At 58.8% G+C, this 230,686-nt stretch carries 212 protein-coding genes and 3 tRNA genes (2 of these 215 running past the window's edge); 141 read left to right on the plus strand and 74 right to left on the minus strand.

Annotation, left to right across the window (positions count from 1 at the left end; all coding sequences use genetic code 11):
• The 3 genes in view from LG294_RS04305 to LG294_RS04315 are tightly spaced (at most 57 nt apart) and all read left to right on the plus strand, a layout consistent with a single transcriptional unit that may run on beyond the window.
• A protein-coding gene (locus LG294_RS04305) for an ATP-binding protein (protein WP_404289844.1) crosses the window boundary here: on the plus strand, positions 1-253 show its 3' portion. It extends 1,274 nt beyond the left edge of the window; the window shows 253 of its 1,527 coding nt (coding positions 1,275-1,527); its start codon lies off the left edge, out of view; its stop codon occupies positions 251-253.
• Entirely contained in the window at positions 250-1,809 is a 1,560-nt protein-coding gene (locus LG294_RS04310) for an SLC13 family permease (RefSeq protein WP_404289846.1), read from the plus strand. The genes LG294_RS04305 and LG294_RS04310 overlap by 4 nt, the downstream gene beginning before the upstream one ends.
• 57 nt (positions 1,810-1,866) lie before the next feature.
• Complete coding sequence (locus tag LG294_RS04315) at positions 1,867-3,093, plus strand: glycerate kinase (RefSeq protein ID WP_404289848.1); 1,227 nt, start codon at positions 1,867-1,869, stop codon at positions 3,091-3,093.
• A gap of 219 nt (positions 3,094-3,312) precedes the next feature.
• On the opposite strand, the gene LG294_RS04320 is transcribed toward LG294_RS04315, so the two are convergent.
• The 3 genes from LG294_RS04320 to LG294_RS04330 all read right to left on the minus strand — a co-directional run bounded on the left by LG294_RS04320 (position 3,313) and on the right by LG294_RS04330 (position 6,274).
• Positions 3,313-3,873, minus strand: a complete 561-nt coding sequence (locus LG294_RS04320; RefSeq protein WP_404289850.1) for a TetR family transcriptional regulator — start codon at positions 3,871-3,873, stop codon at positions 3,313-3,315.
• Positions 3,870-5,783 (minus strand): MFS transporter, encoded by a 1,914-nt coding sequence (locus LG294_RS04325; protein ID WP_404289852.1) that lies wholly within the window; start codon positions 5,781-5,783, stop codon positions 3,870-3,872. The genes LG294_RS04320 and LG294_RS04325 overlap by 4 nt, the downstream gene beginning before the upstream one ends.
• 116 nt (positions 5,784-5,899) lie before the next feature.
• A complete protein-coding gene (locus LG294_RS04330) occupies positions 5,900-6,274 on the minus strand; it encodes a PH domain-containing protein (RefSeq protein ID WP_404289854.1) in 375 nt (124 codons plus the stop codon).
• 147 nt (positions 6,275-6,421) lie between these two features.
• Between LG294_RS04330 and LG294_RS04335 the strand changes: the two genes are divergently transcribed.
• On the plus strand, positions 6,422-7,108 hold the full coding sequence (locus tag LG294_RS04335) for a DUF6308 family protein (protein WP_404289856.1): 687 nt from the start codon (positions 6,422-6,424) through the stop codon (positions 7,106-7,108).
• Between the two features lie 143 nt (positions 7,109-7,251).
• Here the strand turns inward: LG294_RS04335 and LG294_RS04340 are convergent, their stop codons facing one another.
• The gene (locus LG294_RS04340; RefSeq protein WP_404289858.1) at positions 7,252-7,689 is read right to left on the minus strand and encodes a 6,7-dimethyl-8-ribityllumazine synthase; all 438 of its coding nucleotides are present in this window, start codon (positions 7,687-7,689) and stop codon (positions 7,252-7,254) included.
• A gap of 482 nt (positions 7,690-8,171) precedes the next feature.
• Here LG294_RS04340 and LG294_RS04345 point away from each other — a divergent pair, with 482 nt between their 5' ends.
• The gene (locus tag LG294_RS04345; protein WP_404289860.1) at positions 8,172-8,744 is read left to right on the plus strand and encodes a maleylpyruvate isomerase family mycothiol-dependent enzyme; all 573 of its coding nucleotides are present in this window, start codon (positions 8,172-8,174) and stop codon (positions 8,742-8,744) included.
• A gap of 139 nt (positions 8,745-8,883) precedes the next feature.
• Here the strand turns inward: LG294_RS04345 and LG294_RS04350 are convergent, their stop codons facing one another.
• The 5 genes from LG294_RS04350 to LG294_RS04370 form a co-directional block, all read right to left on the minus strand.
• Positions 8,884-9,906, minus strand: a complete 1,023-nt coding sequence (locus LG294_RS04350; protein WP_404289862.1) for an LLM class flavin-dependent oxidoreductase — start codon at positions 9,904-9,906, stop codon at positions 8,884-8,886.
• Positions 9,907-9,981: 75 nt separating this feature from the next.
• Entirely contained in the window at positions 9,982-11,196 is a 1,215-nt protein-coding gene (bioB, locus tag LG294_RS04355) for a biotin synthase BioB (protein WP_404289864.1), read from the minus strand.
• A gap of 160 nt (positions 11,197-11,356) precedes the next feature.
• Positions 11,357-13,708, minus strand: coding sequence for a GNAT family N-acetyltransferase (locus tag LG294_RS04360; RefSeq protein WP_404289866.1), 2,352 nt, complete (start codon positions 13,706-13,708; stop codon positions 11,357-11,359).
• 7 nt (positions 13,709-13,715) lie between these two features.
• Complete coding sequence (locus tag LG294_RS04365) at positions 13,716-15,071, minus strand: lysine N(6)-hydroxylase/L-ornithine N(5)-oxygenase family protein (protein WP_404289868.1); 1,356 nt, start codon at positions 15,069-15,071, stop codon at positions 13,716-13,718.
• Complete coding sequence (locus tag LG294_RS04370; RefSeq protein ID WP_404289870.1) at positions 15,068-16,588, minus strand: pyridoxal phosphate-dependent decarboxylase family protein; 1,521 nt, start codon at positions 16,586-16,588, stop codon at positions 15,068-15,070. Before LG294_RS04370 ends, LG294_RS04365 begins: the two co-directional genes overlap by 4 nt.
• A gap of 315 nt (positions 16,589-16,903) precedes the next feature.
• Here LG294_RS04370 and LG294_RS04375 point away from each other — a divergent pair, with 315 nt between their 5' ends.
• The 4 genes from LG294_RS04375 (at position 16,904) to LG294_RS04390 (ending at position 19,873) form a co-directional block, all read left to right on the plus strand.
• Positions 16,904-18,178, plus strand: a complete 1,275-nt coding sequence (locus LG294_RS04375) for an MFS transporter (protein ID WP_404289871.1) — start codon at positions 16,904-16,906, stop codon at positions 18,176-18,178.
• A gap of 47 nt (positions 18,179-18,225) precedes the next feature.
• On the plus strand, positions 18,226-19,311 hold the full coding sequence (locus tag LG294_RS04380; RefSeq protein ID WP_404289873.1) for a glycosyltransferase family 4 protein: 1,086 nt from the start codon (positions 18,226-18,228) through the stop codon (positions 19,309-19,311).
• 125 nt (positions 19,312-19,436) lie between these two features.
• Positions 19,437-19,512, plus strand: a tRNA-Asn gene (locus LG294_RS04385).
• 288 nt (positions 19,513-19,800) lie between these two features.
• Positions 19,801-19,873: transfer RNA gene (locus LG294_RS04390), tRNA-Asn, on the plus strand.
• Positions 19,874-19,984: 111 nt separating this feature from the next.
• On the opposite strand, the gene LG294_RS04395 is transcribed toward LG294_RS04390, so the two are convergent.
• The gene (locus LG294_RS04395; protein WP_404285512.1) at positions 19,985-21,139 is read right to left on the minus strand and encodes an IS1249 family transposase; all 1,155 of its coding nucleotides are present in this window, start codon (positions 21,137-21,139) and stop codon (positions 19,985-19,987) included.
• Between the two features lie 560 nt (positions 21,140-21,699).
• Here LG294_RS04395 and LG294_RS04400 point away from each other — a divergent pair.
• The 4 genes from LG294_RS04400 to LG294_RS04415 all read left to right on the plus strand — a co-directional run bounded on the left by LG294_RS04400 (position 21,700) and on the right by LG294_RS04415 (position 24,953).
• On the plus strand, positions 21,700-22,539 hold the full coding sequence (locus LG294_RS04400; protein WP_404289875.1) for a phage holin family protein: 840 nt from the start codon (positions 21,700-21,702) through the stop codon (positions 22,537-22,539).
• 91 nt (positions 22,540-22,630) lie between these two features.
• Positions 22,631-23,545 carry a DMT family transporter gene (locus tag LG294_RS04405; protein ID WP_404289877.1) on the plus strand — a complete coding sequence of 305 codons (915 nt, stop codon included), beginning with the start codon at positions 22,631-22,633 and terminating at the stop codon, positions 23,543-23,545.
• 53 nt (positions 23,546-23,598) lie between these two features.
• Positions 23,599-24,780, plus strand: coding sequence for a glycosyltransferase (locus tag LG294_RS04410; protein ID WP_404289879.1), 1,182 nt, complete (start codon positions 23,599-23,601; stop codon positions 24,778-24,780).
• Between the two features lie 99 nt (positions 24,781-24,879).
• A tRNA-Ile gene (locus LG294_RS04415) sits at positions 24,880-24,953 on the plus strand.
• An 89-nt stretch (positions 24,954-25,042) separates the two neighbouring features.
• On the opposite strand, the gene LG294_RS04420 is transcribed toward LG294_RS04415, so the two are convergent.
• A complete protein-coding gene (locus LG294_RS04420; protein ID WP_404289881.1) occupies positions 25,043-25,564 on the minus strand; it encodes a M23 family metallopeptidase in 522 nt (173 codons plus the stop codon).
• Positions 25,565-25,970: 406 nt separating this feature from the next.
• On the opposite strand from LG294_RS04420, the gene rpsB reads away from it, so the two are divergent.
• The 6 genes from rpsB (at position 25,971) to LG294_RS04450 (ending at position 31,707) form a co-directional block, all read left to right on the plus strand.
• Positions 25,971-26,855, plus strand: coding sequence for a 30S ribosomal protein S2 (gene rpsB, locus LG294_RS04425; RefSeq protein ID WP_404289883.1), 885 nt, complete (start codon positions 25,971-25,973; stop codon positions 26,853-26,855).
• A 143-nt stretch (positions 26,856-26,998) separates the two neighbouring features.
• Positions 26,999-27,835 carry a translation elongation factor Ts gene (gene tsf / locus LG294_RS04430; protein ID WP_404289885.1) on the plus strand — a complete coding sequence of 279 codons (837 nt, stop codon included), beginning with the start codon at positions 26,999-27,001 and terminating at the stop codon, positions 27,833-27,835.
• Positions 27,836-28,002: 167 nt separating this feature from the next.
• Positions 28,003-28,725 (plus strand): UMP kinase, encoded by a 723-nt coding sequence (pyrH, locus tag LG294_RS04435; protein ID WP_404289887.1) that lies wholly within the window; start codon positions 28,003-28,005, stop codon positions 28,723-28,725.
• 107 nt (positions 28,726-28,832) lie between these two features.
• Positions 28,833-29,390, plus strand: a complete 558-nt coding sequence (gene frr, locus LG294_RS04440) for a ribosome recycling factor (RefSeq protein WP_404289889.1) — start codon at positions 28,833-28,835, stop codon at positions 29,388-29,390.
• The gene (locus tag LG294_RS04445; RefSeq protein WP_404289891.1) at positions 29,390-30,991 is read left to right on the plus strand and encodes a phosphatidate cytidylyltransferase; all 1,602 of its coding nucleotides are present in this window, start codon (positions 29,390-29,392) and stop codon (positions 30,989-30,991) included. Before frr ends, LG294_RS04445 begins: the two co-directional genes overlap by 1 nt.
• A gap of 143 nt (positions 30,992-31,134) precedes the next feature.
• Positions 31,135-31,707, plus strand: coding sequence for a DivIVA domain-containing protein (locus LG294_RS04450; RefSeq protein WP_404289893.1), 573 nt, complete (start codon positions 31,135-31,137; stop codon positions 31,705-31,707).
• 249 nt (positions 31,708-31,956) lie between these two features.
• Here the strand turns inward: LG294_RS04450 and LG294_RS04455 are convergent, their stop codons facing one another.
• Genes LG294_RS04455 through LG294_RS04470 form a run of 4 tightly spaced genes read right to left on the minus strand, consistent with a single transcriptional unit; the run spans position 31,957 to position 35,748 of the window.
• Positions 31,957-33,459, minus strand: coding sequence for a cation acetate symporter (locus LG294_RS04455; RefSeq protein ID WP_404289895.1), 1,503 nt, complete (start codon positions 33,457-33,459; stop codon positions 31,957-31,959).
• A complete protein-coding gene (locus tag LG294_RS04460; RefSeq protein WP_404289897.1) occupies positions 33,456-33,827 on the minus strand; it encodes a hypothetical protein in 372 nt (123 codons plus the stop codon). The genes LG294_RS04455 and LG294_RS04460 overlap by 4 nt, the downstream gene beginning before the upstream one ends.
• Positions 33,824-34,540 carry a LytR/AlgR family response regulator transcription factor gene (locus tag LG294_RS04465; protein ID WP_404289899.1) on the minus strand — a complete coding sequence of 239 codons (717 nt, stop codon included), beginning with the start codon at positions 34,538-34,540 and terminating at the stop codon, positions 33,824-33,826. Before LG294_RS04465 ends, LG294_RS04460 begins: the two co-directional genes overlap by 4 nt.
• Before the next feature lie 20 nt (positions 34,541-34,560).
• Complete coding sequence (locus LG294_RS04470; RefSeq protein WP_404289901.1) at positions 34,561-35,748, minus strand: sensor histidine kinase; 1,188 nt, start codon at positions 35,746-35,748, stop codon at positions 34,561-34,563.
• 200 nt (positions 35,749-35,948) lie between these two features.
• Here LG294_RS04470 and LG294_RS04475 point away from each other — a divergent pair, with 200 nt between their 5' ends.
• Both LG294_RS04475 and LG294_RS04480 read left to right on the plus strand, forming a co-directional pair.
• On the plus strand, positions 35,949-36,293 hold the full coding sequence (locus LG294_RS04475; protein WP_404289903.1) for a DUF485 domain-containing protein: 345 nt from the start codon (positions 35,949-35,951) through the stop codon (positions 36,291-36,293).
• Entirely contained in the window at positions 36,293-37,915 is a 1,623-nt protein-coding gene (locus tag LG294_RS04480) for a cation acetate symporter (protein ID WP_404289905.1), read from the plus strand. Before LG294_RS04475 ends, LG294_RS04480 begins: the two co-directional genes overlap by 1 nt.
• 104 nt (positions 37,916-38,019) lie before the next feature.
• Here LG294_RS04480 and LG294_RS04485 read toward each other — a convergent pair whose 3' ends face one another.
• Both LG294_RS04485 and LG294_RS04490 read right to left on the minus strand, forming a co-directional pair.
• Entirely contained in the window at positions 38,020-39,063 is a 1,044-nt protein-coding gene (locus LG294_RS04485) for an LLM class flavin-dependent oxidoreductase (protein WP_404289907.1), read from the minus strand.
• Between the two features lie 35 nt (positions 39,064-39,098).
• A complete protein-coding gene (locus tag LG294_RS04490; protein ID WP_404289909.1) occupies positions 39,099-39,773 on the minus strand; it encodes an NADPH-dependent F420 reductase in 675 nt (224 codons plus the stop codon).
• Positions 39,774-39,866: 93 nt separating this feature from the next.
• Here LG294_RS04490 and LG294_RS04495 point away from each other — a divergent pair, with 93 nt between their 5' ends.
• Positions 39,867-40,382, plus strand: coding sequence for a MarR family winged helix-turn-helix transcriptional regulator (locus LG294_RS04495; protein WP_404289911.1), 516 nt, complete (start codon positions 39,867-39,869; stop codon positions 40,380-40,382).
• 102 nt (positions 40,383-40,484) lie between these two features.
• Here LG294_RS04495 and LG294_RS04500 read toward each other — a convergent pair whose 3' ends face one another.
• Positions 40,485-40,973 (minus strand): Lrp/AsnC family transcriptional regulator, encoded by a 489-nt coding sequence (locus LG294_RS04500; protein ID WP_404289913.1) that lies wholly within the window; start codon positions 40,971-40,973, stop codon positions 40,485-40,487.
• Positions 40,974-41,125: 152 nt separating this feature from the next.
• Between LG294_RS04500 and pdhA the strand changes: the two genes are divergently transcribed.
• From pdhA to LG294_RS04555, 11 genes are all read left to right on the plus strand, one after another.
• Positions 41,126-42,244: a pyruvate dehydrogenase (acetyl-transferring) E1 component subunit alpha gene (gene pdhA, locus LG294_RS04505; RefSeq protein ID WP_404289915.1), complete on the plus strand. Its 1,119-nt coding sequence runs from the start codon at positions 41,126-41,128 to the stop codon at positions 42,242-42,244.
• Complete coding sequence (locus LG294_RS04510; RefSeq protein ID WP_404289917.1) at positions 42,241-43,242, plus strand: alpha-ketoacid dehydrogenase subunit beta; 1,002 nt, start codon at positions 42,241-42,243, stop codon at positions 43,240-43,242. Before pdhA ends, LG294_RS04510 begins: the two co-directional genes overlap by 4 nt.
• Positions 43,242-44,591, plus strand: a complete 1,350-nt coding sequence (locus LG294_RS04515) for a dihydrolipoamide acetyltransferase family protein (RefSeq protein WP_404289919.1) — start codon at positions 43,242-43,244, stop codon at positions 44,589-44,591. Before LG294_RS04510 ends, LG294_RS04515 begins: the two co-directional genes overlap by 1 nt.
• Before the next feature lie 198 nt (positions 44,592-44,789).
• Entirely contained in the window at positions 44,790-46,430 is a 1,641-nt protein-coding gene (locus LG294_RS04520) for an ABC transporter substrate-binding protein (protein ID WP_404289921.1), read from the plus strand.
• Between the two features lie 184 nt (positions 46,431-46,614).
• The gene (locus LG294_RS04525; RefSeq protein ID WP_404289923.1) at positions 46,615-47,541 is read left to right on the plus strand and encodes an ABC transporter permease; all 927 of its coding nucleotides are present in this window, start codon (positions 46,615-46,617) and stop codon (positions 47,539-47,541) included.
• A complete protein-coding gene (locus LG294_RS04530) occupies positions 47,534-48,547 on the plus strand; it encodes an ABC transporter permease (RefSeq protein ID WP_404289925.1) in 1,014 nt (337 codons plus the stop codon). Before LG294_RS04525 ends, LG294_RS04530 begins: the two co-directional genes overlap by 8 nt.
• Before the next feature lie 2 nt (positions 48,548-48,549).
• Positions 48,550-50,193 carry an ABC transporter ATP-binding protein gene (locus tag LG294_RS04535; RefSeq protein ID WP_404289927.1) on the plus strand — a complete coding sequence of 548 codons (1,644 nt, stop codon included), beginning with the start codon at positions 48,550-48,552 and terminating at the stop codon, positions 50,191-50,193.
• A gap of 433 nt (positions 50,194-50,626) precedes the next feature.
• Positions 50,627-52,432, plus strand: a complete 1,806-nt coding sequence (locus LG294_RS04540) for an ABC transporter family substrate-binding protein (protein ID WP_404289929.1) — start codon at positions 50,627-50,629, stop codon at positions 52,430-52,432.
• 166 nt (positions 52,433-52,598) lie between these two features.
• Positions 52,599-54,116 carry an ABC transporter permease gene (locus tag LG294_RS04545; protein ID WP_404289931.1) on the plus strand — a complete coding sequence of 506 codons (1,518 nt, stop codon included), beginning with the start codon at positions 52,599-52,601 and terminating at the stop codon, positions 54,114-54,116.
• A gap of 50 nt (positions 54,117-54,166) precedes the next feature.
• Positions 54,167-55,225: an ABC transporter permease gene (locus tag LG294_RS04550; protein WP_404289933.1), complete on the plus strand. Its 1,059-nt coding sequence runs from the start codon at positions 54,167-54,169 to the stop codon at positions 55,223-55,225.
• Positions 55,222-56,898: an ABC transporter ATP-binding protein gene (locus LG294_RS04555; RefSeq protein ID WP_404289935.1), complete on the plus strand. Its 1,677-nt coding sequence runs from the start codon at positions 55,222-55,224 to the stop codon at positions 56,896-56,898. The genes LG294_RS04550 and LG294_RS04555 overlap by 4 nt, the downstream gene beginning before the upstream one ends.
• Positions 56,899-56,988: 90 nt before the next feature.
• Here LG294_RS04555 and LG294_RS04560 read toward each other — a convergent pair whose 3' ends face one another.
• Positions 56,989-57,453, minus strand: a complete 465-nt coding sequence (locus LG294_RS04560) for a GNAT family N-acetyltransferase (protein ID WP_404289937.1) — start codon at positions 57,451-57,453, stop codon at positions 56,989-56,991.
• A 71-nt stretch (positions 57,454-57,524) separates the two neighbouring features.
• Positions 57,525-58,139 (minus strand): TetR/AcrR family transcriptional regulator, encoded by a 615-nt coding sequence (locus tag LG294_RS04565; RefSeq protein WP_404289939.1) that lies wholly within the window; start codon positions 58,137-58,139, stop codon positions 57,525-57,527.
• 218 nt (positions 58,140-58,357) lie between these two features.
• Between LG294_RS04565 and LG294_RS04570 the strand changes: the two genes are divergently transcribed.
• The 13 genes from LG294_RS04570 to LG294_RS04630 all read left to right on the plus strand — a co-directional run bounded on the left by LG294_RS04570 (position 58,358) and on the right by LG294_RS04630 (position 71,588).
• On the plus strand, positions 58,358-59,512 hold the full coding sequence (locus tag LG294_RS04570; protein WP_404289941.1) for an acyl-CoA dehydrogenase family protein: 1,155 nt from the start codon (positions 58,358-58,360) through the stop codon (positions 59,510-59,512).
• 122 nt (positions 59,513-59,634) lie between these two features.
• Positions 59,635-60,858 carry a 1-deoxy-D-xylulose-5-phosphate reductoisomerase gene (dxr, locus tag LG294_RS04575; protein ID WP_404289943.1) on the plus strand — a complete coding sequence of 408 codons (1,224 nt, stop codon included), beginning with the start codon at positions 59,635-59,637 and terminating at the stop codon, positions 60,856-60,858.
• Positions 60,855-62,204 carry a M50 family metallopeptidase gene (locus LG294_RS04580; protein WP_404289945.1) on the plus strand — a complete coding sequence of 450 codons (1,350 nt, stop codon included), beginning with the start codon at positions 60,855-60,857 and terminating at the stop codon, positions 62,202-62,204. The genes dxr and LG294_RS04580 overlap by 4 nt, the downstream gene beginning before the upstream one ends.
• Positions 62,205-62,227: 23 nt before the next feature.
• Positions 62,228-62,527, plus strand: a complete 300-nt coding sequence (locus LG294_RS04585) for a YciI family protein (protein ID WP_404289947.1) — start codon at positions 62,228-62,230, stop codon at positions 62,525-62,527.
• Positions 62,528-63,006: 479 nt separating this feature from the next.
• Positions 63,007-63,561 carry an NADPH-dependent FMN reductase gene (locus LG294_RS04590; protein WP_404289949.1) on the plus strand — a complete coding sequence of 185 codons (555 nt, stop codon included), beginning with the start codon at positions 63,007-63,009 and terminating at the stop codon, positions 63,559-63,561.
• A gap of 131 nt (positions 63,562-63,692) precedes the next feature.
• Complete coding sequence (ispG, locus tag LG294_RS04595; RefSeq protein WP_404289951.1) at positions 63,693-64,859, plus strand: flavodoxin-dependent (E)-4-hydroxy-3-methylbut-2-enyl-diphosphate synthase; 1,167 nt, start codon at positions 63,693-63,695, stop codon at positions 64,857-64,859.
• 19 nt (positions 64,860-64,878) lie between these two features.
• Positions 64,879-65,700 carry a GNAT family N-acetyltransferase gene (locus LG294_RS04600; protein ID WP_404291641.1) on the plus strand — a complete coding sequence of 274 codons (822 nt, stop codon included), beginning with the start codon at positions 64,879-64,881 and terminating at the stop codon, positions 65,698-65,700.
• A 215-nt stretch (positions 65,701-65,915) separates the two neighbouring features.
• Entirely contained in the window at positions 65,916-66,602 is a 687-nt protein-coding gene (locus tag LG294_RS04605) for a hypothetical protein (protein ID WP_404289953.1), read from the plus strand.
• Positions 66,603-66,673: 71 nt separating this feature from the next.
• Positions 66,674-67,408, plus strand: a complete 735-nt coding sequence (locus tag LG294_RS04610) for a hypothetical protein (RefSeq protein WP_404289955.1) — start codon at positions 66,674-66,676, stop codon at positions 67,406-67,408.
• A 76-nt stretch (positions 67,409-67,484) separates the two neighbouring features.
• Positions 67,485-68,231: a hypothetical protein gene (locus tag LG294_RS04615; protein ID WP_404289957.1), complete on the plus strand. Its 747-nt coding sequence runs from the start codon at positions 67,485-67,487 to the stop codon at positions 68,229-68,231.
• Between the two features lie 58 nt (positions 68,232-68,289).
• Positions 68,290-68,763, plus strand: a complete 474-nt coding sequence (locus LG294_RS04620; protein ID WP_404289959.1) for a hypothetical protein — start codon at positions 68,290-68,292, stop codon at positions 68,761-68,763.
• A gap of 182 nt (positions 68,764-68,945) precedes the next feature.
• Positions 68,946-70,733 carry a proline--tRNA ligase gene (locus tag LG294_RS04625; RefSeq protein WP_404289961.1) on the plus strand — a complete coding sequence of 596 codons (1,788 nt, stop codon included), beginning with the start codon at positions 68,946-68,948 and terminating at the stop codon, positions 70,731-70,733.
• 48 nt (positions 70,734-70,781) lie between these two features.
• Positions 70,782-71,588 (plus strand): TSUP family transporter, encoded by an 807-nt coding sequence (locus tag LG294_RS04630; protein WP_404289963.1) that lies wholly within the window; start codon positions 70,782-70,784, stop codon positions 71,586-71,588.
• Between the two features lie 484 nt (positions 71,589-72,072).
• Here LG294_RS04630 and LG294_RS04635 read toward each other — a convergent pair whose 3' ends face one another.
• The 3 genes from LG294_RS04635 to LG294_RS04645 form a co-directional block, all read right to left on the minus strand.
• Entirely contained in the window at positions 72,073-72,720 is a 648-nt protein-coding gene (locus tag LG294_RS04635; RefSeq protein ID WP_404289965.1) for a response regulator, read from the minus strand.
• A gap of 97 nt (positions 72,721-72,817) precedes the next feature.
• On the minus strand, positions 72,818-74,137 hold the full coding sequence (locus tag LG294_RS04640; protein ID WP_404289967.1) for a sensor histidine kinase: 1,320 nt from the start codon (positions 74,135-74,137) through the stop codon (positions 72,818-72,820).
• A gap of 270 nt (positions 74,138-74,407) precedes the next feature.
• Positions 74,408-75,349 carry a hypothetical protein gene (locus tag LG294_RS04645; RefSeq protein WP_404289969.1) on the minus strand — a complete coding sequence of 314 codons (942 nt, stop codon included), beginning with the start codon at positions 75,347-75,349 and terminating at the stop codon, positions 74,408-74,410.
• A gap of 284 nt (positions 75,350-75,633) precedes the next feature.
• On the opposite strand from LG294_RS04645, the gene rimP reads away from it, so the two are divergent.
• The 5 genes from rimP to rbfA all read left to right on the plus strand — a co-directional run bounded on the left by rimP (position 75,634) and on the right by rbfA (position 81,406).
• Entirely contained in the window at positions 75,634-76,200 is a 567-nt protein-coding gene (rimP, locus tag LG294_RS04650; protein WP_404289971.1) for a ribosome maturation factor RimP, read from the plus strand.
• Between the two features lie 2 nt (positions 76,201-76,202).
• Positions 76,203-77,186, plus strand: a complete 984-nt coding sequence (gene nusA / locus LG294_RS04655; protein WP_404289973.1) for a transcription termination factor NusA — start codon at positions 76,203-76,205, stop codon at positions 77,184-77,186.
• A 172-nt stretch (positions 77,187-77,358) separates the two neighbouring features.
• The gene (locus tag LG294_RS04660) at positions 77,359-77,679 is read left to right on the plus strand and encodes a YlxR family protein (protein ID WP_404289975.1); all 321 of its coding nucleotides are present in this window, start codon (positions 77,359-77,361) and stop codon (positions 77,677-77,679) included.
• A gap of 168 nt (positions 77,680-77,847) precedes the next feature.
• Positions 77,848-80,877 (plus strand): translation initiation factor IF-2, encoded by a 3,030-nt coding sequence (gene infB, locus LG294_RS04665; protein WP_404289977.1) that lies wholly within the window; start codon positions 77,848-77,850, stop codon positions 80,875-80,877.
• A gap of 94 nt (positions 80,878-80,971) precedes the next feature.
• Positions 80,972-81,406 carry a 30S ribosome-binding factor RbfA gene (gene rbfA / locus LG294_RS04670; protein WP_404289979.1) on the plus strand — a complete coding sequence of 145 codons (435 nt, stop codon included), beginning with the start codon at positions 80,972-80,974 and terminating at the stop codon, positions 81,404-81,406.
• Between the two features lie 110 nt (positions 81,407-81,516).
• Here the strand turns inward: rbfA and LG294_RS04675 are convergent, their stop codons facing one another.
• The gene (locus LG294_RS04675) at positions 81,517-81,957 is read right to left on the minus strand and encodes a hypothetical protein (protein ID WP_404289981.1); all 441 of its coding nucleotides are present in this window, start codon (positions 81,955-81,957) and stop codon (positions 81,517-81,519) included.
• 255 nt (positions 81,958-82,212) lie between these two features.
• Between LG294_RS04675 and LG294_RS04680 the strand changes: the two genes are divergently transcribed.
• Together LG294_RS04680 and LG294_RS04685 are read left to right on the plus strand one after the other, a co-directional pair.
• On the plus strand, positions 82,213-82,659 hold the full coding sequence (locus LG294_RS04680) for a YdeI/OmpD-associated family protein (RefSeq protein WP_404289982.1): 447 nt from the start codon (positions 82,213-82,215) through the stop codon (positions 82,657-82,659).
• A 96-nt stretch (positions 82,660-82,755) separates the two neighbouring features.
• Positions 82,756-83,244 carry a GNAT family N-acetyltransferase gene (locus LG294_RS04685; protein WP_404289984.1) on the plus strand — a complete coding sequence of 163 codons (489 nt, stop codon included), beginning with the start codon at positions 82,756-82,758 and terminating at the stop codon, positions 83,242-83,244.
• A gap of 61 nt (positions 83,245-83,305) precedes the next feature.
• On the opposite strand, the gene LG294_RS04690 is transcribed toward LG294_RS04685, so the two are convergent.
• Positions 83,306-84,520 carry a cytochrome b/b6 domain-containing protein gene (locus LG294_RS04690; protein ID WP_404289986.1) on the minus strand — a complete coding sequence of 405 codons (1,215 nt, stop codon included), beginning with the start codon at positions 84,518-84,520 and terminating at the stop codon, positions 83,306-83,308.
• Between LG294_RS04690 and LG294_RS04695 the strand changes: the two genes are divergently transcribed.
• The gene (locus LG294_RS04695; protein ID WP_404289988.1) at positions 84,519-85,010 is read left to right on the plus strand and encodes a hypothetical protein; all 492 of its coding nucleotides are present in this window, start codon (positions 84,519-84,521) and stop codon (positions 85,008-85,010) included. The two genes, LG294_RS04690 and LG294_RS04695, sit on opposite strands and share 2 nt — an antisense overlap.
• A 101-nt stretch (positions 85,011-85,111) precedes the next feature.
• Here the strand turns inward: LG294_RS04695 and LG294_RS04700 are convergent, their stop codons facing one another.
• The 5 genes from LG294_RS04700 to LG294_RS04720 form a co-directional block, all read right to left on the minus strand.
• Positions 85,112-86,104, minus strand: coding sequence for an electron transfer flavoprotein subunit alpha/FixB family protein (locus LG294_RS04700; protein ID WP_404289990.1), 993 nt, complete (start codon positions 86,102-86,104; stop codon positions 85,112-85,114).
• A 64-nt stretch (positions 86,105-86,168) separates the two neighbouring features.
• Positions 86,169-86,948, minus strand: coding sequence for an electron transfer flavoprotein subunit beta/FixA family protein (locus LG294_RS04705; protein ID WP_404289992.1), 780 nt, complete (start codon positions 86,946-86,948; stop codon positions 86,169-86,171).
• Between the two features lie 280 nt (positions 86,949-87,228).
• Complete coding sequence (locus LG294_RS04710; protein ID WP_404289994.1) at positions 87,229-88,788, minus strand: GMC family oxidoreductase; 1,560 nt, start codon at positions 88,786-88,788, stop codon at positions 87,229-87,231.
• Between the two features lie 23 nt (positions 88,789-88,811).
• On the minus strand, positions 88,812-90,230 hold the full coding sequence (locus LG294_RS04715; protein ID WP_404289996.1) for an aldehyde dehydrogenase family protein: 1,419 nt from the start codon (positions 90,228-90,230) through the stop codon (positions 88,812-88,814).
• A 34-nt stretch (positions 90,231-90,264) separates the two neighbouring features.
• Positions 90,265-91,503 (minus strand): MFS transporter, encoded by a 1,239-nt coding sequence (locus LG294_RS04720; protein ID WP_404289998.1) that lies wholly within the window; start codon positions 91,501-91,503, stop codon positions 90,265-90,267.
• A gap of 270 nt (positions 91,504-91,773) precedes the next feature.
• Here LG294_RS04720 and LG294_RS04725 point away from each other — a divergent pair, with 270 nt between their 5' ends.
• The 7 genes from LG294_RS04725 to LG294_RS04755 all read left to right on the plus strand — a co-directional run bounded on the left by LG294_RS04725 (position 91,774) and on the right by LG294_RS04755 (position 100,655).
• Positions 91,774-92,970: an acyl-CoA dehydrogenase family protein gene (locus LG294_RS04725; RefSeq protein ID WP_404290000.1), complete on the plus strand. Its 1,197-nt coding sequence runs from the start codon at positions 91,774-91,776 to the stop codon at positions 92,968-92,970.
• Complete coding sequence (locus LG294_RS04730) at positions 92,967-94,265, plus strand: CaiB/BaiF CoA transferase family protein (RefSeq protein WP_404290002.1); 1,299 nt, start codon at positions 92,967-92,969, stop codon at positions 94,263-94,265. Before LG294_RS04725 ends, LG294_RS04730 begins: the two co-directional genes overlap by 4 nt.
• Before the next feature lie 27 nt (positions 94,266-94,292).
• Entirely contained in the window at positions 94,293-95,483 is a 1,191-nt protein-coding gene (locus tag LG294_RS04735) for a mandelate racemase/muconate lactonizing enzyme family protein (RefSeq protein WP_404290004.1), read from the plus strand.
• 2 nt (positions 95,484-95,485) lie between these two features.
• Complete coding sequence (locus LG294_RS04740) at positions 95,486-96,667, plus strand: CaiB/BaiF CoA transferase family protein (RefSeq protein WP_404290006.1); 1,182 nt, start codon at positions 95,486-95,488, stop codon at positions 96,665-96,667.
• 51 nt (positions 96,668-96,718) lie between these two features.
• Complete coding sequence (locus LG294_RS04745) at positions 96,719-98,080, plus strand: MFS transporter (RefSeq protein WP_404290008.1); 1,362 nt, start codon at positions 96,719-96,721, stop codon at positions 98,078-98,080.
• The gene (locus LG294_RS04750) at positions 98,077-99,057 is read left to right on the plus strand and encodes a LysR family transcriptional regulator (protein ID WP_404290010.1); all 981 of its coding nucleotides are present in this window, start codon (positions 98,077-98,079) and stop codon (positions 99,055-99,057) included. Before LG294_RS04745 ends, LG294_RS04750 begins: the two co-directional genes overlap by 4 nt.
• A 119-nt stretch (positions 99,058-99,176) precedes the next feature.
• Complete coding sequence (locus LG294_RS04755) at positions 99,177-100,655, plus strand: aldehyde dehydrogenase family protein (protein ID WP_404290012.1); 1,479 nt, start codon at positions 99,177-99,179, stop codon at positions 100,653-100,655.
• Positions 100,656-100,800: 145 nt separating this feature from the next.
• Here the strand turns inward: LG294_RS04755 and LG294_RS04760 are convergent, their stop codons facing one another.
• Positions 100,801-101,124: a hypothetical protein gene (locus tag LG294_RS04760; RefSeq protein WP_404290014.1), complete on the minus strand. Its 324-nt coding sequence runs from the start codon at positions 101,122-101,124 to the stop codon at positions 100,801-100,803.
• 395 nt (positions 101,125-101,519) lie between these two features.
• Between LG294_RS04760 and truB the strand changes: the two genes are divergently transcribed.
• From truB to LG294_RS04810, 10 genes are all read left to right on the plus strand, one after another.
• Positions 101,520-102,377 (plus strand): tRNA pseudouridine(55) synthase TruB, encoded by an 858-nt coding sequence (gene truB, locus LG294_RS04765; RefSeq protein ID WP_404291643.1) that lies wholly within the window; start codon positions 101,520-101,522, stop codon positions 102,375-102,377.
• A 36-nt stretch (positions 102,378-102,413) separates the two neighbouring features.
• The gene (locus tag LG294_RS04770; RefSeq protein ID WP_404290016.1) at positions 102,414-102,791 is read left to right on the plus strand and encodes a hypothetical protein; all 378 of its coding nucleotides are present in this window, start codon (positions 102,414-102,416) and stop codon (positions 102,789-102,791) included.
• The gene (locus tag LG294_RS04775; protein WP_404290018.1) at positions 102,788-103,258 is read left to right on the plus strand and encodes a hypothetical protein; all 471 of its coding nucleotides are present in this window, start codon (positions 102,788-102,790) and stop codon (positions 103,256-103,258) included. The genes LG294_RS04770 and LG294_RS04775 overlap by 4 nt, the downstream gene beginning before the upstream one ends.
• A gap of 62 nt (positions 103,259-103,320) precedes the next feature.
• Positions 103,321-104,274: a bifunctional riboflavin kinase/FAD synthetase gene (locus tag LG294_RS04780; protein ID WP_404290020.1), complete on the plus strand. Its 954-nt coding sequence runs from the start codon at positions 103,321-103,323 to the stop codon at positions 104,272-104,274.
• 4 nt (positions 104,275-104,278) lie between these two features.
• Entirely contained in the window at positions 104,279-105,067 is a 789-nt protein-coding gene (locus LG294_RS04785; protein ID WP_404290022.1) for a class I SAM-dependent methyltransferase, read from the plus strand.
• Positions 105,068-105,627: 560 nt separating this feature from the next.
• Positions 105,628-105,897 (plus strand): 30S ribosomal protein S15, encoded by a 270-nt coding sequence (gene rpsO, locus LG294_RS04790; protein WP_096288277.1) that lies wholly within the window; start codon positions 105,628-105,630, stop codon positions 105,895-105,897.
• Between the two features lie 227 nt (positions 105,898-106,124).
• Positions 106,125-106,877 (plus strand): YceI family protein, encoded by a 753-nt coding sequence (locus tag LG294_RS04795; RefSeq protein ID WP_404290025.1) that lies wholly within the window; start codon positions 106,125-106,127, stop codon positions 106,875-106,877.
• Positions 106,878-107,373: 496 nt separating this feature from the next.
• Positions 107,374-108,471, plus strand: a complete 1,098-nt coding sequence (locus LG294_RS04800; RefSeq protein WP_404290027.1) for a pyridoxal-phosphate-dependent aminotransferase family protein — start codon at positions 107,374-107,376, stop codon at positions 108,469-108,471.
• Between the two features lie 77 nt (positions 108,472-108,548).
• Positions 108,549-109,934, plus strand: coding sequence for a plasmid pRiA4b ORF-3 family protein (locus LG294_RS04805; protein WP_404290029.1), 1,386 nt, complete (start codon positions 108,549-108,551; stop codon positions 109,932-109,934).
• Positions 109,935-110,151: 217 nt separating this feature from the next.
• The gene (locus LG294_RS04810; RefSeq protein ID WP_404290031.1) at positions 110,152-110,592 is read left to right on the plus strand and encodes a DUF4282 domain-containing protein; all 441 of its coding nucleotides are present in this window, start codon (positions 110,152-110,154) and stop codon (positions 110,590-110,592) included.
• 86 nt (positions 110,593-110,678) lie between these two features.
• Here LG294_RS04810 and LG294_RS04815 read toward each other — a convergent pair whose 3' ends face one another.
• The 4 genes from LG294_RS04815 to LG294_RS04830 are packed head-to-tail and all read right to left on the minus strand — an operon-like array spanning position 110,679 to position 114,219.
• Positions 110,679-111,080, minus strand: coding sequence for a universal stress protein (locus LG294_RS04815; protein ID WP_404290033.1), 402 nt, complete (start codon positions 111,078-111,080; stop codon positions 110,679-110,681).
• Complete coding sequence (locus LG294_RS04820) at positions 111,077-112,678, minus strand: tripartite tricarboxylate transporter permease (protein ID WP_404291645.1); 1,602 nt, start codon at positions 112,676-112,678, stop codon at positions 111,077-111,079. Before LG294_RS04820 ends, LG294_RS04815 begins: the two co-directional genes overlap by 4 nt.
• Before the next feature lie 21 nt (positions 112,679-112,699).
• Positions 112,700-113,203 carry a tripartite tricarboxylate transporter TctB family protein gene (locus tag LG294_RS04825; RefSeq protein WP_404290035.1) on the minus strand — a complete coding sequence of 168 codons (504 nt, stop codon included), beginning with the start codon at positions 113,201-113,203 and terminating at the stop codon, positions 112,700-112,702.
• The gene (locus tag LG294_RS04830; RefSeq protein ID WP_404290037.1) at positions 113,200-114,219 is read right to left on the minus strand and encodes a Bug family tripartite tricarboxylate transporter substrate binding protein; all 1,020 of its coding nucleotides are present in this window, start codon (positions 114,217-114,219) and stop codon (positions 113,200-113,202) included. The genes LG294_RS04825 and LG294_RS04830 overlap by 4 nt, the downstream gene beginning before the upstream one ends.
• Positions 114,220-114,440: 221 nt before the next feature.
• Between LG294_RS04830 and LG294_RS04835 the strand changes: the two genes are divergently transcribed.
• On the plus strand, positions 114,441-116,048 hold the full coding sequence (locus tag LG294_RS04835; RefSeq protein ID WP_404290039.1) for an ATP-binding protein: 1,608 nt from the start codon (positions 114,441-114,443) through the stop codon (positions 116,046-116,048).
• Between the two features lie 11 nt (positions 116,049-116,059).
• Positions 116,060-116,731 carry a response regulator gene (locus LG294_RS04840; protein WP_404290041.1) on the plus strand — a complete coding sequence of 224 codons (672 nt, stop codon included), beginning with the start codon at positions 116,060-116,062 and terminating at the stop codon, positions 116,729-116,731.
• 331 nt (positions 116,732-117,062) lie between these two features.
• Here the strand turns inward: LG294_RS04840 and LG294_RS04845 are convergent, their stop codons facing one another.
• From LG294_RS04845 to LG294_RS04860, 4 genes are all read right to left on the minus strand, one after another.
• On the minus strand, positions 117,063-117,923 hold the full coding sequence (locus tag LG294_RS04845; RefSeq protein ID WP_404290043.1) for a prephenate dehydratase: 861 nt from the start codon (positions 117,921-117,923) through the stop codon (positions 117,063-117,065).
• A 437-nt stretch (positions 117,924-118,360) separates the two neighbouring features.
• On the minus strand, positions 118,361-119,377 hold the full coding sequence (locus LG294_RS04850) for an NAD-dependent epimerase/dehydratase family protein (RefSeq protein ID WP_404290045.1): 1,017 nt from the start codon (positions 119,375-119,377) through the stop codon (positions 118,361-118,363).
• Complete coding sequence (locus tag LG294_RS04855; protein ID WP_404290048.1) at positions 119,374-121,962, minus strand: alpha/beta fold hydrolase; 2,589 nt, start codon at positions 121,960-121,962, stop codon at positions 119,374-119,376. The genes LG294_RS04850 and LG294_RS04855 overlap by 4 nt, the downstream gene beginning before the upstream one ends.
• The gene (locus LG294_RS04860) at positions 121,959-122,984 is read right to left on the minus strand and encodes a 3-oxoacyl-ACP synthase III (protein WP_404290050.1); all 1,026 of its coding nucleotides are present in this window, start codon (positions 122,982-122,984) and stop codon (positions 121,959-121,961) included. Before LG294_RS04860 ends, LG294_RS04855 begins: the two co-directional genes overlap by 4 nt.
• 546 nt (positions 122,985-123,530) lie before the next feature.
• On the opposite strand from LG294_RS04860, the gene LG294_RS04865 reads away from it, so the two are divergent.
• On the plus strand, positions 123,531-124,124 hold the full coding sequence (locus tag LG294_RS04865) for a hypothetical protein (RefSeq protein WP_404290052.1): 594 nt from the start codon (positions 123,531-123,533) through the stop codon (positions 124,122-124,124).
• A 68-nt stretch (positions 124,125-124,192) separates the two neighbouring features.
• Here LG294_RS04865 and LG294_RS04870 read toward each other — a convergent pair whose 3' ends face one another.
• Positions 124,193-124,669, minus strand: a complete 477-nt coding sequence (locus LG294_RS04870) for a winged helix-turn-helix transcriptional regulator (RefSeq protein ID WP_404290054.1) — start codon at positions 124,667-124,669, stop codon at positions 124,193-124,195.
• A gap of 84 nt (positions 124,670-124,753) precedes the next feature.
• Here LG294_RS04870 and LG294_RS04875 point away from each other — a divergent pair, with 84 nt between their 5' ends.
• From LG294_RS04875 to LG294_RS04885, 3 genes are all read left to right on the plus strand, one after another.
• On the plus strand, positions 124,754-125,224 hold the full coding sequence (locus LG294_RS04875; RefSeq protein ID WP_404290056.1) for a PaaI family thioesterase: 471 nt from the start codon (positions 124,754-124,756) through the stop codon (positions 125,222-125,224).
• Positions 125,214-125,729, plus strand: a complete 516-nt coding sequence (locus tag LG294_RS04880) for a PaaI family thioesterase (protein ID WP_404290057.1) — start codon at positions 125,214-125,216, stop codon at positions 125,727-125,729. Before LG294_RS04875 ends, LG294_RS04880 begins: the two co-directional genes overlap by 11 nt.
• A gap of 130 nt (positions 125,730-125,859) precedes the next feature.
• Complete coding sequence (locus LG294_RS04885) at positions 125,860-126,783, plus strand: ADP-ribosylglycohydrolase family protein (RefSeq protein ID WP_404290059.1); 924 nt, start codon at positions 125,860-125,862, stop codon at positions 126,781-126,783.
• 79 nt (positions 126,784-126,862) lie between these two features.
• On the opposite strand, the gene LG294_RS04890 is transcribed toward LG294_RS04885, so the two are convergent.
• The 3 genes from LG294_RS04890 to LG294_RS04900 all read right to left on the minus strand — a co-directional run bounded on the left by LG294_RS04890 (position 126,863) and on the right by LG294_RS04900 (position 130,768).
• Complete coding sequence (locus tag LG294_RS04890) at positions 126,863-127,165, minus strand: DUF1883 domain-containing protein (protein WP_404290060.1); 303 nt, start codon at positions 127,163-127,165, stop codon at positions 126,863-126,865.
• A gap of 144 nt (positions 127,166-127,309) precedes the next feature.
• Positions 127,310-128,353, minus strand: coding sequence for an NAD(P)-dependent alcohol dehydrogenase (locus LG294_RS04895; RefSeq protein WP_404290062.1), 1,044 nt, complete (start codon positions 128,351-128,353; stop codon positions 127,310-127,312).
• A 249-nt stretch (positions 128,354-128,602) separates the two neighbouring features.
• The gene (locus tag LG294_RS04900) at positions 128,603-130,768 is read right to left on the minus strand and encodes a PT domain-containing protein (protein ID WP_404290064.1); all 2,166 of its coding nucleotides are present in this window, start codon (positions 130,766-130,768) and stop codon (positions 128,603-128,605) included.
• 1,265 nt (positions 130,769-132,033) lie between these two features.
• Between LG294_RS04900 and LG294_RS04905 the strand changes: the two genes are divergently transcribed.
• A complete protein-coding gene (locus LG294_RS04905; RefSeq protein WP_404290066.1) occupies positions 132,034-134,265 on the plus strand; it encodes a polyribonucleotide nucleotidyltransferase in 2,232 nt (743 codons plus the stop codon).
• A gap of 270 nt (positions 134,266-134,535) precedes the next feature.
• On the opposite strand, the gene LG294_RS04910 is transcribed toward LG294_RS04905, so the two are convergent.
• Together LG294_RS04910 and LG294_RS04915 are read right to left on the minus strand one after the other, a co-directional pair.
• Positions 134,536-134,835, minus strand: coding sequence for a type II toxin-antitoxin system HicB family antitoxin (locus tag LG294_RS04910; RefSeq protein ID WP_404290068.1), 300 nt, complete (start codon positions 134,833-134,835; stop codon positions 134,536-134,538).
• 40 nt (positions 134,836-134,875) lie between these two features.
• A complete protein-coding gene (locus LG294_RS04915) occupies positions 134,876-135,133 on the minus strand; it encodes a toxin HicA (RefSeq protein WP_096288211.1) in 258 nt (85 codons plus the stop codon).
• A 531-nt stretch (positions 135,134-135,664) separates the two neighbouring features.
• Here LG294_RS04915 and LG294_RS04920 point away from each other — a divergent pair.
• On the plus strand, positions 135,665-136,513 hold the full coding sequence (locus LG294_RS04920) for a PaaX family transcriptional regulator C-terminal domain-containing protein (protein WP_404290070.1): 849 nt from the start codon (positions 135,665-135,667) through the stop codon (positions 136,511-136,513).
• Here LG294_RS04920 and LG294_RS04925 read toward each other — a convergent pair.
• Positions 136,490-137,233 (minus strand): alpha/beta hydrolase family protein, encoded by a 744-nt coding sequence (locus LG294_RS04925; RefSeq protein ID WP_404290072.1) that lies wholly within the window; start codon positions 137,231-137,233, stop codon positions 136,490-136,492. The genes LG294_RS04920 and LG294_RS04925 overlap by 24 nt on opposite strands.
• Before the next feature lie 71 nt (positions 137,234-137,304).
• The gene (locus LG294_RS04930; RefSeq protein WP_176484258.1) at positions 137,305-137,793 is read right to left on the minus strand and encodes a cupin domain-containing protein; all 489 of its coding nucleotides are present in this window, start codon (positions 137,791-137,793) and stop codon (positions 137,305-137,307) included.
• 227 nt (positions 137,794-138,020) lie between these two features.
• Here LG294_RS04930 and LG294_RS04935 point away from each other — a divergent pair, with 227 nt between their 5' ends.
• Both LG294_RS04935 and LG294_RS04940 read left to right on the plus strand, forming a co-directional pair.
• Complete coding sequence (locus LG294_RS04935; RefSeq protein WP_404290074.1) at positions 138,021-139,055, plus strand: MBL fold metallo-hydrolase; 1,035 nt, start codon at positions 138,021-138,023, stop codon at positions 139,053-139,055.
• Positions 139,052-140,539 (plus strand): MFS transporter, encoded by a 1,488-nt coding sequence (locus tag LG294_RS04940; protein ID WP_404290076.1) that lies wholly within the window; start codon positions 139,052-139,054, stop codon positions 140,537-140,539. Before LG294_RS04935 ends, LG294_RS04940 begins: the two co-directional genes overlap by 4 nt.
• A gap of 568 nt (positions 140,540-141,107) precedes the next feature.
• On the opposite strand, the gene LG294_RS04945 is transcribed toward LG294_RS04940, so the two are convergent.
• Complete coding sequence (locus LG294_RS04945) at positions 141,108-142,451, minus strand: MFS transporter (RefSeq protein WP_404290078.1); 1,344 nt, start codon at positions 142,449-142,451, stop codon at positions 141,108-141,110.
• Positions 142,452-142,563: 112 nt separating this feature from the next.
• On the opposite strand from LG294_RS04945, the gene LG294_RS04950 reads away from it, so the two are divergent.
• The 3 genes from LG294_RS04950 to LG294_RS04960 all read left to right on the plus strand — a co-directional run bounded on the left by LG294_RS04950 (position 142,564) and on the right by LG294_RS04960 (position 145,785).
• Entirely contained in the window at positions 142,564-143,043 is a 480-nt protein-coding gene (locus tag LG294_RS04950; protein ID WP_404290080.1) for an acyl-CoA thioesterase, read from the plus strand.
• A gap of 227 nt (positions 143,044-143,270) precedes the next feature.
• Positions 143,271-144,059 (plus strand): cyclase family protein, encoded by a 789-nt coding sequence (locus LG294_RS04955; RefSeq protein WP_404290082.1) that lies wholly within the window; start codon positions 143,271-143,273, stop codon positions 144,057-144,059.
• Between the two features lie 73 nt (positions 144,060-144,132).
• Positions 144,133-145,785 (plus strand): thiamine pyrophosphate-binding protein, encoded by a 1,653-nt coding sequence (locus LG294_RS04960; protein WP_404290084.1) that lies wholly within the window; start codon positions 144,133-144,135, stop codon positions 145,783-145,785.
• A 423-nt stretch (positions 145,786-146,208) separates the two neighbouring features.
• On the opposite strand, the gene LG294_RS04965 is transcribed toward LG294_RS04960, so the two are convergent.
• The 5 genes from LG294_RS04965 to LG294_RS04985 all read right to left on the minus strand — a co-directional run bounded on the left by LG294_RS04965 (position 146,209) and on the right by LG294_RS04985 (position 152,607).
• A complete protein-coding gene (locus tag LG294_RS04965; RefSeq protein WP_404290086.1) occupies positions 146,209-148,599 on the minus strand; it encodes a bifunctional salicylyl-CoA 5-hydroxylase/oxidoreductase in 2,391 nt (796 codons plus the stop codon).
• Positions 148,600-148,666: 67 nt separating this feature from the next.
• Complete coding sequence (locus LG294_RS04970; protein WP_404290088.1) at positions 148,667-150,298, minus strand: AMP-binding protein; 1,632 nt, start codon at positions 150,296-150,298, stop codon at positions 148,667-148,669.
• A 34-nt stretch (positions 150,299-150,332) separates the two neighbouring features.
• The gene (locus tag LG294_RS04975; RefSeq protein ID WP_404290090.1) at positions 150,333-151,226 is read right to left on the minus strand and encodes an acyl-CoA thioesterase; all 894 of its coding nucleotides are present in this window, start codon (positions 151,224-151,226) and stop codon (positions 150,333-150,335) included.
• Positions 151,223-151,705, minus strand: a complete 483-nt coding sequence (locus tag LG294_RS04980; protein WP_404290092.1) for a cupin domain-containing protein — start codon at positions 151,703-151,705, stop codon at positions 151,223-151,225. The genes LG294_RS04975 and LG294_RS04980 overlap by 4 nt, the downstream gene beginning before the upstream one ends.
• A gap of 41 nt (positions 151,706-151,746) precedes the next feature.
• Positions 151,747-152,607, minus strand: coding sequence for a fumarylacetoacetate hydrolase family protein (locus LG294_RS04985; RefSeq protein WP_404290094.1), 861 nt, complete (start codon positions 152,605-152,607; stop codon positions 151,747-151,749).
• 142 nt (positions 152,608-152,749) lie between these two features.
• Here LG294_RS04985 and LG294_RS04990 point away from each other — a divergent pair, with 142 nt between their 5' ends.
• Positions 152,750-153,169 (plus strand): RidA family protein, encoded by a 420-nt coding sequence (locus LG294_RS04990; protein WP_096288167.1) that lies wholly within the window; start codon positions 152,750-152,752, stop codon positions 153,167-153,169.
• A gap of 92 nt (positions 153,170-153,261) precedes the next feature.
• On the opposite strand, the gene LG294_RS04995 is transcribed toward LG294_RS04990, so the two are convergent.
• Complete coding sequence (locus tag LG294_RS04995) at positions 153,262-154,134, minus strand: PaaX family transcriptional regulator C-terminal domain-containing protein (protein WP_404290096.1); 873 nt, start codon at positions 154,132-154,134, stop codon at positions 153,262-153,264.
• Between the two features lie 305 nt (positions 154,135-154,439).
• A complete protein-coding gene (locus tag LG294_RS05000; protein WP_404290098.1) occupies positions 154,440-155,021 on the minus strand; it encodes a purine-nucleoside phosphorylase in 582 nt (193 codons plus the stop codon).
• Between the two features lie 141 nt (positions 155,022-155,162).
• Between LG294_RS05000 and LG294_RS05005 the strand changes: the two genes are divergently transcribed.
• The 3 genes from LG294_RS05005 (at position 155,163) to LG294_RS05015 (ending at position 157,875) form a co-directional block, all read left to right on the plus strand.
• Complete coding sequence (locus LG294_RS05005) at positions 155,163-155,654, plus strand: S-ribosylhomocysteine lyase (protein WP_404290100.1); 492 nt, start codon at positions 155,163-155,165, stop codon at positions 155,652-155,654.
• 695 nt (positions 155,655-156,349) lie between these two features.
• Entirely contained in the window at positions 156,350-157,720 is a 1,371-nt protein-coding gene (locus LG294_RS05010) for a M16 family metallopeptidase (protein ID WP_404290102.1), read from the plus strand.
• Positions 157,721-157,764: 44 nt separating this feature from the next.
• A complete protein-coding gene (locus LG294_RS05015; RefSeq protein ID WP_404291647.1) occupies positions 157,765-157,875 on the plus strand; it encodes an SWIM zinc finger family protein in 111 nt (36 codons plus the stop codon).
• A 497-nt stretch (positions 157,876-158,372) separates the two neighbouring features.
• On the opposite strand, the gene LG294_RS05020 is transcribed toward LG294_RS05015, so the two are convergent.
• Together LG294_RS05020 and LG294_RS05025 are read right to left on the minus strand one after the other, a co-directional pair.
• Positions 158,373-159,134, minus strand: a complete 762-nt coding sequence (locus LG294_RS05020) for an alpha/beta fold hydrolase (protein WP_404290104.1) — start codon at positions 159,132-159,134, stop codon at positions 158,373-158,375.
• A 102-nt stretch (positions 159,135-159,236) separates the two neighbouring features.
• Positions 159,237-159,644 (minus strand): hypothetical protein, encoded by a 408-nt coding sequence (locus tag LG294_RS05025; RefSeq protein ID WP_404290106.1) that lies wholly within the window; start codon positions 159,642-159,644, stop codon positions 159,237-159,239.
• Positions 159,645-159,839: 195 nt separating this feature from the next.
• Between LG294_RS05025 and dapB the strand changes: the two genes are divergently transcribed.
• Together dapB and LG294_RS05035 are read left to right on the plus strand one after the other, a co-directional pair.
• Positions 159,840-160,598, plus strand: coding sequence for a 4-hydroxy-tetrahydrodipicolinate reductase (dapB, locus tag LG294_RS05030; protein WP_404290108.1), 759 nt, complete (start codon positions 159,840-159,842; stop codon positions 160,596-160,598).
• Positions 160,595-161,056, plus strand: a complete 462-nt coding sequence (locus tag LG294_RS05035; protein WP_404290110.1) for a tetratricopeptide repeat protein — start codon at positions 160,595-160,597, stop codon at positions 161,054-161,056. Before dapB ends, LG294_RS05035 begins: the two co-directional genes overlap by 4 nt.
• A gap of 95 nt (positions 161,057-161,151) precedes the next feature.
• Here LG294_RS05035 and LG294_RS05040 read toward each other — a convergent pair whose 3' ends face one another.
• Together LG294_RS05040 and LG294_RS05045 are read right to left on the minus strand one after the other, a co-directional pair.
• Positions 161,152-162,027 carry a hypothetical protein gene (locus LG294_RS05040; protein WP_404290111.1) on the minus strand — a complete coding sequence of 292 codons (876 nt, stop codon included), beginning with the start codon at positions 162,025-162,027 and terminating at the stop codon, positions 161,152-161,154.
• A 66-nt stretch (positions 162,028-162,093) separates the two neighbouring features.
• The gene (locus LG294_RS05045; protein ID WP_404290113.1) at positions 162,094-163,266 is read right to left on the minus strand and encodes a heparan-alpha-glucosaminide N-acetyltransferase domain-containing protein; all 1,173 of its coding nucleotides are present in this window, start codon (positions 163,264-163,266) and stop codon (positions 162,094-162,096) included.
• Between the two features lie 66 nt (positions 163,267-163,332).
• Here LG294_RS05045 and dapA point away from each other — a divergent pair, with 66 nt between their 5' ends.
• The 5 genes from dapA to LG294_RS05070 all read left to right on the plus strand — a co-directional run bounded on the left by dapA (position 163,333) and on the right by LG294_RS05070 (position 167,808).
• Positions 163,333-164,244, plus strand: coding sequence for a 4-hydroxy-tetrahydrodipicolinate synthase (dapA, locus tag LG294_RS05050; RefSeq protein ID WP_404290115.1), 912 nt, complete (start codon positions 163,333-163,335; stop codon positions 164,242-164,244).
• A 58-nt stretch (positions 164,245-164,302) separates the two neighbouring features.
• The gene (locus tag LG294_RS05055) at positions 164,303-165,970 is read left to right on the plus strand and encodes a ribonuclease J (RefSeq protein ID WP_404290117.1); all 1,668 of its coding nucleotides are present in this window, start codon (positions 164,303-164,305) and stop codon (positions 165,968-165,970) included.
• 86 nt (positions 165,971-166,056) lie between these two features.
• Complete coding sequence (locus LG294_RS05060) at positions 166,057-166,587, plus strand: hypothetical protein (RefSeq protein ID WP_404290119.1); 531 nt, start codon at positions 166,057-166,059, stop codon at positions 166,585-166,587.
• 82 nt (positions 166,588-166,669) lie between these two features.
• Positions 166,670-167,155, plus strand: coding sequence for a hypothetical protein (locus LG294_RS05065; protein ID WP_404290121.1), 486 nt, complete (start codon positions 166,670-166,672; stop codon positions 167,153-167,155).
• A 146-nt stretch (positions 167,156-167,301) separates the two neighbouring features.
• On the plus strand, positions 167,302-167,808 hold the full coding sequence (locus LG294_RS05070) for a hypothetical protein (RefSeq protein ID WP_404290123.1): 507 nt from the start codon (positions 167,302-167,304) through the stop codon (positions 167,806-167,808).
• 6 nt (positions 167,809-167,814) lie between these two features.
• Here the strand turns inward: LG294_RS05070 and LG294_RS05075 are convergent, their stop codons facing one another.
• Entirely contained in the window at positions 167,815-168,105 is a 291-nt protein-coding gene (locus LG294_RS05075) for a hypothetical protein (RefSeq protein ID WP_404290125.1), read from the minus strand.
• 204 nt (positions 168,106-168,309) lie between these two features.
• Between LG294_RS05075 and LG294_RS05080 the strand changes: the two genes are divergently transcribed.
• The 11 genes from LG294_RS05080 (at position 168,310) to LG294_RS05130 (ending at position 178,993) form a co-directional block, all read left to right on the plus strand.
• Positions 168,310-169,137: an ABC transporter ATP-binding protein gene (locus tag LG294_RS05080; RefSeq protein ID WP_404290126.1), complete on the plus strand. Its 828-nt coding sequence runs from the start codon at positions 168,310-168,312 to the stop codon at positions 169,135-169,137.
• A complete protein-coding gene (locus LG294_RS05085) occupies positions 169,134-169,817 on the plus strand; it encodes an ABC transporter permease (RefSeq protein ID WP_404290128.1) in 684 nt (227 codons plus the stop codon). The genes LG294_RS05080 and LG294_RS05085 overlap by 4 nt, the downstream gene beginning before the upstream one ends.
• Positions 169,817-170,587 (plus strand): ABC transporter permease, encoded by a 771-nt coding sequence (locus tag LG294_RS05090; RefSeq protein ID WP_404290130.1) that lies wholly within the window; start codon positions 169,817-169,819, stop codon positions 170,585-170,587. Before LG294_RS05085 ends, LG294_RS05090 begins: the two co-directional genes overlap by 1 nt.
• The gene (locus LG294_RS05095) at positions 170,584-171,486 is read left to right on the plus strand and encodes a glycine betaine ABC transporter substrate-binding protein (protein ID WP_404290132.1); all 903 of its coding nucleotides are present in this window, start codon (positions 170,584-170,586) and stop codon (positions 171,484-171,486) included. Before LG294_RS05090 ends, LG294_RS05095 begins: the two co-directional genes overlap by 4 nt.
• A 238-nt stretch (positions 171,487-171,724) precedes the next feature.
• Entirely contained in the window at positions 171,725-172,747 is a 1,023-nt protein-coding gene (locus tag LG294_RS05100; RefSeq protein ID WP_404290134.1) for an ABC transporter substrate-binding protein, read from the plus strand.
• Positions 172,744-173,667, plus strand: a complete 924-nt coding sequence (locus tag LG294_RS05105; RefSeq protein ID WP_404290136.1) for a hypothetical protein — start codon at positions 172,744-172,746, stop codon at positions 173,665-173,667. Before LG294_RS05100 ends, LG294_RS05105 begins: the two co-directional genes overlap by 4 nt.
• Positions 173,660-174,505 (plus strand): class I SAM-dependent methyltransferase, encoded by an 846-nt coding sequence (locus LG294_RS05110; RefSeq protein WP_404290138.1) that lies wholly within the window; start codon positions 173,660-173,662, stop codon positions 174,503-174,505. Before LG294_RS05105 ends, LG294_RS05110 begins: the two co-directional genes overlap by 8 nt.
• 3 nt (positions 174,506-174,508) lie before the next feature.
• Positions 174,509-175,804 (plus strand): opine metallophore biosynthesis dehydrogenase, encoded by a 1,296-nt coding sequence (locus LG294_RS05115; RefSeq protein WP_404290140.1) that lies wholly within the window; start codon positions 174,509-174,511, stop codon positions 175,802-175,804.
• Positions 175,801-177,048: an MFS transporter gene (locus LG294_RS05120; protein ID WP_404290142.1), complete on the plus strand. Its 1,248-nt coding sequence runs from the start codon at positions 175,801-175,803 to the stop codon at positions 177,046-177,048. The genes LG294_RS05115 and LG294_RS05120 overlap by 4 nt, the downstream gene beginning before the upstream one ends.
• Complete coding sequence (locus LG294_RS05125) at positions 177,045-178,169, plus strand: FecCD family ABC transporter permease (RefSeq protein ID WP_404290144.1); 1,125 nt, start codon at positions 177,045-177,047, stop codon at positions 178,167-178,169. The genes LG294_RS05120 and LG294_RS05125 overlap by 4 nt, the downstream gene beginning before the upstream one ends.
• 29 nt (positions 178,170-178,198) lie before the next feature.
• Positions 178,199-178,993, plus strand: a complete 795-nt coding sequence (locus LG294_RS05130) for an ABC transporter ATP-binding protein (RefSeq protein ID WP_404290146.1) — start codon at positions 178,199-178,201, stop codon at positions 178,991-178,993.
• Between the two features lie 122 nt (positions 178,994-179,115).
• On the opposite strand, the gene LG294_RS05135 is transcribed toward LG294_RS05130, so the two are convergent.
• Positions 179,116-180,186 (minus strand): ribonuclease HI, encoded by a 1,071-nt coding sequence (locus LG294_RS05135; RefSeq protein WP_404290148.1) that lies wholly within the window; start codon positions 180,184-180,186, stop codon positions 179,116-179,118.
• Positions 180,187-180,325: 139 nt separating this feature from the next.
• On the opposite strand from LG294_RS05135, the gene LG294_RS05140 reads away from it, so the two are divergent.
• The 11 genes from LG294_RS05140 (at position 180,326) to dapF (ending at position 193,345) form a co-directional block, all read left to right on the plus strand.
• A complete protein-coding gene (locus LG294_RS05140; RefSeq protein ID WP_404290150.1) occupies positions 180,326-183,241 on the plus strand; it encodes a DNA translocase FtsK 4TM domain-containing protein in 2,916 nt (971 codons plus the stop codon).
• Positions 183,242-183,245: 4 nt separating this feature from the next.
• Complete coding sequence (gene pgsA / locus LG294_RS05145) at positions 183,246-183,857, plus strand: CDP-diacylglycerol--glycerol-3-phosphate 3-phosphatidyltransferase (protein ID WP_404290152.1); 612 nt, start codon at positions 183,246-183,248, stop codon at positions 183,855-183,857.
• Between the two features lie 15 nt (positions 183,858-183,872).
• Positions 183,873-184,355, plus strand: coding sequence for a CinA family protein (locus LG294_RS05150; protein ID WP_404290154.1), 483 nt, complete (start codon positions 183,873-183,875; stop codon positions 184,353-184,355).
• A 198-nt stretch (positions 184,356-184,553) separates the two neighbouring features.
• On the plus strand, positions 184,554-184,976 hold the full coding sequence (locus LG294_RS05155) for a helix-turn-helix domain-containing protein (RefSeq protein WP_404290156.1): 423 nt from the start codon (positions 184,554-184,556) through the stop codon (positions 184,974-184,976).
• A 76-nt stretch (positions 184,977-185,052) separates the two neighbouring features.
• Complete coding sequence (locus LG294_RS05160) at positions 185,053-185,277, plus strand: DUF3046 domain-containing protein (RefSeq protein ID WP_404290158.1); 225 nt, start codon at positions 185,053-185,055, stop codon at positions 185,275-185,277.
• 235 nt (positions 185,278-185,512) lie between these two features.
• Entirely contained in the window at positions 185,513-186,553 is a 1,041-nt protein-coding gene (recA, locus tag LG294_RS05165) for a recombinase RecA (RefSeq protein ID WP_404290160.1), read from the plus strand.
• 98 nt (positions 186,554-186,651) lie between these two features.
• Complete coding sequence (locus LG294_RS05170) at positions 186,652-187,416, plus strand: RecX family transcriptional regulator (RefSeq protein WP_404290162.1); 765 nt, start codon at positions 186,652-186,654, stop codon at positions 187,414-187,416.
• A gap of 134 nt (positions 187,417-187,550) precedes the next feature.
• Positions 187,551-189,626: a hypothetical protein gene (locus LG294_RS05175; RefSeq protein WP_404290164.1), complete on the plus strand. Its 2,076-nt coding sequence runs from the start codon at positions 187,551-187,553 to the stop codon at positions 189,624-189,626.
• A 340-nt stretch (positions 189,627-189,966) separates the two neighbouring features.
• Positions 189,967-191,478 (plus strand): tRNA (N6-isopentenyl adenosine(37)-C2)-methylthiotransferase MiaB, encoded by a 1,512-nt coding sequence (miaB, locus tag LG294_RS05180; RefSeq protein WP_404291649.1) that lies wholly within the window; start codon positions 189,967-189,969, stop codon positions 191,476-191,478.
• 4 nt (positions 191,479-191,482) lie between these two features.
• Positions 191,483-192,403, plus strand: a complete 921-nt coding sequence (miaA, locus tag LG294_RS05185) for a tRNA (adenosine(37)-N6)-dimethylallyltransferase MiaA (protein ID WP_404290166.1) — start codon at positions 191,483-191,485, stop codon at positions 192,401-192,403.
• A gap of 9 nt (positions 192,404-192,412) precedes the next feature.
• A complete protein-coding gene (gene dapF / locus LG294_RS05190; RefSeq protein WP_404290168.1) occupies positions 192,413-193,345 on the plus strand; it encodes a diaminopimelate epimerase in 933 nt (310 codons plus the stop codon).
• A gap of 77 nt (positions 193,346-193,422) precedes the next feature.
• Here the strand turns inward: dapF and LG294_RS05195 are convergent, their stop codons facing one another.
• Entirely contained in the window at positions 193,423-194,028 is a 606-nt protein-coding gene (locus LG294_RS05195; protein ID WP_404290170.1) for a class I SAM-dependent methyltransferase, read from the minus strand.
• A 319-nt stretch (positions 194,029-194,347) separates the two neighbouring features.
• Here LG294_RS05195 and hflX point away from each other — a divergent pair, with 319 nt between their 5' ends.
• From hflX to LG294_RS05215, 4 genes are all read left to right on the plus strand, one after another.
• On the plus strand, positions 194,348-196,012 hold the full coding sequence (hflX, locus tag LG294_RS05200) for a GTPase HflX (RefSeq protein WP_404290172.1): 1,665 nt from the start codon (positions 194,348-194,350) through the stop codon (positions 196,010-196,012).
• Positions 196,005-198,002 (plus strand): ATP-dependent DNA helicase, encoded by a 1,998-nt coding sequence (locus LG294_RS05205; protein ID WP_404291651.1) that lies wholly within the window; start codon positions 196,005-196,007, stop codon positions 198,000-198,002. The genes hflX and LG294_RS05205 overlap by 8 nt, the downstream gene beginning before the upstream one ends.
• A gap of 86 nt (positions 198,003-198,088) precedes the next feature.
• Positions 198,089-199,768 carry a DUF222 domain-containing protein gene (locus tag LG294_RS05210; protein ID WP_404290174.1) on the plus strand — a complete coding sequence of 560 codons (1,680 nt, stop codon included), beginning with the start codon at positions 198,089-198,091 and terminating at the stop codon, positions 199,766-199,768.
• An 88-nt stretch (positions 199,769-199,856) separates the two neighbouring features.
• Positions 199,857-200,939 (plus strand): glycoside hydrolase family 76 protein, encoded by a 1,083-nt coding sequence (locus tag LG294_RS05215; RefSeq protein WP_404290176.1) that lies wholly within the window; start codon positions 199,857-199,859, stop codon positions 200,937-200,939.
• A gap of 61 nt (positions 200,940-201,000) precedes the next feature.
• Here the strand turns inward: LG294_RS05215 and lexA are convergent, their stop codons facing one another.
• Positions 201,001-201,717 carry a transcriptional repressor LexA gene (gene lexA, locus LG294_RS05220; RefSeq protein ID WP_404290178.1) on the minus strand — a complete coding sequence of 239 codons (717 nt, stop codon included), beginning with the start codon at positions 201,715-201,717 and terminating at the stop codon, positions 201,001-201,003.
• Positions 201,718-201,974: 257 nt separating this feature from the next.
• Between lexA and LG294_RS05225 the strand changes: the two genes are divergently transcribed.
• The 8 genes from LG294_RS05225 to LG294_RS05260 all read left to right on the plus strand — a co-directional run bounded on the left by LG294_RS05225 (position 201,975) and on the right by LG294_RS05260 (position 208,092).
• Positions 201,975-202,328, plus strand: coding sequence for a LysM peptidoglycan-binding domain-containing protein (locus LG294_RS05225; protein WP_404290180.1), 354 nt, complete (start codon positions 201,975-201,977; stop codon positions 202,326-202,328).
• A 74-nt stretch (positions 202,329-202,402) separates the two neighbouring features.
• Entirely contained in the window at positions 202,403-203,509 is a 1,107-nt protein-coding gene (locus LG294_RS05230) for a histidinol-phosphate transaminase (protein WP_404290182.1), read from the plus strand.
• Positions 203,510-203,534: 25 nt separating this feature from the next.
• Complete coding sequence (hisB, locus tag LG294_RS05235) at positions 203,535-204,155, plus strand: imidazoleglycerol-phosphate dehydratase HisB (protein WP_404290184.1); 621 nt, start codon at positions 203,535-203,537, stop codon at positions 204,153-204,155.
• Entirely contained in the window at positions 204,156-204,791 is a 636-nt protein-coding gene (gene hisH, locus LG294_RS05240; RefSeq protein ID WP_404290186.1) for an imidazole glycerol phosphate synthase subunit HisH, read from the plus strand.
• Positions 204,792-204,794: 3 nt separating this feature from the next.
• On the plus strand, positions 204,795-204,944 hold the full coding sequence (locus tag LG294_RS05245; RefSeq protein WP_404290188.1) for a hypothetical protein: 150 nt from the start codon (positions 204,795-204,797) through the stop codon (positions 204,942-204,944).
• Positions 204,945-204,966: 22 nt separating this feature from the next.
• Positions 204,967-205,704, plus strand: coding sequence for a bifunctional 1-(5-phosphoribosyl)-5-((5-phosphoribosylamino)methylideneamino)imidazole-4-carboxamide isomerase/phosphoribosylanthranilate isomerase PriA (gene priA / locus LG294_RS05250; RefSeq protein ID WP_096288066.1), 738 nt, complete (start codon positions 204,967-204,969; stop codon positions 205,702-205,704).
• Positions 205,705-205,860: 156 nt separating this feature from the next.
• Positions 205,861-206,742 carry an SseB family protein gene (locus LG294_RS05255; RefSeq protein ID WP_404290190.1) on the plus strand — a complete coding sequence of 294 codons (882 nt, stop codon included), beginning with the start codon at positions 205,861-205,863 and terminating at the stop codon, positions 206,740-206,742.
• A 21-nt stretch (positions 206,743-206,763) separates the two neighbouring features.
• A complete protein-coding gene (locus LG294_RS05260; protein WP_404290192.1) occupies positions 206,764-208,092 on the plus strand; it encodes an MFS transporter in 1,329 nt (442 codons plus the stop codon).
• On the opposite strand, the gene LG294_RS05265 is transcribed toward LG294_RS05260, so the two are convergent.
• The 3 genes from LG294_RS05265 to LG294_RS05275 form a co-directional block, all read right to left on the minus strand.
• A complete protein-coding gene (locus tag LG294_RS05265; RefSeq protein WP_404290194.1) occupies positions 208,089-208,580 on the minus strand; it encodes a GNAT family N-acetyltransferase in 492 nt (163 codons plus the stop codon). The genes LG294_RS05260 and LG294_RS05265 overlap by 4 nt on opposite strands.
• A gap of 37 nt (positions 208,581-208,617) precedes the next feature.
• Positions 208,618-209,172: a GNAT family N-acetyltransferase gene (locus tag LG294_RS05270; protein WP_404290196.1), complete on the minus strand. Its 555-nt coding sequence runs from the start codon at positions 209,170-209,172 to the stop codon at positions 208,618-208,620.
• A gap of 154 nt (positions 209,173-209,326) precedes the next feature.
• Positions 209,327-209,692 (minus strand): DUF1844 domain-containing protein, encoded by a 366-nt coding sequence (locus LG294_RS05275; protein ID WP_404290198.1) that lies wholly within the window; start codon positions 209,690-209,692, stop codon positions 209,327-209,329.
• Between the two features lie 328 nt (positions 209,693-210,020).
• Between LG294_RS05275 and infC the strand changes: the two genes are divergently transcribed.
• The 11 genes from infC (at position 210,021) to LG294_RS05330 (ending at position 219,212) form a co-directional block, all read left to right on the plus strand.
• On the plus strand, positions 210,021-210,671 hold the full coding sequence (gene infC / locus LG294_RS05280; RefSeq protein WP_404290200.1) for a translation initiation factor IF-3: 651 nt from the start codon (positions 210,021-210,023) through the stop codon (positions 210,669-210,671).
• Positions 210,672-210,838: 167 nt separating this feature from the next.
• A complete protein-coding gene (gene rpmI, locus LG294_RS05285; RefSeq protein WP_096288052.1) occupies positions 210,839-211,033 on the plus strand; it encodes a 50S ribosomal protein L35 in 195 nt (64 codons plus the stop codon).
• A 103-nt stretch (positions 211,034-211,136) separates the two neighbouring features.
• Complete coding sequence (rplT, locus tag LG294_RS05290) at positions 211,137-211,799, plus strand: 50S ribosomal protein L20 (protein WP_404290202.1); 663 nt, start codon at positions 211,137-211,139, stop codon at positions 211,797-211,799.
• A gap of 112 nt (positions 211,800-211,911) precedes the next feature.
• Positions 211,912-212,784, plus strand: coding sequence for a TrmH family RNA methyltransferase (locus LG294_RS05295; RefSeq protein ID WP_404290204.1), 873 nt, complete (start codon positions 211,912-211,914; stop codon positions 212,782-212,784).
• Positions 212,785-212,802: 18 nt separating this feature from the next.
• On the plus strand, positions 212,803-213,237 hold the full coding sequence (locus LG294_RS05300; RefSeq protein WP_404290206.1) for a (deoxy)nucleoside triphosphate pyrophosphohydrolase: 435 nt from the start codon (positions 212,803-212,805) through the stop codon (positions 213,235-213,237).
• Positions 213,238-213,314: 77 nt separating this feature from the next.
• Positions 213,315-213,965, plus strand: a complete 651-nt coding sequence (locus LG294_RS05305) for an LppM family (lipo)protein (protein ID WP_404290208.1) — start codon at positions 213,315-213,317, stop codon at positions 213,963-213,965.
• Between the two features lie 116 nt (positions 213,966-214,081).
• A complete protein-coding gene (locus LG294_RS05310; protein WP_404290210.1) occupies positions 214,082-215,161 on the plus strand; it encodes a phenylalanine--tRNA ligase subunit alpha in 1,080 nt (359 codons plus the stop codon).
• Positions 215,162-215,164: 3 nt separating this feature from the next.
• Complete coding sequence (gene pheT / locus LG294_RS05315; protein WP_404290212.1) at positions 215,165-217,705, plus strand: phenylalanine--tRNA ligase subunit beta; 2,541 nt, start codon at positions 215,165-215,167, stop codon at positions 217,703-217,705.
• Between the two features lie 178 nt (positions 217,706-217,883).
• Positions 217,884-218,114, plus strand: coding sequence for a hypothetical protein (locus tag LG294_RS05320; RefSeq protein ID WP_404290214.1), 231 nt, complete (start codon positions 217,884-217,886; stop codon positions 218,112-218,114).
• Positions 218,115-218,605: 491 nt separating this feature from the next.
• Complete coding sequence (locus LG294_RS05325) at positions 218,606-218,929, plus strand: antibiotic biosynthesis monooxygenase family protein (RefSeq protein WP_404290216.1); 324 nt, start codon at positions 218,606-218,608, stop codon at positions 218,927-218,929.
• 7 nt (positions 218,930-218,936) lie between these two features.
• Positions 218,937-219,212, plus strand: coding sequence for a hypothetical protein (locus tag LG294_RS05330; protein ID WP_404290217.1), 276 nt, complete (start codon positions 218,937-218,939; stop codon positions 219,210-219,212).
• Positions 219,213-219,250: 38 nt separating this feature from the next.
• Here LG294_RS05330 and LG294_RS05335 read toward each other — a convergent pair whose 3' ends face one another.
• The 8 genes from LG294_RS05335 to LG294_RS05370 all read right to left on the minus strand — a co-directional run bounded on the left by LG294_RS05335 (position 219,251) and on the right by LG294_RS05370 (position 229,041).
• Complete coding sequence (locus LG294_RS05335) at positions 219,251-219,655, minus strand: VOC family protein (RefSeq protein ID WP_404290219.1); 405 nt, start codon at positions 219,653-219,655, stop codon at positions 219,251-219,253.
• Between the two features lie 100 nt (positions 219,656-219,755).
• Complete coding sequence (gene ppk2, locus LG294_RS05340; RefSeq protein WP_404290221.1) at positions 219,756-220,652, minus strand: polyphosphate kinase 2; 897 nt, start codon at positions 220,650-220,652, stop codon at positions 219,756-219,758.
• Between the two features lie 600 nt (positions 220,653-221,252).
• Positions 221,253-222,017 carry an ABC transporter permease gene (locus tag LG294_RS05345; RefSeq protein ID WP_404290223.1) on the minus strand — a complete coding sequence of 255 codons (765 nt, stop codon included), beginning with the start codon at positions 222,015-222,017 and terminating at the stop codon, positions 221,253-221,255.
• Positions 222,014-222,793: an ABC transporter ATP-binding protein gene (locus LG294_RS05350; RefSeq protein ID WP_404290225.1), complete on the minus strand. Its 780-nt coding sequence runs from the start codon at positions 222,791-222,793 to the stop codon at positions 222,014-222,016. The genes LG294_RS05345 and LG294_RS05350 overlap by 4 nt, the downstream gene beginning before the upstream one ends.
• Entirely contained in the window at positions 222,790-223,158 is a 369-nt protein-coding gene (locus LG294_RS05355; protein WP_404290227.1) for a DUF1048 domain-containing protein, read from the minus strand. The genes LG294_RS05350 and LG294_RS05355 overlap by 4 nt, the downstream gene beginning before the upstream one ends.
• On the minus strand, positions 223,155-223,508 hold the full coding sequence (locus LG294_RS05360) for a PadR family transcriptional regulator (protein WP_404290228.1): 354 nt from the start codon (positions 223,506-223,508) through the stop codon (positions 223,155-223,157). The genes LG294_RS05355 and LG294_RS05360 overlap by 4 nt, the downstream gene beginning before the upstream one ends.
• A gap of 296 nt (positions 223,509-223,804) precedes the next feature.
• Positions 223,805-225,109: a M1 family metallopeptidase gene (locus LG294_RS05365; RefSeq protein WP_404290230.1), complete on the minus strand. Its 1,305-nt coding sequence runs from the start codon at positions 225,107-225,109 to the stop codon at positions 223,805-223,807.
• 11 nt (positions 225,110-225,120) lie between these two features.
• Positions 225,121-229,041, minus strand: coding sequence for a Pls/PosA family non-ribosomal peptide synthetase (locus LG294_RS05370; protein ID WP_404290232.1), 3,921 nt, complete (start codon positions 229,039-229,041; stop codon positions 225,121-225,123).
• Positions 229,042-229,587: 546 nt separating this feature from the next.
• Here LG294_RS05370 and LG294_RS05375 point away from each other — a divergent pair.
• A protein-coding gene (locus LG294_RS05375; protein ID WP_404290234.1) for an ATP-binding protein crosses the window boundary here: on the plus strand, positions 229,588-230,686 show its start. The gene runs 4,109 nt beyond the window's last position; the window shows 1,099 of its 5,208 coding nt (coding positions 1-1,099); the start codon lies at positions 229,588-229,590; its stop codon lies off the right edge, out of view.

Here is a 230,686-nt window from a genome sequence, read left to right on the forward strand (position 1 = left end):
GAAGGCGCGCGCCTTGCTCGAAACCTATCGCAGTGCCGGAACCGGCGGCGAACGGGAACATGGCATGGGACTCGGCCTGGCCGTGGTCAAGGCCGTAGCCCAGGCCCATCGGGGAACCGCATGGGTCGAATCCGGCCAAGGCGCCGGAGCCCGTTTCGGCCTTTCCATTCCACGCACGGCTTTGGCCCCGGAAGCAGGCGCCGAGGACGAATTCGCCGAGCGCATGGCGAGCACTTTGGGAGCCGAATCATGAGCACGGGACTACGCACTACGACTACCGGATTCCGCCACAGCACCGATGCGCCACGGCCGGCGGCCGCCGCCGGATCTGCACAACGCGCACGGCGGCAGCACTGGAACCGCCGGCGAACTATTGGGCTGCTGGCCGCAATGCTGCTCTCCGCCTTCCTCACCTGGTGCGGCTTCGGGGCCTTTGGCTCCGCGGCGGGAACTGCCACCGCGCTGCCGTCCCAAGGCGCACTGACCTTGGCGGTCTTCGCCGTCGCGATCTGGCTATGGGTCTTCTCCCCGGTCGGGGACACCTATGTCGCTCTCGGAGCGTCCTTGGTGCTGGTGCTCATGGGCGTGCTGCCCGAGGACGTGCTCTTCGCCTCGCTGGGTGAGGACACCATCTGGCTGCTGCTGGCCGCGTTCGTGATTGCCGCCGGAATCACCGCCACTGGTTTGGCCACCCGCGCTGCTGCATGGATCGTCGTCGGAGCCCGCAACCCGCGGCAGCTGATGCACCTGACCACCGGGGCACTGGTCGCTACCGCTTTCGCGGTGCCTTCCACCTCGGGACGGGCGGCGCTTGCAATTCCCGTCTTCATTGCCTTGGCCAAGGTGCTCGCCGCTCGTCCACGGGTTGTGCTGGCCCTGTCGCTGCTCTTCCCCTCGGTCATCCTGCTTTCTGCGGTCGCCTCGTACTTGGGCGCCGGGGCGCATCTGATCACCAGCCAGATCCTCGCCACCTCCGGCTATGAGGGTTTCTCGTTCGCCGGCTGGCTGCTCTACGGGCTGCCGCTGGCCTTCGTCTCCTCGCATCTATGCGCGGAACTGGTGCTGTGGCTCTTCACCCGCGGCTCGGACCGCAGCCAAGGGCTGGAAGTGAGCATTGAACAGCTCCAGGAGCATTCCCCGGTTCCGCTGACAGGACCGCTGAGCGTCGGGCAATCACGAGCCGCATTGCTGGTGTCCGCGGTGGTGGTGCTCTGGTGCACCGAACCATTGCACAACTTGCACCCGGCCATCGTGGCCCTGCTCGGCTCCTTGCTCGTGGCCAGTCCGGGCTTCGGCTCGGTGGGTCTGGCCAAGGCGCTGAAGGCGGTGCCGTGGTCGATGCTGATATTCATGGCCGCCACGCTGACCTTGGGGACCGCGCTGGCCAGCACCGGTGCCGCTAACTGGCTTGCACGCAGCGTACTCGGACCGGTCCACGGGCTGGGAGCTGCCGCCCCGTGGGTGTTCACCATCGTGGTGGTCGTCATGTCCGCCGCGGCACACCTGGTGATTCAGTCCCGTTCGGCACGCTCGGCGGTGCTGATTCCGCTGGTCGTCTCGCTGGCCCCGGGCGTGGGGGTGAACGCGGTGGCTATCGCTTTCGCATCCACCGCCGCCGCAGGCTTCTGCCACACGCTCACCAGCAGCGCTAAGCCCGTCAACTTGTTCTCCGATATCGAAGGCGTGGACAGCTACAAGCCAGCGGACCTACTGCGCCTCAGCGCGGTGCTGGGACCGGTCATGGTCGCCCTGATCCTAGTCTTCGCCTTCTGGATCTGGCCGGCCATGGGCCTGCCGCTGTTCACCTGAGATCGCTGACCCATCAAACATTCCGTAAGCTCAACCTCATCAAAAGGACACATCATCATGGTTAATGCATTGCCACAACGCATCCTGGTCGCTCCCTCTGGATTCAAGGAATCCCTTGACGCCTCGGCCGTCGCCGCCGCAATTGGCGCTGGCGTGCGCCGCGCCCTGCCCGGGGCCGTGGTCAAGACCGTCCCGATCGCCGATGGCGGCGAAGGAACCGCAGAAACACTTGCCCATGCCACCGGTGGCCATCTTGTACCAGCGGTCGTCACCGGACCGGTAGGGCAGAAGGTCGGCTCCCATTACGCGATGCTCGGTGGCGAGGCCACCGGCACCGCCGTCGTGGAAATGGCCGCAGCAGCCGGATTGCGCCTCGTTCCCCGGGACCAGCGCGATCCGGGAACCACCACCAGCTACGGAGTAGGCGAACTGATTGGCGCGGCGATCGACGCCGGTGCGACGAAGGTGCTTGTCGGATGCGGCGATTCCGGAACCTCCGATGGCGGTATGGGGGCGCTGCAGGCGCTCGGAGCCCGGATTCTCGACGGCAAGGGGCGGGAGATCACCGCCGGAGGAAACCACCTCGGACGGATCGACCGGCTTGATTTGTCCGGTCTGCACCCGGCGCTGGCCGCCGGTACCGTGCAAATCACGCTTGCCCTGAATCAGCACAATGTACTGACCGGACCGCGCGGGGTAGCCCGAGTCTTCGGCCCGCAAAAGGGCGCGACTGCCCAGCAAGTCGAAGCGATGTCCACTGGTTTTGAGCGCTGGGCCGCGGTGCTGCGCCGTGATGCGCTTGCCTCGGCGCGTGACACCGACTTCGCCACCGCTCCGGGCACCGGCGCCTCGGGCGGGTTGGGCGCCGGACTCGCTGCGGTGGGTGCGGTGCTGCTGCCGAGGTTCGAAGCGATCCTCGACTCCGGACTGGCCGGGATCGACCTCGACTCGATGCTGCGCGGAGCGGATCTGGTGATCACCGCCGAGGGTGCTATCGATTTCCAGACGCCCAAGGGCAAGGTCCCGGCGGAGGTCGCACGCCGTGCGTCCCTGCAAGGAGTGCCGGTGGTGGCGCTCGCCGGAACGCTGGGGCGCGGCTGCCGCGACGTCCACGATATCGGCATCGACGCGATTGCCTCGATTGTGCCGATCCCGATGACCCTGCAGGAAGCGGTGGATGACGGGGAACGGCTGCTCATCGAAGCTGCAGAACGCTTCATGCGCACCATCATCCTCGGCGCTTCGATGGCTGCCAGCAAGCTAAGCCCGCACGAGGCCTGGTAAGCGAGCTCCGGCGAATTTTTATGAGGGCGAGCGGCATGGGACGCTTGCGCGCTCGCCCTTCCCGGCCTGGTTCTGGAAATCAGCTAATTCCAAATGTTTGACGGGCCACCGCTTCGAAGCCGGCCACAGATGTTCCGTTGCCGGGCCAGGGGTATGCAGCCTGGCAGCTGCTCTTCGAGGGGGAGGAGCGATTAGGGACCGCCGAATAGTGCTGGACAGCTATTCCGAGCTCGGGGCACCAGCCAGGTCAATGTGCAGTTGAACCGCCGTCGCATACTGCTCAACGACTTCATCTGCATCAAAATCTTCTGCCGCGAAGTATCCCAGAACTCGAATGCCCTCGGCCAACCCCAGCAGCTGGCAAGCTACGGCCGAGGCGTGGCGGCGGTCGGTGGTGGTATCGCCAATGGTCTTTGCCACCCCGGTCAGATAGGTTTGGCGCAGCTCCCGTTGGGTTAGCTCGGGAGTGGGCGACTGCCTGATCCTCGGAACCAGGGTCTCCCAAGGATCTACCACTGCGGCATCCCGCCGGTTGAGGATCTGCTGCACCAGCGCCCGCCCAATTCGCTCGCGGGGTAAATCCAGTTCTGCCAGGGGAACAGTGATGGTGCTGGCTACGGTGTACAGCTCGGCCTTGGAGCCAAAGAGCTTGATGACTAGGGCGGGGGAGACCTGAGCGGCCTCGGCGATTTCGCGCACGGTGACATCATGAAATCCGCGTTCCCCGAACAAGGCCGCGGCGGCTTGCCGGATGCGGCCTCGGCCATCGATGGCGCTCAAGCTGGCAACTCGATATCTACTCGCTCGGTCCGGGCGCGCAGAATGAGCTTGACCGAAGCCGCGGTGCCAGAGTGCGGTGACGCGGCGGTCAATACGTAGGTGCCCACCGGAGGCAAGTCCAAGGTGTAGCCCCCTCGCTCGTCGGTGTGGGTCGCGGCGACGAAGTCCCCGGCACCGGCACTTAGGCTGACCAGGGCGCCGGTCACTGCCACTTCCCCCGTGGCCACCACACCGCTGAGCGACAGCGTATCGCGCAGTTCCACATTGTGCTCCGTGGTTCCGCCCGAAAAGAGGACCAACTGGGATTTTGGAACCCGGCCCGCGGCATTGGCCACCACGAGATAGCGTCCTGGCCCCGGGAGCGCCGCGGTGAAAAGGCCCTCATTGTCGGTGCGAGCCCAGTCTCCAGGGACGCCGTCCTCCCGGACGAAGGTCACGATGGCTGGGCGTTGGATGCCGCTGGTGGTGGACATGATGACGCGGCCGTGCACCATTGTCTCCTCGACGTTATTCTCGGCCTTCGGCGTGCGCCCACCGCTGGGAATGAACAGGGCGATGCCGATGCCAATGGCCGCGGCCAGCGCCGCGAGCCAGAAGGATAAATGCAAGGCATCGATGGAGGGCAACCCGACGCCGTTGTGCTCGACAACAAGGTTGGCAAGGATCAACCCGGTCAGGGCGCTTGCCGCGCTGGTACCCAGCGAACGGATCAGCGCGTTAACCCCGTTGGCCGATGCTGTTTCGGTAATGGGCACCGCGCTCATGATCAGCGTCGGCATGGCGGCGTAGGAGAAGGCGACGCCGACGTTGACTAATGTTGCCCCGACAATGACCTGCCACACCGCATCATCCAGGAAGACACGCGCCACGTAGGTGAGGGCCATGATCGCCGCACCGAAGACCATCGTGGGTTTGCCTCCCCAGCGATTGAGCATAGCGCCGGCAACTGGGGACAAGAAGACCATGGCCAATCCCGAAGGCACCATGGCGAGCCCCGCAACCAGGACCGATAAGCCGAAACCATATCCGGTCTGTGTGGGGATTTGCAGCTGTTGGGTGGTGACAAGCATGTTGACGAACATTGCCACGCAGAGGAAAAATGAGGCGACATTGGTCAGGAGTACCGGCCGTTTCACCGCGGTACGCAGGTCCACCATCGGCTGGTTGACGCGCAGCTGAAGCGGGATCCAACCGGCAAGCAGCGCAAGGGCCAGAGCGAACAGGCCAAGTGTGAGCGGGCTGTTCCAGCCCCAGCTGGCACCTTTGGTGACGGCCAATAGGGCGGCGGTCAGAATCACTGAGAGGACCAGTGCGCCAGAAATATCAAAGCGGCCGGGAGTGGTGATCGTTGATTCCTTGACCAGCAGCAAGACGCCAACGAGGAATACCAGGCCCAGACCGGCGGAGACCCAGAACAGCGACTCCCAGCCGAAGGCGTTATAAAGCAGTCCTGACATCGGCATGCCTAGAGCGGAACCGATGCCTAGGGTTGCGCTCATCAGTGCGACGGCCGAGGCTACTTTTTCCTTGGGCAATTCGTCGCGCAGCACCGAGATTCCCACGGGGATCAGCGAGGAGGCGAAGCCCTGCATGGCCCGTCCTGCGATCAGAGCGCCAAATGTTCCGCCGATCGCTGCAACTAGCGAGCCGAGGGTCATCACGGCCAAAGCTAGCAGCAGCATTTTGCGCTTGCCGTACATATCGGCCATGCGGGAAATGACTGGGGTAAAAATTGCAGCGCTGAGTAGCGTGGCGGTAACCAGCCAGGACGAATCTTCGGCCGAGACGTCGAGGATCACCGGAAAATCGGGCAAGAGGGGGATGACGAGTGTCTGCTGGAGCGCGACCACCATTCCGCACAAGGCAAGGATGGCGGTGGTAGCCCACGCGGGGACGGAACGTATCGGCACGACGGTGGCCTTTGGATAAGTGATGACTTGGATGGGGGTGAACGTCTGTTTACCCCATCCAAGAACACACGGACTGTGGGTTTACTGTCAAGTAGTCCCCGAACGCCAATGTGCTTCTACAGGACGTAGCTGCCGATAATTTGAGAAAGGGAACGGATGTCCACCTTGCCTTTGAAATCCAAGCTCACCTTGCCCAGGCCGCTAAACCACAGTTCTAATTCCGCGTCGAGATCAAAGGTTCCGGCAGTTTCGACGGAGAAAGCCTGGATGCGTGAGTAGGGCAGTGAGGTGTAGTCGCGTTTCTTGCCCGTCAGGCCCTGGACATTGACCGCAATGAGGCGCTTGTTGGTGAAAACGACATAGTCGCGTGCACCTTTGAACGCGGCGAGCAGCTCTTCTCCTGCGACGAGCATAGGGGTGACTTCTGGGGCTACCTCGGCGATATTCCATGGGCCGAGTTTGAACACCGAGGAATTATTAAAATCGATCATGCCTCGATACTAAGCGTGCTTGGGGACAAAATGGCGAGCAGTCGTCGGTAGCGAGCCGGTGCGAGGAATTTGGCGCCGTGGCCTGTTGTCGGAGGTGGCTGATAGGTTGAGTTCTTCGGGCCTTCGGGCATATTTATAGGGGGATACATGCCGCTTCTCGCAATGCAATCGATCAAGCATGAGGATGCAGTCCTCGATCTCAAGAACTACTTCGAAATCAAGGCGAATGGACGACCTCTATATACAGGTTCGCGGTTCGAAACCATCGCTGGAGGAGGAGATCAAAACGAACCCAATAGGATCACGGCCGAGGACTTGATAGCGGTCTCGATGCTCTCGGTCTATGTCCCCGGACAAGCTGCTCTAGGAATCTTGGGGTCTTATTCGGAGCAGCTCGGAAAACAGTTGACCCGGATTCCCATAGACCTTCGATTCGAGGAGTTGACTGAAGGAGAATTCCAAAAATTCCTGGCCGAAGATTCTCCCGCAGACAAGCTGTGGAATATATTGCGTCAACATGGGGATCGCTGGGGAGTTGGACAGACCACCGCAAGTAAGATTCTGGCACGCAAGCGACCTCACTTGATTCCTATATTCGATTCCGTGATCGCTGAGCGGGTAAAAATTCCCGGCTCCGGTACCCAATGGACTCGATGGTGGAGTGCGTTCCATGAGGATCCAGTACAGGGCGGAGAACTCGTTGAGAAGCTGAAGAGCATTCGAGAGGCCGCGGGGCAACCACACCTTTCGCTCTTGCGAGTGTTGGATATCGTGCTGTGGAAAAGCGGCAGAAGACTAGGTATCGTTCCCGATGCGACGCTCGATGATGCGTAACGAGATGCACAACTAGTATCCGGTTAATCTCCGCTGTTTCCCCTATGCGGGAGCCAGCGGTGTCGTATGAAAGCAAAAAGCGCGAGAGTCGGTCCGAAGTGTTCTCGGACTGACCATCGCGCTTTGCATTTTTGGAGGCGAGATTATTCGCCGAGGGCTGCGATCGTACGCACGGCGCGTGCGGCTTCGGCACCCTTCTGGATGAAATGCTCGAAGTAGAACTTTTCGTGCTCTTCGCTGGAATGGAAATGGTGCGGGGTCAGGCTCACCGAAAAGGTGGGTACATTAGTGTCAAGCTGTACTCGCATCAACCCATCGACCACGGCTTGAGCGACAAAATCATGGCGGTAAATTCCACCATCGACTACTAGCGCGGCAGCCACCACCGCATCATACTTCTCCGTCTGCGCCAGGCGTTTGGCCTGCAACGGCATTTCGTAGGCGCCAGGTACGGTGACCACATCGATGGTGCATTTGACTCCAGAAGCATCCATATCTGCTTTGAATCCGGCCAAGGCCTGGTCGACGATATCGGCGTGCCAGCTGGCCTTGATGAATGCGATACTTAGCGGCTTACTCATGTAATTCTCCCTGTGTCAGTTTTCTGTGTTAACTAAATTTTGATAAGAACCATTCGAACTAGCAAATGGTTGGGGGCAATCCGAAAAATCAAACTCTCTTGCTCCAGCCTAGTGGCCTACGTCTCACACGCTTCAATGGCAGCGAGAAATCCCGTAACTATTGCTATCTGTCTATCTGTATTGGTCAGCGGCTCTAGGCCTGCCGGCGGCCAGCCCTGTAGCGGCGCATCTTATGCGAGTACTGATTCGATGAAGTAGTTCGTTGGGTCCGGTACCCAACTGGCTCGGGGTCATTCAGGCTAGTTTCCCGTAGTCGCCTGCACTAGGCTGAACGAGTCTTGGGAGCTTATTCATCGCGACTCATCGTGGAGTGCCAACCGACGAGATCTGCTGCCTGCGACGAGATGAAACTGAACGGAATTCTGATGCAAGAGTATGACTTTTGGAACGCAATCCATGCTGAACGGCACCGCCTTCTCGAAATGTTGTCGCGACTGGATGATGATGCTTGGCAAACTCCCACATTGTGCAGTGAATGGTCGGTGTCTCAGGTTGTCGCTCACCTAACTGCCGCCGCAAATACCGGTAGGTTTTCCTGGCTGCGCAGCATCGTGCTGGCCGGCTTCAACCCTGCTCTGCACAACGAGCGTCGGTTGCGCAGATACCTAGGAGAGACACCGGCACTGACGCTCGCCAGCTTGCGTGCCTCCGCCGAAAAGACGGTGGCACCAACCAAGGACTACGCGGCGATGCTTGGGGAAGTCATCGTCCACGGCCAGGACATTTCCCGACCGCTGGGCCTCGAACTAGTTCCCGAGCCAGCTGCGGTGCACGAGGTCGCCCGCTTCTTCTCCGAACGTGATTTCGCGGTGAATAGCAAGCGCCTCGTCACTGGTCTCAGGTTGGAGGCCGAAGATTCTTCCTTCTCAGTGGGTAGCGGGCCGCTCGTCAGCGGTAAACAGCTCGATCTTGTCATGATCATGGCGGGGCGACCTGCTTACATGGAGTCACTTCGCGGCGATGGGGTAGAGGTGCTTGCGCAGCGTCTTGCCTAGGAAACTCCGTGCGGAATCACCGAACGCCAAGTTCTGGGGATGGTGCAGCGAAACCGCACAGTCCGCTTCGCTTCTCGTTGGCCCCGAGCCAAGAGCGCGTCAGTTGGCGCCGAAGATTACTTTCCCTTCGGCGTTCGGCCTAGCGCCAACCCAGCAGTGGAGCTACGTGTTTGAGGACCGATTCGATGACGTGTGCGTTGTAGTCGACGCCCAGCTGATTAGGGACGGTTAGCAGCAAGGTATCTGCCGCGGCGATCGCTTCGTCTTCGGCCAGCTTCTTGGCCAGTTCATCGGGTTCTCCAGCGTAGGACTTGCCGAAGACCGCGCGAGTCTTGGCATCGATGTTGCCCACCTGATCGGAGCTGTAGCGGTCGCGTCCGAAGTACTGCCAGTCGCGCTCATCGGTCAGGGCAAAGATGCTTCGGCTCACGGAGACACGTGGCTCACGCTCATGGCCTGCGTCTTTCCATGCTTGGCGGTAGAGCTCGATCTGCTCTGCCTGCTGCACATGGAATGGTTTGCCAGATTCATCATCTTTCAATGTGGAGCTTTGCAGGTTCATGCCAAGCTTCGCTGCCCACACGGCAGTGGAATTCGATCCAGATCCCCACCAGATACGCTCACGCAATCCCTCCGAATGAGGTTCTATACGCAATAGCCCCGGGGGATTAGGGAACATCGGCTTGGGGCTGGGCTGTGCAAATCCTTCTCCGGAAAGCACTTCGAGCAGACGCTCGGTATGCCGACGTCCCATCTCGGCGTCGGATTCGCCCTCACGCGGTTCGAAACCGAAATGGCGCCACCCATCAATGACCTGTTCTGGTGATCCGCGGCTGATGCCCAACTGTAGACGGCGGTTGGAGATCAGGTCGGCGGATCCGGCGTCCTCGGCCATGTACAACGGGTTTTCGTAACGCATGTCGATGACGCCCGTGCCGATTTCGATGCGGCTGGTGCGTGCTCCGATTGCGGCGAGCAGCGGGAACGGGGAGGCGTACTGCTGGGCGAAGTGGTGCACGCGGAAGTATGCACCGTCAGCTCCGAGCTCCTCGGCCGCAACCGCTAGATCGATTGCCTGCAGCAGTGCGTCCGAGGCGCTGCGGGTTCCTGACTGTGGGTGATCAGTCCAATGTCCAAAGGACAAAAATCCGATGTTCTTCATACTTCATCCCAACGCACTTCGCGGAGCCGATATTCCTCGCTATTTGCAACCATGATCCAAACTTGCGGGCAGAGGTCAGGCATTCGGGTGTTCGGTGGTGCCAGCGCCGCGGCGGCGTAGCGTTGGCAGGTTGTTCCCACCTCCAGCACCGCATGGAGGTAATGCACTTTCCGAGACTGCACAACATCCACCGCCGCATGAGTTCTGTGCAGGTGGTAGCTCATGGTCCGCTCGTATAGCCGTCTCCCGTAGTTCCTTTGCTAGCGCTTCTGGATCTTGATTCTCTTGTCCCAAGACGATAAATCCAGCATCGGCAATCATCTGCAAATCCGCGTGGGAATCCTGCCCTTCGGAGGTCAAATAGTCTCCAAGGAAGATTGAATTAGCCACTTCCAGCGCGGTGGACTGCAGTGAGCGCAGATGCATTTCTCGGCCGCCGGCGATACGGAGTTCCTTGTCTGGGCAGGCCATGCGGACCAGTGCAAGAATGCGCAGGCAGGCCAGAGGTGTGAGGTTCCATGTTCCTTCCAAGGGAGTGCCATCAAAGGGCATCAGAAAATTGACCGGTATCGAGTCTGAGTCCAATGCGCGCAGAGCGAAGATCGCTTCGATGAGCTGATCGGGGGTTTCACCCAGGCCGACAATGAGACCAGAGCAGGGGGAGAGCCCTGCTCCCTTTGCCCGTTCTACGGTAGCTACGCGCTCTTGGTAGCTGTGCGTGCTGCAAATGTCCGGGTAGAGAGATTCTGCAGTGTTGAGATTGTGGTTATATGCATCGGCCCCGGCTGTCTTAAGCTGTTCGGCCTGTCCACTTTTGAGAATGCCTAGACAAGCGCAAACCTCCACCTGAGGATGCTCTTCTTTGAGTTGGTCAATCATGGTGGTCACCCGATTGACATCACGGTCGGTGGGGCCCTTGCCCGAAGCTACCAAGCAGACCCGCGAAGCACCTGCTGCAATGCCAAGCCCAGCCTGACGGACGGCTTCTTCTGGTTTGAGCCAGGTGTATTTCAAAATTTCAGCCTTGGAGCCAAGGCGTTGCGAACAGTAGGTGCAGTCTTCCGGGCACAAGCCTGACTTAAGGTTCACCAAATAGTTCACCTTCACGGTGTTGGAGAAGTGCTTTCGGCGGAGGAGACCGGCTGCCGAGATGAGAGCCAGCGTCTGCTCATCAGTTGTCGCCAAGATTGTGCGGGACTCGGCTTGGGTCAGGCGATGCCCTTCGCTAATCCGCGCGGCGAGGGCAAAAGGATCAAGCGCAACGCGCTTCGGGCCGGTCAGTGTCGTCATCAAAGTATCTCCCGTTGAACAGTGTTCAATATTGTTTGAATTCACTGTACAGTGGATTTTCGAATCATTGAACACTGTTCAGGATTTTGACTCGAAAGTTAAAGTAGTAGCTCGCGTCGTTTGGAGCCAAACAAGCGACGCGAGCTACGAGGAAATGTTACTAAACCGGAGAAACCACCTGGACCAAGGGATTGTCCAGATCGCCGGCATAGAGCAGGCCGCCAGATTGATCCGAAAGGTCTAGCATCTGCTGGTTATTTCGCAGTTGCAATCGGTTCAGGCAGGAGAGCGGGAAGCTGTCGGCAAACAGCCCCAATGCCTCGAAGCGGTCGGCAAAATCAGGATGTTGTTCTCGGTAGTTCAACAGGTTATCGGCGACGGCCTGCCAGAAGTCGGCCTCCGGGAGCAATCCTTCGGCATCCAATAGCGGGCTGAGGAATCGGAAGAAGGAATCAAAAACATCGGTGAAAATCGAAAGTACCGGGTCCCCTCCGGTGCGCACTCGACGGATAGTTTCCGGGAGTTCCACGCGGTCCGAGAGCACAGCAATTTCTTCGCCAAGGTCCTTGAGCAACACTCGTTGCACTGCCCCGTCGCGCAGAACCAAGATGATGTTCTCGCCGTGCGGCATGAACACCAGATCATAGGCGGCAAGGCAATGCACCAACGGCGCTAGATAAGCGTCTAAATACTGGTTGAGCCACACCTTTGGTTCAAGTCCGCTACGGCGGATCAATGCTGCGCCATAACTCTTGCCATTGGCATCCACATGGAGCAAGCTGGCCATCGTGGCAAGGGTTTCTCCATCCTCAAGCATGTCGATTGGCGATTCGCGCCAGAGCGCGGCAAGCATCTTGCGCTGTGGAGCACTGAGCGCAGTGGCCGACTCGAACTGCTGGTTTCGATATCCAACTGCCGCGACCTCGCGCAGCAACGCTACCGGTTGCGAGGCGAGCACCGGATCTGAGGCGAAAAGTTCATAAAGCCACTGATTGATCGCAGGGGTGACCTTCATATAGTCGGCGCTGAGTCCACGCATAAAGCCCATGTTCAGAATCGACATGGCAGTCTTGACATAGTGCTTGCTCGGGGCGGTGACATTAAAGAAAGTGCGAATCGACTGCTGCGCCTGATACTCATCTTCAGACAAACCCAGCCAGATCAACTGACCGCGAGCAATGTCGTTAGCAAAAGTGGTGGACAAGCGATTTTCCCACTGCCAGGGGTGGACCGGAAGATAAATGTATTCGGCGGGATCGACTCCGGTACCCGCCAAACGCCGGGCGAGGTTTCGATCCAAATTCGCTTTAGCTTCACCGCCCAGTTCATGTTCGAGCAAGGATTGGTAGTCCAACCCATCGATGGAGTCGAAAGAAGCTTGCGAAGCATGCGCGGCAACCCAGCCGAGCCTGATGGCGGCTCCTGTTTCCGGAGCGTAACGCAGGTAATCGGAACTTCCCACGCCGATGCGCCCATTATTCGCCACGAAGCACGGGTGCCCCTCGGTCATAGACGATTCGACGCGTTGGAAGGATTCTGCTGGAGTGCCGCTAGCTTCGGCCAATTGTGTGCTGTCGTGCAGCGCATGCGCCTGCTTGTAGCAGTGGCTGCCCAGCGTGCTGTTCAGCTCTTCTAGATAGGTGGGCAGCTGAGCCTCGCTGAGCGTTAGTTCGGTGGCGAAGAGAATGACGAAATCCAATACGTCAACGTTCGTACCGTGCCACCGATCCGAAGTTTGGATCAGATGCTCAATCGACGACTGTGCGATTTGCCAGTGATTCAGCGCGAAGCGTCGGGCGGTGAATTCATAGCGGTGTCCCTGCTTTTCAACCCGATAGCGGTCATCTCCCAGTGGAAGCGGATCCAGCAGCCGCTCGTGGCTGAATTCTCCTAGGGCCTTGGCTAGAACGTGCCTATTCGCTAGTTCCCAGCGAGCAGGGCTTAAATGGTTTGCGCCGGTTGATATCCCGGTGGTGCGCTCAAAATCCTCGCGGGTGCAAATCGAAAGCAACGCTTGCTTGGGCCCCTGCGGATCATCAAGCGTGACTTCTTTCAGCGGCTGGAAACCGACCCGTGAGTTGAGTGCTTGAATCGCCTTGTTGCGCACATCTGGTTCCACCACCACTCGTTCAATTCCCGGTTGAGTGAAAGCATGCCGCAGAGCAGCACCGAGGGCGTGCAAAGTGAATCCGGTCTCCACTTTCTCGCCGGGCGCGGGAGCTAGGAAATGCAGTCCACGGTCTCCACGAACATACGGATACTTTCCCGCAAGTGTGGATGTCGACGGATCGTAGAGTTCGATCAGGAAGCGTGGTTCGCCGGAGAGCTCGCCAAGGAGCACCTCATATCCGGGGAGCTCCAGCAATCCGTGATATTCGACTTCAATCTCCTCAAGACTTGCAGCGGGCATCCCCCAATAACGGGCATGCTCGGTGGCGATCCAGGAATGCAAAAGCTTAGCGTCGGACGGCAGCTGAATACTGCGGACGGTAAATGAATCGTAGTTCGTCATGGGGCTCCTAGTCTTGGGCCGAGATTGATTGCGGCATGGAAGTTGGCAAGTTCTCCAGCGCTGCTGCACCGAATCGTTGGAAGGCAATGCGGTTTTCTACCTGATAGACATCACGCCCGGCAATGCGGTTGATGAGCACCGAATTTCTGTAGGCACCCATCCCGAGGTCCGGGGCGGTGAATCCGTGCGTGTGTAGTTCAGCGTTTTGCACGAAGATGTCGTGGTTCGTGCCTACCGAGTAATTGCGGTCCACGGCGAGGCGGCCGTCGGGCAGGCGGGTGATTCGGTTTTCGAGGCCCTTAAGGAAATCTGGTGTTCCGTTGCGGTAGCCGGTGGCAAGAACCAGCGCGTCAGTGAGGAACTCAAAATTCTCCTTTTCTCGTTCGTGGTGCAGCTCTACGAGGATCGCACCGTCCTGAGGTCCTACGGCCGTTGCTGCGCATCCCGTGCGCAGGTGAACCGGTGCCGGAGAATTCACGCTGCGCTGGTAGAGCTCTTCGTGTATTTCATCGATCAGGTCGGCATTGATGCCCTTATATAGACCTTTTTGCGCCTTGGAGAGAGCATCGCGTTCGGACAGCGGCAGTGCATGGAAGTGGTCTATATATTCTGGGGAAGTCATTTCCAAGGTCAGCTTCGTATACTCCAACGGGAAGAAGCGCTCGGAACGTGTTGCCCAGACCAAATGATCTTGCTCTGGCAGACTGCGCAGCAGGTCGAGGAAGATCTCGGCGGCACTCTGCCCGCTACCCAGCACCGTGACGACCTTGGGCACCTGCTCGGGCTTGGGGGCAATAATGCTCTGACGCGAATACAGGTACTCGGAAGAATGGGTCACCGAGCTCGAAGACAACAGCTGTTCGTCGACGAAGTCCGGGATATAGGGTTGGGAACCGGTGCCGAGCACCAGCTTGTCCGCGCTGAAATGGGTCAAACCACGGTCGGTGAGCACCGAAAGCTGGTAGGCGCCATCCGCGTATTCGGCAGCCAGCACGCGGTGTCCGAAGCGGACACTGGGTAAGAGTCGTGAAGCCCAAGCGAGATAGTTGCTGTATTCGTTGCGCAGCGCGTAGAAGTTTTCGCGGATATAGAACGGATAGATCCGTCCCTTTTCCTTAAGATAGTTCAGGAAGGAAAACTTGTTCGTGGGATCTGCGAGCGTGACAAGGTCTGCCATGAAGGGCACCTGCAGGTGCGCGCCGTCCAACATCATGCCCGGGTGCCACGCGAAGTTGTCGCTGGCTTCCAGCACCGCGACCTTCAGCTCCGCTAGCGGGTCGGTTAGTGCTGCGAACCCCAGGTTGAAGGGGCCTGCCCCAATGGCAATCACGTCAAAGTGTTCTTCGGCTATTCCACGGTTCATGCGCGGGCTCCTTCTAAACGTTCTAGCAGCAAGTCATTTCCGACCCGGCAAATTGCGTCGAGTATTTCGGTCAGATCTTCCATGGTGGTATTCGGGTTCAGCAAGGTCAGCTTGAGCATGCGCTGGCCGGCCACGGTGGTGGCTGCGATCATCGCTTCGCCAGTGCGGTAGAGCCGTTGTCGAATCTGGTTGGTCAGGTCATTCATTTCAGAGCAATCCAGTTGGCTGCTGGGATCTTTGAAGCTGAAGACCAAGGTGCTTAGCTGTACAGGGGCCTCCAGCTCCAACTGTGGCCTGAGCGAAACTTCGGCCTCCAAGGACTCGGCGAGGTCGATCACCCGATCAAACATTGCACCGAGACGAACCGCGCCCAGCGTGCGAAGAGTGACCCAAAGCTTAAGCGCATCGAAACGCCGGGTGGTCTGCAATGATTTATCGACCTGGTTCGGGGTCTGATGAGCTTGGGACTTCGGGTTCAGGTATTCGGCGTAGTGGGCAATGGATTCGAAGGAGTTTGCCTCGCGCAGGATCAGCGCACTGGAACCAATCGGCTGGAAGAAAGACTTGTGGAAGTCCACGGTGACCGAGTCGGCAAGCTCGATGCCAGACAGCCGTTCGCGGTATGAGGAAGAAAGCAGCAGTCCGCCGCCATACGCGGCATCAACGTGGAACCAGGCGCCTACTTCTTTAGCTAGGGCAGCTATGGGTGCCAGTGGGTCTATGGCACCGAAGTCGGTGGTTCCCGCGGTGGCCGAGATGGCCATCGGGACCAACCCGCGATGAATATCGTGTGCAATCTGCTCGCGTAATTTGTCTGCGTCCATCCGGTGGTGAGCGTCGGTATCTATGCCGACGGCGGCATCATGACCTAGCCCCAGCATCATTGCCGCGTTGGCGATGCTGAAATGCGCGTCTTTGGAGGTGTAGATACGCAGGTTCTGCAGCTGTTGAGGCAACGACCCAGACGTTTTCGCCACCGCGGTGTTGCGGGCGATCAGCATGGCTTGCAGATTGGACTGGGTGCCACCGGAAGTGAAGATGCCGTCCGCAGTAAGCCGTGGAAAGCCGATGAGCTGACCGGTCCACGCGGTGAGTCGCCGTTCAATGAGGGTCGCTCCGGCGCTCTGGTCAAAGGTATCCATTGAAGTGTTGAGGCTCGTGACAAACGCTTCTGCGGCCACTGCAGGAATTGCCACAGGGCAATTGAGATGGGCAGCGTACTTTGGGTGATGGAAATAGACCGCGTCACGCAAGTAGATCTTTTTCAACTCGTCAAAAGACTCGGCGTTGCTTCCGAGCGGTGAGTCGAGATCAATGGCCTCGATTAGGCCTTGCAAGTCCTCGGGAACTGGGCCCGTAGTGGGCGAGTCGACCGCGGCGAGCTGATCGGTCACCCGTAATAGTGCTTCTCGGGCTTCGGATTCGTAGTGATCCAACGTGCCCGCGCACAATAACGAATCATCAAAAAGCTGCGAGTCAAACTGGGGGATGTGCAGGGTCTCAAGAGAGGTTCCCACGGATACTCCTCACATGGTGATTTAAGTATTTGGTTAGTCTTCCCTAACCGCGAACTATTAACATCACAACTAGGTAACGTATTGCAAGCTCTTTTTGCATGTGACGATCCGATGGGAGCCAACTGAATGTGCCAAAAAATCGAGATCTCCATGAGTTGAAAGCATGGGGTAGGCGAGATTATTTCGCCAGATTTCGCCACTCAGTCACACAAAACGACTAGTCGGCGGGAGAAAGAATGGTCGACCCAGTTTCGGATACGGTAGCGTTACCTTCAGGCCGCCGTGTGACCTTTCTGACAATTTTCATGGAGTGTAATGGAAACGAATTTGCGTGGTGAGAGACGTTTCCTTTATTCAAATGCCAGCGATGCGGCCGGTCGAAGCCTGGCAGACGTCACCGTAGACCTCATCTTTGTCACCATACTTGGCGCAAGCGCCTGGCAAATGGGACTACTCAACACATTAGGTTCTGTCGCGTTCCTCGTCGCCACAATTCCCATTGGGTATCTGGTTGACCGTTACCGCCCACTTCGCATACTGCGCTTTGGACTTGCAACAAAGCTCGTGCTGGCCGGTTGCCTATTGCTTTTGACCTACACCGGGGCACTGAGCATAGGGTACGGATTTCTGTTGGTAACGTTACTGGGCGTCTGCAACGTCGTAGCAGAGACTGCGCAGGTCTCCGCAGTCCCGCAACTGAATACAGCCACTGGTGCAGCACGCTCAAGCTCGATGAGTCGCCTGATCGCTAAACTCACCGCCGCAGATCAGTCGCTGGCGATCATCGTCCCTGTCCTTGCGGGCACCGGCTTCGTAGTCTTCGGAGCGTCCTCACTTCTGACGGTCTGCGCGGTTCTAGCCACGATGGCGTTGTGTTTCGCCTGCTTCGTCAGGCTCCCCGACAAGACGGGCCCGCAAGAAAATCAAAGCCCCGGCAACACGGAAGAAATTCAGGATACTCACTGGCTCTCTGGCCTGAGATACCTGCGCACCAACCGGACACTAGTCGCGGTCACCGTTGCGGTTATGTGTTCAAACTTTGGGCTCGCTCTAGGATCCTCAGTAGAGGCGCTGTTTATCGTGAACTATCTAGGCTTCGGTGCTCAGGGCTTCGGTATTTTTGCCGGTTTAGGTGGTGCTGGCGGGCTGCTGGGGGCAGCATTGGCCACCCGTATTGCGGTTCGATTTTCAGCCACTCAGCTGACTACGGCGACGTTACTCATCCAATTCTTCTTGGCCAGCATGGTTTTTCTCGCTGCATTCGCTGTCCCAATGGTCTCCATGATTCTGCTCGGCGCCCAAGCAGTGCTGTGGGGAATTGCGGTGATCGTCTTTAACGTCGCAGTTTCGGCATGGGTTGCGGATATCACACCCGAACAGCTCTTGGGTCGGGTGAGTAGCGCACGCCGGTTATTCACCTTCGGGTCGATACCGCTGGGAAGCCTCGTTGGCGGCGCCATCGGTTCGGTTTTCGGGATTCCGACTGCCCTGGGGCTGTGGCCGTTGGCCATAGCCGCAGGGCTCATCGGATACCTCGTGGTTCGACCCCGCAAGGCACTCCTGAGTGCAAGACGGATTCGGCGACCTTAAACGATAAGCTTGGAAAACTAGCTCCCCAAACGAAGGCTGACACGCTCGTGAAACTCGTCATCGATGCCCGCTATACCCGGGTCACCCATCACGACGGAATCAGCCGCTACACCGCGGGACTCATCGAAGCAACGGCCAAGATCGCCGAAGTGACGATGCTGATCAACGATCTGCGTCAGTTGGACCTGCTGCCAGATGTTCCGTACCTCAAGGTTTCTGCCCCAACGAGCGCCCTCGAACCTCTTGTGGCCTTTCAGATCAATAAGCTGAAGCCAGACGTGGTGTTCTCCCCAATGCAAACCATGGGTACGCTGGGGAGGAAATTCCCTGTCATCCTCACCTTGCATGACCTGATCTACTACGCGCACCCGCATGCTCCGAAGTTCTTGCCGGCGCCAATTCGGTGGGGCTGGTTCCTGTTCCACCAGGTCTACTTCCCGCAACGGATGCTGTTGAATCGTGCTGACGCGGTAGCTACCGTTTCCCAAACCACCGCGGGGCTGATGCGCAAGCACAGGCTAACAAAGCGGCATATTGGCTTGGTATCCAACGCGCCATCTGGTGAAAGCGCTAGCCGCGATAAGCAAGCCACCGTGAAGAACACCCTGCTCTACATGGGCTCATTTATGGAATACAAGAACGTAGAAACGTTGATCCGGGCCATGAGGCTACTGCCCGACTACGAGTTGCACCTGCTCAGTGGCATCAGCCAACAACGTCGCGCCGAATTGGAAGCAGAAATTCCGCATGGCGCCAAGGTGATATTCCACGGGGGAGTGAGCGACGAAGAATATGCAAACCTGCTGGCACAGTGCACGGCTTTGGTAACCCTGTCCCGCGAAGAAGGATACGGACTTCCGCTGGTGGAAGCGATGAGCGTGGGCACACCAGTGGTTGTCACCGACATGCCGATCTTCCGTGAAGTGGCTCAAGACGCGGCGCTTTTTGCAGATCCGGATAATGAGGAAGCCTTCGCGCTACAGGTGCAGAAGCTCTCGGATCGTGATGTGTGGAGAGAATATGCGGACCGTGCGCTGGAACGTGCCGGCCAATACTCGTGGGATCTCTCAGCGCGGCAACTCGTTGATCTGGCTCAGTACGCGATCGATCATTCTCCTAATTCGTCAAAGTAAGGTTTCGACTTAGAATTGAAACGAAACGAGAGCTCACCGACCGAGTAGCTGCAAGCTTTGCATGCGAGGCGAGTCATTGATTTCAAAACAGTACTTGGCTAGTGCTAAAGTAGTTCTCGTAGCATTCCTCCATAGCTCAATTGGCAGAGCATTCGACTGTTAATCGAAGGGTTACTGGTTCAAGTCCAGTTGGAGGAGCCAAGTCAACACCCCGTATTCATGCACAGCTGAGTACGGGGTGTTTTACATCTGGCGGACAAGCCCGCACGTGCACCACCAGTAATCGCGCGTTGTCGCGATCGTTATCCGCCCGGTGCATCAAGGCTCGATATGTCGCAAATCACCGCATGTAGGAAAAATTTGGACTTCGACGACTCGAAGTCGTAGTCCAAAATTCACCGTGAAGCCGGGAAAAATGGTGTCACTTGCGCAGCGTCTGGTCGATTTGAAAACGTCAATTGGCCAGTGCTAAAGTATTACTCGTTGTATTCCTCCATAGCTCAATTGGCAGAGCATTCGACTGTTAATCGAAGGGTTACTGGTTCAAGTCCAGTTGGAGGAGCTTCCATAAGGCCCCAATCGCATCATGCGGTTGGGGTTTTATTCTTTTAAGCTTCGGGGTTATGTGGGTTATGTGCCAAAAAGTGTGTACAGATGACGCGCTGAAGTGGATTCAGCGACGCCCTCCCCACCCTTTTTGCACTCCATTACCGTCATCCCAACTGAAATGCTTGTCGTAAAGCACCGGCCCAATAGGCTCATCCTTGATGATCTTCGGCGAGGGTTTCTCGGCCCAATGCCGCTGCTGCACGAACGACCACGGATCCTTCGGGTTTTCGACGTGTCGATACAAATACCAGCGCACGAGCGCTATCGAATGCTCCGGAGTCAAGCCTCGGTGCAGTCGTAGCTGGTCCTTGATACCCGCGTTGATACCGCCTTCGAGCGGGCTTGTGGTCCGAGGCAACACCTCGCCCTCCAATGCCAGGTCCAACCACTGAAAAAGTTGATCCTTCTTCAAAAGGTTGTGGAAGAGCTTCTCGCCTCGGCGCAGGTTGATATGGGTGTACCACCACGTTTGATTAGGGCTGACGTACGAAGGCCGAGACTCAGACTTCCCTTTGGCATAGGTTCGTTCTTTGAGCGTGACTGTGTGCATGGACTGCCACTGATAGAACTGCTCGGTCCACTGATTCGCTTGTTCCTTCGTCTCAACTTTCATCAATGCCCGGGTCAAGGTAAGTAGCTGCTGACCTGGGACTGTGCGCGGGTTCAAAGTGAGGTGCTTAACCATGGTTTGGCGGATATGGAAGAAGCAACGCTGGATCTTCGCTTCCGGCCAGAGTCCGGTGATCACAGACTCCAGCGCCCCATTCCCGTCAATGACGGCGATCTGTGGTGGTGCCATGCGTTGGAGCATGCGGGTCCACGAGGCGGTCTTTTCACGGTCGCAGAACTGCCAGTCGATGATATGAGTACCGTTGAAAGCGGTCAGGGCGCAGTAGCCGTTGAAGTAGGTGCCATCGAGCATGAGGTATCGATGTTGTTCGCCGGTTTGCTCAAGGTGTGGCTGGACTTGCCAGCACCAGGCGGTGGTGCGGTGGAAAGTCCGCCGAGGGGTTTGTAGCTCGGAAATACTGTGTTTCCCGGTGGCCCAACGGTAGAAGCCGGTGAACTGTCCTTTCGCGATGATATCGGGGCGGGAAACAGTGCTGGACGCGCCGCAGTTCTTGCACCGCCAGCGGGTGCGTCCAGCGCCTGTTTTCCCGTTCTTGACCAGCTTATTTCCGCATACATCACAACGGGGTTGGTTTGCAATTGTTGCCACGGTACATGCTTTCAAAGCATGTGTTCGTGGTGTTATTCCTAGTGATTACATGTTTTCGGGGAGTTCTGTACACACTTTTTGGCACTTAACCCAAGCTTCGCCCGTTGGGCTTCGGGTTTTCTGCGGGATCTTCAGGGGAAACCCCGATAGTGCCGCCAGTTGGTCTCTGGCTAGGATATTTATTAAGTGATAGCGGGTTCGCTCCGATGCATTTAGCGCGCTGTAGGGCAGCTGGAGATCTGAGTAGTCGGTATGAACTGTTTAAATCTGCTCCTTTAGGATGAAGTAGATTTTCGGACTGTGCCGCGTTGAAAGGCTTCAGACACGGTTAATCGGCAAGTAACTAATGAACAGGTTATGAACAACAGGGCATGCATATTGATGCGGTCGCTTCCTATAAGCTCAAGTGGATAGACGATAGACTTTCAAATCGTTAACAGTTACACCCGTGGCATGAGATTTAGCTGTGGGGTTTACGCCTGAAGACTGATACGTAGGCGGTAACCGGAGTGCTAGCGTGGAAACACCGGTTGCCGAGCGATCGAGAATATGGAGAAACCATGTCTGAAGCTGATTCGATGCAAGCAGATGAAAGCCTGAAGTCGAGCGTCAAGAGTGCCAAGGCGCAAGTCGATGGACTCAAGGAGCTTGTCCCGCAGCAGCTCTCGGACGAGATCAAGCTAGGAACCACCTTGCTCAAGAGCAAGGGCATCAGTTTGGGTGTGGCCGCTGGGCTCGCGGCGGGTGCGCTTGTAGTAGTTTCGCTTTTTGTAGTTGCAGTTGTTGTTACTTTGGTGAACGTGTTGGCTATCTGGTTCCAGGGCTGGGCAGCAGCGCTGATCGTCGCAGGCTTCTTCCTGCTAGTGGCAGCAGTTCTTGCCCTAGTTATTTACCTCAAGATCAAGAAGGCATTGCCGCTGACTCCGGATGCAGCGATTCGCGGCCTGCGCCACGATATCGGTGTAATCAAGGACGGCAGCAACTTCGATGTCAGCACCTTGGATGAGCCAATGCGTAAGAAGGATGAAGGCGAAGAGTCCGCAAAGGACAAGAAGAAGGAACCGAAACCTCCGGCTCCAAGCGCGGATGAACTGGTACTTCGCACGAAGCGTCGCCGCCGCCAGATTCAGGCGTTGCGTGACAACTTGGGACAGAGCGTTATGGGACCCAAAGCCAAAATTGATAAAGCTCGCAAATTTGCCGAAAACGCTGGCGACTCGGTGACCAATGCCGCTGCCAAGGCGCGCAGTTTCGTTACCCCGTCGGTGAACACTGGTGAGAACAGCGAAGCTGATCGTGCAGGACAAGAACGGATGGAGAAGGCTAAGCCTTTTGCGATCATTGCAGCGTCAGCCGGGGCTCTCGTTGCGATCATTCGTAAGCTGGTCAAGCGCTCCTAGGTTCTTGAACCGATGAGGTGACGTGGAAAAATCACGCAACCGCGCAGCATGACCTCTCGGAAAACAAGGAACTAGTGGGAAAGGCACTGACATGGTTTGGATCGCTATCACAGCGGCACTATGCGGTGCCTTTTGCCTTGCCTTCGGAGCCCACTTCCAATCAAGCGCAGTAAAGTCTGCCGCCGGTGGCTTGGATGTCACCCTCGGCAATATTGGCAAGCTGATGGGAAATGGCCGGTGGATGAGTGGCTTGCTGCTGCTCGGGATGGGCATGGTCCTCAATGTCTTTGCTTTGGCCAGCGCTCCGCTGACAGTTGTACAACCAATAGGCGCTATCGCGCTGGTGGTGACTACGGTGGTCAACGCGCGGGAGCACAAGTTGACGATGAATCGTCCGACGGTACTCGCGATTGCCAGTTGTATGGTTGGCTCGGCTGCGTTCGTGTTGATGGCGATTAAAGTTACTGGAGACCAACATCAGGTGGACGACTCCGAGGAGTTACTCATCGAGCTGATCCTCGCGTGCGTAGTGGTGCTCATTGGAATCATTGCACTGATCTTCCATCGGAGCCTTGGCGCCATCTTCTACATTGTAGGAGCCGGTGTGCTCTTTGGCTTCGTGGCGGTGCTGGTACGCACCATAGCAATCGAAGTGCTGCGCTTGGGCGGCCAAATCTGGTGGTCGATGCCCTGGCTAGCGCTAGGGGCCGTCGTTGTGGCGGGACTGCTTGGTTCCTACTTTGTGCAAAACGCATATTCAAAGGGACCGCCGGATTTGGTCATAGCAGGGCTGACGGTCATTGACCCGATTGTTGGCATAGCCATTGGTATAACAATTTTGGGCGAGCTTCGTCCGGATGTTCCTGCTTTGTTGGCAGGGGCCATGGCATTGGCTGGCGTGCTTGCGATCGTCGGTGTGGTGGCGCTGTCTCGCCATCATCCGGTGGTTCTAGACCGCAAAGCCAAGGCACGGCATTTGAAAAGTCTGTCTAACCACGACATTTAGATTTAGCTAAGCACTTCTCACAAGACAATCTGTTGAACGAACAAGGACAATACGTGGCCGAGGAAAAACCGCTGACCATCGTCATCGCCGCTGATACTTACCTGCCAGACATCAACGGCGCGGCAATGTTCTGTTATCGATTGGCCACCGCCATGAAAGAACGAGGGCATCGCGTACATGTCCTGGCGGTACGTGGGGAGAATGGCAAGACGTTCACCGAAGTTCGTCCGGAAGCGATTGTGCATCGCCTGCAATCTCACGCTGTATTTACGCACGAATACTTCCGCATCGTTTTCCCGTGGGAAGTTAATTCGCAGATCAATAAGCTCTTGGACGACATCAAACCCGATGTCGTACACGCGCAGAGCCATTACATGATCGGTCAGCAAACTCTCGCCTACGCTCGGAAGCACGGTGTGCGCTCGGTAGCAACAAATCACTTCATGCCCGAGAATCTCGACCCTTTCTTGCCATTCCCAAAGTGGTTCAAGAAAATTGTCGCGCGTAACTCCTGGCGCGATATGGGCAAGATCTTCGGCCGGGCCGACGCGGTCACCACGCCCACCCCGCTGGCAGCCAAAGCCATGAAAGATTACGCACGGCTTTCTAAAGTTCTGCCGCTGTCCAACGGCATTGAAGCGGGCAACTATGAGTTGGCTGACGGTGAAGAAATTGCGCGCAATGATGCACCGACAATTCTTTTTGTAGGCCGCCTGGCTGTTGAGAAGAACGTCAATGAACTAATCGAGGCACTGGCCTTGATGAGGCACGTCCCTAGAGCCATCCTCGAGGTAGTAGGTGGTGGAGAGCAACGTGCACACCTGGAACGAATCGCCCACGAGCAGGGACTGAGCGATCGAGTTCGATTCCTAGGCCACGTCAGTACCGAAGAACTTCGTCAGGCGTACCTGCGCTGTGACGTCTTCTGTCAACCGGGTACCGCAGAATTGCAGTCCTTGGTGACACTCGAAGCGCTCTCCGCATCGAAACCTGTAGTTCTTGCCAATGCGATGGCATTGCCGCATCTAGTTGACGTGGGTGTGAACGGTTACATGTTCGAACCCGGGAACCGCGAGGACTTGGCCCAGAAGCTAGATACGGTGCTGGGCCTGGATAAGGCGGCCCGCGAACGCCTGGGCGAGGCAGGGCACCGCAAGGTCATGAACCATGCGCAGGAAAAGACGATGAATTCCTTCGAGGCGCTATACCGAGGGCAAAGCGTCACTCAGCATTAGAGCGTGACGACCCCGCTACGAGCTCGAATCGAGATTTTGGCTGGTCATGCCCTAGAATATTTCGAGTGTGGTTACCGCCATGGCGGTAACTCTCATAGTGGGGCGTTAGCTCAGTTGGTTAGAGCAGGGAACTCATAATTCCTTGGTCGCCGGTTCAAGTCCGGCACGCCCTACCGAATAAACCACCGAGTGGCTTGTGAAAACGAGCGACTCGGTGGTTTTTCTTTTTGCCAAGTCGCACAAGACGGTTGAATCCACTAATTCAGTCGTTCAGCGGCAATAGGATCGACGGACGTAAATCCTCGATCAGGAGTGCTGGATCAATATATTCGCCGTCCAGACGTACTCCCCAGTGGATGCATCGGCCCGAGCAATGAGCCCCCTTTGCCACGGTTCCGAGTTTTGCGCCGGACTCAACCCAGCTACCCACCGACAGCTCGCTGGTTACCGGTTCCAAACTCGTCTTAAACCCATAGCCATGGTCGATCACCAACACGGGACGGTCCACGACCACTCCCAGAAAGGTGATGCGCCCACGATTCGGGGCAATTACTTGAGTGCCTTCCACTGCTGCAAGGTCCACGCCACGATGACCGGCCGACCATTTTTCGGCCGGCTTATCAAAGGCATTCAGGATCTTCGGCTCACCGGCCAAAGGCCAGCGCCAAACAGCTGCAGCGGTTGGCTGCGCGAGAGAATCCGCTGGCTGTGCCTTGGCTCCCAGCGGAACCAAAGACAGTACGAGCAACGTCTGGATCAGCAGCAAGAGGTATTTCTTTTTCATGCAACCAGCATGCGCGGCAGACGCTGATCCAACCGCGAATCAATGGCCTGCTGTGGGTAACTTTCAAACTCAGTTGATAGGCGCTAGATCACCTAAGATCCCGGTCCGCCGTGCAAGGCCGGTGTAGTACACTTGGAACTGCAGTTTCTTGTCATAGGTGTGTCCAAAATTGGTTCACCGGCCAAGAGACTGACTTCGCGTGCGAGGTTCCACAACCTTTACAGGAAGTGGGCGCAAGTTCCAGTGGTCCGAGAGTATCGGTGGGCTTGTGCGGACTGTCAAGCAGTCCGGGCCGCGCACTAGGGCAGATAGCCAAAACGGTGATCTGCGTACAACCCAAACAACTAAGAGCAGTTACCGCGGACGCGCATGCGTCCGGTCCGCCACTGCTGAGAGGAGTTGCGACATGCCAGTCGTAACCATGCGAGAGCTGCTTAACAGCGGCGTCCACTTCGGCCACCAGACCCGTCGTTGGAACCCAAAGATGAAGCGCTTCATTCTGACCGAGCGCAACGGCATCTACATCATTGACCTGCAGCAGTCGCTGTCGTTCATTGACCGTGCTTACGAGTTCGTCAAGCAGACCGTTGCCCACGGTGGCACCGTACTGTTCGTCGGTACCAAGAAGCAGGCCCAGGAGTCCATCGCTGAGCAGGCTAACCGCGTTGGCCAGCCATACGTGAACCAGCGCTGGCTCGGCGGTATGCTGACCAACTTCCAGACCGTCTCCAAGCGCGTACAGCGCATGAAGGAACTGGAAGAAATCAACTTTGAGGACGTTGCCGGTTCGGGCCACACCAAGAAGGAACTTCTGCTGCTCAAGCGCGAGCTGACCAAGCTGCAGAACAACCTCGGTGGTATCCGTAACCTGACCCGTACCCCCTCCGCTATCTGGATCGTTGACACCAAGAAGGAACACTTGGCTATCGACGAAGCTCAGAAGCTGGGCATCCCAGTTGTTGCCATCTTGGATACCAACTGCGATCCGGACGAAGTTACGTTCCCAATCCCAGGTAACGACGACGCTATCCGCTCCGTCAACCTGCTCACCCGCGTTGTCGCAGACGCTGTTGCTGAAGGCCTCATCGCCAAGAACAACAAGGCTGCCGGCAAGACCGAGGGCGCTGCAGAGCCAATGGCTGAATGGGAGCGCGAGCTGCTCGAAGGCGAAAAGGCAAAGGCTGAGGCTCCTACCGAAGCTGCAACCGAGGCTCCTGCCGAAGCTCCAGCTGAAGCAGCAACCGAAGCACCAGCTGAAGCTGCTGCTGAAGAGGCTCCAGAAGCCAAGTAGTCATCTGACTATCTCTTAGAGTTTGCTTTCACGCGCTACGGTGCGTTGAAGGATACTCAAAAAAGTCTCGTGGGACGGGTTGGTTATCCGACCCGTCCCACGAGCGACATAAACTTGAAACCTCCTAGTGAACGGGGATGCACGTGGCAAACTACACCGCTGCTGATATCAAGGCTCTGCGCGAACGCACTGGCGCTGGCATGATGGACGTGAAGAAGGCTCTCGACGAGGCTAACGGCGACGCCGAAAAGGCCATCGAGATCATCCGCGTCAAGGGTCTGAAGGGCGCTACCAAGCGCGAAGGCCGCTCGACTGCAGAAGGCCTCGTAGCCGCCAAGGTCGATGGCACCGCTGGTGTCATGATCGAGATCAACTGCGAGACCGACTTCGTGGCCAAGAACGACAAGTTCATCGAGCTGGCTAGCAAGGTTCTGGATGCCGCTGTGGCTTCCGGTGCAGCAGACGCCGAAGCACTGCTGGCTTACGAGCTGGACGGCAAGCCACTCTCGGAGATCGTCATCGAAGAGGGCGCAATCCTCGGCGAGAAGATCGTTGTCCGCCGTGTTGCACGCCTTGAGGGTGCAAAGGTTGCGTCTTACCTGCACAAGACCAGCAAGGACCTGCCTGCGCAGGTTGGCGTTCTGATGGCCGTGGATTCGGATTCCGAAGCTGCCGCAACCGTCGCACACGACGTTGCAGTGCACACCGCCGCAATGGCTCCAATCTACCTGTCCCGCGAAGAAGTTCCTGCGGACAAGGTTGCAGACGAGCGTCGCATCGCCGACGAGACCGCACGCGCCGAGGGCAAGCCAGAGGCAGCCCTCACCAAGATCGTTGAAGGCCGCCTGACCGGTTTCTTCAAGGAAATCGTGCTGGTTGACCAGGCTTTCGCTAAGGACGCAAAGAAGTCCGTAGCCAAGGTCTTCGAAGAAGCTGGCACCAAGCCAGTTGCCTTCGCCCGTTTCCGTGTTGGTGCCTAAGGGTTCAGCCACACAGTAAGCGAATGCCGCTCGTAGCGAGCGGCTAAACAAGTCAAGGGAGGTGAGCCACCGAGCAACTCGGTGACTCGCCTCCCTTTTCTTGAGCCCGGATGACAAGATAGTTTGAGATCCGGATACAGATTTCTCAACCCCAGGAGATAGACCCCATGCCTACCAGCCCAGAAACCAAACGACGCCGCGTCTTATTGAAGCTTTCCGGAGAGGTCTTCGGCGGAGGCAACGTCGGTGTTGACCCGACTACCGTGCGTGGCATCGCCGAACAGATCGCCTCGACCGTAGGTGAAGTTGAGGTCGCAATCGTTGTCGGTGGCGGTAACTTCTTCCGTGGCGCCGAGCTATCGGCCGCTGGCATGGACCGCTCCCGCGCGGACTACATGGGCATGCTCGGCACCGTAATGAACTGCCTGGCACTGCAAGACTTCCTGGAACAGTGCGGTGTGGAAACCCGCGTGCAGTCGGCCATCGCCATGGCCCAGGTCGCGGAGAACTACATTCCGCGTCGCGCCATCCGCCATATGGAAAAAGATCGCGTGGTCATCTTCGGCGCCGGCGCCGGCCTGCCCTACTTCTCCACCGACACCGTGGCAGCCCAGCGTGCTCTTGAGGTGGACGCAGATGAAGTCCTGATGGCCAAGAGCGGCGTTGATGGCGTGTACACCGCGGACCCGAAGAAGGACCCGAGCGCGAAGAAGCTCGATACGCTGACCTACTCGGAGGCGCTGCAGCGCGATATTCGCGTGATGGACCAGACCGCGATGACCATGTGCCAAGATAACAACGTGAACATGCTGGTCTTCGGCATGGAAGGCGAAGGAAATGTGGCTAGTGCCATTCGCGGCGAGCGGATCGGCACCACCGTCACCCCATAAGGGTGTTCGTGACATAGGATTGAATTAGATCTATTTGTTCGGCTGCTTCACCCGCGTGCCATCGTGGCTGAAGCAGCAGAGCACAGGCAAAGTACTGAGGAGTACCGGTGATTGACGAAACGTTGGCGGATGCCGCCGAAAAGATGGACCGCACCATTGAAGCCGCCAAGGAGGACTTCGCGACGATCCGTACCGGTCGCGCCCACCCAGGCATGTATTCCAAGGTCATGGTGGACTACTACGGTTCCCCAACCCCACTGATGCAGCTTGCCTCCTTCGCCGTGCCAGAAGCACGCACCATCACCATCAGCCCATTCGATGTATCGGCCATGCGCGCCATCGAGAAAGCTTTGGGCGACCCAGAGGTCGGTGCTAACCCATCGAGCGATGGCAAGATGATCCGCGTGACGCTTCCGGTGCTGACCGAGGAACGCCGTAAGGAATACGTCAAGCTGGCCCGCACCAAGGGTGAAGATGCCAAGGTTGCAGTGCGTAACCACCGTCGCAAGGCCAAGGACATCATCGACAAGTTCGTCAAGGATGGCGAAATTGGCGAGGACGAAGGCAGCCGTGCCGAAAAGGAACTCGACTCGCTGACTAAGCAGCACGTTGATTCCGTTGATGAGATTCTGAAGAAAAAAGAAACAGAGCTGCTGGACGTCTAATGCCAGGCTCGACAGACAACACTGAGGGCAACGCTTCGGCGGTGCCCTCAGTGGCATCCGGCGAAGACCAGCCCATGACTCGGCGGGAGGCCCGCGCACGGCGCGAAGCCGCCGAACGCGGCAAGTCACGCGCCTCTAGATTCAAGCGCGCGCGCTCCGGGGCTCAAGCCGAACCGGCGAAGTCAGCCGAGGCGAAAGCCGCCGTCAAGACGCCACCGGACACGGTGCCGCCAGCGGCCCCTGCCAACTTGCAGTCCCCAAAAACTCCTGAGGCGACCCCAAAGGCGGCCGCCTCAAAGCCCGAGGCCAAACCGGCGTCCGAGACCCTCAAACCAGCGGCCAAGCCCGTCGAAAAAGACGCCAAGCCCGCAGCGGCTCAACCGGCAGCCGATGGTTCCGGGACGCCCAAACCCGTCTCGGCGTTGCGCCCGAAGAGCGTCAAAGCTCCCGAAGGCACCCCTGGCACCTCCAAGCCGTCGGCCAATGCCGAAGCTTCGCCGAAACCGGTCCAGACTGCTGGCGCCCCCGAGGCTCCGCAAGCCCCCAAACCGGCAAGCGAAGCGGCCAAGACGAAGGCCAAAGCACAGGCAAAGGCGCAACTAGTTGCCTCTGCTCCGGCGCCGAAGACCCCGACCGTGCAGCCATCGACGGAAAAGCCTGCAGAACCACAGCAGCCAGAACCGCCGCAAACGGATAGCGATGACCTCGCCGAAACCGGTAAACCCGAACCCAAAGAAGCGGAGATCCCCGCCGAATTGCTGATCGGGGGACCGCCGAAGAAATCCCGAGCAGGACGAAACCTGCCAGCAGCCATTGGCGTGGGCATTTTGATGCTCGGCTTGGCAATGGTCGGACTGTTCTGGATTCCAACCCTGCTGGTAGTTCTGATCGTGGTGCTGGCCGGCATCGGTTCCTGGGAAGTCGCCCGCGCGACAACCCACGCGAAAACCGAAGTGCAGCTCTTACCGTTGTATTTGGCCGCGGTATTGCTTCCGGTCAGCGCGACCCTCGGTGGGCTCGATGCGTTGGGCTTCGCCTATCTGGGCAGCTTGCTCTTGGCGTTGCTCTTCCGAATCACCGAAGGGCTCAAGGGCGCCACAGCATCGGTGATGAGCAGTGTCTTCATCATCAGTTGGGTTCCATTGCTGCTCAGCTTCGCGCTTCTGGTGATGCGTGGGGACAATGGCAACCTGCTGATCACTACGATTCTGCTGCTGGTGGTCAGCAACGATACCTTTGGCTACGCCGTGGGTGTGCTGTTCGGGAAGCATCCAATGGCCCCGAAGATTTCACCCAAAAAGTCCTGGGAAGGCTTCGCCGGCTCCATGGTCGGTTCCATGGCCATTGGTGCGTTGGCGGCCAACTACTGGCTCGAAATGCCTTGGTGGTCCGGCGTGATCCTGGCCTGCTTCACAACCGTCGCGGCTACCACCGGCGATTTCGCCGAGTCCATGGTCAAGCGCGAATTGGGCATCAAGGATATGAGCAACCTGCTTCCGGGGCATGGGGGCATTATGGATAGACTGGATTCGCTGTTGTTTGCTATTCCTTTGGCCTATCTCATCTCGCACCTCTTGGCATGGAGCGTAGCCGTTTTCTAGTCGTTCGAGGCGCAGAACCGGTGACGGATCTGCGTCGGACGGTGTGCCCATGGCACTAAAAGAATTCACAACACATAAGATTGAAGGGTGCCGCATCATGGCGGTACGCCTAATGACTTTTCGTCTAGAACTAAGGAATAGTCGTGTCGCAGCAACAAGATGCTCCGTTCTCCCGGGTCCCGGAAAAGGAATTCGGCTACAACGTAAAGCAGGTTGATGCGTTTCTGAGCCGGGCGCGTGCCACCTTCAACGGCGGTGGAAACGATGATGCCGTGGTGACCAGTCACCTGATCCGTCGCACTACCTTTGCACCACAGAAGGGCGGCTACCAAGCCCGCGAAGTGGACGGTGCATTGGATCGGCTGGAAGATGTATTCGCCAAGCGAGAGCGTGATGATCTCATCGCCCACCAGGGTGAAGAGGTCTGGCTGCAGCAGGTTGGACGACTTGCAGCGATCCTTCGCGGGCGTTTGCACCGCGCGAACGGTGAGCGTTTCCGTCGCCCTTCACGCTCTAACGCCTCCAGCTACAACGTCGAAGACGTTGACCGGCTTTGCGATCAGCTGATCGACTACTTCGAACGCGACGTGCCGATGGCCGTCGACTCGGTACGCCGCGTGGAGTTCCGCTCCGCGGTGGGCACCGAAGGCTACGAAGAGTCGCAGGTTGATGCCTTCCTCGACCGTGTGGTCGAACTGATGGCTTCGATCGACTGAGAATTTTCGGTACGCGTACAAACCGCGGCTGTTGCTGACCAACTGGTCTGCAAGAGCCGCGGTTCGTAGTTTAAATTCCTTAGACCTGGCTGCCATCTGGTTGCCGTGGCTTCAGGCTACTGAACCCCCAGGGTTATTCCAGCGCTATGGGCAAGGCGCCAACTACGGCTTGGTCTGCCAGAAGGCTAGCGAGCGAAGAAGCCAGCCGATACACGCGTCCGGAATTCGTCTCCTCGATATTTGCCGGGATCAATCGATCCTGCCGACGCCTGTTTCATCTGGGGATTTGTAGCTGCGTTCAGGCACATGCAGTAGCGCCATCACGCGGTCTACCTTCGCGGGAATCCTGCGCGGGTTGGATTTCGATACCAGGATCATCACCATGAATGCCAAGGGGACGCTCCATGCAGCCGGCTGGCGGAGCATGAGGACCCACAGTGAATCATTGTCAGGCAGCATACTAGATCCGAGCAACGCCAGCCCGCAGGATGCCGCACCGACCAGCATGCCAGCTATTGCCCCGCGGGCAGTGAGCGAACGCCACCAGATGCCCAGCAAGAGCAGAGGGCAAATAGTCGAGGCGGTAAACGCGAAGACGTTGCCGATGGCACCGGCCAGAGCCAAGGAATTCGTGAGCAAGGCGATCAGCACCGGCAGCGCGGTGGCGAGCACCGTAGAGATCCTGAAGCCGCGCACGGTGCCCTGGAAGAACTCCTGGGACAAGGCGCCGGCCAAGGAGACCGCGAGCCCGGAGGTGGTGGACAGGAAGGCTGCGAAGGCGCCTCCCACCACGATCGCGGTGAGCAGATCCGCAAGGAACCCATCGAAGATGCGTTGGGGCAGCAGCAGAATCGTCGCATCTGCGTTGTTGGCGGCCAAGTCCTGGGTATAGAGGATTCCCAGCACGCCCAGGGTAGTGGGGAGCAGGTAGAACACCGATAGCAGGCAGAGCACAATGGCCGTCGTGGTGCGTGCGGCTTGTCCCGACGGATTTGTGTAAAAACGCACCAGCACATGGGGCAGTCCCAGGGTGCCAAAGAGCAGCGCCAAAATGATGGAGATCGTCTCGTAGAGGCTCATCCCGCCGATGGATTCCAGTTGTCCCGCTACGGCGGCCGCCCGTTCGGGAACCGAGTATTCCGGCATGACTTGAAAAAGCACGAACAAGGTCGGGATCACGAGCGCCGCAAGCTTGAACCAGTATTGGAACGCCTGAACGAAGGTGACCGAACGCATCCCGCCGGACACCACCGTCAGGCACACCACCGCGGCGACGATCACCGGGCCAACCCAGCCGGGCAGCCCGGTGGCTATGGAAAGGGTCAGCGACGCGCCATGCATCTGCGGGACGATGTACAACCAGCAGATGATCACCACCAGATAGGTGGTGATCTTGCGCAGTGGCACGGAATCTTCGAAGCGGATCTGCGCGAAGTCAGGGATGGTGTAGGCCTGGGAGCGGCGCAGTGGAGCGGCCACGAAGAGCAGCAGCATCAGGTACCCGGCGGTGTAGCCGATGGGGAACCAGAGCCCGGACTGGCCGCTGAGCACAATCAGCCCCGCCACACCTAGGAAGGAGGCCGCCGAGAGATACTCCCCGCCGATAGCCGAGGCATTCCACCAGGGTTTTACGGTGCGCGAGGCCACATAGAAATCGCTGGTGGTGCGCGAGAGCCGCAGGCCGAAGAACGCGATCAGCATGGTGGCCAGGCTGACTGTCACTAGGGCCAGGATGGAAAGAATACTGGTCATCGGGAGATGCTCCGATAGCGCCGCTCGTTGCGGGCAGCGGCCCGGTTATACAACAGCCCAGCGACAATGATCAACGGGTAGACTCCCACCCCTAGGATCCACCAGGGCAGTGGAATGTGGAAGAGCGTCACCTGAACGACCACCGGCCAGAAAGCCAAGATCGCCGAAATGCCCACCAGCATGATCAGCAGTCCAGCGGCGACCGCCACCGCCAAGCGGAGCTGGGAGCGGATCAGCTGGCGCACGTAGAAGGTCTCGGCGCTTTGCTCAGGGCGCGCGGCTGTGACGTTGAGGCTGGCATTCTGCGGCGCCTGCACGCGCACGCGTTGCGGGCGCTGCTCGGCAAATCGGTTTTGCTCCGGACTCACAATGGGCGGATCCGGTTCGCGGCCAAACGTTCACGCAGGTAAGGCAGCGCCCGCCGGGAGATCGGCAGCTCGGCACCGTGGACCACAACCGCCGCCTTGCCGGTTTGCAGCCGCACCGTCTCGATCTTGTCCATGCAGACCAGATAGGAGCGGTGAATTCTCACGTAGCCGGATCCGGCCCATTGCTGTTCGAGGTCATTGAGCGGCACGCGAATCAGATAGCTCGCATCGCGGGTGTGCAGCCGGGCGTAATCGCCTTGGGCTTGGACATAGCCGATCTCTTCGCGGGCAATGAGCTTGGTGATGCCGCCTTGGTCTACGGTGATCATTTCGGGTTTGGCCGGTTCGTCGTCGACCAGTTCGCAGATGCGGCGTACCGATTCGGCCAGACGCTGCGGGCGGATGGGTTTGAGCACGTAGTCGATGGCCGCCAGCTCGAAAGCCTGCAGCGCCTGATCCTCGTCGGCGGTGACGAATACGATCAATGGCGGGTGGGTGAAGCGGGAGATGACTCTGGCGATATCCAATCCGGACAGCGCCGGCATATGGATGTCCAAGAACAGGGCATCGACGTCGTTTTCTTCCAGGGCCTTCAGCGCCGCGGCGCCCGAGGTGGCACGGTGGATTTTTCCGATGCGTGAATCTTGTCCGAGCAGGAAGGAGATCTCATCAACCGCTGGAAGCTCGTCATCGGCCACGACCACATTAATCATGCCTAAAACTCTACCGCCAGTTAGGCCAATACGTCTGTCTCTAGTCCTTGTGGGGGACGGAACTTGGGGATTCTCAAGGTAATCAGCGTTCCCGCGCCCGGCGCGGTATCGATGACCAGCCCGTTGGCGTTGCCGTAGAGCTGGCGCAGCCGCACATCGACGTTGCGCAATCCGACGTGCATATTCACGGTGGTTCCGGCCAATACCGAAGCCAGCTGTTCTGGGTCCATGCCGGCCCCGTCGTCTTCCACGCAGATCACCGCGTGCAAACCGTCCTCGGTTGCGGTAATCGAAATCCGTCCGCCGTCCGGGCGGGCTTCCAACCCGTGGTGCACGGCGTTCTCCACCAGTGGCTGCAGGCAAAGAAAAGGGATCTGGGTGGGCAGCACCTCGGGAGCGATCTGGAGCGAGACTTTAATGCGATCCCCGAAACGAGCCTTTTCCAATAAGAGATAGCGGTCTATGGCTTCGAGCTCTTCGGCCAGGGTGGTAAATTCACCGCGGCGGCGGAAGGAGTAGCGGGTGAAGTCGGCGAATTCGATAACCAGCTCCCGGGCGCGAGCCGGATCGGTGTTGATGAAGGAAGCGATCGCGTTCAGCGAGTTGTAGATGAAATGCGGGGAGATTTGCGCGCGCAGGGCGCGCATTTGCGCTTCGAGCAGCATGGCTTTTGACTCGTCGAGTTCGGCGTTGGTGACCTGCGCGGAGACGAAGACCGCGACCTCGCTGACGGCGCGCACAAAGCTGGCCCCGGCGCGTTCAGCAAGCGCGGTGACGGTGCCCACCGCCTGCCCGCCAACCATGATCGGGGCTGCGACAAGATCCAGCCCGGAAGTGCGGTGAACCTGTGTCTTCTGGCTGCCGATCACCGAGGTGCTGACGGTCTGCGCGTGTTCTTCGAGTTCGGCGGTGAACTCGATTGCGGCGTCGGTGGCGAGGATCTGCCTGGTGTCACTGATCAGGAAGGCGGAGCAGCCCAGCAGCTTGCGCAGTGCCTTGGCGCTTTTGGCGGCGCCCTCTTCGGTGAGTCCGCGCCCGAAGTGCGGTACCGCGATGGACATGTGGTGAAGGGCCTGGAAGGTTGCTTCCTCCGCGGAGGTCCCCATCTCCTTGGTGGAACGGGAGATCTTGAAACCCAGGTAGCCAACGATGGCGATGCCGACGACCACGATGGTGACGATGAGAGTGATCTGCAGCGCTGGTGACATATTTCAATCCTAAAGCCCTCGTGCTGGGTCTACCGTTCGTCGTCGCCGAGCGTGCCGTTGGGCGCAGGAATTTATCCGCTAATCCACTGCTGAGGCTGAAGCCCTAGTGAGGCGCGGACAAATGACCAATAGTGAACTTAGTCACAATGCACATGAGTGCGTCATCACTACCCTGTTTAACTCGTCCAAGGAGGGCACCTATGAGTGCTGAATCGCAACCCGATGTCACCGATGACATTGATTTTGTGGCGGAAAGGAATTCGGAAGAATTCCAAGAACTGCGAAAGACCCACCGCAGCTTCGTTTTCCCCATGGCAATCTTTTTCCTCGTTTGGTACTTCGCCTATGTCCTGTTGGCGGACTACTTCCATGACTTTATGTCCATCAAGGTCCTCGGCAACATCAACATGGGTATCCTGCTTGGCCTGTTGCAGTTTGTCTCAACTTTCGTCATCACCGCGCTGTACGTGCGGTTTTCCAACAGCAAACTTGATCCCAAGGCTTCGAAGATTCGTGAGCGTCTGGAACAAGAGGACGTGAACTAATGAATTCTTCGCTGATCCTGGCCCAAGCGGCCGAATCAACCCAGGTGGGTAATCCTTGGGTCAATATCGCAATCTTCGCGGCCTTCGTGGGCATCACCTTGGTGATTGTGCTCCGCGCCAGCAAAAACAATAAGACCGCAGCCGACTACTACGCCGGCGGCCGCTCCTTCACCGGAACGCAGAACGGTACAGCCATTGCCGGTGACTACCTCTCCGCCGCATCATTCCTGGGCATTGTCGGGGCAATCGCGATCAACGGCTACGACGGTTTCCTCTACTCCATTGGATTCCTCGTCGCCTGGTTGGTAGCTCTGCTGCTGGTAGCCGAGCTGCTGCGGAACACCGGCAAATTCACCATGGCCGATGTACTTTCCTTCCGCCTCAAGCAGCGTCCGGTGCGCATCGCCGCCGCAATTTCCACTCTTGCGGTGTGTGTCTTCTACCTGTTGGCGCAGATGGCCGGCGCCGGTGCGCTGGTTTCGTTGCTGCTGGGTATTGACGGCAAGCTTGGGCAGTCGCTGGTTATCATCGTCGTTGGTGCGCTGATGATCATGTACGTACTGATCGGTGGCATGAAGGGCACCACTTGGGTGCAGATCATCAAGGCTTGCTTGCTGATCGCCGGTGCGCTGATCATGACTATCTGGACCTTGGCGTTGTTCAACTTCAACTTCTCCGAACTTTTGGGCAAGGCGGCAGAAGTTGCCGGCAACCCGGAAATTCTTAATCCGGGTATGCAGTACGGCAAGTCCGAAACTTCGAAGCTGGACTTCATCTCGCTGGCGCTGGCTCTGGTTCTTGGTACCGCCGGTCTGCCACACGTGCTGATGCGTTTCTACACCGTGCCTACCGCAAAGGAAGCACGCAAGTCGGTTGTCTGGGCCATTTGGCTCATTGGCGCCTTCTACCTGTTCACCCTGGTGCTGGGCTTCGGCGCCGGTGCATTGATCGGTCCAGACCGCATCAAGGCCGCTCCGGGCGGCGTGAACTCGGCGGCTCCGTTGCTTGCCTATGAATTGGGCGGCACCGTGCTGCTGGGTCTGATCTCCGCCGTTGCCTTTGCAACCATCCTGGCTGTGGTGGCCGGTCTGACGATTACCGCCGCCGCTTCCTTCGCCCACGATGTATATGCTTCGGTGATCGCCAAGGACACCACCACTCCGGAGAAGGAGATGAAGGTGGCTCGCCGAACCGTGCTGGTCATCGGTGTCTTCGCTATCGCTGGCGGCATTGGCGCCCAGGGTCAGAACGTGGCGTTCCTGGTGGCATTGGCCTTCGCGGTCGCTGCTTCGGCTAACTTGCCGACCATCTTGTACTCACTGTTCTGGAAGGGCTTCAAGACTCGCGGTGCGGTGTGGTCCATGTATGGTGGCTTGGGCTCGGCGATCTTGCTGATCATCTTCTCGCCGGTGTTCTCCGGTTCGGCGACCTCGATGGTTCCAGGTATCGATATCTCGATCTTCCCACTGGCCAACCCGGGCATCGTTTCGATCCCGCTGGCATTCATTCTGGGCTGGTTGGGTTCGATCACCGATCCAGGCGTTGAAGATATCGATAAGCAGGCAGAGATGGAAGTTCGCTCGCTGACGGGTGTCGGTGCCGAAAAGGCAGTCGATCACTAAAGCGTTGCTCAGTTGCGAATAGGGATTCATGGCAGTGGCCAGGATCAGCCGGTATCGGCTGATCCTGGCCACTGCCAGTTTAATGACCGAGCTTGGCCAGGTTGCTATTTCTGAGCGAGAAGGCGCTCAACGCGCGGCTTGACCTCGCTTGCCAGCAGCTTAATTGATTCCAGGAAATGTTCCTGGGGAAGTCCGCCAATGTCGCTTTGCAAGAAGTGGCGCATATGGCCAAGGTATCCATGCAGGTGGACAATGCGTTCGGCGATCTCGTCGGGGGAGCCAACGTAGTAGGCGCCGGGGGCGGCCACTTGAGCGTCGAAGGCTCGTTTGTCCGGTTTCGGCCAGCCGCGCAAGCGTCCCATTTCGATATTCAGGTTGTACCAGCCAGGGTAAAAGCGCTCCACGGCTTCCTTCGTAGAGGGGGCGACAAGTCCTAGCGCCCCTACCGAAACCTTTAGGGCCTCCGATGAATGTCCGGCGGCTGCGCCGGACTTGCGGTAGAGCTCTGCCAGTGGTGCAAAACGGTGTGGGGCACCGCCGATGATCCCGTAGGAAACCGGCAGTCCGAGCCGTCCGGCACGAGCCGAGGAGGCCGCGTTTCCTCCGGTTGCGAGCCAAATCGGCAGTTTCTTCTGCGCTGGGCGGGGCACAACCGCCAGATTTGCTAAATCCGGGCGTGTGGTTCCGGACCAGGTGACGTTTTCGGATTCGGAGTCGTTGATGCTCATGAGCAGATTAAGTTTCTGGTCATAGAGCTCGTCATAGTCCCGCAGGTCATAGCCGAAGAGGGGGAAGGTTTCGACCGAGGATCCACGGCCGGCGGTGATTTCCACCCGTCCGCCACCGGAGATGATATCGGCGGTGGCAAACTGCTGGTAGATCCTCACCGGATCGTCGGTGCTGATAATACTCGCAGCGCTTCCGAGCGTGATTTGCTTCGTGGAGGCGGCCGCCGCGCTGATCAATGCGCCGGGGGAGGAGGCCGGCATGGTTGTGGTGTGGTGCTCGCCGATTCCGAAGTAGTCAAGGCCGCTGGTATCGGCAAATTTGACGGCTTCGAAGAGGTTGCTGATCGCTTGGGATGTGGAACCTAGCGAACCGTCGGGGTTTCGCTGGGTGTCGCCGAAGCTATATGCGCCGATTTCCATGGTGGCGAATTCCTTTGAGTGTGTCGAGTGTCGGGTTAGTTTGGTACGCGAACCGCGTGCAGCAGATCGTTGAGTTCTGTGGTGTTAAATCTCCCGTTGAAGATTTCGCTTCCTGGTTCGAATAGTCGTCCTGCCTCCAAGCCGCCTGCGTCCACCGCGTCAAAGCCGATGCGTTCGATAAATGTGCGCAGCACCGTCTTGGCGTCGGAATTATCGCCGGCCATCGCTAGGGCCCTGCGTTCGCCGGCCGGATTGGTGGGAAGCGCATCTGGTTCCATTTCGTGATAGCCGATGTGGTTGAAGGATTTCACCACATGAGAGGCCGAGAGGAACGCGGCCACGACTTCGCTGGAAGTTTGTGAGGTGTCCATGAAGTCGGGGATTTCACCGTCGGTCCCAGACCAGTAATTCATCGCGTCGACAACGATCTTGCCTGAAAGGGCGCGGGGGTCGAGGTCCTTGAACTTATGCAGCGGAATGGCCACGATGACCAGATCAGCGCCAGCGGCTTCGGAGGCATTTACTGCTTCGGCTCCCGGAGTGACGATCTCAATGATCAGGGAGTTTTCTTCGGCAGGCTTCGAGGTCGCGAGCTTAACTCGGTACCCGGCAGCGAGGGCCAAGCGGGCGATAGCGGTACCTACGCGCCCGGCACCGAGAATGCCGATCGTTGCCTGTGGGCTCAAGTGCGCCCCGTCGTTTGTGTTCACCAAAGCCATCCTTCAAAAATTTATGCTGTTACACAGACTATATTTGCGACAGAACATCTTGGCAACCCCATTACTTCGGATATCATGGTGAGCATGAGCACCTCACGCGGCACACCTCCTAGCATCAGCCAGACACTTCCCGGATTTCTCCCGGGGGATCTGGGCTGGCACTTGGGAATGATTCTGCGTGGACATCAACTCGCGGTGGCGCAGAGCGTTGCCCCTGTTCCGGGGCAGGTGCGCGGATATCAATTGCTCTCGACCGTGGTGCATCGCGATCCGGCGAATCAGCAGGCGCTCGGATCCCACCTGGGAATCGACCGTACGGTGCTGACCTACCTGATTGACGATTTGGTCGAAGCGCAGCTGGTGGAGCGCATTGCCGCGCCCAGCGACCGTAGAGCGCGCAAAATTATTGCAACTGCGCGAGGTGAAAAGCTGCTCGCAGAGCTAGAAGTGAAAGTGAATGCGGCCGAGCAGGAATTGCTTACCGGCTTGAGCGACACGCAAAGCGCGCAGTTAGCTGGGCTGATCTCCACCCTGTCGGCCAATATTCATAACGCGCAGCCCGGCGCCAACCCCTGCGAGGCTATGGACTTGCTGGGCTAGCTATATCCGTTGTGAGGGCAGTGCGTGACTGACTACTTTGGACGCCTCCGCGGCCTCCGCTTCCTCAGGCCAAGAGTGGGCCCAGCTAAGTTTGCCTGCGAGCTAGGCGCGCCTGTTTCCGCTGTCGTTTGCTAGCGAGAGCTCAATGAGCTTAGAGGTGCGGTAGGGGATGAGCTCCGCCATGGACAGTGCCGAGTCGGCCCGATTAACCCCTTCGATATTGAGCAGTAGCCCATGGACGCGGAAGAGCTCCTCGGCATTCGCCGCTGCGGCGCGGACCAGAATATCCGCCGAGCCGGTCAGCCCGTGAGCTTCTAGCACCTCCGGAATCTCTTCGAGCTTTTTGGCGATGTCCTCCAAATGGCGTTGATCCACATGCAATTCGATAAAGGAAAGCAAGCCGAAGCCCAGGGCGGTCGGCGGAATGCGGCGATCCACCGCGGAGAGCACTTCGGTCTCCAGCCGGTTGAGCCTGGATTGCACAGTATTCCGGCCCAGGCCCAGCGCACTTGCCAGCGCTGAAGCGGTTCTGCGAGCGCTGCTGGACAGCGATAGAAGGATACGTCGATCGGTGGCGTCTAAAGGCTGCATAATGCGCACATTAGCACTAGGTCAAGTGCCAAGATAGTGCGTTTTGCGTTAATTCTTTTCTTGCCATTGTGCAACATGTGCCATGTGAGTAGCATCACAGGTAAGTGGTATTGCTGAACTAGCCGTCCACCACCGAATACGCGAGAGTAAGGATGCCGATCGTGTCCACCAAGCACATCGACGTAGCCGCAGGTTGCCTACCCACGCACCAGCTGCTCAACGTCTCCGGAGAAAGAACTCCGGACGAAGAACTAGACCATCACCTCACCGGGCTTACCGAACAAGACCTGGCCGACTTCCTGCGCGACATGGTTGTTCTGCGTCGCCTAGACAACGAGGCCACCGCCTTGCAGCGCCAAGGCCAACTGGGCCTGTGGGCACCGCTGCTCGGCCAAGAAGCCGCGCAAATCGGCTCGGTGCGGGCCACTCAAGACGACGACTTCATTTTCCCTTCCTACCGTGAGCACGGAGTTGCTTGGGCCAGGGGAGTAAAAGCCGAAGATCTGCTCAGCGTCTGGCGCGGTGCCACCGCCAGCGGATGGGATCCGCACGAGGTAAATATTGCTTGCCAACAAATTGTGATTGGCTCCCAGGCGCTGCACGCCGCGGGTTATGGCATGGGCATTAAATTTGATGGCGGAGAGCAAGTAGCCGTGGCCTACTTTGGCGACGGCGCGACCAGCCAAGGCGACCTGAACGAAGCGTTGGTCTTCGCCGCAAGTTTCCAAGCGCCGGTGTTGTTCTTCTGCCAAAACAACCAATGGGCCATCTCTGAGCCGGTAGCGCTGCAAAGCCGCACGCAGATCGCAGACCGCGCCAGCGGATTCGGAGTGAAGACCTGGCGGGTGGATGGCAATGACGTGCTTGCAGTCTATGCGGCTACCAAGGCTGCCTTGGCGCACGCTCGGCACGGATTGGGCCCAACTTTTATCGAGGCTGTCACCTATCGCATGGGCTCCCACACAACCGCTGATGATCCGACGCGGTATCGCAATAACGAGCAGCTCGAAGAATGGAAGGCCAAAGATCCTATCGATCGATTGGTCAACCACCTGACGGTGCTCGGAGCAGATGTGCAGTCCTACCAGCAGCGGGCGCAGAATGCCGCGGACAAACTGGCAGCGGAACTGCGCGAAGCCATCACCACGATGCCGGATCCCGAGCCCGGCGAACTCTTCGAGAACGTGTACTCCGAGGACCATGAGCCCAACCGCAGGCAGAAAGAAAACTACCTGCAGTACCTTGCGAATTTCCAGGACGGTGAAGCATGAGCACTTCAATGATGAAGGCGCTGAACCAATCCTTGCGCGATGCGCTCACCGAAGATGAAAAGGTGATCCTGCTCGGTGAGGACATCGGCACCCTTGGTGGAGTCTTCCGCATCACCGACGGGCTGAAGGCTGAATTTGGCGAGCACCGGGTGGTTGACACTCCGCTGGCCGAATCCGGAATTGTCGGCAGTGCCATTGGCTTGGCCTACCGTGGCTACCGGCCCGTGGTGGAGATCCAATTCGACGGATTCACCTACCCGGCTTTTGACCAGTTGGTCTCCCAGCTGGCGAAGTTGCATTTCCGCTCGCGCGGACGCGTGAAAATGCCGGTCACCGTGCGCATACCCTATGGCGGCGGCATTGGTTCACCCGAACACCACTCGGAATCTCCAGAAGCGTACTTCTCACATACCGCGGGGCTGCGGGTCTTCGCACCTTCCAGCGTTGAAGATGCCTATGTGATGCTGCGCCAAGCGATTGCCTGCGATGACCCGGTGATCTTCTTCGAGCCCAAGCGCCGCTATCACGAAAAGGCGGAAGTCGAGCTGCGCACCCCAGAACACACTGGCTCGCCCAAGGCCAAGGTGCTCACTGAGGGAGAGGACGTCACGGTGGTCGGCTACGGCCCTACCGTCTACACCCTGAAGGATGCGGTACTGGCAGCCGAGGACGAAGGCATCAGCCTGGAAGTCATTGACCTGCGCTGCCTGGATCCACTGGATCTGGACACCGTGGCGGAATCCGTCAAACGCACCGGAAAACTCGTAGTTGTCCATGAGGCGAGCCGCACCTCGGGAATCGGGGCGGAGATTTGCGCGCAAATCACCGAAACCTGTTTTGACTATCTGGAGCACGCTCCGGTCAGGGTGACCGGTTTTGATATTCCGTACCCGCCTTCAAGGCTTGAGTCCCATCACCTGCCGGATCTGGACAAGGTGATGCATGCCGTGGATACGGTCATGCGCCGCAACGAGACGCACACTGGAGGTGCCAAGTGATGGCTCCGAATACTTTTAAGCTTCCCGACCTTGGTGAAGGCCTCACCGAATCAGAGGTGCTGAACTGGAAAATTCAGGTTGGGGAACATGTCACGCTGAACCAGATCATCGCCGAGGTGGAAACCGCGAAGGCCGTCGTTGAGCTGCCCTCTCCATATGCTGGGATCGTGCAGAAACTGCACGCCTCCGCCGGTGAAGTGGTACCGGTCGGTGGACCTCTGGTGACCTTTGGCGATGAGGCTGCAACGCCAAATGCGGATGCCCCCGCCAGTGACGACAAGGGCTCGGCGGAAGCCGGGCGCACGCCGACGCTGGTCGGCTACGGTGCCCCGGCTTCCAGTGGAAACCGTCCGGCCCGACGCGCTCGCGCAGGTGTTGCCTCTGGATCATCTGCCACTGCTCCGGCAACGCAGGCTTCGGCCAAACCGGTACCGGCGCAGAACCCTGAGGCAGCCGATACTGGCGCTCGCCGAACGGTTACCCGTAGCACCCCGCCGGTGCGAAAGCTCGCCCGGGACCACGGGATCGAGCTTTCGGAGGTGCAGGGAAGCGGCGCCGATGGCGCGGTATTGCGAGCAGACGTCGAAGCGCTGATCGGCATATCAGCTAGAGCTGCGGAGCCGGTGGTTGCCTCGAATGGAGTCTCCCCAGCCGATCGGCACGTGAAGATCAGTGCCGTGCGCCGTGCTACCGCGAAGGCAATGGTTGATTCTGCATTCACCGCTCCGCATGCCACCGAATTCCTGACAGTGGATCTGACCGAATCCATAAAGCTTGTTGAAAAGCTGCGCAAGCATCCTCTGCTCAGGGATGTGAAACTCAACATTACGACGCTCACCTCACTGATCGTCACAAGGCTGCTAGGCACCTATCGCGCGCTCAACTCCCGCTGGGATGCGGCGAACGACGAGATTATTGAGTTCGGTTCGGTTCATTTAGGTATGGCCGTTGCCAGCGAACGTGGCCTGCTGGTTCCGGTGGTCAAGGACGCCCAAGCGATGTCCTTGTGTGAGCTGGCAGAGGAGCTGACGCAGATCATCGACCTGGGCCGAGCCGGAAAACTGGCTCCAGCTCAACTGAGCGGAGGCACATTCTCAATTACCAACGTGGGTGTCTTCGGCGTCGATGCTGGCACTCCGATCCTGCCTCCGGGGCAGTCCGGAATTCTTGCTCTCGGACAGGTCAAGCGCCGCCCGTGGGAATTTGAGGATCAGGTGGCTCTGCGCCACACCTCAACGTTGGCTTTGTCTTTCGACCATCGCGTAGTTGATGGGAAAGAGGCTAGCGAATTCCTCGCTGGCCTAGGTGCAGTACTGGAGGACCCTGGAATGATGAACATTTTTATTTGATTTTTTGGCGCTTTCATGAGTAAAAAATTGAGCTTATCGATGGATCAACTCAATTTCAAGCACTACTTTCAAAGTTATTCATTGGTTGTTTCGCAATATTTGATGTAATCTCGTTCACTACGTGCTATGGCTCACAACTTGGAGCCCATGGCGTCTGTGAACTGCAGAAGCAGCAACGATCTGTTGAGGAGAAGAAAGATGCGATACTCGCACGCATCGAAGGCACTGGTTTTGTCCGCTGCCTTGGCATTGACCCTAACCGCCTGTGGCGGAGGGTCTTCGGAAGAATCCGCTGAAGGCGGCTCCGGGGGAGATGCCACCAAGGTCATCACCGCTAACACCACCGAACCACAGAACGGCCTTTTGCCGGCTAACACCAACGAAGTTGGTGGCGGACGTGTCATGGACCTGATCTTCACCGGTTTGGTCAGCTACGACGCCAAGGGCAAGCCAGTCAACGAAATCGCTGAGTCGATCGAGACTGAGGATTCCCAGAACTACACCATCAAACTAGCACCGGGGCACACCTTCTCCGACGGTTCCCCAGTGACCGCTGCTTCGTTCGTGGATGCGTGGAACTTCGGTGCCGCGGCCAAGAACGCACAGCTGAACTCCTACTTCTTCGAGTCCATCAAGGGCTATGCCGAAGTCAGCGCCAAGGATGCAAAGACCGAGGAGATGGAAGGCCTGAAGGTTGTCGATGACAATACCTTCACCGTCGAGCTCAGCCAGCCGGAATCTGACTTCCCGCTGCGTCTTGGTTACACCGCATTCATGCCACTTCCTGAAGCGGCATTTGAAGATCCACAGGCTTACGGCCAAGCACCAATCAGTAACGGTCCTTACAAGTTGGCGGAGTGGAATCACGATGTCAACCTGAAGCTTGAGGTCAACGAGTCCTACGAAGGCCCGCGTAAAGCAGCCAACGGCGGTGTTGACTTCAAGGTTTACCAGTCGACCGAGTCTGCATACCAGGATATTATCTCGGGCAACTTGGACGTACTGGACCAGATTCCACCATCGGCACTGGCAAATTACCAGGATGAACTGGGCGAACGTTCAATCAACGCACCATATGCCGGTAACGCAACCATTACCATCTCGGGCTACTTGGATCACTTCAAGCAGGGCGAAGAGGGCAACCTGCGTCGCGCAGCGATCTCACGTTCCATCGACCGCCAGCAGATCATCGACAAGGTGTACTTCGGAGGCAAGGTCAAAGCCGAAGAATTCACCGCTCCGGTCTTGGAAGGCTACAGTGCCGATATTCCAGGCGCCGAAGTTCTCGACTTTGATGCCGCCGAGGCAAAGAAGCTATGGGATGAAGCCAACGCCATCGAGGCGTGGGATGACTCCGAAGAGTTCTCCATCGGCTACAACGTCGATGGCGCCGGTAACAAGGAATTCGTTGAAGCCGTCGCTAACCAGGTGAAGAACACCTTGGGTATCAACGCGGTAGCCAAGCCATACACCTCCTTCAAGGCCTTGCGTGAAGACGTGGGCAAGAAGACCATGACCGGTGCACACCGTTCAGGTTGGCAGGCCGACTACCCATCGCTGTACAACTTCCTCGGTGCGCTGTACGGCACCGGTGCAGGTTCCAACGATGGCGACTACTCGAACAAGGAATTCGACGACAAGCTCAAGGACGGTCTCGCCGCGACCGATCCGGCCGAAGGCGCAAAGATCTTCAACGAGTCCCAGGAAATCCTCTTCAAGGATCTGCCGGCTATCCCACTGTGGTACCAGGCAGTGCAGGGTGGCTGGAGCGAGAATGTCTCCAATGTTGAATTTGGTTGGAACGGCGTTCCGATCTACAACGCCATCACCGGTAAATAAAGTCAATAACTAAGTCGCCTAGTCAGGTTCGACTCAGTTGAAAACGTCTCAGGGAGACCCGGCACCATCAGGGTCTCCCTTTGGCGTGTCAGTTCGCTCTCTATCTGAACGTCTGGTTTTCACCGACGGAAAGAGGAAATAAAATGGCCCAGTGCCTTGCGGCGTCTCGAGGTGAGACGCGCTCATGCTAAGTTTCACGCTCAAGCGATTCCTGCAGCTGATCCCGGTGTTTATCGGAGCTACGCTACTCGTATACTTCTTGGTCTTCGCGACCCCCGGAGATCCGATTGCCGCACTTTCCGGTGGCAAGCCTATGACCCCAGCTGTTGAATCGGCATTGCGAGCCCAGTACAACCTCGACCAGCCATTCTGGATTCAGTACGGCTTGTACCTGAAGAACTTGGTCACTCTGGATCTGGGTATGTCCTTCTCCGGACAGGAAGTGCGTGACCTGTTGGCGCGCGCATTCCCTGTCACCGCCCGTCTGGCGGTGATGGCGCTGGCCATCGAAGCCGTCTTCGGCATCTTCTTCGGCGTCATTGCCGGCATGCGCAAAGGCAAGGCCTTTGACTCCACCGTGCTGGTCCTCTCGCTGATCGTCATCGCGGTTCCTACCTTCGTGCTCGGCTTTGTACTTCAGTATGTTGTCGGCGTTAAGCTCGAATGGGCTAAGCCAACCGTTTCCGGCGGAGCCACCTGGAGTGAACTTATTCTTCCCGCGGTGGTGCTTGGCCTTGTCTCTTTCGCCTATGTCTTGCGTCTGACTCGTACCTCGATTATCGAGAACAAGCAGGCGGACTATGTGCGCACCGCAACGGCCAAGGGGCTGAGCCGCGGACGTGTAATCAACGTGCACATCCTGCGCAACTCGCTGATTCCGGTCGTGACCTTTCTGGGCGCAGACCTGGGTTCGCTTATGGGCGGTGCGATCGTCACCGAGGGAATCTTCAACGTCCCCGGAGTTGGCAACCTGCTCTACCGTGCCATCCTGAAGGGCGAAACCCCAACGGTGGTCGCGGTGGTCGGTGTGCTTGTGATCGTCTTCGTGCTCGCCAACCTCATCGTAGACATGCTTTACGCACTGCTTGACCCAAGGATCCGTTATGCCTGAGAACCAGAATCATAATCCTGAGGCCGGATTGCCTATCAGCAAGAACCGTGCCGGAAAAATTTCCAAGTACACCATTCCGCACTTTGTCGCACCATTAGATGAGACGCCGTTGCAAGGCGTCGACGCGGTCAAAGAAACTGGCAAGCCATTGTCAATGTGGGGCGAGGCCTGGCGTGCGCTGCGCAAGCGTCCGCTGTTTATTATCTCGGCCTTTTTGATTGTCTTGGTGATCATCATTGCCGCGATCCCTAATCTCTTCTCAGCAGCTGACCCGACCTTCTGCGACCTGCAATTCTCCAATGAAGGCGCAAGCCCGGGCCACCCGATGGGTTATAACTTCCAAGGTTGCGACGTGTATTCACGCGCCATCCATGGAACGAGAGCGTCGCTGATGGTCGGCATCTTCACTACGATCCTAGTGGTCTTGATCGGTGGCACCATCGGTGCCCTCGCAGGATTCTATGGTGGCTGGTTGGACATGATCCTTGCCCGCCTGGGTGACATTTTCTTTGCACTGCCAATGGTGCTCGGTGCCATCATCGTGATGCAGCTTCCAGCTTTCCGCGACAATCGGAGCGTGTGGACAGTGATTATCACGCTGTCCATATTCGGTTGGCCTCAGGTGGCCCGTATTACCCGCGGTGCGGTACTCGAAGCGCGCAACGCAGACTTCGTCAAGGCTTCTCGTGCCTTGGGGCTTTCGCGCGGCAAATCATTGCTCAAGCACGTGATCCCCAATGCCATGGCACCGGTGATCGTGGTCGCTACCGTGAACCTTGGTGTGTATATTGTCGCCGAAGCGACGCTGTCCTTCCTTGGCTTGGGGTTGCCATTCGACGTGATGAGCTGGGGTAACGATATTTCCGCAGCCCAGTCGCAATTGCGCAATAACCCAATGATGCTGATGTGGCCAGCACTGTTCTTGTCCGTCACCGTCTTGAGCTTCATCATGCTCGGCGATGCAGTGCGTGATGCACTGGATCCTAAGTCTCGAAAGGGGAACTAACTGTGGTGCAGAATTCAGAACCTAAGCCCCTGCTGGAAATCAAAAATCTGGCCATTACCTTCAGTACTCCTGATGGCCCGGTCAACGCGGTGCGCAACGCAAACCTGACGGTGATGCCGGGGGAGACCGTGGCAATCGTTGGCGAGTCCGGATCGGGCAAGTCCACTACCGCCTTGGCCGCCATTGGCCTGCTGCCGGGCAACGGCCAGGTTTCTTCCGGTCAGATTCTCTTTGACGGTGAAGATATCTCCAAGGCCAGCGAAAAGCGTTTCGTCGAGCTGCGCGGTAACCACATCGGCATGGTCCCGCAGGACCCGATGAGCAATCTGAACCCGGTCTGGAAGATTGGTTTCCAGGTCAAGGAAACCTTGAAGGCCAACGGGTTGGCGGGGAGCAATCCGAAGCAGCGAGTTGCCCAGGTATTGGCAGATGCAGGCCTTCCGGATGCAGAAACCCGGGCGAATCAGTACCCGCACGAGTTCTCCGGCGGTATGCGACAGCGTGCATTGATCGCCATCGGTCTGGCCTGCCGTCCACGGTTGCTCATTGCCGATGAGCCAACCAGCGCACTGGACGTCACCGTACAGCAGCAGATCTTGGATCACCTGGACACCATGACCAGCGAACTGGGCACAGCGGTCTTGCTGATCACCCACGATCTGGGTCTGGCCGCCGAGCGTGCCGAGAAGGTCATTGTGATGTACAAGGGGCAGGTCGTCGAGTCCGGCCCGGCTCTGGAATTGCTGCGCAATCCGCAGCACCCGTACACCAAGCGACTGATCAATTCGGCGCCCTCGCTGGCCGCCCAGCGTGGAGACAAGCACGAACTTGCCGTGGACGCAGCGGTGGTTGAGAAGAGTGAGCCGCTGCTGAAGATTTCGAACCTGACCAAAGTGTTCGACATCCGCAAGGGCTTGGGACGCAAGGAAAAGTTCACCGCGGTGGACAATGTCTCCTTCGAGATCCCGAAGGGCACCACCACCGCGGTGGTGGGTGAATCCGGTTCGGGTAAGTCAACCATCGCGCAGATGGTGCTCAACTTGCTGGATGCGACCTCCGGGGACATCGTCTTCGACGGCCAGGCCATCGGCAAGCTCAGCGAGCGGGAACTGTTCAAGTACCGCCGCCGTGTTCAGCCGATCTTCCAAGACCCCTACGGTTCTTTGGACCCGATGTACTCGATCTACCGCACCATCGAGGAGCCATTGCGCATCCACGGTATTGGGAATCCGGCCTCGCGGCAGAAGAAAGTTAGAGAACTGCTGGATCAGGTATCCATGCCGGCCTCAACCATGCACCGCTTCCCGAATGAGCTTTCCGGCGGTCAGCGGCAGCGTATTGCGATTGCACGTGCGTTGGCTCTGCAGCCTGAAATGATTGTCTGTGACGAGGCCGTCTCGGCATTGGATGTGTTGGTCCAGGCTCAGGTGCTGGAGCTGCTGGACGAACTGCAGCGCGAGATGGGGCTCACCTACTTGTTCATTACCCATGACCTGGCTGTAGTGCGCGAGATTGCAGACAACGTATGCGTGATGGAACATGGGTTGGTAGTTGAGCAGGGAACGGTTGATGAAATCTTCGAGAATGCGAAGAGCGATTACACCCGTAACCTGTTGGCGGCGATCCCCGGTGCAAGCCTGATCTAAGCGATTTTAACGGTTCATCACCGTCCAACTCAGGGCAGCGACTTCGTATTGAAGTCGCTGCCCTGAGTTCGTTAAAAATGACTTATTCAAGAAATGTTTCAGTTTTGAGAGATGTGAAATAAATGTTGCAAGATCGTTATAAACGAATTGGTCGAGCGCCACTCTGACGCGGGTCATCTGATTGAAAAAACCCAATGTGAAAGAAATCCTTGAAATCTCGGGGATGTGAGCCGGATCTCTAAACTGATCGGTAACAAGGCGATTGTGACCAGATTGTTTCACGGCCCGGCTCGGGAGATGTGAAACGCATCTTTCTATATCCAAGATGGCAAAATCCGGTTAGTCTATTGCTCAATGGTTACATCATGTGATGTGTTCCACACTGAACTTCATGGTTCAGAACTCGTATCGTTCAAATTCTCAAGGAGGCGGAATGCGATTCCAACGTGTTTCGAAGGCAGTAGTAGTAGGTGCCGCGATGGCTCTAGCGCTGTCCGCATGTGCACCAGGCGGCGGCAATGACCCACAGGCTTCCGAATCAGGTGCCGAAGGTGGCAACGGCTCGGCCGAAGTTACCAATAGCGGTCTCGCAGACCTCGGCGAAGTCACCACCAAAGATGGCAGCATTGCCGTCTCGGTCGGTGCGCCGGAGTTCATCAGCTACAACGGTTTCACACCGAACACCTACTCGACCTACAACTCCGCCATCGTCGACCGGATGTTTGCCGGCTTCTCATACTTCGGTACCGATGGAACCCTGTACCCGAATGAAGATCTGGGATCCTACGAGAAGATCAGCGACGACCCGCTGACGATCAAGTACACCATCAACGAGAACGCCAAGTGGTCCGACGGAACGCCAATCACCGTCGCCGACTCTGTCCTCGCCTGGGGCGTGCAGAACCTGAATCTGAACGACGGTGGAGACAAGACCAAGCCATTGTTCAACTCTGTCTCCGTTGACCTGGGCGACACCGTGCCGAAGGGTCCGCAGGGCGACGTTGCTGGCAAAGAATTCACCGTAGAGTTCGAATCCCCGGATCCCGACTGGGCCTTGCAGTCCTGGATGCTGCAGCCAGCTCACGTAGTGGCCAAGGAGGCCGGCATGAGCACCGAGGAGCTGGCAAACGCCATCCTCGCCGGTGAATCCGACAAGCTGAAGGAAGCGGCCAAGTTCTGGAACGAAGGCTGGGTTACCAACCCAGGCACGCTCCCTGACGAAGCGCTTGTCCCAGTTTCCGGACCGTACAAGCTCGGCTCTTGGAAGGCCGGCGAATCGGTCACCTTGGTCGCCAATGAGGAATACTACGGAACTGCACCGTCAACCAAGGAACTGAACTTCCGCTTCGTTGAAGACGCCGCCATGGTCCAGGCTCTGCAGAACAAGGACATCGACGTCATCAACCCGCAGCCAACGGTTGATACCTTGTCCCAGCTTCAGGCTTTGGGCGACGCGGTCAACATCCAGCAGGGCGACACCCTGACTTGGGAGCACCTGGACTTCAACTTCAAGGGCGATAACAAGTTCAAGAACCTGGAGCTGCGCAAGGCGTTCGCCATGTGTGTTCCACGTCAGAACATCGTTGACAACCTGGTTAAGCCGCTGAACCCAGAGGCAATCGTGATGAACTCCCGCGAGGTCTTCCCGTTCCAGGACAACTATGAAGACGTCGTTGCCGCATCCTATGACGGACGCTACGATCAGGTCGACATCGAAGGCGCGAAAAAGATCCTCGAAGCCGAGGACGCTGTGGGCGCCGAGGTGCGCATCGGCTACTCGGCTCCGAACGAACGCCGTACCAACGAAGTTGCAGCCATCAAGTCCTCCTGCGACGAAGCTGGCTTCAAGATTGAAGATGCCGGAGATCCCAAGTTCTTCGCACCGGGCGGAACACAGGAACGCGGCGACTACGACGTAGCACTGTTCGCTTGGGCAGGTTCGGGCCAGATTTCCTCCGGTCAGAACATCTACGCTACCGACAAGCCGCAGAACTACGGCAAGTACTCCAACGAGCAGGTAGACGCCGAATGGGAGACCCTGGCAACCTCGCTGGATCCGGCCGTACACCAGGAGCAGATCAAGAAGATCGAGAAGCTCTTGTGGGATGACCTTTATGGCATCCCAGTCTTTGCCCACCCAGGCCTGAGCGCCTCGGGCTCAGATATTCAGAATGTCCGCCACACCGCGACCCAGGACCAGATTGTCTGGAACGCAAAGCAGTGGGTACGTGCAGAGTAACTGCCACTAGGCACTGAGCTCAGACACCGTGAGTGAACGACTGCGGGGCCCGATGGATCGTCGGGCCCCGCAGTGTGTCCACCACAGCCCCACAACGATTTGAATTCGCTACTACCCTCAGCGACAAGAATCGTTCGGTGAGAAACGAAAGTAGGACATAGACGCCGTGTTGAAATTCATCGCCAAGCGACTTGGATCAGCCCTCGGAGTGCTGTTCGCAGCCTCGCTGCTGCTGTATATCCTCGTCATCAACTCCGGTGATCCGCTCAAGGATCTGCGCGAAAGCAACGCCGATAATCGCGAGTTTCTGATGGCCCAGCGCATCGATTACATGGAGCTGGATCTGCCCTGGTACCTGCGCTACTGGGACTGGCTGACTGGAGTTTCAAAGTGCTTTGTCGGCCAATGCGACCTGGGACGAAATATTAACGGTGTGGAAGTCTCCGGATTGCTGGCTAACGCCGCAGCCTCGACCCTGCGGCTGGTGCTAATCGCCACCCTGATCGCCGCGATCCTGGGTATCGCCATCGGTGTGCTCACCGCGGTGCGCCAATATTCGGGACTTGATTACATAGTCACCTTCCTGACCTTCCTCTTCTTCTCCCTGCCAGTATTCTGGGCAGCTGTGCTGCTCAAGGAATACCTCGCTATCGGATTCAACGACTGGATAGCATCCCCGGATATCTCCTTGGGGACTTCAATACTTATTGGCGTGGTCTTTGGTCTCATCTTGCAGATGTTCCTCGCCGGTTCACTCAAGCGCCGCGCGCTGACCTTCGCGGTGGCCGCTGTATTCGTGCCATTGGCCCTGCAATACTCGCTGTGGTTGAACTTCTACCGCTTCCCGCAAATGGGACCCGCATTCATTGTGGTCCTCACCGCACTGGTAGCCCTCTCGGCCACCGCGATGAGCACCGGACTCAAGGAAAAGCGGGTACTTTACCCCGCATTGCTCACCGTGGTGCTCGTGCTGATCGCCTACTACGCGACCTTCTACCTGATGGCCGAACCGAATACCTGGATCCTGCTGGGCGGATTGATCCTCGCGGTGGCGTTGCCTGCCCTGCTTGGACGCTTCATGGGCGGACGGCTGCGCAAGGTCGCCGCCAACGTCGCGATGATAACTGGCTTTGTCGGTGCCGCGCTGACCGTGATCGATCATCTGTTCCGCGCATGGCCAGGCTTCCTGGACAACAAGGGACGCCCAATCTCCACCATCGGTTCCTCCACTGCGAACTTCGAGGGCGGCTACTGGGACCACTTCCTGGATAACGCCACCCAGCTGCTGCTGCCCACCATTCTGCTGGCAATTATCTCCTTGGCAAGCTACTCGCGGTACACCCGTTCCTCGATGCTCGAAGTTCAGCAGCAAGACTACATCCGTACCGCCCGTTCCAAGGGTTTGAGCGAGCGCACGGTGATTTTCCGCCACGCTTTCCGCAATGCCATGATTCCCATCGCTACCATCGCGGCCTTCGACTTCGCCGGTCTGATCGGTGGCGCGGTGATTACCGAGCGGGTGTTCGGCTGGAAGGGCATGGGCGAAATGTTCGCCACAGGTCTTGATCGCGTGGACGCCAACCCGGTAATGGCCTTCTTCCTGGTCACTGGTACCGCGGCAATTCTCTTCAACCTGATGGCAGACATTGTCTACGCCATGCTCGACCCACGCATTCGCGTCTAGGCGGCCATGACAATTCACACCAATAGTGTCTGGGACATTAAGGACAAGCGATGAGTAACACCAACGACAAACTGCCACAGAACATCACCTCCATTGCCGACCTGGAGGATGCGAAGCTTGCCCGCCAGGCCGAAGATTCAAAGAGCCAAGGGCGCATCGTCGTCGGGCGTTTCCTGAAGCACAAGCTCGCCATGACATCGAGCATCATCTTGGTCTTCATCACCGTGATGGCCTTCAGCTCGGTGGGGTGGGGAGTTTTCCCGGGCTGGTGGGACAAGTCCTACCTTGATGCCGGAAGCGTGGTCAACGGAGGCAAGCCAACCTTGAGCCTGGTGCCAACCTGGCTGGGCGGCGAAGGCATCCGCTGGGGGGAGAACCCCTTCGGCCAAGACTCCATCGGCAAGGACTACTTTGCCTTGGTCATGACCGGCACGCAGAAGTCGATCATCATCGGTGTGGTGGTCGGTTTGGTTTCAACCTTCCTCGGCGCAGTGATCGGTGCGGTTGCAGGATACTACCGTGGCTGGGTCGATGAGGTACTGATGCGCATCACCGACCTGTTCATCGTCATTCCGCTGCTGGTTCTGGCCGCCGTACTTGGCCAGATTGCCGGTGCGACCTCCGGCTCGATCATCACCCTGGCTTTCGTCCTGGGCCTGGTGACCTGGACCGGTCTGGCCCGACTGGTCCGCGGCGAAATCCTCAGCTTGCGCGAACGCGAATACGTGGCGGCGGCCCAGGCCATGGGCTCGAAAACCTCGCGAGTGATCTTTAAGCACCTATTGCCCAACACCATCGGGGTGATCGTGGTCAACGCGACCTTCGCCATCGCCGGCGCAATCCTGCTTGAGTCTTCGCTGTCCTATCTGGGCTTCGGCGTGCAGCCGCCGGAATCCTCGCTGGGTCTGCTGATCAGCCAGTACCAGAATGCGTTTACCTCCCGTCCATGGCTGTTCTGGTGGCCGGGCATGATCATCGTCACCATCGCATTGAGCGTGAATTTCCTCGGCGATGGCCTACGCGACGCCTTCGACCCACGCCACACCGGCAAGCGCCGCCGCCGTCGGGCAGGGCTCTTTGCCCTGCCAACCCGCAAGGAGAAGCCATGAGCACCGAAGCAACAGAAAATTATGCACTGAGCTTCAACGACCTGAAGGTCACTTTCGAAACCGCCGGCCCCGACGTCCATGCGGTCAAGGGGCTATCCCTGGCCGTGCGCCCGGGCGAAGTGGTGGCGCTGGTCGGTGAATCTGGTTCCGGCAAGTCGGTGACCTCCACCGCCGCAATGGGATTGTTGCCGGAGAACGCCAACGTCACTGGCATAGCCAAGGTCGGCAACGTGAACGTGGTGGGCCTGGATGAGGGCAAGATGCGCAAGATGCGCGCCACGGACATCGCCATGGTGTTCCAGGAGCCTATGACCGCGCTGAACCCGGTGCTCAGCATCGAGCGCCAGCTCACCGAAGCGCTGGAACTGCACGACGTAGCCTACGGCAAGGAAGCCACCGACCGTGCCATCGAGCTGCTGACCATGGTTGGCATCCCGGATCCAGCCAAGCGCATCAAGCAATATCCGCACCAGTTCTCCGGAGGTCAGCGTCAGCGAATCGTGATCGCCATGGCGATCTCCTGCGATCCGAAGGTGATCATTGCCGATGAGCCAACCACCGCGCTGGACGTGACGGTGCAGGCCGAAATCCTTGACCTGCTCCGCGAACTCAAGGATCGACTAAACACAGGCATTTTGCTGATCACCCACAATATGGGTGTCGTGGCGGATATGGCCGATCAGGTAGCGGTGATGTTCCAAGGAAATCTGGTGGAAACCGGCGACGTGCAACAGGTACTGCTGCACCCGCAGCACGAATATACCCAGCGTCTGCTCTCCTCGGTGCCGCGGCTTTCCCCGGTGATTATCGACGAGCGTTCAACGCATAGCGAAGAGACCGCGGAAGCCGGCCGAGAGCTGGTCTTGGAAGCCAAAGACCTTATATTGGAATACGACATGCGCGGCACCGTCTTCCGGGCGGTGGAAGACGTCAGCTTCGACATCGCCAAGGGCGAAGTGCTTGGCATCGTAGGCGAATCCGGGTCGGGTAAATCGACCATCGCCAAGGCGGTGCTCGGCCTGCTGCCGGTGGCTTCCGGGACGTTGTCGGTCAAGGGACATAATCTGCCCAAGCTCTCTCCGCGCCAGGCTCGCCAGGTGCGCAAGCAGATCGGCGTGATCTTCCAGGACCCGGCAGCCTCGCTGAACCCACGATTCCCCATCGGCGATTGCATCACCGAGCCGATGGTGGTGCATAAAGTCGGCACCAAGGCCGAGCGGATCAAGCGTGCGCAGGAATTGCTGGACGCAGTGAAGCTTCCGCGAAATGTTATCAACCGATACCCGCACGAGCTTTCCGGCGGTCAGCGTCAGCGCATCTGTATTGCCCGCGCGCTGACCTTAAACCCGGAGCTGCTGATTGCCGACGAGCCGACCAGCGCACTGGACGTTTCGGTCCAGGCCCTGGTGTTGGAGATGCTTCAGGATCTGCAGCGAGATTTCAATTTCGCGTGCCTATTTGTCAGCCATGATTTGGCCGTTGTCGATATGCTCGCCGACTCGGTGGTAGTGATGCAAAACGGCAAATCGGTGGAGAAGGGCCGAGTGAAGACGGTGCTGCACGCACCAGCTCACGACTACACCCGCAGATTGCTGGCGGCCGCCCCGGTCCCGGATCCAATCGAGCAGGCGGTGCGCCGCGAGGCGTGGCGTACCTTGAACGCCACCAAGTAGTTCGCCGTAGCTAGAGCATTCCTCATTAAACAACTGACCGCAGTTCACACGTCTTCGGGTGAACTGCGGTCAGTTGTATCTAAGTGACTTTTAGTCGTCGAGCTGCAGGACGATCTCGGTGACAACCGCGGCGCGGGCGTTTGAGAAGATCTGCTCGGTGCCTACCTGCTTGAAGCCGCGACGTTCTAGGACCTTGAGGGAACCAAGATTGTCCTGCACTACATGTGCGGTCAGCGGACGCTTAGTGAATTCTGCAAGGAACGCGTCAACGGCGCTGGTGGTGATTCCCTTGCCCCAGAACTTGGTGGAGGTCCAGAAGTTGATCTCTGGCTTCGTGCCATCAAAGACCAAAATCGAGCCAGCAACTTCACCTTCGTGCTCGATCGTGCGAACCAGCACCGACTCATCATTGAGGATTGAGCTCCAGTGATGATCGAATACTGCACGGTCCGAAGGGTTGCGGGCCTGATAGGCCGCCATCAGGTTCGCCTCGGGTTCCTGCTGGTGAGCAAAGAATGCGTCCAAGTCGGAAGGGCGGACTTCACGTAATTGCACAGTAAAGGCCTTTCTTTCGTGAGGTGGTACGCGCCCGATTGAACGCGCCCAGAATAAGTGGGACTTAGTTTCTAGACTACCGGGGATGTGAGTGCCGCGAGTGCCATATTCGAGAGCAACGGCTTTAACCCGGATTTCTTAGTACGTGGTGAGTGCGCCGAGTGCGCGGTGGAGTTGAGCAGTCCGAAGACCGCGTGTGCCCTGAAACGGTGCGACTGTGGGCTTCCGGTGGGATGCATTTGGGCCAATTGCTCGGTCCATAAAGCTATGTAGTTATTTTGAAGTTTACGAACTAAGGCGAGTTCGGTCTTCGGCAGCGACTTCAAATCGCGGTCCTGAACCTGAAGGATGTCTGGTCGCGCGAGGGAGAAATCGGTGTGGAAATCAACCAGTCGGGACAGCACTTCCAAGGGTTCACCTCCACTTTCTGCGGCCTGGAGACCGCCAGCGAAGATGTCTTTGGACATATCTACCAGCAAAGCGATGAGCAGCGCCTGCTTGCCAGCAAAATGCCGATACACGGCGGGCCCCGAAATGCCGCAGGCGGCTCCCAGATCTTCCAAGGAAACGCCAGCGTAACCGTGCAACGCAAAAAGCCGTGTCGCTTCACGCAACAGCGCATCACGACGTTCGGCCTTGGCGCGCTCGCGATCAGTTGGCTCAGTGAGCGATTGATATCTGCTCAACGCATTTACTCCTTAGAAACCCCGTCCAACTATGGACAACTGTGAAGTACGCCACTAGTGTCAAAATGTAGCTGGACAAACACAGTTAATAGAAATTAACCATACTCGCCGGACGGTCAGCTTCCAAGATTTAGCGTCCGCGTCGGACATGGCCCAGCACCGGTCATTGCGTTAAAACGTGAGGCCGGTGTGGACAACCTCGAAAGAAGAGAGTGCCCGTGATTGATCTCGAACTCGACGAACTGTACCAAGACCTGGTCGACGTCGTCCGTGAATTCGCCCAACAAGTCGTTGCTCCGGTCAGCGCCAAGCATGATGCGGAGCATAGCTTCCCATATGAAGTAGTTGCGCAAATGGGGGAGTTGGGCCTATTCGGTTTGCCGATCTCCGAAGAATACGGCGGATCCGGCGGCGACTACTTCGCGCTGGCCCTAGCCCTAGAAGAACTGGGACGAGTCGACCAATCGGTAGCCATTACCTTGGAAGCGGGCGTCTCCCTCGGAGCGATGCCGATCTTCCGTTTCGGAAATGAAGAACAAAAACAGCGGTGGTTGCCAGATCTCGCCGCTGGCAAGAACCTTGCGGGATTCGGCCTGACCGAGCCCGGTGCCGGGTCTGACGCGTCGGCCACGAGAACCAAAGCTAAGCTCGAAAATGGACAGTGGGTTATCGATGGTTCCAAGGAATTCATCACGAACTCTGGAACTGACATCACCTCGTTGGTTACAGTCACCGCCGTAACCGGAGTCGATGAGTCCACCGGCAAGAAAGAAATCTCCACGATTATCGTTCCTTCGGGTACCGAAGGATTCGTCGCGGAGCCTGCCTACAACAAGGTCGGCTGGCATGCCAGCGACACCCACCCGCTGAGCTTCAACGGCGCTCGTGTCCCAGAGGAGAATTTGCTCGGTGAACGTGGTCGTGGATACGCCTACTTCCTGGAGATCCTTGACGAGGGGCGTATCGCCATCGCGGCCCTCGCGACCGGCGCAGCCCAAGGCTGCTTGGATGAGGCGGTAGCTTACGCGAAGAATCGACAGAGCTTCGGAGCTGCGATTGGCAAGAATCAGGGAATCTCATTCATGATTGCGCGCATGGCCTCGCGAGTACATACCTCGCGGTTGGCCTACTACGCGGCCGCAGCCAAAATGCTCGCCGGTAAAGACTTCAAGATCGAAGCGGCCCACGCTAAGCTCGTCGCCAGTGAAGCAGCCATGGATAACGCCCGAGATGCCACCCAGATCTTTGGCGGCTACGGATTCATCAACGAGTCCTTGGTGGCCCGTCACTATCGTGATTCAAAGATTCTGGAAATCGGTGAAGGCACCACCCAGGTTCAGCTGATGCTGATCGCCCGCAGCCTCGGGTTGTAAAGGCCTAAACCTCGAATTGTCCTACCGGTGAGCGGCGGATCATCAGCTTCGCTCGCCGGTACGACTGGTTTGAGCGCGCCGGTGAATCTGCACTTTGGGAGCTCACAGATAATACGACCATAATGGTACGGGTGAGCATCCAATCTTCTTTTAAAACTGCGGATCATCCGCGCCGAGTTACGCTGATCGGTTCTACCGGATCCATTGGCACCCAAGGCCTGGATGTCATAAAAAATGCCCCGGAGCAATTTAGCGTCGCCGCGCTGAGCGGTGGCTACAATCTGAACCTCCTCGCCGAACAGGCAGTCGCCTTCCGCCCGGACATGGTGGGCGCGGCGGTAGAAAGCAAAGATGAACTAGCGACCGCGATCGCGCAGGCGGCCCAGGATAAAGGTGTGAGTGGCTACTCCCCGGAACTCCTCGTAGGGTCGCAAGCTGCCACGAAGATTGCCGGCTATGCGGAATCTGATGTGGTGCTCAACGGTATTACCGGCGCCATTGGGTTAGAACCAACCATCGCGGCTTTGAAAGCCGGGCACCTGCTCGCTCTAGCGAATAAAGAATCGCTGATTATTGGCGGTCAAGTCGTGAAGCAAATTGCCGCACCCGGGCAAATCTCCCCAGTGGACTCCGAACACTCTGCCCTGGCCCAAGCCTTGCGCTCGGGCACCCCAGAGGAAGTCTCCAAGCTGATTGTCACCGCCTCCGGTGGACCATTCTTTGGATATAGCTATGAGCAGCTACGCGAAGTCACCCCAGCCCAGGCGCTGGCTCACCCAACCTGGGATATGGGGCGAATGGTCACCACTAACTCGGCGACCATGGTCAACAAGGCCTTGGAAGTCATCGAAGCCCACCTGCTCTTTGATGTGCCTCTGGAGCGTATCGAACCGCTGGTACACCGTCAGTCAGTAGTGCATTCAATGGTTGAGTTCATTGACGGTTCGGTCATCGCACAGGCTTCCCCACCGGATATGCGGTTAGCAATCGCCTTGGGCATCAATTGGCCACACCGCGTAGCCGGAGCCGCAAGCCCCTGCGATTTTTCCACCGCCAGCTCATGGACCTTTGAACCATTGGACGAGTCGGTATTTACCGCGGTGAAGTTGGCAAAGCAGGCAGCTGCCGCCTCGGGCACCCATATGACCGTGTATAATGCGGTGAACGAAATTGCGGTAGACGCCTTCCACGAGGGCAAGATCCGCTTTACCGATATTGTCGAGACAATTGAACAAGTGTTGGAAGACTACACTCCGGTGAACGCCGAACTTTCTGTGGAGCTAGTTCTAGAGACCGATCGGTGGGCGCGAGCCTACGCAATCTCGCTGCTGAAGGAAAAAGCATGAGCGTATTAATGTTCCTTGGCGGCGTACTATTCATGGTCATCGCCATTGCGCTGTCCATTGCCCTGCACGAGGTGGGTCACCTGCTGCCGGCCAAGAAATTCGGACTGCGCGTTCCGCAGTACATGATCGGTTTCGGCAAAACGATCTTTTCGTTTAAGCGTGGCGAGACCGAGTACGGGCTGAAGGCACTTCCGCTCGGCGGCTACATCTCAATGGTGGGCATGTACCCGCCCCGCCCGGCCAGTAAAGCCAATGTGGCGCAAAAGAAACCAAGTTTCTTCGATAAAGTCTTCGGGCAGATGGTTGACGATGCCCGGTCGCAAGCCAACGAGAACGTCGAAGCCAGCGATGATGGCAGACTGTTCTACCAGCTGCCCATCTACAAGCGCATCATCATTATGCTCGGTGGGCCCTTCGTTAACCTGCTGCTCGGTTTTTTGCTGATCGGCGTGGTGATCACCGGATTCGGTGTGCCCACGACGACAACAACCGTCTCCGAGGTCTATCAGTGCATCGCGAGCGCCGAAAATTCTGACGCGACCGAATGCACCGCCACGGATAAGGAAGCTCCGGCCTATGCCGCGGGTCTGCTACCGGGGGACACCATCACTTCGGTCAACGGCACCGCTGTGTCGCACGACGCGTGGTATGAACTCACCGGCGTGATTCGTGATCACCCGGGCGAAAGCATCGCCCTGGAATATGAACGCGGTGGCATTATGCATGACACCACGCTGACCCCGCATCTGACCGAACGTCCGGTGCTGGATGACGAAGGCTATCCGGTGACCGACGAGAACGGCACTATGGAAACCGCGCAGGTCGGATTCGTGGGGATGAGCTCGCAGGTCGAGAACATTTCCCAGCCAGTCACCGAAGTTCCTGGCGTAGTCGGCGATCAGCTTCTGAACATCGGCAACGTCATTCTGCACCTGCCGCAGCGCATGGTTGATGTAGCTCAGGCTGCCTTCGGCACCGAAGAACGAGACCCGAATGGTCCAGTCTCCATCGTTGGGGTGGGACGGATCGCCGGCGAAATCAACTCCCATGAGGGTCTTGCGATTGATGACAAAATCGCCTCGCTGCTCTCGCTGGCCGGCGGATTGAACCTCGCACTATTTGCCTTCAACCTGATCCCCTTGTTGCCACTGGACGGTGGACATGTCATCGGTGCACTGTACGAGGGGCTGAAGCGAACCGTCGGCAGGATCTTTGGAAAAAAGAACATCGCACCGGTGGATACCATCAAGTTGTTGCCCCTCACCTACGTGGTGGTTGCTGCGATGCTGGTTATGGGCGGGCTCTTAATATACGCAGACATTTTCAAACCAATCACAATCTTCTAGGCCGAGCGAAATAGGCTGTAGCCATGACTGTTTTTGCTGTTGAATACACCTATGCTCAGGACTCGACCGACCTGCGCAACGAACACCGCCCGGCGCACCGCGATTACCTCTGTGAGTTCCTCGGCGATGGTGCGGTTCGCCTTCTCGCTTCGGGTCCCACCCCGGTAGTGGACGGTGCCCTGCTCATTTTTGCAGCTGAGGACAAGTCCGCCCTCAATGAGGTGTTGGCTAATGATCCATTCAGCAAGGTCGGCGCGCTAGAGCAGACCGACATCACCGAATGGAACCCGGTGATCGGCCTGCTCACGCAATTCGCTTCCTGAAAACTCGATGTTCATCGCCCCCGGCCACAATCACTTTGATTGTGGTCGGGGGGTTTTAATTCTTTGACCTAACAAGTGACTCCGGAGAGAGGCCTTTCGCGGCTGCTACTAATTCATTTCAGGCTAGGATCTGCGGAAGATTTAGACGGATTCCAATGGACCGGGCGAAAAGCGGACGCTCGGGTGTTGCGGTATGTCCGCAACCTTAGTTGAAGGGTGGGAACGCGAACTGTCTGCTGCAAGTGCAGACAAGAAGTGACCGTGCCGCTTTTAACTGAGTTAGATCTATCGCAATTGTCCGGCAACGAATTCGTTTCTGCGCTGGTAGGCCTATGCAGAACTGCGATTGTGCAATACACGCATTTTACGTGCGCCATGTCACATGCTGTAGCGGAATTGATTCCCAGAGCTACTCGTTGGAGTAGATGAAGCGTCAGCTTTGTCTACTTTTTGATGCACTAAATTAGGAGAAGAACTATATGGCTACAAAGGTTATTACCCTCGTTGGTTCCCTGCGTTCTGGTTCAACTAACCAGCAACTGGCAGAAGCCACCGCCCTGAACTCTCCAGAAGGCGTTGAAGTGAGCGTGTACTCGGGCCTTGATAGCCTTCCGTTCTACAACGAAGACCATGACGTTGAAGGCGGCGTGCCTATGGCAGCGCAGGCATTGCGTGACGCGGTTGGCGCGGCGGACGCCTTGTTGCTGATTTCTCCTGAATACAACGGCACCATGCCAGCAGTTCTCAAAAACGCTATCGACTGGCTCTCACGCCCATTCGGAGCAGGCGCCGTCAAGGACATGCCATCGGTTGTCATCGGCACCGCCTTCGGTCAGTACGGTGGCGTATGGGCCCAGGACGAAGCCCGCAAGGCACTGAACATTGCAGGCGCCAACGTCCTTGAGAACGTGAAGCTCTCCATCCCTAACTCGGTGGTTCGCTTTGCCGAAACCCATCCTAAGGATGACGCTGAAGTTGCCGAGCAGGTTGCAGAAGTACTGAGCAACATCCGTGCCGTTGCAGAATCCAACTAAGTAACTTTTCTTTGAATCTGTGATGAAAAGCCACGACGCTGGTCGTGGCTTTTCTCGCATCCTTACCAATAGCACGCCAGACGGTGCGATACTTGGTATAGAAATACCTACAATCACTTCGGAGGCATCCATTGACTTCGGTCAAACTCGGCATGCCGGCGGCACCACCGCCGGTAATCACTCCACGTCGTAAAACCCGTCAGTTCAATGTCGGCAATGTGGGCATCGGCTCGAACTCGCCTATTAGCGTGCAGACGATGACTACGACCAAGACGCATGACATTAACGCAACTCTGCAGCAGATCGCTGAGGTGACGGCCGCCGGTTGCGACATTGTGCGCGTCGCTTGCCCGACCGACAAAGATGCTGAGGCCTTGCCGATCATCGCGATGAAATCGCAGATCCCGGTCATCGCCGACATCCACTTCCAACCGAAGTACGTATTTGCGGCAATTGAAGCCGGCTGTGGTGCCGTCCGCGTGAATCCCGGAAATATCCGCAAGTTTGATGACCAGGTCAAGCAAATCGCTCAGGCCGCTAAGGATCACGGTACCTCGATTCGTATCGGAGTCAACGGTGGTTCGCTGCATCCGAAGCTGCTCAAGAAGTATGGCAAGGCAACTCCTGAGGCACTCGTAGAGTCGGCCATCTGGGAAGCTTCGCTGTTCGAAGAACATGGTTTCCATGACTTCAAGATTTCGGTCAAGCATAGCGATCCGGTCATCATGGTCCGTGCCTACCAGCTCTTGGCTGAGTCAGGCGACTGGCCATTGCACCTTGGTGTCACCGAAGCCGGTCCGACATTCCAAGGCACCATCAAGTCCTCTGTCGCCTTCGGCTCCCTCCTCTCGCAGGGCATTGGCGACACCATCCGTGTTTCCCTTTCGGCCCCGCCGGTCGAAGAGGTCAAGGTTGGTAACCAAATCCTCGAATCGTTGAACTTGCGTCCACGCAAGTTGGACATCGTTTCCTGCCCATCTTGTGGCCGCGCTCAGGTGGACGTTTACTCGTTGGCAGAAAAGGTCACCGCAGGCCTTGAAGGCATGGACGCTCCGCTACGAGTAGCTGTTATGGGCTGTGTCGTTAACGGACCGGGCGAAGCGCGCGACGCCGATCTTGGCGTAGCCTCCGGTAATGGGAAGGGACAGATCTTCGTCAGGGGCGAAGTAATCAAGACCGTTCCCGAGGATCAGATTGTCGAAACTCTTATTGAAGAAGCTAATCGTTTAGCTGAAGAAATGGATCTTGGCGATGACGAGAATCCTGCCTCGGGTTCTCCCGTGGTCTCCGTCAGCTAGGCAGAGCCCGCCCGGGGAAGTGCGAGTCTTGGGTCGCAGGGATACTGCGGCCCTACTGGCGTTGCTGGAACAAGACCCCGTCGCTAATATCTTTACTCGGTCACAGCTCGCGCTGCACCGTTCCGCTGTTCCAGATGGTTTTGCCCATCTGCTCGGAATCAACGGTGAAGACGGGCTGGAATCAGCATGTTGGGTGGGCGCAAATATTGCGCCCACCGCCATGGACGCCGATCACGCTCGCGCCTATGCTCAGCAGGCGCTGGAGACACGTCAACGTTTCGCTTCGGTTTTTGGACCCGCCGAGACGGTGCTGGCGATGAAAGAAGTCCTTGCAACTGGCCCGCAAGCATTCTTCGACATCCGCGAAAACCAACCGCTGATGACCATTGGGCACCGAGCGAACTTTGATCCGATAGAATCTCTCCGCGTGGCGACCTTGCAGGACTTTAACCTCGTCCTGCCTGCCAGTGCTGCAATGTTTGAAGAAGAGCTTGGATACTCACCTTTGGACAATGGGGGAGGGTTTTATCGAAGCCGCGTGCGCCAGTTGATTCGAGAGGGTCACACCGTGATCGATGTAGATGAATATGGTGAGATCATCTTTAAGGCAGACCTCGGAACCGTCACGACTTCGGTAGTGCAGATCCAAGGAGTTTGGATTAGCCCCCGTTTCCGCGGACGGGGACTTGCTGCCGGATATATGGCCGCCACGGTTGACTATGCGCTTCGGTTCGCGCCAATTGTGAGCCTGTACGTGAACAACTACAACGAGCCTGCCATCCGGTCCTATGAACGGGTTGGATTCGAGCAGACCGGAACGTTTGCGACGATACTTTTTTAGTATTGTCCGAGAATTTGACGCGCGAGACGTCGTCAAATGTTGGTTGTTGTTCGGGGCGCAACTCCTCATGTCTGGGGAGCGCCCCACGGGAAGTGACTAGAGATCCCACGCGATGGTCATGCACGGCGTAGTCTTGGCCTAAAGGTCATAATCCGCCGAGATGGGTGCGACGTCTTCTAGAATCGAGCACAGTAACTATCGTGACGGGAAATTCTGTGGCTCTTGCCAAATGCTCCAAAACTTACTTCGCCTCGGCACTTTGCCTTGCCGCGCTACTGCTTAGCGGTTGCAGCGCCCCGACTGAACCCGAAGAGGAGACGGCGGGAAGCGCGCTACAGATTAACGCCGTCGAGCTTGAGAAGCAGCTCAAGGAATTCGTCAAGGACGATTCCAAAGCGAATGTCATCGCGGATTCGCAACTGCGTAAAAGTATCCCCGAGGCGCAGGCCTGGATTGAGGGTTTGGAAGTCTCACCAAGTAAGTGCGGTGTTACCTTCGCCGCTCCTGTTACCGAACAGTTGGCCAAAGCGAAGATGGCTGTGGTGGAATTCGAGGATCGATATCTGACGGTTGCGGTCTATCCAGATGTGGAAGCGTTGCAGACCCAATGGGAGAGCGAAGCGAAGGCGAGCTCCGACTGTGCGCGATATTCGGTGACCATCGACGGGAAAACACTCGCATACCATTTGGCGAAACAACCAACGAAAACGAATGCAGAGTTCAATGACGCCTACGTGGTTACCAGCAGCGATGGTTCACACACGCAACAGCAACTCATGGTGCGCGCGGCGCGGGGCAATGTGATGGTCGGCTTCCAGCAACAAACGACTGCAGATCAAACTCAAGAGCAACTCAAACGTGCTTCGGAACGAATCGACGCGTTATTTGCCGAACTTGAGTAGATCCTCGAAACTTCGCTATTTCTGCATATCCAGCCTGGCCTAGCGCCACGGTGCATTCTAAGGATTGATCTATGACCAAGCGTTCCCTCTGGCTGCTACCGTTGGCCGCAACCCTGCTTCTCACTGGTTGCGCGGGAAACGACAATGCTGATCCAGCAACAGTCGAGTCGAGTCCCGCTCCGTCTCAGAAGCAAGAACAAGTAAGCGGGAAGACACTCACCGCGGATCAGGTCAAGGACGTGGTCACGAAACTTGTTGGTGCGGATTCCACGGCGCAGGTCTTGGACAACGAGGTGATGAAGCCTCAACTTGAACAGGCCAAGAACATGACAGGCAGCAATGGGATCAAGCCTGAGGAGTGCGCCCAGCAACAAGAAAAGTACACTGTCACGGACTTGACTGGCACGGTGGCGGCATCTGCAACGATTCAGGGCGACTCCACGGGCAAAGTGATTCAAGTATTTTCAATCACCGATGCACAGACTCGCAAAAACATTTCTGAGGCTCTGAAGCTGTCGGACATCGAAGGATGCGAATCCATAAGCGTGAGCGTCTCGGGTGAGGCTGTCAATACGGACCGTCAGATCTTGGACCTTGACTCGACCGCAGACCAGGCACTGACAATGGCTACCCAAATGAAGGTCGGGGCAGAGCAACACCTGAATTCGGTTGCGGTGCAGGCTCTCGATGGAAATAATTTCGTTCTAGTGACATTCTCCAGTGGAACCGTTGAAGCGCCCTTGCTTGCGGGAGAAGCTATGAAGCTGACCGACCAAGCTTTTGCCGAAATCAAATCGTTGCAATAATTGCACTGTGGTCTTTTATTTCTAACCAATATTCTAATACAGTGGAAGCGACACCACTCAATGTGAGGACAGAATCATGAAAAAACGTTCACTTTGGTTGCTTCCGTTGGCAGGCGCGCTGGCACTGACCGGTTGCTCAGACTCTGGTACTGACACTCCAGCAGCATCGGGTGAGGCACAGGCCTCGCAACCAGCGGCAGAACAAGTTCCAGCAGCGGAACCTTTGAGTGCCGCAAAGGTAAAGGAAATCGTAGAAAAGCTTGTTGCCGACGAATCTGGTGCGCAGATCATTGATGGTGCCGCGATCGCAGAGTCACTTCCACAGGCGAAGGAACTGATCAAGGGCATGAACATCGAGCCTGCTAAGTGCGCTGATCTGGTCGCTCAGCAGAGCTCATGGGATATTGAAGGCATTAACATGGCTGTTGCGACTGTCGCAGGTGAGGCGACTGGTGAATCAACCAGCTACAGCGTTGCTTCCTATGAAGACGATGCAAAGCTTGCCGAGATCAAGAAAACAGTCGAGGCCAAAGACATGCAGGGCTGTGACAGCTTCTCGATGGAAATGCAGGGCATGAAGCTTAACGCTTCAGCTGAAATGCTTGATGCTACTTCGGACGCGGAAATGACCACAGCAACGAAGACAAGCATCTCCATGGAAGGCACGGAGGTTCCGATGGGTAGCTATTCCGTGCAGGGTCTTGTTGGTCCAAACGCGGTGTCCATTTCCTATTCCGGTGCGGTAGAGGATGAACAGGCCAAAATTGACGAGCTCGTCAAGGAACTAAATGTCGCAGTTGCCGAGCTAGAGAAGGCTCAGTAAGGCGAGATTTTCACCATGCGCCGCCCGCTCCCATTCTGGAAGCGGGCGGCGTTACTGTATGCCAGCTCAATATATGCATTGTGCACTTGCGAATCTTCATCTTCGCGCGAGAGCATGGGGGATGGCCACAATTGCAGACATCCGAGAAATAGCAGCAGACCTGCCGCAGCTCGAGGAAGGCATTAGTGGCTATGGCACTGGAGCAAAGTGGTCGGTTCCACGCGGCATGGTCATTTGGCGACGACCTTTAGGGAAAACTGACACGAAAAGACTCGTTGATCAGGGTCTGCCTATCCCGCAAGGTGAAATCTATGCGCTGCGTACCGCATCGGAGACCACCAAGAAAGAGCTCATCGATGCCTTCGAAGATCTTTTCTTCGATATCCAGCATTTGACCGGAACTGACATTGTGCTATTTCATTTAGAACGCATCAAAGTTGATCAACTTCGTGAAGTGATCATCGAAGGGTGGTTGGCGAGAGTTTCGAGCAGGGCGGTCAACCTCCGGAGTGAAACCCACCCCGAGCAGTAGTTCTCATACTGCGGTGAGAATCACGGTAGTCTCCACAGCCTTAGGAATACTAGGGTTTTGCCTATAGAGGTTAGAATTGTGGAAGGCTATTTTCAGGCCAATTACACATCAGATTTTGCATAGCTGAGTCGACCTCCAGTGGCACACCATGGACCGGCGACTTACGGAAAAGGACGCCCCGCGTGGTTTTGAAGCTTTCCACCCTGTTCCTGCGCACCTTGCGCGAAGATCCGGTTGAAGCAGAAGTAGACAGCCATAAGCTGTTGGTTCGAGCTGGATACATTCGCCGTGCGGCTCCGGGCATTTATACCTGGCTGCCACTGGGCCTGAAGGTGCTTGCTCGCGTAGAAGCTATTGTTCGCGAAGAAATGAATGCTATTGGCGCTCAGGAAGTTCATTTCCCGGCGTTGTTGCCACGCGAGCCATACGAACAGACTGGTCGATGGACTGAATACGGCGAGGGTCTCTTCCGCCTGCAGGACCGCAAGGGTGCGGACTACCTGCTTGCTCCGACGCACGAAGAGATGTTCACCTTGCTGGTCAAGGACATGTACTCCTCGTACAAGGATCTTCCTGCCTACCTGTACCAGATCCAGAATAAATACCGCGACGAGGCACGCCCTCGCGCAGGTCTGCTGCGTGGTCGCGAATTCATCATGAAGGATTCGTACTCCTTCAACATTGATGACGAAGGACTCGACGAGGCCTACAACGCGCACCGCGGCGCCTACGTTCGTATTTTCGAGCGTTTGGGCCTTGAAGTTGTGCCAGTGTTCGCGCAGGCAGGCGCCATGGGAGGCTCGAAGTCCGAGGAATTCTTGCACCCAACCGCCATCGGTGAAGACACCTTTGTGCGTTCGCCAGGTGGTTACGCAGCCAACGTTGAGGCGGTGACAACCGTCGTTCCTGAAGCAATTGATTTCAGCAACGCGCCGGCTTTCGAAATCCTCGATACCCCAGACACTCCGACCATCGACACGCTGGTAGCCGTCGCCAATGAGCTGCGCCCTCGCGCAGAAGGCGAATGGTCGGCAGCCGACACCTTAAAGAACGTCGTCGTTGCGGTCATCGATCCCGAAGGGAATCGCCACTTGGTGGTCATCGGTGTTCCCGGGGACCGTCAGGTCGATATGAAGCGTGCGGAAGCGACCATCGGCATGGCCCTGGACATCAACGGTGAAGTGCTGGTTGAAGCGGCTACTTCCGCAGACCTCGCCAAGCACCCAGCGCTAATCACCGGCTATATTGGCCCGGGCAACGGACTGGACCAGCAAGTACTTGGCACCGAAGCCTCCAGCGGCGTCACCTACCTAGTTGACCCTCGTGTGGTTTCCGGCTCTAGCTGGATCACCGGTGCCAACGAAAAGGGCAAGCATGTCTTCGGTCTGGTAGCCGAACGTGACTTCTCCTTCGACGGCATCATTGAGTCGGTCAACGTGCGCGCAGGCGACCCAGCTCCGGATGGCTCCGGTCCGCTACGCGCCGAACGCGGTATCGAGATGGGGCATATCTTCCAGCTTGGACGTAAGTATGCGGCAGCTTTGGACTTGAAGGTACTGGACAAGAACGGCAAGCTGTCTGTGGTCACCATGGGTTCCTACGGTATTGGCGTTACCCGTGCGGTCGCGGCCCTCGCCGAGGCCTACCACGACGAGAAGGGCCTGGCCTGGCCAAAGCAGGTCGCCCCGGCCGATATCCACATTGTGGTGACCGGCAAGGGCGAAGAGCTGCTGGAAGCGGGCGAAAAGCTTGCCAAGGAATTTGAGGCCAAGGGCATGGAAGTTATCTTCGATGACCGTCCTAAGGTCTCTGCTGGAGTGAAGTTCTCCGACGCCGAGCTGATCGGCGTGCCAACTATTGTTGTAGTGGGCCGAGGACTAAGCGACGGGGTGGTTGAGGTTAAGGACCGTGCCACCGGTGAGCGTCGCGACGTTGCCGTTATCGACGTGGTGGAAGAGCTAACCGCGTAACCCGCCGGGATCTTTTCAAAACGAATAAATGAATAGAGGTGCAGCGCGGTGCCGGAGATTCTCTCCTTATTGTCACTTGATGGTCTTGAATTCAACTGGACGTCGCTGATCCTGCTTTTACTGGCAGGGTTTGCGGCTGGTTGGATTGATGCGGTCGTCGGTGGCGGTGGATTGATCCAGTTGCCCGCGCTGCTTCTCTTTCCCGGAATGAGCCCAGTACAGGCCCTGGCCACGAATAAGCTAGGTTCCATTTTTGGCACGGCTACCAGTGCGGTTACCTACTACAGGCGGACCAGCCCAGACCTGAAGACGGCGATCACTATGGCGCTGATGGCAATGGTAGGTGCTTTTGGTGGTGCAGCCATTGCGACGCTTCTTCCCGGAGAAGCCATCCAGCCAATCATTATCGCTGCGTTGGTGGCGGTGCTGGCCTTCACAATTTTCAAACCCAAAGCCGGAGAGCTGAGCAAGTTACGCTATCGAGGCAGCGGCCACTACCTTCGGGCAGTATTAATCGGCCTGATTATCGGCGGCTATGACGGCATGATTGGTCCGGGTACCGGATCATTCCTGATCATCGCAATGGTTACGGTGCTGGGGTACAACTTCTTGCAGTCCTCGGCTAAAGCGAAAATCGTCAACCTTGCCACGAACTTTGGTGCTTTGGTGTTGTTCATACCGGCCGGACACGTGGTCTTCGGGTTAGGTCTGGCCATGGGACTGATGAATATGGCCGGAGGCTATCTCGGTGCCCGCATGGCGATTTCCAAGGGTAGCAAATTCATCCGAATCATCTTCGTGATCGTTGTGTGTGCACTGATCATCAAACTCGGTTCCGATATGATCTTTGCCTAGCGGGACAACTACTTCTCGGGGCTGACGACATGTCTAGAAGCCAGGATGGCTAAAACTTCTCCTTGCCGAACCCGGACACTGGGATATCCCGCTGGCTAACTACTCAACGCTAGTGATTTGTGGAGATTTTCTTTGCTCGTTAACCACGAATTGTCGGTTCGCTTGCATAGCGAACCGACAATACCTGGAGGCAATGTCCCCATATTGCCTTACCTAGAATCATCATCGAACTGCCTCGACCCATCCCCATAGGCCGGGTGCGTTGAGAAGGGAAAAGTTTTTGGATTTGCCCCAAGAACCTTCCCCTTCAACGCAGATCCCCAAAGAGGCTGATCGTCATCTAGGACGTCATACGGTGGTAACAACCGCTCCCACGTCGCCATATCCTCCCCACGGTAGGGGGATTGCTATGGCGTTATGTAAAGGATCTCAAATTGGGGTTCTACCGTCGTCATACCTGGATGGTATCTTTCTCGGGAAACTCTCAGTTTTGTCCCGGAACCTTGTCATCGGGACGGCTGAAGCCTGAACGGTAAGCCAAGGACACAGCCGAGGCTCGGTCACGAGATCCAGTCTTGAATAGAATTCGCGCAACGTGAGTTTTGACCGTTGCCTCGCTGAGCACCAGCAGATCCCTGATCTCCTGATTCGACATGCCCGCTGCAACCAGTCGGAGCACTTCTTGTTCTCTCGGAGTCAATAACTTCGCGATATCAGGGAGGATACTGGCGTTCATGTGCAGGCGTTGCACTAACCTGGTGGCAGCCGTCGCATCCAGCCAAGTTTCGCCCGCCGCTACTCGCCGAATGGCGGCCGAGATCTCATTGGGCAAAGCATGTTTCAGCAGGTATCCGCTGGCTCCGGCTTGGAGGGCTTTGACCACGACCTCCTCATCGTCAAATGTCGTCATGATCAGTACTCGGACCAGCCGGTCCTGGTTCGTGCGAGTTTCTCGTACGAGCTGCCTGGTAGCTTCAACCCCGTCGATGCCGGGCATGCGGACATCCATGAGCACTACGTCGGGGGTGAATTTATCGGCTAGTTCAAGTGCTTGTGACCCCGAACCTGCCTCTCCGATTACCGCAAGATCGGGCTCAGCGGAAAGCAGCATAGAGATGCCAGCTCGGACCATTGGCTGATCATCAACTATGAGGATTCGAGTTCTGGCACTTGAATTCGGGCCTTGGACCGCGGGATCTGGGTCTGCACTCAACGCGTAAACGCTCCGCTCACGAATCTTCAGATGGACTGTTACGACCCGAGGTCAGTTCGGTTCGCACGGGCAAAACCGCCTTGACGAGGAATCCGCTTTCGGTGGGGCCGCTGACTAGCGTTCCTCCGCAGATCGTGACGCGTTCACGCAAACCTAGCAGTCCAAAGCCGCCCGAGAGCCCAGATTTTTCGGTGATTCCGGAGAGCGAACGAATGGATACAGTCACCGTATTGGTATTCCAGTGGGTTTCGACGTAGGCCTTCGCTCCTTGCCCGGCATGGCGCATCACATTTGACAGGCTCTCTTGTACGACACGATAAGCAGCGTGCCCGACGCTTGGATCAAGTGGGCGCTCGGCGCCGGAAGTGGACATGTGGATTTCGACGCCCGAAGTTCTCGCTGCCTCGATAAGCTCGACAAAGTCCGAGATGCCCCGAGGCGGAGAGTCCGGAGCATCCACGTCACTGCGCAGGAGGCCTAGCATCCGGTGCAGTTCGCGGATGCTCTGCTCGGCGGTCTCTTGCACATCTGCGAGGGCCGCATCCAAATCAATCTCGCGCGACTTCGAGCGTTGTACCGCTCGCAATCCGGCGGTTTGCAAGACGATGGCCGTGAGTGAGTGCGCCACGGAGTCGTGCAAGTCCCGGCTAATGCGTAGTCGCTCCATCGCGGTGGCCTCCTCGCGGGCGCTGAGCGCCCAAACACGTTCGGTGCGCAATGTGTGCTCGTAGCGAGCCAAAGCTACGCCAGAAGCCCAAACGGCGACGACAATCAGCGTCACAACGCAGATGCTGTAGAGCACCGTAGAGAAGTTTTCGAGGATTTGCAGTTTCACCGATGCAAAGGAGACTGTCAGAATCGGAATTACCGCTCCAAACAAGGCCACGAAGGCTTGGCGTCGTGTTAGCTGGCGTGCCATGTAAAAAATGGCGATGAGGAATCCGACCATCATGGTCGGCGCCCCGGGAATAAATAGGCAACCGGCGCTCAGCAAAATCATCGTCAAGTACCCAGGGACTGGCGAGCGTGTATTGAGCAGTGTCGCATACCCCAGAGCGGCAACCAAGATGATTGCCCAGATCGGGATGTGGCTAGTAAAACCTCCAGGGTTTCTCGCTGACCAGACAAACATCTCGAAGCTAAATCCGGCGGTAGCAACTAACAGGCGATGGAAAAAGATATTGTTCGGCAACAAGGTGGTTGTCCGGCGCTCACTGGTGGCGCCGCCCGTGGAATGCGCCCGTTCTTGGTCTGTCCCAGAAATTCCCGCGGAATTGCGCTGCAAAGAACCTTCGGAGTTTTTACCGGCAAAACCTGGACCGCGGGGAACATTCATTTGACGTCTCCCTAGAGCTCTGTTGCTCTGGCGAGATTTCTCCGCGACTGTGTTTCGGTCCACGAGTCATTGACAATCAGCCGTGGGCGGATTGTCAACGACTCGCTGCCGAAAATGCCACTGCGGGAAACTAGCACTGGGAGCTCCTCAGAATCTGTGCGATTAAATGTATCTTGTCACACACAGGGATGCTGGCACATCATGCTGAGAAGGTACGTTTGGGTCGCTGAGTCGTGTAGCCCCAGCCATGCGAGTAATACGTGGCCGTAATTACTCGCCGGCGTTCAGCAGCTCTGGGTCTAGTCCACGCTGGCGCTGCTCAAGCAGGATCTGCCAAGTAAGCTCGGCTAGGGTGTCTTGCGCGCTGTCCGTCGCGGCACCCGAGGCGAGAGCTAACGCTTGAACGAAATCGTCCTCGGCTTCGGCAGCAAGTGACCCAAGGTCATTCAGGCCGTCCTCCGGCAAAACATAAGCCGGCTGGCGTAGATCCGCGCAATCCTCGGGCAATACCGAACGCACCTTGCGCAGCTCCGCATTTAAGGTTGTGCGGCGTCCCTCGATTTTTGCTGCGTCCGCGTTGGATCCGCGAGCAGCCTGCAATTGCAAGGTGTAATCCAATGCGTAGCCGCGGTCCAGCGCTCGGGCCAGCCGCACATCATCACGTAACGCTGGATCGGTAATCGCAGTTTCTGGGTTTAGTAGCGTTGCTTCCCTGAGGCAACCCACCGTTTCACCTTCGGCGTGGCTCTCCCCGGCGATGAGCGGTACGGGTAGCTGATCCACCAATTCCTGTTTGGCGACGGTGCGAAGGGCGCTACGCGCCTCAAGATTTGTTTGGAAGGCCAGCTGCGTCAAGACAGGTGCCAGCGACGCTTGTTCTTCGGGAACGACCGGCAATTGAGTGCTCAGCTCGGCGACTTGCCCGGCCAGTTTGGAAACTGCCTCGGGGCTAAAGCTCTGCTCCAAAGGCACCGTTGGCTGGTCCTCGAAGCTCAATTGGCCAACCAGCATCGAACCATGGTTCAGGGTGGAGCTCAATTCGCTCAGGGCGTCTGCGCTGTCCTTGTCCGCCAGTGCGGCCAGAGTCCCGGCCTGGGAAGCGAGCTGCGCTAAGGTCGAGCCGTACTGCCACAGCTGTTGCTGTTCTTGGGAGCTGCCGCGGATTTCCTCCGGCAGCCCACGTTCTTCCAAAGCTCCACGAAAGATGGTCATACCCACACCCCAGGTGAGGCCCGCACATAAAACTCCGGCCATTAGCGGTGCTATCCAGCCCGGTGCGCGCCTGACTTTCGCAGTGCTACGGGTGGGTGGCGGCGTCGGGTTCTCAGTCATGGCGATTCGATCATGCCATGAAGTACCGGGCTAAGTCCGGTTCAAACGCGCTAATTCCGCGAATTGCGCGTGAGTTCTTTCACCTGTGACCAATAAGCAGTTCTCATCTTGGGTGCGTGCATATACCCTTAAAGGACAACATCGAATAACGTGGGAGGATATCCATGACCGCTAAGCCGGCCGATACCGAACAAGAGGCACAACGGTTGACGACCGTGCTGGAGAAGGAAGTGGAATCCCACGGGCTGGTGCTGGAAGAAGTCTCTGTCCGCGCTTCGGGAAAGCAGATGATCGTACAGGTCATCGTCGACAAGGCTGACGGCACCCAATCGGTGATTTTGGACGAACTTGGTGAAGTAACTACCACCATTTCTAATGCCTTAGATCAGGACGCCAAGTATGCGTCAGTAGATCCATATGAACTCGAAGTAAGCTCCCCAGGTCTTTCGCGCCCATTGACGCTGAACCGTCACTGGATCCGTGCGAAGAACCGGATGGTGAAGTTCAATCTCGCCGATGGCACCAAGCTGCGTGGCCGCCTGACCGAGGTCGCAGACACCGAGGTAGTCATTTCTGTACACCACGAGCCTGCCAAGAAGGGCATGAAGATCAAGGTTGATGAACCGAAGACCTTCGCCCTAGAAGACATTCGCAAGGCAGTCGTCGACCCGGAAATCAATTTCGACGACGCGCTATTTGAAAATATTGATATCGAAGATTTGGAGGGCTAGGCATGGACATAGATCTCGATGCGCTACGCATCCTGGAAAAAGAGCGGGACATCCCGATGGAGGTGCTGCTCCCTACCATCGAGTCGGCACTGCTGCTGGCCTACAACAAGACCGACGGCGCAATGCCCGGCGCTCGCGCTCATATCGAGCCAAGCAACGGACATGTGGCCATCCTCGTCGAAGACCGTGATTCCGCCGGCGTACTGCTCGGCGAATTCGATGACACCCCACACGGCTTTGGCCGCATTGCGGCGTCCACTGCACGCCAGGTGATCATGCAGCGTCTGCGCGAGGCTGAAGATGCAGTGGTTGTAGGGGAGTACTCCTCCCGCGTAGGCACGCTGATCTCAGGTGTCATCCAGCAGGGCCACTCCTCGCATATGGTCCAGGTGAATATAGGCGAGGTTGAGGCACTGCTTCCACCTCCCGAGCAGGTTCCAGGCGAGCGCTACACCCACGGCAGCCGACTGCGTTCCTACGTGGTCTCCGCTGAGCGCGGTACCAAGGGCCCAGCGATCACCCTGTCGCGTTCGCACCCGAACCTGGTTCGCCTGCTGTTCGAAATGGAAGTTCCAGAGATCGCAGACGGCACCGTCGTGGTTGAGGCGCTGGCCCGCGAAGCAGGTCACCGCACCAAGCTCGCAGTGCACGCCACCCAGGCCGGAGTGAACGCCAAGGGCGCTTGCATCGGTGAGATGGGCACCCGCGTGCGTGCGGTGATGAATGAGTTGAACGACGAGAAGATCGATATCGTTGATTACAACGAGGATCCGGCGAAGTTCATCGCTGCGGCGTTGTCCCCTTCGAAGGTCATCTCTGTTGAGATCCTCGACGAAGACGAGCGCCGTGCTCGCGTGGTCGTACCGGACAGCCAGCTGTCCTTGGCTATCGGCAAGGAGGGTCAGAACGCGCGTCTGGCCGCCAAGCTGACCGGGTGGCGCATTGACATCATTGCCGCTTCCGGAGGCAAGGAACCTCAGTTCTAAATGTGAGCAATTCCGGATCCCGGCGAACGGGAGCTGGAAAGTAGATTTGCCTAGCACGTTTTTTGACCTTGGCGTACCTGTGATCTGGATCTCACGCGTATGTCGAGGTCTAAACGCGCTAGACTAGTAGTTGGCTCGTTGACAAGTTGTGGAAGGTGAGGATGGCGCTCGCATGAAACTGCATCAGCAACGTACGTGCATTGGCTGTCGAACCATCACATCTCAAGATGAGCTACTCCGTTGGGTATTGAACCAGGACTCACCGCTGCGCGGTGTGCATCTGGATCTTTCGGGCGCCGCCTCAGGGCGGGGTGCCTGGACCCATGGAACCGAAAAGTGTGTGCGGCATGCTGTGCGACGCAAGGCGTTTTCCCGGGCTTTTAGAAGCTCGGTTGATGATTCCTTCGTGGCACAGCAGTTCGCCGCATACGAAGATCAGTCGGCAACGGGCCGGCTATCTGGCAATCATGATGAAAGCGGGTCAGAAATCTGATGGCAACCCGATGAGTCCGCTAAGTTGAGCGCACAACGATGAACAATCGGTTTTGCGTGATCCACCGTGCGGCGGAAGAATTTCACGAATTACAACGCTGATCAGCCAGAACACCCAAGTCTTATTGAACCCGGGGGTTCTAGCCGATCGCATCGACACAGGAGAGATGTGGCTAAACCCCGCGTTCACGAGCTCGCTAAAGAGCTCGGAATTACTTCAAAAGAAGCACTAACTAAGTTGCAGGACATGGGCGAATTCGTTCGTTCCGCTTCCTCAACCGTTGAACCTCCGGTAGCGCGCAAACTGCGCGACGCCTTCCCAGGTTCGGCAGCCCCAGCAAAGCCAGCAGGCGCGACCCCAGCACCACGTGCCGGCGGCCCAAAGCCAGGCGCTAAGCCTGCGGCCAAGCCAGCTGCTGCCTCGGCAACTCCAGCAGCTAAGGCTCCGGAAGCACCGGCAGCGCCAGCGGCTAAGTCGCCAGCGGCTCCAGCTGCTCCAGCGGCCCCGGCAGCTAAGGCTCCGTCGGCAGATGCTCCAGCAGCGACGGCTCCCGCGGCAGACGCCCCGGCAGCTCCGGCCCCGGGCGGTCCTCGCCCAGGTCCAAAGCCAGCACCAAAGCCAGCTGGCACCCCACGCCCAGGCAACAGCCCATTCTCCTCGCAGCAGGGAATGCGCGGCGCAGATGAGCGTCGCGGTTCCCGCGATGGCGGTCAGAACCGTGCACCACGCCCACAGGGCGCCGGAGCCGGAGCAGGCGCCGGTGGCCCACGTCCAGGCGGTCCACGTCCGGGCAACTCGCCATTCTCCGCACAGCAGGGAATGCGCGGCGAAGGCGGCCAGGGCGGTCCACGTCCAGCAGGCCGAGGCCCACGCCCACAGGGTGCAGGCGGCCAGGGCACTGGCGGCCCACGCCCACCACGTGATGGTGGCGCACCAGGTCGCGGTCCACGCCCAGCAGGTGCCGGCGGACAGCGTCCAGCCGGTCAGGGCGGTCCACGCCCAGCAGGTGCCGGAACCGGTGCACCACGTCCGGCCGGTGCCGGCGCGGGAGGCCCCCGTCCAGGTGCTGCAAGCGCCGCCGGTGGCGCAACCCCACGTATGATGCCTAACCGTACCGATCGTCCGGCTCCAGCAGCCGGCGGTCGTCCGGGTGCTGGTGGTCGCGGTCGTCCAGGTGGCGGCGGCGGTCCAGGTGGCGCTCCGGGTGCAGGTGCCGGTGCAGGTGGCGGCGGATTCCGTCCGGGCGCTCCACGCGGCCGTGGCGGCGTTGGCGGTGCTTTCGGCAAGGGAGGCGCCGGACGCGGCAAGCAGCGCAAGTCCAAGCGCGCCAAGCGCCAGGAATTGGAGCAGATGAGTGCTCCGAGCCTCGGTGGCGTCAACGTTCCACGCGGCAACGGAGCTACCGAGATCCGTATGCGCCGTGGCGCGTCGATCACCGACTTCGCAGACAAGATCGGTGCCAACCCGGCAGCACTTGTCACCGTGCTCTTCCACTTGGGAGAAATGGCTACCGCCACCCAGTCGCTGGACGAGGCTACCTTCGAGGTCCTCGGCGCAGAGCTGGGCTACAAGGTCGCAGTTGTCTCCCCAGAGGATGAAGACAAGGAACTGCTCGAAGGCTTCGGTCTGGATCTGGATGCTGAACTTGAGGCTGAAGGCGAAGACGAGCTCGAAGAGCGCGCTCCGGTCATCACCATCATGGGCCACGTTGACCACGGTAAGACCCGACTGCTGGATGCAATCCGCAAGTCGAACGTTATCGAGGGCGAGCATGGCGGCATCACCCAGCACATCGGTGCCTACCAGATCAACCACGAGCACGAGGGCCGCGACCGCGCGATGACCTTCATCGATACTCCGGGCCACGAGGCGTTCACCGCCATGCGTGCCCGTGGTGCCGAGGTCACCGACGTTGCAGTGCTGGTTGTCGCAGCGGATGACGGCGTTATGCCGCAGACCGTTGAGGCGCTGAACCACGCACAGGCTGCTGGCGTGCCGATCATCGTTGCAGTCAACAAGATCGATAAGCCAGATGCCAACCCTGACAAGGTCAAGGGCCAGCTGACCGAATACGGTCTGGTTCCCGAAGAATACGGTGGCGACACCATGTTCATCCACGTCTCGGCGCTGCAGCGCGATGGTATCGACGAATTGCTCGATGCCGTGCTGCTGACCAGTGACGTGCTGGAACTGCAGGCAAACCCTGACAAGTCTGCCCGCGGTGTGGCCATCGAAGCGAACCTGGATAAGGGTCGCGGTTCGGTTGTCACCGTGCTGGTTCAGTCCGGTACCTTGGCAGTTGGCGACACCATGGTTGTGGGCACCGCCCACGGCCGCGTGCGTGCAATGTTCAACGAAAACGGCGAGAACCTCGACGTGGCTTTGCCGTCGCGTCCGGTTCAGGTCTTGGGCATGTCTTCGGTGCCACGCGCCGGCGACGGCTTCCTGATCACCGAAGATGAGCGCACCGCCCGCCAGATCGCTGACAAGCGCGAAACCGCAGAGCGCAACGCCATGCTGGCCAAGCGCCGCAAGCGCATCACCCTGGAAGACTTCGACCAGGCTGTGGCAGATGGCAAGATCGATACGCTGAACCTGATCCTCAAGGGCGATGCCTCCGGTGCTGTCGAAGCACTGGAAGACTCGCTGATGAAGATCGACGTGGGCGACGACGTACAGCTGCGCGTGATCCACCGCGGCGTGGGTGCAATCACCCAGAACGACGTCAACCTGGCAACCGTTGATAACGCCATCATCATTGGCTTCAACGTGCGTCCGGCAGAGCGCGTGGCAGACCTGGCCGATAAGGAAGGCGTTGACATGCGCTTCTACTCGGTCATCTACTCCGCAATCGATGACATCGAAGCAGCGCTGACCGGCATGCTGAAGCCAGAGTTCGAGGAAGTTGCCCTGGGCAGCGCCGAGATCCGCATGGTCTTCCGCTCTTCGAAGTTCGGCAACATCGCAGGTTCCATCATCCGCTCCGGCACCATCAAGCGAAACACCAAGGCACGCCTGGTTCGCGATGGCAAGGTAGTGGGCGACAACCTGAACATCGATTCGCTGCGCCGCGAAAAGGACGACGTCACCGAGGTCCGCGAGGGCTTCGAGTGTGGTATCGGACTTGGCTCGTTCAACGACGTCAAGGAAGGCGACATCATCGAGACCTTCGAGATGCGCGAAAAGCCACGAGCTTAATCCTTAGATGAGCAACGGCGTGGGCGCGCACCGGTAAACTAACCGGTGAGCGCCCACGCTCCTCACTTTCACGACAATTTTTTAGGAGAGATCCATGGCTGATTCAGCCCGTGCGGCCCGTTTGGCCAAGCGCGTACAGGTCCTCATGGCCCAGTCGCTGCGCACCGTCATCAAAGATGAGCGCATCGACAATGTGACCGTGACCGACGCGCGGGTCACCAACGACCTGCAGCACGCCACCGTGTACTACACGGTCTTCGGCGAGGGTGAGATCAAAGCGGAAATCGCCGAGATGCTCGCCAAGCGCACCGGTGCGCTGCGCAAGGAACTGGGGCGCAACCTGACCATTCGTTTGACCCCCACTCTGGTCTTCGTGGCAGACGAGATTCCAGAGAGCGCCTCGCTTCTGAATGAACTGCTGGCCAAGGCCAAGGAAAAAGATGCTGAGGTCGCTTCGCTGCGCGAGGGCAAGACCCACGCCGGCGACGCCGATCCGTACAAGAAGGACGACGAGGACGAAGAGGCCTAAGCCTGCTCAGACTCTGCGCTTCCGCGAATCGGGAGCGAGTGAAAACCCCAGTGGTGCCGAACAATTGTTCGTGCACCACTGGGGTTTTTGCGTGCAGAAAAGCGCGGGAGCTAGGGAGCACCGGGCGTATCGCGCGGTGCTCTCGCTGTGAGCCGATTGATCAGCGGGGTGCAGAGCAAATAGACTGCCACGCTGATCGCGGCGCTCGCTAGTGCCAGTGGGTAGGTGCTCATGACCAAGTAGTAGCAGCCCACGATCACCACGAAGCTCAGCAAGGATTCCAAGGTATTGCTGGCAGCTTTGCTGGCGCCAGAGAATAGCAGTCGCACCAGGCGGTCGGTGAGTTCGCCCGCCGCGAGCAGCACGAGGGTAAAGGCGATGACGAGGACTGGAACCCATGGCCAGAGCCCCGCTTTCAACTCTCCGAGTTGCGGGAGCCAGAGCGGGGTGAGGAAACCGATGATAAAAGGAAGTCCTGCCATGAGCGCGCAAGTGGCCAGATAAAGGATGAAGAACAGCAGTTCAAGGGGATTCGGTTTTTGATCTGGCAAGTTGTCCTTTGGGTGGATTGCAACTCATGACGAGCGATGGCTCCGCGAGGTATTCATGTCGGTGAGTGTGCTGTCCATGATGCCACATGAAGATTCAAGGATTATGAAGATTACCGATTCGTGTGCGTTCAGCACTGCAATTGGTCGGCATGCCAGTGGCACCGCTTCGCAACCCATGAGAATTGATGGTGGTCAGAGCGAAGATACTGGACTACCGTGGAGATTATCGACTTGCCTGAAACTAAGGAGCAGCTCATGCCGGAATTCACAACCACCTTGATGGCCTCAACCGGAAATAATGTGGGCATTGTTGTTCCAGACGAAATCGTTCGTGGATTCAATCATGGCAAACGAGTACCGGTGACGGTGACGATCGATGGGGACTATTCCTACCGCAATACGATCTCATCCATGGGCGGACAGTTTTTGATCTCTTTCAATTCCGAAACGCGCCAAGCCACCGGTCGGGGCGCGGGGGACGAAGTTACCGTGAAACTGGAACTCGACGAAGCGCCGCGAATCATTGAAGTCCCAGAGGACCTTGCAGTGAAGTTATCTCTGGAGCCGGCCTTGGCCGATGCCTGGAACAATCTTTCTTATAGCAAGCAACGCGGACATGTTGAGCCAATTATCTCGGCGAAAGGCGACGATACCCGTGCTCGCCGAGTCGAGAAGGTCATCAAGACCTTGCGCGTCGAGTAATCCTGGTGCCTCTGATTCGCTGTGCCAGATGACCGCGGCAGATGGGCCGGGTTAGCTATCCGCCCGATGGCCTGTATGGGGCGAAGGAGTCGACAAATGGGACAGCCAAAGACCGTTGGGGTTCAAGACATGCAGGTGCGCACAGCACGTGCGCAGGATGCGGCAGGCATAGCCCGGCTATGTGTTGACAATGGGCGAGACCCCTGGCCAGCAGAGGCGATCCTAAGCACCGCGGACAAGCTTGTAGTGGTGGCGGTCGCCGGAGCCCAGCTTGTCGGCATCGCCAAGACCCATTGGCACGAAGATGCCCACGGCATTGCACCGGCAGGCCATTATCTCGGCGGGGTCATAGTTGATTCAAGCTGGCGGCGATATGGAATTGGCCAGGCCCTCACCTCGGCGCGTCTGGCATGGATCGCTGCGCGGAGCCAGCGTGCTTACTACTTCACTAACAAACGAAACGACTCCTCACTGCGCCTGCATGCGAAATTCGGATTCGTGCAGATCGCTGCCAGCGAAGAGATTCGTACGGTGCGCGCCGATGATGGAGATTCGAAGCTAGTGCTCTTCGAAGCGATCCTCTGAAATGGCAATCGGCGCCTGCTGGCTCCGGTGAGAAGCCTGCAGACGCCGTCTGAAGCGGAATTTAGTTCTTAGAAATCTTGCCAGTCATGGATGCCACCGGCATGAGGAACATTGGCTTCATGAATACCCATGCAGCGGCTACGATCGCTACCGAAACTAAGAAGATCACCAGCCCCCACGCATCAGCCGCATCGCGTGAGGCGTACATGTGGTTCAGGTTCTTCAGTGCTCCGGTGGTGAATACCAGGAATACGTGGACCAGCAAGAAGGCCACGAAGAAGAGCATCACCGGGAAATGAACCTTGCGAGCCAGCTCGATGGGATAGACCCGGTTCAAAGCCTTTGGCTCTGTCGGCCACCAACTAGACATCCGGACACCGGTCAAGATGGCTAAGGGAGCCGCCACATAGATCACGAGGAAGTATGAGGTCATCTGCAAGGCGTTGTAGTGAATCCAGCCGTTTTCGACTGGCCAGTTGAGCGACGCGTACTGGATGGCGCCGGAGATCATATTTGGGAAGACATCCCAGCTGGTCGGAACTACTCGCATCCACTGGCCGGTAATGGCCAGGAGAATCACGAAAACCACTCCATTCAGCACCCACAACGCATCCAAGGCCTGGTGGGTCCAGATGCTGAGCGAATATTTCTTGGGACTATTTCCCTTAGGCGAGAACCATGAGTTCGCTTTGGGCGTCCACATCGCTGGCGGTCGTTTCTCATGGCGCACCTGCAAGCCGGTGCGGATAATCAGCACGATGAAGAACATATTCAAGAAATGCTGCCAGCCAAGCCAAGCAGGAATCCCGACCGGTGCAGAGTCGGGCATCGTTGAATGCCCGTCATAGGTGGCGATGAAGTTCTGGATGGGTTCCAGCGTGCGCAAGCCGCGAGCGGCGAGAACCACCAGCAGGGCGAGAAGAACGGCTCCGATCACGATGACGGCCGGTTTTACCCATGGCTTCATCTGGATGGCTGAAGCTCCTTGGGAGCCAGCCGCCGGGTGTTCTTCAGCCGGGCGCTTTTTTGCGTCCGCGGGAGGCTGGGCGACGCTGGCGGCCTGCGTCGCGGGTTCTTCGACAGCCGTTGGCTTCTTCTGGGCCGGGTACTCGGCAACTTCGTCAGCGACGGGCGGTTGCTCGGCGACGGCTGGTTCTTCGGCAACCGGCTCGGCAACCGGGACATCCACCGGGGCTTCGGCAGCGGCAGCCGACGACTCGGTGGGTTGCCCGGTAGGCGCATCGCCGCGTTGGCGCAGGGGAGTGTATCCCTGCATGCGATTGGAAGGAACCTCGGCCCGCTCCGATGAACTAGCCGACGTTGCCTCGGAAGCCGAAGCGGCAACTGCTGGAGCCGCAGGTTCCGTTTCAGCGGCCGCCTGCGTTTTGCTAGGTGCCGCCGCCTGTGGTGCAGAAACGCCAGCTGGTTCCGCAGCAGCGACTGCCGGTGCCGCAACCTGTGCCTTGGAGGCACCCGTGGCTGCAGCTCGAAGCGGGGTATATCCCTGCATGCGTTGGCGTGAGGAGCTAGCGGCAGGGTTCGTTACGGGAGCCGGCGTTGGCGCCGGTTGGGCTGCCGCAGCCGGCGTAGGGGCCTGTTCTGCTGCCGGAGCGCTCACCGGCGGCGCAGCCGGGGCAGGCTCGCTTCTCACTGGTTCGGCGACCGGCGGTGCCGGTAAGCTCGCCGTCGGTGGTGCTTCAATGCGCTGTGCTGGTTCGGCAGCTGCACCGGGTTTTGCCCCGCCCTTGGCGCGCAGGGGCGTGTAGCCAGCCATCCGTTGCTTGGTCATAATCGTTGAACCTCATCGCGTCGTCGTATCCGGCAGGTTGCGCTTAGCCGGAACCTACTTGAATGGAGAATGCCCTGTTTACCCTTTGCGGGTGCGGATTTCCTCGAGCAGTTTCGGAACTACGGTAAACAAGTCGCCAACGATGCCGAAGTCTGCGTGGTCGAAGATCGGTGCATTCTCATCCTTGTCGATGGCAACGATCGTCTTAGCAGTCTGCATACCTGCTCGGTGCTGGATCGCACCGGAAATACCCAAGGCAATGTACAAGTCAGGGGAGACGATGACACCTGTCTGGCCAACCTGCAGCTTCGGGGAGACGAAGCCTGAATCCACTGCGGCACGCGAGGCACCAACAGCTCCACCGAAGTGATCGGCCAGCTGTTCGACGATCTCGAACTTTTCCGCCGAGCCCACGCCGCGTCCGCCGGAGACGACGATCTTGGCGCTGCGCAGGTCCGGACGGGAGGCATCGCTTTGCATCGCTTCGACCGAGCGGATTTGGGCGCCCTTGGACACCTTGGGCAGAGCCGAAGGTTCGATGATGGTCAGCTTTGGCGTCGCGACGGACTCGGCTCGGGCATCTACGGCGCCGGGGCGAATCGTGAAGATGCGCGGCCCGCCTTCGACGGTGGATTCTGAGGTGACGTCTCCGCCGAAAATCGAGTGCATGGCGATCGGCTCGTCTTCGGCCCAGCGCATGCCCACCGCGTCAACGCAGACGGCACCCTCAACTCGAATGGCCAAACGGCCGGCGATGGTCCGCCCGGAGGCAGTATTGGAGAGCAACACCGCGGCTGGTGCCACAGTGCTGGTGGCCGAGGCGAGCGCCGCTACATCGGCCGAGCCGAGTGCCAACGCATCAAGGTCGGTAGGTAGCAGGTGGACTTCGGCCGCGCCGAGTTCACCCAGCTTGGCTGCCAGTTGCTGTTCTTGGCCTGCGGCACAGACCGCAACGGCGATCGGGGTGCCGAATTGAGCGGCGGTTCCGAGCAAGCCTGCGGTGGTGTTCTGCGGGGAGCCGTCCGGTGTTACCTGGACATGGACTAGCACGCTGCGTGTGGTTTGAACCATGGGAAAATCCTCCTGAGCAAGGACAAATCGTGGGGATGAAGACTGTGGAAAGACCCGAGCTGATTTAGATAAAGTGCTTCTCGGCCAGGAAGTTAGCCAACTGGGTGGCTGCCGTTCCGTCATCGGTAATCTTTGGCCCGGCAACTCGCTCGGGGCGGTCCTCTGCGGAGACCATCACCGAACGGAAGTGGGCTGCCTCGGGTCCTGCTTCGATGCCGAGATCCGCCAGCGTCCAAGTTTCCAGTGGCTTAGTCTTCGCCGCACGGATTCCCTTGAAGTTTGGGAAGCGTGGCTCAGCGGACTTCTCGGTCACCGATACGACGGCGGGTAGCTGCACGCTCAAGTTCATGGTGGTTTCGGACAACTGGCTGGTGCCGGTCACTTCGCTCGCGCTGATTTCTAGTTCGTCAGCGTAGGGCAACAACGGACGGTCAAGGAGCTCGGCGATCATCGCCGGCACCATTCCACCCTTGCCGTCGGTGGATTCGTTGCCTGCGAGGATCAGGTCAACGTCGAGCTTTGCGAGAGCCGCGGCGAGCACACGAGCGGTGGAGATCATATCCGAACCGGCCAGTGCAGGGTCGGAGATATGAACGGCCGAATGCGCGCCCATGGACAGCAGCCGGCGCAGTGCAAGCACCGCTTTCTCACCTCCCATGGAGACGGCAATGACCTCAACCTCGCCCAATGATTTTTCCGCTTGGAGCGCGACCTCGCAAGCACGTTCGCAGATCTCATCGGCGACCAGGTCTGCCGCGGCGCGGTCGAGCATTCCGGTTTGCAGGTCCAAGCGACGGCTCGACCATGTATCAGGTACCTGTTTGGTCAGGACGGCGATTTTCACGCTGGTCTCCTTCTGAGGGGTTCTGTTTTTACCAGACGTTTTGGAGAATATCCGACGTTCTGGCACAACACTTCAAATGAAAATTTCTCGGATGGTGAGCGCTTTGCAGCAACGTCACCGACTAGGAAAAACTCTACATGTGAATATCGTCTTGGTATGGGTAGGCTCACTAATAGGGTAAGAATCCTAAGTTTAACTTGTAAAGCTATTTGCCGGTTTCGACTGCTCGAAACCGGCAAATAGCCAACAACGGTATATCTTGGAACCCTTCGCTGCTGTATTAAGCGCTCGCGGAAGCGGCGGACCGCTTTTGAAGGATCATGGAAACTGCGTGTTCGGCAACCGCAATGACCGACAAGTGGATATTTGCGCTAGGGATCTTGGGCATGATGCTGGCGTCGATGACACGTAGCGCTTCAGCTCCTTGAACCTGGCATTCAAGATCCACAACAGCATTGGGATCACCTTCGACACCCAAACGAGCCGTTGAACAAGCGTGCACGACATCGCGAACCTGTTCATAGATCGCTTCAGAGCCTCGTGGTGCATTGGGCGTTCCATTGATAAATTCGCGAAAACCTGAACTGGCGAGCAATTCAGTGGCCCGTTCCACACCATCGACCATTCGGCGCAAATCCAATTTGTCTGTGAGTAAACCCATCTCCAACACGGGGTCGATCAAAGGATTCTTTGACGGGAAAAGCAGACGTCCGCGAGCTCTTGACTCGTTCAATTGAATCGCTAAACCCGACTGGTCATTTCCGAACCAATAGTTGCGGTTTGTGCCCAAGATTGCCATGTCATTCGGGTTCGAATCACCGATTCCCGAAGAATAGCGAATCGCAACATTGGTGGGACGCAGATCTGATGGCAAGCGGCGACCGGAAACCCGGGGTGCGAAATCTATGAAAATTATTGCGTGGTCCTGCAATCCTTCACCGACAGGAAGGTCGAGCAGTTGGGGAATTGCCAGCCGCTTAAGCACACTGGACGGACCGACCCCGCTACGTACGAGTATTCCAGGGGTATGTACACTGCCTGCGCTGAGGATGACTTCGCCGTCTACTTCTAGGCGGTGCTCCGTCCCATTCAAGGTGACAACACCCACCGCACGATTGCCTTCGAAGATCACCCGGTCCACGTGTGAATTACCAAGAATCTGTAAATTTGGGCGTGAACGCGCTGTATCCAGATAGGTCTGATTCACCGCCGAACGGTTGCCCTCCTGATCGACGTTTGACGGGTAGCGGGCCAGCCCAGTGCCTCCGGGCTTGTTGTAGTCGTCGCATTGTGCATAACCGACCTCTTCGGCGGAGCGGTGTAGACCCTCGTCCACGTCACCCCATTGTTCGCGAGGTTCTCGACGAATGTTTATCGGCCCACTATCACCGTGGTGGATTTCATGCCCATATTCGCGGTCGTTTTCTAGCCTGTTCAGCGATGGCAACAGGTCATTGAACCCCCAGCCAATAGCCCCGTACTCATCTCGCCAACCATCCAAATCGGTAACTTCTGGGCGTACCGCTACCATCCCATTAACGCTCGAACTTCCTCCTGCACCACGTCCACGCTCATATGCCGTAGCTTCCTGATCCGGGCGCCGCTTTGCCGTGACGTTTTGCCAGTACAAATCAGGGTGGCGATCCGGACGCGTGGCCTTGGACAGTTCCCGATCGAGTGTTCGGGCGCGGAGGAACTCGGGGGTATCAATGGCTCGATAATCCGGTCCGGCTTCTAAAAGAAGTACCTTACGGTTCGGATCTTCGGATAGGCGGGTGGCCACTACTGCTCCGGCAGCCCCGGCCCCGACAACGATGTTGTTATAACGTTGAATGGTCATTTATTCGTTTCTCCTGGAAGTTGTTAAGCGCCTGCTGCAATGCCTGGCAGATGAATCGTCTGTAGTTCGCTGTATCCGAGCAGCCCCTCCACGCCGCCTTCGCGGCCTAGGCCCGAGTGCTTTACTCCACCGAAATTGACGGCCGGATGAATGGTCGCGTGGGCATTGACCCATACCGAACCAGTCTGCAGCCGGCGTGCAAGCTTCGTGCCAGTGTCAATATCAGCGGTCCAGATTGAACCGCCCAACCCATATTTGCTGGAATTTGCTCGTTCCATGGCCTCTTCGACGTCGTCGTAGACCAATACGGGAAGTGCTGGGCCAAACTGCTCCTCCACCACGATGCGTGCATCATCTGGAACGTCCAACAAGATGGTCGGCTCGTAGAAGTTTCCAGGACGATCTGCTGACTTGCCGCCGGTGAGGATGCGTGCCCCACGCGAGCGCGCATCCTCGACGAGAATTGACACGCGTTCGTGCTGTGCCTTTGTAACTAGTGGGCCGAATGTCGCCCCGGCATCCTCGGGGCCACCTAGTACCTGAGCCGCCGCAAGCTGCGCCAGCAATTGACCCAGACGCTCATACTGCGAGCGGTGCACATAGAGACGCTTAATGGCCTGGCAAACCTGTCCGCTGAGTAGGAAGGCACCCATGAAAAGGTCTTGAGCGAACTGCTCGATTGGAGCATCGGGTAGCACGATGGCCGCATCATTGCCACCAAGTTCGAGAGCCAACGGCTTGAGATCTTCGGCGGCGGCGCGCATGATCGATTGTCCCGTTGCGGTGGAACCGGTGAAAGCAATCATGTCCACACCCGGATGTGATACGAGTGCTTTGCCGAGGTCGTCATGCCCGATGACGATTTGCAGCACACCCTCGGGCAGCACTTGCTGGGCCAATTGAACCCAGCGCCGGGTAGCTAACGGGGTGAATGGGCTTGGCTTGATAATCACCGTATTGCCCATGCGCGCGGCAGCAGCGAATTTGTGTACGGCCATTACCATCGGTACGTTCCAGGGGATGATCGCACCGACCACTCCCATGGGGGTGCGCTCCACGCGGATGTGCTCGCCGCCTACCTCGAATTCGGGCGCCGGAGGTAATTGCGCGTCGGCGATCCAGCGCAAGTGTTCTGCCGACCAATGCGGTTCGATTCCAGCGAAAAGTGAAGGTTTGCCTGTTTCACGAGCGCCCAATGCGATGAGTTCATCGGCGTGCAGTTCGGTGAGATCGGCTAGCCTGTGAAGCAATTCTCGACGGTAGTTTTCGTTCTCGGCCCATTCAGGCTGTGCTTTGCGTGCACGGGAAACCACTACGTCAAGGTCGGCGATGCTAGCAGGGACGATGGTTTCGATCACCTCGCCTGTGGCGGGGGCAGTGATGATCAGTTCAGATGATTGCCATGGTGCGGCAATCGTGGGCTGTGGGGCTGCATGAGTCATGGAAATTCCTGGTGTTTGAGAATTTGCGGGTGTTTTAGTGTTCGACGGGAAGGTGGCTTTGCTGCTCCGCCTGGGCTGTCCTCGACACAGCGCGAGATCTACGTGATGCGAGAATCCAAGAGAGTCCTACCGCTAATACGGCGATGCCGAATACTCCGATTCCCTGTGCCAGACCACCAGCGGCGGCGGCGATGGCTCCGATAAGCAATGGGCAGGCGAACTGTCCAATCCAATTGGCCGAGGTCCAAATTCCTGTTCCGGTTCCGCGGACATCCTGCTTCAGCTGGGATACGGTCCAGGTCAACAATGTCGGCAAGCTCAGCCCCGCACCGTAGCTGGCAATGCAAGCTCCGAGCAATGTGAGCGGCAGGGAACCCGCAAACCAGATCGTCGTGAACCCGGCTCCGGTCAGGCAGAACGCGATGGCAAGGACCGCAGAGTGGTGCAAGCGTCCCAAATAGCGGAAAGTAAACGAACCACTGGCGGTGAATAGGCTTGCAAGTGCAGCCAACATCCCGATCTGGCCACTATCAGTGATGCCCAATCCAGTAAGCAGGAATGGCAGATGGACTACCAGCACGAAGAACGTGATACCACCAAAGAAAGTGAAGACGATTGGTAGGGTCAGTTGCTTCCAAGGGAGTACGCGCAACACCTGACTGGTTGGCTGGCTCAGTGGCTCCCACAGCAAAATGGCCGCAGCGATGCCAACCAATGCGCCAACGGAGTATAGCCAGAAGGGTGCACTCCAACCGGCCTGGCCAATTAGGCCACCGATTATCAGGAATGCCGTAGCGCAAATGGTGGTCAACACTGTCAGCATGGCCAGGTACCGGTTGCGACGCTCTCCGGTGAAATAGTCACCCAACAACGTAGTGCACGTGGTCATAATTACGGCTTCAAATACTCCTAGGAACAAACGCGACGCGACCATACCCTCTAATGAATTGAGCCATAGGGGAGCGGTGCCAACGATCGAATAGCAGAACAATGCGATCACCAGCGCGTTGCGTCGACCGATTTTGTCAGTCAAGGCACCAACAAACGGTGCAAGCACTGCAATGACCAATGCTGGCGAAGTGATAAGCAGCGGCACCAAGGTCTCAACGCCTGGGGTTGTTGAGTACTCTTGGGCGATCGCTGGAAGGACCGGCGCGAGCAGCACTGCTCCAAGTACTGGCAGTGCACTTGCAGCAAGCAGAATGCTGCCCTGCAGGGTTGTGCCGCCCGATGGATTTGTGCGGTCTCTGGCCGCAGCGGTGGAGAGAATCAAGGCGATGTCCTTTACTCAGGAACTACGAGTGGAGTGGCGCCGGAAAGTAGCGCATGCCCTCAGCTTGATCCGTGAGCTGCGTCACTGCAAGGGAAGTGAGGGTAAAAGCCGTAGACGCGGGGAGCCTTCAAAGTTTTACTTAGGTTTACGTCTTCTTCAATCCAAAGTTTCACTTGGGATGCTCCTCCGCAAACCGCCCTATTACTTTGGAGTTCAGTGGCTCATAGTTGTTCATGATGCACATCACACTTCGAATGAAAGTAGGCGCTGATGACTACCACGGCCAACGAAACTACATTGCAGCCACCTGTATTCTTCGGCGAGGAGTACCAAGAGTTCGCTCGGTGGGTTCGAGAATTCGCCTCTCAGCATGTCGAGAGCTACCTGCCAATTGCCCAGCAGCACGACTACCCTTGGGACTTGTCCCGCGCTATGGGTGAAGCAGGACTATTAGGTATTGGCACCTCGGAGAAATACGGCGGAATGGGTCGCATCGGTGAGGAGTTCACCAAGACCCATCTTGGTATCGTTCATGAAGAATTGGCCGAAGGAAACTTCTACCTCGCACAGATGGCCTACACATGTAACCTCACCGCGCCGTTACTAGAGCGTTTCCTTGATCCAGAGGTTGCTGAAGAATGGGTACCCGGAATCGTCAGTGGCGACCACATCGTGGCGTTGGGACTGACCGAGCCTGGCAGTGGGTCTGATGCAGCAGCCATGCGTGCTAACGCTAAGCGAGTTGACGGCGGCTGGGTCCTCAACGGGGAGAAGACCTCGATCACTTTTGCTCCGCATGCTAAGGGCATGATCACCTTTGTTCGTGCTGAAGCTACGGAAAACAACAAGGGTGGTGTCACCGCGTTCTTGGTTTCTTTCGACTCTGACGGTGTCACCCGCCAGACCTTCGCCGATCCAGGATGGAAGCCACTGGGACGCAGCGCCGTTTTCCTTGATGATGTCTTTGTGCCAGATAACCGCGTGATTGGTGGAATTGGTGAAGGATTTCGTTTAGTAATGAGCGAATTCGATTACACTCGCTCGGTCATTGGATTGATGTCTACCGGTGTTGCCAAACGAGCCATGAAAATTACAGAAAGTTATGCCAAGAACCGTCAGGCTTTCGGCAAACCGATCGGTGCCTACCAAGGCTTGAGCTTCACACTTGCCGAGGCCGCCACGAAACTTGAAGCGGCCCGCTGGCTTTCATATCGCGCGCTGTCTCTTGCGGATGCAAATGAGAGCTTCACCAAGGAAGCTGCCATGGTCAAGTGGTACGCGACAGAAGTTTCAATTGAAGCTCTCCGTACCTGCATCGTGGCCCATGGCCACACCGGGTATTCGGAAGAGCTTCCGCTCCAAGCGATGTTGCGTGACGTTTCCGGTCTTGAAATTGGCGAAGGCACCCCACAGATTCAGAAGCTCGTCATTGCACGTTCGTTGCTGGGCCGAGAGGTGACCGGATGAGCCAGATCAAAGGAAGCTCAGCAGATCAGCCAACGAATGCACCTCTTGGAGCCTTGCACGACATCCGCGTTCTGGACCTGACTCAGGCCCTTGCTGGACCATTCTGCACGTCGTTACTAGGTGATCAGGGTGCACAGATCATCAAGGTTGAGCCGGCAAGAGGTGACATGATCCGCTACGCAGGTCCCTTCGCGAAGGATGCCAAAACCCACGATTTCGGCAACGTATTCCAGAACGCCAACCGCAACAAGCGCAGCCTCGTCCTAGATCTCAAATCAGCCGAAGGCCAAGAGGTTTTGCTTCGTCTGGTGGCCCAGGCAGATGTTTTAGTGGAGAACTTTAGCTCCGGCGTGATGGAACGCTTGGGCCTTGACTATGAACGTCTCTCTGCCATCAACCCAAAACTGGTCTACACCTCAATCAGAGGCTTTGGCGACAAGGTCGGGGGAGAAAGCCCCTATGGGCACTGGCCAGCCTTCGACATCGTCGCTCAAGCCATGGGCGGACTGATGAGCATCACCGGAAAAAATGAGAACAGTAATGTACGTGTCGGCTCGGGAGTGGGCGACACTGTACCTGGGCTCTATGCGGCGTTCGGCACGATGGCAGCGTTGCTTGAGGCTAAGTCCTCGGGCCGTGGTCAATACGTGGATGTCGCAATGGTTGACGCTGTATTGGCCGTTTCCGAAGTTGTCGTCAACACCTATGACGCAACCGGAGTCTCTCCGCAGCCAATGGGAAACGAACTGCGTGGTTTCGCACCGTTTAATACTGTCGCGGTCAAGGACGGAGAGGTCGCTCTCGGTGCCCCGCACAACCCACAGTGGAGCAAATTGTGCACCATTATGGGGCGCGAGGAGCTCATCACCGATCCACGCTTCGACTCGGATTTAAAGCGCTGGAACAACAAAACCGAGGTGTACGAAATTGTAGAGGCCTGGACCTCGCAGTACACCCGTGCTGAACTCACAGAAATACTCGGTGGCAAGGTTCCACTGGGACCGGTACTGAATGCTGAAGCAATCTTTGCCGATCCACACTTCGCCGCCCGTCAGATGCTGTGCGAGGTCGAGAATCCACGCACCGGACGTCCCGCGCGAATCACCGGCCCGGCGGTCAAGCTTGGCCGAACCCCGGCAAGTATCCGCCATCGTGCCCCACTACTCGGCGAACACAGCCGTGAAGTCCTGCTCGAAGCCGGGCTAAGCGACGCGGAAATTAATCGTCTGGTAGAGGTCGGGGCCACGACCATAAACGAAGAACAAGTACTCATCAAAGAATCGGCAGTTCGCTAACTACCCTTGCATGTTACGGAGCAAATCATGAAAATCACCGAAATCGAACTCATCCCCGTCTCAACCCCATTGGTCAAAGCATTCCATATGCCAGGCACCGAAATTACCCACATCCACTCGGTTGTCATGCGGATATTCACCGACACCGGGGTGGTAGGCATTGGTGACTGTGGTGATACCTCCACCTGGTACCGCGGCGAAACTCCGGAATCGATCACCGCCATGATCGCCAACCACATTGCACCGCGCTTTCTCATTGGTCAGGATCCGACGAACATTGAAAAAATCGTTGGCCAGATGGACACCTTCGTGCGCGATAACAACCAGGCCAAGGCACTTGTTGACTTCGCCCTTCACGACCTGAAGGGCAAGGTGGCCAACATGCCGGTTTACCAGTTGCTTGGTGGTAAATGCGTTGATGGTTCGCGCCAGGGTTGGGTTGCAGGAGCGGGCACCGAAGAAGAACTAGCCAATGAAGCGCGCAGCGCCTTGGACGCAGGTTTTGATTTGATCAAGATCAAGAGTGGCGGCGATGCAGCCGCCGATGTGCGCAATGTGCGTGCTGTCCGAGAGGAAATCGGCGACGACGTTCGACTAGTTCTGGATGTCAATGGCTTCTGGAACTACGACCAGGCACTGCACACCATCCGCAAATTGGATGCGTACAACATGTATTGCATCGAGCAGCCTTTAGCGCACTGGAATATCGAAGCGATGGCAAGGTTGCGTCAGAGCGTTGGTACCCCGATCTTTGCCGACGAATCGGCACAGGAGTTGCACCACCTGAAGGAAATCATTGATCGCCGTGCGGCCGATGGACTGTTCATCAAAATGCAGAAGGCCGGCGGACTGGTCAAGGCTCAGCGCTGGCTGACCCTCGCTCGTCTGGCAGATCTGCCAGTGATGAGTGGATGCATGATCGGCTCAGGTCTCGAAGCCAGCCCGTCGGCTCACTTGATGGTGGCTAACCAGTGGGCTTCGGAATTTACCCACGAAAACATTGGCCCACTGATCATCAACAATCAGAAGGAAAATGCTGAGCAGAAGATTACCGGTGATATCGCCATGCAGGTACCAATCTTCAAAGATGGCATGCTGTACCCGAATGAAGGACCAGGTTACGGCATCGATCTGAACGAAGAGTTCATTGCCGCGAACCAGACACCGGGACGCGAAATCGTACGCGTTACCGCTAATTCCGCGGTGCTGGTGGGCTAACCATGACTCATGCAACTCGGCAAGGACCATTGACGGGACTAAGCGTACTTGAGCTTGGCGGGTTAGGCCCCGCGCCCTTCGCCGCGATGCTGCTGGCAGACCTGGGCGCCGACGTGTTACGCGTCGAGCGTTCAGGAGCCGGTTTTGAAATGCCGGTCCCCGAACGTATGGACACCTTGCAACGCGGCAAGCGACGGATCCGTTTGGATTTGAAGCATGAGCAAGGAGCAGAAACGTTCCTAGACCTTGTCCAAGCGGCAGATATCGTCATCGATTCCTACCGTCCCGGTGTGATCGAACGCCTAGGTATTGGGCCGGACGAATGCCTGGAACGTAATCCGCGAATAATTGTTGCCCGAATGACCGGCTGGGGGCAGGATGGACCCTTGGCGCAACGTGCCGGGCACGACCCCACCTATCTGGCGTTGACCGGTGCACTTCATGCCATCGGCCGAGCCGACGGACCACCTCAATTACCTCTGAGCCTGGTCGGCGACTTCGGCGGTGGAGCCATGTACCTGGTCACAGGGATACTCGCGGCTCTGTGGGAACGAGAACGCTCCGGCCAGGGGCAGGTAATCGATGCGGCCATCGTGGACGGGGTCAGTCACCTGATGGCCTCACCATACTCACTGCTTGCTGGTGGGGCCTGGACAGATCGTCGCGGCGAGAACCTCATCGATTCGGGAGCGCCCTTCGTCGACGTGTATCGCACGGCCGATGACAAGTGGATGACCATTGCCGCTTTAGAACCGCCGTTTTTTGCTGAACTGATTAACGGGCTAGGACTGGATCCGGCGTGGGCCAAACGGCGGTGGAAAAAAGAAAACTGGGATCAGCTGCGTGTCGAGCTATGTGAAGCTTTCGCGCGGCGTACCAGAGACGAGTGGGAAGAAATCTTTGCAGGCCGCGACGCGTGCGTGGCTCCGGTACTCTCGCTAAACGAAGCACCTGAGTCCGCTCACCTCCAAGCACGCGGAACGTTCTTCCAGCGCGAAGAAGGGCACGTTGAACCTGCCCCAGCCCCGCGGTTTAGCCGAACTAACACCGGTATCCCAACCGCTGCGGTGGGGATCGATGAAAAGACGGCGAGCGAAGCGCTAGCCGGATGGGGTAATCAAAATTGTGAGCGGCTCGCCAATTCGCCGGCCATCACAAAACCAGCAGTAACTGCATTGAACTAGCCCCCAACCTCGGGAGCCTGATAGCGACTAGACAAGAATAGAGAGAACTTCATGTCTGATATTTTCAATAAGAGCGTGCAGGCTGGGCGGTCCGTGCGGCCAGCACATAACGGACGCGAACTGCGCCGTGTGATGACCTCTAGCTTTGTCGGCTCGGCCATCGAATTCTACGATTTTATCCTATATGCCACGGCTGCCACGTTGGTCTTCGGCCCGGTCTTCTTCTCAACCTTGGACCCAGCCTTGGCCATCGTTGCCTCATACCTGACGTTCGCAGCTGGTTATGCGGCTCGTCCATTGGGTGGCATCATCTTCGGTCACTTCGGTGACCGTGTTGGACGCAAGAAGATGCTGATTACCTCCATGACCATCATGGGTGTGGTTTCGGTATTGATAGGTTTAGTCCCTCCAATTGAAACCTGGGGCGCCATCATGCTCCTGGTACTTCGTGCGTTGCAGGGTATCGCTATCGGTGGTGAATGGGGTGGCGCCGCCCTGATGTCTCTGGAGCATGCTGGTAAGAAGAACCGCGGTTTTGCCGCGTCCTTCGCGAACGCTGGCGCTCCATTCGGTGCTTTCCTCGGAACCGCAGCCATGGGACTCTTTGCACTTCTTCCCGAAGATCAGTTCTTGGCTTGGGGTTGGCGTGTGCCTTTCCTCATCTCGGCCGTCCTACTTATCTTCGGTCTGTATATCCGACTAAAAGTCTCTGAATCGCCACTGTTCGAACAGGCGCAAGCTGCGGCCATGGCCGTCAAATCTCAGAAGCCAAAGGTTCCTCTCTTCGAGATCCTTCGTGCACCTAAGACACTGATAATTATTGGTTTGTGCGGTGTCGGTGGATTCGCGATTCAGGCGATGTTTTCCACCTTCGGTGTGTCTTTTGCTAAGGAGAACGGAACCTCTCCTTCGGTAGCTTTGTGGGCATTCGCGTTGTCACAGCTTGTTGCCACCTTCACCATCCCCTTCTTCGCTGCCATATCAGACAAGATTGGCCGCAAACGGGTTATGGTGACCGGATTAATCCTCATGTCGATCTTCGCTTTCCCAATTTATGGAATGCTCGCACAAGGTTCAACCATGCTTACAATTTTGGCATTCATGATTGCGCTGCCGTTGTTCCAGTCGATGACCTTCGGACCGATGGCTGCGTTCCTTGGTGAAAGCTTCTCCACTGGCTCCCGATACACCGGTGCATCGTTGGGTTACCAAATTTCTTCTTTGCTCGGAGCTGGCTTTACTCCGGCGTTGGTGGCATCGATTTATGGGGCTCAGGGCGGAGTAGTGGCGGGTTCAGTGTGGTATCTAATTGGCCTATGCGTACTTAGCGCACTGGTGATGCTGTTCCTAGCGAAGGAAAGCAGCAAGCTCGATTTGACGATCGATGATGCCCAGCCAAGGGTTAATGCATGACACAGCTTGACCCTCCGGCCGCCCCCTCGGGCATTACGCTGCGACAACTCCAAATCTTTGTTGTCACTGCTGAAGCCGGTTCCATTACGACCGCCGCTGAGCAACTCTATCTGTCGCAGACCGCAGTGTCTTTGGCTCTGCGACAGCTAGAGAAATCCATCGGCGCAACTTTGATGATTCGCCGCAGGGCTCACGGAGTCAGTTTGACCCCGACCGGACGGTCGTTACTTCCACTAGGTCGAAATATCCTCGCTAGCGTTTCAGACTTTGGCAAATCGGCCCGCAATAGTGACCAAGTCAGCGGAAATATCACGATTGGATGCTTCCCAAGCCTCGGACCAGCTATGCTGCCGAACTTGATGGATAAGTTCATGAAGGCGAACCCCGAAGCACGCATTCATTTCATCGAAGCGAGTCATAACGAACTTCTTGAAATGCTAGAAATGGGGTCGATAGATTTGTTATTGACTTATCGGATGGGACTTCCAGTCGGACTCATTGAGCAGGTAGTCGAAGTGCTTAGAACCGGCGTGCTGATCGGGGCAGAGCACCCGTTGGCCCAGGGCAGGGACTCAATCAGACTTGCAGAATTAGCCAATGAGCCCTTCATCATGCTTGATTCAACTGTTTCTGCGGAACATGCGAGGCATACTTTCGCTAATGCACGCGTGTTTCCGGAAGTCCGCTACACCTCAATGAATTTTGAGACTGTACGGTCACTCGCAGGCCGACAAATGGGATGGAGCTTAAGCATGCAACGCCCGCTGAGCAACGAAACCCACGAGGGTAGACAAGTTCGAATATTGGAGATCGAAGATGAACTGGTCCCGAGCCTTCCGGTGATTGTGGCTCGCTCCCAGCAAATGATCCTCAGTAGGGCGGCCGAAGCATTTCTCAAAATCCTCACGGAGGAATATCCACGACCGACCATCGATAGTGAACACCCGGATCTTTTGCGTAAACGTGAAGTGGACTAGCTTGCCTCACGGGGCTTCGGCGTTGCAGATTTCTGAAATGAAAAAGCTCTAAATTAATAGATAGATCTAATATTCCCTACCGCGATCAATCGTGGTTGGGTGAGAAGAAGGAGAATCTCATGGCAGTGACAGGAAATCTCAAAACTCATGCAACCTTCGCCGGTCAACCGGTGGACCAACAATTTATTGCTGGACAACTGCGCGAAGGCTCTTCGCAGAAAACTCTGACCGACACGAATCCATTTGATGATTCGGTGGTCGCCACCATCCGTCAGGCCTCACCACAAGACGTGGATGACGCTTATCGTGCAGCCGAAGTAGCTCAGGTTGCCTGGAGCGCTACTGCGCCGGCCAAACGTGCGGCGATCATTCGTCGAGCTGCTGAGATTTTGGAAGAACGCCGCGACGAGATTGTCCAGTGGCTTGTCGCCGAGTCCGGGTCAACCGTGCTGAAGGCCAATATTGAGGTGTCCCTCGCCGCAGGTATCACCCAAGAGTCAGCTTCATTCCCAACCCGAGTTCACGGGACCATCCACCCCTCAAATACCGAAAATCGTGAAATGCGTGTCTACCGGAAATCCATTGGGGTGGTCGGTGTCATTAGCCCATGGAACTTCCCCCTGCACCTTTCCCAGCGATCCGTAGCGCCAGCACTGGCGTTAGGTAACGCTGTTGTGATTAAGCCGGCCAGTGATACACCCATCACCGGCGGACTATTGCTCGCACGTATCTTTGAGGAAGCAGGACTCCCAGCCGGTGTGCTCTCGGTGGTCGTTGGTGCAGGTTCGGAGATAGGTGACGACTTCGTGGCACATGAGGTACCGCGACTCATTTCCTTCACCGGTTCAACCCCGGTGGGCAAGCAGGTCGGCCAAAACGCAGTTACCGGAGAGCACCTGAAGAAGGTAGCTCTGGAACTGGGTGGAAATGCCCCACTGGTTGTGCTGGACGACGCGAACATCGATGAAGCGGTGAGCGCTGCCCTGATTGGTTCGTTCCTGCATTCGGGACAGATCTGCATGGCCGTGAACCGGATCATCGTGCAGGACTCCGTTCACGACGAGTTTGTTGAAAAGTTCACCGCCGCTGCAAAAACCGTTGGCTTCGGCGATCCAAGCACCGAGGGAACATTGGTGGGTCCTGTCGTAAACGACAACCAGCTTGAAACATTGAAGGCGAAACTTCAGCTCGCACGAGAGCAAGGTGCCCGGGCAGTGGTAGAGGGAGAAATAAAGGGGCGTGTTGTCCCTCCTCATGTATTTGTTGATGTCACCGCGGATATGGAAATTGCCCGCGAGGAGATCTTCGGTCCCATCGTTGGTATCTTGCGCGCAACGGATGACGAGCATGCGCTGGAACTCGCCAACGACCACGTTTTCGGCTTGTCGGCCGCGGTCTTCACGCAAAACCTTGACCGTGGAGTCGAATTCGCGCGTCGTGTGAAGTCGGGAATGACCTTCATCAACGAGATGACGGTGCAAGACGAAGCACACGTCGCCTTTGGCGGCGAGCGGAACTCTGGTTTAGGACGCTTCAACGGTGAATGGGTTATCGAAGAATTCACCACCGCACAGACCATTGGAGTCAAGCGACTCTAGAACTGAAGGTACAAGAACGCCTCTGTCCGCTACAGCACGACTGCGTAGCGGACAGGGGCATCCTACAGTTCTTCGGCGACTTGTGATCGTTCAGTCGAGACCTTTTAGAGACCCCTCCAAACGCGGCAAAACGGAACTCAGAAGCTCACGCAGAGGCTTCGAAAGCTTTCGCATCGAGACGCTTGAACAACGGCGTAGAGATCAAGTAAAAAACTACGGACACTGCCACGCTAGTTAATACCACCGCGTGAGTGCTCATGACTACGTCGAAGAGGACTACCAGAACGGCATAGGACAAGAGGGACTGAAGGACTTCAACTCCCCATTTGCCAGCACCCTTGAACATTCGCAGAACCAACCGATCTGTAATTTGTCCCAACAGTAGAACGCCAAGAGAGAACCCGAGATCAAACAGCGGAACCCAGGGCCAGAGCCCGTCAACGAGATCGCCAAGCTGGGGGAGCAACAACGGCGTGGAAAATCCAACGTGATGGACAAACCGGCCAACAGGAAGCAGCCTGCCGTGATGAGGATGAGAAATATCAGCCCATGGATTTCGAGCTTTCAACGCTCATAGGTTCCTCGAGGCTGCCCGATTCGTTCGTTGCTTGAATCTATCGAGCCAAGGTCTTCTGGTCGACTGTGAAATGAGGTATTGATGGGAAGACTATTCGGAGCTTCTTGGTCAGCGCGATGATTGGGCAACAGATCTTGAAGATCTAGCAGAGCATGTGTTCACATCGCATGACACGCGTCACCGCAGGCACCGTCTGTATAACGCCTATACTGGTAGGCGTGAGTAAAGCCGGGCAGAACACTGAAGAGCAGGCCTCAGGCCTCGTATTAGTCGACAAAGATCAGGGAATGACCTCCCATGATGTGGTGGGTCGCATCCGCCGCCTTGCGGGAACCCGCAAGGTCGGCCATGCCGGTACCCTTGATCCAATGGCCACCGGAGTGCTGGTGATCGGTGTTAACAAAGCGACGCGCTTGCTCACTTATATCGTGGGACACGACAAGACCTATACCGCCACCATCCGTCTAGGACAGAACACCGTCACCGATGACGCTGAGGGCGAGGTCATCTCCGAACGCATTGCGGCAGCGGTGACCGATGAGGATATTGAACGCGAGATCGCAAAGCTTCGCGGTGACATCGAGCAGATCCCCAGCCAGGTTTCGGCGATCAAGGTAGACGGCAAGCGCTCCTATGCTCGCGTCCGTGCCGGCGAACAAGTAGAGCTCAAGGCCCGCCCGGTCACCATCTCCCGCTTCGACATCCATGAAATCAGCCGCGAAGTTGGCGGCAAGGTGCTGGACGTAGACGTCACGGTCTCCTGCTCATCAGGGACTTACATTCGAGCGTTGGCCCGAGACTTGGGCGAAGCGCTCAACGTTGGCGGTCACCTCACGGCCCTTCGTCGCACCGAGGTCGGCCCATACCCGATTGCAAAAGCTAAGCGTTTGGAACAGCTCGCCGAAGAGTTCGAGATCCTCTCGCTCGAAAAGGCGGCCGCTGCGCTATTCCCGAACCGTGATCTGACCGAAGAAGAAGCTTCCGAGCTCTCATACGGACGAACCATCACCGCTTCCAAAAATGTCATGGAACTGCCCGAGGGCGAGCTTGTTGCGGCTTTCGCACCGGACGGTGCGTTGGTGGCTCTCGTTGCAGATAAGGGCGAGAAGGCTCGCGGCCAAATAGTCTTCACCGGAAAGCAGTAGTTCATTTCTTCGTGAGACTTTCAGAAAGGCTCAGTCTTGTTTGCCCTTAACGGCTTCTTCATTGCCGGCACGATCGTATGCGCGCTCGCCGTGTTGCTCGGGATCATTGCGACAGTCATCCGTCGATATCCGGATGACTGGGCGCTGATCGCGACAGCGGGAACCGAGCTCTTTCTGATTGTCTACGCGGTAGCTGCAGGTATTCGCCAGGCCGGAGGAGAAGCTATTCTCGGTGAGCCTTGGGAATTCTGGGGTTACTTGCTTACCGCGGCAATTATGCCGCCGATAGCGTTCTTCTGGGCGGTCAGTGATAAGAGCCGCTGGGCAAATACAGTACTGGCTGTTTCCGGAGCCATCACTTTTGTCATGCTGTTCCGGATGGAACAAATCTGGCACGTAGGAGTTGTTGCATGAGCGAGAAACCACGCAATTCAAGGATCATCCAAGCGGCGCAAGCACGTAGCGGTGACAAAGCGCCACGTCCGGGTAGAACCACCGGACTGGGGCGCATCATTATCGCCGTTTACGGCGTGCTAGCGCTTTCGGCTACCGTGCGTGCGCTGTACCAAATATTCTTCCGTGATTTCTCTGAAGCTCCACTGGCTTACTTGTTGTCGTTGCTCGCAGGCCTGGTTTACATCCTCGCCACTTTCACGCTTTCCTCGGCTAAGCCAGGCGCCTGGAAGCTCTCCCTATTCGCGGTGAGTTTCGAATTGCTGGGCGTGCTCGTGGTTGGATTGCTCTCCTTCGTGCTACCTGATCACTTTGGCCACGACTCCGTATGGAGCTACTTCGGCAAGGGTTATGGCTACATTCCGCTACTGCTGCCACTGATCGGTTTGTGGTGGCTATTCCGTAACCGTAATGAGCGTCACGTCTAAAGACGTGCAAGAATTACCTCGGTAAACTATTTATCTTTCGTTGCAGAGTCAAGAGGAGCAAAGTGCACTATTGGAAGGGCCTGGACTCAGTCCCCACGGATATGGCTCCCGCTGTCGTGACCATTGGTAACTTCGACGGCGTCCACCTTGGGCACTGCGAAGTCCTTGATTCCGCGGTCACGCAAGCCAAAATGCGCTCGGCTAAATCGGTAGCGATCACCTTTGACCCACACCCTGCGCAGGTTCACCGCCCAGACTCTGCTCCAGAACTCATCATGGGACTGGAAGACCGTATCGACACTCTGGCTAGCGTCGGCCTGGATGCAACCCTGATGATCAACTACACCCTCGAATTCGCCGAACAGTCGGCCGAAGAATTCGTGCGCTCCATCATCGTCGAGAAGCTAAACGCGGTAGCAGTGGTCGTGGGCCATGACGTCCGCTTTGGCCACGGCAACTCCGGGGACTTCGACTACATGCGCGAACTGGGCACAAAATACGGCTTTGATGTCATAGGCGTCGAAGACGTAGGGGACAAGCGTCGGCTGTCCTCCACCTGGGTTCGCGAAGAACTAGCTGCCGGCAACGTCGAAGCCGCAGCGGCTATCCTCGGACGTCCGCACCGAATGCGCGGCGAAGTAGTTCACGGTGCAGCGCGCGGACGCGAGCTGGGATTCCCCACGGCAAACCTAGCGCCAGAGTCCGCCGGAATTATCCCGGCCGATGGCGTGTACGCAGGCTGGGTCATTGACGAAGCTGAAGTGCGGTGGCCTGCGGCGATCTCGGTGGGTTCGAACCCGACCTTCGAAGGGGTCTCACGCGTTGTTGAAGCTCACGTGATCGATCGCCCCGAAGAGGGCTACGAAGAGTTTGACCTCTATGGCCAGCAAATTGTTGTTGAATTCATCTCGCACCTGCGCCCCATGGTGGCTTACCGTGGCATCGAAGCGCTAATCGAACAAATGAATGATGATGTGGTCCAGGCGCGCAGCGTGCTGGCCACCGAATCCCACTAGGAACATGCCGGAAATTCCTTCATTACCGCGCCGCGCGTTCACCATGAAACCCGAACGTCGCGCGGACCTAGCCTCGGCCTACGAATCCGGTGCCGCGGCTTATGACAGCATCCGCCCTTCCTACCCGAGCGAAGCGCTTGACTTCGCCTTGGCCGGAAAGCCAGTTAATCGAGCTATCGATATTGGTTGCGGTTCGGGTATCTTCACCGAGCAGCTGGTCCAAGCTGGCTTGGACGTCTGGGCGGTTGATCCGTCTCAAGACATGCTCACCGTTCTTGCGGAACGTATCCCGCAGGTGCATACCGTGTGCGCCTCCGGCGAATCGACGGGATTGCCCGAAAACAGCGCGGAGCTAATTACCTTTGCCCAAGCATGGCACTGGGTAGATCCGCCCCTTGCCAGCGCCGAAGCTGCTCGCCTGTTGCGCAATGAAGGTTCGCTTGTGTTGCTTTGGAATCAATTGGACGTGCAAGTGCCATGGGTGCATCGATTGGCTCGCATCATGCATGCCGGGGACGTGCACCGTCCGGAAATCGCACCGCCGCTAGGTAAAGAATTTGGCACCCCGGAATCAGGGATCTGGCATTGGCATATGGAGCTGGACCTGCAAGGCATCTTGGAGTTGACTCGTTCGCGTAGCTACTACCGGCGCTCCAAGGAAGAAACCAGAGCCAAAGTTGAGCAGAATCTGACCTGGTATTGGTGCGAGCATTTGGGCTTTGAAACAGCAGAAGTCATTGAAGTGCCCTATCTCACCCATGCTTGGAGGGCGCGCCGAAGGGTCCGACGGTGATCAGAGAACGCAGGTTCATGTCTGGCGCGTGACTAGAAAGAAAAGAAGAGAATACTACTTATAGCTGGGTTGTCGGAGCAGCGAACCCATATCGATGCCCCGACAACTCAACATCGTTTATCTCTTGCTGCAATGGTCGCAGAGCGGCCATCCGTTCTTGCCGCTGGCCCAATTGCTAGTCGGTATTTGTTTGCCTGATACACAGTCAGAGTAAACGTGATGAACATGCGGAGCTGAATAATTTGTCGAGTGGTAAGGGTTAACTCGCACTTTTCCTCCTCTCAAGTGACTCGTTGCGAAGCTGAATTTCAGCTTGCACTCAACGTATCGCCAGCAACGGACAATCTAGGGACCAATCTAAATCAGAGACTGGATTCGTCGTGCGTTTACGTTCAACCCTTTTTAGTGCCGTATCTCACCCATGCTTGGAGGGCGCGCCGACGGGTCCGACGGTGATATGATTGTCGATGGTTCTCGCTGCAGTCCGCGGTTGCGAGACGCCGTCGTGAGTGTCTGACGCTCACACCGAATGAAACGCGGTCCAACTCCAGGAGTTTGTTATGGCATTAGATGCCGCAGTAAAGAACGAAATCATCAAGGCTTACGCCACCCACGAGGGTGACACCGGTTCGCCTGAGGTTCAGATTGCCGTTATGTCCCGTCGTATCAAGGACCTGACCGAGCACCTGAAGATGCACAAGCACGATCACCACACCCGCCGCGGCCTGATGGCTCTGGTTGGTCGTCGTCGTCGTATGCTCGGCTACCTCAAGAACACCAACATCGAGCGCTACCGTGCGCTGATCGAGCGTTTGGGCCTGCGCAAGTAGTCTCACGCTTCGGTGTGAATATCCCCGCTTCCCTTCATGGGAGGCGGGGATTTTCCTTTTGGTGGGTTGGGCGCTGCGCGATGGCCTTCGAAACCGGTTCCCTGTTTGGTGGCTGTGGATATTTGGTGAAGTCCTATGGATTCCCCACCGAGTGGGGATGCCGGTGTAACAATTGAATGGTCAAGTAAATTGTCGTCGAAGGACGGCTTGATCAATCGAGAGTCGAAATGACCGAGCAGCCAGAATCAGCCCAGTCCGTCGATAGGAAATCCAAGAAGAAACGCCTCGCGTGGATTATCGCTATCGCAGCGGTAGTAGTTATCGCGGGTGTCTTTGTTGGCAGCCGTATCTATGCCTCCGCAGTCTCGGCGAAAGCCGAAGATGTGCCAACACTTTCCCAAACCCTTACGGCTGAACAGTCCGCGGGTGCGCCGGAACCTGGTGGTGATTCGGATGCGGGGGACACTTCCGGTACTTGGACCGTCGGCTCGGGTTCCTTCGCAGGATACCGCCTCGATGAAGTTCTTAACGGTGCCGATGTGACAGTCACTGGGCGTACCGAAGATATTACTGGGTCTCTTACAGTTCAGGAAGATCAGCTCACCGCAGCGGAGCTCACTCTGCAGGTGGATACCATCTCAACTGATTCCGATCGACGTGACCAGTACTTCCGGACCACCGCCATCGACACCGAGCAGTTCCCTGAAGCTTCCTTCACCCTTGTTGAACCAGTTGACGTATCCGCGTCCCAAAACGGCGGCACGCAAACTTTCAATATGACCGGTGAATTGACTCTCAACGGACAGACCGTCGCGGTGAGCCCTGAGGTGCAGGCAGTTATTAGTGACGGCCAGGCCCAACTAGTCGGCCAGATTCCTATGACTTGGGCCGACTTCGGTGTTGAAGCCCCGGACTTGGGATTCGTTTCAGTAGAAGATGACGGATTCATCGAGTTCTCATTAAACGTCACGCAGAACTAAGCAACGAAAGTTCTATTAATTCTTAACGCGTAGAAAGCTTAGCGGCGGCGCGCACCTCGTGCAGGTGCCTGCCTCCGCTTTGTTTTTTCCCATTAACCGAACCGTTGCTGTTGGCACTTGCAATTGCCTTTAAGTGTTGAAAACTATGTGGAGGCTTTGTTGGCATTCCCAGCAAGAAGCAATTTTCCACCTTGGTTTCGCGGGTGTCCGCGAGCTGCCCGAATTTATGGCGCAGTTGGGCGCTACACGCGTCTAACCCTGAGCTTTGAAGCGTCATCTACATATTTGAAAGTACCTTCTCAGATTGGTCATTACGCTGTTTCCTGCCGCATCGTTGCGGCCTGCTCGACTCGCGTCGTAGCATTCCCTCAGAGTCGTTGGCGTTAGCGCAATGCACTCTGACATCCGACATACGAAATTTAGTTTTCGCAAACTAGCGTTTTTGGTTCTAAGGTGAAGGTAAAGCTCCGTCCACCTTGAATGAAAGTGAGTAGTCATGAGCGCGACTGTTCTGCAACGTCATTTGTTCGGCCCGGGTCCCTGCAACCCATATCCGGAAGCAACTGCAGCCTTGGGACTTCCCTTGCTTGGACATTTGGATCCTGAATTCATCGCCCGCATGGACCGTGTAGGCGACGGACTGCGAACCCTATGGGGGACCAAGAACACGCGTACCTTGCCGTTGAGTGCTACCGGTTCCGCTGGCATGGAAGCAGCCTTCGTGAACACTATCAACCCTGGTGATGTGGCAGTGATTGCCATCAATGGCCTGTTTGGTGAGCGCATGTGCGAGGTTGCTTCGCGCGTGGGAGCAGAAGTAGTACGGGTGGACCACGAGTACGGTACGCCTATTGACGCCGAACGCGTCGCCGCAGCCCATCCGAATCCAACCGTGATTGCAGGCGTTCATGCTGAGACGAGCACCGGCGTGGTTTCAGATATTGCCGCACTCGGGGCTATCAAAGGTGATGCCTTGCTGATTGTGGATGCGGTGACCTCCATTGGCGGAATGCCGGTCTTGGCAGACGAGTGGGGAATCGACATCGGTTACGCCGGAACCCAGAAATGCATTGGCGTGGCTCCCGGGCTGGCACCCTTCACCATCTCTGACCGAGCTTTCGAGCGACGGGTTCAGAAGCCACAGTCCTGGTACCTGGATCTTGGTCTGCTTGGTGGATACGCCACCGGTGCAAGCGGTGGAGGGCGTACATACCACCACACAGCACCTGTTGCCATGGTGACGTCGCTGGAAGCCGGGATCGACCGGATCCTTGCCGAGGGTCTAGACGCAGTGACCACCCGCCATCAGAACGCGGGCAAGTCCCTGCAAAATGGCATCGAAGCAATGGGCCTAGAATTATTTGCTGCCGAAGGCTTCCGACTGCCGCAGCTGACGACGGTTAAAGTTCCAGAAGGTGTGGACTCGGCCAAGGTCCGCGGTTACCTGCTGGAGCGTTTCAACATCGAAATCGGTGGCGGCGTCGGACAGTATGCCAACACCGTATGGCGTATCGGTCTGATGGGACCAAACGCTAATCCTTCGTCGGTAGCTCTGATTCTTGCTTCGCTGAAGGAAGCCATCGACAAGGCCTAGACAGGTCAAAGCAGTAGATTCTAGAGGTCGTGGTGCGCATTGAAGTATTGGTCCGCCTCGGCCTCTAGACTCATTTTATGAGTAATGTTCTTACCCTTCGTAAAATGCTGACCCTTCGAATCGAACTTGTCGGATCGGAGCCGGTGATTTGGCGCAAGTTGCAGATCGATGACGGTACCAGACTCGATGAAGCAGGGCTGGCAGTGCAGATTGTTATGGGGTGGGAGCATGCTCATATGCAGGCGTTTACGAATCAGAGCCCTTATGCCGAACCGCGTTCTGGGGCGGCGATCAATTGGTATGACGAGCATATGCGCGCCGAGAGCGGCGATGGTGAATCGTTAGAAGACACCACACTGGGCCAAGCTCTACGAGTCGCCAATGACGAACTGTATTTTGAATACGATTTTGGAGATGGCTGGATCCACCGGATTACCGTTGAGTCTCGGCGTGAATTGAAATCGGAAGATTCTAAATACCTAGTTTTGGATGGCCGGCTACGCGCTCCCCTAGAAGACAGCGGGGGACTGGGCGGATGGCATCGAAAGCTGGAAATATATCGGTCCGCGCAGCGCAGCGAAGACGACGAAAATACAGTGCGCTGGATGGAATGGCGTGGCGGTCCTTGGAAGGCATTTGATCCGGAAACCTTCGATATTGATTTTGCCAACGCGCGCCTGCAACTTCTTGCCGGCAGTTTCGTCGGCGCAAACGCGGCAGGTCAATGGGCAGCCCAATTCCACGAGGGTATCAGCCAATATCTTTCCCTGATATTCGCGCATTGCCAGATTGAATTAGTGCCTACCGGCCGTGAAATCCCGACGTGGTTTGTTGAGCTTCTCAAACCATTCTCTACCCTGGTGGAAATGTGTACAGATCAAGGCATCACGCTGACCAAGGCTGGTTGGATGCCACCAACAATGATTGCCGAATTGATGACCAGTTGTGATTTGAACGGAATCGATTACGAACGGGGCAAGGTGAAACGGGAAATTGACCTGCCTACGATTTCAACCCTGCGCGACGTAGTTACCGGGCTCCGTCTGATTCGAAAGTACAAAGGTCAGCTTATTGCCACAAAGCTTGGCAATTCGTTGCTTCAAGACCCACCAGCCATGGCCGACTTCATCCTCAAAAGCCTGCGCTCTGCGGCAATGAACGACGTGCAAGCCGATGCGACATTTTCGGAGTGGGTACTCTGTGCCGGTGGCTATAACCTCGACACCTTTGCGAAAGCGACAACGGAGGGTAAAAGCTTCGTTCACGTATCCGAGATTCTCGAAAATTTTGGTTACTGGGACCCGAACAGGCAAGCTCCTATATCCAGCGACAGCTATATTCCAAGAACAGAACTGTGGCACGCCATCGGAAAGCTCATGGACTTCAAATATTCGGACTCTGACTCGCGTCAGGTGATTTACGATAAGCGCCAGCAACTATCGAGATTCATTTTGGAGGCCTAATTCCTCATGGAAGTGCGGCTTTCCGCGTTGTTTTCCGTCGGCGTGTTATGAAGGGTAAATGTGGAATTTCGTTCCAACGGTTTGTTGGAGCGCCGTAGTTAATCAAAAATTTGTCTTGCCCAGTTGAAAATAATTTGTCATACGTCAGGATATTCTCTGTAGTTAACGATAGTCTCAAGCTGGTCAGTCGCATCCCTAAAAGAAAGGTGGCTGCAAGGTGAAAGCACTATTCGATTTTGGTTTCCATAAATTTGTCACGCCGTCCATCATCAAGATTATCTATGTCCTGATCATGATCATGCTGGCGGTAGGCTACATCGCCTTCACGGTCATGGCTTTCGCTAGCGACGTCATGTTTGGCATCTTGGTGTTGCTGATTCTTGGCCCACTTTTCACTCTGATTTATCTTGCGCTGGCTCGTGCGAGTTTGGAATCGCTCATTGCGCAGATCCGCACCGCCGAGAATACTTCGGAACTTGTGCGTTTGGCCGGTGGCACGCCACCGAGCGAACTGCAGCACGGTAGCGTTCCTTCTAACCCAGCTGGTCCGACGAACTTCCAAGCTCGTCCAGCAGCTCCGACTGATCCGACCCGCCCGGTCAACCGTCAGGATCCAGAAGGTGGCTCAACCCCACCTGAAAACCCTTACAAGTCGTAGCGGCTAACAAACTTATAGCTAGAAACAGCGAAGCCGGGTGCGAAAGAGATAAACTCTTGCGCACCCGGCTTCGCTGTTTTATTTCACTACCAGGTAGCGTCGGCCTTCACCGTGAGTACCGGACACCCGGCCTGCATCAAGATGCGCTGCGCGGTACTTCCCATGATGAACTTGCCTACCGTGGTTCGCTTACGCAAGCCGATCACGATGAGGTTTGCTCGCTGCGCTTGCGCAACTCGCAAAACCTCATCAGCGGCATCTTGGCCCTGCGCGGAGCGTTCGATCCAGAAGTCAAGGCCTGACAAGGTAAGCCGTTCTTCGAGGAGATGAAATTCTCTGGCATCGATCAGACGATCATCAACCAGTGCATCACCTTTGGAGGAGTTCACCACCACAAGTTTTGCCTGCGCGCGTTGCGCTTCGTTGATTGCCTGGTCTAATGCTGCTTCACCCTGTGGGGTCGGCAGATATCCAACTACAACTGTCATGGCTTGTCCTTTCCATTCTTCTCATCTTCGGCCGAGTGGCGTGCGCCGGTCGGCAGATGAGTTTCGGCGTTCTCCATCTCGTCTTCGCTGATCAACCCGCCGGATGCTAGTCCCGCGGTGAGCTCCGAGGAACCACCACGCGACTTGCGAATCATCTTCAGGATCGTTGGGACAAGCAACAGAATGGCAATGAGGATATAAATCGTCACGGCAACCGGTTCACTCCACAGTCCGGACATCTCACCGGCGCTGAGCTGGAATGACTTACGCAGTTGCTGCTCGGCCATTGGCCCAATGATCACACCGAGGATCAGCGGGAGGATCGGCAAGCCGAAGCGACGCAGTGCAAAACCCAAGATGCCGATCAGCAACAGCAACCACAGGTCTGCGGTCTGCATGTTCACCGAGAAAGCGCCCAAGGTAGCGAAGAACAAGATGCCTGCATACAAGAATGGACGCGGGATCTTTAGCAGCTTGGCCCAGAGCGGTGCTAGCGGGAGATTGATCAGCAACAGCAAGGTGTTGCCGATGAACAGGCTGGCAATCAAGGTCCACACCAGCTCCGGCTCGTTTTCAAAGAGCAAAGGACCGGGCTGGATGCCCTTCATGGTCAAGAAAGCCAGCATCACAGCAGCCGTCGCGTTGGTCGGCAGACCCAGGGCAAGCATCGGGGTGAGCGTGCCTGCAGCCGACGCGTTATTGGCTGCTTCCGGACCAGCTACGCCTTCAATAGCGCCATGGCCAAATTCTTCGGGATGCTTGGAAAGTTTCTTCTCAGTCACGTAGGACAGGAAAGTTGGCACCTCCGCACCGCCAGCAGGCAGCGCGCCAAACGGAAAACCGTAAGCGGTACCGCGAAGCCATGGCTTCCAGGATCGCTTCCAGTCTTCCTTGCCCATCCATGGACGGCCCACCGGGATGGTGCGTGCAGGATTGCTCCGCAGGTGAGCCGCGATCCACAGCGCTTCACCGATAGCGAAGATCGCCACAGCGACCACCACGATATCCAGGCCGTCGACCAAGGGTGCAAAGCCAAAGGTCAGGCGGCTCTGGCCGGAAACCGGATCCATGCCTACTAAGCCAATGGCAAGGCCAAGGCCCAGGGCCGCGAAGCCGCGGATTTTGGATTGTCCAAGGACCGCGGTCACAGTGATCAGCGCTAGCACCATGATTGCGAAGTAGCTCGGTGCTCCGAGGCTGACTGCAAACTTCACCACTATCGGCGCAAAACCGACCAACAGCGCGGTGCCGATGGTACCCGCCACGAACGAGCCGATGGCTGCCGTAGCCAGAGCTTGGGCTGCGCGCCCGGCTTTGGCCATCTTATGGCCCTCAATGGCAGTGATCACTGTTGATGATTCACCAGGAGTGTTGAGCAAGATCGAAGTGGTTGAGCCACCGTACATGCCACCGTAATAGATACCGGCAAACATGATCAGCGCACTGGAGGTTTCCATGCCGTAGGTGACCGGCAATAGCAGTGCCACGGCCATAGCCGGACCGATGCCCGGAAGCACACCCACGGCGGTACCGAGAATCACGCCGATCAGCGCGAACAGCAGGTTGATTGGAGTCAGCGCAGAGGCGAAGCCATCCATCAGGAGATTCAGAGTTTCCACTTACAGCACCCCCGAGAGAATTCCGGCTGGCAGCTTGATTCCCAGACCTAGATAGAAGCCGTAGAAAGTAGCAAGCGCCATGCCGATTGAAATGAGGAAGGTCAGCACGTAGCGGCGGCTACCTAACGCCACCGCAGAGCCGAAGAACAAGATGGTTCCCGAGATCACCCAGCCGGCGGTGTTGATCAACAAGATGTTGACAACAAATGCTGCGAGCAATGGGAGCAGAACCTTCCAGTCCGAAGGCTGGCTGAGGTCAACGTCTTCGCCTTCCTCGCCCTCGGCCAGATTTCCGCGCAGGACGGTGATGACCAGTGCAATGGAAGACAAGACGAGAATGCCCGAGACCGCGTATGGCAGAGCCTTCGGGCCCACCACGTCGGCTTGGGAGTACGTCACTTGGAGCTGCGACGCATCAATGAGCACAATGATTCCCACCAGAAAAAGAAACGCGGCGAACAGGAGTTCGACGCGCTTCTTTTTCGCTGTGGTTACTTCGCTCACGCCAGACCCAGGGTCTTGAGCACATTGGCTACGCGCTCATCCTGTTCGGTAAGGAAGGCAGCGAAATCGTCACCGGTCATGAATGCGTCGGTCCAGCCGTTGGTCTCCAGTGCTTCCTTCCACTCGGCGGACTCGTGCATCTTGGTGATTGCATCGGTCCACTTGGCCTTGTCGGCCTCCGAGATCTCCGGTGGAGCTACCAGCCCGCGCCAGTTAGAGAAGACCAAATCAATGTTCGACTCCTTCAAGGTCGGGGAGTCGACACCGTCGAGGCGCTCTTCGCCGCTGGTAGCCAGCACGCGAACCGAACCCTCTTCGATCTGCTGCATGTACTCACCGGCACCCGAAGCTGCGAAGGCGAGCTTGTTGCCCAGGATGGCCGGAAGAAGATCGCCGCCGCCGTCGTAGGAAACGAAGTTCACTTCCTTTGGATCGATTCCCACTGCTTCTGCAAGCTGCATTGGCAACAGGTGATCTGGACCGCCAGGCGACGAGCCGCCACCAACCGAAAGCTTTCCTGGATCATTCTTCCATGCGGCGACCAGATCATCAATGGTCTTGTATGGGGAATCCTTGGAGACCATGATGGCGCCGGGCTCTTCGATGAGCTTGGCAATCGGGGTGGTCTCGGTCAGCTTGGCATCTGATTCGTTGGTGTAGCTAGCGCCCACCACGCCTAGGCCCATCAACATGCCTAGATCGCCATTGCCTTTCTCGTTGACGATTCGGGCAAGACCTACGGTGCCGCCAGCACCGGCAAGGTTGAAGACTTCGAGGTTCGAAGCGATATCGGAGTCATCCATGACCTTGGCCGCCACGCGAGCGGTCGTGTCGTAGCCGCCGCCGGGGGTGTTGGGAACCAGGATGCGCAGACCCTCAAGCGGGCCGCTCTCGGCGCTCGGCGAGGTGCTGGTGTCCGTGCCGGAGCTGGTGACTCCACAGCCGGTTGCGGTCAGCGTCAGCGCTGCCGCAGCGGCGACCGCTGCCATGACGCGCAGTGATTTGAAAGTTTTCATTGATTCAGCCTCTTTGCTTTCATCGGGTGCGAATAGCCCAACACTAAACGCGGGAGTGAAGCAGGTCACTCTTGCGTACGCAAAGAAAATACTGTTCATTGTGTAACCGAGAATTGTGATCTGCTTCATGCGGATTTTCGGTAAAGTTGCCAGTTGCGCGGTAAAGGCCGTGGCGTTGGGCAATTTCATCTTTGACGAGATGCAAGGAGGAGTTGGGATAGGTGCTGACAATCAAGGCGTGGTTCGGCAAGTTGTTCGCAAACCGTATCTCTCTCGCAGGGCAGTATCTCGTCTTGCAGCTGCTGATCATAGGCGTGGTGCTTACAGGTGTCGTAGTGGTGTCAATAACTCAGGCAACGAATAACTTTGAAAAAGAAGAAGGGCGGCGTAGCCTTTCGGCGGCCGAGTCCTTGGCGGCGAACCCGCTCTTGCGGATCCTGGTGCCCGGCGCCGAAGCAGAAATGGGTTCGGCGCTGCCGGCCATGGCAGAAAGCGTGCGCAGCACCTCTGGCCTGCAATTCGTGACCATTGCGGACACAAACGGAGACGTGGTCACCTCCAGCTTTCCGGACGAAGTGGGTACCTCAATCCTTCACCCAGAATCCCAGGTCACCGCGGGCCGCGGGTGGACCGGAGATATCTGGCGCAACGGAAACCACGTGCTGATCGCCCAGGTGCCGGTGCTCGATGATGATGGCGTGATGGTGGGAATCGTGAGCACCGGGCAGAACTATCCTTCAACTCAGGCGGTTATCCGAGAAATTGCTCCCAGCGCACTATTCACCCTACTGGTCTCGGTACTACTAGGCGCCACCGGTTCGGTGCTGCTATCCAGGAGAGTCAAGCACCAAACTCGTGGCATGGAACCGCGCGAGATCGCAGAACTCTTTGAACACCGCGAAGCCTTGCTTCATGGCGTGAAAGAAGGAATCGTCTCCCTTTCTCCGGACCAGCGAATCATGCTCGCCAATGACATCGCCATAGAATTGCTGCAGCTGCCCAACAATTGCGTGGGGCAAACACTGGATCAGCTCAAAGTCGCACCCCAGGTGGCCAGAGCCTTGACAACCAAACAGAACCAGCCGGACCGGCAATTCCTTGTTGCCGAACGGGTCTTGGTCTTCAACCGCATGCCGGTGGCGGCCGCAGGGCGCGACCTAGGATCCGTGACTACCTTCCGTGACCGCACCGAGCTCACTCTCTTGGAGCAGGAACTCGGTGACAGCAAGGCGACGTCAGACATGCTCCGGGCGCAGACCCACGAATTCGCCAATCAGCTGCACGCGATTTCAGGACTCATCCAGCTAGAGGAATACGACGAGGTGGTGGGCTTCATTGACGGGGTGAGCTTTAGCCGAAGCAAACTCTTTGAAGACGTCGCAGCTCGAATCACCGAACCAACCGTAGCCGCCTTGCTCATTGCCAAGGCAAGCGTTGCAACCGAACGCGGAATTCAACTCTCCGTCGCAGAGGACTCGAATCTGGGGCGCAACGATGACCAGATGGCTCGGGACTTAACCACCGTTATCGGGAACCTCGTAGACAACGCCATTGACGCGGTATCAGCGGTGAGCCAACCGCGCATCGAACTACGCATTGTGGAAACCGAGGGGCAAGTTACCGTTGTGGTGGGCGACAATGGTTCGGGGATAGACGACGCGGCTATCGATGAAATCTTTACCCAAGGATTCTCCACCAAAGACACCACCGTCTCCGGCGGACGAGGATTCGGGCTAGCGTTAACCAGACTGGTCTGCCGACGCCGGGCGGGGGATGTCCACGCGGTCAACGACCACGGTGCGCAATTCACTGCAACACTCAGGAAGTAGGAAAACAACTCGTGATCAAAGTACTGGTGATCGACGATGATTTCATGGTTGCCAAGGTGCACTCCGGGTTCGTAAATAACGAGCCGGGATTCTCGGTGGTGGGAGTAGCCCACTCGGCCAAAGACGCGATCCAAGCTGTCACCGTACTCTCTCCAGATCTCGCCTTGCTCGATATCCACCTACCCGATATGAACGGGCTGGACCTGCTGCAAAAGCTTCGCGAAGTACAGCCAGACTTGGATGTCATCGTCATTAGCGCAGCACGGGAGATGGACACCGTTCGCCGCGCGCTAAGGGGCGGAATCGTCCACTACCTGATGAAGCCGTTCTCCCGTGAGGATCTCCGCGAGCGGCTGGATCACTATTCGAAAACCTATCAGCCGCTCCAAGTGCCAGATCAAGAGCTGGAACAGGCAGACGTGAACCGACTGTTCGGGCTCAGCGGGCAGAACCGACGACCCCTTCCCAAAGGTTGCAGCGCCGAAACCTTGGTCCTGGTGGAAAACATCGTCAAGGAAGCCGCCGAACCCATTTCCGCCACCGAGACCGCCGAGAAGCTCGGCACTTCGCGGGTGAGCGCTCGCCGGTATTTGGAGTACCTAGCAGAAGAAAACCTGGCTCAGGTGAATCTACGGTACGGGGGAGTGGGCAGACCAGAGCGCAGGTACTCGTGGAAGGTCTAGTCCTTCGCTTCTAGGGGGACAGGTGAATCCAGCGGTTTTCTCGTGTCGATGACGAATGCCAATCCAAATGATGCGCTTGTTCATCTGACCTTGATGCCGGCGAGGAAAAGGCATTAATGGTGATGATTTGAATCTGAAAGCATGCATTCTGCGAGGGCTCATTCTTAGTCCTCGGCGGCACCACTGGCATGCTCGGCCAGAAAACTTATGAAACAAATTTGTCGTGCTGGTGAACCGAGCGAGTCCCTCAAGGAACGCTCGGTTCACCAGCCTAGACTGCGACTAGAAGTCGACTTTTCCCGTAGGTCGTTCTGCCAGATGACCGTATTGCTTAAACGAATTCTGCAGTCATCTTATGTCGATGCTCGCTTGCTGCGTAGGTTCCTAGTACTTTGACTTCCCAAGTGAAGAAATCAAGCTCATCAAGTGCAAGCCGAACAGGAAGATCTTCCGGGTGCCCTTCAATATCAACCATGAAGGTGGTCGCGGCGAAAGTGGAGCCGACCATGTAGCTTTCCATGCGCGTGAGGTTCACTCCATTTGTCGCGAATCCACCAAGCGCCTTGTACAGCGCGCTGGGTACGTTGCGTACCTGGAAGACCAAGGTGGTGATGACGTCTTCGGGCAGTTGGGCCCGGATGGGCAAGGCTTGTTTGCGGGCCAGCACGACGAATCTGGTCATATTCGTCGGGTCGTCTTCGACCCCGGTGGACAGGACCTCAAGCCCGTAAAGTTCGGCGGCCATCGGCGGGGCCAACGATAATTTGCGGGGGTCGTTCCAATCCCGGATCTCGCGGGCGGATCCTGCAGTATCCCCGGCGATGATCGGAGTCAGCTGATGTTCGCGGATCATACGTCGGCATTGGCCTAGCGCGTGGATGTGGCTGTGGACCTCGGTGGCAGATTCGATGCTGCTTCCTGGAATTCCGAGTAGGTCGAATCGGATTCTGAGGTAGTGTTCGCCAACGATTTGGAGGTCAGATTCTGGGAGCAGAACGTGGATATCGGCAACACGACCGGCAATAGAGTTCTCTATCGGGATCATGGCGAGGTCTGCTTCGCCATTTTCGACCATCGCAAACGCATCTTCGAAGCTGGCGCAGGGGACGGCTTCCATATCGGGAAAGCGCTCGGTGCAAGCGATATTGGAGTTGGATCCAGCTTCACCCTGATATGAAATCTTGTTGGTCATTGAATAAATTTACCGCAGGGTCCTCGTCCTTCAAGAAAGAGTGAACCAAGGTTTCTTGTTATGCGACTCTTTCACAATCTTGCACGGTTAGCGCAGCAGCGATTGTTGGGCGACAGGCGCAGTCTGATAAGCAATTGCGGCAAAGCTGAGCAGCGTCAGAACTCAACGCGGTGGCATTGATACTGGCAGCTTGCTTTTGAGAGCCGCCCCTACCCTTTCGAATGTGGAGCTTCTTTGCATGCAGCCTGTAAGCGATCGTGGATATTCTCAGTTAGCTGTTGATAGCACCGCTTTTACGTGCGCGCCAAGTCGAGATCTGGAATCGCCTTTAAGTAATCCTTCTATTTCATACTACGAAATCTGTAGAAAGCTTGGAGCCTTCTAAGAATTGTCGTCAGGCCGAGGAAGACTATTCCGCAGCTATTTTCCAATACAATCTATCGAACCTTCTCAACGTAGTGGGAAGCGAGTCTTTGCAATCCCTCAGCGATGGTAATTTCAGGTTCCCAATCCAAGATTTCATGCGTTTCGCGCTGATCAAACCAATGTGCAGTCGACAATTGCTCCGCAAGGAACCTCGTCATTGGTGGCTCGTCATGCACTAGATCTTTGGCGCTAGCGGCAAGCCAAACGCGCTCAATGACCGAGCCCGCACCGCGTGCAAGCCAGCCCGGGACGTTTAGCCGAGGTGCCGGTGCTCCTCCAGCTTGGCAAATGCCTGCAATGAGTTCGCCGACTGGGCGAGGCTCACCATTGGTGACTACCAGAGCGCGGCCGTGAGCAAACTCCATGCGTTCCAGCCCACGCACAATCGCCGTAGCGGCATTGTCGATGTAAGTGGTGTCGATTAGCGCGACCCCGTTATCAAGCAGTGGAAGTCGACCGGCTTTCGCGCGTTGAATGACCCGCTCAACAAGTTGAGTATCACCGGGACCCCAGACCACATGCGGTCTGATTGCGGCAACACGGAAGTCTGCCGAATCTTGGGCAAGAGCATTCAGTTCTGCAGCGGCTTTGGAACGCGCATAATTTCCACGGGCACGTCCAGGATCTGCCGCCCCGGCCGCAGCGCCAGCCAACGGTTCTCCAAAGTGCGCCACCGAGGGGGAAGAAACAAAAACAAAGTCTTTGATTCCAGCCGCTTTGGAAGCCTCCAGAAGGGTCTTAGTACCGCTGATGTTCGTGTCGACAAAGTCTTGCCAGGCACCGGTGAAAGAAACTTTGGCTGCCAGATGGATGACGGCATCCATGCCCGCAGTAGCTTGGTTTACTGCATGAGAATCGGTAAGCGAACCTAGGACTTCGTCCGTGGCTCCCTGCGAAGGCCGGCGTTGGAAGGTCCGGACATGATGGCCTTGGGTGCGCAACAGCTCTGCTACGGCTCGGCCAAGCATTCCGCTGGCGCCGGTGACTAAGACGCGACGGACCGGCGAGGAAGTTGGGTTGCTGCTCATGGCTTACGGATCCTTCCGCCTGCCAGCGTGGATGTAGCCCAGTCGGCTAAGGCCGCACGGTCGATCTTAGAATTGTGCCTAATATCGGTTGGTAGATCTGGGACTACGAGTACAGCCGAAATTTCTATTCCGGTTACCTCCACCGCGGCGCGCACTGCTTGCGCTAGTGCAACCGGAGCTGGCCCCGCGCGGCGGGCTGCCGGGACGGTTTCCATCACTACAACGGCGGCTTGAGTGCCTGCTGGTCCGACTCCGACTACTGCAGCGCGTCCGGTGCCAGACACAGATTCGGCTGCTTGCTCAGCTGCCACAGGTGTTTTAGAACCGGTAGCTGTATGCAGGACATGGCCCAGACGACCTTCTACCCAGAGGCGTCCATTGTCGTCGAGATGACCCACGTCTCCGGTGCGGTGCCAGCCGGGAATGGAAGTGCTTACTTGCTCGGTGATCCAAAGCCTGTCGTAGCGATCCTTCACATGGGGTGCACGCACCAGAATTTCGCCAGTGAGATTTGCTTCTTCCAGTGGCTCGTTGCCAGCTTTGCCATCTGAATCTAGCGGCGCAATGGCTACGCGAGCCCCCGCCACCGGAGTGCCAACGCACACGCCGTTTCCGGATCCTGCGGCGCGGATACCTTCCAAATCGATATCGGTCACAGGAAGCGCCTCGGTCATCCCATAGGGAGTATGAACTCGCGCATTGGGAACTAAACCTTGGACTCTGGCCAGCAACGGCTCCGGTATCGGCGCTCCGGCCGAGAGCAGCAGTGAGACCTTTTCAAGGATCTTTCGTTGGGACCCGTCTAAGGCCTCGTCCGTTGCCAGTACATTAGCCAAAGCGGCGGGAGAAGCGAACACGGTGGTTGCGTCAACGGCTAAGGCGGCATCCGCCAGTGCCGTGGCGGTCAGCGTACGCGGCGCCGTAACGTCCATATCCGGTGTCACCGAGGTAGCACCCAAAGCAGGGCCGAGCAGTGCGAAAGGCGCAAACCCGGCCACCAGAGCGGAGCCAGCTTTGAGGTTGTACGTCTCGCGCAAGGTATCTCGCATGGCAGCCAATTGACGGTGGGTGTAGACCACGCCCTTGGCTGGGCCGGTGGAGCCGGACGTGAAGAGTACCGCGGCATCGGCATCGGGGTCGGCTTCGACAAATGTCGGCGCATCATGGCTGGAGGATTTACCGGATTCAAGCAGCTCGGGAATGGTATGTTCCACCCCGAGAAGTTTGCGCTTGGCAGTCGGCAGGTTTTCCACGGCAATTCGGGTTCCGGGCCAGCCAAAGAATCTGGCGCCCACGAGTGCACGATCAATCCCGATAAGGAAACTAGGGCCTGCGCCCTTGATGGCACGTCCCAAGCCCTTGGTGCCCAGACCCGCATCTGCCACCACGATGACCGCGCCCAGTCGCAGGCAAGCGTAAATCAGTGAAGTCAGTTCGATGCCGGGAGGCACTAAGAGATTAACTCTGGATCCGGCGGTGACACCAATCTGCGAGAGTCCCGCTGCGAGAGTATTAACCCGTTCGCCGAGCTCAGACCAGGACAGGGAGCGCGGGGGATTGATGTCCACTACTGCAATGCTGTGGTCGTCGGTGCGTGAATCTAGCTCAGCAAGCATCGGACGGTAGCCGCTCAGCGCCGTTGCGCGTGAGGAGCGCTTAGAATCCCGTTCAGTATCCAACCAGTCAAAGATGGGGGAGGCTATATCGCGGTCTTCAGGCAACAGATGGCTTGCGCCTTCGAAACGGTGCACCTGGGCGTGGGGGAGGCGGCCCATCAGATCTCTTAGGTAGCGATCGGAGAACACCGGGTCCTTTGGACCCCACAGCATAAGGGCGGGGACGGAGAGCGAGCGAATTGCTTCGGAGATGTCATCTAAAGCAGAACGGCTCGGATGGTCTTCGCTAAAGGGAATGTCTGCCACAAAGTTTGCAACACCGGTGCGCTTGTCAGCGCTGGTGTAGGGGGACATGAAGGCCTTGCGGATCTCTGCTTCCAAGGACGGCTGAGCCAATGAATGAGTCACCCGGAGAAAAGCGTCGGTACCCTTGGTGCCCCACCCGTGGACTGCAGGGTTGGAGGCCAGTCGCAGGGCGGCTGGTAGCTCAAAGCCAGCTGGATGCACTGCGGTGTTGGTGAGCACTACGTTCGCCAGCTGGTCTTGGTGGGCTACAGCCCAGCCCAGGGAAATGATTCCTCCCCAGTCGTGGCCTACAGTGGTGACCTTGCCGCTGAGCCCAATGCCTTTGATCAAATCGCCTAGGTCGTTGACTCGATCGGCCAGTCGGCGAAACTTTCCGGTGCGGGCCGAAAAGCCCATATCCAGCTGGTCAACGGCGATGACACGCCATGGCAAGGCATTAGCGGAAACGTGGTTCAGCAGGCTGCGCCAAAGGTAAGACCAAGTGGGATTGCCGTGCACGCACACAAGGGTGCCAACCGGCTCGATTCCACGCTGCTTAAGTTCTTCTTCGTTATCCAGTACATGCCATAAGTACTTGGTACCTGGAACATCTACCTTCGAAGTGGAAGGCACTTCGAGATAATTGGAATAGATAGCATCTACACCGGGGAAAAGCTCGGTCACCAGGCAATCTCCATCATCGCGGTATTCAATCCTGATCCGACGCCCATGCACAGCACGCGGTCACCTGGCTTCAGCGAATCGGCTTCTTGAGACAAAGTCATCGGCAACGAAGCGGGTCCCACGTTGCCCCATTTGGAGAAGGTGATCGGCACTCGATCCTTCACTAAGCCCACGGCCTTGATAATGGCGTTGGTGTAGGACTTCGATACTTGGTGAGTTACGTAGCGGTCCATGGACTTCCAGTCCCAACCGGACTGGTGCGCTTCATCCCAAGCATTGACAACTAGTTCCAGTCCGTTGTCCAAGAGGCCTTTGGTGTCGGTGTACATGCCCGCCGGACCGCCTACGCAAAGCTCGTGGTGTTCAGTGCCTGCGCGGGAAACCCCGCCAAGGATTCGGTGTCCATCTGGGTGAACATCTGCCGGGCCAATGACGGCGGCAGCCGCGCCGGAGCCGAGGGTCAGAGTTGCAAATTCGCGCATGTAGTCTTCACGCGTGGATGTCTCGGCATTGAGCCGCTGGAACGTAGTCTCTTGAGTGGGCTGTGCATCTTCACCGGCCACGATCAGCGCGTACTTGATCTGTCCGGAATCGATCATGTTGGCTGCCAAGCTCATGCCGTTGACGAACCCTAAACAGGCGTTGGTCACGTCGAAGTTCATAGCGGAGGACGGCAGGCCCAATCCGTTGTGAACCTTTGAGGCCACCGAAGGCTCTAAATTGCGTCGGGTAACTGACGTGTTGATCAAAAGACCAATTTGCCCTGGCTCCACGCCGGCCTGAGCTAGCGCTTTCTTTCCGGCTAGAATCGCCGCATCATCAAATTCCACGCCCTTGGACCACCAACGGCGTTCTTTGACACCCGACACACGTTCAAGCAGTTTTTTGGAAAGGCGCAGACGCTTGAGGCTTGGGGCCAGGCGTTCGTCGAATTCTGCCGAACTCATGACCTCTGGTGCAAGTACGCTGTTTACCGCTAAGAGGGCCACATTGTGGTGTTTAAAAGTGGCATTGCCGTTCAAAATTTAGCCTTTGTGTCGGGGCTGTCGCGCCGTTCTCGGACGCGACGGAGTAACAATCGTTTGATGCTTATTAGCATGAAACGAAAAAACGTCTACCTCTACCGTATTCCTAGTTGGAGCGCACTGCGTACACGGGCACGCTATTTTCAGCGGATAGCAAGAAACTCTCAGTCATTTTGGCTAATTCCCGAAGGTTGCAAACCCAGTGAGTTACTGCATAGTAATTTTCTTGACTCATTGTGAGTGCATACGAGACCGTCGCCGTGAGATTCTGCAGCGCTCGTTGCGATTTCTGTGAGGGGAATCGTCCGACCTACCTAGATCCCGAGATGGCTTTTGATATTTGGAGTTGCGCTCGGAGTTAATCCGAAGCTGGAAGCCTTAAGAACATGAGCGTGTAAGTTCAGCTCCCGCGCAATTGCAAGCATTCGATTCGCCTACGACACGAGATGCGATATGAGCAAGGGAGTGCAGAAACAAGCTCCGGTAGGCTTGTGATGGGATGGAGGCAAGAGGTGCTCCAACCGCAAAGAGGCAGGAAATCTCATGGATCCACTGGGCACCTTAAGCCGGGAAAACCTGACAATCGCCATTTGGGTTGTCGTTGCGATCTTTGCCGTGGCTATGGGAATTTGGCGCCGGAAGCAGCTTCAATGGGTCCTGCTTAGTTCCGTCTTGCTCTTTGCGGTACTCAACGTTGGTGTGGGGATATACGTTCTGAGCAACGTCGGTGACTCCAGATGGGCCGCCGAAGGATCTGTGCCCCTGCAGGCTCCTTCGCTTACCGAGACGCCTATCGTGGGGCAATACTTAGACCCGCTAGATTCAGCGATCCAATCAATGGTTGGTGGGGTGAACTCATTTCTAGCGTTTAATCAGGCATTACCCGTGTCGTTGGATTACTTCGCCAAAAGCGGTTGGGCTTTACTGATAGCAGTTCCGTTGCTGATTATTGTCGCCGCAATGAGTTACACCGCCGCTAGGCGCCGCAAACGGGAACTCAGTGACTATCGAGCCACCGTCGATCAGCTCAAAATTGATCTCGAACAAATAAAGCAGCAAATCGCCGCGGGAAACGCACCGAGGGCTGAAGAACCGGAGTCCGCTCCCAGGTCCCCAATGAGCCATCGAGATATCTGATCCGTGCTGGAGCGCTAAACCGAATGGCTCGCGGAGTGATGGCAAGTCAGCGTTGTGGTCACGCAGGTTTAAGCAATACGTTCGCGAAGTCTTGCGCCTGGACCGGGGGAGACCTGAGAATCTCGTGGTGAATCAAGGACATGCCCACTGGCGCACTGGACTACCGTTGACACAGGTTCGCCGCACTCCCGATGCGTGACGAGTAATGGTGGCCCCTCTGTATCTGCTTCGTACTTGTCGCCCCACCGGAGCAATGAGATAAGTACAGGATAGAGATCCAAGCCCTTTCGGGTCAGGCGATATTCGTTGCGAGTGCGGTGACCGGGCTCCTTGTACGGAGTGGCTGTGAGAATACCGGTTTCCACAAGGGTGCGTAGCCTGGCAGCGATGACCGCCTCGGAAGCCCCAAGATGACTGCGGATTGCGTCAAATCGGCGTACACCGTTGAAAGCTTCACGAAGCACCAGAAGGCTCCACTTTTCGCCAATTATTTCCAAGGTGCGCTGAATCGAACAATTCTCGGTGTCGTAGTCGAGCCACTGCATGGGGAAGACCGCTCCTTACCATTGACAGATCCCGTCGATCTGGCTAGCTTCAAATATAACAGTTAGCTTTTGAGGGGCCAATCAATGAATACAAACGAAGATGTTCTCCCTGGTATGGCGCTCGACGAGGCCAGCGACTTTGTCGCCGCTTCCGGCTTTATCGTTGATGAGGTCGACAAGACGTTCCTCCGTGGGCACGTCGAGCTAGGGGCAAACCACCACACCCCGTGGGGAGTGGTGCATGGCGGGCTGTTCACCACGATCGTTGAAAGTGCCGCCAGCATCGCGGCGAGCTATGCGGTCAAGAATGATGGCCAATTTGCGGTCGGCGTGCACAACGCCACCGATTTCTTGCGGCCAGGCAGTGCGGGACTGGCAAGGGTGGAAGCCACGGCGCTACATCAAGGACGTACTCAGCAATTGTGGGAAGTCGTCATCACGGACGATGCAAGCTCCAAGGTCCTTGCCCGCGGCCAACTGCGGTTGCAAAATGTGCCGTTGCCAGATGGGCGTACTGGAACCCAGAACGAAGGGATAAACGCAGGTGAAAGCTAAATCTGGTGAACGCGAAAAGGTGGTGAAATGGCGAGATCCAGCCGGTGCGCTGGAGCAACTCCCGTTGCTTTCCGGGCTTGAGTATTTGAAACTCATGGCTTCCGGCGAACTTCCTGGCGCGCCAATCGCAGGGCATCTGAATATGGATGTAGCCGAAGTATCCGAGGGCTCAGTGACCTTCATCTGCAATCCGGAAGAGTCTCATTACAATCCGATTGGTGCGGTGCATGGTGGGCTGGTGTGCGCACTTCTCGATTCGGCGCTTGGCTGCGCAGCGCACTCAACGCTTCCTGCAGGTATGGGCTATACCTCCATCGAGATCAAAGTGAACTACCTGCGTCCAGTATTTGCCGATAGTGGGCCGCTGCGATGCACTGGAAGGGTTACCAAGCCCGGCAGGCGAGTGACCTTCGCCGAAGGAGAAGTAGTAGATAAGTACGGCAAGGTCGTTGCGACGGCAACAAGCTCGCTTCTTGTGTTCCCACTTGAACCCGACAAGTCGTAGCTGCTCGACATAATGTCGGGCGCTCACGGTACTTTGGGCACAGAACAGCAACTGAGTATTGGTCAAATTTTCTGGTGGGGATCGCATGGAATTTTCGTCTGACGTAAAAAGTCGTATCTGTGGAGTGCTCGTGGGTATGGCTGCAGGGGACGCGCTCGGTGCTGGCTATGAGTTCAATGCCCCGATGCCACTGGATGCACCGGTTGCCATGATTGGCGGCGGGCTCGGAGATTTTGCACCGGGGGAATGGACAGACGATACCTCTATGGCAATCGTGATTGCCGAGGCACTCATCAACTCCGAAAGAAATCTCAATAGCGACGCTTCAGATTACATGGTGCGGCAATGGGCTATTTGGGCTCAGACTGCACCGGATGTTGGTAACCAGACGCGTGCCGTCCTCGGAACAGCCGAAGAAATCGCGCGTGAAAGTAATCGTCACGAGCCCAGCGCAGAAGACGCAATTAAGGCTGCTGAAGCCGTCCACCGGCGGACTGGCCGCTCGGGTGGCAATGGAAGCCTGATGCGAACGGCACCCGTCGCTTTGGCCTATCTAGATCGCATGCCGACCGAGACCTATCAGGCGGCAGTCTCCATCAGCAGACTGACTCACTTCGATGAGGAGGCTGCGGAAGCTTGCGGCTTGTGGACTATTGCCGTGCGTCATGCGGTGCTCACTGGTGAATTGGATATCCGAGTGGGGCTGCCTCTATTGGAACCTGAACGTGCCTCGGTGTGGGATCAGCGCATTCAACAAGCTGAAGACAAACGGCCACGCGACTTCTCGCATAACGGTTGGGTCGTGGAAGCATTCCAAGGCGCATGGAGTTCCATTGCTGCTACAGGGGAGAACTCAACGCACTTGGTTGCTTCCCTTGAAGCAGCGGTACGTGGTGGTGTCGACACGGATACCGTAGCGGCGATTGCTGGATCGTTAGCAGGTGCTGCCTATGGAATGCAGGCAGTCCCAGAACTTTGGCTGGACAAGCTCCATGGCTGGCCAGGGCTCGATGCACAGAACCTAGTAGAGCTCTCGCTCAAACTGGCTGGTTAAAGATCGCATCAATCTGCCTATAGCGATTTGATTTTGGCCAGAGGGACTCTCGCCTACCTACGCTCCCGGACGCGTTTTTCTATTGCGGGGACTCGACTGGTTTCTGCGGTGATTCCACGCTAACCCCGTGACGTACCCCTCGGACGCCCAAACCCGTCAGGTCAATCGCTAAGAACCACGGGCCGGACATGGGGACCTTGATCCTGTAGGGTGCCTTGCGCGCCATTCCTCCGTGGAAGTCGTAATCGGCACCGTCCTGGAAGGCGGCGAAATTTTCCGGGTCCATGAGCCTGAGGATGGCAGGGCCGCTGAGCGTTACCACCAGCACGCTGCCGCGTTCAAGGAAATCCCAATGATGTTCGGTGAAATTGGGAGTGGTCAATGAAGTTCCTCTGGTTTTTGGCAAGCGGCGACGGGGCATTCAGGTGTAACAGCAAGAGTTTCCTCGAACAGCGGCGTTCGAATCACCAACACTTCGATTGGTGATTCGAACGCCGTATGCTTTACAGGATGAATCTTGGTTCGCTTAGACCAGCGTCGCGGTGTCGATCACGAAGCGGTAGCGGACATCTGACTTCATCACGCGTTCGTAAGCGTCGTTGATCTGCTCTGCGGCAATGACCTCAATGTCTGCGCCAATGCCGTGCTCGGCGCAGAAGTCCAGCATTTCCTGAGTTTCCTCGATGCCACCAATCTGCGAGCCGGCGAATGAGCGTCGTCCGCCGATGAGCGCGAAAGCGTTGACCGGCAATGGCTCTGCCGGTGCACCGACGTTGACCATGGTGCCATTGACGCGAAGCAGTCCGAGGTAGTCGCTGACATTGATCGAGGCACTAACCGTGTTGATGATCAGATCGAAGCTCTTGTGTAGTTCCTTGAAGGTGCTCTCATCGCTGGTGGCGCGGTAATCGCTTGCCCCCATGCGTAGCCCGTCGTCCTTCTTCTTCAAGGACTGGGAAAGCACGGTTACTTCGGCACCCATGGCGTTGGCGATCTTCACTGCCATATGGCCCAGACCGCCAAGGCCCACTACGGCTACTTTCTTGCCCGGTCCTGCACCCCAGCGCTTCAGCGGGGAGAAAGTCGTGATGCCTGCGCAGAGCAAAGGAGCCGCCACATCAAGTTCGATACCCTCAGGGATGCTCAGCACGAAGTTCTCGGTCACTACAACATGGGTAGAGTAGCCGCCCTGGGTGATGGTGCCGTCGCGGTCCGTGGCACCGTAGGTGCCCACCGAGTTGTCGCAGAATTGCTGGTCTCCCGCGAGGCAATTCTCGCATTCCATGCAGGAATTGACCATGCACCCCACACCCACGCGGTCGCCGACTGCATGTTTGGTGACGGCTGAGCCGACCTCTGCAACGATGCCGGCGATTTCGTGGCCCGGAGCCAGTGGATAAGTCTGGGGGCCCCATTCGCCACGTACGGTGTGGATGTCGGAGTGGCAGATGCCGGAGTATTTGATGTTAATTAGCACATCGTGTGGCCCGACTTCGCGGCGTTCAATCTGTGTGGGAATTAATCCCTCAGTGGCCGAAGGGGAAGCATATGCGTTGACCATGGTTGTCATAGGAGTTCTTTCCCTAATGTTGTTGGAAGCCCGTGTCCGCGCGCCGGATGGCGGCGCGCGATACGAAACGTCTTTTAGGCGTCTTTGGGTAGAACATGCGTAATCCCGAGAATAATCCCGATCCGGGGAACAAATTTGGGTGAACGAGAAGCGGCCGTTGGATCTATACATTTACGTATGATTCCAACGGCCGTCCGGTTCTCTTCAATTGCGCATCAGCAGCGGCGCTTTCGAAGTTTGCAGCTCAGCTTAGCTATGGCGCCCTCGTCGACGCAGGCCCAGCGCGACCGCGCCCAGGACGACTAGCCCCAAAGCTAGGCTGCCCGCAATGAGCAAACCGTCGCTTGCGCCGGTGTCGGCGAGCTCGTCCTTATTGGAGTTATCGTCCTTTGGGTTGTGGTCCGGCTGCGGTGCTTCCTGAGTAGGGGTTGCCGTCGCGGTTGGAGCCACATCGTCCGTTGGCTCCGTTGTTGGATCGCCCGTAGGTTGGACCGTTGGACCGTCGGTAGGATCCGCAGTTGGTTCCTCCGTTGGATCTTCAGTAGGGGTTGGCGTTACCTCGGCTGCTGGAGCAAACACTCCGAACCAGGTAGACACACTTACAACTGGTTCAGCTGCAGGCTGGGCAAATGCTGCTGCGCTGCTGTTAGCCTCTTCGGTCTGCTGTTCACCATAGAGGTAGTAGGTACCGGCGGTGAGTTCAGCGACTCTCGGGTCGCTGACGATCAGGGATTCGCCTGCGACGGTATATTTCACGTCCGAAACGGAAGCTGGCTGCCCCTTTGCATCGATGAAATTCACGTCAAAGACGAAATTGTCTTCAGTCAAAGTTGGGAATCCTGAGGGTACATCGAAGCGCAGCTCAGTTGCTCCAGCCTCAACCAGTGGAAGTCCTAGCCGGTTATCAACGATTTCGGACTGCAAGGCCAACACGCTGGCTCCGGAGAGGACGGAGGAGATGGTCTTGCCCTCGGAGCCTTCCACCGTGATGAGTAGCTGGTTGAAGTCCTTAACAGTACCGGTGAAGGCATCGTCGCCTTGCAACGTGAGTTTGCCATCGCTGACATGGCCAGTGGTCGTTCGATGTTCGGCATCTGGTGAAGTGCGGTAGGTGACCGTGACATTGCCGTTTTCAACATCAGTTCCGGTGTTGAAAACGAACTTGCCTTCGTTAGGCGCGGAGGATTCGCTGTCATAGGACAGGTTTTCTTCACCTGGCGCTACTCGATCGCCGGACTCTGGATCCTGAGCTTCGGGAACCTCTGGGGAATCAGTTGGCTCCTCCGTGGGTTCGACAGTTGGCTCCACGGTCGGTTCTGCGGTTGGCTCAGCCGTCGGTTCGACAGTCGGCTCAGCCGTTGGCTCTGCGGTTGGCTCAGCCGTCGGTTCGACAGTCGGCTCAGCCGTTGGCTCTGCGGTTGGCTCAGCCGTCGGTTCCTCTGTTGGCACTGTGGTTGGCTCAGCCGTTGGTTCCTCTGTAGGTTCGACAGTCGGTTCTACGGTTGGTTCTTCGGTAGGTTCAACGGTCGGCTCCTCGGTAGGTTCTACGGTTGGCTCTTCTGTCGGGTCAGCCTCTTCGTTGTAAATTCCCAAGTAAACGCTGGCGGATTCGTCTTCCTTCTGGCCCTTGATGCTGAGGAAGTAACCGCTTCCTTCGGTCAGCTGGGAGATTTTCTCATCGGTAACTATGAGCTGACCATTGACAACCTCGAAGTTAGGGAAATCCAAGTAGACGAACTCGTTTTCGTATTCTGATTCCGGGACAACTCCTGAGTAGAAGAGCTCCAGTTCCGCGTTTTCCATAGAGAACATATCCGCGGGTAGATCAATGGTCAGAGTGTCGGAACCTGACGGGATGAGCGGGGTCCCATCGAATTGTTCTACTGTATCGGCGACCAAATTCGGTGCGTGCTCTGAGACGTATTTGGCGCTTCCGATAAATTCCCGGTCTTCGCCCGATCCTCGATAGAATCCGAAAGACATCTGGCGTGCGTTGATCCAGTCGAGACTGACTTCGGCAGGAATGACAATTTGACCATTTACAACCGTGCCTGACCGCACGCCCCCTGAATTTGGCATGACCGACTGGCTGACTTCCAGCGTTTCACCTTCAACCAGTAGTCCTTCGCGCGCGTCGAAGACGAGTTTTCCTGTGTCATAGTCCGATTGGTCCTCGCTCAGGATGAAGTTCTCTTCTCCTCTAGGAACGGGGATCAATTCCCGGTTTTGGAAGTTGTAGATCGGCGGAACATCGGCAGCGGGAACAGTCACATTGCTACTGGCCACCAGCGGGTCGGCCGTTGCGGGAACAATAGAGGCCCCCGCTGCGACACCGCCAAGAGCCAACGAACCGGCAGTTATTACAGCGAGGGACAATCGACCTTTGCGGCCGTGGAACTTGGCAGTTTGGCTCATGAAAATGAAATCTCTCGTATTCAGATGCGTGCGCGATGAATGGTGCCCAAGGTCAATTGAACACCGTGATCTAGGTCAATTAGATCACGAATTCATAACGGCATGCACTGGAAAGGCCGTCAAAAAAGTGGATTTATAATATCTGACTAGGATATATATAATTCTAGATTTTGGTATTTAGATTCCTATTCGATCGCATTGATGAAAGCGGCGTACATGGACTTCAGTAATGAAGCATTGTCAATGTGACGCTATTGATCCCCGGCAGGTGAGTAGAGGTGCTTGAAAATTGCCAGCACTACGTAGCTCGACCCAAAGGAACCAACGCCGTATTTTGTCCGCCGTTGGCTTTTGTCAGTGATCGGACCAGAGGCATTCAGGATCGTTTGGGGGCAGCGGCGGAAGGTGGCCTCTGCAGTAGCCGAATCCACTCCGCTGTGGCACTTATTATTTGGGCTTGGGCTTGGGCTTGGGCTTGGGATTCGAAGTATTTAATAGTGGGGCAAACTAGAACGTATGAATCGGGTTTACAAGCTGTTGGCTGAACTCAACCCACCAAACAATTGGGAAGTGAGTTTAGGATGCATAGCGGTCATTGTTGCGTCGCCTCTTAGCCTGATCGCCAGAAGTTCGGTGGTAACCGCTCCGGACGTGTAGTTCGTCAGCAATCCGACAGCATTAATAGGTGCACGGTCGGTGCTTATTCATGGTCAACGATCAGGCCGGGGTTCCGCACGACGAAGCCGGCCATTTAGTCCAGCTTTGGGGCGGAAGCCGGCAGCGTTTCACGCGGTTTTAGTGTCCCTTCCGACAATGGTTACAGGTCTTTTCGCGCATGAACCGCGAGAAAGCCACGGCTCCCAGGATCTGGAAAGGTGGCATGGTTCGCTTCTGCCTGGAGGGATATCGTCGGAGACCTCAACGTCCATTGCGAGATTTAGCGTTGCGATCAGCACTGCCCATTCAGGCGCAAGACTTTAATCGGGCAAGCGAAGACCACGCTCACAACTGCCCAAAACTGCACCTTTGACTAATTCCCGGTAGGCTTAGAGACAGGTCTTGGCCTTTGGCTAAGACCTCAACGATAAATACACTCCCTAGACTGCGCCACCGTGAGTCCTTACTGCCAGCATCGCGGTCCTCGGTAGTGGCTTTCGCTCTAGTCTATTGCGGCTAAAGTGCGAGTCTCGATCGAAGACCAGATCTGGGTAGGCCTGCACGGATCGCTTGTCTCTTTGGGAGCGATTGAAAGGAGAACCCCCTTAATGGAGGGTCCAGAAATTCAGTTCGCTGAAGCACAGATCGACAACGGTCGCTTCGGTACCCGCACCATTCGTTTCGAGACCGGCCGTCTGGCCAAGCAGGCTGCTGGCGCTGCAATGGTCTACATCGATGAAGAGACCGCACTGCTCTCGGCCACCACGGCCGGCAAGCACCCGCGTGAAGGCTTCGACTTCTTCCCACTGACCGTGGACGTTGAAGAGCGTATGTACGCAGCTGGCCGTATTCCGGGCAGCTTCTTCCGCCGCGAAGGACGCCCATCAACCGAAGCCATCTTGGCTTGCCGCCTCATGGACCGCCCGTTGCGCCCAGCGTTCGTCAAGGGCCTGCGCAACGAGGTTCAGGTTGTCGTTACCGTTCTGGCCATCGATCCAGATGAGCTGTACGACGTTGTAGCGATCAACGCTTCCTCGATGTCCACCCAGCTTTCGGGTCTGCCATTCTCCGGCCCAATCGGCGGCGTCCGCGTTGCCTTGGTTGACGACGGAGAGGGCGCTCAGTGGGTTGCCTTCCCGAAGCACAGCCAGCTGAAGAACGCCGTGTTCAACATGGTTGTTGCAGGCCGTGTGGCAGGCGACGACGTGGCGATCATGATGGTCGAGGCCGACGCTACCGACAACGCTTGGGAGCTGATCCAGGGCGGCGCCACCGCGCCAACCGAAGAGGTCGTTGCCGAGGGTCTTGAAGCAGCAAAGCCATTCATCAAGGTTCTCTGCGAGGCGCAGGCTGATCTTGCTTCGCGTGCCGCGAAGGAAACCGTCGAGTTCCCAGTGTTCCGCGACTTCGAAGATGATGCCTACGCAGCGGTTGAGGCAGCAGCCTCCACCCGCCTGGCAGAAATCTACGCGATCGCTGACAAGCAGGACCGCGACAACGCCGCAGGCGCGTTCAAGGACGAAATCGTCGCACAGCTGACCGGTGAGGGCGCAGCCTTCTCCGAGCGTGCAGGGGAAATCTCCAAGGCCTTCGGTGCGGTCACCAAGCACATCGTGCGCCAGCGCATCCTGACCGAGCAGATCCGCATCGACGGCCGTGGCCTGGCTGACATCCGTCAGCTCTCCGCCGAGGTCGAGGTACTGCCTCGCGTTCACGGTTCGGCAATCTTCGAGCGTGGCGAAACCCAGATCATGGGCGTCACCACCTTGAACATGCTGAAGATGGAACAACAGATCGACTCGCTGAACCCAGTGACCCGCAAGCGTTACATGCACAACTACAACTTCCCGCCATACTCGACCGGTGAAACCGGCCGCGTAGGTTCGCCGAAGCGCCGCGAAATCGGCCACGGTGCACTGGCAGAACGCGCCATCATGCCTGTTCTTCCAACGCGTGAAGAATTCCCATACGCAATCCGCCAGGTCTCCGAGGCATTGAGCTCCAACGGCTCGACCTCCATGGGCTCGGTTTGCGCTTCCACCCTGTCGCTGCTGAACGCCGGCGTGCCACTGCGCGCACCGGTTGCCGGTATCGCCATGGGACTGGTTTCGGACACCGTCAACGGCGAAACCCGTTACGCTGCCCTGACCGATATCCTCGGTGCTGAAGATGCCATGGGCGATATGGACTTCAAGGTGGCTGGTACTCCAGAGTTCATCACCGCGATCCAGCTGGATACCAAGCTTGACGGCATCCCTGCCTCGGTGCTCGCCGCAGCGCTGACCCAGGCCCGCGAAGCTCGCCTGCACATCCTGAACGTGGTCAACCAGGCCATCGACACCCCGGATGAGCTGTCCACCTACGCGCCACGCATCATCTCGGTGAAGATCCCAGTGGATAAGATCGGCGAGGTCATCGGCCCGAAGGGCAAGATGATCAACACGATCCAGGAAGACACCGGAGCAGACATCTCGATCGAAGATGACGGCACCGTGCTGATCGGCGCCACCAACGGTGAGTCCGCCGAAGCCGCACGTTCGGCCATCAACGCGATCGCCAACCCTCAGGTTCCTGAGATCGGCGAGCGTTACCTGGGTACCGTCGTCAAGCTGACCACCTTCGGTGCGTTCATCTCGCTGACTCCAGGCAAGGACGGACTGCTGCACATCTCCGAGCTGCGCAAGATCAACGACGGCAAGCGCGTCGAAGATGTTGAGGACGTTGTCTCGGTGGGCCAGAAGATCCAGGTTGAGATCACCAAGATCGATGACCGCGGAAAGCTGTCGCTGTCTCCAGTTGTTGAAGAGGACGAAGAAGCAGAAGCCGTAGCGGCCGAGTAATTCTCGTTTTCTAGTTTGAAAACCCCGGTTCACCGTTGGTGGGCCGGGGTTTTCTGTGCTCAAAATTCAAACTTTGTCCGCACGTGATTTGGATCCGTGATTATGGGCCATGGGCATAGTTCTGCGAGGACGACGAGCAGTCCGCTGGATCCCAGAACAAGCTTGCCTATTTGAATCGTGTAAGAGATTTAAACGCAATTCGACCGTTGCGACTTCAGAAGTTGCAACGGTCGAGCGAGTCATAATAAAGAACTGTTTTGTCCCGTAGCCTTAGCAGGAAGCTAGTCGCTCCGTGAGGTAGCGGTTCAGTGAGACTCCTTGGTCGGCAGCGGCGATGGTCAGATCGCGGTGCTTTTCCGGGCTAACGCGAACGCGAATGCTTCCGCTATATTTTCGAACCGAAAAAGGAACAGGTATTTCTTCGTCGTTATCCTTCATATCCTGGATAACTTCGGCGATCAGATCACGTAGGCCAGTCAAGGCCGCGACTTGGTCTTCGTCCATCCACGACAAGGATGGGAATTCCGCAACAGTTGCGACGAATTCTTCGTCTTCAGGTGACCATGACACGTTGTATTTATAGTGAGCTGCGACTGCTGGCGTATGCAAATTAGTCAACTCCGCTCATCTCCTTCATTTTCTCGATTGCCTCGAGTACTTGCTTCACCTGGTAAGGCTTAGCCATCCCATCTTTGTTCTGAATATTCACTCGAGGATCACCAGGCCAGGGAGTTTTGTATATCACATGGCTTCCTGCCCGGTTCCGAGGTATTCCAAAGTGTGCATCGCAAACTTTACGAATGTCCGTGAACTTGATGTTCTTAGGATTTTCCCTCATCTTCGCTTCTATGCCGTCTATTCCCGACATATCCCTATGGTTCCACTATTGGCACCACTTTGGCAAGAGGCGCTCGCTGTATGTTCGATCATATTTGAATCCTATTGAATCGATGATGATGCGACTAGTGTTGTGGAAAACTCGACCAATGAATACTCGGAGTTACAAGCGCATCGACCAAAAATGTTCCTGCACGGACCACCGCGAAATTGAGTGGATATCGAATTGGAGGGAATTAATCGCCTACTTTGTCGGGCAGAGGGATCGGTCGAGAGCGCCAACACGAAAACAGCGGGAAGCTGTCGCTGGCTTACGATGTCAAAGCGAACGCGAAATCAAAAGAAGCGACCGGGCGGTACCCGTTTCTCTGCTTTCGCTAGGTGATATGTCGCGCGCGGTGGCCGTGGTGCATTCCAAGAGGCTTACGCTGAAATGCCCCGTGGCATGCGGCCACGTCACCGTCTTGCGCTGGAAATAGCGGCTGTCCGCATAGGATGAGATTGAGTACCATAAATTCTAATCAGCAAAATGGAGGACGTCGTTCCAGTGGATGTCGGGGGAATGAAATTGCAACACCAGAATCTGCTGGTGACGCTTTATGGCTTATATGGGCAATCAGCTGCCAGCTCATTCCCCGTCTCCGTCATCGTTGAGATGCTCGGTGCGCTGGGGATTAAATCCCAAGCCTCCCGTTCGACCATTTCTCGATTGAAAAGCCGCGGAGTGCTCATCAACGAGCGCTTTGGAAATGAGTCCGTCTATCAGCTGTCCGCCGAAATCGTGGATGGCTTCCGCAAGGACGACCAGCGGATCTTTGCCCCGTCGCGCTCCACTTCGGAGGAGTCGCTGATTTTGGCTATTTTCTCGGTGCCCGAAAGTGAGCGGAACCGCCGGTACGAACTTCGTACTGAGTTGGGGAGCATGGGCTTCGGGATGGTCGCCGGAGGCGTGGCCGTCGGGCCGCAAATGGCATTCGAACAGGCCAAGGCGCGGCTGGACGCACGCGGGCTATCCGAATACATTGAGTACTTCCGCGCAGACTACATTCCCGCGGCAGATATCCGGGACCGTGTGGCGCAGTGGTGGGACCTGCAGGCCTTGGACCAGCAGTACACCGACTTCCTTCAGCTCTACGTCGGACGACTGGGCGCATGGCGCGAGAGACTTGCCGCGACAGCAGAATCTTCCGAGAAGCGCAGCGATCTAGAGCGTGAGGCGTTTGCCTTCTACGTGCCTATGCTGACACGGTGGCGGCACTTCCCCTATCGTGATCCGAATCTTCCCTTCGAATACCTTCCCGAAGGGTGGAAAGCGCCGCAGGCTAAGAAGACCTTCCTTGCGTTGCATGAGCTGTTGTCCCCGCTGGCGGAGTCGTATGCGACTGAGCTACTCTGCTCGCGCGCTAGCTGAGGTCTGATCCATCCAGGCCCGAACCGCATCCCAATGATGCTGCTCCGGAGCGATGATCTCAAAGTGGTCCAACCGGTGATGGATCATCGTCGTGTACTGGGCGCTTTCGCCCAGAGAGCGGATGTACTGCTCGGTATGCTCCAGTGGCACCCGGTCGTCATCTCGCCCGTGGACCAATAGCACAGGCACCACCGGAGCCGGCTGCACACATGGTGACGCTTGGCGGTAGATGCCGGGAATCTCAACTGGTGAATTCCTGAAATACTCGATAGCCGCCGAGTCCCCGAGGTCTTCTTCGAAGACCTTTGCCGCATCGGTGACCGGGGCAAGGCCGACCACCGCATCGGCAAGATCGGCATTGAGCAGGGCCAACTGCCCTCCGACCGAGTGCCCGACCAGTACTACGTGCTGTTCGCTTCCTTGGTCGCACAGCGTGCTGCGAACCAGCCTAATCGCTGCGGCTACGTCGTTAGAAGGCATGGGCCAGGCATGTTCCGGTCCGCGCCGGTATTCCACATTGGCCACGCTCCAGCCGGCCTGCAGCAGATCCTCAAGCATGGGCTGCATAACCGCGGCGGTGATCCGCTGCCGCCAGTAGCCCCCGTGGACCAAGACCGCGGTGCCCCGGGAGGACCGGTCCTGAGGGTGCACCAAGGTGATGCGCTGATCTGGATGGCCGCCGTAGCTCAATACTTGACTGCCTTGCTGTTTTTGAGTCACGGGATTTTACCTTTCACCGACGGGTGGCCGGCAGGATCTCCCTGCCGGCCACCCGGAATTTTCATACGATACTAGTTTGCGCCAGGGACCGATCCTGGTGGCAGAAAGTTGACGTCGCGCAGCGCCGAGAGCCGGACGACTTCCTCCGGGTCGGTCAAATCATGGAGTTCATCGAAAAGCGTGGCGAGCTGACCTGAAGGACTGACCCAGAAGAGCGACTTGCCCGGTGTTTCATCCTTATTGAAGTACGCGTGAGGAAGGCCCATCGGCATCCGCACGGTATCGCCAGGGCCCGCCTTGAACCATTCGCCGTCCAGATAAAGGGTGTAGGTGCCCTCCATGATGTAGATGTGTTCGTCCTGGGTCGGGTGCACATGTGGCGGCACGCCGGTGCCCACTGGATCCAGGGACAGCCATGCAAAGCTGCTGGAGCTCTCGACCTTGGATAGGTAAGTATGGCCAAGGACGTTCCATGTCTTGTTGCCCATTGATTCGCTTGCCAAGGTGATGCCCTTGGGTAGGTCGCCCAAGATGATTTCCTGGCCCTGCTGCTGATCCATTATGACTCCTTTGTGAGGTTGCGAACTTATGATCTCAGAATGGCATAGATCACATTGAATATGCAATAGGTCTTGCGGTCGCAAAATACGGTGTATATGATTTCTATCACGTCGGCGTCGTTGCCGGACGCTTGACTACCCTCGCAATCCACGCATCGCGGTCGATGGGACCCTTTGCTGCTCACCACGAGTAAGGCATCAATGTGAACACCAATCAGACAACAGGAATGAGCGTCTATACGCTCGGTACCGGAGGCGGCCCTATCGTCTCCAGCTCCCGTGCTGGAACCAGCACGGCGATTCGTGTCGATGGGGCTACCTATGTCATCGACTGTGGAATGGGAAGCATCCGCAATTACCGTTCGCACGCCGACTGGGGCGAGTTGCGCGCGGTGCTGCTGACCCACCACCACTCCGATCACATCTACGACCTCGGCGCCTACATGGTCACCGGGTGGCAGGTACCGGGAGAGTCTTTCACCCGGCCCATCCAGGTCTTCGGGCCAGGCCGGCCCAACCGCGTCCCCGCTCTGGACCAGAAGCACGAGCAAGATGTCGCCGCACGAGTGGGCAATAGAGAGATGAGCAGCACGGAAGAAATCGTGGACGCTTTGCTGGATAAGGTTTTTGCCTCGGATGTGCTCATCCGCATGGCAGACGAAGGCCGTGACGAGCCACATAAATGGATCCAAGCGCACAACATCCAGATCCCTGAATCCGCCGGAGCCTGCGCTGTGGAAAATAGGCACCCGCAAATGGAGCCATTCGAGATCTACCGCGACGACCTGGTCACCATCTCGACCATTCTCGTTGACCATCGATTGTGCTTCCCGGCCTTCGCCTACCGGATCGACTCGCGCTACGGTTCAGTCGTGGTTTCGGGGGATACAGCCTACTCCGAGAACTGCATCAAGCTGGCCCAAAGCGCGGATCTGTTGCTCCACGAAGTCATCGACCTTCCGGGGATCCTTCAGACATTCCCTGACGGGCCGACCCGGGATGGCATCGAAGTGCACCTGCGCGAATCGCACACTCCGTACAGCGAAGTGGGCAAGGTCGCGCAGCAGGCCAACGTTTCATCGTTGGTGCTCCACCATATCGTTCCCAACACTCCCGGCACCGCCGACTTGGAGATCATGCTGAACACCGCGCGTAGGGATTTTTCCGGGACCGTTTCCATCGCAGAAGACAATGATGTCTTTGATATTGGCGGAGTAGAGTTGCAACTTGCCGCCACTGAATCCAAAGGGAGCTTGGCATGAGCCATGCACAGAATCTCGCAGACCACACCCTGAGCGCCGCCATCAGGAACGGCAAGATGAACCGTCGGGCTTGGATCGTCACGAGCATGCTCGTTATTTTCCAGATCGTCAATTTTGCCGACAAAGCAGTATTGGGCCTTGTGGCTGATCCCGCCATGCGCGAGCTGGGCTTGACCGCCGGGCAGTTCGGCTTCATCGGCAGCGCATTCTTCTTCCTCTTCGCCATCGTCGGCGTCGCGGTCGGTTTTCTAGCGGGAAAGGTGTCCACCCGCTGGATCCTGCTCACCATGGGCGTGGCATGGGCCGTCCTGCAGTTCCCGATGCTCTTTGGTGGCGGTGCAGCGGTCTTGCTGGTGACCCGGATCCTCTTAGGTGGTGCTGAAGGCCCGGCCACACCTATTTCTTTGCAGCATGTTCATGGATGGTTCAAACCCAAGGAACGCGGACTGCCCAGCAGTATCGTAGCCGCTGGGTCGACCTTGGGGCCGATTCTCGCAGCTCCTGCCCTGGCCTGGATCATCGCAAACCCAGCTTTGGGATGGCGTTGGGCCTTCGGCTTCTTGGGTCTCTTCGGGCTGCTCTGGAGCGTGGCATGGCTCATTGTGGGTCGCGATGGTCCGTACAGCCATTCGAAAGCGGGCAAAGCTTTAGCCCAAGAGGAGTTTGAGGCAGCGCAGCGGACCACGCCGCATTCAGCGACGAAGCACGAAACTCAGTCGGAACCGGTGGAGGAATTCGTGCCCAACGGTACGGGCAGTATCGCCGATTCGGCAGACCTGCTGCAGATCGTCCCGATTCGAAGAGTCTTGGGATCATGGATGTTCGTTGCCGCGGTCTTGGCTGGGGCCGGATGTTTCTGGGCCCAAGGATTCCTCACCACCTGGTCTCCGAAATATCTAGGCTCAGTGGTCGCATTGTCACCGGAAATGATCGGACTAGTTTCGACCTTTCCGTGGGTTGTGGGTGCCATTGCCCTGCTGATTCTGGGCTTCGGCTCGCGCTACCTGATGAAACGCGGAGTTACCGTCCGCTGGGCTCTGGGTGCACTGTTCGGAGCGACTCTCCTGATCTCCGGCGTGTGCTTCTCGATCCTTCCTTTCCTTTCGGGATACGCTGCGGTCGCGATGCTGACCTTGGGCGCGGGCACCGCGATGATCTACCCGCTTGCACCAACGGCCATCGCCTTCAGTGTCTGCTCCAAGCAACGTGCTGCAATCATGGCCACGCTGACCGGGCTGGCCTCGATCGGCGGTGTCATCGCTCCGGCCATGGTCGGTGGACTCATGGATCGCGCGGGCTATATCCCGGGTGCCAAGGGGGTCGCCGATACGGCGGAAATGTCCGCACTGCTCGCCCAGGGCATGAACTCCTCATTCGGGATGATCGGCATCTACCTGGTCATCGTCGGCATCTTCTGCGTCCTGATGCTCAACCCGGACCGCACGGCGCGCAAGCTGCAGACAAAGTTCACGTTCACCGGCTGATCGTCAGCAACGAATCCTCAGAGCCTTCGTTACGTCTGTGCCCGCTGACTTTGCTTAGTCAGCGGGCGCGGGTATTGGAGCTTTGGCCTTTTATGCGGGACCCGTCGGCGCATGCGCCAGGCAGATAGCGCTCGCCGACCCCGACCAACGGTAATCGGGTAGCGCGATGACCACGCAGCCCATTCGGTAACGGCCATGTGAATGGATTGGCGATGTGACAAGGTTGCATGCGCGGATCGGACGCAGCAAGTAAACCTGGGAAGTGCCAACCCAAATACCTTGGGATTGGGTTCAGCATCATGGTGTTGGAAGTGAGGCACCAATGGATGCCGCTTCCTGACCAGAGATCCGGGCAAGTCTTCGAAGCGCGGTAGCAATGGCAGCTCCCGGATGGGGTCCTGGGACGCCGGCGTAACGGTAGGCTCAATTGCGTGTCAGTGTCACCCGGCAAGCTTGAGTATCCGGCGCTTCACTGGTTTCATGTGCATATGCAAACACGGCCTCGGTCCACGCTTGAAGGCGAGTTCCGAGACCGTGCTGGTTTGCTACTCAGTGTATTTCCGAAGAATCAGTCGGCTGCGAGCTCCCGCTCGATAACCAGCTGCGGGGGCTGGTTTTCCTTGATCCTCGGCGGTATCAAGGCTACTGCGATGGCCGCTATGGCTCCAACGATGGCGAAGAAAACAAAGTTGAATTCAAAGCTGATCCCCGTCGCTGCGATCCAACCACCGATGATCGGACCGGAGATGGCGCCCACGCGTGCGAAGGACAGCGCCCATCCGGTCGCGGTGCCACGCTGAGCCGCGGGGTAGTAATCGGCGATGTAGCCGGTGAGCACCAGCGAGGTAGAGATCGAGCCGATGCCTGCGAAGGCCACGAAGCACAAGTTGATGAACATGGTGTTCGGGAACATCAGCAGCAGGATACCGCCGGCGCCGAGCAGGAAGAAGATCACCAAGACTGGCTTCTGGCCGAACCTGTCGGCAAGGTAACCCAGCGCCAGTCCGCCTGCGGCTGAGGCCAAGGAGAACACGAGCAAAAAGGTCAGCGATGAACCCAGATCGTAACCGGCGCTACGCATAATCTGCGGCAACCACGTGTTCAATCCGTAGACCAGGACCATGCCGCAGAACAGTGATATCCAAAAGAATATGGTGGAACGAAGATACTTGCCGGAGAACATGGAGCCCATGACTTCACGCCAAGGGATCTTACCTGCCAGTACCGGCGGTGCCACCGGCCTGTAGTCGGCAACATTGAGGCGTGCGGCCAGGGCTTTCGCTTCGCTGATTTTGCCTTTGGCAACGAGGTACTCAAGGGATTCCGGGAGAATCCATGCCACAAGCGGCAGCAACACGACTGGCAGCACGCCGACGGCGATTACCCAACGCCATCCGAGGATGGGGAGCAGTGCCATGGCAACCAACGCTGCCGCGACAATACCCAATGAATATCCGGAATACATGATTCCGTAATTCAGCGAACGCTTCTTCGGCGGTGAGTATTCGATGGTCAATGCCGCGGCCACGGGAATGATGCCGCCCATTCCCAATCCGCCAATCAGTCTGAACAGCCCGAAGATTTCAGGAGTCGGTGCCAAGGCGGCTCCGGCCTGCGTGATGGTGAAGACGACCATGGATAGCAGCAACATGCGCTTGCGGCCGATGATGTCGCTGAGAGTGCCGATGAATAGTGCACCGAACAGCATGCCCACGAGGGCGTATGCGCCGAGGCCACCTAGCTCCATCGGGCTGAGCGACCATTCCTTGTACTCGGCCAACGCAGGAAGTACCGCGCCGAGCACCCCGACATCGTAGCCTTCCGCCAGAATGGCGAGCCAACAGGCGAACAGCACCATGCCGGTGGTGCGTTTGGGGATTTTCCAATCCGATACCTCGGAAGAAGAGGTCATCTTCAAGCTCCTAGTTGTTGATGGGGAGTGCGTTCTCGGGTCCAACTTATGAATCATCTCGTTAAAGTGACGTGCGTTACAATACCTATATAAATATTATCTAGGAGGAGCGATGAGTAATCGCGAGAAAACAAGTGTCGCGGAGGCATCGCTGGCGACGCTGGCCGAGGTGTTCCTCTCGTCGGGAGTGAATGGCGAGGCGCTACAGAGGACTATTGAATGGGTGGATACGGACGCGGCCGGGCACCAGCACAACTCTGCCATCATGCGCTTCGTCGAGGCGACCGAGGCGAAGCTCTTTCGCGATGCTGGTGCCGATTCCTATTTCGCGATGGCACCCCGAGTGCGCCAAGAAATTGATTTTAGCGCCAAGCTCTTCTTCGGCCAGAAGGTGACTACCGCCGTCCGGGTGGAGCGTATCGGAACGAGCTCGATGACCTTCGGGTTCAAGGTCTGGGGCCACCCGCACCAAGGGCGCGGGCTAGTACTTGCGGCCGAAGGGAAATTCGTGACCGTCTGCGTTCCTCAGGGTGGGGAGGTGTCGGCACCTTGGCCAATGGAAATCCTTGCTGCGCTGGGTGTTGGAACCTAAATGCCGTCGACCCGCCTCTGCGGGCCGTGGCTTACGGCTGTGGCGCCTTCATGAAGGGGCCGCTATTGTCCGTGCGCTGATGCCTCCATGCGGCTTGACCCATTTCGTGAAATTGTTTGCCTTCCGCGCCCCGGCTGGTAGATTGAATCGAAATGTAAAGTTCGTGACGATCGTCACTTTAACTCTAGGTTAATTACTCGGTGACCGGCGCATGCAGGAGAGATTATATGACCAACACTAACGAAGGCACCTTGAGCTCCACCTTGACGGCGCTGGCTACGGGAGCAGTCCAAGTCCACGATCTGACCGCGCCGCTCTCGGCAGAGACCCCTACCTTGGTGCTGCCAGAACCGTTCGCTAACTTGAACGACTTCAGCCTCGAAGAGGTAGCAGCCTATAACGCGCCAGGACCGTTCTGGAAACACCACAACATCCAAACCGGTGAGCATATCGGAACGCACATTGACGCGCCCATCCATTGGATCAGTGGCAAAGACGGCAAAGACGTCTCCCAGCTGGACCCGCAGCGCCTGATCGGACCAGCAGTAGTGCTGGACTTCAGCGCAGAGTCAGCCGCCAACCCGGATTTCCTCATCGATGTGGAGCACCTCCGGGCCTGGCAGGAAGAACACGGGGACTTTCCGCAGAACTCCTGGTTGCTCTTCCGGACAGGTTGGGACCAGTACGACCATGACAAGCAGGCATTCCTGAACCTGGATGACTCCGGTTCGCACACCCCGGGCTTCAGCACCGAATGCGCCAAGTACATTGCCGACGAACTGGATATCTCAGGAATCGGCGTGGAGACAGTGGGAATCGATGCGGGCAATGCCGGGGTGCTGGAACCTCCGTTTCCCATGCATTATTACCTGCTCGGAGCAGACAAGTACGGGATCACCTCGCTGAAGAACCTGGACAAGTTGCCAGCCTTCGGTGCGATGATCGTGGTAGCACCGTTGCCGATTGTCGGCGGCACCGGTGCTCCCACACGGGTGCTTGCCCTGGTTGAGAACTGACTTCATGACTCGACTGCCCAGTCGGGCAATGGGTGCTCGCATTATTGATTTTCGCCTGTAGGGAGGAAAGTGAATGAACGTCGCAGAATTAGTCGGCAAGACCCTGGCCGGGCTCGGGGTGGGACACGCATTCGGTGTGGTCGGCAGCGGAAACTTTACGGTGACCAATGCCCTCATGGCCCATGGCGTGGCTTATACCGCCACCCGGCATGAGGGCGGCGCCGCCACGATGGCGGATGCGTATTCGCGGACCAGTGGCAAGGTCTCGGTGCTCTCAGTGCACCAGGGCTGCGGGCTGACCAATGCCGCAACCGGGATCGGCGAAGCGGCGAAGTCCCGTACCCCGTTGATCGTCTTGGCTGCGGAAGCCGCCCCGAGCGCGGTCTACTCGAACTTCGCGATGGACCAGGATTCGTTTGTAACCTCGGTGTACGCGGTCTCCGAGCGGGTGCACAGCGCCGAAAGCGCTGTAGCCGATACGGTGAGAGCCTACCGGACGGCGGTCAATGACCGCCGCACGGTGGTGCTCAACCTGCCGTTGAATATCCAGGCCCTGCCTGCCGTGGAGTCTGTCGAAATCCCGGTTGTGGTACCAGCAGAACCGATCAGACCCTCGCAGGCTTCGGTCGAGGCCATGGCTGTGCTGCTGCAAAGCTCAAAGCGCCCGGTGTTCGTGGCCGGCCGCGGCGGAAAGTCCGCTCGCGATGAGATCCTGGCCCTCGCGCGGCATAGCGGTGCACTGGTCGCCACCTCGGCCGTAGCCAAGGGGCTATTCAACGAGGACGAATTCAACCTCGGAATCTCCGGAGGATTCTCCTCGCCGCTGGCCGCCGAGCTGATCAGCCATGCGGACCTGATCGTCGGATTCGGTTGCGCACTGAATATGTGGACCATGCGCCATGGCCACCTGATCGGCAACGGCACCAAGGTCATCCAGGTGGATCTGGAGGAACCGGCTTTGGGAGCCAACCGACCCGTGGATCTGGGCGTGGTGGGAGATTCGGCCCAATGCGCCAGCGATGTGCTTTCGCTTCTTCGCTCGCAGAAGATCAATCAACGCGATGGCTACCGCACCGCGGAAGTCCATGAACGGATCACCCAGAGAATCCACTGGCAACAGGTCAACTACCAGGACCTCTCCACAGATAATTCCATAGATCCCCGAACGTTGACTAAGCGTTTGGATCAGCTGCTGCCGGCCGAGCGGATCCTCAGCGTGGACTCCGGGAACTTCATGGGATACCCGAGCCAGTTCCTCTCCGTCCCGGACGAGCACGGCTTCTGCTTTACGCAGGCGTTTCAGGCCATCGGCCTGGGGCTGTACACGGCAATCGGCGCCGGCTTGGCCCAGCCTGATCGCTTGCCTGTGCTGGGCACCGGCGACGGGGGATTCCACATGGCCATCGCCGAGTTGGACACCGCGGTCCGCCTGAAGATGCCCCTGGTGTGCATTGTCTACAACGACGCCGCGTATGGCGCGGAAGTGCACCACTTCGGCGAGAGCGATCCGGCCGCCGACATGGCGTCGGTGGTCTTCCCCGAGACCGACTTCGCTGCCATTGGCCGCGGTTTCGGCGCCGAAGGAATCACGGTGCGTTCGTTGGAAGACCTCGAAGCGGTTAAGCAGTGGCTTGAATCGGACCCGGCCGGGCCGTTGGTCATTGATGCGAAGATCCCGTCGGACGGCGGAGCCTGGTGGCTGGCTGAGGCATTTAAGGGCCACTAAGCCAACGGCTGCGACATCTATGCCAAGTACTCCGGAAGATCATATTTCCGGAGTACTTGGCTTTAACAGTGAGTATAGAAGCTAGCGCGTTGATGTTGCCGGTGCGCATCTGGCCGCACCTCCTCTTGCCACCCGTAGTCATTCCGAAGCAGTGGCCCAGGCTTGCGGAATTGAGGTCCGCATACCGGGTTCTCAGTTCGCGAGCCAGTGCAAGATAGCGTGTCTTGTCGCGGACCACGGAGTCCTCTATTTGGGATCCGCGACAGGGCGGGGCCGCCGACCATCCACCAGACTTTCCGTCGGGCATTAGATCCGGTTGCTCCCTCGAAAAACTGAGTTCAGGCGCGACAATGCCCGGTTCGCTGCTGCTCACGGAGCAAGCGAACCGGGCATCGGTGCCATCAGCTGAGCCAACCCGACCGGTTACCGGCTGGTTGCCAGCGCCTGGGCATCCTTCGCCGGGGTCCAACGCACGTGCGTCGGGTCAACTTCTTGGGTCTCCGACAACAGCCAGAGCCGCGGGCGTACCGCATCGGTGCGGGCTGCTGGTGGCTTGCGTCGTCCAGCTTTCAGCGGCAAAGGCCAAGTCGCGCCCGCGCCCACATAATCCTGCTCGGCTGCTGCCTGCAACGTCCACTGCGGGTTGTACAAGTGGGTACGACCCAGTGCTACCAGATCCGCACGGCCCGCCAGCAGGATCGAGTTCACATCGTCGTAGGAGGACACCGCTCCCACCGCGATCACCGAGACCCCTGCCTCGGCGGCGACCTGGTTGCGGATCCTGTCCGCAAAAGGAGTCTGGTAGCTTCGCCCGAAGGCTGGCTTTTCATCTTTGACGATCTGCCCGGAGGAGACGTCAATGAATTGCGCGCCATGGTTGATGAAGGCTGCGGCGATGCCAACCGCGTCCTCTTCGGTGTTTCCGCCTTCGGACCAATCAGTGGCCGAGATGCGCACACCGATAGTCTTCTCCTCTGGCCAGACCTGGCGCACCGCGTCCAAGACTTCCAATGGGTAGCGCAGTCGGTTTTCCAGCGAGCCACCATATTCATCGGTGCGCTTATTGGACAACGGTGAAAGGAAGGAGGAGAGCAGGTAGCCGTGGGCCATGTGTACTTCCAGCACGTCGAAGCCTGCGGCGTCGGCGCGGCGGGCTGCGGCGACGAACTGCTCACGCACCTCGTCCATCTGCGAGCGGTTCATCACCACTGGCACATGGCAGCCTTCCCCGTAGGGCAGTGCGCTCGGAGCCAGTACCTCCCAGTTGCCTTCCTCCAGTGGCTGGTCGATGCCATCCCACATCAGTTTCGTCGAACCCTTGCGGCCCGAGTGCCCGATCTGTGCGCCGATCTTGGCATTTGAATTTCCGTGCACATAATCGGTCACCCGCTTCCACGCGCTGGCCTGTTCATCGGTGTAGAGCCCGGTGCATCCAGGGGTAATGCGCCCGATATCCGAGACACATACCATTTCGGTCATTACGAGCCCGGCACCGCCCATGGCCTTGGAACCCAGATGGACCAGATGGAATTCACCGGGTACCCCGTCGGTGGCCGAGTACATGTCCATGGAGGAGACCACCACGCGGTTCACCAGATCGGTGTTGCCCAGCTTATGTGGCTGGAACATTGCAGGAGCGACGGAGGGCGAATTATTCAACCTGGCAAAGTTCTCATCAACGGTTTGCGCAAACCCGGGATCTCGCAACTTCAGGTTGTCGTAGGTGATCCGCCGGGAACGGGTGAGCAGGTTGAAGCAGAACTGCACAGGGTCCTGATCCTTGTACTGGCCAATGTTTTCGAACCACTCCAGTGAGGCCTGGGCAGCACGCTGGGTGGATTGAACCACCGGACGTCGTTCGGTTTCGTAGGCAGCCAACGCGTTATCCACGTCAGCGTGCTCATGCAAACAGGCTGCCAGTGCCAGGGCGTCTTCCATGGCGAGCTTGGTACCCGAGCCGATGGAGAAGTGGGCGGTGTGCGCGGAGTCTCCCAGAAGTACGATGTTTCCATGACGCCAGTTTTCGTTGCGCACCGTGGTGAAGTTGATCCACTTCGAGTTGTTGGTGAGCACCTGGTAGCCGGCCAATTCCTCGGCGAAGATCTCGGACACCTTGGCCACGGACTTTGCGTCGCTGACACCCGGGGCGAAGACTTCATTTTCGGTCTCATCAAAACCGGCTGCTCGCCACACGTCCTCGTGCATCTCCACGATGAAGGTTGACCCCTCATCGGAGTACGGGTAGCCATGAATTTGCATGGTTCCGGCGTCGGTTTCCTTGACGAAGAACTTGAAGGCCTCGAACACCTGATCAGTGCCCAACCACATGTACTTCGAAGTACGCGGATCAAGCGAAGGCTTGAAGGACTCGGCGTATTTGGTGCGCACGGCGGAGTTCAGCCCGTCGGCGGCCAGCACTAGATCATATTCAGCCGAGAGCTGTTCCACATCTGGGGCCATAGTGGAGAAACGTACATCCACACCCAGCTCGATGCAGCGGCGCTGCAGCAGCTCAAGGAGTTCCTTACGGCTCATGGCCGCGAAGCCTTGGCCGCCTACGGTATGCATCTGGCCGCGGAAGTGGATGTCGATATCGCTCCAGCGGGCGAAGCGCCGTGACATGTATTCGGCGACCACCGGATCGGCATTGCCGATGCCTCCCAAGGTTTCGTCGGAGAACACCACGCCGAAACCGAAGGTATCCGAGGCGGCATTACGCTCCCAGACGGTGACCTCGTGGTTGGTATCCAGTTGCTTCATCAAAGCGCCAAAGTACAGGCCGCCTGGGCCTCCGCCGATAATTGCAATTTTCATGGTGTGTCCTTTCATCAACCCCACAGGGGTGCTGGGCCGGTAAGGGCCCGGATAAGTTTGTCAGTGCTTAGGCGACCGGTGAGCTATTGAAGGCTTCACGGAGTTTGAAATGCTGGAGCTTGCCGCTGGGATTGCGCGGCAGTTGAGTCACGAAGCGGATCTCCCGTGGGTACTTGTACGGCGCGATCGTGGCCTTGACGAAGTCTTGCAATTGCTTGACCTTCGCGTCGCTGGCCTCGGCGCCTTCGACGAGAACCACAAAAGCACAGACGATGGATCCGCGATTCGGATCAGGACGAGCCACTACGGCGTTTTCCAGCACGTCCGGGTGCTGGTCCAAAGCCTGTTCGACCTCTGGCCCGCCGATGTTATAACCGGAGGAGATGATCATATTGTCGCTTCGAGCTTGGTAGAAGAAGTAGCCCTCTTCGTCCCTATAGAAGATGTCGCCGGTGATATTCCAACCATTGCAGATGTAGTTGTGCTGCCTCTCGTCATCGAGATAGCGGCACCCGGTCGGCCCAATGACTGCGAGCCGGCCCGGTTCATTTGTTCCGACCTCATTGCCATCTTCATCCAGCACGGTGGCGCGGTAGCCGGGAATCGCTTTGCCCGTGGCTCCGGGCTTGATATCCCGGCCTGCAGCGGATACGAACACATGCAGCAGCTCGGTGGCACCGATGCCATTGACCAGTTCCAAACCGGTGGCGTTCTTGACCTGGTGCCAAGTTTCAGCAGGCAGATGTTCGCCGGCCGATACCGCCACGCGCAGCGATTTGAGCAGGTCTTCCTTGCCGTTTTTGAGTATTGCGCGATAGGCGGTCGGAGCGGTAAACAAAATCGTGGCTCCGACCTGATGCGAATACTCGGCCAACTCCACAGGGGTAGCGCGTTCGGTCAGAAGCGAGCTAGCTCCAAAGCGGAACGGGAAAACTACGAGGCCGCCTAAACCGAAGGTGAATGCCAAAGGGGGAGAACCCGCGAAGACATCATCTTGGGTAGGTTTAAGAAGATAACGGGCAAAAGTGTCCGCATTGGCCAGAATGTCACGGTGGAAATGCATGGTGATCTTAGGGACTCCAGTGGTTCCCGAGGTCGGTCCAAGCAAAGCCACGTCGTCGGCCGCCGTATCCACCGCAGTGAATTCGCCGGACTTAGCAGCACATAGCTGCGCCAGATCGTCCTCGCCCTGACCACCATAGGTCAGCACTGGATACGTGCCGCCGCTGGCCTGTACGGCGTCTTCGGCGAATCGGTGATCGGTCAGCATCACCAAAGGACGCGTCAGCTCAGCCAACTTGGATATCTCAGCGGCGCGCAGGGCAGCCATCGTGGTGACCACGACGCCGCCGGCTTTGAGCACGCCAAGCCATGAGGCGACCAGCCAGGAATTATTCGGACCACGAAGCATCACCCGGTTTCCTGGGCGCAGCGCATAGTCTTCGACCAGCACCTGGGCCACTTGGTTCGCTTGGCGTTGCAATTGACCGTAGGAGAGCTTGGTGCCGTCAGGGGCCAGGAGTGCGGTGCGGTCCGCACCAAATTCTGCAACAGCCTGGTCAATGAGGACCTCTGCGGCATTCAGCCTTTCCGGGTACTGCAATTCGGGCAAGGTGAATTCCATTGTCGGCCACAGATTCTGCGGCGGAAGGTGATCTCGCGTGAAGGTATCCTCATGCGCGGAAGGTGAAAGTTCCATCAGGTAACTCCGTAGGGTGAATCGGTCGGATGTCCTAGGCTGCGTTGGTCCGCGCGGCGCGGATCATGCCCTCTTGGGCAACGGTGGCCAAGAGCTTTCCATCGCGGGTGTAGAAACGCCCGATAGCCAGGCCACGGCTGTTTTGGCTGGATACGGCCTCTTGGGCGTACAGCACCCAATCGTCCATGCGCCCTTCACGGTGGAACCACATGGAATGATCTAGGCTGGCGGTCACCAATCCCGGGTCGCCCCAGCTCAGCCCGAGGCTGCGCATAATCGGTTCCAAGATGGTGTAGTCGCAGACATAGGCCAAAGCGGCCTTCTGCACGAGACCGTCATCCGGAAGAGGCGAAAAAGCGCGGATCCATACGGCTTGGTGAGCGCTCTGTGCGCGCTCGCCGGGAAGATAGATTGCTTCGGGCACGTGGCGCATGTCGAAGCTGCGCCCGCCAGCCCAATAGGTGGCGGCCTCGCTGTCAACGCCCTGCAAGGCTTGGGCTGCACTGGACAATGTTTCCGGGTCGAGGTCCAAGGACTCGCTCGGTGCATCCATTGAGTATTCTGCACCTTCTTCCGGGACGTGGAAGGATCCCAAGGCGGAGAAGACGGGTTTGCCATTCTGGAAGGCGCGGACCTGGCGGGTGGAATATCCACGTCCATCACGCAGGTGTTCGACTTCGTAGCGTACCGGCTGGTGCATATCCACAGGGCGCAGGAAGTATGAGTGCATCGAATGCAGCGAGCGGTCCGTGTCCACCGATTTCATCAGCGACAGCGCACCCTGCGCAACCATGTCGCCACCGTAGGCCTTGGGCCAAGGTACATATTGCGGGACCGCGGTGAAAGCCTGGTCGAAGACCTCGGCTTCGCACTCAGTTAATTCGATGGCGTCAAGGAATACCTGTGCGGAAAGTTCGGTGGTGTTCATGCTCGGCGGTATCCTTCCAGCGAGGTGTCCGAAACATCGGGGAGGTTCACTACGATGTTTTCTGGGGTGCGGGCGGTGAGCCACACGAGTTCTTCGGTGACCGACATATTTGCTTCAACGTGTGGCATGAACGGCGGAACGAAGACCCAGTCGCCAGCTTTCATATCTGAATACTGTTCGTAGTTTTCGCCGAAGTAGATGCGGCCATGCCCGCGCAACACGTAGCCGCCGGTTTCTGCTTCGCCATGATGATGCGGCAGGGAACGGTAGCCCGGAACGTTGGACACCTGGCCGAACCAGATTTTGGTCGCTGGGGTGTGCTGGATGCTGACGCCCGAAACACGGATGCAGTCACCTGACTGTGCGGTGTTGGTGTCTTCAGAGCCGGCACGAGTGACCACGGGAATGACTTGGCCGTTTTCCGAAGCGTAGATCGAGTTGTCGCCTTCGGTGCGGTATGTCGTGGGTGTTTCAGTCATGTTCTTCTCCTTCAGAGTTTGTGTTGTTTGTTTGCAGGTGTTCAGTGGCTCGCAACTGGGGTGTTCACGCGCAGCCGGACGCGGTTTTTGAGGGTTCCGATTCCCGGGATTTCTGTCTGGAGCTCGTCCCCGTCTGCGAGAAAACGCGCGGGTTCCATACCCATGCCAACTCCGCCTGGAGTTCCGGTCAATATGACATCTCCAGGGCGCAAGGTAGTGAACTCGGAGATGTAGCTAATGAGTCGGGCCGCTGAGAAGACAAAGGTCGAAGTGTTGCCGCGCTGGACTTCTTCTCCGTTGACCCTGCAGATGACTTCCAAGCCCGACTCCGGATCGAGCTCATCGGTGGTGACTAGCACTGGGCCGAGCGGCGTCGTGCCGTCGAAGGCCTTGCCTTGGAACCACTGCAGGGTGCGGCGTTGCCAGTCTCGCATCGAAACGTCGTTAGCCACGGTGTAGCCGGCAATGGCGGCAGCAGCTTCTTCTTCGGTGGCATTAGTGATTTTGGTTCCGATCACCACGGCAAGTTCGGCTTCCCAATCCACGTTATTTGAAACGGTGCTGATGATCTCCGAACCGGGATCGGCGAGGGTGTCGGCGAACTTGGCGAACAATGTCGGATATTGGGGCAATTCCCGTCCCATTTCCAAAATGTGGTCCGCGTAGTTCAGTCCGCAGCAGATCACCTTAGTCGGTGCTGGAACCGGGTTGAGTAGTAGTGCCTCGCCGGTTGGGATCAGACTGTCCGAGCGGTGCTCTGCAAGGACCTTAGAAGCGATGGATAGCCAATCTGAGTCTTTTAGAAACTCGCTGAGATTACGGGCTGGAAGCGGGAGATAGCCCTGAGCGACCTGGAGCGCCGCATGTGTTTGCCTGCCAACTTCGACCGTTGCGAGTTTCATGTGTGAGTCCTTGTTTATTCGGTACAGAATCCATGTGTCGACTTTTTTACTGCCGTCACGTAAACTCAATGTAGCACGCATCACAAAGATGACGCTAGAGCCAAATGGGGCAAAATTGATTAGCCCAGTACAGGAGTTGGAAATGACTGAGACCAAGCTTCATCGCAATGAAACGATTAACCCGGCTTCCATGGCTAAGCCCTCTGGCTATGCGCATGGAATGAAGGCCGGAAACACTGTTTACCTTGGCGGGCAGACTGCCCTGGACAAGGACATGAATATTGTTCCCGGCGGCATAGTGGAGCAGTTTAAGCAGGTATTTTCCAACGTGCTGACTACTTTGGTTGAAGCAGGCGGACATCCAGAAGATTTGGTAAGCGTCACGATCTATCTGACCGACGTTGACGACTACATGGCCAATGGCCGCGAAATTGGTCGAGCCTGGCGCGAAATGGCTGGCACCGAATACCCCGCCATGGCTGGCGTCGGTGTCACGCGTCTCTGGCAGAAAGAGGCCCTGATCGAGATTCAGGGTGTCGCCGTGATCCAGGATCGCGACTAATCTTCAGCAAAGCCAAAGAGCCACGGACTTACCCAATGGGCGAGTCCGTGGCTCTTTGGCGTTACGCGGTAATAGCTATTTTGTGAGCTGTATCAGCTGTCCACGCCGATAATACGTTTAGCATGACGACCAGCCATGGGTGCCAAGAGTGTGTGTAAATTGTGGAAGAGATCTTCTGCCTTTAATGCATTCCATCCCTCTGGAAGCAATTCTGCTGGGAGCCCTGGATCGGAGTAAGGGAGTCGTCGCCATTGGGTGAGCAGGATCAAGTGATCTGCGAATGCCCGGGCATCAAGTTCAGGGTTGTCCCCGGCCTGGACAAGCTGTTGCCAGCTTTCCAATCGGCCTCGGTTCTCGTTCAAAAATTCGGAATATAGCTGATCCAAGGAAACTAAGTCCCACCAAGAACTAAGATTCTTCTGAATTTGGGCACCGCCTATATGCTCGGCAAGGAAAAATTCGAAATACTGATCTAGTCCGTGTCGCGTGAAATAGGCCAGCGCTGCGTCTTTGGCATGTTCCGGAGCAATCCACAGTCCAGGAACTACGGAGCCAAAGCCCATCCGCACCAGTGATGAGCGAATCTTGTGCCGTATATTGCGCTGGGTTTCTGGCACCGTGAAGGTCGCCAACAACCAGCGATCCTGAGCTGTGGCGCGACGGGGATGGAAGATCCGTTCGTCACCTTCGGCGAACGTGGTCAAGACTGAGTCAGCAAGCGAATATCCATTGCGGCCTTGCACTTGAACGCTCTCAATGACTCCGCGTTTTTTCAACCGAGATATCGAGGAACGCGTTCCGGCAGATTCAACCCCAACATCCTCCATCAGGGAAATAATCGTTGCCACAGGCAAGGCGCCCCCGTACTGGCGTGCGTATAAACCAAAGAGGGACACAATCAGCTGATGATGGCGAGGCACAGAGAGGTCTCCAACACTGACACGTGCGTTTGCCTGTGCGGTCATGAAACGTTCTCCAATCGATCCTAGTCATTCGATTCTAGTGCGAACCATCAGCGGGATGGCGCAAGCCATAGAAGATTGGTCATTTTGATCGGCCAGGGAAATCAATGGGATATTCGATCAAAATAACATCTAAGAATTCTCGGATTTTGAAATCCGCGCACGATCCTGAACGCGAATGGCGTAGACGTGGTCTAGGTATCTGTTTCCGTGAACCACGTCTGCGCCAGGGGAACGATTTAGCAAAAGCCGATGGCGGACCGGTCAATCACCTGTCGTTCGCCTCTCAATAACGCGCGGGCGCGGTACTATTTGGCTGCGTCGAGTGCCGTGCGCAGATGCGCATCGTAGAATTCGCGAAGCTGAACGCTCTTGGCCACGACAATCGCGTCCCAATCGTCCATGCTGGTGGAGCTGTCCGCATAGTCAGAAGGCACCTTAAAGATCTGCAGCGGCACATCGAAGCGCTGGCACATGCTGGCGTAGGCGTAGCCTTCCATGTCCACCAATGCTGCGTTCAGCCCGGAGATGTGGGCGCGCTGCTCGTCATTGCTGACAAATACGTCACCGGTGGCCATGGTCGCCTGAGTGTCTGGCAACAGGATCTCACCGGTAGGCACTACATCGGCCGAGGCCAATGGGAAGTCGTGCTGGATCAATCGGGTGACCTGATAGATGGTGTCCAAGCTTGGGCGGTCTTCATCGGCGCTGCCGACTACACCGGCGGTGCCCAAAACGATCACTCGCTCAACATTGCCCTCGGCGAGCGCACCGGCAAGAGCGACCGAAGCATTGACCTTGCCTACTCCGGAGACCACATGCGGTACGTCTGCGAAAGCTGACGCTTCGTCACTGTGCGCGAATACTAGCAGGGTCTTCTTATCCGACATTCGGTTCCTCTCAACAACAACTAAAGTCTTTTTGATTCAGGCCGGAAGTAGATCGCACGGCCAGTATGCTCACTAGAGTTTATCGGTTAAGGAAGATGAAGTTTTCGATTTTGCTGGCAGGGGAGCGGATAGACTTAAAGTATGAGTGATATTGAACTTGCTGAAGTCGAAAGTTTTGCCTTGGACCACACCAAGGTCAAGGCTCCCTACGTTCGTAAGATTGGCGTTGAGCGTGGACCTAAGGGTGACGCCATCACGAACTACGACATTCGTTTTGTGCAGCCGAACCACGGTGAGATCCCTACCGCTGGCCTGCACACTATTGAGCACACCATGGCTGGTTTGATCCGGACCCGCTTAGAAGGCCTGATTGATTTCTCGCCTTTTGGTTGCCGCACCGGGTTCCACATGATTGTGTGGGGCGAGCCGACTCCAGCCGAGGTTGCTAAGGCCATTAAGTCTTCCCTTGAAGACCTAGCAGAGCGCGTTACTTGGGATGACGTTCCTGGCACCGAAGCAGTGAGCTGCGGTAACTACCGAGACCACAGCCTGCACTCGGCCAAGGAATGGGCAAAACTGATTTTGGAACAAGGAATCAGCCTCGATGCATTTGACCGCACCAACATCGCGTAGCTGACGGCATCGAGTAGTTCACTTCGGCCACGGCCTGATTCGGTGCGCGCTCGCCTGCGTGTAACTACTGTGTATTCCCTGCTGACTATTGAACTATTCTGCGCTGGGTACTTGAATGGACGGATAGCCGCGATAGCGGAGAATCATTCAACGGAGCGAAGAGGAAAACAATATGGAGTCCACCGATCCCGATTTTCCGAGAGAACCAGGATGGCCGTCACCTGGTCAGCCACCACGGCCGAATGTTCCGGATCATCCAACCTCTCCCATAGATCCACCTGATCCGACCACGCCACCAAGCCGGCCCGATCCCGGTGGCCCCAGCACTCAGCCACCGTTTGATCCGACTACGCCCACGGACAGCTGATCAGCAACATAAGTTGGGTTCATGCTCATTCTGAGGGTTTGTTTCTAACGAGGTCCGGCTCGCCCACTTGGCGAGTCGGATCTTGTTCTTGGCTGTCAGCAAAGGGGCACCGATGCTGGATCCAAGGAAGTCCGGACTCCACTTGCCGGTCTTTCGCATCGAGGTACACAAGCCCAGCATCTTAGGAAAACCTCGGAGGTCAAGCGAGGCAAGCGATTGAGAGGTTGCCCCTAGTTCCAAGTATTCAATGGTGGGGCTGTGGGAGAATAGGGACAGTGTTCCGCCCGGACTTACGATCCGGGACCCAATGATTTAAGGATGTTTCTCTGTGGTCATGATTCCGTTGCCATTGCACTCGGTAGAGGCTCAACAGTTCTCTCCGATTGACCCGGCTGACCCCTCGTTGGTTCACCGTGGTGAGGGTGGCGCGGAAGTCCGCCGGAGTATTCTTCCCGGAGGCGTACGGGTTCTGACCGAGGCGATGCCAGGCCAGCGTTCGACCACCGTTGGGTTCTGGGTACCAGTGGGCTCCCGTGATGAAGAAGCAGGGCACTACGGCTCAACTCATTTCTTGGAGCACTTGCTGTTCAAAGGAACTAAGAAGCGCACCGCACTTGAAATTGCTCAGTCTTTTGACGCGGTAGGTGGGGAATCGAATGCCGCGACGGCCAAGGAATCCACCTGCTACTACGCGCGAGTGCTGGATTCCGATCTGCCGATGGCTATGGATGTCATTGCCGACATGGTGACCTCCGCGGTAATCGATCCGCTAGAGCTAGAGCAGGAGCGCGGGGTGATCATCGAGGAACTTGCCATGGACGCTGACGACGCCACCGAGGTCGCCCACGAGCGCTTCGTCGCCAAGGTGCTAGGCGATCATCCGCTGGCTCGCCCGATCGGCGGGACACCGGCCGAGATCATGGAGATCTCTCGCGAAGCAGTCATGGAACACTATCGGGCCCACTACCGTCCGAGCGAAGTGATCATCACCGCAGCTGGTTCATTGAACCATGATGAATTGTGCTCCATGGTGCTCGCTTCGTTAACCGAGGCTGGCTGGGATCTTGATCCCATGGCAGTGCCGGAACCACGCCGTTCTTCGGAACCAGCAACGATCGTCTCAGTTCCTGGCATCGAAGTGATCAACCGCCCGGTCGAGCAGGCCAGTATCATCATTGGGTGCCCAGGTATTAGCGGGCAAGATGACCGCCGACAGGTCCTTGCGGTCCTCAACGCGGTACTGGGTGGCGGCATGAGCTCGCGACTCTTCCAAGAGATCCGCGAAAAGCGTGGCCTAGCCTATTCCACTTATTCATTCTCAGCCGCATACACCGACGCCGGATACTTCGGCATGTATGCAGGTTGTTCACCGGCTAAAGCCGGAGAGGTCATCGGCTTGCTCGAATCCGAGCTGGATCGCTTAGCCGCCGACGGCATCACCGATTCCGAGCTTACCCAGGCAAAGGGCCAGCTTGCCGGCGGAACGGTGCTGGCATTGGAAGACCCAGGAAGCCGTATGTCACGACTGGGACGGGCAGAGATGGTGACCGGCGAATTCCAAGACATTGATGAGGCGCTGAGCCGCGTAAATGCGGTCACCACGGAAGACGTTCAGGCGCTAGCTCAAGAGCTGGCAGCCAAAGAACGAACCATCACCGTGGTTGGTCCATTTGAATCTGCAGAAGCGCTCGGACGCTAGTAGTTCTCTGAGTATGAGAAAGGGACGCGAGGACGCACCAATTGGTGCCTGGCCTCGCGTCCCTTTCCTCGTGGTGGAGGAAAGCTACCCCTTGTTGTACTTGCCCCGCGTGGCAACGTACGAGGCTGCGGTGCAGGTGTCAGGCGCGTTGTTGATGGCCTTGCAGGCTCGCACCCGGAACCCGTTGACGGTGAGCGAGTAGTACGGAATGACTCGCTTGGAATCGTCTCGATAGTATTTTGTCGTTCCCTTACCGCAGACGTTGGTGGTTAGTCTGGACCACCCGGTATCCGGAGCATCATTGCGGACTCCCTGGTATTGGTAGTAGACGCACTTGCCATCGAGATTGTCATCGGTGAGCGCCAGATTAAAGCCGATGCTTCGATTGTCGTCGCGCCAAACTGTTCCGCTACTTTTCGCCCAAGAATTATCCATGTTGTAGTTTTCGTAGGCCTGTGCGGGAATTGCCAGAGTTGTGACTGTCAACGTAAGCGCCGCTGCCGCGGCAAGTGTTCGTAGAATGCGCCTCATTGCGTACCTCACATGCTCGGTGATGATGATCAGGGGCAACACTATTCCGAGCGCAACCCTAAATCAAGGGTCTGGAGATACTTTTTGGACGAGGCACTGGGCTGCAGGGAGCCGTTTGGGTTCATTGCTTTGAAGCTGAAACTGTTGCCGAATTTGCTGTGCGTACAAGCTCGGCGAGCTCTTCGAAATGGGAGTAGTTGAAGCCGTGTGCAGCGTTGTTGAGCACCGTCAGTTTCGCCTGTGGCGCCTTGGCCGTCAGGCGCAATCCGAATTCTGGCGGGGAGAGGGAATCTTGCGTACCGCACACCACATCCACCGGGAATGGGACGGTGCGCAGCAGATCAATGGTCGAGTAGTCGAGCATTTCTGAGCAGCTCTTGGCCCACCACGGGATGCCGCAGCGAAGATAATCAACGAGCAGGATCGCCTTGACTGCGTTCCATTCGTGAGGGAAGTCTTGAACCAGCCGCCGTGCTTGCCGAAAAAGCGTGTCTTCTCGGTCATTGACCGCGGGCGCGGCAATGATGAGGTGTTTGAGCAATTCGGGTCGCGTGCGGGCAATCTCAATGGACACCTGAGCGCCCATCGAATGGCCGAGAATCACCGCATCTTTCACGTTGAGCGTGCGCAACGCTAGGGATACCTCGTGGGCGAAACGTGCCACGCTAACTGGCCGTCCATCATCCATATTTTTTCCATGCCCTGGAAGCTCGGGCACAATCACCCGATGGTCGCGGGCCAGCTCGTTGGCTAGGGGAGTGAAATAGCGGCTAGAAGCCCCCAGACCATGAACGAGAACCACATCCGGGCCCTCCCCGGCCACGCGCACCGACAATCGGGTGCGCAAAGACTCCGGGACCTGTCCAAAATAACCGTGCCGCACACATAACCTTCCGTCCGCGGACGATTCCACGAAAAACATAGTATTCAGTTAGCTGAGAATCAAGGATAGCCAATCAACAAGATCAATGGCTGCATTGCAGCTTCAGGGCAGTCCTACCGCATGTTGCTCGATTGCAGGCCACAGGTCCTCGGGGAAGAGCTTTTCAACGTTTTTTTGGTAGTCACTGCCATCACCAGGCGTGCTTAATTCATTGCCATCCGCACGGAAGGGGTAGGAATGCCCTTGATCTAATTCCTGATCGGGTGCGGAGGCTGCAGTCACGCAGGTAGCCCAGCCATAGGTGATATCGGCGTCTTGGCGGAAAATCTCGACTTGGCATGACGGAGTTTCAATCCACGAGCTTTCCTGCTCAACCAGATCGACGAGCCTAGACCGCTCCTCATCACTTAGAGAAGTTGGCACGTCACCGGAACCGCAAGCGACAGTTCCACAAGCAACAGCAAATAAGATGAACGTGACAACGCGCCATCGCTTTAAGATGGTCCCCATTATTTGCCAACTCCTAGTCAGATCCTGCCACCCATTTTTCCTTGTGAAGACTTGCAATACAAGCTACACGCCGTATATCTCTAGATGATTGCAAAATACTTGAGGCGGATCACTTCGCGCTGCCTTGACTGGAAAAGGTATAGATCACGTCATCGATGTGAATACCTGCCGGGTACAGGCGATAGGCTTAAACCCATGAGTGTACAGATTAAGGTTGCGGTGCTTGGCGCCGCAGGACGAATGGGCGCAGAAGCGGTTAAAGCCGTTTCCGAAGCCTCCGATATGGAACTCGTGGCGAGCCTTGGCCGAGGTGCGGACCTGAAAGAGATTCTTGAGGTAGGCGCAACCCACATCGTTGACCTATCGGTACCGGCAGCCACCGAAGACAACGTGCGCTTCGCGGTGGAAAATGGCTTGCATGCAGTTGTGGGAACCACAGGGTGGGACGATGAACGCCGTGCGAAGCTTGACCAGCTGCTCGCGCAGCACCCCGAAGCAGGTGTGCTTATCGCCCCAAACTTTGCTCTCGGTTCGGTTCTCGCTAGTGCATTCGCGGCAACAGCGGCTAAATACTTTGAATCGGTAGAGATTATCGAACTGCACCACCCCAACAAGGTGGATGCTCCCAGTGGCACCGCGGTGCGCACCGCTGAGCTGATTGCCGCAGCCCGTAAGGAAGCCGGCGTGGCGAAAAGCCCGGACGCAACGGAAACCCAACTAGAGGGCGCCCGAGGTGCCCTTGTAGAGGACGTGCACGTACATTCCGTGCGTCTACGCGGCCTCGTGGCCCACCAGGAAGTTCTGTTCGGAGGTCCCGGCGAGCAGTTCACCCTGCGCCACGATTCTTATGACCGTGCGTCCTTCATGCCGGGGGTGCTGCTAGGTCTGCGAACCGTCGCTTCGCGCCCGGGGCTTACCTACGGGCTGGACGGCTACTTGGAGTTGGGGCAGTGAAAACCAAACTTTGGGTAGGCGGCATTCTGCTGCTGTTCGTTTTGTATATCGTCATGTCCTTCACCCAAGCGATGCGTTTCATGAGCACCGGTGAACCTATCGCCATCGCCATGGGCGTCGCGGTCTTCGTCATTCCTGCACTGGGTGTATGGATCTTGATCCGTGAAATTCTCTTCGGACTGCGCACCGAGAAAATGGGCAAGATTCTCGGCGAGCTCGGCGAACTGCCAGAAGACTTGCCACGTATGCCCTCGGGCAGGTTTGTGCGAGAAGCTGCTGACGCTGACTTCCCGATCCACAAGCAAGACGTCGAGGCCCATCCAGAGTCCTGGAAGTCGTGGTATCGCTTGGCTCTGGCTTATGACGCCAGTGGAGACCGAAAACGTGCACGCACTTCGATGCGCACAGCGGTGAATCTCTTCGTGGCAGAGAAGAACGCCAGCACCACGAGCAAGTGATCTGATCGCACACATCGGCAGGAGCTTCGAAACCTAATTTTGGTTTTGAAGCTCCTGCCGCTTTTATATACCTGGACATCTCAGAAGACTTGCCCCTAATGGATGGGGAGCCAGATGCAGCGCTCTACGGAGTCGTCATTCTCGACGACGTTGTAAAGTCGCCATCCGCCGGGTTCACCGCCCGCAGTGCCCTGATCCTCAAATCCAGCGATGCTGATCCCGCGGATTTCCCCAGGTTTGAATTCTTCTTTAGCTTGCAAAGTAGGCGCTAAGTAATAGGGCTCAGCAAAGGCCGTGATGTCTCCCGGAAGTGATTCGTTGCAGACTCCGCCGTAGCCGCGCTCGGGCGCGATCTGAACTGGGATCCAGAGTTGGTCTTTGCCGAATTGCTCCACGGCGATGGTTCGCGTTTCCTCCCACGTTCCACCTTGCGCACATGAACGATCCTGATCGAATATCGTGCGTCGGGTTTCGGTGAGTTCCACGCCGCCGGGCACGCTCTCAACCGCCTTGACGAAATCCCCACAGCTTCTACTGGCCGCCACGGGGTGAGGTAATTGTTCTGGCTGATCAACCTCGGCAAGCCAGATGAACCAATGAGAGGAGAAGCTGTTTCCATCTAGCATTTCGATCGGTGCCAGGGCGTCCTCAACTCCATCGCCGTTCAAATCAGAATAAACTACGTCCCCAACGGAGTACTCGGCGGTGTTGATGGTTGCCTTGCCATCTTTGAACTGCAACGCTGTGGACTTTTTGGCGCCGTAGCCCTCTTTGATTTCCCATTGCGCATTATCAAGATCAAAGTCGCGAAGGGTCTGGGGTGTGGGCGATTCGGGCGGCAAATCCGAGGGCTCACTCGGTGGTGCCATCGGCGCTGAGGAACATCCAACGATGGTAAAGGCAAGCAAAATACTCGAAGACTTGAATAGAATCTGGTGTGGTTTCTGCTTGCCGAAGGCGCGTTTGATCATAAGAAAAGTCTAACTAATTCCTTGTCAGTTGACCTAGAATCAAATTATTTATTTCTTTCTCAAAGCTTACTTTGGGTCCTCTTCTTGATCTGCGCTCGGTAATTCACTGAGGTATCGAACGCCAGCTTCCATCGGTCCTGCCTTGCGCGTGTGGTGCAAGATCAGCGCGGTAAGCAGCATCAGCACGCACAGTACCCACCACTGGGCCCACTGCGAGAGTCCCAGTTGGAGCATCGGCAACAGGATCAGATGCCCGAGATAGAGCGTCAGTGGTGCTCGCCCAGCGGTTGCAATGAGCGAGCCGATGTAGCCTAAATATGGAATTAGGAAAAGCAGTATGGCTAAGACTGCAACTGCGCAGGCCGCTGCATGAATTGTGAAAATTAGTGAACCCGAGTGCGCGGTTGGGAGCCATATATAGGCGGATTGAGTCAAGAATGGGTCCAGGTTCCCAGAGGGCGAACGCCCGGTCACCAGGGCCGTAAAAAGCTGCGAGCGGGGAACGCCGGTCACGGCGCTAATCCCATCGGCCCAAGGCAGAATCTTCAACCACCCGATCAGTAGGCATAGTGCGGCGACAATAACGGACCCGGCCGCCAACCAGGCAACAGTGCCCCGATTGGTCAGCCGAAGTTTCCCCACAGCAACTCCGAGTAGGCCATAGCCGATCCAGATCAGCAGTGGATAGTACCCAGTGACGAGCAGGTCTTCGAGTAGCAATCCCGGGTGTACAAGATCGGTGAACGTTGGGTTATGGCCCAGGGACTGTGCGGCATCGCTAGCCGCTAACGGCCGCCAGATCAGGGGAGTGGCCAATAGCCAAATAGCGGCGAGCGCCCACAGAACTTTCGCCGGCACATATAGCGTGGGGATCAGCACGAGGAACAACAGTCCGTAATGCACCAGGATGTTCGCAATTGACTCGTTCGCTGGGCCGATCAGCATTCCCAACGCCGCGATGATCCCCGCGCGGCGCAGCAGTACCATTGCCGAGGACCTGCGATCCATGCTCTTGCGCGCAAGCGAACGGGCAAACAAGGTCAACGAGACGCCTGCGAGCACCATGAACAACACCGAGGAGCGGCCATTTGCCGTAGCCCCGGTGAGGGTTGGCTGCAGCGAACCCGTCTCGTCTCGAGCAAATAGATCAAAGATATGAGCGGCAAACATTCCCAGGATGGCTAGCGCTCTGGCTGCGTCTAGCCCTGGCAGTCTGCGAGCCTTTGTTTCCACGTCCATAGACATATCGCATCACGGAACAACATGAATATGCCATCAAGACACTTCCGCGTGTAGATTTAAGCCATGGCAACTAGTGAAATTGATAATCAGTCGTTCCCCTTCGGTACAGTGCTGACCGCGATGGTCACCCCTTTCACCGAGGCAGGTGAGGTTGACTATGATGTGGCCGCCAAGCTGGCTATCAAGCTCGTTGATGAAGGCTGCGACGGTTTGGTCGTAACCGGCACTACCGGAGAGACCTCCACGCTGACCGACGATGAGAATATCGAAATGTTCCGCACCGTCGTCAACGCAGTGGGTGACCGCGTTGCGGTGCTGGCAGGCTCCACCACTAATGACACTCGCCACTCCATCCGTTTGTCACTCCGTGCCAAGGAAGCCGGAGTCGACGGCATCCTGGTCACCGCACCTTATTACAACAAGCCAAGTCAGGCCGGCATCATCGCCCATGTGAAGGCGATCGCCGAGGCAATTGACCTGCCGATCATGATGTACGACATCCCTGGACGCGCCGGAATTGCGCTGAGCACAGAAACTATCATTGAATTAGCGCAGATTCCTCAGGTGATTGCGTTGAAGGATGCAAAGGCCGACTACCAGTCGACCACCACCGTACTGGCAAACACCGATTTGCACGTGTATTCAGGGGACGACGGACTGACTTTGCCACTGATGGCAGCCGGCGCAGCCGGTGTCGTTTCCGTGACAGCTCACGTTGCAGCGGCTAAGTACCGTACGCTTGTTGATGCGATGCATGCCGGGGATTTGGCGACTGCACGCGCTACACACTTCGAGCTGGACCCGATCCAGCGCGGCATTATGGGCCACGTTCAAGGCGCAGTTGCCGCAAAATTTGGACTTCACTGGCAGGGTGTCCTGCCGAACACCGTCGTTCGATTGCCGCTACTGGCACCATCGGACGCAGAACTCGATGCCATCCGCGCGGACCTACGTGAAGGTGGATGGGATCTTTAACGAAAGGGCTTAACCACTTATGACTGAAAGTTCAGTAGGCAAGGCCGATACTGCGCGTATGCAGAAGCCGACCAAGCTGAAAAAGGGGACCCTACGTACCGTTCCGCTGGGCGGATTGGGCGAGGTCGGCCGCAATATGACCGTATTCGAGATCAACGGCAAGCTGTTGATCATCGACTGCGGTGTGCTCTTCCCCGAAGAGCACCAGCCGGGCGTGGATCTGATTCTTCCTGACTTCTCCTACATCAAGGATCGTCTGGATGATGTGATGGGCGTCGTGCTCACCCACGGCCACGAAGACCACATCGGCGCGGTTCCGTACCTGTTGCGTCTGCGCGAAGATATCCCGCTGTATGGTTCAAAGCTGACTCTGGCCTTCATTGAAGCCAAGCTGGCCGAGCACCGCATCAAGGCGATCACCAACGTGGTAACCGAGAATGAAGTGGCTCAGATCGGCGAGTTCGAATGTGAATTCGTCGCGGTGAACCACTCGATCCCTGACGCGCTGGCGGTGTTCGTGCGTACCGAGGCCGGTACCGTGCTGCACACCGGTGACTTCAAGATGGACCAGCTGCCGCTTGATGGCCGCATCACCGACCTGCGTCACTTCGCCAAGCTCGGCGAAGAAGGCGTGGACTTGTTCCTCACCGACTCTACCAACGCCGAGGTGCCGGGCTTCACCGTCGCCGAACGCGAAATCGGTCCGGTGCTCGAAGCCAAATTCGCTCGGGCTCGCCGCCGCATTATCGTCGCGTCCTTCTCCTCGCATGTGCACCGCGTGCAGCAGGTGCTTGATGCCGCGGCCGTGCATGGCCGCAAGGTCGCTTTCATCGGCCGTTCGATGGTGCGCAATATGGGCATCGCCGAACGCCTGGGCTACCTGCACATCCCACAGGGTGTCGTAGTTGACCTGAAGCAGGTTGACCAGCTTCCGGACCACAAGGTGGTGCTGATGTCCACCGGTTCGCAGGGTGAGCCAATGGCAGCCCTGTCCCGCATGGCAAACGGCGAGCACAAGGTTCAGATCAACCCGGGCGACACCGTGATCCTGGCATCCAGCCTCATCCCAGGCAACGAGAACGCGGTCTTCCGCGTGATCAACGGCCTGATGCGTCTAGGTGCAGAGGTCATCCACAAGGGCATGGCCAAGGTTCACGTCTCCGGGCATGCCTCGGCTGGCGAGCTGCTGTACTGCTACAACATCGTCCGTCCGAAGAACGTTCTTCCGGTCCACGGCGAAACTCGCCACCTGATCGCCAACGGTCGTTTGGCCGCGCTGTCGGGTGTTCCAGAAGAGAACGTCATCCTGGCGGAGGACGGTTCGGTCATTGACCTCAAGGACGGTGTCGCCGAACTCGTCGGCCAGGTCGAATGCGGTTACGTCTACGTGGATGGATCCAAGGTTGGCACCATCACCGACGATGACCTCAAGGACCGCGTCACCCTGGGTGAAGAAGGCTTCATCTCGGTCATCACCGTGATCAACCGCCAGAACGGCACGTTGATCTCAGGCCCGGACATCCATGCCCGTGGCGTGGCCGAGGACGATGCGGTCTTCAATGAGATCAAGCCAAAGATCGCCGCAGCGATCCTGGAGGCAGTGGCTAATAATCCAAACCACTCCACCCACCAGCTGCAGCAGATCGTGCGCCGCGTCATCGGTTCGTGGGTGTCGCGCAAGCTGCGCCGCCGTCCGATGATCGTTCCGGTAGTGCTCGAAGCGTAAGCTTCAATCCTCGTGATGCCTCAAACCAGTGATGGTTTGGGGCATTACTTGTATCCGCGGCAAGGATCTCTGCATAAGATGTGAGTATGAAAACGATCCCGGCGCAGAATTCATACAGGCTGCTGATTCCCATGGGTGCTTTAGCATTGGCTGCCGGCATTGCGTGCGGTGTCTTGCTGGTCGTTATGATGTGGGTTTCGGTTTTGCTGGAGTCAGCTGGCGACTCAAGCACTGGAGCGGGTTTGGGAGGATTCTGGCTCGAATACGGGTTATTTGCGGTTTATGCCGCATTGATAGGCGCAGGAGTAGCGCTGCTCCCGGGGATCGGCGCTTATGTAGCGGTCGCGATTCAAGACGCCAAAAATCCGGGTTCATCGGGAACGAGTCAAGCTCTGTGGGCAGCTTGCGGAGCTAGCTCTGGGTCGCTCCTGCCTGCCTTGGGGCTACTGGCCTTATGGGTTTCGGATCCTGTGGACAACACTATTCTCTATCTTGCTGCAGGTTTCGTTCTGTTCTGCTTTGCCCTGACTTTCGTGCTCATGTATCTACTGCTTGGCTGGTTGCAGCTGAGGGATCGTAGGACGGTTAAGAACGGGTCCGTTGTGCAAAGGATCTGAACTACTTACCGGCAAAGTCTCTGACATCACTGCAATGCATTAAATATCGATAAGTCAGCCTGTAGTAACATATGATCGCCATATGGTGAAAATAGCTGGGCAGAAGGTCGAATCGTTCACTTTGCCGCTCTTCGCGCTGGCAATTCTGGCGGGTGCTGTGTTTGGCGCCGCACTCAGTGCAGTGATTTTTTGGCCGATTCTAGTTAACGAAGCACCGCTCTCGCTGTCCAGCTTTGGTGGGGGTATGGTTCTGGCCTTGGCCAACGGTGCGTGGATCGGCGCAATCGCCGCAATCTTCCCTGCCACGGGCGCGGTCATCGGATTAGCCGTTTGTGAGAAGAACCGACCTGAGGCTACCGGCAACACCCAAGCGGTGATGGGAGCGATGGGTTCGGTGCTCGCCGGCCTAGTGTTGGTGCTCGCGCTTAGCCTGATTTTCTTCGCGGCGCTTGGCCTGTTGATGTTTGTCGTGTCCGCCGTGGTCTTCCTCGGATTGTGTTTTGCCATTTCCTGGATGTCCATTCGTGGGCTAGCACAACGGCGAGCAGCCTCTTCCCTCCCTGGTTGAGCAGAGCACCAATTCGACGTCATGGAAGTTCCACGGACAAGCCACGGATCTGTTCCAGACAGTGAAGTATTGGGAGCAGTGTGGCTTGAACATATCGAAATTGGCGAGTAGTCGAAATCCTTGCGGCAGGTAGAACCGGAATGAAGATGAGCAACCTTGGTGGTGCCAGAACCACTGCACGAAGCAAAACCGGTGGATTGCGTGCGATGCCCCTGCTCTGCGGAGCGATATGGGCTCTCTTGTTGTTCCTCGTGGATCCGCTGCTGTCCGGCGGGCCTTGGTGGAATTACGTCGAAGTTGGTCTTTGGTTTGCGCTGGGACTTCCGGTGGTTCCGTGGCTCGGAATCGCAGGCCTCATGGCGTTATTGGGGTTTGTTGTTTCGACTAGGTTGAGCCGCGTTTTGCTCAGCCTGACCTCTGTGGGTTGGGGCATCATCCCGAGCACCATTTGGTCTTTGCTGCTGAGCGACGTTTTCCCTGACGCTGGATCATTGCAGATCACATTCAACGTATCACTCGCTGCCGGTACTGCAGCGATTGCACTGTCCCTTGTGGTGCTCGCAAGAACGCTGGTGGTCCGGCGGAAGGAATCGCGGCAAAACAGGTCCGTTCCCAGCAATGCCATGCAGCACGGACCCAGCAGCATTCAATAATAAGAACTAGTTCCAGCCCAATTTTTCTCGAAGCGAAGCCATTGATATCGGTACCTGGACCGCAGCCTCAGTGCTGTCTGCGGGCCTGGAATACTGTTTCAATATCTTGCCAGTGTTTACGTCCATGATGACCGCCGAGCTCCAGGCTTCGTTCACGGTTTCGCTAAGAATTTCACCGGTGCCGGACTCTACGGTAATGACCGACTCCCACGCCTGGGTAAGATCAGTTGGCTCGATCTCTACGGCAGGGGCAGCGGATGCGGCCAGCAGCCCTACGGCCAATGAAACGGAAGCCATGATAGCGGCGGGGGGTATCAAGATATTCCTCCAATGTCGGTTCGAATTTACTCCCACCTTATCGATGGCCTGAATGTATAGAGCTCGGCGCCACGAAAAGCAGAAAATAATCAATTCGCGGGCTGCTATGTTCTTGAAACAGTTTTAAGGCAGAATTAGGCGCAACGCCATGACTAGGAGTCGACGTATGCTCGGGCAGCACAAATGATTGAATTCGAGAATGTTTCCAAGCACTATCCAGACGGAACGATAGCGGTCGAGAATTTCAGCCTGACGATTCCGGCTCGCAAGACTACCGTTTTTGTTGGTTCATCGGGTTGCGGCAAGACAACCTTGCTACGCATGATAAATCGCATGGTCGATCCAAGCTCTGGATCCATCCGCATTGATGAACAAGAAATTTCCACGAAGCCGGCCGTAGCTCTGCGTCGCAGCATTGGCTACGTTATGCAAAACTCCGGACTTCTGCCGCATTTTTCGGTCGCAGAAAACATCGCCACAGTGCCGCGGCTCGATGGTCGATCGCGCAAGGCAGCACGGAACCGTGCGCTGGAGCTGATGGAAACGGTGGGGCTGCCTGCATCCATGGCCGACCGGTACCCTCACCAGCTATCCGGCGGACAGCAGCAACGTGTGGGAGTGGCCCGGGGTCTGGCCTCGGACCCGAACATCCTGCTCATGGACGAGCCCTTTGGCGCGGTGGACCCCATTGTCCGAGGCGAGCTGCAACAGGAGCTCATTCGGCTTCAAAATGAGTTGGGCAAAACGATTGTTTTCGTGACTCACGATATCGATGAGGCTTTTCTGCTTGGAGACCAAGTAGTGATTCTCGCAGCTGGAGCTCAGAAACTTCAGGTGGGCAGCCCGAGCGAAATCATAGAAAATCCTGCCAACGACTTTGTCGCTACCTTTATCGGCACCGATCGCGGAGCCAGGGCACTCAGCGTCAAGCACACACCTCACGGCGCGGTCCTCGTCGATTCGCAGGGGCGGACCCAAGGACGGCTTATCGAGGACGGGTCCAACGCGTGAACTGGATAGCCGAGAACCTAGGGCTAATTGGTTCCCTGTCGGTGGAACACCTGCGACAGAGCGTGATCGCGATCATCGCCGGGTTCTTGCTGTCGATTCCGCTGGGCTGGGTGGCGTGGCGCTACCGTCTCGTCCGCGGACCGGTGGTGACCTTCACAGGTCTGCTCTACACCATCCCATCGCTGGCCCTGTTGATGATCTTGCCCGTGCTCACCGGGATGAGCGCTATTAGCGAAGCCAACCTGATTGTTGCGCTGACCCTCTACGCGGTGGCCATCATGGTCCGTGGAGTCGTTGACGGCTTGGACTCTGTTGACCCGGCTACTCGGTCGGCAGCGACCGCACTGGGGTATGGGGACGCACGTAGATTTTTTGCGGTAGATCTACCGCTTGCCGGACCGGTAATTCTCGCGGGACTTCGAGTCACGGCCGTGAGCACCATATCGCTGGCAACCGTGGGAATTCTCGTCGGTGTCACCAACTTGGGCTATTTATTCACCAATGGACTTCAGCGGCGCATTATCGAAGAGGTGCTTGCGGGCATTCTCGCAGTGGCATTGATTGCGCTGGCCGTTGATCTCTTGCTGATTCTTCTCGGACGCTGGCTGATGCCTTGGACGCGACAAGCTAAGAAACCGAAGCGAGCCATTAAAAACGTTTCCCGGCAGCAGGTGTCCTAATGGACCTCATCAGCAAAGCGCTTCAGTGGCTGCTCTCGCCGGAGCAGTGGGAAGGCAGCGGAGGGCTGCAAAATCTGCTCGGCCAGCACCTGCTGTTCAGCGTGGCAACGGTACTTATCGCTGGCATCATTGCGGTCCCTGCCGGCTGGGCAATTGGGCATACCGGCAAGGGACGGGAAATCGCGGTAGGAGCCGCAGGCATCGCGCGAGCAGTTCCATCCTTTGGCCTGCTGATCCTATTGGTGCTGCTGTTCGGTGTGCTGCACAAACCAGAAGCAGCCCTGCTCACCTTCGTACTATTGGCCATTCCGTCGCTTCTGGCAGGTGCCTACACGGGCTTTGAAGCCATAGACAGGAAGACCATTGACGCCGCGCGCGCCATGGGAATGACCGAATGGCAAATACTTTTCAAGGTCGAAATCCCCTTGGGGCTGCCGCTGCTTGTGGGCGGAATCAGGTCAGCCATGCTGCAAGTAGTCGCGACGGTGACCATTGCCGCCTACGTTAACCTGGGTGGCCTTGGTTTGCCGATCATCACTGGACTGAACCTTCGCCGATTCGACATGGTCTTGGGCGGAGCACTTATGGTTGCCGTGCTCGCGCTGCTTTTGGACCTAGTCTTCGCTTTGCTGCAACGGCTATCGGTCCCGAGCGGCATAGGAAGCTCCAAGCGAAAATCAACTGGCAAGGTTGCACGCAGCAGCGATGCAGATAAAGATGCAAACTTAAGTTCTGATCAAATGAAGTCCAAGGAAAAGGAAAAGTCATGAAACTGAAACGCGTCATTCCCAGCATAGCGGCAGTACTGGCCGGAAGCCTCGTCTTGGCTGGTTGCGGCGGGGGAGACCCGCTGGCAACTGAGAGCAGTACCGAGCAAGGCGGCGGAGAAACGATTGTTGTCGGTTCGCAGGCGTATTACTCAAATGAGATCGTTGCCGAGATCTATGCCCAGGCATTGGAAGGTGCCGGTAAAGAGGTAGAACGTAAATTCAACATCGGTCAGCGAGATGCCTACATGCCTCAGCTCGAAGACGGCAGCATCGATGTGTTCCCCGAATACACCGGAAATCTGCTGCAGTTCTTCAAGGAAGACACCAAAGCGCGCGCTGCCGATGAGGTCTACACGGAGCTGACTGCAGAACTTCCGGATTCTCTCGCGGTTCTTGAAGCTGCAGAAGCCTCTGACCAAGATTCCTACACCGTGACCCGGGAATTCGCGGAGGCGAATAACCTGAAATCAATCGAAGACCTGGCAGAGGTTAGCGAGCCATTGACCCTAGGTGGACCACCTGAGCTTGCCGAACGCCCATACGGCCCTAAGGGGCTAGAAAGCGTATATGGAGTGAAGGCTGATTTCTCCGGGACCGGAGACACCACAGTTGAAGACTTGGTCGCCGGCACGGTGAACATTGCCAACGTGTTCACCGCCGACCCGCGCATCAAGACCGAAGATCTAGTGGTGCTTGAAGACCCTGAGTCGCTGTTCTTGGCTTCGAACGTCGTTCCGGTGGTTTCGGCTGACCTGTCATCAGAATTGGCAACCGTGCTCAACCCGGTCAGCGAAAAGCTGAGTGCCGAGACCCTGGTGGAGCTGAACGTGCAAAGCACCGTTGACCAGAAGTCGGCCGCCGATATCGCTTCGGCCTGGCTGACCGCAGAAGGGCTCTGATTCCAGCTCCTCGATTCCAGCTCCTCGCTAGGATCGATGTATGAAAGATCGGCCGCCGTGCCCGGAAATTCCGGGTACGGCGGCCGATCTTTTGCGTTCCGGGGAAACATAGCTCCGGTGCGAACGTCACCGTATTGACAATTGATAATGATTCTCATTAGTGTTTACCGATGTTGGCCACAAGCGCCCCGGAGACCCAACGTCCCAGCCCTGGCCACCATGAATGGAGCAATGATCTATGAAAAGAATCAACCCTTGGATGGTGGCGATGCCCGCCGTCATCCTTGCAGTGGCGACCGCCTGCGGTACCTCCGCCGGATCCGTGAGCAGCGCACCGGATGGCTCGGCAGCCGGGCAGACCACCCTGGACAGCTGCGGCCGGGAGGTCGTATTCGACGCGGCGCCGCGCAGCGTGCTCGCGGTCGGTTCGGAGGCCCCGGCGCTGCTGTCCGCAGCTGGAGCCGGCGACAAGCTGACGCACTACGCGGGCAGCCTGGAAGTGCCTTTCGACGAGGCCACCAAGGCCGTGGTCGAGGACGCCGAGCGGATCACGGAGGACTCGCATGACGTCTCCTACGAGATGATCCTCGGTTCGGGAGTCGACGTGGTCATCGGCACCGATATCGCCGCCGGAGTCGATCTGGATTCCCTGGCCGAACGCCTGGACGAGGCCGGGGTGCAGATGCTGACCGTGAGCGGCTACTGCGCCGGATTCGAAGACCGCTCCACCGGAGGAGTGAGCGGATTCGAGCAGATTTACCGTGACGTGCAGTCTTACGGCCAGTTGTTCGGCACCGAGCAGGCGGCCGAGAATGCGGTGGAGGACATGCGCGAGCGCGTGGCGGCCGCTGCGGCGCGCGTCGAGCAGGGAAGCGGAGAGCGCGCGCTGTCCTTGTACGTGCCGAGCGCCGGCGGCCTCGGATCCTACGGAGGGGAATCGCTGGTCTCGGAGCAGATGGAGCTGCTCGGCCTGGAGAACGTCTTCGGCGATGTGCCCAAGCGCTACTTCGACCCTTCCACGGAAGAACTGATCGCCAGTGCCGCCGACAAGGTCTTCGCGATGTACCTGCCTACCGGGTCTTCGGCACTGGAAACCGATCAGGACGTGCTCCAAGCGCTTCGCGATCGACCCGAGCTCGATGGCCTCGCAGCCATCGAGGAGGACGCGGCCGTGGTGCCGCTGAACTACTACTATTCCTCACCCGGCCCGCTGGCCGTGGACGGCGTGGAGCTGCTCGCGGACCGGTTGTCCGCCCCATGAGCCAGCCAGCACAGCTGCGCCGGACCCCGCGGCACACCGGCCGCCGGCACGCCTCCGCGCTGCCTGCACGCAGAAACGCGCGTTCCACTTCGGCCAGGGGCACCACCGAAGTGGACTTCGTGAAGCTGAGCCCGACATCCAACACCACCGTGCTGGTCACCAGCCGGCATCCGCCCCGGCAGTACCGCACCATCGCAGAGCAGTTGTTGCGCGCCGAGCATCTGCATGCCGAACAGGTCGGGTTCATCCTGCCGGCGGAATCCTCGGCGGCGCAGCTGCGCCTGCACATGGCAGGGGACGAATTCTGCGCCAACGCCGTGATGGCGATGGCAGCGCTGCACGCCTCGTGGCAGGGGCCGGCCGGCCGGGTTGAACTCCTTCTAGAAGCCTCGGGCGCCGAGGAGCTGCTGAGCTGCCGAGTCGAGCCCCGGGATTCGGGCTACCGCTGCCAGCTGGACAGCCCGCTGCCGCTGAGCATCGATCCCTACCCGTCCCCGGGAGCCCGCTCGGGAACGGCTCTGGTGCGGTATGCGGATTCGGTGCACCTTGTCATTGAGTGCGCAGGCCACGGCCAGGGGCTGCGCGAGCACGCCGAACAGGCGGCCTTGCAGCTGGGCAAGAGCGAAGGCGTCTCCGTGGCCGGGGTGATGCTCTACGATCCGGCGCGCGGGGCGCTGGACCCGCTGATCAACGTGCCCGCACTGGGCAGCCTGCTCTGGGAGCGCAGCTGCGGCTCGGGAACCGCCGCGCTCGGCGCCTACCTGGCCGCGAAGAACCGCGCTCCGGTCTGCACCAGCGTACGGCAGCCCGGCGGCACCCTGGACGTGGAAGCCGACTACGGCTCCGGAACGGTAACCGGGCTGCGCGTCGCCGGACAGGTGGCCATCGTGGCCGAGGGGAGGGCCTATATCCATGACTGAAATATCGATTAGCGCCAGCCCGGAGCTGAGCTGCGGTGCGCAGGCCATGCTGGCCACGCTGCGCGGCTACCTGCGCCACTTCAGCGCGGCCGCCGACGGCTACGACGGCTCGACCCGGAACGCCGGCGAGCTCGAGGAGCTGCTGGCGGACTACGCGCGCTTCGTCACCGCTCCGGGCAACGAGGCCCCCTTCGCCCAGCTTGCCGCGGCCGCCGGCACGGATGAGCTGGTGGAGCAGCTGCGTTGCCAGTCGGCGCGCTGCGTGGCGGTCATCGAGAAGTACCGCGCGCTGCGGCTGCTGGAGGGGCAGCGGGGAGCGGAGGGATACTTCGCCAATATCGAATCCTGCATCGCCGAGGAATTCGGGGCCGTCGCGCTGACCGGGGATTCCAAGCTGCTGCTCGTCGGCTCGGGATCCTTCCCGATGACGCTGCTGAACGTCGCCTCGCTCACCGGCGCGTCCGCGCTCGGGATCGACATCGATGCCGAGTCCATTGCGCTCGGGCGCCGGGTCGTGGCCCAGCTCGGTCAAGGCCTGGACATCGTGCTGGAGGAACGCGCGCTCCACGAGCTGGACTTCACCGCGCAGGCCACCCACGTGGTGATCAGCTCCACGGTGGGCGTGAAGTACGAGCTGCTGCACCAGCTGCATGCGCTGACCCGCGAGGACATCGTGGTGGCCATGCGCTTCGGGGACGGGCTTAAATCGCTGTTCAACTACCCGATGCAGCAGGCCGACCCGGCGCTCTGGCGGCTGGTCGACATCATCCGCCAGCCGGACCAGGTATTCGATATCGCGCTGTACGTGAAGCAGCGCCCAATAGGAAACGACGTTTAGCAGATGGACGAATTGGGAAATATCCTCATCGCCGGGACCGGTCCGGTGGCCGTGCAAAGCGCGGTGCTGTTCGGGCCGCTGCCCGGGGCCCTGGGCCTTGCGGGCCGCGAATCGCAGCGCGCGGCGGCCTTCTTCGCCGCGCTGGAGACAACTTCGGGCACCGTGCGCGCCGAGGTGCAGAACCCCGCCCACGCGGCACTGGCCGGGGAAGCGCAGATCGAACACGTCTTCCACGGATACGGATCGGTGGCCGGGACCTGGGACACCTTGGTCCTGGCGGTCACTGCGGATGCCTACCTCACGGTGCTGCGCCAGCTGGCCGGCGAGGTGCTGGCCGGGTTCGAACGCATCGTGCTGCTCTCGCCCACCTTGGGCTCCGGGGCACTGGTGCGCGAATACGCCAACGCGCAGGGCGCGGATCCGGAGGTGATCAGCTTCTCCAGCTACCTGGGCGATACCCGCTGGCCGCAGGGACACCCGGGCGCCGCGGTGTTGACCGCCGGGGCCAAGGCACGCATCTACGCCGCATCCAGCCGCGGCAGCTCGCCGGGACTGGAACGGCTGCGCGCCGTGCATGAGGCGGCGGGCACCGAGCTGGCGGTGCTCGGCCTGCCGGCCGAAGCCGAGGCACGGAACATCTCCCTGTACGTGCATCCGGCGCTGTTCATGAATGAGGTCACGCTGCGCGCCGTGTTTGCCGCGGAGCCGCCCACGCAGTACGTCTACAAGCTCTACCCCGAGGGACCGGTCACCCCGTCGATGATCCACGCCTTGGTCCAGCAGTGGCGCGAGCTTTCGGCCATCGTTGCCGCGCTGGGCGGGAAGGGAGTCAATCTGCTGGCCTTCATGCTCCAGGACGGCTACCCGGTGCACCCGCAGAGCATCGACCCGGAGCAGGTGGCCGCATTCGAGCAGCTGCCGGCCATCCACCAGGAGTACCTCGTCTACGTGCGCTACGCCTCGCTGCTCGTGGACCCCTTCTCCGAACCGGACGCCGACGGGCGCTACTTCGATTTCTCGGCCATTCCCATCCGGCCGATCTTCCGCAACGACGCAGGCCACTGGGACGTGCCGCGGATGCCGAAGGAAGACTACTACCGCACCAAGATCATCCAGGGTCTCGCCCGGCATCTAGCGGTTCCCTGCCCGACGATCGATGACCTGCTGGCCGCCTACGAGAGCGCGCTGACGCAGGCGGCGCAGGGACTGGGCGCCCAGCCGCGCTCCGCGGACTTCGCCGTGCAGGACTTCGGCGAAGACCTGGGCATGATCCGCGCCGGGATCGGAAGTGCGGCATGAGCGAGACCGAACTGGGAACCACCGAAAAGCTGCCCAGCGAACGGCGGATCATCGCCGAGATCTGGCCGGCCCTGCTGGCCTCGGCCGTGGGCCTGCTGCCCTTCACCGTGCTCTCCACCTTCCTGGTGCCCATCGCCGACTGGGCCGGGGCAGGGTATGCCGAGGTCGGCTCGCTGCGCGGGCTGGCGGGGGTCGGCGCGGTGCTCACCGGCGTTGCGCTGGCTCCGCTGATCGGGCGCATCGCCCCGGGACGAGTGGCCGCCGCCGCGCTGGGGCTGCTGGGGATCGCCGCGGTGCTCGGGACCTTTTCCGGGCTCGCCGCGCTGGCCGCCTTCTGCCTGGCCACCGGCGTGGCCAACGCGCTGCTCTACCCGGCGCTGTCCACCGCCGCGGCGGACCGCTTCGGGAACACTCCCGCCGCGGGCCGCGCCGCAACCTTGGTGATGACCGCCCAGACCCTGGCCTCCACGGTGGGCGCGCCGCTGCTGGTGCTGCCGGCGCTGTGGTGGGGCTGGCAGGGGAACCTCGTGGCCATCGCCATCGCCTCCTTCGCGCTGGTGCCCGCGCTGCTGCGCTACGGCTGGGCGAAACCCGGGGCAGGGCAACCGGCCCAACCGGCCCCGCGGCTGGGCTACCTGGCCGCCTTCCGCACGCTGGCCGCCATCCCCGGGGCTCGCGCCCTGCTGCTGGTCTCCTTCGGGCGGGCCGGCGCGCTCATGGGGCACCTGGCCTTCCTCGCCCCGCTGTATGCGGACAAATTCCAGCTATCCACCGGCTGGTTCGCCTTCGTCTGGTCGCTGAGCGGAGGATCCTTCTTCCTCGGGCATCTGCTGGCCGGACGGATGCTGAATGCCGAGGACTCCGAGCGGCGCACCCGGGCGGTGATGTGCATCGCCCTGGCCGCAGCGCTGCTGGCCCTGCTCGGGGTGTACCTTTCCCCGGTGCTGCCGCTGGCGATGCTGTGCACCGCGGTGCTCTCGGCCAGCCATGCAGTGGTCTCCGCCGCGGTGATGACCCTGCTGGTGCGCCGCTGCGGGCAAGTGCGCGGGACCGCGCTGAGCCTGAACGCCGCCGGCATGTCCCTGGGCCTGTCCCTGGGCGCGGGCGCCGCCGGGGCGGCGCTGGGTGCGGCGGGATATCTGGCCGCGGCTGCAGTGCTCGGCGGGTTCACCTTGCTTGCCCTGATTGCCGCGCTGACGCTGCGCACCGCAACGAATGACGAATCGCTGGAAAGGCAACCATGACCCAACTTGATCCCGCGCTGCGCGAACCGCGCGGCGCAACACCACCGGCGGCGCCGCTGGTGTTCACCGGCGACGATCTGGAGCACGGCAAACGCACCCGGCACACCTGGCTGTGGATCGCCGGGCTGCTCGGCGCGCTGCTGATCACCCTGCCGGTGGCCGTGGGCCTCGGGCCGGTGGCCATCGAGGCGGGCACCGTGCTCCAGATCCTGCGCCAGCATCTGAACGGAGGCCAAATGATCGGCAACTGGACCGGCTCCGAGGAATCCATCGTGCTGCTGCTGCGGGGGCCCCGCGTGCTGCTGGGCGCCGCCGTCGGCGCCGGGCTGGCGCTGGCCGGGGTGGCCCTGCAGGCCTTGACCCGCAATATCCTGGCCGAACCCTACCTGCTGGGGGTGACTTCCGGGGCCTCCACGCTGTCGGCGGCCTCGATCCTCTTCGGGACCGCGGCCGGCATCGGCTCGGCTTCACTGGCCGGCAGCGCCTTCGCCGGGGCGCTGGCCGCGGGGATCGCGGTATTCCTGCTGGCCCGGGTCGGCTCGCAAATGACCTCCACCCGGCTGGTGCTCGCCGGGGTATCCGTGGGCTACGTGCTGCACGCGCTGACCTCGCTGCTGATCTTCGCCTCCGATGACCCGAACGCGGGCCGCTCGGTGCTCTTCTGGACGCTCGGCTCGCTGGGCCAGGCCACCGGCCAGTCCGCGCTGCTCACCTGGGCGGTGGTGCTGGGCACCTTGGTGCTGCTGCTGTTCTGGTCCCGCCCGCTGGACGCGCTGGCCATCGGCGATTCCACCGCGCAGACGCTGGGGATCTCTCCGGCGAAGCTGCGCGCGGCGGTGATGGTGGTGACCGCGCTGTGCGTGGGCGCACTGGTCGCGGCCTCCGGCGGCATCGGATTCGTCGGGCTGATCATTCCGCATATCGCCCGGCTGTGCGTGGGCTCCACGCACCGCAAGCTGCTGCCGGTGGCCGCCCTGCTCGGCGCGATCTTCCTGGTCTGGGCCGACGTGCTCGCCCGCACGGCCATGGCCCCGCAAGAGCTGCCGCTGGGCATCGTCACCGCCCTGCTCGGCGCCCCGCTGCTCTTCGTGCTGGTGCGCAAGCTGAACCCGGCCCAATGACAACCAACCACCGAAAAGGGGCATAGAGCATGATCACAGCCACCGATGTATCCGTGGGCTACGGCGGCAAACTGGTAGTGAAATCCGTCGGCCTGCACGCCGGGCAAGGAGAGGTCGTCGGGCTGATTGGCCCGAACGGCAGCGGCAAGTCCACCTTCCTGCGCACCCTGTATGCGGCGCTGCGCCCGCGCGCGGGGCTGGTCACCCTGGATGAGCGGCCCCTCGCGGAGCTGCGCGGCACCGAACTGGCCCGCCGGGTGGCCGTGGTCGCCCAGGAGACGCCTACCGACCTGCCGGTGACCGTCGCCGACATGGTGCTGCTCGGCCGCGCTCCGCACCGCAAGGCGTTGGCGGCTTTCACCCGCGAGGACCACCAGGCGGTGGCCGCGGCGCTGAGCCGGGTCGGGGCGCGGGATCTGGCCGACCGCCGGTACGCTACGCTCTCGGGAGGGGAGAAGCAGCGCGTGCTGGTGGCCCGCACGCTGGCCCAGCAGGCGGACCACCTGCTGCTGGACGAGCCGACCAATCACCTGGACATCCGCTACCAGCATGAGCTGCTGCGCATGGTCGGGCAGCTGGGGGTGACCACCGTGGTCGTGCTGCACGACCTGAACCTGGCCGCGCGCTACTGCACGAAGCTGGTCATGCTCGAAGCCGGCCAGGCAGTGGCCAGCGGCACTCCCGAGGAGGTGCTCACCCCCGAGCTGCTGCTGCGGGTGTACGGGATCCATGTCGAACCGTTTTCCGTGCGCGGCGCCCTGCAGCTGGTGTTCAGCATGGCCGATGAGCACCCCGATCCGTTGCCTCTCGCCGCGGCGCTCTAGCTCCGCGGAGGAACACGCCGTGCCGGCCTTGCGCGAATGAGGCATTTTCCCTTGGCCGCATGAAGGAAATCACTAGGGGGAAGCCGCAACCGGCCGTCGTCCAAGGTCCCGGTGGTTGCCGCTCAGCGGCAGCCACCGGTGAACGCTTGGCGGATCTCTGCAATCCGTGACATCAACCGTTCTTCGGCTTGCTCCCGGGGGAGCTTTGAAGCCGCCCGCACGGCCCAAGCCAGCTGGTCGGCTCCTTCGTTCAGCGCGTGGCCGCTGTGCCCTTGCACCCGGTCGAAGGCAACAAGCGATTCAACGCGATTCCAAACCCGAATGAAGCGGTGTTTGGAATCTTCGCTGATTCCGCAGTAACCGGCGTCGCATCGGCCGTACTGCGCCAGGGCTTGGGCCACCCGATAGGCATCGGTCGAATCGGTGTAAATGGTTGCACTGGCCGGCCGGGTTATCTCGAGGTATTCCAAAGCCACGATCAGCGCATTAAATTCAAGCATGCTGATCGAGTCGAAGGACTCGCCGCCGTAGATGATCGCGTCCCCGTGTTCGCTGAGCAGTGCGACCGCGGATGCGCCGGTGGGATCGCTCGAGGCATCGACCGCCAATGCAATGCTGGATGGCGTTTGGGAAGCAAGGTCCCAATACTCCGGCTGCCACTGCTGAAGCGCAGGATCATGTTGGGGTTGGTGTCCCCGAAGGGCAATGGCCATCGGCTTATCCAAGACGCTTCCTGCCTGGATCGCGGCGCTGGTCTGAAGATTCTTGGCGATCTCCACTTCCCGATGCACCACGCTGGATGCTTGATTCACGTCGTTCAGTCCTCGCGTCACTGCGAATCCGGCCTCTTGGAGATATCTGGGCAGGTACCAATGCCTCTTCGGAATCGATACCCAGGTACTGGATTTGTGCTGCGCGAGCAGCCGCTCGAAGTGCTCGATGATGTCAACCAATGGCCGCGGCGAACTCGATTGCACCTGATGAGTGGACACGCGCTGATGCTCGTCGCGGATGGCGATGATCCAATGGATCACGTCCGCTCTACCGGCGATTTCCGGGGTCGTCCACGCAATGAAAGCCGCATGGAACGCCGACGCGACATGATCCGATGTTGGCACGCACGGAATCGAGGCGGCGCGCGGGCGCCGTTCAAGCAGTGCCGTGGATTGCTTGCTCTGAACAAAATCAACCATGAAAAAAGTATGCCGGTGCCCACCGACAGAATGCGGCGTTCTCGAAACGGTGCCACGTGATGATTATCTAGCTTGCACCAATCCCCGGGCAGACGTGTAAATTCGGCCGGTATCCAGTAGGTGGCGATACCCTAGAGCTATGGCCTCACGCACTCAGTCGCAGGGGGCGAAGAAGCCGACGACGCGCAAACCGCGAACGTCGGGCTCTTCGCCTGCCAAAAAAACTCCCGAGAACCCGGAACAGGATCTCGCCCTTCCGCTGCGCGCAATTCGCAGCGTGTGGATGGGCATCGCCCGGATCTTTGGCGGTGCCTTCCGCCGAATCGGCGCCACCGTCCGCCCCGACTTCGAGCTGCGCCGCGACGGAACCGGATTGTTCCTGACGCTGATCGCGATCACCGTTGCCATCGTCGAATGGTGGGGTCTGCGGGACGTGGGTTGGTTCGGCCGGGGCGTGCACGCGGTTGCCGGAGGCTCGCTGGGTTTCATGGCCGTGCTGCTGCCGGTGGTTCTGGTCATCGGCGCCTTCCGCCTCTTCCGCTACCCGGAGGCCGATTCCGCGAATAACCGGATCGGCATTGGTCTTTTCATGATGACCATGGCCGGCTCCTCTGTGGCCGCCTTGGCCAACGGTTCGCCCGCGGTCACCGCTGACTTCGCCTCGCTCTGGGCCGCCGGCGGGATGGTCGGCTCGATCTTAGGCACTCCGCTGGGCATGCTGATCTCGGTTCCCGGCGCGATGACCGTGCACATTTTCTTCCTCATTCTTTCGCTGTTGGTCGTGACCGCGACTCCGCCGCTGCAGATCGCTTCGCGGGTGCGCATCGGCTACCACCGACTGCTCGGCCAGGATCCGCACCGCGGACCTAGCGCGTCAACCGTGGCGCAGAGCCCGGTGCTCGACCCGAACGCCGAATCGCATGACCAGTCCTATCTCTACGCGGATGAAGTGCAGGAGGCACCGGCTCCGAAGCCCAAGAAGAAGAACTTCTTCGAACGCCGGGCCGAAGCCAAACTCGTCTCCGAGGTCTACAACGTGGACGGCGAGGCCGGAGACGAGCGCACCGGCGACGTCGCCTACGACAAGGCGGTCATTGAGCCGGCCGAGCCGGCCACGGACGCGCTGCCGGTCACCGACGTCTATAACGCGGATTCCACCGCCACGCAGGCGATCTCCCGCCCCGATTTCGAGGCCAAGCCCGCGGCACCCGCCGGCCCCCCTCCCGGAGTCAAGCGCCCCACCAAGGCCGAAGCCGAGATGGCGGCGATTATGGATCAGGTGGGTCTGGGCAACTCCGAGGCGGAACCGGCGACCGACGCGATCCCCACCGTCGCGGTCAACCACACTCGTCCGACCCCGGCGCTGGCCCCCATCCCGCAGCGCACCGAGCAGCTCCAGCTTTCCGGAGATGTCACCTACACCCTGCCGCAGGACGACTTCCTGCCTGCCGGACCGCCGGCCAAGGAAGCCTCCGAGGCCAACGAGGCAATCGTCGCGGCGCTGACCAATACGCTGCAGCAGTTCAAGGTCGATGCCCGTGTCACCGGCTTCTCCCGCGGCCCCACAGTAACCCGTTACGAGATCGAGCTTTCTCCGGGCACCAAGGTGGAAAAGGTCACCGCGCTGTCCAAGAACATCTCCTACGCGGTGGCCTCTTCGGACGTGCGCATCCTCTCGCCGATCCCCGGCAAATCCGCCATCGGCATCGAGATCCCGAACACGGATAAGGAAATCGTCGCCCTGGGCGACGTGCTGCGCTCGAATAACGCGCGCAAAACCGAACACCCGATGGTCATGGGCGTAGGCAAGGACGTCGAGGGCGGCTTCGTCGTGGCGAACCTGGCCAAGATGCCGCACCTGCTGGTGGCAGGTGCCACCGGCGCGGGCAAGTCCTCCTTCGTGAACTCGATGATCACCTCCATCCTGATGCGCTCCACCCCGGATGAGGTGCGCATGGTGATGGTTGACCCCAAGCGCGTGGAGCTGACCGCCTACGAGGGCGTTCCGCACCTGATCACCCCGATCATCACTAACCCGAAGAAAGCCGCCGAGGCCCTGCAGTGGGTGGTCCGCGAAATGGACACCCGCTACGACGACTTGGCGAACTTCGGCTACAAGCACATCGACGACTTCAACAAGGGCGTCCGCTCCGGCAAGGCGGTCCCGCCCGAGGGCTCCAAGCGGATCATGAAGCCCTACCCGTACCTGCTGGTGATCGTCGATGAGCTCGCGGATTTGATGATGGTCGCCCCACGCGATGTCGAAGATTCCATCGTGCGCATCACCCAGCTGGCCCGCGCCGCCGGCATCCACCTGGTCCTTGCCACCCAGCGCCCGTCCGTCGACGTGGTCACCGGGCTGATCAAGGCCAACGTGCCCTCACGCATGGCCTTCGCCACTTCCTCGGTCACCGACTCCCGCGTGGTGCTGGACCAGCCAGGCGCGGAGAAGCTGCTGGGCCAGGGCGACGCGCTCTTCCTGCCCATGGGCACCTCCAAGCCGATGCGCGTGCAGGGCGCATGGGTCACCGAATCCGAGATCCAGCGCGTGGTCGAGCACGTGAAGGGGCAGCTGAAACCCGAATACCGCAACGACGTCACCCCGGTGGCCGAAAAGAAGAAGCAGATCGACGAGGACATCGGCGACGATCTGGATCTCCTGCTGCAGGCCACCGAGCTTGTGGTCACCAGCCAGTTTGGCTCCACCTCGATGCTGCAGCGCAAGCTGCGCGTCGGTTTCGCCAAGGCCGGACGCCTGATGGACTTGATGGAATCACGCGGTGTGGTCGGCCCCTCGGAGGGCTCGAAGGCCCGCGATGTGCTGATCCAGCCAGATGATCTGCCGATGGTGCTCGCCGCCATGCGCGGGGATGACGGTGCCACCCACCAAGCCACCGCCGCCGAGCAGGCCCTGGTCGAGGAGGCCAACGTGAACCACGCCGCACCGGTGGACCTGGTTGCCGAGGACCTCGCCAATCGCGCAACGGCCACCGAGTACTACGACGAAGCCGACGAACCGGGCGAGGACGCCTGGGACCTGACAGGAAGAAACTAAAACCATGAGCGCGCAAGAGCCGCACCCGGAGAATTCACCGGCGCACGCCCCGGTCCCGAACTTGAACATCGCCAACGTCCTGACAACCATCCGCATCCTGATGGTGCCCTTCTTCGTGTGGGCGCTGCTGGCCGACGAACGGGAGCAGGGACTGTGGCGCTGGGTGGCCTTGGGCCTGTTCGTGGTGGCCATGTACACCGACAAGCTCGACGGGGACCTGGCTCGCAGCCGCGGGCTGATCACCAACTTCGGAAAAATCGCCGACCCCATAGCGGATAAGCTGCTCACCGGTTCCGCGCTGGTGGTGCTGTCCATTCTCACCGAGCTGCCGTGGTGGGTCACCATCGTCATCCTGGTCCGCGAATGGGGTATCACCCTGCTGCGCCTGGTGGTCATCCGCTACGGGGTGATCGCCGCGAATATGGGCGGCAAGGTCAAGACCGTGATGCAGGCGGTTGTCATCGGCCTCTACCTGCTGCCATTTACCCAGACGATCGAATGGCTGGGCACGCTCGCGTTCATTCTGATGCTGCTCACCGTGGCGGTTACCGTGCTCACCGGGCTGGAATACGTGTGGAAAGCTGTCAAGCTGCGCGCCGCCGCCAAGGCAAACTAGCAAAGGCCAGGACGTATGCAAAACCAAGGGGCCCAGGTAATCGCCCAGGCGATCTCCCAAGGCAAGCAACTAGCCACGGCCGAATCGCTGACCGCAGGGATGATCGCTGCCACCCTGGCCGAGGTCTCCGGGGCGTCGGCGGTATTACGCGGGGGAGTGATCAGCTACTCCTCGCAGGTGAAGGCCGAGCTGCTCGGCGTGGATAGCCAGCTGCTGGCGGAGGTCGGGTCGGTGGATGGCGAAGTTGCGCGGCAGATGGCAGTCGGTGCCCAGCGCGCCTGCGCCGCGGAGCTGACGGTTTCGGCCACCGGCGTCGCCGGGCCGCAGGCCCATGACGGCAAGCCCGTCGGTACCGTGTTCATCGGTTGGGCGCATGGGAACGAATCCGGATTCGTGGCCCACCACTTCGTCGGGGACCGGGCGCAGATCCGCGAACGAAGCACCACAGCGGCAATCAATCAGCTAGCTGCCATTTTGGGTAAAGCTTCTTCACAGTAAGAGAAGCAATACTATTATTCCCCTTGATCTTCACAATAATCCGTCTCAATGTGGCGTACGTCGCATATTTGTGATTAGGGTAAGGTGTCGGGAACAAAAACGTATAACTTGATGTTGTACAAATTGAAGGGCCGCAAGGTCTGGCTCTTCGGATAAGAAGCATCTTTCGAGAAGGACCTAGGAGTAGAGGCTATACACATGGTGAAGCAACCCGTAACTGTCAATGGTGTCGTCCGTTGGCGCGATATGGGAGAAGCCCATTCGGTCCAGCCCGATAAGGAGGAACACAAAATGGTAGTACTCCGACATGAAATCGGTGACGTCCTTCGTGATGTTCGCCAGCGCCAGGGACGAACCCTGCGCGAGGTTTCCCATAGCGCTCGCGTTTCACTTGGATACCTATCCGAAGTTGAACGCGGACAGAAGGAAGCATCCTCCGAGCTGCTTTCTTCGATCTGCACCGCGTTGGAGGTGCCGCTGTCGTTGATGCTCCGTGAAGTGTCCGATCGTATCGCCTTGGCTGAAGGCGTGGTCATCCCGGATACCGTTCCACTGGATCTGACTAACGAGTTCGCCATGGACGTCGATGGACGTAACGGCAAACCTCTGGCATCCGTTTAATTCCGACCTAATTTCTCGACCCGAGGGCCTTCGCAAATGCGAGGGCCCTCGCGTTATGCATGGAAGAATAAAACTCGTGAAAAACAGTGAATTCTGGCGGAACATGGACCAAGAGTTTGGTTCGGGCTATTCGCGCACTCTCGCCGACTCGCTCGCGCTGACGGAGCTGGGCAGCCTTAACGCCACCCAGGCGCTGCGCAAGGGAATTAAACCCAGGCAGGTGTGGGAAGCGATTTGCCGCGTGCAAGATGTCCCACCCGAGCGCTGGCTCGGCATGGATATCGAGCCCAAGGACTCCTAGCCGCCTGCGGCCAAGGAGATTCGGTGTCTTCGAAGAATCGAAAATATTCGAAACACCGCCCGGTGATTTCGAACATCTGTTCGGATTGGGTTATTCTAGAAACAACAGCACGAAGAGTTTGTCCACACCTCGGGCCCAAGCGGTCTAAAGTGTCGGTTGGCGCTCATACTGTCTAGATACAGTACAAAGATTGATTGGCAGGTCGCGCGATGGCCTGCATGACCAAAGGTGAACCATGGCAAGTAATGATCGGGAAAAGGCTCTCGAGTCCGTTCTGGGCCAAATCGATAAGGCCTTCGGCAAGGGCTCGCTTATGCGTCTGGGTGACACCACCCGCGCTGCCGTTGAGGTCATCCCCACCGGTTCGGTGGCATTGGACGTCGCGCTGGGCATAGGCGGACTGCCTCGTGGCCGTGTCGTAGAAATCTACGGTCCGGAATCCTCGGGTAAGACCACCTTGGCCCTGCACGCAGTTGCCAGCGCGCAGAAGGCCGGTGGCGTTGCGGCCTTCATCGATGCCGAGCACGCACTTGACCCTGAATACGCTAAGAAGCTTGGCGTGGACACCGATGCACTGTTGGTATCCCAGCCGGACACCGGTGAACAAGCCCTGGAAATCATGGATATGCTGGTGGGCTCCGGCGCACTGGATATTATCGTGATCGACTCCGTGGCAGCGCTGGTGCCACGCGCCGAAATCGAAGGCGAAATGGGCGACACCCACGTTGGCCTGCAGGCACGTCTGATGTCACAGGCGCTGCGTAAGATCACCGGTCGTCTCTCCAATTCGAAGACCACCGCAATCTTCATCAACCAGCTGCGTGAAAAGATCGGTGTCTTCTTCGGTAGCCCGGAAACCACCACCGGTGGTAAAGCACTGAAGTTCTACGCATCGGTGCGTATCGATATCCGTCGCATTGAAACCCTCAAGGAGGGCACCAACGCCGTCGGTAACCGTACCCGTTGCAAGGTCGTCAAGAACAAGATGGCTCCTCCGTTCAAGCAGGCAGAATTCGACATCCTCTATGGCCACGGCATTTCCCGCGAAGGCAGCCTGATCGATATGGGCGTCGAACACGGCATGGTCAAGAAATCCGGTGCTTGGTTCACCTACGACGGTGACCAGCTTGGCCAGGGTAAGGAAAACGCTCGTCGCTTCCTGCGTGACAACCCCGATCTGGCCAACGAGCTGGAACGTCAGATCCTGACCAAGCTCGGCATCATTGGCGGAGAAGAAGGAGAAGCCGACCTGCGAATCGTCGAGGGCGATAAGTAGTGGCCTCAGGCTTTCAGAAACGTAGCGTCCGACCCGGATCAGGATCCGGGTCGGACGCTACGTCCGTTTCCGCGCAGTTTCAGGGTGACTTCGATCAAATGCCGGATTGGGCTAAACCCACCGAGCAAGAGCTAGCGGCGCTGAAAGAACCTGCGCCCAAGCGTGCCGCCCGCCCAGCCAAGAGCAGCCAGGGAACGCAAATCCTGCAGGGCACCGCAGAGCCGGCGAAACCGCAAACCGTCGATGAGCTTCGCGCCGCGATGGAAAATATCGTGTCCAGCAACGCCCCGCAAGTTGAAAGTCCGACAAAGAAAGAACGCCGGCAGGCCAGAACCGAACGCCGTGCAGCCCGTGAGGCGGGCGAACCGGAAGCGCTCAGTGATGACCAATGGCGGGAAAAGGCCCGTGGCATCATCTTGCGGCAGCTCACCGCAAGCGACAAAACCAGCAAACAGCTCAAAGACAAGCTGCTGGAAAAGGAATGTCCCGAGGACATCGCCGACGAGGTCCTGGAGCGTTACGCCGAACTGGACCTGGTCGATGACGAGCGCTTCGCCAAATCCTGGGTTGTTGCCCGCGCCCGCTCCCGCGGCCTCGCCCGTGGTGCGATCCGCCGCGAGCTGCGCACTAGAGGCATTGAAGACGAAGTGGCCGCCGAGGCGCTGGAACAGATTGACGACGAGGCCGAAGAAGAACGTGCTCGCGAACTGGTGCGTGCCAAACTACGCCCGGCCTCTATGGGCCTGGATCGAGATAAGGCGCTACGCCGGCTGGTAGGAATGCTCGGGCGCAAGGGCTACCACGGTTCGATGGCGTTCAAGGTGGCTCGCGAAGAATGGGAAGAGCGCTACGGAGCCCGGTAACTGTGTTTTGCAACACCACGCCACCCGCCGGGTAATTCAGCGACGAGGGCCCACTCGATTGATAGATTGAATCCTCACCACGGATACCGGAGCACGCCATTGGTGCCACGTTCCGCATTAGCAGGGGAAGAAATATGGCCGTGTGGCATGGCAGTAACTGGCAACTTGAAGAGCCCATCGACTCCCAAACCATTCTTGGCGTCACCTTCGGAATCGGTCTGCTCAACGAGAAACTGGAAAATTCGGGCACCCTCGCCACCGTCATCTCAGCCGTTCGCGCAGAACTCTCGCGCCCGGTTGAACTGGGACCTGGTCGCAGCTCGCTTCCCGAAGTTCATGTTCGTGTGGCCAGCGATACCACTGACCTCACCGTACGCGGGGATAGCGTTACCGTTGCCGCCGCGTGGAATCGCTTGCCCGAGCTGTTCGCTTCCGCTGCCATCCCTGCTGGAACCTTGCCCATCCAACATGAAAACATCTTCTGGCCCGCCGATATTCTGCAACGCACGGGCAAAAACGCTGCGGCTTTAACCGAGCTGCTGGCCTACCCGGAGCAGATCGAAGAACCGGCCCGCGAGACCTTCGCGCGGCTCAACCCGAACGCCGAACGCACCCCGGCGGTTTTCTACACTAATGACGCCTCGCTCATTGGCCACGTTTATCCGGTGCGTATCGGCGCAGTGGGCGCGATGATTGACACCTGGGCAGATGGCACCCCCAAACGCAACCGGTACCAGATTCCTGCCTCGCGTTTGGTGACCCTCGACCCGTTCAAGCAAATTGCCGCCGCAAACGAAACCGGCGCGGTACACGGAAATAATTCTCCGGTCGTTCTCTCCGTGTTGGTCCCACGCTCTGGGGCCGGATTGTTGGCTTCCCAGATACTCAAGCGCCAGCTGGCCCAGCGCGTCCAAGATATCGTCAATGAACAATTCAACGTCGGAGTTGAACACGTCGGCATGGGCGAAGACTTCTGCGCGATCTTCCACCTGAGCCATATGCTCAACGAACAGCAGCGACGCAAGTTAATCCGTGACTTTGCCACCTCGATGACGCTGATCCCGGATGCCTGGATCGCCGATATGCTGGCCTACGCAGGCGATGTAGTCCACGCGCCGATGCAGCGGACTCGAGTTGTGCTCGGGATGGAACCGGATGAAAGCACGCTGGAAAGCGAGATCCGCGAGATCATTGCCAGCGCCTCCGGGACGCTGCATGGGGCTGTCGATCCGGATGACTTGCTAGCCGGTCACAGTCCCCGAAGTAGAGAATCGACAACCGATATTTCCTCGGATGTATTCAACGCACTGTCCTTGCCCGCAGCTGTCTGGCCTCACCGCTACAAGTATTGGGCACCACGCGGTTTTAAGGGCGGTCCATTCGCTCCAATTCCGCCCCTGGTGGTCGGCCGTGACTCCATCGCCATGGAGCATTGGCAGCGGTTTAAATGGCCGGGTTCCACGGCAGGAAACGCTGTAGAAACCGCGACTTTGCTCGCGGTTCTGGAAGACTCGCTGGGCACCATGTTCATCCTCGATGAAAAACTGCGCATGGTGACGATCTATCCGCAGCTTTACATTTTCAAGAAATCTCTTCGTAAACGCGTCGCACAACGCATTGCTGCCTCGACACCTCGGTTGCGTGTCGAGTCGAGGCCCACCAAAGCCGATGCCGCGCACTGGCGCAACCGCCGCAGAACCGCGCTCGGGATTATGTGGGGAAGCGTCATAGCCGTCAGCGGCGTGCTCTTCGGTGCCGCAGCGATCCAGGCAAAAGCGGAACATGAGGCGGAACCGGCCTTCGAACGACTGAACATCACCGAATCCGCCGAACTGGCCAACGGCACAGTCCTGAGCACCTCGGACTTTGAGATCAAGCATCCGACCCTGGAACGCCAAAAATACGTGGTGAGCGTAGACATAAATATTTGCGCGGGCGAGGACACCAATGCAGAGGGTGTTGCCCCGGACACACAACGCCGAATTTCACCCAATGACTTCACGATGCTCAACGACGGCTATGTCTATGCGGAAATGGTCCCGACGCCCAACCAGCTAGATGAACGCGTGCTAGCTCCAGGCGAATGCGCCGCCGGATCGCTTACTTATGAAGGGGGATCCCTGACATACCCGCGATTGGCCTACGCGAACGCGATGGACGATGACATCGTCTGGTACAGCTACGGCAGGGTCCCCGAACAGTTCAAATAAGATTTCGCGCGCCCGGCATGCGCCAGATCCAGCGGGTTGAAACCGAGGCGCGAGGCAGGCATCACCAAAAAGGCTTCACACCTCTGGGTATTGCGCGTTCTCGCGTAGCTCTCGTCCATGGTGAGAGGCCTGTGGGCCGGTTTCTTCGTTAAAGACTCAAGGCCTCGTCCAGTCGGAGAAGCGCAGAACGCATCCGACTTCTGCTCATGGGATTATGTCATTGATGCATAGCTCTCGCACCGTCGGCTGAGCACAAGTTGGCATATTTCGTCCTAGGTATGCCTGCGTTTCAGCCCCGCTTAAGATTCGGTAACCTTGAGGGGTGAGTGAGTTTGACGAGATGACCCCAGCAGAAACCGTGAAGCCTTCGCGCACCTACGAGGTACGCACCTACGGTTGCCAGATGAACGTGCACGATTCCGAACGCCTGTCCGGATTGCTCGAAGGCGCGGGCTTGGCCCGCAGAGCCGAAGAGGATGAAGACGAAGCAGCGGACGTCGTGGTGTTCAATACCTGCGCGGTCCGTGAAAACGCTGACAACAAGCTCTACGGAAATCTCGGGATGCTCAAGAGCATCAAAGACCGTCGGCCGGGAATGCAGATCGCTGTTGGTGGCTGTCTGGCGCAGAAAGACCGCGAAACGATCCTGAAGAAGGCCCCTTGGGTGGATGTGGTCTTCGGAACGCACAATATTGGTTCGCTGCCTGCATTGCTGGACCGCGCCGAGCACAATCAAAAGGCGGAACTGGAGATTCTCGAATCTCTGGATGTCTTTCCTTCCACTCTCCCTACGCGCCGCGAATCGGTGTACGCCGGTTGGGTGTCCATCTCGGTAGGCTGCAACAACACCTGCACCTTCTGCATCGTGCCCTCGCTGCGCGGCAAGGAACGGGACCGTCGCCCGGGCGAGATCCTCGCCGAAATCGAGGCATTGGTCGCCGACGGCGCGATCGAGGTGACCTTGCTCGGACAGAACGTGAACTCCTATGGAGTCGAGTTTGGCGACAAGCTGGCCTTTGGCAAGCTCCTGCGTGCCTGCGGCGAAATCGAGGGCCTGGAACGGGTGCGTTTCACCAGCCCGCACCCGGCAGCGTTCACAGACGATGTCATCGAGGCGATGGCCGAAACCGCGAATGTGATGCCGCAGCTGCACATGCCGCTGCAGTCCGGGTCGGATAAGGTTCTCAAGGACATGCGCCGTTCCTACCGCTCCAAGAAATTCCTCGGCATCCTGGACAAGGTGCGCACGCGCATCCCGCACGCGGCGATCACCACCGACATCATTGTCGGTTTCCCGGGCGAAACCGAGGAAGATTTCCAAGCAACTCTTGACGTGGTCGAGGCGTCGCGCTTCTCTACCGCCTTCACCTTCCAGTACTCCAAGCGTCCGGGCACCCCCGCTGCCGATCTGGCCGACCAGCTGCCCAAGGCTGTAGTGCAGGAACGCTTCGAGAGGCTCACCGCACTGCAGGACCGCATTGCCAAGGAAGAAAACGCCAAGCAGCTGGGACGGACCGTGGAAGTCATGGTCACCGAACAGTCCGGACGCAAGTCCGAGGAAACCCACCGTCTGGCCGGCCGCGCCCAAGACCAGCGGCTGGTGCACTTCTCCGTGCCCCAAGGCGCCCAGGAGCCGCGCCCGGGTGATCTGGTCACCGTGCCGATCACCGAGGCCGCGGCCTTCCACCTCGTCTCCGATCCGAAGCTCGAGCAGTATTCACTGCGTCGTTCCCGAGCCGGTGACGCATGGGATCGGGCGCAAGCCGAGAGCTGCGCGGTGCCCACTGCCGGCAGCGGCGGCGCGGCAAGCAGAACCAACTTGGGCATGCCAACTTTGAAGGCGCGCAGCTAACCGCATGAACTCCACACAGCTGCCGGTGATCTCCATCGTCGGGCCCACCGGAACCGGCAAATCGGATCTGGCCATCGCGTTGGCCCAAGCGGTGGGCGGCGAAATCGTCAACTCCGATGCGCTGCAGTTCTACCGAGGCATGAACATCGGCACCGCTAAGCTTGCCGAAGCCGAGCGCGGCGGCATCACGCACCACCTGCTGGACATCATGAATGTGCGCGACGAATCCTCCGTTGCCCAGTTCCAGGCCCAGGCCCGCGATCACTTTGACCGAATTCGCTCCCACGGCAAGGTGCCGATCATGGTAGGCGGCTCGGGTCTTTACGTGCGCGCGGCGCTCGACGTGATCGATTTCCCGCCCACCGACCGTCAGGTCCGTGGCCGCCTCGAAGCCGAGGTGCAAGCGCACGGGGATGGCGAGGTGCGCCGCCGGCTGGCACGGGTGGACCCGATCTCCGCGGACCGCAACCTCGATACCCGGCGTGCCATCCGCGCGTTGGAGGTCTTCGAAATTTCCGGGCGTCCCTTCAGCTCCTACATGCCCAACCGCGAGTACTTCCTGCCGGCACTGCAGATCGGACTAAATTACGAGCGCGCAGCGTTACACGAGACACTCGCCGAACGCGTGCGCAAAATGGACCGTATGGGCCTCGCGGAGGAAGTCGCCGAATTGCTGAGCCATGGGTTGCGCGAAGGCAAGACCGCCTCTCGCGCCATCGGCTACCAGCAGTACACCGACTATCTGGACGGAAAGATCGATCGGGGCCAGGCCATCGAGGACACCATCGTGGCCACCCGGAAGTTCGCCCGCCGCCAATTGACCTGGTTCAACGCCGACCCACGGGTGAACTGGTTGAACCCGAAAGAACCTGGCCTGCTAGCCAAAGCACTGCAACTGCTCAGCCCAGCAAGCCACACCAACTAAAGGAGCGCGATGCACCGCACCGAACTAGCGCAGCTTGCCGGACTGCCCTTCGCCAAGGGCCACGCCACCGGAAACGACTTCGTCCTGCTCGCGGACCCCGAAGCCAAGCACGAGGTGACACCTCAACAGGTCGCCGCCCTTTGCCACCGCCGCTTCGGCATCGGCGGCGACGGGTTGATCCGTGCCGTGCCCACCTCGAAAGTCCCCGGCTTCGAGCAGCAGGCCCTAGATCATCCCAAGGCTTATTGGTTCATGGACTACCGCAACAACGATGGTTCAGTCGCGGAAATGTGCGGCAACGGCGTTCGCGCCTTTGTGCACTTTCTGCTCGCCGAAGGGCTAGTCAACCTCCCGATCGGTGCCAGCCTGCTGATCGGCAGCCGCGCCGGAGTCAAGGAAGTCACCCGCCTGGCCGACGGTTACGCCGCCAACCTCGGCCCTTGGGGACTGATCTTCGAGGAGAAGGCCACGGCCGACTCCGTCGACTCGATGGTGATGCCGCGCGGCTGGGAGCAGGCGCTTCCCGCGTTGAGCATCACCATGGGCAACCCGCATACCGTGGTGGCCTTGCCCGATGCGCAGATGCTGGAGGATCTCGACCTAATTTCCGCGCCCGAGGTATCCCCGGCACCGCCGAACGGCACCAACGTGGAATTCGTGGTTCCCTCCGAACCGTTGATCAACGACGGCGTAGCGCACGTGCGCATGCGGGTGCACGAGCGCGGCGTGGGGGAGACCCTCTCCTGTGGCACCGGGGCCTGCGCTGCCGCGGCCGCCATGCGCTATTGGGCGCGCGGCACCGCGCTGATCAACCAGTGGGCCGTCGAAGTGCCCGGCGGTTTGGTGGGCGTGGAGTTCTCCGCCACCGCGGACGGCCGCGAGGACACGATCCTCTCGGGCCCGGCCGCTCTTGTAGCCCGCGGCGTGATCGGCGCTAGCTAGCGAACAATTGCAAACAGCCTGTTATCGAATCCCATAATCCGGTAACAGGCTGTTTTGCTGAAAACTCCAAACCCTGGCTAGGCCGGACGGGCAACTTTCAGCACGCGGAAGGCGTTGCTGGTTGCCTCGCGGGTGATCTTCCAGTCCGCCGGTAGCTGGGTTCCCAGCCACTTTTGCAGGGAGTCGCTGCCCAGGTTCTTCTGCACCACCATCCAAGCTTCGCCTCCGGGGGCCAAACGCGGAAGCCACAGCAGCAGCAGTTCGTGCAGGGCTTCTTTGCCGATGCGGATCGGCGGGTTGGACCAGATGGTATCGAACTGAAGTTCAGGATCCACCGATTCCGGGATGCCCACGGCGACATGAGTCAGCCCCAAGCTCTGCGCATTCAGCTTGGCAAGTTCGATGGAACGCTCATTGACGTCCACGCCGAAAACCTCGGACTCCGGGCTCTGCAACGCGGCGGTCAGCATGATCGGACCCCAACCGCAGCCGATGTCCAAGATCCGACCCCGCGGGGTCGGCACATACTCCAATAGCACTGCGGTGCCCTTGTCCAGTCCGGCGGGGGAGAAAATGCCCGGCGCCGTTTGCACCTGTCGGCGTTGGCCGTTCAATTCCACCGCGATACTGCGGCGTTCGTCGGCCGAGGCGGGGCTGGCGCTGAAGTAATGATCCGAGGTCATGCACCAAAGATTATCGCCTGCGCACAAAGCCGGGCAAACAACGTGAGCTAGGCGATATATGCGCGCGGTGCAATCCACTGATAGAGTTTTACCTATGACTTTGATTTTCGTCTAATACGTAGCCCACTCGGTTACCAGGGTTCCCCGGAGAGCCGGCGCTGTTTTTGCGCGGCCACCGGATACATGAACCTGCAGACGGCAAGGTCCTTTTCTTTTTCTTTTTGGATTCTTCGCACCCTACGTGCCCCGCCAAAGTCTCTTGGTAACCGCCCCTTCACCTGATCACCGACAGCAATTTGTCTTGACCACAAGGACCGGTATGACCGAACACCCACCGACATCTGATCGCGCCACCTCGCGAAGTGGGGGTACCCCGCACTATTCTGTACAGAGAAGTTCTTCTAAGGAGACCATGACTAACTCCGAGTCACACGAGCACGACGCGGCATCTATGGATGATGCCCAGATCCAGGCAGCCATCGATCGCATTCTGGCGGCCGACGACGCGCAAGCCCCAGCCGTATTCCACGCGGCTGATCCGGCCGAGGGGCACATCTTCTCCGGACAGGCAACCGCGCTGAACCGTTTCTCCACCGAACATTCATCCTTCGATGGGGACCAAGACGATTTAGCGGACCGCCGCGCGCTGCGCCGCGTGGCCGGGCTCTCCACCGAGCTCGAAGATGTCACCGAGGTCGAGTACCGCCAGCTGCGCCTGGAACGCGTGGTGCTCGCAGGCATCTGGACCTCCGGCAGCGTCACCGACGCGGAAAACTCCCTGCGCGAACTCGCGGCGCTGGCCGAGACCGCCGGCTCCGAGGTGCTCGACGGTGTGGTGCAACGCCGCAGCAAGCCGGATTCCTCCACCTTCCTCGGCTCCGGCAAGGCCATCGAGGTGCGTGATATCGTCGCCGCCACCGGCGCCGACACCGTCGTGGTCGATGCCGAGCTTGCCCCTTCGCAGCGCCGCGCGTTGGAGGACATCGTCAAGGTGAAGGTCATCGACCGCACCGCGCTGATTCTTGACATCTTCGCGCAGCACGCCAAGAGCCGCGAAGGCAAAGCCCAGGTCGAGCTCGCTCAGCTCGAATACCTGTTGCCGCGCCTGCGTGGCTGGGGCGAATCTATGTCCCGCCAGGCCGGTGGCCGGGTGGGCGCCGCCGGTGGCGGCATCGGTTCGCGCGGTCCGGGTGAAACCAAGATCGAAATGGACCGCCGCCGCATTCGCGATCGCATGGCCAAGCTGCGCCGCGAGATCAAGGCGATGAAGCCTGCCCGCGAGGCCAAGCGCGCGAACCGCAAGCGCAACCAGGTCCCGGCCGTGGCCATCGCCGGCTACACCAACGCCGGCAAGTCCTCGCTGCTCAACCGGCTGACCAACGCCGGGGTGCTGGTGGAGAACGCGCTGTTCGCCACCCTGGATCCCACTGTGCGCCAGTCGGAAACCGCCGATGGGCTGACCTACACGCTGGCCGATACGGTCGGTTTCGTCTCCAACCTGCCCACCCAGCTGGTGGAGGCTTTCCGCTCGACGCTGGAGGAGATCGCCGACTCGGATTTGATCCTGCACGTGGTCGATGCCTCCCATCCGGACCCCGAAGGCCAGATCCAGGCGGTGCGCACGGTGCTGGCGGAGGTCGACGCGCTGAACATTCCCGAGATCATCGTGCTGAACAAGGCCGATGTGGCAGACCCGATCGTCATCGATCGGGTGCGCAACCGCGAATCGAATACCACGATCGTCTCGGCGCGCACCGGGGAAGGCATCGAGCAACTGCTCGAACTGATCAGCAGCTCGATTCCGCGGCCCGGGGTGCAGCTGGAAATCCTCATCCCGTACGACCGCGGCGACCTGATCGCCAAGCTGCACCAGAGCGAATCGGAAATATTGGAAAGCGAACACACGGATCAGGGAACCCGGATGATCGTCAAGGTGCGTGAATCCCTCGCGGTTCAGTTGGAGACTTTCAACCTACATGGATAAGCAAGAGCAGGTCCTCGACCTTCTGGAAACCGCCGTGACCTCCATGGGCGGTCAAATGCGCGTGGGCCAGCAGCAGATGGTCAAGCATATGGTCGAGGCCCTGGAAGAGGAAAAGCATCTGCTGGTGCAGGCCGGAACCGGCACCGGCAAGTCGATGGGCTACCTGATTCCGGCCCTCGCGCATGCGCAAACCAGCGCCAAGCCGGTGATCGTGTCCACCGCCACCCTCGCCTTGCAGTCCCAGATCGTGGGGCGCGATGTGCCGCGGCTGCTCGAAGCGCTCAAGGGCAAGCTCTCGCGTCCGATGGATGTGGCCCTGCTCAAGGGCCGATCCAACTACCTCTGCCAGTACAAGCTCGGCGGCGGGTACCCGGATGACAGCGAGGGGACGCTGTTCGAAATGGACGCGCCGGCGGCGCCCGCCGGGCAGATGTTCTCCCCGCTGGCCGCCGAGGTGCTGAAGCTGCGTGACTGGGCGGAGAAGACCGATACCGGGGACCGCGACGAGTTGATCCCCGGGGTCAGCGACAAAGCCTGGAAACAGGTCTCGGTCTCCGCCATGGAATGCCTGGGCGCCCAAAAATGCCCGATGGCCGATGAGTGCTTCTCCGAAATGGCCCGGGCGCGGGCCGCCGAATCCGATGTGGTCATCACCAACCACGCGCTGCTTGCGGTCTCCGCCTTCGAGGGACTGTCCGTGCTGCCGGACTTCGAGGTCGCGATCATCGACGAGGCCCACGAGCTGCAGGACCGGGTCACCAGCTCGGTCTCCGGCGCGCTTTCGGCACGCAGCGTACTCACCGCCGCCGGAGGCGCCAAGAGGCACTGCGGCGTGAACGTCGACGAGCTCACCAAGGCCGCGGGCCGGCTGGAAAAGTCGCTCACCGGGGTGCCGACCGGGCTGCTGGAGCGTGGGCTGCGCGAAGATATGGGCATCGCGCTAAACGACATCGTCGAACAGGCCCGCCTGGTATTGGCGCTGTCCAAGCCGGAGGCGAACGCCCCGGCGGACGGCGGCCGGCAGACCGCCCGCTCGCAGATGCAGGCGGTGATGGACGACTCGATCCGCATGCTCGAAGCCGAGGAGCGCCGCGAGGTGCTCTTCACCTCCCGCCCGCGCGAATTCATCGAGGGCCGCGGCTACGTGGAAACCGAGGACAGCCAACCGGCGACGCTTAATGTCGCCCCGCTCTCGGTGGCCGGCAAGCTGCGCGAGGGCCTTTTCGATGGGCGCACCGTCGTGCTCACCAGCGCCACCCTCGCCATCGGTTCGCAGTTCGATTCGGTGGCCGGATCTCTCGGGCTGATGGGCCAAGGCGCCCCGTCCTGGACCGGGGTGGACGTCGGCAGCCCGTTTGACTACCCGAACCAGGGCATTCTCTACGTCGCCAAGCACCTGCCCAAGCCCGGGCGCCAGCTGGCCGCCGAGACGCTGGACGAGATCGAGGACCTGATCACCGCCTCCGGTGGCGGCGCGCTGGCGTTGTTCACCTCCAAGCGTTCGGCCGAGGAAGCCGCGGCGATCCTGCGCGAAAAGCTCGATGTGAAAATCCTCTGCCAGGGAGATGCGAGCATGAAGTCGCTGGTCGCGGACTTCTCCGCCGAACGCGACACCTGCCTCTTCGGCACCATGACCCTCTGGCAGGGCGTGGACGTGCCCGGGGATTCCTGCCGCCTGGTGATCATCGACAAGATCCCCTTCCCGCGCCCCGACGACCCGATCTCCAAGGCCCGCACCGAGGATGTGGCCAAGCACGGCGGCAACGGTTTCATGCAGGTCTCCGCGACCCATGCCGCCATCCGCCTGGCTCAGGGGGCCGGCCGGCTGATCCGTTCGGTGCAGGACAAGGGCGTGGTCGCAGTCCTGGACTCGCGCATGGCCACCGCCCGCTACGGCTCGTTCCTGAAGAGCTCGCTGCCGCCGATGTGGCCGACCACCGACAAAAAGGTCATCACCGGCGTGCTGCAGCGCCTGCAACCGGAGAAGTAGCCGGCGCCAAACCTTCCACGCCCGCTTATCCACACCCTGCGCCCGATCCGCTGGCACCCGCCCGTGGACAGTGCAAGGTGGTGGGTATGGAAGAACTCAGCGGCAACCAAGTGGCCCTCGGGGCGATGGCTCAGGCCATCACCGCCCTCGATGCCGCCTGCGCGCAGCTCTCCGCCCAGGAATTGCCCGCCGGCCAGGCAGCCTACTTCGCCTGGCTGGCAGAGCGGGCCGCGGCTACCCTGTCCCGCCTGCAAATCCACGCGGCCGACGCGGTGCAGCGCAGCGGCAGCCATCAGCTGGATACCGAATCCCTCGATGCCATCGCCGACGCCGGCGCGGCTCCCACGAACGAGCAGCTCGCCGCGCTGCACGGCACCTGCACCCTGGGCCGCAGCAGCTTCAAGGACGCCGCGGACTTGCATTCCGGTTGGCTGGGCATCGCCCACGGCGCGGCCCGCGCCCGGCTTGCAGCCGCCGGATCTCTGATCGCCAATGTTACCGAGGCGGGGGAGCGGACCGCCCCCGACTGCCCGCAGCTTGCCGCGCACTTCGCGAACCGCGACGTAGACCCGCGCCCGGTGATCGGGGCCGCACGGGCCATCCGCAACGCCGAAGCCGACCTGCCAGGCCCCCAATCCCGCGCCCAGCTCGAAGCTCAGGCGGTCAGGCTCATCGATCTGGAACCGGCCAGCGCCGCGAAACACCTGTCCACGCTCATTGCCGAGCAGGTCCAGGCCCAGCGCCCGCCACAGGCGCTGTTCGCCGAGGCGGGGCTCTTCCATCGCGGCATGAAAGGCGGCCTGGTCCACTATCAGCTCAAGGTCTTCCCGCACGATGCCGAGCTCATCGAGTCGCTCCGCGCCAAAATCAACAACCCCAACACCGTCGCCGGAAACCGCGCGCAGCTCAATGAGCTCGTGCACGCCAACCACGCCAGCACCGCCCCGCCTGAGCGCGAACCCCAAGCATGCGAAGCACCGCCAGCGCCGCAGACCGCGCCGCAACAGGGCAGTTCCTCCCCGGTGCCACCCGCGCCCAAGGAATGGGACGATGCGCCGAGCATGCCCGACTGGGCGCGCACCCCAGCTGCCCAAGCGCCGGCGTACCAAGGGCCAGAAGTCGATCCGCCGGCGCCGTCAACCACGGCCGTACCACCACTGGAGTCGCCCTTCGAAGACCTCAGCCCTGCCCTGCGCCACCTGACCGGGTTGCTCGCGGTGCTGCGCGCCAACCGCATCGGCGGCAAAAATCCGGCGGTCGGACTGATCGCCCCGCAGGTGATCGTGCATCTGAACTACGAAAAAATGCTCGATGGCGCCGCCAGCTTCGCCAGCACCGAGAACGGGCTGCCGCTGACCGCCGCGCAGGCCCGAACCCTCATGTGCAGCGCCGGTGTCTACCCGGTGGTGCTGGACGGCAAAGGCCAGCCACTGGACATCGGCCGATCCAAGCGGCTCTTCCCGCCGCATATGAAACGGGCTCTCGCGGCCCGGGACCGCGGTTGCATCTACCCGGGCTGCAAGATGCCCGCCAGCCGCTGCGAGGCGGACCATGTTGATCCATGGGAGGAAGGCGGACAGACCCGCGTGGATCGCGGAGCACTTCTCTGTCCAATGCATCACCACGCACGTCATGCCGGACTTTTCAGTCTGGTGGTGGCCGAAGGCAAACCGCCAGCGGTGCTGCTGCCCAAATTTTTTGACCCCGATCAACAACCGCGGCGCAACACCTACTGGTTCTCGGCCGCCGAAGCGCTCGCCGCCTGATCCCGCCCGCCCGATGTGCTCGATGCCGGCGTGTGCACCGGCTACGCTGGTGCACGTACCGGAAGATCAGCGTAGTGGGAGCCGACTCGTGAACGAAGCACAGCATCAGCCGGGCAACCACCGTCCTGAGAATTGGGATGCCTTGGCCGAAGCGGCCGGAAAAGATCTGCACGCACGATTCGGCCATCGGCTTTTGGGCCTGCCCGGCACCTGGATCGGCTCGCTGCACGCTACGCCCACCGCATCGGCGAGCAGGACGCGTCCGCGCCCCTGGGCCGAATGGCACTACTGGTGGCAGGCGCACTATCTCGATGCGATCCTCGACGAGGCCTCCCACGAGCTGCAGGCCGGCAACCGGCGCGCAGCACGAGCCCACTGGCGGCGCGCCAAGCAACTGCTGCGCGGCATCCTGCTGCGCAATTTCGGCCGCTTTCCGAATTACTTCTACGACGACATGGCCTGGTTGCTGCTTGCCAGCCAGCGTCTCAATGAGCTGAGCCTGCAGCTCACTGCCCGCCCGGCACTGCTCGCCACCTTGGCCATGAGCGCACTGGGCCGGCAGCTGGTGCGCGGCCAGGACCAGAGACTCGGCGGCGGGCTCTACTGGTCGCGGAAACGCGACTTCAAGAACACGCCTTCCAATGGGCCAGCGGCCTTGTACTTTGCACGCATCGCCGACCTGCGCACCGCCGCCGGGCTGCTGGACTGGCTGCGCCGCGAGCTTTACAGCACACAGTCCGGGCTCTACCTGGACGGCATCCGCTTCACCGCCGATGGCTTGCTCATCGAAGACGCGATCTACACCTACAACCAGGGCACCGTGCTGGGCGCCTTGCTCGCCACGGGAACCGCGGCGAATCTGGAACAAGCCGACTCACTGATTAACTCGATCAACCATCAGCTCTCCACCGGGGAACAGGGCTTGCGGCTGGAATCCGGCGCAGACGGCAATCTATTCACTGGTATCCTTTGCCGCTACCTAGCGCTCGCCGCGAACGATGAGCGCCTCTCCGCTGCGACCCGCCGCGCCGCCGCATCAATGGTCCGCGCCACTGCGAGCCAGGTCGCGGACCGGGTCGAGGTGCAGCTCTCGGCTGCGATCCAACGCTGGACGATCCTCCAGGCGGCCGGGCGTGTGAGCCTGCCACCGGGACATCCCGACGCAAAATAAAAGCCATTCGGCCGCACCTCAATGGGCGAGACCGAATGGCTCGGTGGAACAAATTTGCCCGCTACAGCGAGCGCATCACCGACACAACTCGTCCCATCACGGTCGCAGTGTCGCCGAGAATCGGCTCATAACGCGAGTTCTGAGGTAGCAGCCACGTGTGGCCGTCGCGCTGGCGGAAGGTCTTCACCGTGGCTTCCTCGTCAAGCAACGCGGCCACAATATCGCCGTTTTCAGCCGTTTGCTGGCGACGGACAACCACCCAGTCGCCATCGCAAATTGCCGCATCCACCATCGAGTCGCCCGATACCTTGAGCATGAACAGCTCGCCGTGCCCCACCAGCTGGCGTGGCAGCGAAAAGACGTCTTCGACGGTTTGCTCGGCCAAAATCGGTCCACCGGCTGCGATTCGTCCGACCAGGGGAACCATCGTGGTGTCAGCCGAGGTGCTCAGCTCGATGACCTTGGTGTCCTCGATAGGCTCCGGCGCGAGCTGCGGCTCGGTGCTAGCTTCGCCGTCCCCTGCAAGCTGCAGCGGTAGCAGAATCTCCATGGCACGTGGACGACGCGGATCGCGACGGATGTACCCGAGCTTTTCGAGCTGACCGAGCTGGTGCGTCACGCTCGAAAGGCTCTTAAGCCCGACCGAGTCGCCAATCTCACGCATCGATGGCGGATAACCGTTACTGCCGATCGCACGCTGGATGGTTTCGAGGATCTTTTTCTGACGTATCGTCAGCGATCGGGCGTTCGATCGGGGAGTGCGCTGTGATGCTGACATGTATTTTTGCCTTCCCTTGCATTCGGTCCCCAGTTCGAAGCTACAAACTGTCGGTGCCCAATGTTGTGATGTATTCATTGATCAACTACTTCGAAATCTTAGTTGATCGCAGGGCTTCTTTCAAAGATTTGTTCGAAAACATCTGGACAAGTTCGATCTGGCTCTGTTAGAAAAGATGTACTAGTATCGAACAGGTGTTCGAAGATCGTATTCGAACATTGGTTCGCATCACCCGAAATCGTTGAGGAGAAAAAGTCGTGGCAACTCTGGCACTTGACCCACAGCAAAGCAAGGCACCAATGAGGATTCGCATCAACCGTCGCGGATGGGCAGTGTTGGTCGGCCTCCCGGTCTTCTTGCTCACGATCGCCGCGGCGTTCATGTTCACCATGTTCACCAGCAGCGCCCAAGCATCCACCGACTTGCCTTCCGGCCTGGCGACGGTGGAAGTCACCGTAATCCCCGGGGACACCCTGTGGGATCTGGCCAGTGAGTACGCCGTCGGCTACGAAGTCAACGCGGCGATGAGCCACATCGAGGAATTGAATTCCATCGATGCTGGCGTGCTGTATGCGGGGGATACTCTCGATATCCCCGTGCTCTCGAACTAGGAGCCGCTTCAGCATTGTTACCTGCTCTTGTCGTGGATTCACCGGCGAGAGCGCCTCACCATTAGAATTAATGCGTGAATGACCGTAGTGAACTTCTGAGTCAGCTGCCCTTGCGTGAGAATCTCCGCGGGCTATCCCCATATGGAGCGCCGCAAATTGACGTTCCGATTCAGCTGAACGTCAATGAGAACACCCATCCATTGCCAGCGACCGTGGTGGATGCCATCGCTCAGGAAGTAGCCAAAGCGGCTGCTAGCCTCAATCGTTACCCTGATCGTGAGTTCAGCGAACTACGCGAGATGCTCGCCGACTACCTTGGTCACTCGCTGTCCCGCGAGAACATCTGGGCGGCGAACGGCTCAAACGAAATTCTCCAGCAGATCCTGCAGGCCTTCGGCGGCCCGGGGCGCAGTCTGCTGAGTTTCGTGCCCACCTATTCGATGTACCCGCTGCTCGCTAGCGGCACCGATACCGAATTCATTGCCGGAACCCGCGCCGAGGACTTCACCCTCTCGGCCGAATCCGCCGCCGCGCAGGTGCGCGAACACCGCCCGAACGTGGTATTCCTGTGCTCCCCAAATAACCCAACCGGCACGGCACTGGGACTGGACGTCATCGAAGCTGTCTACGAGGCCGCCAGCGAAACCAACGCCATGGTCATCGTCGACGAAGCCTACGCCGAATTCTCGCTGGCAGGCACTCGATCGGCGCTCACTTTGCTCGATGGACGTCAGCGCTTGATCGTCTCGCGCACGATGTCCAAGGCTTTCGGCCTGGCCGGCGCCCGCGTGGGCTATCTAGCGGCGGCCCCCGAGGTGACCGACGCGATTCGCCTAGTGCGTTTGCCTTATCACCTCTCGGCGGTCACCCAAGCAACCGCCATCGCTGCGCTGAAGAATATCGAGTTGCTGCTCGCGCAGGTCGAGGAGATTAAGACCCAGCGCGACCGCATCGTAAGCACCCTGATTGAACTTGGCTTGAAGCCATCGGTCTCGGATTCGAACTTCGTCTTCTTCGGGGGACTGGAAGATCCGCACGCGATCTGGCAGGGCCTGTTGGATGCTGGCATCATTGTCCGCGACAATGGAATCAAGGGAACGTTGCGCGTCACCGCCGGCACCGAATCCGAAACCACCGCCTTCCTGGAGCACCTGGCCTTGCTGCTGGGTGCACAGAAATAGAATTAACACACAAGCGAAGGAAGACATGTCTGCCGAATTGATTGGCGCTCGTCGCGCCCGTATGGAACGCGAGACCAGCGAATCATCAGTTTTCGTCGAGCTGGATCTGGACGGAACCGGGGTCTCGGAGATCAGCACGAGCGTGCCGTTCTATGACCACATGCTCACCGCCCTGTCCAAGCATTCGCTCATCGACCTGACCGTGCGCGCCACCGGCGACACCCATATCGACGTGCACCACACGGTGGAAGACGTAGCCATCACCATCGGTGAGGTACTGCGCGTGGCCTTGGGCAACAAGGCTGGCATACGCCGCTTTGGCACCTCCTACGCCCCGCTGGATGAGGCGCTGTCCCGTTCGGTGGTCGACGTGTCCGGCCGCCCCTACCTGGTGCACGGCGGAGAACCTGCAGGCCAGGAGTACCACCTGATCGGCGGCCACTTCACCGGCTCCATGACGCGCCACGTATTCGAGGCCATCACCTTCCACGCGCAGATCTGTGCGCATATCGAGGTGCTCTCCGGGCGCGATCCGCACCACATCGTCGAGGCCCAGTTCAAATCCTTCGCTCGCGCGCTGCGTGAAGCAGTGGAACCGGACGCCCGCATGGGCGACAAGATCCCATCCACGAAGGGTGCCCTCTAAGTGGCGAAAAAAACTGTAGTCGTCCTCGATTACGGCTCCGGCAATGTCCGCTCGGCTGTGCGCGCGCTGGAAGCGGCCGGCGCCCAGGTGGAGCTGACCGCGGATCCGAAGGCCATCGCGGCCGCCGACGGCCTCGTCGTTCCCGGCGTGGGAGCCTACGCCTCGGTGATGGAGCAGCTGACCAAGATCGGTGCGCTGCGTTGGATCGGCCGCCGCATCGCAGGGGGCCAGCCGGTGCTGGGCATCTGCGTGGGACATCAGGTGTTCTTCGAGCAGGGTGTTGAGCACGGGGTGGAAACCGAAGGAATTGGCGAGTGGCCCGGCGTGGTCGAGCGCCTGCAGGCAGATGTCATTCCGCATATGGGCTGGAACACCGTGCGTCCGCCGGCGAACAGCCGGCTCTTCGCCGGGATCGAGGACGAGCGCTTCTACTTCGTGCACTCCTATGGCGTGCAGAAGTGGGAGTTCGATGTCACCCAACCTGCGATGACCCCGCCTCAGGTGACCTGGTCCACCCATGGCACCGACTTCATCGCGGCCGTGGAAAATGGTCCGCTGTCCGCCGTGCAGTTCCACCCGGAAAAGTCCGGCGACGCCGGAGCCCGGTTGCTGCGCAACTGGTTGGAGACACTCTAAAAAATGTGGTCCATCATCCTGTTAACCCTCGGTGCCTTCCTCGCCGGCGGCGCGATCTCGCTCAAAAGCCAGAAAGCGCACATCTCGTGGATCATCGCACTGTGGGCCTTGGCCGCCGCGGCAATCGTCGCCGGCTGGGTTCAGACTCTCTAGACATCAGTAACAGAAGGAAATTATGAGCGAGCAACCAATTCTTGAACTGCTCCCGGCGGTAGATATTGCCGGTGGCCAGGCGGTTCGCCTGGTGCAGGGCGAAGCAGGGTCGGAAACCGGATACGGCGACCCGCTGGAAGCGGCCCTGTCCTGGCAGCGCGAAGGGGCCGAATGGCTCCACCTGGTGGATCTAGATGCCGCCTTCGACCGCGGCAACAACACCGAGGTGGTCCGCCGCATAGCCGATGAACTGAACATCAAGGTGGAACTCTCCGGCGGCATCCGCGATGATGCATCGCTGGAGCGCGCCCTGGAATTCGGTGCCACCCGCGTGAACCTGGGCACCGCGGCATTGGAAAATCCCGAGTGGACCGCACGCGTCATCGAACGCTTCGGCGAGCAGATCGCCGTGGGCATGGACGTGCGCGGAACCACCCTGTCCGGCCACGGTTGGACCAAGGACGGCGGGGACCTCTGGGACGTGCTGGCACGACTGGAAGATGCCGGTTGCGCCCGCTATGTGGTCACCGACGTCACCAAGGACGGCACCCTGCGCGGTCCGAACGTGGAACTGCTGCGCGAAATCTGCGCGAAGACCACCAAACCGGTGATCGCCTCCGGTGGCATCTCCTCGCTGGAAGACCTGCGCGTGCTGCGCGAATTGGTCTCGGAGGGAATCGAAGGCGCGATCATGGGCAAGGCGCTCTACGCGGGCCAGTTCACCCTTGCCCAAGCGCTGGACGTGGCGGGCCGCCGCTAGCCTCCACCAGCATCAATAGTGGACCCGAACCAGCGCCCAACGCGCAGGTTCGGGTTCTTTGCTTTCCCGCGCGGCACCCGGCGCGGGTGGCAAAGGTCATGAACGGATCTTCGCCGCAGCACTTTCGCATTTGCGCACGGCAGATAGCATTGTTTCATGAGCACTTCGCACCCCGAATCCGAACCCAAACGCCACCTGCCCGGGCATATCGCCGCGGTTTTGTCGCAGGCGGGAAACCGTGCAGATTCTGCCGGTCAAAGCTGGGACGGTCGGGACTTGAGCGGAGAAGAAAATCCGCTGCACAAGTTTGACAAGGACGATGGAGCCGCGGACCCGGCCGTGGTGCAGGCTCTGGCCGAGCTCCGTGCGGGAACCGGGGATGAGGCCGGAGTGCATCGGGCCCTCGCCCAGGCGCGCGTCTTCGTGGCGGTTGTCGCCCAGCTAGCCGAAGAGGCGCTGACCGAACATGGATTCGCCTCCGATAAGGAAGCGGACATGGCACTGGTCAAGATCCAGGCGCCCGATGGACGGATGGCCTTGCCGGTATTCACCACCGTCGAGCGACTGCAGGCCTGGCATGGCGAAGCCCGCCCGGTTGCGGTCTTCGCACCCCGCGCGGCGCTGTCAGCGGTGAGCGAAGAAGCCCAGCTGCTGGTGCTCGATCCGGGCAGCGATTTCACCTTCGTGCTGCGCCGACCCGGGATGTGGACGCTGGCAAAGCAGACCGAATGGACTCCGAGCTATCTCAGCGAGCACATTGCCAAGCTCGTTGAAGAAGCGACGGCGGGCTATCCGGCGCTTAGAGCGGTGAAAGTGGCACCGGGCCGGGGAGTCGGTTCGCGAGACATCTCTGGGTCCGCCGTTTTAGGCGGAGGAGCCGGGCCGGAACTGAACCTGCAGTTCGTCTTCGCCGCCGGAACCCCCGAGGCCCAAGCTCGCCAGAGCGCCCAAAGCATTCATCGGCTTCTGGCCGAGAACTCAGAGTTCGCAGAAGCGGTTGATTCGCTCGAAGTAAGCTTGCACAGCGCACCAGATTAAAAGAAAAGGACACCACCGGGTATGAAACGGTATTGGCAGATTCTGCGGCAGCCGCAGATCTCATCGCTGCTAGTCATCGGAATGATTGCCCGATTGCCGCACTCGGCGCTGAGCATGCTGCTACTTTTGCACCTGGTGACAAACCTCGATCAGAGCTGGGTGTCCGCCGGGCTTGTTACGGCGCTCATGACCTTGGGTATCGCCATCGGCGCCCCATGGCGCGGTGCCCGCGTCGATGCGTGGGGGCTGCGCCGCGCGCTGATCCCCTCGATCTTCGTCGAAACCATCGTTTGGTGCACCGTGCCGCATGTGTCCCTGGAATGGGTGTACCCGCTGGCCTTCATCGGCGGGCTCTTCTCGTTGCCGGTGTTCTCCGTGGTCCGTACCGCCTTGGGCATCATGACCACCGGCGATAACCGGCGCACCGCCTTTGCGCTCGATGCGACGGCGACCGAACTGGTGTTCATTATCGGACCGGCTTCCGCAGGCATCGTCGCCACCCAGATCAGCAGCACCATCGGGCTGAGCGTGATCGGGGTGACGGCCTCCATGGCAGGCTTGGCGCTGATGATTTTGAACCCGCCTACGCGCAGCGACGACCCCAAGGCGGTGGCCCTGCGCGCCAACGTGCACGAGGAGCGGCTCGGAGCGGAAGCCAGCTTCATCGCGGCGGCCCCCTTCGGTGTGGCCGAGGTCGAAGGCGAACTGATCACCGCGGGCTGGAAGTCCGCGCGCGCCCGGATCAAGAGCCGCGGACGTGCGTTCAAGAGCCGCTTCAACTGGATCAGCGCCTCGGTGCTTGCGGTGTTCATCGCCGCTGGAGGTGCCGGAGCGCTGCTCACCGGCACCGAAGTGGGAATCGTGGCCGAGCTGGAAGCACAGTCGCGCTCCGGGGACCTGGGCATTGTCTTTCTCTTCTGGTGCGGCTCGTCGCTGATCGGCGGATTGGTTTACGGCTCGATGAAGCGAAGCATCTCCCCGTTGCTGTTGCTGCTGGCGATGGCGGTGCTGACCGTGCCCATGTACTTCGCCACCGACACCTGGAGCTTGGCGCTGCTCTCGCTCGCCCCCGGTCTGCTCTGTGCCCCTACGCTCTCGGCGGCCTCCGAATGGCTCACCGACCTGGTGGCGGAGAAACGCCGCGGCGAAGCCATGGGGTGGTACGGCTCAGCGATGACCACCGGCACCGCGCTCGGTTCGCCGCTGACCGGAATCTTCGTGGACACGCTCGGACCCTCCCCAGCCTTCATCGGCATCGGCTTGCTGGCGGTGCTGATTGTGGTGATCGCGTTGATCGCCCAGCAGATCCGCCGTCGAGTGCGTCGCGCGCGGCTGGGTAGTTTCGTCTAAGCCGAGGCGAGTTTGAGCTCGTAGTGGTCCAAACCGTCGGTGCTTGCCCGCCCCGTGAAGCCCCTGCGCGAGAGCAGCTTGGCTGAAGCGACGTTGGCCGGGTCAACGCGGGCGATCAAGCGGCGCACTTGGAAGAGCTCGGGGATCAGACCTAGAGCCGTATTGACCATGGCACCGGCAATTCCCTGTCCCCAATAGCCGGGGGAGACCCAATACCCAAGCTCGACTCCCTCGGGTTTCCGGGTGGCTACTACCAGCCCTGCCGGGTGCCCCGCAGCGATGGCCACAAACCAGCGGGTGGCTCCAATCGTTGCAAGTGGCAATTCGCTCAGCGCCAGCTGGATCCGCTCGCCGATCATCTGGTCGTCCCAGACCGAGCCATCACCGATATAGCGAGTGACTCGTTCATCGGAGGCCAAGGATATGACGAACGGCCGATGCCCTTCGTGCAGAGGTTCCAGAATAATTTTTTGAGTTTGACGGTCCATTGATATTCCTGCCTATGGTGGTGGAATCGTGCTGGGGCTAATGACCGGCCCCATCGGCTTTCAGCCGGGAGTAGCAGTACATGTCCTTGCGCTCGGTGCCGACTAGTTGCCAGCTTCGCAATATTCCTTCACGGGTGAACCCGCATTTTTCAGCGGCACGCCAGGAGCCCTCGTTCCAAGGCTCGATGTACAACTCCACCCGATGGATGGCGGGAAAGTTCAAAGCCCAAATGGCGAGTGCCTCCAACGCCGCTGTGACCGCACCGCGTCTGCGGTGTCCAGGATCGATCCAATATCCGATGCTTGCCCGGCCAGCGGAAGCGTTCTGCAGCCACAACCCGATTTGCCCGATCGCCTGATTGCTCTGTGGCTCGGCGATCGCGAAGGAATACCCGGTTCGGTCAGCCACACGCTGATGCTGCCGGGAAATAAAATCGGTGAAATCTTGGCCGGACCCCTGATTCGGAACGCTAGTGATCAACGGAATGAGGGGATCCAGTGAGGCCCTTTTGATAAGTGCCACGTCGCCGAATTCGAACGGTCGCAAGAGGTAGCGACCGGCATCCAGCACCGGCTGATCCAAGGTATCCATGGCTAAAGCCTATCTAGTGCTTCGAGTTGTGGCTTGTAGCGGTCCGTCTGTATCCGTTCGGAAACGCAAAAACCGTGTTTAAACGACCATGGACCCGCTTCCCAAAGGAAGCGAGTCCATGACGTTAATCTCTTAAAGTTTTGTGAAACAATCGCTAGTTGACCGGTCCGGTGAGCTTCTCGCCCGGGCCCTTGCCTGGTGCATCCGGGATCAGCGATGCTTCGCGGAAGGCGAGCTGAAGGCTTCGCAGACCGTCACGAAGTGGTGCTGCGTGCTGTGAGCCAAGCTCCGGTGCACCCGCGGTGACTAGGCCGGCTAGAGCGGTAATTAGTTTGCGAGCTTCATCAAGATCCTTCAGCTCATCGGCATCATTACCTTCTGCCAGTCCACATTTGACCGCGGCCGCGCTCATCAGGTGAACGGCGGCGGTGGTGATGATTTCTACTGCTGGAACTTCTGCGATGTCACGCATCTGCTGCTCGACGGCATGCTGCTGCGAGTTGGTGTCTTCGGTACTCATACTGCTAAGCTTGTCACAGACCGACTCAATACAGGTACTTGAGAGCGTCCGGTATCCGGATGATGTCAGCAAGAGATCAGTGTTGAGCCATGCAAGTGGAGGCCAACTCCCACCCGCAGTAGCCGCTTAGGCTTCCGGGTAATTCGGCAGGATATTTATGAGTATCCGGAAATAGCTTTACGAGGAAAAATCGTGAAACTATTGTGTCGTCTATCTTTTGGCCTTCGCCTGCACCTTGCAGACGGAGGCCTTCTTTATTTGCAAGTAAGTGACTTACGAAAATCAGGAGTGACACATCAGCGATCCACGCATTAATGAGCGCATTCGCGTGCCAGAGGTACGTCTCGTCGGCCCCAATGGTGAGCAGGTAGGAATCGTCCGCATCGAGGACGCTCTCCGACTTGCTGTCGAGTCCGATCTGGACTTGGTCGAGGTGGCACCGACCGCCAAGCCTCCTGTATGCAAACTGATGGACTTCGGCAAGTTTAAGTACGAAGCCGCTGTCAAGGCTCGTGAAGCTCGTAAGAACCAGACCAACACGATCCTGAAGGAAGTTCGCTTCCGTCTGAAGATCGACACCCACGACTACGAGACCAAGGTCGGACACGCACTGCGCTTCTTAGGCGCAGGCGACAAGGTCAAGGCCATGATCCAGTTCCGTGGACGTGAGCAGCAGCGCCCCGAGATGGGCATTCGCTTGCTAGAAAAGTTTGCAGCAGACGTAGCAGAGGTAGGGCTCGTAGAGTCCACCCCTCGCATCGATGGCCGAAACATGGTCATGGTTGTAGGTCCGCTGAAGAACAAGGCAGAGGCTCGCCGCGAACAGCAGCAGAAGTCGGGTGGCCGGGAAAGCGCGAAGCGCAAGATCCGCACCGACGCCCCAGAAGAGACCGAGGGTCAGAACGTCGCATCAGCGATGGATGACGAAGCACTCGCGAAGCTGGAGCAGGCTCGTAACGCGGCTGAAGGCGAAGCCTAGCCCAAGCCTGTTGGGCCTCCGGGCCCGTCACCGGAAACGGTGAAGGATCTTCCTTGTGAAGGTCCAACTACAAGAGAACAGCAGCGGTGACCTTGCCAAGAGGCCCGCTTCAGATGATCCCCACAGATCTCACGATTTATGTGGAGCACGTTAGGAGAACGGCAGCTATGCCGAAGTTCAAGACTCACAGTGGCGCCAAGAAGCGCTTCAAGCTGACTGGTAGCGGCAAGCTCAAGCGCCAGCAGGCTAACCGTCGTCACTACCTAGAGCACAAGTCCTCGCGCGTCACTCGCCGATTGGCTTCTGACCAGTTGGTAGCTAAGGCCGACGTGAAGACCATCAAGCGGATGCTGGGCCTCTAAGCTCTCCCTTTCGCAATTCGGGGAAGCACAACCCCAACAACCATAGATTTCGCTTTCACCTGGTTATCCCGGGTGGGAGGAACTGACTTGAAGGAGTACACACGTGGCACGTGTGAAGCGGGCAGTAAACGCCCATAAGAAGCGTCGCGTCGTTCTGGAACGCGCAAAGGGTTACCGCGGTCAGCGTTCGCGCCTGTACCGTAAGGCCAAGGAGCAGCTGCTCCACTCGTTCGTTTACAGCTTCAACGACCGCCGTAAGCGCAAGGGTGACTTCCGTCGCCTGTGGATCCAGCGTATCAACGCTGCATCCCGCGCCAACGGTCTGACCTACAACCGTCTGATCCAGGGCCTGAAGGCTGCTGAGATCGAGGTTGACCGTCGCATGCTCTCCGAGCTGGCCGTTTCGGACTCGAACGCTTTCGCTACCTTGGTTAAGGTTGCAAAGGACGCACTTCCAGCAGATGTCAACGCTCCTCGTGGCGCAGAAGCACCAGCTTCCGCACCAAAGGCTGCCAAGGCTCCAAAGGCCGCAGCTGCACCAGCAGCCAAGAGTGTCGAAGGCGAAGGTGTAGTCAAGGCCGTTGAGGGTCAGGACGCACCAGAAGGCTTCGTCATCAAGGGCAACGCCGGATCGAACAAGTACCACGTTCCAGGCTCGACCTGGTACGAGCAGACCGAGGCCGAGTTCTGGTTCAACTCGACCGAAGCTGCCAAGGGCGCAGGCTTCGAGCCAGCTGGTGGAGAATCCCGCCAGCAGATGAAGTAAATCTGTTTCTCCCTTTGAGCTAAGCCTCAGGTAGGACAGATCACACCGAAGGGTGGGTACCGCACATAGTGTGGAACCCACCCTTCGGTGTTTCTACCGGTATTCTCGAAGAATGACGAGCTTTCCCCACGATGTGATGTCCAATCCGCGCGCCGACCGAGTCAAGGCGGTAGCCCGGCTAGCCCACCGCAAGGGCCGTGAGGCGACCGGCGAATTCCTCGCCGAAGGCCCCCAAGCGGTCCGCGAGGCGCTGGTGGCACACCGTTCCAACGACCAACTGGTCCAAGAGGTTTACGTGGTTCCAGGTTTCCTGGAGCGCCACGAAGAGTTCACGGCTCTGCTCGATGCCGCCAAGGTGCGCACCCATTTCGTCACCGGCGATGTCATCTCCGCGATGGCGGACACGAAGAACCCGCAAGGCATCCTTGCGGTCGTCGCCATGTCCCAGCCGCAGCTTTCCGAGGTGCTGGCCAGCAATCCCAAGCTGATCGCGGTGCTCTGCCGAATTCAGGACCCGGGCAATGCCGGAACTATTCTGCGTGCCGCCGATGCCGCTGGTGCCGACGCGGTGATTCTGACGAAGGACAGTGTCGATATCTACAACCCGAAGGCCGTGCGCTCCACCGTAGGTTCGCTCTTCCACCTACCGGTGCTCAGCGATGTAGACCTCAACGAATTCATCGGTGCAGCCGGGGATCACCTGCAAGTGCTCGCAGCTGATGGCTACGCGCCCCACAACCTGGACACCCTGCAAGATGCTGCGGTAATGCGTGCGGGAAACACCGTGGACCTGCCGACAGGCGAACCGGCGCTCGAGCGGGCTACTATCTGGCTTTTCGGCAATGAGGGCCAGGGACTGGATGAGCAGGAGAAGGAGCTGGCCGGATACAAGGTCGCGGTGCCGCTCTACGGGGTCGCCGAATCGCTCAACGTGAGCACCGCAGCAACGGTCTGCCTGTACGCTTCGGCCCGCGCTCAACGCTAGAGCCCAAGGAACACCTCCATGAATTTGAAACAGATCGTAGCCGTGGCCATCGTCGATGATTTCGCTTCGCCAACAAAAATGCTGGCTGCTCGGCGCAACCGTCCGGCGGAGTTGGCCGGACTCTGGGAATTTCCCGGTGGCAAGGTCGAGTCGGGGGAATCGGACATCGAGGCGGTGCATCGTGAGTTGCGTGAAGAGCTCGGTGTGCAGCTCACGCTGGGTGCCGAGATTACGGGCCCGCTGTCGCAGGGCTGGGCGCTGAACGAGAAGGCAGCCATGCGCGTCTGGTTCGCCACCATCTCCTCCGGCACTCCCGACACGCTCGACGGGCACGACGAATTAGCTTGGCTGACGCTGGACGAATCGCTGGGCACCGTGGTGCCGTGGATCAAAGCGGACGCGCCGATCGTCGACGCCTGCCTGGCTCAAGCCCTTGCAGGAGACACCCTTTAGACCGCGTAAGCTGGGATAAGTGCCCAATTCCGGCTAAATGTAGAAAAATCAATCAATAAATTTGAGGAGCAATCCGAGTGAAGAGACTTCTTGGCGTTCTCGCGCTGGTATTTACCGCAATCCTGGCCCTGTCCGGATGCGTCAACATGAACGCTGAAGTCAATGTGACCGGTGCCGATCAGGCCACCGGTGCGCTGCAGGTCACCACTCATCAGGAAAACCTGCAAGGGCAGAAGTTCGAAGACGTGCTGGCCACCCAGCTGAACACCGCCGAGCTGGATCAGATCTTGGGCGAACAGTGGGAATACACCACCATCGAGGACGGGGAAAACGTCGGCCTGCGCTTCGAAACCGTCGGCAAGATGAACTTCGTCCAGCTGCAGGATGCCTTCAACATTTTCGGCTTCCCGATTTCGCTGACCGACAAGGGCGGCGAGTTTGAATTCTCGATGCCGGGCGCCGGAGAGGTCGCGGTCAACGAGCAGTTCACCGAGGCGAACCTGGTAGTCAGCTTCCCAGGCAAAGTTGTCTCGCATTCTGCCGGCGAGGTCGAACACCACTCGGTCACCTTCGACATGATCGCCGGCGCCGAGGAGTACAAGGCCACCGGCAGCGCCAATTACGCGATGTTCTACTCGATGATCTTCGGCGGCGCCCTGCTGGTGCTCGTACTGATCATCACCATCGCTTTTGCGCCGAAGGGTGCCAAGGACCCGAGCGGCCACTAAGCGAATCGTAAGCATCTTCACGGCCCGGGCCCGTCATCGTTGAAACGTTGGCGGGCCCTAGCCAATAGAATAGGAACCAAGAGTTCCACGAGCGAAGAGAAGGATCGATCGATCCCATGTCTGATCAGACAACCCAAGAGGCAACGGAGACGGATCTCAGCGTCCCGCATCCGACCGATGAAGCAGGCATCAACGCCGCGGTTCAGGCGGCACTTGCAGCCATTGAAACCGCTGGCGACCTGACCGAACTAAAAGACGCACGGCTGGCGCACACCGGTGAAAAGTCCGCGCTGTCACTGGCCAACCGCCAGATTGGCAAGCTGGACAAAACCGAAAAGGCAGTAGCCGGCAAACTCGTCGGCGGCGCCCGCGGTCGCGTCAACAAGGCTCTGGCCGCGCGCACCGAGGTGCTCGAAGAAGCCGAAGCGGCCCGCATCCTGGTCGAAGAGACCGTCGATGTCACCGCCGCTCCGCGCCGTCGCCGTGCCGGTGCCCGCCACCCGCTCTCGGTCCTGCAGGACCGCGTCTCCGACATCTTCGTCGGCATGGGCTGGGAAATCGCCGAGGGGCCCGAGGTGGAATCCGAGTGGTTCAACTTCGACGCGCTGAACTTCAAGCCGGACCACCCGGCCCGCGAAATGCAGGATACCTTCTTCATCGAGCCGGCCGACGCGCACCTGGTGCTGCGCACCCACACCTCCCCGGTGCAGGTCCGCTCGATGCTGGAGCGTGAGGTGCCGGTCTACGTGCTCTGCCCGGGACGCACCTTCCGCACCGATGAGCTGGACGCCACCCACACCCCGGTCTTCCACCAGTTCGAAGGCTTGGCCGTGGACAAGGGCCTGACCATGGCCGATCTGCGCGGCACCCTGGAGCACTTCGCCCGCCAGATGTTCGGCGCCGAAGCCCAGATCCGCCTGCGCCCGGCGTACTTCCCGTTCACCGAGCCGAGTGCCGAGCTCGATATCTGGCACCCTGGAGCCAAGGGCGGGCCACGTTGGATCGAGTGGGGTGGCTGCGGCATGATCAACCCGAACGTGCTGCGCGCCGCCGGAATCGACCCGGAGGAGTACACCGGCTTCGCCTTCGGCATGGGCATCGAGCGCACGCTCATGTTCCGCAACGACGTCCCCGACATGCACGACATGATCGAGGGCGACGTCCGTTTCAGCCAGCACTTCGGGATGGAGATCTAGGTTATGCGTATTCCGCTTTCATGGCTGCGCGAATATGCGCAGGTACCGGCCGACGCCTCGGCCGAAGATATCATGGCAGACCTGGTTAAGGTCGGCCTCGAGGAAGAGGACGTGCACCGTCCCTCCGACACCCTGTCCGGCCCGATCGTCGTCGGCCAGGTGCTCTCCCTGGTCAAGGAGGAGCAGACCAACGGCAAAACCATCAACTGGTGCCAGGTCCGCGTCGTTCCCGAAGGCCAGGAGCAGACCCTGACCGGCGAGGGGATTGACCCGAGCGGCGTGCAGGGCATCATCTGCGGCGCGCACAACTTCGTGGAGGGTGACAAGGTTGTCGTCACCCTGCCCGGCGCGGTGCTGCCCGGGGATTTCAAGATCACCCCGCGCAAAACCTACGGGCATGTCTCGGCCGGCATGATCGCCTCCAGCCGCGAGCTGGGCATCGGCGAGGACCACGACGGCATCATGGTGCTCTCCACCCTGGGTCTGGACCCGGAGCTGGGCACCGACGTCATGGAACTGTTCGGGCTGACCGATCAGGCCGCGGAGATCAATGTGACCCCGGACCGCGGCTACTGCTTCTCGATCCGCGGCGTCGCCCGCGAATACGCGCTGGCCACCGGCACCACGTTCACCGACCCGGCGCAGCGCGTGCAGGTCACCGCGGCCGCCGCCGCTGGCCTGCCGGTCACCCTGGCGGACCAGGCTCCGATCTACGGCGTGCCAGGCTGCACCCGCTTCGTGACCCGCGAGGTCACCGGGGTCGATCCGAGCCGCCCGACCCCACGCTGGATGGCTTCGCGCCTGCAGCTGGCCGGAATGCGTTCGATCTCGCTGATCGTTGACATCTCGAACTACGTGATGCTCGAACTCGGCGCGCCGCTGCACTTCTACGATGCGGACAAGCTCACCGGGTCCATCACCGTGCGCCGGGCGAACTCCGGGGAGAAGCTGACCACTTTGGACGCCAAGGAGCGCGAGCTGCACGTCGAGGACCTGCTGATCACCGATCAGTCAGGTGCCATTGGCATCGCCGGGGTGATGGGCGGGGCCGCGACCGAGGTCTCGGATGCGACCGCCCGCGTGCTGATCGAGGCCGCGCACTTCGATGCGGTCTCCATCGCCCGCTCGCGCCGCCGGCACAAGCTGCCTTCGGAAGCCTCCAAGCGCTTCGAACGCGGGGTTGACCCGCAGGTGATGCAGATCGCCGCGCAGCGCGCCGTGGACCTGCTGGTCGAACTCGCCGGTGGTACGGAGACCGCTCAGGTCACCGACGCCGGGCAGATTCCTGCGCCCGCGGTGATCGAATTGCCTGCCGGGTACGCCGAACGCCTGATCGGCGTGCCGTACACCGACGCGCAGACCATCGAGGCGCTGGAAGGCATCGGCGCATCCGTCGCGCAGACCGCCAGCGGTTTCTCGGTCACTGCCCCGAGCTGGCGCCCGGACCTGGCGATCAAGGAGGACCTGGTCGAAGAGGTCGCCCGCGTGGTCGGCTACGACCAGATCCCCGCGACCCTGCCGGTGGCGCCTCCAGGCCGCGGCCTCACCCGGGCCCAGTCCCAGCGTCGCCGCCTGCTGCAGGGCCTGGCCGATTTCGGACTGACCGAGATCCTGTCCTACCCGTTCGTTTCCGAGGCGCAGAACAATGCCTTCGGCGCCCCGACGGCCGGAACCACGGTCGATGCGGTCACCCTGGCTAACCCGATCTCCAAGGAATTCCGCTTCCTGCGCACCTCGATGCTGCCGGGCCTGCTGGACACCGCACGGCGTAACCTGGGCCGCGGATTCCGCGACCTGGCCCTCTATGAGGGCGGCTTGGTGTTCCTGCCGGGCGCACGGCTGGGCTCTTCGGTGCTGCCTCCGCTGGGCGTGAAGCCAAGCGATGAGGTACTCGCCGAACTGTTCGGCGGGGTGCCTGATCAGCCGTGGCATGTGGCCGCGGTCTTCACCGGACACGAGGGCGCTGCAGGCGTCGGGTTTACCCCGCGCGCCTGGGATTGGGCCGACGCATTGGATGCCGCACGCACGATCGCGGACCTGCTCGGCTCTCCGCTTGAGGTTGCCCAGGGCAGCCACCAGGCCTTCCACCCGGGCCGCGTCGCCGCCTTGAAGCTCAACGGCGAGGTCATCGGCTACGCCGGCGAACTGCACCCGCAGCTGCTCAAGGACGCAGATCTGCCGGCCCGCACGGTCGCCATGGAGCTGAACGCCACCGCGCTGATGGCCGCCGCTCCGGCCGTAGTCGTGGCACAGCACCTGTCCACTCAGCCGCTGGCCACGCAGGACGTCGCGCTGATCGTGGACGAAGACGTTGTCGCCGGCGACGTGCTGAGCACCCTGCGCGAAGGCGCCGGTGCCCTGCTTGAGGACATCGCCTTGTTCGACGTCTACCAGGGCAAGGGCATCGAGGAGGGAAAGAAGTCGCTGGCTTTCGGGCTGCGTTTCCGCGCCGAGGACCGCACGCTGACCGCCGATGAAGCCTCCGAGGCGCGCGCCGCCGCCGTGGCTTTGGCTACCGAGAAGTTCGGCGCGACCCAGCGATAGGCACGGCGTATCAAGCCAGACGCCCCGAGGTTTCCGCAGTTTGTGGGGATCTCGGGGCGTTTGGCGTTGCTCGATGAAAACTTCGTGAACAGCCCGAAGGTTTCTGCCCTCGATCGGGTAGAACTCGGCGCGAACCGATAGAATTAGCGTTTATGGCAGACTCGGAAGGCGGTATTCCATGGGCTCACGCGTAGCTTCGCGCCTCGGCGCGGTCTTTCTGATCCTGGTGCTCGGTGCCGCGGCGGTGGCCGTCGCGGTGTTCTTGGCGATGGGAGCGGTCACCATGATCCAACGCGGCGCCGGCGTTCACCTGGATGATCCACCCACACCCACGATGGAGTGGGAAGAAGAATCCCACGATCCTTTGGGCCCACGTGCCACGCTTCCCGAAGACGAGCTGGGCTCCTAAACCTTCGGTGGCTGCGCCCGCCGAACCTGCCTAACCCTCCAACGGGACAAAGCCGCACCCCTGGCTCGATGGGTTTTCCCGCCGCCCTCGCATCGATGTCCAGAATTCCCGCCGCTAGCAGGCCCGCAACGAGCAAAGCGGCCCCGGCCACGATCAGCCAAACTAGCTTGCGTGCTTGCTGGGAGTTTGCGAATCTTGCCGATGAAGCCCAGCCGAGCCACGGAGGCGAAAAAGTTCTCCGTGGCGATCAGCGAAAGCAAAAGAATCCCGGCGTGGACGTAGCCTCCGCAGCTGAACAGGTGCAGCGGATCCGGTCAGGATCCCATGCCGATTCTCGTGGGAGTGGGCTGACGCTGCCGGGTGCGCAGTGCCGGACCGATGCTACCCGGCCGCCGAGAGGTGGGCTTCGTTCCTGGTGCGGTGGAGAGCACCGCAGTGTCACACAGGATCGGGAAAACCACGGAATTGGCGCGACTTGCTAGGCTCGGAGAATGATCGTTGAACATGCAATACTTCCGGTCCGGCAAGGTCAGGAAGCAGAATTTGAGGCCGCCTTCGCCGAGGCGCGAAAGCTGATCGAATGCCAACCGGGGTTCGCGAATTTGCAGCTGGCGCGTTCAATCGAGTCTCCGGCGCAGTATCTGCTCTTGGTGCGCTGGGAGTCGGTGGCGGCGCATACCGAGGGTTTTCGCCGTTCGCCGGAATACCAGCGGTGGAAGCAGGCGCTGCATCACTTCTACGAGCCATTTCCCGTCGTTGAGCATTTCACCACGGTCTTCGCCAGCGGATTCGATGCGGCCGGCCACGCGGAATGATGGCACCATGAGTTATGAGCTGCCCATTGCGGTGCGCGCCTTTGCATTGCGCGGGATCCGCCGGTTCACAAAGCGCCGCTTCCGCTATTTCAACTACGCGCTGCGCTACCGCGACGGGCGCGAGGTATCCGATCTGGGATCGATCGAATTCGACAAGCTGCTGCAGGGGCACCGCTATCCGGCGGACACGCATTGCGTGCGCAAGGGGGCAGAACGGCACTGCCCCGAGCTCGGCGAAGGGGCGTGGGTGGATTATCCGTACGGGAATCCGCTGCCCGAATAAGGCACGTTCTCGCGCGCCGGCTGGGCCCAGGGTGGATTCTAGGGTTCGTAGCCGATCAGCCAGTGCAGCCCGAAGCGGTCAACGACCTGCCCATCGGTCGCTCCCCAGGGCTTCGGCGCCAGCGGATCGATCACCGCGCCATCCTGCGCGAGCTGGTCGAACCAGCCGTGCAATACCTCTGGCTGCGCGGTTCCCAGCAGCGAAAGCATCAACCCCTGCATGGCCACGGATTTTTCCCCCGGTCCGGCATCTGCGCCAAAGAGGGTCACCGCGCCTTCGAGCATCCCGTGGGCGATCGCGTCTGCCGCGCCATCGGTGCGAGAAAAATCCGCGTAGCTGAACAGCGAGAGCTTTCCGCCGAAGATCTGCGCATAGCGCCCCAAGGCCTCGCGGGCGGTTCCGGGAAAGAGCACATAGGGCGCGGGTGCGGCGGGTACGGACATGGTCGCTCCTTCACGCAGGGCATCCCGAAGGAATCCGGCGGTGGTGTTTGCCGGTTGCCCCAGCGTAAAGCCGGCTGGGCACCAGAGGCAAGGTCGGGGGCTAGAACTCTTCGCCGTGGTTGATAACCCGCGCCGCGCGTCCGACGATCTTCGGGTCCGGAGTGCCGACCAGCTCGTGGTCCTTGCCCTTGTAGTCGTACAGGTTCAGCACGTGGCGCATCGCCTGCAGCCGGGCGCGCTTCTTGTCGTTGGACTTCACCACCGTCCACGGGGCGTGCTCGGTATCGGTCTTCAAGAACATCTGCTTCTTCGCTGCCGTGTAGTCATCCCACTTGTCCAGCGAGGCCAGATCCATGGGGGAGAGCTTCCACTGGCGCACCGGGTCGATCCGGCGAATCGTGAAACGGGTCAACTGCTCGCCGGCGGAGACGGAGAACCAGAATTTCACCAGGTCGATGCCCTCCTCGACCAGCAGCCGCTCGAAATGCGGTGTCTGCTCCAGAAAATGCTCCACTTGGCCTTGGGTAGAGAACCCCATCACGCGTTCCACCCCGGCCCGGTTGTACCAGGACCTGTCAAAGAGCACGATCTCTCCGGCGGTCGGGAAATGCTCGATGTAGCGCTGGTAGTACCACTGCTTGGATTCGCGCTCCGTCGGCTTTTCGAGCGCGACAATGCGAGCACCTCGGGGGTTCAGATGTTCGGCGAATCGCTTGATCGTGCCACCCTTCCCGGCGGCATCGCGGCCTTCGAATATGATCATTAGCCGTCGATCATGCGCCTTGAGCCACTTTTGCAGCTTGAGTAGCTCGATCTGCAATGCGCGCTTCTCCGCGTCGTAGGTCGCGCGGTCCATCTTGGCATCGTACGGGTAGTCCTCCCGCCAAGTGTCCACGATGCTCCCGTCGTCGCGTACCAAGACCGGGTCATCGTCGTCATTGTCCAAAACCGAATATCCGCGGAAAGTCTCTTCGAGGAGGGGGAGTTCAACCGTCATGCACCCAAGCCTAATTTTCACTGGTTAACGCAATGTGAACAATTGGGAAACTGGGCATTGAAACGGGCAGATGTGACTAATGCGGTTGGGTGAGAAGGGGCAAAAATCTCCTTGCGCAATATGGCGAGAGCTTTGGTCCGGCGCACTGCGGGCGAATTCCGACGACGCTCGCCGCCCGATTGAAAGCGATCCGACGGAATTCTCATTTTGCCATCGGATGCCGCGGGATAAGATTCACTGACCGCGTCCGATGGCCAGTGCGTTAGCGCCGAAAATAACCTGGAGTCCTCTGTCCTCCCGAGGGTGAATTCCAAGTACTGCACGGCTGGGCAGGCAAGCTGAATTTGGTTTGAATCCACCGTATCGAAGCGCGAGTGCTGCGTAGTTCCCAGCGGTAAGTTTGGCAGCTATCGCTCCAGCCGAGGCCTCGCCAGATTGCTGACGATTCTCGAATTTCTCACGTTCGCCATGATCAGCGACCGGCGGACTTCGAGCCCTACCTTTTTAGCAAGGCCAAGTTGGCAAACCGGTGCTGTACATTATCGAGCCGAGTCAGGCACGGGAGTGCGCGTGACTCGGCTGGAGCGTAAGATCTCGATGTCACTTGATTTTGCGGTGGTAGATCAGGTTCGCCAGTGCGTAAGCGATCACTAGAAGTCCCAGCAACCAAGCCAGTGCCACCCATATTTCCTGTCCCACCGGTTGTCCTGCGAATAGGGCCCGAAGCGAGTCGACGATCGAGGTCACTGGTTGGTGCTCAGCGAACCACGCCACCGGGCCGGACATCGACTCAGTAGGAACGAAAGCGGAGCTGATGAATGGTGCGAAGATCAATGGGTAGCTGAAAGCGCTGGCCCCATCAACGGTCTTCGCGCTCAGCCCTGCGATGACCGCGAGCCAGGTCAGTGCCAAGATGAAGAGCACCAGAATCCCGACTATCGCCAACCAGTTCACGAACGTGGCTTGGGTGCGGAAGCCCATCAGCAGTCCCACCCCGATGACGATGGCGATCGATACCAGATTTGAGATCAGCGAGGTGAATACATGCGCCCACAACACGCTGGATCTGGAGATCGGCATGGACTGGAAGCGTTCAAAGATGCCGCCTTGCAAGTCCAAGAACAAGCGGTAGGCGGTATAAGCAATGCCGGAGGCAATGGTGATCAACAGGATCCCGGGTAAAAGGTAATTGATGTAGGAGCCATCGGTTCCGGCATTGATTGCACCTCCTAGCACGTAGACGAATAACAGCATCATAGCGATGGGGGTGAGCGCGGTGGTGATGATCGTGTCGGGACTGCGCAGTATATGACGCAGTGAACGTCCGGTGAGGACGCGGGTGTCGTGCAAGGCGAGGGCAGTCATGACTGCTCCCGATCAGGTGCCCCGATCAAAGCGAGGAACACGTCCTCCAAGGAGGGTTGTTTCTCCACATATTCAACTTGGGCCGGTGGCAGCAATTCCTTAAGTTGGGCAAGGCTCCCGTTCTGAATGATGGTTCCTTGGTGCAATATCGCGATGCGGTCCGCCAGCTGTTCGGCCTCGTCCAGATACTGCGTGGTCAGCAGAACGGTCGTGCCGTCCGTTGCGAGTCGACGTACGGTGTTCCACACCGCTAAGCGCGCCTGCGGATCTAAGCCGGTGGTTGGCTCGTCCAAGAATATGATGCGCGGATTCCCGATCAGGCTCATCGCAATGTCCAGCCGGCGGCTCATCCCACCGGAATAAGTCACGGCTCTTCGATCGCCCGCATCGGTGAGCGCAAAGCGTTCAATCAACTGCTCGGCGTGCTGGCGAGGGTTCTTCAGGTGTCTCAGCTGCGCCATGAGCAATAGATTCTCTCGGCCGCTGAGCACCGGATCGATGGCGGCGAATTGACCGGTCAGGCTGATCGTTTCGCGGACCTGGTGCGCCTGGGTGGCGGTATCAAAACCAGCGACGGTAGCGCTGCCTGCATCTGCGGTCAGCAGCGTGGAAAGAATCCGCACGAGAGTGGTTTTTCCGGCGCCGTTCGAGCCGAGCAGGGCGAAGATCTCTCCGGACCTAACCTCCAAATCAACCCCGCGGAGCACTTCAAGGTCCTTAAAGGACTTTTTCAGCGCGCGCACGCTAATGGCGATGGTTGGGGCATCAGCACTCATGATTCTTCGCTCCGTTTCGCGTCCTGAACTGCCTTGATCAGCCGGGCCCGTTCCTTGTCGATCCATTGTTTTCCTGCGTAGGACTGGGTGAAGTTTTCAGCGAATTCCACTGGGTCTTCGCCAACAACTTCACTGAGCGGAAGCCGGTCGATGGAAGCCCGTTCCCACAGGTCAGCATGGTCGATGAACATCTGCACGATGGTGTCCCCATCGGTGATTCCACCGAAATACAGGAAGTATCGATTCAATGCGTTAGCCGTTGAGCGGTATGGCTCGGGCAGGGCATCCAAGCGGGCTTTGGCTTCCTTGTACTGCTTTTTCTGCTGGAGTTGGCCGGTGAGAACTTCGTACCATTTGGTGCTCATGAGGATTTTCCTTCTTGGTGGTTGGTGTAATTCTTGTGCAATTCCTCGATGCGTTCGGAGAGGAAGAACCAGCTCTTCCAGAACTCTTCGAGGTAATCGCGGCCCATCGCGTTCAACGTGTAGACCTTGCGCGGCGGCCCCTTTTCCGAGGGCACTTTTTCCACATCGACGTGACCGCGTTTTTCCAAGCGGATCAGCAGCGCGTATACGGTTCCTTCGACAATGTCACTGAGCCCTTTGCCGCGCAGTCGTGCGGTGATTTCGTATCCGTAGGCCGGCGACTCATCCAAGATCGCCAGAACGATCCCTTCCAAGGTGCCCTTGAGCATTTCGGTCATTTGCTTTGCCATCGTGGCCCCTCCAAGCGCTATCTAGTGATAATGACTACCACTAGATAGTAGGACTGGTTACCGGTAGATAGCAATACTGAATAGTGAAGTTTTTGGGCGATTCTTCGGCCAATGCCTCGACGCAACTGCATGGCCGAGAATCTTCGCCAAGTCAGGACCAAATCCGTTGACGGAAAATTGCCGGGCGACGCAACAGAAAGATTTCAGAAATTTACCGCCGCGCTTAACGCAGCAAGCCGCCGACCTGGTGCGGTCGACGGCTTGCTCATAGGTTTGAATGCGCTAGATGCTTGCGATTAGCCCTGAGGCAGACGGGGGAGTCGCTCTTCATAGAGCCAAGGCTGCAAAAGCTGTGCGATATCCACTTGCGGGGCGAACTGCTGTGCGTGCGCGATGAAGGCGGGAGTGTCCACATGACCGTGCTGCCGGGAGGCCACCCAGTCCTTGAGCAGGGCGTAGAAAGTTTCCTCACCCACCGCGAGCTTCAAGGCGTAGAGCGCCAACGCGCCCCGCTTGTACACGCGGTCATCGAACATGTCCTTGGCCCCCGGATCTCCGATGGCCAAATCCTGGTCTTGCCCATCGAGCAGCTCCCAGGCGAGCCGGGCACGGTCGGCCATGGACATGACCTCCGCGGCTTCGGAGTACAACCACTCGCTGAAGCAGGCGAAGCCCTCGTGCAGCCAGATGTCCTTCCAATGCTTCAGGGTGAGCGAGTTGCCCCACCACTGGTGGGAGAATTCGTGGGCGATGAGGCGCTGGGCCTCCCAGTCCATGGATAGGTGATTCAACCCGAAGATGCTCAGCCCCTGGGCTTCGAGCGGGATCTCCAGCTCGTCGTTGACTACCACGATCTTGTAGCTCTCGAAGGGGTACGGACCGAAGTGCCGTTCGAAGACCTCTGCCATTTGGGTCTGCTTGCCAAAGGCCCCGCGGACCTTCAAATCCATACCGGGCACCGCATAGGCCACCATATGGCGGTCCACGTCGAAGGGGATCTCCGAATAGCGTCCGATCTGCAAGGTGGCCAGATAGCTGGCCATCGGTTCGCGCTGCTCGTAGACCCAGGTGTCCCGGCTAGCGGCCCGCGAATGATTGATCAGCTCGCCGTTGGCCACTGCCCGGTAGCCGGCGTCGGTGGCGACCGTGAAGTGGTAGGTGGATTTGTGGCTCGGGTGGTCGTTGCAGGGGAACCAGGTCGCCGCGCCGGTCGGCTGACCGGAAACGAGCACCCCGTCGGTCAGCTCCTCCCAGCCGACTTCGCCCCAGATACCGTTTTGCACCCCGGGGTTTCCGGCGTAGCGCAGGGTCAGCTCCGTGCGCTCGCCGGCGGCCAGTCGGCTGGGCAGCTGCACCTCGATGCGGTGGTTGCGCTTGGATACTTGGGCCTTTTTGCCCTGGCAGGTGGCCTTCAGCACGCGCAACCCATGCAGGTTCAGCTGGACGGTGTCCAAGTCCTGCAGCGCGCGCAGGTGCAGCACCGCCTTGCCTTCAAGCAGATTGCTAGCGAGCTTGCAAGTCAGCTCCAGGTCGTAGTGGTCCACGGTGTATGCGGCCGAACCGTGGTGCTTGGTGTATTCATCCAAGATCTTCTGGGGCATCCGGCGCGGTCCTATACTGTCTGTGATTCGTCGGTCGTGATGTTCCAGCGTACCGCCGGATTGCCACGCCAGTAGGTATTTGCTGGCAGCACCTCGCCGCGCAGCACCAGCGAAGCCGGTCCGGTGGTGGTGCCATCGGAGATCTTCGCGGCCGGCAGGATGACGCTGTGCGGGCCGAGCGTAGCCCCGGCTCCGAGAGTGACCGAGTCAATGGACATGATGCGGTCGTGGAACAGGTGGGTTTGCAATACGCTGCCGCGGTTTACCGTTGCGTGATCTTCCAAGGTGACCAAATCGGCCTCGGGGAACCAGTAGCTTTCGCACCACACCCCATGCCCGATCTTTGCTCCCTGCGCGCGCAGGAACCAGACCAACGCCGGAGTGCCGGAGGCCAGGCGCGCGAACCACTGGGCGCACACCAGCTCCACAAAGGAGTCAACCATTTCGGTGCGCCAGATGAACGAGCTCCACAGCGTATGCTCGCCCGGGCGGATCACTCCGACCACCAGCCATTTGGCGGCCAGCGCGGTCAACGCGGCCAGAGCTCCGGCCAAGACCAGCACCGCTCCGGAAAGCAGCGCGGCGGACAGCGGGTTCACATGGGTAGCCAGCGCGGACAGCGCCCAGAGCACACCGGCGGCGATGCCGACCGTGGTGAATACTGCCAGGCAACGGGACAGCTCCCAGGCCGCGCGCATGACCTTGAGCTTCATCGGCGGCCGGTAGGTGCGCTCGGATTCAGCATCCACCGTGGTGCGGCGCAGCTTATGCGGGGGAGAGCCGATCCAGGAAGTTCCGGCCTTCATCTTGCGCGGGGTTGCCGAAAGCACCGCAATCAGTGAACGCTTAGGCACCCGGCGGCCGGCATGCAAGATGCCGGAGTTGCCGAGGAACGCCTTTTTGCCCACGCGCACCGGGGCGATGTGCATCCAGCCGCCGCCCAATTCATAGGAGGCGACCATGGTGTCATCGGCCAAAAACGCGCCCGAAGCGATGGTAGTCATCTTCGGGATCAGCAGCACCGTGGAGATCTCCACGTCACGGCCGACCTTCGCGCCGAGCAGCCGCAGCCAGACCGGGGTGAACAATGAAGCGTAGAGCGGGAAGAGCACATCGCGGGCGGTATCCAGCACGCGTTCGGTCGCCCACGCCTGCCAACCGACCCGGGAGGTCACCGGATGCCAGCCCTCGACCAGGCCGATGGACAGCAACCGCACCTCGATAATGATCAGCGCCATCATGGACACGAACCACACCAGTGCGGCAAGCAGCACCGCCGGGATGAACTTCCAGCCGATCGAGGTCAGCGAATCCTCGGCACGCAGCAACGGAGTGACCGCCAACACGGCCAAAACCACCGGCAACCACTGCAAGAGGTTCAGCAGCACCGAACCGGCCGCACCCAGCACGCGCGGAAGGATCCGGTAGGACGGGATTTCTTCGGGCCAGCGTGGTTTGGCGCGTCCCTCGCGGGCGGCCGGGGACCCGGCATAGCGTGAGTTCTCGCGGGTTTCGCCGTAGATGGCGGAGCCGGTTTCCACGATGGTGTGCGCGGCAACCACGGCGCCGGGAACCAACGTGGAGCGGGCGCCGACGGAGGCGAAGTCCCCGACGCTCACATGTCCCACATGCACCTTGTCGCCGTCGATCCAGTAGCCGGAGACGTCGACCTCGGGTTCCAAGGTGGCTCCCGGTCCGACGGTCAGCATTCCGGTCACTGGAGGCAGGGTGTGCATGGTGGCGGTTTTGTCGATATTCGCGCCCAGCATGCGCGCGTACCAAGGCAGCAGCGGCGCGCTGGCTAGGGAAATCGGATCCACCACGTCGGAGATGTGCTGCGCCAGCCACAGGCGCAGGTGCATCGAGCCCGAACGCTGATAGGTTCCCGGCTTCAGGCCGCGCAGCAAGAGCTTGCTTGCCACGATCGACAGGCACATGCGCCCGGCCGGGGTGACGAAGATCAGCCAGGAGGCCACGATCGAGTACCACGGGATCGGCAGCTGGGCTTCGAGGATTCCCACGCTGAGCAGGAACCAATGCCCGAGCATCAGGTAGGTGAACCAGCGCAAGCCCGAAAGGATGAACAATGGCACCGCGAGCAGAGTCTGGGTGATTTGGGTGATGCGCTTGGTGCGCTTGACGATGCGAGGCTCGATGACCTCGTCGTTGACCTGCTGCCCGCCGAGGAATTCCACCAACGCGCCGAAGCGCGGGTAGTCGTAGAGTTCGGCAACGGTCAGGTCCGGGTAGCGGGCGCGCAGCGCGGAGACCAATTGGGCTGCCGAGAGCGAGCCGCCGCCGGAACCGAAGAAATCCGAATCCGCGCTGGAGGCCGCCATGCCCAGCGCGCCCTGCCATGCCTGGGCGACAAAGTCACCGGTCTCATCGAGCCCGGTCAATTCCTCGCCGGACTGCTCGGCGGCTGCCCCGGCCAAGGGCCAAGGCAGCGCGTTGCGGTCCACCTTGCCACTGGTTTTCATCGGCATGGTGTCCACCAGGGTCAGCAGCGGCACCATCGCCGCGGGCAGATCCTTGAGCAGTTCGGTGCGGGCGGCATTCAGGTCGTAGTCCGCGTCGGCGGCCAGATATCCGACCAGCATCTTATTTCCGGTATTGGTTTCGCGCACCGCCACCGCGGCGCTGGACACGCCGTCGAGCGAGTTCAGTGCGGCGTCGATTTCGCCCAGTTCGATGCGCCGTCCGCCGATTTTCACCTGGTCGTCCACGCGGCCGATGAAGATCAGTCCCAGGTGGTCATTGACGACCACGTCGCCCGAGCGGTAGGCGCGGTCCCAGCCCAGGGTGGGCATGGGCGCGTACTTTTCGGCGTCCTTTTCCGGGTCCAGATAGCGGGCCAAGCCCACACCGCCGATGATCAGCTCACCGGTTTCGCCCTCGGCGACGGGGATCCCCTCGGCGTCCACGACCGCCAGGTCCCAGCCGGCCAGCGGGAGGCCGATGCGGACCGGGATGCTGCCGTCCATGGTGGCGCCGCAGGCAACCACGGTGGCTTCGGTTGGACCATAGGTGTTCCACACTTCGCGGCCCTCGGTGGCCAGGCGTCCGGCAAGCTCCGGAGGGCAGGCTTCGCCGCCGAAGATCAGCAGGCGCACGGATTCCAATGCCTGCGCCGGCCACAGGGCGGCGAGCGTGGGCACCGTGGAAACCGCGGTAATCGAGCGGGAAATCAGCCAGGGGCCCAGATCCATGCCGCTGCGCACCAGCGCCCGGGGAGCGGGCACCAGGCAGGAGCCGTTGCGCCAGGCGATCCACATCTCTTCGCAGGACGCATCGAAGGCCACCGACAGCCCGGCCAGTACGCGGTCCGAGGTGTTCAGCGGGTCTTCGGGAAGGAACATGAGTGCTTCGGCATCCACAAAGGCGGCGGCCGAACGATGGGAGACTGCCACGCCCTTGGGCTTGCCGGTGGAGCCGGAGGTGAAGATGATCCACGCGTCGTCATCCAGCTGCGGTGCGCGGGGGTTCGGGAAAGGGGTGGGGCGATCGGCGGAAACCACGATCTCGTCCAGGCCCTTCACGATGCCGGCGACCTCGGCCTCGGTGAACACCACCTTCGCCCGTTCGTCCGGATCGTCTGCATCAACCGGCACATAGGCGGCGCCGACCCAGAGAATCGCGAGGATCCATTCGTAGAGCTGGCGGGTTCCCGAGGGGACGCGCACGCCAATTCTGTCTCCGGCACCGAGCCCGTGCTCATGCAAAGCGCGGGCTTTCGACTTGACCTCTTCGATCAGCTCCGCATAGCTTTCGCTGCGTTCGCCGTCGTCAATGGCCGGCGCGTCGGGATGCGCCGTGGCGGTGGCCTGCAGAATTTGGATCAGGGTGCGCTCGGCAGGAGCTAGCGCGCCGGAGGGGAACTGGGGTGAGTAGAGCCCAGGTTCCTCGGTGGTTGAACTATTTACGGAGTCCATGATTGGCGGATCCGTCCCTTCACTAAAGTGTCATGCACAAGTGGATCGAGCGCTCAGGGGGAGTGAACTCTCGGAAAAGGGGGTACGGATCCTGGAGGGGATCGGACGTTGCGGCGTCCATAACCCATTAAATACCCTCGGACCGGTTACCGGGAAGTTGAAGGGTCAATTGGTCACTGGGATCACACCGTCCCGCGTGCGTTCTCGGTGCCAGCATTCCTGATGTCGTGATTTCCGGATATGGGTGGCGAACTTAAGTTCGTAAAGTTCGACGTGATCGGCCATACTTCGGCCGCGATGTATCGAGTACTCTACGAACTAACGGATGGTTCCCTATTCCTTGATGAAGCACACAAGACTAGAAATACACTTTGTGGTGAACGGGCCTTGGGTATTCTGGTTCTTTCGACGGACATCGGCTCGGGAAGTCGTTGCTCGGCATCATGCTGATTAGTTGCCGGCGAGAGGTCCTCGTGTTTCACAGCCAGCCCGGTAGAGTTTATTGCGGGATGGAGAAAGGCTCGATGCCCTGGACGGAGATGCATAATGAACCTGCGGCCGACCCACCATGGATATGCATACCAAGACATCGTGACCGGTAACGCGTTTGTTGATCTCCTCCTCGGTGCAGCTGTATCGATCAAAGTCGATCTAAAAGACTTCAATGGTGACCGGTTTGACGACACGACCATCGCCTACACCGATGGCCGTCGTGTCCGGTTCCAGATTAAACACACGACCATCGACCGTGAATTATCGCAGGCCACTTTTACGGCTGATAAGCGTCACCTGCGTCTCGATCTAATCCTGCGTTCATTGCTCTCGGATCTTGATTCAAATCCGGATACCACCTATCGAGTGGTCGTACGGGACGGGCAACCTGACGCCAACCTCGCTGGCGTGCTCGAGACGGTAGACCCGTCTGAGGACCCTGGAGACCCACTGCCTGGCATTAATACACGGCGATACAAGTTCTCCCCCGATAAACTTAAACAGTTGACGCAGTGGAATAACTTGCTGTCGAGCCTTACGGATCAAGAAGTCCGCCGCGGCTGCGGCAGACTTATTATCGACACGGATGCACCCACCGCCTCCCTCAGCTTCCACGAACCCGGTCCAGCGGAAGCTGCGCTCATACAGCGAGTCGCTGTGGAACTCGGCGCTGGACGACCTCCGAATATCAATAGGTCACCCGAGGAAATCGCACTGACGCTGGTCCACGCGGCTACTAAGGCTAGGGCTACCAACGGCAATATCACTCGCGCATCGATCGCCCCCGAAGTGCGTCTAACGACAGACTTCGGAGCTGTCCGCGATGGGAGTCCTACAGAACCTGTTTTCGCGGTAGAACGCGAAGGAGCAGTTGCCACACTCAAGAGCCAAATCGATAGTGTGGCACAACGAGGCGGCCGAGTGGTTCTTGTCGGCGAACCTGGCGCTGGCAAATCCTGGCTCAGCCAGCAAATCGCCGACAATTACCATGCCAGCGATTGGATCGTAGCCCGACATCACTGCTGGCTCGGAGAGACAGATACAGATCGAAACCAACGGGTTCTTGGCGATGTAGTCATCGGCAGCCTTCTCAAACAGCTCGAAATCAAGGCCCCTGAGGCCATAGCAGGCGTCCGCCCCCGATTTGCTGCTA

The organism is Glutamicibacter arilaitensis (assembly GCF_044793945.1).
Lineage (GTDB): Bacteria > Actinomycetota > Actinomycetes > Actinomycetales > Micrococcaceae > Glutamicibacter > Glutamicibacter arilaitensis_B.

What these genes read in the sequence shown, in the direction of transcription:
- LG294_RS04310 (WP_404289846.1), top strand. Translation starts at nt 250, where the DNA reads ATGAGCACGGGACTACGCACTACGACTACCGGATTCCGCCACAGCACC.
- LG294_RS04315 (WP_404289848.1), top strand. Translation starts at nt 1,867, where the DNA reads ATGGTTAATGCATTGCCACAACGCATCCTGGTCGCTCCCTCTGGATTC.
- LG294_RS04330 (WP_404289854.1), bottom strand. Translation starts at nt 6,274, where the DNA reads ATGATCGATTTTAATAATTCCTCGGTGTTCAAACTCGGCCCATGGAAT.
- LG294_RS04335 (WP_404289856.1), top strand. Translation starts at nt 6,422, where the DNA reads ATGCCGCTTCTCGCAATGCAATCGATCAAGCATGAGGATGCAGTCCTC.
- LG294_RS04340 (WP_404289858.1), bottom strand. Translation starts at nt 7,689, where the DNA reads ATGAGTAAGCCGCTAAGTATCGCATTCATCAAGGCCAGCTGGCACGCC.
- LG294_RS04345 (WP_404289860.1), top strand. Translation starts at nt 8,172, where the DNA reads ATGTTGTCGCGACTGGATGATGATGCTTGGCAAACTCCCACATTGTGC.
- LG294_RS04350 (WP_404289862.1), bottom strand. Translation starts at nt 9,906, where the DNA reads ATGAAGAACATCGGATTTTTGTCCTTTGGACATTGGACTGATCACCCA.
- bioB (WP_404289864.1), bottom strand. Translation starts at nt 11,196, where the DNA reads ATGACGACACTGACCGGCCCGAAGCGCGTTGCGCTTGATCCTTTTGCC.
- LG294_RS04360 (WP_404289866.1), bottom strand. Translation starts at nt 13,708, where the DNA reads ATGACGAACTACGATTCATTTACCGTCCGCAGTATTCAGCTGCCGTCC.
- LG294_RS04365 (WP_404289868.1), bottom strand. Translation starts at nt 15,071, where the DNA reads ATGAACCGTGGAATAGCCGAAGAACACTTTGACGTGATTGCCATTGGG.
- LG294_RS04375 (WP_404289871.1), top strand. Translation starts at nt 16,904, where the DNA reads ATGGAAACGAATTTGCGTGGTGAGAGACGTTTCCTTTATTCAAATGCC.
- LG294_RS04400 (WP_404289875.1), top strand. Translation starts at nt 21,700, where the DNA reads ATGTCTGAAGCTGATTCGATGCAAGCAGATGAAAGCCTGAAGTCGAGC.
- LG294_RS04405 (WP_404289877.1), top strand. Translation starts at nt 22,631, where the DNA reads ATGGTTTGGATCGCTATCACAGCGGCACTATGCGGTGCCTTTTGCCTT.
- LG294_RS04420 (WP_404289881.1), bottom strand. Translation starts at nt 25,564, where the DNA reads ATGAAAAAGAAATACCTCTTGCTGCTGATCCAGACGTTGCTCGTACTG.
- rpsB (WP_404289883.1), top strand. Translation starts at nt 25,971, where the DNA reads ATGCCAGTCGTAACCATGCGAGAGCTGCTTAACAGCGGCGTCCACTTC.
- pyrH (WP_404289887.1), top strand. Translation starts at nt 28,003, where the DNA reads ATGCCTACCAGCCCAGAAACCAAACGACGCCGCGTCTTATTGAAGCTT.
- LG294_RS04445 (WP_404289891.1), top strand. Translation starts at nt 29,390, where the DNA reads ATGCCAGGCTCGACAGACAACACTGAGGGCAACGCTTCGGCGGTGCCC.
- LG294_RS04455 (WP_404289895.1), bottom strand. Translation starts at nt 33,459, where the DNA reads ATGACCAGTATTCTTTCCATCCTGGCCCTAGTGACAGTCAGCCTGGCC.
- LG294_RS04465 (WP_404289899.1), bottom strand. Translation starts at nt 34,540, where the DNA reads ATGATTAATGTGGTCGTGGCCGATGACGAGCTTCCAGCGGTTGATGAG.
- LG294_RS04470 (WP_404289901.1), bottom strand. Translation starts at nt 35,748, where the DNA reads ATGTCACCAGCGCTGCAGATCACTCTCATCGTCACCATCGTGGTCGTC.
- LG294_RS04475 (WP_404289903.1), top strand. Translation starts at nt 35,949, where the DNA reads ATGAGTGCTGAATCGCAACCCGATGTCACCGATGACATTGATTTTGTG.
- LG294_RS04480 (WP_404289905.1), top strand. Translation starts at nt 36,293, where the DNA reads ATGAATTCTTCGCTGATCCTGGCCCAAGCGGCCGAATCAACCCAGGTG.
- LG294_RS04485 (WP_404289907.1), bottom strand. Translation starts at nt 39,063, where the DNA reads ATGGAAATCGGCGCATATAGCTTCGGCGACACCCAGCGAAACCCCGAC.
- LG294_RS04495 (WP_404289911.1), top strand. Translation starts at nt 39,867, where the DNA reads ATGAGCACCTCACGCGGCACACCTCCTAGCATCAGCCAGACACTTCCC.
- LG294_RS04500 (WP_404289913.1), bottom strand. Translation starts at nt 40,973, where the DNA reads ATGCAGCCTTTAGACGCCACCGATCGACGTATCCTTCTATCGCTGTCC.
- pdhA (WP_404289915.1), top strand. Translation starts at nt 41,126, where the DNA reads ATGCCGATCGTGTCCACCAAGCACATCGACGTAGCCGCAGGTTGCCTA.
- LG294_RS04510 (WP_404289917.1), top strand. Translation starts at nt 42,241, where the DNA reads ATGAGCACTTCAATGATGAAGGCGCTGAACCAATCCTTGCGCGATGCG.
- LG294_RS04515 (WP_404289919.1), top strand. Translation starts at nt 43,242, where the DNA reads ATGGCTCCGAATACTTTTAAGCTTCCCGACCTTGGTGAAGGCCTCACC.
- LG294_RS04520 (WP_404289921.1), top strand. Translation starts at nt 44,790, where the DNA reads ATGCGATACTCGCACGCATCGAAGGCACTGGTTTTGTCCGCTGCCTTG.
- LG294_RS04525 (WP_404289923.1), top strand. Translation starts at nt 46,615, where the DNA reads ATGCTAAGTTTCACGCTCAAGCGATTCCTGCAGCTGATCCCGGTGTTT.
- LG294_RS04530 (WP_404289925.1), top strand. Translation starts at nt 47,534, where the DNA reads ATGCCTGAGAACCAGAATCATAATCCTGAGGCCGGATTGCCTATCAGC.
- LG294_RS04540 (WP_404289929.1), top strand. Translation starts at nt 50,627, where the DNA reads ATGCGATTCCAACGTGTTTCGAAGGCAGTAGTAGTAGGTGCCGCGATG.
- LG294_RS04550 (WP_404289933.1), top strand. Translation starts at nt 54,167, where the DNA reads ATGAGTAACACCAACGACAAACTGCCACAGAACATCACCTCCATTGCC.
- LG294_RS04555 (WP_404289935.1), top strand. Translation starts at nt 55,222, where the DNA reads ATGAGCACCGAAGCAACAGAAAATTATGCACTGAGCTTCAACGACCTG.
- dxr (WP_404289943.1), top strand. Translation starts at nt 59,635, where the DNA reads ATGGTACGGGTGAGCATCCAATCTTCTTTTAAAACTGCGGATCATCCG.
- LG294_RS04580 (WP_404289945.1), top strand. Translation starts at nt 60,855, where the DNA reads ATGAGCGTATTAATGTTCCTTGGCGGCGTACTATTCATGGTCATCGCC.
- LG294_RS04585 (WP_404289947.1), top strand. Translation starts at nt 62,228, where the DNA reads ATGACTGTTTTTGCTGTTGAATACACCTATGCTCAGGACTCGACCGAC.
- LG294_RS04590 (WP_404289949.1), top strand. Translation starts at nt 63,007, where the DNA reads ATGGCTACAAAGGTTATTACCCTCGTTGGTTCCCTGCGTTCTGGTTCA.
- LG294_RS04610 (WP_404289955.1), top strand. Translation starts at nt 66,674, where the DNA reads ATGACCAAGCGTTCCCTCTGGCTGCTACCGTTGGCCGCAACCCTGCTT.
- LG294_RS04615 (WP_404289957.1), top strand. Translation starts at nt 67,485, where the DNA reads ATGAAAAAACGTTCACTTTGGTTGCTTCCGTTGGCAGGCGCGCTGGCA.
- LG294_RS04620 (WP_404289959.1), top strand. Translation starts at nt 68,290, where the DNA reads ATGCCAGCTCAATATATGCATTGTGCACTTGCGAATCTTCATCTTCGC.
- LG294_RS04635 (WP_404289965.1), bottom strand. Translation starts at nt 72,720, where the DNA reads ATGGTCCGAGCTGGCATCTCTATGCTGCTTTCCGCTGAGCCCGATCTT.
- LG294_RS04640 (WP_404289967.1), bottom strand. Translation starts at nt 74,137, where the DNA reads ATGAATGTTCCCCGCGGTCCAGGTTTTGCCGGTAAAAACTCCGAAGGT.
- LG294_RS04645 (WP_404289969.1), bottom strand. Translation starts at nt 75,349, where the DNA reads ATGACCATCTTTCGTGGAGCTTTGGAAGAACGTGGGCTGCCGGAGGAA.
- rimP (WP_404289971.1), top strand. Translation starts at nt 75,634, where the DNA reads ATGACCGCTAAGCCGGCCGATACCGAACAAGAGGCACAACGGTTGACG.
- nusA (WP_404289973.1), top strand. Translation starts at nt 76,203, where the DNA reads ATGGACATAGATCTCGATGCGCTACGCATCCTGGAAAAAGAGCGGGAC.
- LG294_RS04660 (WP_404289975.1), top strand. Translation starts at nt 77,359, where the DNA reads ATGAAACTGCATCAGCAACGTACGTGCATTGGCTGTCGAACCATCACA.
- rbfA (WP_404289979.1), top strand. Translation starts at nt 80,972, where the DNA reads ATGGCTGATTCAGCCCGTGCGGCCCGTTTGGCCAAGCGCGTACAGGTC.
- LG294_RS04680 (WP_404289982.1), top strand. Translation starts at nt 82,213, where the DNA reads ATGCCGGAATTCACAACCACCTTGATGGCCTCAACCGGAAATAATGTG.
- LG294_RS04685 (WP_404289984.1), top strand. Translation starts at nt 82,756, where the DNA reads ATGGGACAGCCAAAGACCGTTGGGGTTCAAGACATGCAGGTGCGCACA.
- LG294_RS04695 (WP_404289988.1), top strand. Translation starts at nt 84,519, where the DNA reads ATGCGATTGGAAGGAACCTCGGCCCGCTCCGATGAACTAGCCGACGTT.
- LG294_RS04690 (WP_404289986.1), bottom strand. Translation starts at nt 84,520, where the DNA reads ATGCAGGGATACACTCCCCTGCGCCAACGCGGCGATGCGCCTACCGGG.
- LG294_RS04700 (WP_404289990.1), bottom strand. Translation starts at nt 86,104, where the DNA reads ATGGTTCAAACCACACGCAGCGTGCTAGTCCATGTCCAGGTAACACCG.
- LG294_RS04710 (WP_404289994.1), bottom strand. Translation starts at nt 88,788, where the DNA reads ATGACCATTCAACGTTATAACAACATCGTTGTCGGGGCCGGGGCTGCC.
- LG294_RS04715 (WP_404289996.1), bottom strand. Translation starts at nt 90,230, where the DNA reads ATGACTCATGCAGCCCCACAGCCCACGATTGCCGCACCATGGCAATCA.
- LG294_RS04725 (WP_404290000.1), top strand. Translation starts at nt 91,774, where the DNA reads ATGACTACCACGGCCAACGAAACTACATTGCAGCCACCTGTATTCTTC.
- LG294_RS04730 (WP_404290002.1), top strand. Translation starts at nt 92,967, where the DNA reads ATGAGCCAGATCAAAGGAAGCTCAGCAGATCAGCCAACGAATGCACCT.
- LG294_RS04735 (WP_404290004.1), top strand. Translation starts at nt 94,293, where the DNA reads ATGAAAATCACCGAAATCGAACTCATCCCCGTCTCAACCCCATTGGTC.
- LG294_RS04740 (WP_404290006.1), top strand. Translation starts at nt 95,486, where the DNA reads ATGACTCATGCAACTCGGCAAGGACCATTGACGGGACTAAGCGTACTT.
- LG294_RS04745 (WP_404290008.1), top strand. Translation starts at nt 96,719, where the DNA reads ATGTCTGATATTTTCAATAAGAGCGTGCAGGCTGGGCGGTCCGTGCGG.
- LG294_RS04750 (WP_404290010.1), top strand. Translation starts at nt 98,077, where the DNA reads ATGACACAGCTTGACCCTCCGGCCGCCCCCTCGGGCATTACGCTGCGA.
- LG294_RS04755 (WP_404290012.1), top strand. Translation starts at nt 99,177, where the DNA reads ATGGCAGTGACAGGAAATCTCAAAACTCATGCAACCTTCGCCGGTCAA.
- truB (WP_404291643.1), top strand. Translation starts at nt 101,520, where the DNA reads ATGACCTCCCATGATGTGGTGGGTCGCATCCGCCGCCTTGCGGGAACC.
- LG294_RS04775 (WP_404290018.1), top strand. Translation starts at nt 102,788, where the DNA reads ATGAGCGAGAAACCACGCAATTCAAGGATCATCCAAGCGGCGCAAGCA.
- LG294_RS04785 (WP_404290022.1), top strand. Translation starts at nt 104,279, where the DNA reads ATGCCGGAAATTCCTTCATTACCGCGCCGCGCGTTCACCATGAAACCC.
- rpsO (WP_096288277.1), top strand. Translation starts at nt 105,628, where the DNA reads ATGGCATTAGATGCCGCAGTAAAGAACGAAATCATCAAGGCTTACGCC.
- LG294_RS04795 (WP_404290025.1), top strand. Translation starts at nt 106,125, where the DNA reads ATGACCGAGCAGCCAGAATCAGCCCAGTCCGTCGATAGGAAATCCAAG.
- LG294_RS04800 (WP_404290027.1), top strand. Translation starts at nt 107,374, where the DNA reads ATGAGCGCGACTGTTCTGCAACGTCATTTGTTCGGCCCGGGTCCCTGC.
- LG294_RS04805 (WP_404290029.1), top strand. Translation starts at nt 108,549, where the DNA reads ATGAGTAATGTTCTTACCCTTCGTAAAATGCTGACCCTTCGAATCGAA.
- LG294_RS04815 (WP_404290033.1), bottom strand. Translation starts at nt 111,080, where the DNA reads ATGACAGTTGTAGTTGGATATCTGCCGACCCCACAGGGTGAAGCAGCA.
- LG294_RS04820 (WP_404291645.1), bottom strand. Translation starts at nt 112,678, where the DNA reads ATGGATGGCTTCGCCTCTGCGCTGACTCCAATCAACCTGCTGTTCGCG.
- LG294_RS04830 (WP_404290037.1), bottom strand. Translation starts at nt 114,219, where the DNA reads ATGAAAACTTTCAAATCACTGCGCGTCATGGCAGCGGTCGCCGCTGCG.
- LG294_RS04845 (WP_404290043.1), bottom strand. Translation starts at nt 117,923, where the DNA reads ATGACCAACAAGATTTCATATCAGGGTGAAGCTGGATCCAACTCCAAT.
- LG294_RS04850 (WP_404290045.1), bottom strand. Translation starts at nt 119,377, where the DNA reads ATGAGCAGCAACCCAACTTCCTCGCCGGTCCGTCGCGTCTTAGTCACC.
- LG294_RS04865 (WP_404290052.1), top strand. Translation starts at nt 123,531, where the DNA reads ATGGATCCACTGGGCACCTTAAGCCGGGAAAACCTGACAATCGCCATT.
- LG294_RS04870 (WP_404290054.1), bottom strand. Translation starts at nt 124,669, where the DNA reads ATGCAGTGGCTCGACTACGACACCGAGAATTGTTCGATTCAGCGCACC.
- LG294_RS04875 (WP_404290056.1), top strand. Translation starts at nt 124,754, where the DNA reads ATGAATACAAACGAAGATGTTCTCCCTGGTATGGCGCTCGACGAGGCC.
- LG294_RS04895 (WP_404290062.1), bottom strand. Translation starts at nt 128,353, where the DNA reads ATGACAACCATGGTCAACGCATATGCTTCCCCTTCGGCCACTGAGGGA.
- LG294_RS04900 (WP_404290064.1), bottom strand. Translation starts at nt 130,768, where the DNA reads ATGAGCCAAACTGCCAAGTTCCACGGCCGCAAAGGTCGATTGTCCCTC.
- LG294_RS04905 (WP_404290066.1), top strand. Translation starts at nt 132,034, where the DNA reads ATGGAGGGTCCAGAAATTCAGTTCGCTGAAGCACAGATCGACAACGGT.
- LG294_RS04915 (WP_096288211.1), bottom strand. Translation starts at nt 135,133, where the DNA reads ATGTCGGGAATAGACGGCATAGAAGCGAAGATGAGGGAAAATCCTAAG.
- LG294_RS04920 (WP_404290070.1), top strand. Translation starts at nt 135,665, where the DNA reads ATGAAATTGCAACACCAGAATCTGCTGGTGACGCTTTATGGCTTATAT.
- LG294_RS04930 (WP_176484258.1), bottom strand. Translation starts at nt 137,793, where the DNA reads ATGGATCAGCAGCAGGGCCAGGAAATCATCTTGGGCGACCTACCCAAG.
- LG294_RS04935 (WP_404290074.1), top strand. Translation starts at nt 138,021, where the DNA reads ATGAGCGTCTATACGCTCGGTACCGGAGGCGGCCCTATCGTCTCCAGC.
- LG294_RS04940 (WP_404290076.1), top strand. Translation starts at nt 139,052, where the DNA reads ATGAGCCATGCACAGAATCTCGCAGACCACACCCTGAGCGCCGCCATC.
- LG294_RS04945 (WP_404290078.1), bottom strand. Translation starts at nt 142,451, where the DNA reads ATGACCTCTTCTTCCGAGGTATCGGATTGGAAAATCCCCAAACGCACC.
- LG294_RS04950 (WP_404290080.1), top strand. Translation starts at nt 142,564, where the DNA reads ATGAGTAATCGCGAGAAAACAAGTGTCGCGGAGGCATCGCTGGCGACG.
- LG294_RS04955 (WP_404290082.1), top strand. Translation starts at nt 143,271, where the DNA reads ATGACCAACACTAACGAAGGCACCTTGAGCTCCACCTTGACGGCGCTG.
- LG294_RS04960 (WP_404290084.1), top strand. Translation starts at nt 144,133, where the DNA reads ATGAACGTCGCAGAATTAGTCGGCAAGACCCTGGCCGGGCTCGGGGTG.
- LG294_RS04965 (WP_404290086.1), bottom strand. Translation starts at nt 148,599, where the DNA reads ATGAAAATTGCAATTATCGGCGGAGGCCCAGGCGGCCTGTACTTTGGC.
- LG294_RS04970 (WP_404290088.1), bottom strand. Translation starts at nt 150,298, where the DNA reads ATGGAACTTTCACCTTCCGCGCATGAGGATACCTTCACGCGAGATCAC.
- LG294_RS04975 (WP_404290090.1), bottom strand. Translation starts at nt 151,226, where the DNA reads ATGAACACCACCGAACTTTCCGCACAGGTATTCCTTGACGCCATCGAA.
- LG294_RS04980 (WP_404290092.1), bottom strand. Translation starts at nt 151,705, where the DNA reads ATGACTGAAACACCCACGACATACCGCACCGAAGGCGACAACTCGATC.
- LG294_RS04985 (WP_404290094.1), bottom strand. Translation starts at nt 152,607, where the DNA reads ATGAAACTCGCAACGGTCGAAGTTGGCAGGCAAACACATGCGGCGCTC.
- LG294_RS04990 (WP_096288167.1), top strand. Translation starts at nt 152,750, where the DNA reads ATGACTGAGACCAAGCTTCATCGCAATGAAACGATTAACCCGGCTTCC.
- LG294_RS04995 (WP_404290096.1), bottom strand. Translation starts at nt 154,134, where the DNA reads ATGACCGCACAGGCAAACGCACGTGTCAGTGTTGGAGACCTCTCTGTG.
- LG294_RS05000 (WP_404290098.1), bottom strand. Translation starts at nt 155,021, where the DNA reads ATGTCGGATAAGAAGACCCTGCTAGTATTCGCGCACAGTGACGAAGCG.
- LG294_RS05005 (WP_404290100.1), top strand. Translation starts at nt 155,163, where the DNA reads ATGAGTGATATTGAACTTGCTGAAGTCGAAAGTTTTGCCTTGGACCAC.
- LG294_RS05025 (WP_404290106.1), bottom strand. Translation starts at nt 159,644, where the DNA reads ATGGGGACCATCTTAAAGCGATGGCGCGTTGTCACGTTCATCTTATTT.
- dapB (WP_404290108.1), top strand. Translation starts at nt 159,840, where the DNA reads ATGAGTGTACAGATTAAGGTTGCGGTGCTTGGCGCCGCAGGACGAATG.
- LG294_RS05040 (WP_404290111.1), bottom strand. Translation starts at nt 162,027, where the DNA reads ATGATCAAACGCGCCTTCGGCAAGCAGAAACCACACCAGATTCTATTC.
- LG294_RS05045 (WP_404290113.1), bottom strand. Translation starts at nt 163,266, where the DNA reads ATGGACGTGGAAACAAAGGCTCGCAGACTGCCAGGGCTAGACGCAGCC.
- dapA (WP_404290115.1), top strand. Translation starts at nt 163,333, where the DNA reads ATGGCAACTAGTGAAATTGATAATCAGTCGTTCCCCTTCGGTACAGTG.
- LG294_RS05055 (WP_404290117.1), top strand. Translation starts at nt 164,303, where the DNA reads ATGCAGAAGCCGACCAAGCTGAAAAAGGGGACCCTACGTACCGTTCCG.
- LG294_RS05060 (WP_404290119.1), top strand. Translation starts at nt 166,057, where the DNA reads ATGAAAACGATCCCGGCGCAGAATTCATACAGGCTGCTGATTCCCATG.
- LG294_RS05065 (WP_404290121.1), top strand. Translation starts at nt 166,670, where the DNA reads ATGGTGAAAATAGCTGGGCAGAAGGTCGAATCGTTCACTTTGCCGCTC.
- LG294_RS05070 (WP_404290123.1), top strand. Translation starts at nt 167,302, where the DNA reads ATGAGCAACCTTGGTGGTGCCAGAACCACTGCACGAAGCAAAACCGGT.
- LG294_RS05075 (WP_404290125.1), bottom strand. Translation starts at nt 168,105, where the DNA reads ATGGCTTCCGTTTCATTGGCCGTAGGGCTGCTGGCCGCATCCGCTGCC.
- LG294_RS05080 (WP_404290126.1), top strand. Translation starts at nt 168,310, where the DNA reads ATGATTGAATTCGAGAATGTTTCCAAGCACTATCCAGACGGAACGATA.
- LG294_RS05090 (WP_404290130.1), top strand. Translation starts at nt 169,817, where the DNA reads ATGGACCTCATCAGCAAAGCGCTTCAGTGGCTGCTCTCGCCGGAGCAG.
- LG294_RS05095 (WP_404290132.1), top strand. Translation starts at nt 170,584, where the DNA reads ATGAAACTGAAACGCGTCATTCCCAGCATAGCGGCAGTACTGGCCGGA.
- LG294_RS05100 (WP_404290134.1), top strand. Translation starts at nt 171,725, where the DNA reads ATGAAAAGAATCAACCCTTGGATGGTGGCGATGCCCGCCGTCATCCTT.
- LG294_RS05105 (WP_404290136.1), top strand. Translation starts at nt 172,744, where the DNA reads ATGAGCCAGCCAGCACAGCTGCGCCGGACCCCGCGGCACACCGGCCGC.
- LG294_RS05110 (WP_404290138.1), top strand. Translation starts at nt 173,660, where the DNA reads ATGACTGAAATATCGATTAGCGCCAGCCCGGAGCTGAGCTGCGGTGCG.
- LG294_RS05115 (WP_404290140.1), top strand. Translation starts at nt 174,509, where the DNA reads ATGGACGAATTGGGAAATATCCTCATCGCCGGGACCGGTCCGGTGGCC.
- LG294_RS05120 (WP_404290142.1), top strand. Translation starts at nt 175,801, where the DNA reads ATGAGCGAGACCGAACTGGGAACCACCGAAAAGCTGCCCAGCGAACGG.
- LG294_RS05125 (WP_404290144.1), top strand. Translation starts at nt 177,045, where the DNA reads ATGACCCAACTTGATCCCGCGCTGCGCGAACCGCGCGGCGCAACACCA.
- LG294_RS05130 (WP_404290146.1), top strand. Translation starts at nt 178,199, where the DNA reads ATGATCACAGCCACCGATGTATCCGTGGGCTACGGCGGCAAACTGGTA.
- LG294_RS05135 (WP_404290148.1), bottom strand. Translation starts at nt 180,186, where the DNA reads ATGGTTGATTTTGTTCAGAGCAAGCAATCCACGGCACTGCTTGAACGG.
- LG294_RS05140 (WP_404290150.1), top strand. Translation starts at nt 180,326, where the DNA reads ATGGCCTCACGCACTCAGTCGCAGGGGGCGAAGAAGCCGACGACGCGC.
- pgsA (WP_404290152.1), top strand. Translation starts at nt 183,246, where the DNA reads ATGAGCGCGCAAGAGCCGCACCCGGAGAATTCACCGGCGCACGCCCCG.
- LG294_RS05150 (WP_404290154.1), top strand. Translation starts at nt 183,873, where the DNA reads ATGCAAAACCAAGGGGCCCAGGTAATCGCCCAGGCGATCTCCCAAGGC.
- LG294_RS05155 (WP_404290156.1), top strand. Translation starts at nt 184,554, where the DNA reads ATGGTGAAGCAACCCGTAACTGTCAATGGTGTCGTCCGTTGGCGCGAT.
- recA (WP_404290160.1), top strand. Translation starts at nt 185,513, where the DNA reads ATGGCAAGTAATGATCGGGAAAAGGCTCTCGAGTCCGTTCTGGGCCAA.
- LG294_RS05170 (WP_404290162.1), top strand. Translation starts at nt 186,652, where the DNA reads ATGCCGGATTGGGCTAAACCCACCGAGCAAGAGCTAGCGGCGCTGAAA.
- LG294_RS05175 (WP_404290164.1), top strand. Translation starts at nt 187,551, where the DNA reads ATGGCCGTGTGGCATGGCAGTAACTGGCAACTTGAAGAGCCCATCGAC.
- miaB (WP_404291649.1), top strand. Translation starts at nt 189,967, where the DNA reads ATGACCCCAGCAGAAACCGTGAAGCCTTCGCGCACCTACGAGGTACGC.
- miaA (WP_404290166.1), top strand. Translation starts at nt 191,483, where the DNA reads ATGAACTCCACACAGCTGCCGGTGATCTCCATCGTCGGGCCCACCGGA.
- dapF (WP_404290168.1), top strand. Translation starts at nt 192,413, where the DNA reads ATGCACCGCACCGAACTAGCGCAGCTTGCCGGACTGCCCTTCGCCAAG.
- LG294_RS05195 (WP_404290170.1), bottom strand. Translation starts at nt 194,028, where the DNA reads ATGACCTCGGATCATTACTTCAGCGCCAGCCCCGCCTCGGCCGACGAA.
- hflX (WP_404290172.1), top strand. Translation starts at nt 194,348, where the DNA reads ATGACCGAACACCCACCGACATCTGATCGCGCCACCTCGCGAAGTGGG.
- LG294_RS05205 (WP_404291651.1), top strand. Translation starts at nt 196,005, where the DNA reads ATGGATAAGCAAGAGCAGGTCCTCGACCTTCTGGAAACCGCCGTGACC.
- LG294_RS05210 (WP_404290174.1), top strand. Translation starts at nt 198,089, where the DNA reads ATGGAAGAACTCAGCGGCAACCAAGTGGCCCTCGGGGCGATGGCTCAG.
- lexA (WP_404290178.1), bottom strand. Translation starts at nt 201,717, where the DNA reads ATGTCAGCATCACAGCGCACTCCCCGATCGAACGCCCGATCGCTGACG.
- hisB (WP_404290184.1), top strand. Translation starts at nt 203,535, where the DNA reads ATGTCTGCCGAATTGATTGGCGCTCGTCGCGCCCGTATGGAACGCGAG.
- LG294_RS05245 (WP_404290188.1), top strand. Translation starts at nt 204,795, where the DNA reads ATGTGGTCCATCATCCTGTTAACCCTCGGTGCCTTCCTCGCCGGCGGC.
- priA (WP_096288066.1), top strand. Translation starts at nt 204,967, where the DNA reads ATGAGCGAGCAACCAATTCTTGAACTGCTCCCGGCGGTAGATATTGCC.
- LG294_RS05255 (WP_404290190.1), top strand. Translation starts at nt 205,861, where the DNA reads ATGAGCACTTCGCACCCCGAATCCGAACCCAAACGCCACCTGCCCGGG.
- LG294_RS05260 (WP_404290192.1), top strand. Translation starts at nt 206,764, where the DNA reads ATGAAACGGTATTGGCAGATTCTGCGGCAGCCGCAGATCTCATCGCTG.
- LG294_RS05265 (WP_404290194.1), bottom strand. Translation starts at nt 208,580, where the DNA reads ATGGACCGTCAAACTCAAAAAATTATTCTGGAACCTCTGCACGAAGGG.
- LG294_RS05270 (WP_404290196.1), bottom strand. Translation starts at nt 209,172, where the DNA reads ATGGATACCTTGGATCAGCCGGTGCTGGATGCCGGTCGCTACCTCTTG.
- LG294_RS05275 (WP_404290198.1), bottom strand. Translation starts at nt 209,692, where the DNA reads ATGAGTACCGAAGACACCAACTCGCAGCAGCATGCCGTCGAGCAGCAG.
- rpmI (WP_096288052.1), top strand. Translation starts at nt 210,839, where the DNA reads ATGCCGAAGTTCAAGACTCACAGTGGCGCCAAGAAGCGCTTCAAGCTG.
- LG294_RS05295 (WP_404290204.1), top strand. Translation starts at nt 211,912, where the DNA reads ATGACGAGCTTTCCCCACGATGTGATGTCCAATCCGCGCGCCGACCGA.
- LG294_RS05300 (WP_404290206.1), top strand. Translation starts at nt 212,803, where the DNA reads ATGAATTTGAAACAGATCGTAGCCGTGGCCATCGTCGATGATTTCGCT.
- LG294_RS05310 (WP_404290210.1), top strand. Translation starts at nt 214,082, where the DNA reads ATGTCTGATCAGACAACCCAAGAGGCAACGGAGACGGATCTCAGCGTC.
- pheT (WP_404290212.1), top strand. Translation starts at nt 215,165, where the DNA reads ATGCGTATTCCGCTTTCATGGCTGCGCGAATATGCGCAGGTACCGGCC.
- LG294_RS05320 (WP_404290214.1), top strand. Translation starts at nt 217,884, where the DNA reads ATGGGCTCACGCGTAGCTTCGCGCCTCGGCGCGGTCTTTCTGATCCTG.
- LG294_RS05325 (WP_404290216.1), top strand. Translation starts at nt 218,606, where the DNA reads ATGATCGTTGAACATGCAATACTTCCGGTCCGGCAAGGTCAGGAAGCA.
- LG294_RS05330 (WP_404290217.1), top strand. Translation starts at nt 218,937, where the DNA reads ATGAGTTATGAGCTGCCCATTGCGGTGCGCGCCTTTGCATTGCGCGGG.
- LG294_RS05335 (WP_404290219.1), bottom strand. Translation starts at nt 219,655, where the DNA reads ATGTCCGTACCCGCCGCACCCGCGCCCTATGTGCTCTTTCCCGGAACC.
- ppk2 (WP_404290221.1), bottom strand. Translation starts at nt 220,652, where the DNA reads ATGACGGTTGAACTCCCCCTCCTCGAAGAGACTTTCCGCGGATATTCG.
- LG294_RS05345 (WP_404290223.1), bottom strand. Translation starts at nt 222,017, where the DNA reads ATGACTGCCCTCGCCTTGCACGACACCCGCGTCCTCACCGGACGTTCA.
- LG294_RS05350 (WP_404290225.1), bottom strand. Translation starts at nt 222,793, where the DNA reads ATGAGTGCTGATGCCCCAACCATCGCCATTAGCGTGCGCGCGCTGAAA.
- LG294_RS05355 (WP_404290227.1), bottom strand. Translation starts at nt 223,158, where the DNA reads ATGAGCACCAAATGGTACGAAGTTCTCACCGGCCAACTCCAGCAGAAA.
- LG294_RS05360 (WP_404290228.1), bottom strand. Translation starts at nt 223,508, where the DNA reads ATGGCAAAGCAAATGACCGAAATGCTCAAGGGCACCTTGGAAGGGATC.
- LG294_RS05365 (WP_404290230.1), bottom strand. Translation starts at nt 225,109, where the DNA reads ATGCCCCAGAAGATCTTGGATGAATACACCAAGCACCACGGTTCGGCC.
- LG294_RS05370 (WP_404290232.1), bottom strand. Translation starts at nt 229,041, where the DNA reads ATGGACTCCGTAAATAGTTCAACCACCGAGGAACCTGGGCTCTACTCA.